Source organism: Flavobacterium sp. 2 (genome assembly GCF_049949195.1).
Taxonomy (GTDB): Bacteria; Bacteroidota; Bacteroidia; order Flavobacteriales; family Flavobacteriaceae; genus Flavobacterium.
In genome coordinates, this window is record NZ_CP188206.1 from 230,686 (window position 1) to 461,371 (window position 230,686).

The 230,686-nt window shown below is 33.1% G+C and carries 203 protein-coding genes, 2 tRNA genes and 2 pseudogenes (1 of these 207 cut by a window edge); 79 read left to right on the top strand and 128 right to left on the bottom strand.

The genetic code is table 11. The features are described 5' to 3' along the window. Nucleotides 1–256: 256 nt before the first annotated feature. The 4 genes from ACNFIH_RS00865 (at nucleotide 257) to ACNFIH_RS00880 (ending at nucleotide 5,172) form a co-directional block, all read left to right on the top strand. On the top strand, nucleotides 257–1,411 hold the full coding sequence (locus tag ACNFIH_RS00865) for a M14 family metallopeptidase (RefSeq protein ID WP_426485079.1): 1,155 nt from the start codon (nucleotides 257–259) through the stop codon (nucleotides 1,409–1,411). 77 nt (nucleotides 1,412–1,488) lie between these two features. Next, nucleotides 1,489–1,968 carry an Lrp/AsnC family transcriptional regulator gene (locus ACNFIH_RS00870; RefSeq protein ID WP_007805990.1) on the top strand — a complete coding sequence of 160 codons (480 nt, stop codon included), beginning with the start codon at nucleotides 1,489–1,491 and terminating at the stop codon, nucleotides 1,966–1,968. Between the two features lie 94 nt (nucleotides 1,969–2,062). Further along, nucleotides 2,063–4,645 (top strand): phosphoenolpyruvate carboxylase, encoded by a 2,583-nt coding sequence (locus tag ACNFIH_RS00875; RefSeq protein ID WP_426485080.1) that lies wholly within the window; start codon nucleotides 2,063–2,065, stop codon nucleotides 4,643–4,645. A gap of 11 nt (nucleotides 4,646–4,656) precedes the next feature. Further along, complete coding sequence (locus tag ACNFIH_RS00880; RefSeq protein ID WP_426485081.1) at nucleotides 4,657–5,172, top strand: DinB family protein; 516 nt, start codon at nucleotides 4,657–4,659, stop codon at nucleotides 5,170–5,172. A 50-nt stretch (nucleotides 5,173–5,222) separates the two neighbouring features. On the opposite strand, the gene recQ is transcribed toward ACNFIH_RS00880, so the two are convergent. From recQ to aroB, 6 genes are all read right to left on the bottom strand, one after another. Beyond that, the gene (recQ, locus tag ACNFIH_RS00885; RefSeq protein ID WP_426485082.1) at nucleotides 5,223–7,343 is read right to left on the bottom strand and encodes a DNA helicase RecQ; all 2,121 of its coding nucleotides are present in this window, start codon (nucleotides 7,341–7,343) and stop codon (nucleotides 5,223–5,225) included. A gap of 152 nt (nucleotides 7,344–7,495) precedes the next feature. Then, nucleotides 7,496–7,906, bottom strand: coding sequence for a DNA primase (locus tag ACNFIH_RS00890; protein WP_426485083.1), 411 nt, complete (start codon nucleotides 7,904–7,906; stop codon nucleotides 7,496–7,498). Nucleotides 7,907–7,914: 8 nt separating this feature from the next. Continuing rightward, entirely contained in the window at nucleotides 7,915–8,883 is a 969-nt protein-coding gene (locus tag ACNFIH_RS00895; RefSeq protein WP_035643712.1) for a deoxyhypusine synthase family protein, read from the bottom strand. A 106-nt stretch (nucleotides 8,884–8,989) separates the two neighbouring features. Further along, nucleotides 8,990–10,393 (bottom strand): decarboxylase, encoded by a 1,404-nt coding sequence (locus ACNFIH_RS00900; protein WP_035643715.1) that lies wholly within the window; start codon nucleotides 10,391–10,393, stop codon nucleotides 8,990–8,992. A 60-nt stretch (nucleotides 10,394–10,453) separates the two neighbouring features. Continuing rightward, the gene (locus tag ACNFIH_RS00905) at nucleotides 10,454–10,633 is read right to left on the bottom strand and encodes a hypothetical protein (protein ID WP_026728688.1); all 180 of its coding nucleotides are present in this window, start codon (nucleotides 10,631–10,633) and stop codon (nucleotides 10,454–10,456) included. A 57-nt stretch (nucleotides 10,634–10,690) separates the two neighbouring features. Further along, complete coding sequence (gene aroB / locus ACNFIH_RS00910) at nucleotides 10,691–11,758, bottom strand: 3-dehydroquinate synthase (protein WP_035643719.1); 1,068 nt, start codon at nucleotides 11,756–11,758, stop codon at nucleotides 10,691–10,693. 259 nt (nucleotides 11,759–12,017) lie between these two features. Here aroB and ACNFIH_RS00915 point away from each other — a divergent pair, with 259 nt between their 5' ends. Then, entirely contained in the window at nucleotides 12,018–13,187 is a 1,170-nt protein-coding gene (locus ACNFIH_RS00915) for a proline dehydrogenase family protein (protein WP_426485084.1), read from the top strand. 109 nt (nucleotides 13,188–13,296) lie between these two features. Here the strand turns inward: ACNFIH_RS00915 and ACNFIH_RS00920 are convergent, their stop codons facing one another. Further along, the gene (locus tag ACNFIH_RS00920; RefSeq protein WP_426485085.1) at nucleotides 13,297–15,087 is read right to left on the bottom strand and encodes an ABC transporter ATP-binding protein; all 1,791 of its coding nucleotides are present in this window, start codon (nucleotides 15,085–15,087) and stop codon (nucleotides 13,297–13,299) included. Nucleotides 15,088–15,350: 263 nt separating this feature from the next. On the opposite strand from ACNFIH_RS00920, the gene ACNFIH_RS00925 reads away from it, so the two are divergent. From ACNFIH_RS00925 to ACNFIH_RS00940, 4 genes are all read left to right on the top strand, one after another. Next, nucleotides 15,351–15,425, top strand: a tRNA-Val gene (locus ACNFIH_RS00925). Between the two features lie 25 nt (nucleotides 15,426–15,450). Continuing rightward, nucleotides 15,451–15,735 (top strand): GIY-YIG nuclease family protein, encoded by a 285-nt coding sequence (locus tag ACNFIH_RS00930; protein WP_426485086.1) that lies wholly within the window; start codon nucleotides 15,451–15,453, stop codon nucleotides 15,733–15,735. 347 nt (nucleotides 15,736–16,082) lie between these two features. Beyond that, entirely contained in the window at nucleotides 16,083–17,387 is a 1,305-nt protein-coding gene (locus tag ACNFIH_RS00935) for a M20/M25/M40 family metallo-hydrolase (RefSeq protein WP_426485087.1), read from the top strand. A gap of 253 nt (nucleotides 17,388–17,640) precedes the next feature. Then, complete coding sequence (locus tag ACNFIH_RS00940) at nucleotides 17,641–18,756, top strand: nuclear transport factor 2 family protein (RefSeq protein ID WP_426485088.1); 1,116 nt, start codon at nucleotides 17,641–17,643, stop codon at nucleotides 18,754–18,756. Nucleotides 18,757–18,857: 101 nt separating this feature from the next. On the opposite strand, the gene ACNFIH_RS00945 is transcribed toward ACNFIH_RS00940, so the two are convergent. Further along, nucleotides 18,858–19,784, bottom strand: a complete 927-nt coding sequence (locus tag ACNFIH_RS00945; protein ID WP_426485089.1) for a DUF2268 domain-containing putative Zn-dependent protease — start codon at nucleotides 19,782–19,784, stop codon at nucleotides 18,858–18,860. A gap of 566 nt (nucleotides 19,785–20,350) precedes the next feature. On the opposite strand from ACNFIH_RS00945, the gene ACNFIH_RS00950 reads away from it, so the two are divergent. The 5 genes from ACNFIH_RS00950 (at nucleotide 20,351) to ACNFIH_RS00970 (ending at nucleotide 25,250) form a co-directional block, all read left to right on the top strand. Beyond that, on the top strand, nucleotides 20,351–21,019 hold the full coding sequence (locus tag ACNFIH_RS00950; RefSeq protein ID WP_426485090.1) for a GNAT family N-acetyltransferase: 669 nt from the start codon (nucleotides 20,351–20,353) through the stop codon (nucleotides 21,017–21,019). 211 nt (nucleotides 21,020–21,230) lie between these two features. Continuing rightward, nucleotides 21,231–22,424 carry a PQQ-binding-like beta-propeller repeat protein gene (locus ACNFIH_RS00955; protein WP_426485091.1) on the top strand — a complete coding sequence of 398 codons (1,194 nt, stop codon included), beginning with the start codon at nucleotides 21,231–21,233 and terminating at the stop codon, nucleotides 22,422–22,424. A 235-nt stretch (nucleotides 22,425–22,659) separates the two neighbouring features. Continuing rightward, nucleotides 22,660–23,505, top strand: coding sequence for a chromate resistance protein ChrB domain-containing protein (locus ACNFIH_RS00960; protein ID WP_426485092.1), 846 nt, complete (start codon nucleotides 22,660–22,662; stop codon nucleotides 23,503–23,505). An 81-nt stretch (nucleotides 23,506–23,586) separates the two neighbouring features. Beyond that, complete coding sequence (locus ACNFIH_RS00965; protein WP_142448776.1) at nucleotides 23,587–24,084, top strand: hypothetical protein; 498 nt, start codon at nucleotides 23,587–23,589, stop codon at nucleotides 24,082–24,084. A gap of 2 nt (nucleotides 24,085–24,086) precedes the next feature. Continuing rightward, nucleotides 24,087–25,250, top strand: a complete 1,164-nt coding sequence (locus ACNFIH_RS00970; RefSeq protein WP_426485093.1) for a chromate transporter — start codon at nucleotides 24,087–24,089, stop codon at nucleotides 25,248–25,250. A 15-nt stretch (nucleotides 25,251–25,265) separates the two neighbouring features. Here ACNFIH_RS00970 and ACNFIH_RS00975 read toward each other — a convergent pair whose 3' ends face one another. From ACNFIH_RS00975 to ACNFIH_RS00995, 5 genes are all read right to left on the bottom strand, one after another. Beyond that, the gene (locus tag ACNFIH_RS00975) at nucleotides 25,266–25,871 is read right to left on the bottom strand and encodes a class I SAM-dependent DNA methyltransferase (RefSeq protein ID WP_426485094.1); all 606 of its coding nucleotides are present in this window, start codon (nucleotides 25,869–25,871) and stop codon (nucleotides 25,266–25,268) included. 14 nt (nucleotides 25,872–25,885) lie between these two features. Further along, nucleotides 25,886–26,242, bottom strand: coding sequence for a nuclear transport factor 2 family protein (locus tag ACNFIH_RS00980; RefSeq protein WP_426485095.1), 357 nt, complete (start codon nucleotides 26,240–26,242; stop codon nucleotides 25,886–25,888). 91 nt (nucleotides 26,243–26,333) lie between these two features. Continuing rightward, on the bottom strand, nucleotides 26,334–27,635 hold the full coding sequence (locus ACNFIH_RS00985) for an alginate export family protein (protein WP_426485096.1): 1,302 nt from the start codon (nucleotides 27,633–27,635) through the stop codon (nucleotides 26,334–26,336). Nucleotides 27,636–27,804: 169 nt separating this feature from the next. After that, on the bottom strand, nucleotides 27,805–28,218 hold the full coding sequence (locus ACNFIH_RS00990; RefSeq protein WP_426485097.1) for a VOC family protein: 414 nt from the start codon (nucleotides 28,216–28,218) through the stop codon (nucleotides 27,805–27,807). Between the two features lie 23 nt (nucleotides 28,219–28,241). Further along, nucleotides 28,242–29,387 carry a hypothetical protein gene (locus ACNFIH_RS00995; protein ID WP_426485098.1) on the bottom strand — a complete coding sequence of 382 codons (1,146 nt, stop codon included), beginning with the start codon at nucleotides 29,385–29,387 and terminating at the stop codon, nucleotides 28,242–28,244. A 190-nt stretch (nucleotides 29,388–29,577) separates the two neighbouring features. On the opposite strand from ACNFIH_RS00995, the gene ACNFIH_RS01000 reads away from it, so the two are divergent. Both ACNFIH_RS01000 and ACNFIH_RS01005 read left to right on the top strand, forming a co-directional pair. Beyond that, a complete protein-coding gene (locus ACNFIH_RS01000) occupies nucleotides 29,578–30,021 on the top strand; it encodes a PepSY-like domain-containing protein (protein ID WP_426485099.1) in 444 nt (147 codons plus the stop codon). 274 nt (nucleotides 30,022–30,295) lie between these two features. After that, nucleotides 30,296–31,747 (top strand): glycosyltransferase, encoded by a 1,452-nt coding sequence (locus tag ACNFIH_RS01005; protein ID WP_426485100.1) that lies wholly within the window; start codon nucleotides 30,296–30,298, stop codon nucleotides 31,745–31,747. Nucleotides 31,748–31,807: 60 nt separating this feature from the next. On the opposite strand, the gene ACNFIH_RS01010 is transcribed toward ACNFIH_RS01005, so the two are convergent. Both ACNFIH_RS01010 and ACNFIH_RS01015 read right to left on the bottom strand, forming a co-directional pair. Beyond that, complete coding sequence (locus ACNFIH_RS01010; protein ID WP_426485101.1) at nucleotides 31,808–32,863, bottom strand: linear amide C-N hydrolase; 1,056 nt, start codon at nucleotides 32,861–32,863, stop codon at nucleotides 31,808–31,810. 132 nt (nucleotides 32,864–32,995) lie between these two features. Then, a complete protein-coding gene (locus tag ACNFIH_RS01015) occupies nucleotides 32,996–33,370 on the bottom strand; it encodes a hypothetical protein (protein WP_035643749.1) in 375 nt (124 codons plus the stop codon). 297 nt (nucleotides 33,371–33,667) lie between these two features. On the opposite strand from ACNFIH_RS01015, the gene ACNFIH_RS01020 reads away from it, so the two are divergent. Next, on the top strand, nucleotides 33,668–34,717 hold the full coding sequence (locus ACNFIH_RS01020; protein WP_426485102.1) for a serine hydrolase: 1,050 nt from the start codon (nucleotides 33,668–33,670) through the stop codon (nucleotides 34,715–34,717). A gap of 36 nt (nucleotides 34,718–34,753) precedes the next feature. On the opposite strand, the gene ACNFIH_RS01025 is transcribed toward ACNFIH_RS01020, so the two are convergent. The 8 genes from ACNFIH_RS01025 to ACNFIH_RS01060 all read right to left on the bottom strand — a co-directional run bounded on the left by ACNFIH_RS01025 (nucleotide 34,754) and on the right by ACNFIH_RS01060 (nucleotide 40,135). Beyond that, complete coding sequence (locus ACNFIH_RS01025; protein WP_426485103.1) at nucleotides 34,754–35,686, bottom strand: transglutaminase; 933 nt, start codon at nucleotides 35,684–35,686, stop codon at nucleotides 34,754–34,756. A 19-nt stretch (nucleotides 35,687–35,705) separates the two neighbouring features. Beyond that, complete coding sequence (locus tag ACNFIH_RS01030; RefSeq protein ID WP_426485104.1) at nucleotides 35,706–36,557, bottom strand: substrate-binding domain-containing protein; 852 nt, start codon at nucleotides 36,555–36,557, stop codon at nucleotides 35,706–35,708. 54 nt (nucleotides 36,558–36,611) lie between these two features. Then, entirely contained in the window at nucleotides 36,612–37,085 is a 474-nt protein-coding gene (locus ACNFIH_RS01035; RefSeq protein WP_426485105.1) for a DUF4265 domain-containing protein, read from the bottom strand. Continuing rightward, on the bottom strand, nucleotides 37,085–37,477 hold the full coding sequence (locus ACNFIH_RS01040) for a VOC family protein (protein ID WP_035643758.1): 393 nt from the start codon (nucleotides 37,475–37,477) through the stop codon (nucleotides 37,085–37,087). The genes ACNFIH_RS01035 and ACNFIH_RS01040 overlap by 1 nt, the downstream gene beginning before the upstream one ends. A gap of 38 nt (nucleotides 37,478–37,515) precedes the next feature. Next, nucleotides 37,516–37,779, bottom strand: a complete 264-nt coding sequence (locus ACNFIH_RS01045; protein WP_426485106.1) for a hypothetical protein — start codon at nucleotides 37,777–37,779, stop codon at nucleotides 37,516–37,518. Beyond that, nucleotides 37,772–38,647 carry a nucleoside phosphorylase gene (locus tag ACNFIH_RS01050; RefSeq protein ID WP_426485107.1) on the bottom strand — a complete coding sequence of 292 codons (876 nt, stop codon included), beginning with the start codon at nucleotides 38,645–38,647 and terminating at the stop codon, nucleotides 37,772–37,774. Before ACNFIH_RS01050 ends, ACNFIH_RS01045 begins: the two co-directional genes overlap by 8 nt. 99 nt (nucleotides 38,648–38,746) lie before the next feature. Then, complete coding sequence (locus ACNFIH_RS01055) at nucleotides 38,747–39,079, bottom strand: translation initiation factor (RefSeq protein ID WP_035643764.1); 333 nt, start codon at nucleotides 39,077–39,079, stop codon at nucleotides 38,747–38,749. A gap of 105 nt (nucleotides 39,080–39,184) precedes the next feature. Then, nucleotides 39,185–40,135 (bottom strand): isopenicillin N synthase family dioxygenase, encoded by a 951-nt coding sequence (locus tag ACNFIH_RS01060; protein WP_426485108.1) that lies wholly within the window; start codon nucleotides 40,133–40,135, stop codon nucleotides 39,185–39,187. Between the two features lie 174 nt (nucleotides 40,136–40,309). On the opposite strand from ACNFIH_RS01060, the gene ACNFIH_RS01065 reads away from it, so the two are divergent. Beyond that, nucleotides 40,310–42,286: an alpha-ketoacid dehydrogenase subunit alpha/beta gene (locus ACNFIH_RS01065; protein ID WP_426485109.1), complete on the top strand. Its 1,977-nt coding sequence runs from the start codon at nucleotides 40,310–40,312 to the stop codon at nucleotides 42,284–42,286. A gap of 113 nt (nucleotides 42,287–42,399) precedes the next feature. Here ACNFIH_RS01065 and ACNFIH_RS01070 read toward each other — a convergent pair whose 3' ends face one another. From ACNFIH_RS01070 to ACNFIH_RS01085, 4 genes are all read right to left on the bottom strand, one after another. Beyond that, entirely contained in the window at nucleotides 42,400–43,371 is a 972-nt protein-coding gene (locus tag ACNFIH_RS01070) for a quinone oxidoreductase family protein (RefSeq protein ID WP_426485110.1), read from the bottom strand. A gap of 74 nt (nucleotides 43,372–43,445) precedes the next feature. After that, nucleotides 43,446–44,024 carry a Crp/Fnr family transcriptional regulator gene (locus ACNFIH_RS01075; protein WP_426485111.1) on the bottom strand — a complete coding sequence of 193 codons (579 nt, stop codon included), beginning with the start codon at nucleotides 44,022–44,024 and terminating at the stop codon, nucleotides 43,446–43,448. 11 nt (nucleotides 44,025–44,035) lie between these two features. Continuing rightward, a complete protein-coding gene (locus ACNFIH_RS01080; protein WP_426485112.1) occupies nucleotides 44,036–44,536 on the bottom strand; it encodes a hypothetical protein in 501 nt (166 codons plus the stop codon). Between the two features lie 9 nt (nucleotides 44,537–44,545). Beyond that, a complete protein-coding gene (locus ACNFIH_RS01085; RefSeq protein ID WP_426485113.1) occupies nucleotides 44,546–44,950 on the bottom strand; it encodes a glyoxalase in 405 nt (134 codons plus the stop codon). 126 nt (nucleotides 44,951–45,076) lie between these two features. Here ACNFIH_RS01085 and ACNFIH_RS01090 point away from each other — a divergent pair, with 126 nt between their 5' ends. Beyond that, a complete protein-coding gene (locus tag ACNFIH_RS01090) occupies nucleotides 45,077–45,505 on the top strand; it encodes a hypothetical protein (RefSeq protein WP_426485114.1) in 429 nt (142 codons plus the stop codon). Nucleotides 45,506–45,639: 134 nt separating this feature from the next. Here ACNFIH_RS01090 and ACNFIH_RS01095 read toward each other — a convergent pair whose 3' ends face one another. After that, on the bottom strand, nucleotides 45,640–46,896 hold the full coding sequence (locus tag ACNFIH_RS01095) for a mechanosensitive ion channel family protein (RefSeq protein ID WP_426485115.1): 1,257 nt from the start codon (nucleotides 46,894–46,896) through the stop codon (nucleotides 45,640–45,642). Further along, nucleotides 46,889–47,176 (bottom strand): DUF3817 domain-containing protein, encoded by a 288-nt coding sequence (locus ACNFIH_RS01100; RefSeq protein WP_035643781.1) that lies wholly within the window; start codon nucleotides 47,174–47,176, stop codon nucleotides 46,889–46,891. Before ACNFIH_RS01100 ends, ACNFIH_RS01095 begins: the two co-directional genes overlap by 8 nt. A gap of 105 nt (nucleotides 47,177–47,281) precedes the next feature. Between ACNFIH_RS01100 and ACNFIH_RS01105 the strand changes: the two genes are divergently transcribed. From ACNFIH_RS01105 to ACNFIH_RS01125, 5 genes are all read left to right on the top strand, one after another. Continuing rightward, nucleotides 47,282–47,815 (top strand): DUF6155 family protein, encoded by a 534-nt coding sequence (locus ACNFIH_RS01105; RefSeq protein WP_426485116.1) that lies wholly within the window; start codon nucleotides 47,282–47,284, stop codon nucleotides 47,813–47,815. Between the two features lie 109 nt (nucleotides 47,816–47,924). Next, nucleotides 47,925–49,463 carry a DEAD/DEAH box helicase gene (locus tag ACNFIH_RS01110; RefSeq protein ID WP_035643785.1) on the top strand — a complete coding sequence of 513 codons (1,539 nt, stop codon included), beginning with the start codon at nucleotides 47,925–47,927 and terminating at the stop codon, nucleotides 49,461–49,463. A 186-nt stretch (nucleotides 49,464–49,649) separates the two neighbouring features. After that, on the top strand, nucleotides 49,650–50,984 hold the full coding sequence (locus ACNFIH_RS01115) for a DEAD/DEAH box helicase (protein WP_426485117.1): 1,335 nt from the start codon (nucleotides 49,650–49,652) through the stop codon (nucleotides 50,982–50,984). Between the two features lie 20 nt (nucleotides 50,985–51,004). Then, nucleotides 51,005–51,958, top strand: coding sequence for a hypothetical protein (locus ACNFIH_RS01120; protein ID WP_426485118.1), 954 nt, complete (start codon nucleotides 51,005–51,007; stop codon nucleotides 51,956–51,958). A 179-nt stretch (nucleotides 51,959–52,137) separates the two neighbouring features. Further along, the gene (locus tag ACNFIH_RS01125; RefSeq protein ID WP_426485119.1) at nucleotides 52,138–53,406 is read left to right on the top strand and encodes an NAD(P)/FAD-dependent oxidoreductase; all 1,269 of its coding nucleotides are present in this window, start codon (nucleotides 52,138–52,140) and stop codon (nucleotides 53,404–53,406) included. A 110-nt stretch (nucleotides 53,407–53,516) separates the two neighbouring features. Here ACNFIH_RS01125 and ACNFIH_RS01130 read toward each other — a convergent pair whose 3' ends face one another. After that, nucleotides 53,517–54,746 (bottom strand): multidrug effflux MFS transporter, encoded by a 1,230-nt coding sequence (locus tag ACNFIH_RS01130; protein ID WP_426485120.1) that lies wholly within the window; start codon nucleotides 54,744–54,746, stop codon nucleotides 53,517–53,519. A gap of 142 nt (nucleotides 54,747–54,888) precedes the next feature. On the opposite strand from ACNFIH_RS01130, the gene ACNFIH_RS01135 reads away from it, so the two are divergent. The 3 genes from ACNFIH_RS01135 to ACNFIH_RS01145 all read left to right on the top strand — a co-directional run bounded on the left by ACNFIH_RS01135 (nucleotide 54,889) and on the right by ACNFIH_RS01145 (nucleotide 58,453). Further along, nucleotides 54,889–55,308, top strand: a complete 420-nt coding sequence (locus ACNFIH_RS01135) for a hypothetical protein (protein WP_035643792.1) — start codon at nucleotides 54,889–54,891, stop codon at nucleotides 55,306–55,308. Nucleotides 55,309–55,933: 625 nt separating this feature from the next. Beyond that, nucleotides 55,934–57,853, top strand: coding sequence for a DUF294 nucleotidyltransferase-like domain-containing protein (locus ACNFIH_RS01140; RefSeq protein WP_035643798.1), 1,920 nt, complete (start codon nucleotides 55,934–55,936; stop codon nucleotides 57,851–57,853). Nucleotides 57,854–57,856: 3 nt separating this feature from the next. After that, nucleotides 57,857–58,453: a 3'-5' exonuclease gene (locus tag ACNFIH_RS01145; RefSeq protein WP_035643800.1), complete on the top strand. Its 597-nt coding sequence runs from the start codon at nucleotides 57,857–57,859 to the stop codon at nucleotides 58,451–58,453. 228 nt (nucleotides 58,454–58,681) lie between these two features. Here the strand turns inward: ACNFIH_RS01145 and acs are convergent, their stop codons facing one another. The 7 genes from acs to ACNFIH_RS01180 form a co-directional block, all read right to left on the bottom strand. Then, complete coding sequence (gene acs / locus ACNFIH_RS01150; RefSeq protein WP_426485121.1) at nucleotides 58,682–60,589, bottom strand: acetate--CoA ligase; 1,908 nt, start codon at nucleotides 60,587–60,589, stop codon at nucleotides 58,682–58,684. A 499-nt stretch (nucleotides 60,590–61,088) separates the two neighbouring features. Further along, on the bottom strand, nucleotides 61,089–62,558 hold the full coding sequence (gene ilvC / locus ACNFIH_RS01155; protein WP_035643802.1) for a ketol-acid reductoisomerase: 1,470 nt from the start codon (nucleotides 62,556–62,558) through the stop codon (nucleotides 61,089–61,091). A gap of 61 nt (nucleotides 62,559–62,619) precedes the next feature. Next, nucleotides 62,620–63,141, bottom strand: coding sequence for an acetolactate synthase small subunit (ilvN, locus tag ACNFIH_RS01160; protein WP_035643804.1), 522 nt, complete (start codon nucleotides 63,139–63,141; stop codon nucleotides 62,620–62,622). A 91-nt stretch (nucleotides 63,142–63,232) separates the two neighbouring features. After that, on the bottom strand, nucleotides 63,233–64,921 hold the full coding sequence (gene ilvB / locus ACNFIH_RS01165) for a biosynthetic-type acetolactate synthase large subunit (protein WP_426485122.1): 1,689 nt from the start codon (nucleotides 64,919–64,921) through the stop codon (nucleotides 63,233–63,235). 64 nt (nucleotides 64,922–64,985) lie between these two features. After that, nucleotides 64,986–66,659, bottom strand: coding sequence for a dihydroxy-acid dehydratase (gene ilvD, locus ACNFIH_RS01170; RefSeq protein ID WP_035643807.1), 1,674 nt, complete (start codon nucleotides 66,657–66,659; stop codon nucleotides 64,986–64,988). Nucleotides 66,660–66,932: 273 nt separating this feature from the next. After that, nucleotides 66,933–68,051 (bottom strand): 3-isopropylmalate dehydrogenase, encoded by a 1,119-nt coding sequence (gene leuB / locus ACNFIH_RS01175; RefSeq protein WP_426485123.1) that lies wholly within the window; start codon nucleotides 68,049–68,051, stop codon nucleotides 66,933–66,935. A gap of 79 nt (nucleotides 68,052–68,130) precedes the next feature. Then, nucleotides 68,131–69,306, bottom strand: coding sequence for a 2-isopropylmalate synthase (locus ACNFIH_RS01180; protein WP_133523945.1), 1,176 nt, complete (start codon nucleotides 69,304–69,306; stop codon nucleotides 68,131–68,133). A 155-nt stretch (nucleotides 69,307–69,461) separates the two neighbouring features. Here ACNFIH_RS01180 and ACNFIH_RS01185 point away from each other — a divergent pair, with 155 nt between their 5' ends. Beyond that, the gene (locus ACNFIH_RS01185; RefSeq protein ID WP_426485124.1) at nucleotides 69,462–71,006 is read left to right on the top strand and encodes a hypothetical protein; all 1,545 of its coding nucleotides are present in this window, start codon (nucleotides 69,462–69,464) and stop codon (nucleotides 71,004–71,006) included. Nucleotides 71,007–71,082: 76 nt separating this feature from the next. On the opposite strand, the gene ACNFIH_RS01190 is transcribed toward ACNFIH_RS01185, so the two are convergent. Both ACNFIH_RS01190 and ACNFIH_RS01195 read right to left on the bottom strand, forming a co-directional pair. Further along, a complete protein-coding gene (locus ACNFIH_RS01190; RefSeq protein ID WP_426485125.1) occupies nucleotides 71,083–72,738 on the bottom strand; it encodes a M1 family metallopeptidase in 1,656 nt (551 codons plus the stop codon). Nucleotides 72,739–72,905: 167 nt separating this feature from the next. After that, the gene (locus ACNFIH_RS01195) at nucleotides 72,906–74,558 is read right to left on the bottom strand and encodes a M1 family metallopeptidase (protein ID WP_426485126.1); all 1,653 of its coding nucleotides are present in this window, start codon (nucleotides 74,556–74,558) and stop codon (nucleotides 72,906–72,908) included. Between the two features lie 114 nt (nucleotides 74,559–74,672). Here ACNFIH_RS01195 and ACNFIH_RS01200 point away from each other — a divergent pair, with 114 nt between their 5' ends. Continuing rightward, the gene (locus ACNFIH_RS01200; RefSeq protein ID WP_426485127.1) at nucleotides 74,673–75,371 is read left to right on the top strand and encodes a carbohydrate-binding family 9-like protein; all 699 of its coding nucleotides are present in this window, start codon (nucleotides 74,673–74,675) and stop codon (nucleotides 75,369–75,371) included. 14 nt (nucleotides 75,372–75,385) lie between these two features. Here the strand turns inward: ACNFIH_RS01200 and ACNFIH_RS01205 are convergent, their stop codons facing one another. The 12 genes from ACNFIH_RS01205 to ACNFIH_RS01260 all read right to left on the bottom strand — a co-directional run bounded on the left by ACNFIH_RS01205 (nucleotide 75,386) and on the right by ACNFIH_RS01260 (nucleotide 86,540). Then, nucleotides 75,386–76,096 (bottom strand): hypothetical protein, encoded by a 711-nt coding sequence (locus ACNFIH_RS01205; RefSeq protein WP_426485128.1) that lies wholly within the window; start codon nucleotides 76,094–76,096, stop codon nucleotides 75,386–75,388. A 79-nt stretch (nucleotides 76,097–76,175) separates the two neighbouring features. After that, nucleotides 76,176–76,772 (bottom strand): bifunctional phosphoribosyl-AMP cyclohydrolase/phosphoribosyl-ATP diphosphatase HisIE, encoded by a 597-nt coding sequence (gene hisIE / locus ACNFIH_RS01210; RefSeq protein ID WP_426485129.1) that lies wholly within the window; start codon nucleotides 76,770–76,772, stop codon nucleotides 76,176–76,178. A 44-nt stretch (nucleotides 76,773–76,816) separates the two neighbouring features. Continuing rightward, entirely contained in the window at nucleotides 76,817–77,572 is a 756-nt protein-coding gene (gene hisF / locus ACNFIH_RS01215) for an imidazole glycerol phosphate synthase subunit HisF (RefSeq protein ID WP_426485130.1), read from the bottom strand. A 73-nt stretch (nucleotides 77,573–77,645) separates the two neighbouring features. After that, complete coding sequence (gene hisA / locus ACNFIH_RS01220) at nucleotides 77,646–78,371, bottom strand: 1-(5-phosphoribosyl)-5-[(5-phosphoribosylamino)methylideneamino]imidazole-4-carboxamide isomerase (protein ID WP_426485131.1); 726 nt, start codon at nucleotides 78,369–78,371, stop codon at nucleotides 77,646–77,648. A 101-nt stretch (nucleotides 78,372–78,472) separates the two neighbouring features. Further along, entirely contained in the window at nucleotides 78,473–79,054 is a 582-nt protein-coding gene (gene hisH / locus ACNFIH_RS01225; RefSeq protein WP_426485132.1) for an imidazole glycerol phosphate synthase subunit HisH, read from the bottom strand. A gap of 67 nt (nucleotides 79,055–79,121) precedes the next feature. Continuing rightward, nucleotides 79,122–80,258 (bottom strand): bifunctional histidinol-phosphatase/imidazoleglycerol-phosphate dehydratase HisB, encoded by a 1,137-nt coding sequence (hisB, locus tag ACNFIH_RS01230; RefSeq protein ID WP_426485133.1) that lies wholly within the window; start codon nucleotides 80,256–80,258, stop codon nucleotides 79,122–79,124. A 38-nt stretch (nucleotides 80,259–80,296) separates the two neighbouring features. Continuing rightward, nucleotides 80,297–80,731 (bottom strand): hypothetical protein, encoded by a 435-nt coding sequence (locus ACNFIH_RS01235; RefSeq protein ID WP_426485134.1) that lies wholly within the window; start codon nucleotides 80,729–80,731, stop codon nucleotides 80,297–80,299. 10 nt (nucleotides 80,732–80,741) lie between these two features. Beyond that, entirely contained in the window at nucleotides 80,742–81,791 is a 1,050-nt protein-coding gene (gene hisC, locus ACNFIH_RS01240; protein WP_426485135.1) for a histidinol-phosphate transaminase, read from the bottom strand. A gap of 105 nt (nucleotides 81,792–81,896) precedes the next feature. Continuing rightward, a complete protein-coding gene (gene hisD, locus ACNFIH_RS01245; RefSeq protein WP_426485136.1) occupies nucleotides 81,897–83,180 on the bottom strand; it encodes a histidinol dehydrogenase in 1,284 nt (427 codons plus the stop codon). 125 nt (nucleotides 83,181–83,305) lie between these two features. After that, nucleotides 83,306–84,163, bottom strand: a complete 858-nt coding sequence (hisG, locus tag ACNFIH_RS01250; RefSeq protein ID WP_035643834.1) for an ATP phosphoribosyltransferase — start codon at nucleotides 84,161–84,163, stop codon at nucleotides 83,306–83,308. Between the two features lie 325 nt (nucleotides 84,164–84,488). After that, the gene (locus ACNFIH_RS01255) at nucleotides 84,489–85,874 is read right to left on the bottom strand and encodes a sensor histidine kinase (protein ID WP_035643836.1); all 1,386 of its coding nucleotides are present in this window, start codon (nucleotides 85,872–85,874) and stop codon (nucleotides 84,489–84,491) included. Continuing rightward, nucleotides 85,875–86,540, bottom strand: a complete 666-nt coding sequence (locus ACNFIH_RS01260) for a response regulator transcription factor (protein WP_426485137.1) — start codon at nucleotides 86,538–86,540, stop codon at nucleotides 85,875–85,877. Nucleotides 86,541–86,744: 204 nt separating this feature from the next. On the opposite strand from ACNFIH_RS01260, the gene ACNFIH_RS01265 reads away from it, so the two are divergent. Continuing rightward, a complete protein-coding gene (locus tag ACNFIH_RS01265) occupies nucleotides 86,745–88,877 on the top strand; it encodes an LTA synthase family protein (RefSeq protein ID WP_426485138.1) in 2,133 nt (710 codons plus the stop codon). A 138-nt stretch (nucleotides 88,878–89,015) separates the two neighbouring features. Here ACNFIH_RS01265 and ACNFIH_RS01270 read toward each other — a convergent pair whose 3' ends face one another. Next, on the bottom strand, nucleotides 89,016–90,014 hold the full coding sequence (locus tag ACNFIH_RS01270; RefSeq protein ID WP_035643842.1) for a zinc dependent phospholipase C family protein: 999 nt from the start codon (nucleotides 90,012–90,014) through the stop codon (nucleotides 89,016–89,018). Nucleotides 90,015–90,189: 175 nt separating this feature from the next. On the opposite strand from ACNFIH_RS01270, the gene ACNFIH_RS01275 reads away from it, so the two are divergent. Next, entirely contained in the window at nucleotides 90,190–91,143 is a 954-nt protein-coding gene (locus tag ACNFIH_RS01275; protein ID WP_426485139.1) for a hypothetical protein, read from the top strand. Nucleotides 91,144–91,147: 4 nt separating this feature from the next. Here the strand turns inward: ACNFIH_RS01275 and ACNFIH_RS01280 are convergent, their stop codons facing one another. The 23 genes from ACNFIH_RS01280 to ACNFIH_RS01390 all read right to left on the bottom strand — a co-directional run bounded on the left by ACNFIH_RS01280 (nucleotide 91,148) and on the right by ACNFIH_RS01390 (nucleotide 119,283). Continuing rightward, nucleotides 91,148–92,113 (bottom strand): YeiH family protein, encoded by a 966-nt coding sequence (locus tag ACNFIH_RS01280; RefSeq protein WP_426485140.1) that lies wholly within the window; start codon nucleotides 92,111–92,113, stop codon nucleotides 91,148–91,150. A 75-nt stretch (nucleotides 92,114–92,188) separates the two neighbouring features. Then, nucleotides 92,189–93,085, bottom strand: coding sequence for a LysR family transcriptional regulator (locus ACNFIH_RS01285; protein ID WP_426485141.1), 897 nt, complete (start codon nucleotides 93,083–93,085; stop codon nucleotides 92,189–92,191). Nucleotides 93,086–93,153: 68 nt separating this feature from the next. Beyond that, on the bottom strand, nucleotides 93,154–93,900 hold the full coding sequence (locus ACNFIH_RS01290) for a M15 family metallopeptidase (RefSeq protein WP_426485142.1): 747 nt from the start codon (nucleotides 93,898–93,900) through the stop codon (nucleotides 93,154–93,156). Continuing rightward, entirely contained in the window at nucleotides 93,901–94,734 is an 834-nt protein-coding gene (locus tag ACNFIH_RS01295; protein ID WP_426485143.1) for a DUF4846 domain-containing protein, read from the bottom strand. 65 nt (nucleotides 94,735–94,799) lie between these two features. Then, nucleotides 94,800–96,827 carry a hypothetical protein gene (locus tag ACNFIH_RS01300; protein ID WP_426485144.1) on the bottom strand — a complete coding sequence of 676 codons (2,028 nt, stop codon included), beginning with the start codon at nucleotides 96,825–96,827 and terminating at the stop codon, nucleotides 94,800–94,802. Between the two features lie 109 nt (nucleotides 96,828–96,936). Beyond that, on the bottom strand, nucleotides 96,937–97,683 hold the full coding sequence (gene fabG, locus ACNFIH_RS01305) for a 3-oxoacyl-[acyl-carrier-protein] reductase (RefSeq protein ID WP_035643856.1): 747 nt from the start codon (nucleotides 97,681–97,683) through the stop codon (nucleotides 96,937–96,939). Between the two features lie 183 nt (nucleotides 97,684–97,866). Beyond that, nucleotides 97,867–98,097: a hypothetical protein gene (locus tag ACNFIH_RS01310; protein WP_426485145.1), complete on the bottom strand. Its 231-nt coding sequence runs from the start codon at nucleotides 98,095–98,097 to the stop codon at nucleotides 97,867–97,869. A 594-nt stretch (nucleotides 98,098–98,691) separates the two neighbouring features. Beyond that, entirely contained in the window at nucleotides 98,692–100,029 is a 1,338-nt protein-coding gene (locus ACNFIH_RS01315) for a DUF4302 domain-containing protein (protein ID WP_426485146.1), read from the bottom strand. Nucleotides 100,030–100,045: 16 nt separating this feature from the next. Then, nucleotides 100,046–100,906, bottom strand: a complete 861-nt coding sequence (locus ACNFIH_RS01320) for a substrate import-associated zinc metallohydrolase lipoprotein (protein ID WP_426485147.1) — start codon at nucleotides 100,904–100,906, stop codon at nucleotides 100,046–100,048. A 17-nt stretch (nucleotides 100,907–100,923) separates the two neighbouring features. Next, nucleotides 100,924–102,399, bottom strand: a complete 1,476-nt coding sequence (locus ACNFIH_RS01325; protein WP_426485148.1) for a RagB/SusD family nutrient uptake outer membrane protein — start codon at nucleotides 102,397–102,399, stop codon at nucleotides 100,924–100,926. Nucleotides 102,400–102,410: 11 nt separating this feature from the next. Further along, complete coding sequence (locus tag ACNFIH_RS01330) at nucleotides 102,411–106,139, bottom strand: SusC/RagA family TonB-linked outer membrane protein (RefSeq protein ID WP_426485149.1); 3,729 nt, start codon at nucleotides 106,137–106,139, stop codon at nucleotides 102,411–102,413. A 241-nt stretch (nucleotides 106,140–106,380) separates the two neighbouring features. Continuing rightward, complete coding sequence (locus ACNFIH_RS01335; RefSeq protein ID WP_426485150.1) at nucleotides 106,381–107,493, bottom strand: FecR family protein; 1,113 nt, start codon at nucleotides 107,491–107,493, stop codon at nucleotides 106,381–106,383. Between the two features lie 89 nt (nucleotides 107,494–107,582). Further along, nucleotides 107,583–108,197 carry an RNA polymerase sigma factor gene (locus tag ACNFIH_RS01340; protein ID WP_426485151.1) on the bottom strand — a complete coding sequence of 205 codons (615 nt, stop codon included), beginning with the start codon at nucleotides 108,195–108,197 and terminating at the stop codon, nucleotides 107,583–107,585. Between the two features lie 263 nt (nucleotides 108,198–108,460). Further along, nucleotides 108,461–110,992, bottom strand: coding sequence for a DUF7619 domain-containing protein (locus ACNFIH_RS01345; RefSeq protein ID WP_426485152.1), 2,532 nt, complete (start codon nucleotides 110,990–110,992; stop codon nucleotides 108,461–108,463). A 122-nt stretch (nucleotides 110,993–111,114) separates the two neighbouring features. Beyond that, the gene (locus tag ACNFIH_RS01350) at nucleotides 111,115–111,543 is read right to left on the bottom strand and encodes a hypothetical protein (RefSeq protein ID WP_426485153.1); all 429 of its coding nucleotides are present in this window, start codon (nucleotides 111,541–111,543) and stop codon (nucleotides 111,115–111,117) included. Nucleotides 111,544–111,685: 142 nt separating this feature from the next. After that, nucleotides 111,686–112,558 (bottom strand): succinate--CoA ligase subunit alpha, encoded by an 873-nt coding sequence (gene sucD / locus ACNFIH_RS01355; RefSeq protein ID WP_035643878.1) that lies wholly within the window; start codon nucleotides 112,556–112,558, stop codon nucleotides 111,686–111,688. 84 nt (nucleotides 112,559–112,642) lie between these two features. Next, nucleotides 112,643–113,005, bottom strand: a complete 363-nt coding sequence (locus ACNFIH_RS01360; protein WP_426485154.1) for a nuclear transport factor 2 family protein — start codon at nucleotides 113,003–113,005, stop codon at nucleotides 112,643–112,645. 1 nt (nucleotide 113,006) lies between these two features. After that, nucleotides 113,007–113,936 carry a UDP-3-O-(3-hydroxymyristoyl)glucosamine N-acyltransferase gene (locus tag ACNFIH_RS01365; protein WP_426485155.1) on the bottom strand — a complete coding sequence of 310 codons (930 nt, stop codon included), beginning with the start codon at nucleotides 113,934–113,936 and terminating at the stop codon, nucleotides 113,007–113,009. Nucleotides 113,937–114,070: 134 nt separating this feature from the next. Beyond that, the gene (gene efp, locus ACNFIH_RS01370) at nucleotides 114,071–114,637 is read right to left on the bottom strand and encodes an elongation factor P (protein WP_142448846.1); all 567 of its coding nucleotides are present in this window, start codon (nucleotides 114,635–114,637) and stop codon (nucleotides 114,071–114,073) included. Nucleotides 114,638–114,731: 94 nt separating this feature from the next. After that, a complete protein-coding gene (lpxA, locus tag ACNFIH_RS01375; RefSeq protein WP_029270176.1) occupies nucleotides 114,732–115,517 on the bottom strand; it encodes an acyl-ACP--UDP-N-acetylglucosamine O-acyltransferase in 786 nt (261 codons plus the stop codon). A gap of 72 nt (nucleotides 115,518–115,589) precedes the next feature. Further along, entirely contained in the window at nucleotides 115,590–116,978 is a 1,389-nt protein-coding gene (locus ACNFIH_RS01380) for a bifunctional UDP-3-O-[3-hydroxymyristoyl] N-acetylglucosamine deacetylase/3-hydroxyacyl-ACP dehydratase (protein WP_035645037.1), read from the bottom strand. Further along, the gene (lpxD, locus tag ACNFIH_RS01385; RefSeq protein ID WP_035643888.1) at nucleotides 116,971–118,014 is read right to left on the bottom strand and encodes a UDP-3-O-(3-hydroxymyristoyl)glucosamine N-acyltransferase; all 1,044 of its coding nucleotides are present in this window, start codon (nucleotides 118,012–118,014) and stop codon (nucleotides 116,971–116,973) included. Before lpxD ends, ACNFIH_RS01380 begins: the two co-directional genes overlap by 8 nt. 39 nt (nucleotides 118,015–118,053) lie before the next feature. Then, a complete protein-coding gene (locus ACNFIH_RS01390; protein WP_426486706.1) occupies nucleotides 118,054–119,283 on the bottom strand; it encodes an HD domain-containing protein in 1,230 nt (409 codons plus the stop codon). A gap of 211 nt (nucleotides 119,284–119,494) precedes the next feature. Between ACNFIH_RS01390 and ACNFIH_RS01395 the strand changes: the two genes are divergently transcribed. The 5 genes from ACNFIH_RS01395 to ACNFIH_RS01415 all read left to right on the top strand — a co-directional run bounded on the left by ACNFIH_RS01395 (nucleotide 119,495) and on the right by ACNFIH_RS01415 (nucleotide 123,740). Further along, the gene (locus tag ACNFIH_RS01395) at nucleotides 119,495–121,048 is read left to right on the top strand and encodes a bifunctional response regulator/alkaline phosphatase family protein (protein ID WP_035643890.1); all 1,554 of its coding nucleotides are present in this window, start codon (nucleotides 119,495–119,497) and stop codon (nucleotides 121,046–121,048) included. A 62-nt stretch (nucleotides 121,049–121,110) separates the two neighbouring features. Further along, nucleotides 121,111–121,518: a tRNA (adenosine(37)-N6)-threonylcarbamoyltransferase complex ATPase subunit type 1 TsaE gene (gene tsaE / locus ACNFIH_RS01400; RefSeq protein WP_426485156.1), complete on the top strand. Its 408-nt coding sequence runs from the start codon at nucleotides 121,111–121,113 to the stop codon at nucleotides 121,516–121,518. A 41-nt stretch (nucleotides 121,519–121,559) separates the two neighbouring features. Next, nucleotides 121,560–122,033 (top strand): GNAT family N-acetyltransferase, encoded by a 474-nt coding sequence (locus ACNFIH_RS01405; protein ID WP_426485157.1) that lies wholly within the window; start codon nucleotides 121,560–121,562, stop codon nucleotides 122,031–122,033. Nucleotides 122,034–122,117: 84 nt separating this feature from the next. Beyond that, nucleotides 122,118–123,317 carry an alanine dehydrogenase gene (locus ACNFIH_RS01410; protein ID WP_035643897.1) on the top strand — a complete coding sequence of 400 codons (1,200 nt, stop codon included), beginning with the start codon at nucleotides 122,118–122,120 and terminating at the stop codon, nucleotides 123,315–123,317. A 36-nt stretch (nucleotides 123,318–123,353) separates the two neighbouring features. Next, nucleotides 123,354–123,740, top strand: a complete 387-nt coding sequence (locus tag ACNFIH_RS01415) for a DUF4258 domain-containing protein (RefSeq protein WP_035643899.1) — start codon at nucleotides 123,354–123,356, stop codon at nucleotides 123,738–123,740. Nucleotides 123,741–123,752: 12 nt separating this feature from the next. Here ACNFIH_RS01415 and ACNFIH_RS01420 read toward each other — a convergent pair whose 3' ends face one another. Beyond that, nucleotides 123,753–124,424 (bottom strand): uracil-DNA glycosylase, encoded by a 672-nt coding sequence (locus ACNFIH_RS01420; RefSeq protein WP_426485158.1) that lies wholly within the window; start codon nucleotides 124,422–124,424, stop codon nucleotides 123,753–123,755. 111 nt (nucleotides 124,425–124,535) lie between these two features. On the opposite strand from ACNFIH_RS01420, the gene ACNFIH_RS01425 reads away from it, so the two are divergent. Both ACNFIH_RS01425 and ACNFIH_RS01430 read left to right on the top strand, forming a co-directional pair. Further along, nucleotides 124,536–126,701 carry an endonuclease MutS2 gene (locus ACNFIH_RS01425; protein ID WP_426485159.1) on the top strand — a complete coding sequence of 722 codons (2,166 nt, stop codon included), beginning with the start codon at nucleotides 124,536–124,538 and terminating at the stop codon, nucleotides 126,699–126,701. A gap of 274 nt (nucleotides 126,702–126,975) precedes the next feature. Next, on the top strand, nucleotides 126,976–127,389 hold the full coding sequence (locus ACNFIH_RS01430; RefSeq protein ID WP_426485160.1) for a thiol-disulfide oxidoreductase DCC family protein: 414 nt from the start codon (nucleotides 126,976–126,978) through the stop codon (nucleotides 127,387–127,389). Between the two features lie 171 nt (nucleotides 127,390–127,560). Here the strand turns inward: ACNFIH_RS01430 and ettA are convergent, their stop codons facing one another. The 3 genes from ettA to holA all read right to left on the bottom strand — a co-directional run bounded on the left by ettA (nucleotide 127,561) and on the right by holA (nucleotide 130,560). Next, complete coding sequence (gene ettA / locus ACNFIH_RS01435) at nucleotides 127,561–129,252, bottom strand: energy-dependent translational throttle protein EttA (protein ID WP_111291005.1); 1,692 nt, start codon at nucleotides 129,250–129,252, stop codon at nucleotides 127,561–127,563. Nucleotides 129,253–129,309: 57 nt separating this feature from the next. Beyond that, nucleotides 129,310–129,492 (bottom strand): CAL67264 family membrane protein, encoded by a 183-nt coding sequence (locus ACNFIH_RS01440; RefSeq protein WP_035643908.1) that lies wholly within the window; start codon nucleotides 129,490–129,492, stop codon nucleotides 129,310–129,312. A 63-nt stretch (nucleotides 129,493–129,555) separates the two neighbouring features. Then, on the bottom strand, nucleotides 129,556–130,560 hold the full coding sequence (gene holA / locus ACNFIH_RS01445; protein WP_142448855.1) for a DNA polymerase III subunit delta: 1,005 nt from the start codon (nucleotides 130,558–130,560) through the stop codon (nucleotides 129,556–129,558). Nucleotides 130,561–130,654: 94 nt separating this feature from the next. Here holA and ACNFIH_RS01450 point away from each other — a divergent pair, with 94 nt between their 5' ends. The 3 genes from ACNFIH_RS01450 to ACNFIH_RS01460 are packed head-to-tail and all read left to right on the top strand — an operon-like array spanning nucleotide 130,655 to nucleotide 133,015. Continuing rightward, nucleotides 130,655–131,107 (top strand): type I restriction enzyme HsdR N-terminal domain-containing protein, encoded by a 453-nt coding sequence (locus ACNFIH_RS01450; RefSeq protein WP_142448856.1) that lies wholly within the window; start codon nucleotides 130,655–130,657, stop codon nucleotides 131,105–131,107. Between the two features lie 20 nt (nucleotides 131,108–131,127). After that, a complete protein-coding gene (locus tag ACNFIH_RS01455; protein ID WP_426485161.1) occupies nucleotides 131,128–132,147 on the top strand; it encodes a glycosyltransferase in 1,020 nt (339 codons plus the stop codon). A 34-nt stretch (nucleotides 132,148–132,181) separates the two neighbouring features. Further along, nucleotides 132,182–133,015 (top strand): OmpA/MotB family protein, encoded by an 834-nt coding sequence (locus tag ACNFIH_RS01460; RefSeq protein WP_035643915.1) that lies wholly within the window; start codon nucleotides 132,182–132,184, stop codon nucleotides 133,013–133,015. A gap of 224 nt (nucleotides 133,016–133,239) precedes the next feature. Here the strand turns inward: ACNFIH_RS01460 and ACNFIH_RS01465 are convergent, their stop codons facing one another. The 4 genes from ACNFIH_RS01465 to ACNFIH_RS01480 form a co-directional block, all read right to left on the bottom strand. Beyond that, the gene (locus tag ACNFIH_RS01465; protein WP_426486707.1) at nucleotides 133,240–134,277 is read right to left on the bottom strand and encodes a carboxypeptidase-like regulatory domain-containing protein; all 1,038 of its coding nucleotides are present in this window, start codon (nucleotides 134,275–134,277) and stop codon (nucleotides 133,240–133,242) included. 77 nt (nucleotides 134,278–134,354) lie between these two features. Then, nucleotides 134,355–134,975: an L-threonylcarbamoyladenylate synthase gene (locus ACNFIH_RS01470; protein WP_035643919.1), complete on the bottom strand. Its 621-nt coding sequence runs from the start codon at nucleotides 134,973–134,975 to the stop codon at nucleotides 134,355–134,357. A gap of 90 nt (nucleotides 134,976–135,065) precedes the next feature. Next, a complete protein-coding gene (locus tag ACNFIH_RS01475) occupies nucleotides 135,066–137,402 on the bottom strand; it encodes an ATP-dependent helicase (RefSeq protein WP_426485162.1) in 2,337 nt (778 codons plus the stop codon). Between the two features lie 365 nt (nucleotides 137,403–137,767). After that, a complete protein-coding gene (locus ACNFIH_RS01480; protein ID WP_426485163.1) occupies nucleotides 137,768–138,535 on the bottom strand; it encodes a sulfite exporter TauE/SafE family protein in 768 nt (255 codons plus the stop codon). Between the two features lie 126 nt (nucleotides 138,536–138,661). On the opposite strand from ACNFIH_RS01480, the gene ACNFIH_RS01485 reads away from it, so the two are divergent. Beyond that, complete coding sequence (locus ACNFIH_RS01485; protein ID WP_035643924.1) at nucleotides 138,662–139,183, top strand: hypothetical protein; 522 nt, start codon at nucleotides 138,662–138,664, stop codon at nucleotides 139,181–139,183. A 58-nt stretch (nucleotides 139,184–139,241) separates the two neighbouring features. On the opposite strand, the gene ACNFIH_RS01490 is transcribed toward ACNFIH_RS01485, so the two are convergent. From ACNFIH_RS01490 to ACNFIH_RS01510, 5 genes are all read right to left on the bottom strand, one after another. Next, a complete protein-coding gene (locus tag ACNFIH_RS01490) occupies nucleotides 139,242–139,871 on the bottom strand; it encodes a hypothetical protein (RefSeq protein ID WP_426485164.1) in 630 nt (209 codons plus the stop codon). Between the two features lie 26 nt (nucleotides 139,872–139,897). Next, complete coding sequence (locus ACNFIH_RS01495) at nucleotides 139,898–140,797, bottom strand: patatin-like phospholipase family protein (protein WP_426485165.1); 900 nt, start codon at nucleotides 140,795–140,797, stop codon at nucleotides 139,898–139,900. Between the two features lie 123 nt (nucleotides 140,798–140,920). Continuing rightward, entirely contained in the window at nucleotides 140,921–142,981 is a 2,061-nt protein-coding gene (locus ACNFIH_RS01500; RefSeq protein ID WP_426485166.1) for a M1 family metallopeptidase, read from the bottom strand. 8 nt (nucleotides 142,982–142,989) lie between these two features. Then, nucleotides 142,990–143,448, bottom strand: a complete 459-nt coding sequence (locus ACNFIH_RS01505; RefSeq protein WP_426485167.1) for a hypothetical protein — start codon at nucleotides 143,446–143,448, stop codon at nucleotides 142,990–142,992. After that, nucleotides 143,424–143,678 carry a hypothetical protein gene (locus tag ACNFIH_RS01510; protein ID WP_426485168.1) on the bottom strand — a complete coding sequence of 85 codons (255 nt, stop codon included), beginning with the start codon at nucleotides 143,676–143,678 and terminating at the stop codon, nucleotides 143,424–143,426. The genes ACNFIH_RS01505 and ACNFIH_RS01510 overlap by 25 nt, the downstream gene beginning before the upstream one ends. Nucleotides 143,679–143,765: 87 nt before the next feature. On the opposite strand from ACNFIH_RS01510, the gene ACNFIH_RS01515 reads away from it, so the two are divergent. Then, nucleotides 143,766–144,509 (top strand): diphthine--ammonia ligase, encoded by a 744-nt coding sequence (locus ACNFIH_RS01515; protein WP_426485169.1) that lies wholly within the window; start codon nucleotides 143,766–143,768, stop codon nucleotides 144,507–144,509. A gap of 83 nt (nucleotides 144,510–144,592) precedes the next feature. Here ACNFIH_RS01515 and ACNFIH_RS01520 read toward each other — a convergent pair whose 3' ends face one another. Together ACNFIH_RS01520 and ACNFIH_RS01525 are read right to left on the bottom strand one after the other, a co-directional pair. Continuing rightward, on the bottom strand, nucleotides 144,593–145,132 hold the full coding sequence (locus ACNFIH_RS01520; RefSeq protein WP_426485170.1) for a DUF1697 domain-containing protein: 540 nt from the start codon (nucleotides 145,130–145,132) through the stop codon (nucleotides 144,593–144,595). Between the two features lie 81 nt (nucleotides 145,133–145,213). Beyond that, nucleotides 145,214–145,624 (bottom strand): hypothetical protein, encoded by a 411-nt coding sequence (locus ACNFIH_RS01525; protein ID WP_426485171.1) that lies wholly within the window; start codon nucleotides 145,622–145,624, stop codon nucleotides 145,214–145,216. A gap of 278 nt (nucleotides 145,625–145,902) precedes the next feature. Between ACNFIH_RS01525 and recG the strand changes: the two genes are divergently transcribed. After that, nucleotides 145,903–148,011, top strand: coding sequence for an ATP-dependent DNA helicase RecG (gene recG / locus ACNFIH_RS01530; protein WP_426485172.1), 2,109 nt, complete (start codon nucleotides 145,903–145,905; stop codon nucleotides 148,009–148,011). Between the two features lie 286 nt (nucleotides 148,012–148,297). On the opposite strand, the gene ACNFIH_RS01535 is transcribed toward recG, so the two are convergent. From ACNFIH_RS01535 to ACNFIH_RS01545, 3 genes are all read right to left on the bottom strand, one after another. Next, nucleotides 148,298–148,900: a PAS domain-containing protein gene (locus ACNFIH_RS01535; RefSeq protein WP_142448868.1), complete on the bottom strand. Its 603-nt coding sequence runs from the start codon at nucleotides 148,898–148,900 to the stop codon at nucleotides 148,298–148,300. A gap of 62 nt (nucleotides 148,901–148,962) precedes the next feature. Continuing rightward, entirely contained in the window at nucleotides 148,963–149,829 is an 867-nt protein-coding gene (locus tag ACNFIH_RS01540) for a hypothetical protein (protein WP_035643943.1), read from the bottom strand. 25 nt (nucleotides 149,830–149,854) lie between these two features. Continuing rightward, nucleotides 149,855–150,451: a peroxiredoxin family protein gene (locus ACNFIH_RS01545; protein ID WP_426485173.1), complete on the bottom strand. Its 597-nt coding sequence runs from the start codon at nucleotides 150,449–150,451 to the stop codon at nucleotides 149,855–149,857. A gap of 539 nt (nucleotides 150,452–150,990) precedes the next feature. On the opposite strand from ACNFIH_RS01545, the gene ACNFIH_RS01550 reads away from it, so the two are divergent. The 11 genes from ACNFIH_RS01550 (at nucleotide 150,991) to ACNFIH_RS01600 (ending at nucleotide 166,754) form a co-directional block, all read left to right on the top strand. Further along, nucleotides 150,991–152,049, top strand: coding sequence for an efflux RND transporter periplasmic adaptor subunit (locus ACNFIH_RS01550; RefSeq protein ID WP_426485174.1), 1,059 nt, complete (start codon nucleotides 150,991–150,993; stop codon nucleotides 152,047–152,049). A 108-nt stretch (nucleotides 152,050–152,157) separates the two neighbouring features. After that, complete coding sequence (locus ACNFIH_RS01555; protein ID WP_426485175.1) at nucleotides 152,158–155,256, top strand: efflux RND transporter permease subunit; 3,099 nt, start codon at nucleotides 152,158–152,160, stop codon at nucleotides 155,254–155,256. A 65-nt stretch (nucleotides 155,257–155,321) separates the two neighbouring features. After that, complete coding sequence (locus ACNFIH_RS01560) at nucleotides 155,322–156,632, top strand: TolC family protein (protein WP_426485176.1); 1,311 nt, start codon at nucleotides 155,322–155,324, stop codon at nucleotides 156,630–156,632. A 29-nt stretch (nucleotides 156,633–156,661) separates the two neighbouring features. Next, entirely contained in the window at nucleotides 156,662–157,525 is an 864-nt protein-coding gene (locus tag ACNFIH_RS01565) for a bestrophin family protein (protein WP_426485177.1), read from the top strand. A gap of 180 nt (nucleotides 157,526–157,705) precedes the next feature. Then, the gene (locus tag ACNFIH_RS01570) at nucleotides 157,706–158,695 is read left to right on the top strand and encodes a hypothetical protein (RefSeq protein ID WP_426485178.1); all 990 of its coding nucleotides are present in this window, start codon (nucleotides 157,706–157,708) and stop codon (nucleotides 158,693–158,695) included. Between the two features lie 174 nt (nucleotides 158,696–158,869). After that, nucleotides 158,870–161,290: a phenylalanine--tRNA ligase subunit beta gene (gene pheT / locus ACNFIH_RS01575; RefSeq protein WP_426485179.1), complete on the top strand. Its 2,421-nt coding sequence runs from the start codon at nucleotides 158,870–158,872 to the stop codon at nucleotides 161,288–161,290. A 206-nt stretch (nucleotides 161,291–161,496) separates the two neighbouring features. Next, nucleotides 161,497–162,906, top strand: a complete 1,410-nt coding sequence (locus tag ACNFIH_RS01580; RefSeq protein ID WP_426485180.1) for a type VI secretion system Vgr family protein — start codon at nucleotides 161,497–161,499, stop codon at nucleotides 162,904–162,906. 30 nt (nucleotides 162,907–162,936) lie between these two features. Further along, nucleotides 162,937–163,305 (top strand): hypothetical protein, encoded by a 369-nt coding sequence (locus ACNFIH_RS01585; RefSeq protein WP_426485181.1) that lies wholly within the window; start codon nucleotides 162,937–162,939, stop codon nucleotides 163,303–163,305. Between the two features lie 2 nt (nucleotides 163,306–163,307). Then, nucleotides 163,308–163,652, top strand: coding sequence for a hypothetical protein (locus ACNFIH_RS01590; protein ID WP_426485182.1), 345 nt, complete (start codon nucleotides 163,308–163,310; stop codon nucleotides 163,650–163,652). A 5-nt stretch (nucleotides 163,653–163,657) separates the two neighbouring features. Further along, nucleotides 163,658–165,601: a phospholipase effector Tle1 domain-containing protein gene (locus tag ACNFIH_RS01595; protein ID WP_426485183.1), complete on the top strand. Its 1,944-nt coding sequence runs from the start codon at nucleotides 163,658–163,660 to the stop codon at nucleotides 165,599–165,601. Then, complete coding sequence (locus ACNFIH_RS01600) at nucleotides 165,585–166,754, top strand: DUF2931 family protein (protein WP_426485184.1); 1,170 nt, start codon at nucleotides 165,585–165,587, stop codon at nucleotides 166,752–166,754. Before ACNFIH_RS01595 ends, ACNFIH_RS01600 begins: the two co-directional genes overlap by 17 nt. Nucleotides 166,755–166,815: 61 nt before the next feature. Here ACNFIH_RS01600 and ACNFIH_RS01605 read toward each other — a convergent pair whose 3' ends face one another. The 7 genes from ACNFIH_RS01605 to ACNFIH_RS01635 all read right to left on the bottom strand — a co-directional run bounded on the left by ACNFIH_RS01605 (nucleotide 166,816) and on the right by ACNFIH_RS01635 (nucleotide 172,878). Beyond that, a complete protein-coding gene (locus ACNFIH_RS01605) occupies nucleotides 166,816–168,045 on the bottom strand; it encodes a peptidoglycan-binding domain-containing protein (protein ID WP_426485185.1) in 1,230 nt (409 codons plus the stop codon). Nucleotides 168,046–168,057: 12 nt separating this feature from the next. Next, the gene (locus ACNFIH_RS01610) at nucleotides 168,058–169,731 is read right to left on the bottom strand and encodes a S8 family serine peptidase (protein ID WP_426485186.1); all 1,674 of its coding nucleotides are present in this window, start codon (nucleotides 169,729–169,731) and stop codon (nucleotides 168,058–168,060) included. A gap of 10 nt (nucleotides 169,732–169,741) precedes the next feature. Then, complete coding sequence (locus ACNFIH_RS01615; protein WP_426485187.1) at nucleotides 169,742–170,203, bottom strand: hypothetical protein; 462 nt, start codon at nucleotides 170,201–170,203, stop codon at nucleotides 169,742–169,744. Continuing rightward, a complete protein-coding gene (locus ACNFIH_RS01620; RefSeq protein ID WP_426485188.1) occupies nucleotides 170,200–170,778 on the bottom strand; it encodes a hypothetical protein in 579 nt (192 codons plus the stop codon). The genes ACNFIH_RS01615 and ACNFIH_RS01620 overlap by 4 nt, the downstream gene beginning before the upstream one ends. A gap of 63 nt (nucleotides 170,779–170,841) precedes the next feature. Beyond that, nucleotides 170,842–171,576 carry a hypothetical protein gene (locus tag ACNFIH_RS01625; RefSeq protein ID WP_426485189.1) on the bottom strand — a complete coding sequence of 245 codons (735 nt, stop codon included), beginning with the start codon at nucleotides 171,574–171,576 and terminating at the stop codon, nucleotides 170,842–170,844. Between the two features lie 18 nt (nucleotides 171,577–171,594). Continuing rightward, entirely contained in the window at nucleotides 171,595–171,999 is a 405-nt protein-coding gene (locus ACNFIH_RS01630; RefSeq protein ID WP_035643967.1) for a hypothetical protein, read from the bottom strand. A gap of 18 nt (nucleotides 172,000–172,017) precedes the next feature. Further along, nucleotides 172,018–172,878 carry a hypothetical protein gene (locus tag ACNFIH_RS01635; RefSeq protein WP_035643969.1) on the bottom strand — a complete coding sequence of 287 codons (861 nt, stop codon included), beginning with the start codon at nucleotides 172,876–172,878 and terminating at the stop codon, nucleotides 172,018–172,020. Between the two features lie 269 nt (nucleotides 172,879–173,147). Here ACNFIH_RS01635 and ACNFIH_RS01640 point away from each other — a divergent pair, with 269 nt between their 5' ends. The 4 genes from ACNFIH_RS01640 (at nucleotide 173,148) to ACNFIH_RS01655 (ending at nucleotide 175,635) form a co-directional block, all read left to right on the top strand. Then, the gene (locus ACNFIH_RS01640; protein ID WP_035643971.1) at nucleotides 173,148–173,579 is read left to right on the top strand and encodes a hypothetical protein; all 432 of its coding nucleotides are present in this window, start codon (nucleotides 173,148–173,150) and stop codon (nucleotides 173,577–173,579) included. A 10-nt stretch (nucleotides 173,580–173,589) separates the two neighbouring features. Beyond that, nucleotides 173,590–174,237 (top strand): hypothetical protein, encoded by a 648-nt coding sequence (locus tag ACNFIH_RS01645; protein WP_426485190.1) that lies wholly within the window; start codon nucleotides 173,590–173,592, stop codon nucleotides 174,235–174,237. Between the two features lie 98 nt (nucleotides 174,238–174,335). Further along, nucleotides 174,336–175,001: a sensor histidine kinase gene (locus tag ACNFIH_RS01650; protein ID WP_426485191.1), complete on the top strand. Its 666-nt coding sequence runs from the start codon at nucleotides 174,336–174,338 to the stop codon at nucleotides 174,999–175,001. Then, nucleotides 174,985–175,635, top strand: coding sequence for a response regulator (locus ACNFIH_RS01655; protein ID WP_426485192.1), 651 nt, complete (start codon nucleotides 174,985–174,987; stop codon nucleotides 175,633–175,635). The genes ACNFIH_RS01650 and ACNFIH_RS01655 overlap by 17 nt, the downstream gene beginning before the upstream one ends. Nucleotide 175,636: 1 nt before the next feature. On the opposite strand, the gene ACNFIH_RS01660 is transcribed toward ACNFIH_RS01655, so the two are convergent. Beyond that, nucleotides 175,637–176,149, bottom strand: a complete 513-nt coding sequence (locus ACNFIH_RS01660) for an adenine phosphoribosyltransferase (protein WP_426485193.1) — start codon at nucleotides 176,147–176,149, stop codon at nucleotides 175,637–175,639. Between the two features lie 114 nt (nucleotides 176,150–176,263). Here ACNFIH_RS01660 and ACNFIH_RS01665 point away from each other — a divergent pair. From ACNFIH_RS01665 to ACNFIH_RS01675, 3 genes are all read left to right on the top strand, one after another. Further along, nucleotides 176,264–176,337: transfer RNA gene (locus ACNFIH_RS01665), tRNA-Arg, on the top strand. Nucleotides 176,338–176,729: 392 nt separating this feature from the next. Then, the gene (locus ACNFIH_RS01670; protein ID WP_426485194.1) at nucleotides 176,730–177,305 is read left to right on the top strand and encodes a Crp/Fnr family transcriptional regulator; all 576 of its coding nucleotides are present in this window, start codon (nucleotides 176,730–176,732) and stop codon (nucleotides 177,303–177,305) included. Nucleotides 177,306–177,373: 68 nt separating this feature from the next. Continuing rightward, nucleotides 177,374–177,826, top strand: a complete 453-nt coding sequence (locus tag ACNFIH_RS01675) for a carboxymuconolactone decarboxylase family protein (RefSeq protein ID WP_066034741.1) — start codon at nucleotides 177,374–177,376, stop codon at nucleotides 177,824–177,826. 854 nt (nucleotides 177,827–178,680) lie between these two features. Here ACNFIH_RS01675 and ACNFIH_RS01680 read toward each other — a convergent pair. Next, nucleotides 178,681–178,870: pseudogene (locus ACNFIH_RS01680) on the bottom strand (cold-shock protein). A gap of 412 nt (nucleotides 178,871–179,282) precedes the next feature. On the opposite strand from ACNFIH_RS01680, the gene ACNFIH_RS01685 reads away from it, so the two are divergent. The 4 genes from ACNFIH_RS01685 to ACNFIH_RS01700 all read left to right on the top strand — a co-directional run bounded on the left by ACNFIH_RS01685 (nucleotide 179,283) and on the right by ACNFIH_RS01700 (nucleotide 183,058). Beyond that, nucleotides 179,283–179,765 (top strand): hypothetical protein, encoded by a 483-nt coding sequence (locus ACNFIH_RS01685; protein WP_426485195.1) that lies wholly within the window; start codon nucleotides 179,283–179,285, stop codon nucleotides 179,763–179,765. Between the two features lie 247 nt (nucleotides 179,766–180,012). Then, complete coding sequence (locus tag ACNFIH_RS01690; protein WP_426485196.1) at nucleotides 180,013–180,855, top strand: S41 family peptidase; 843 nt, start codon at nucleotides 180,013–180,015, stop codon at nucleotides 180,853–180,855. Nucleotides 180,856–181,415: 560 nt separating this feature from the next. Continuing rightward, nucleotides 181,416–182,129 carry a GDSL-type esterase/lipase family protein gene (locus ACNFIH_RS01695; RefSeq protein WP_426485197.1) on the top strand — a complete coding sequence of 238 codons (714 nt, stop codon included), beginning with the start codon at nucleotides 181,416–181,418 and terminating at the stop codon, nucleotides 182,127–182,129. Then, complete coding sequence (locus tag ACNFIH_RS01700; protein ID WP_426485198.1) at nucleotides 182,075–183,058, top strand: polysaccharide deacetylase family protein; 984 nt, start codon at nucleotides 182,075–182,077, stop codon at nucleotides 183,056–183,058. Before ACNFIH_RS01695 ends, ACNFIH_RS01700 begins: the two co-directional genes overlap by 55 nt. 191 nt (nucleotides 183,059–183,249) lie before the next feature. Here ACNFIH_RS01700 and ACNFIH_RS01705 read toward each other — a convergent pair. The 15 genes and pseudogenes from ACNFIH_RS01705 to ACNFIH_RS01775 all read right to left on the bottom strand — a co-directional run. After that, nucleotides 183,250–183,492: pseudogene (locus ACNFIH_RS01705) on the bottom strand (hypothetical protein); the annotation flags it as partial. Between the two features lie 131 nt (nucleotides 183,493–183,623). Next, nucleotides 183,624–184,367, bottom strand: a complete 744-nt coding sequence (locus ACNFIH_RS01710) for an SDR family oxidoreductase (RefSeq protein ID WP_426485199.1) — start codon at nucleotides 184,365–184,367, stop codon at nucleotides 183,624–183,626. 36 nt (nucleotides 184,368–184,403) lie between these two features. Beyond that, nucleotides 184,404–184,682: a putative quinol monooxygenase gene (locus ACNFIH_RS01715; protein WP_426485200.1), complete on the bottom strand. Its 279-nt coding sequence runs from the start codon at nucleotides 184,680–184,682 to the stop codon at nucleotides 184,404–184,406. Nucleotides 184,683–184,700: 18 nt separating this feature from the next. Further along, the gene (namA, locus tag ACNFIH_RS01720; RefSeq protein ID WP_426485201.1) at nucleotides 184,701–185,771 is read right to left on the bottom strand and encodes an NADPH dehydrogenase NamA; all 1,071 of its coding nucleotides are present in this window, start codon (nucleotides 185,769–185,771) and stop codon (nucleotides 184,701–184,703) included. Nucleotides 185,772–185,850: 79 nt separating this feature from the next. After that, on the bottom strand, nucleotides 185,851–186,237 hold the full coding sequence (locus ACNFIH_RS01725) for a nuclear transport factor 2 family protein (protein ID WP_426485202.1): 387 nt from the start codon (nucleotides 186,235–186,237) through the stop codon (nucleotides 185,851–185,853). Nucleotides 186,238–186,242: 5 nt separating this feature from the next. Beyond that, entirely contained in the window at nucleotides 186,243–186,791 is a 549-nt protein-coding gene (locus tag ACNFIH_RS01730) for a nuclear transport factor 2 family protein (protein ID WP_426485203.1), read from the bottom strand. Between the two features lie 280 nt (nucleotides 186,792–187,071). After that, a complete protein-coding gene (locus ACNFIH_RS01735; protein ID WP_426485204.1) occupies nucleotides 187,072–187,707 on the bottom strand; it encodes an SDR family oxidoreductase in 636 nt (211 codons plus the stop codon). A 19-nt stretch (nucleotides 187,708–187,726) separates the two neighbouring features. Beyond that, complete coding sequence (locus ACNFIH_RS01740; protein ID WP_426485205.1) at nucleotides 187,727–188,587, bottom strand: AraC family transcriptional regulator; 861 nt, start codon at nucleotides 188,585–188,587, stop codon at nucleotides 187,727–187,729. Between the two features lie 380 nt (nucleotides 188,588–188,967). Next, entirely contained in the window at nucleotides 188,968–190,296 is a 1,329-nt protein-coding gene (locus tag ACNFIH_RS01745; protein WP_426485206.1) for a serine hydrolase domain-containing protein, read from the bottom strand. A gap of 237 nt (nucleotides 190,297–190,533) precedes the next feature. Continuing rightward, a complete protein-coding gene (locus ACNFIH_RS01750) occupies nucleotides 190,534–192,603 on the bottom strand; it encodes a beta-galactosidase (RefSeq protein WP_426485207.1) in 2,070 nt (689 codons plus the stop codon). Nucleotides 192,604–192,822: 219 nt separating this feature from the next. Next, complete coding sequence (locus tag ACNFIH_RS01755) at nucleotides 192,823–193,731, bottom strand: alpha/beta hydrolase family esterase (protein ID WP_426485208.1); 909 nt, start codon at nucleotides 193,729–193,731, stop codon at nucleotides 192,823–192,825. A 20-nt stretch (nucleotides 193,732–193,751) separates the two neighbouring features. After that, nucleotides 193,752–196,739, bottom strand: coding sequence for a glycosyl hydrolase (locus tag ACNFIH_RS01760; RefSeq protein ID WP_426485209.1), 2,988 nt, complete (start codon nucleotides 196,737–196,739; stop codon nucleotides 193,752–193,754). A 99-nt stretch (nucleotides 196,740–196,838) separates the two neighbouring features. Continuing rightward, complete coding sequence (locus ACNFIH_RS01765; protein WP_426485210.1) at nucleotides 196,839–199,307, bottom strand: DUF4982 domain-containing protein; 2,469 nt, start codon at nucleotides 199,305–199,307, stop codon at nucleotides 196,839–196,841. A 155-nt stretch (nucleotides 199,308–199,462) separates the two neighbouring features. Then, entirely contained in the window at nucleotides 199,463–200,983 is a 1,521-nt protein-coding gene (locus tag ACNFIH_RS01770; protein WP_426485211.1) for a RagB/SusD family nutrient uptake outer membrane protein, read from the bottom strand. A gap of 9 nt (nucleotides 200,984–200,992) precedes the next feature. Next, nucleotides 200,993–204,115, bottom strand: a complete 3,123-nt coding sequence (locus tag ACNFIH_RS01775; protein ID WP_426485212.1) for a SusC/RagA family TonB-linked outer membrane protein — start codon at nucleotides 204,113–204,115, stop codon at nucleotides 200,993–200,995. Between the two features lie 799 nt (nucleotides 204,116–204,914). Here ACNFIH_RS01775 and ACNFIH_RS01780 point away from each other — a divergent pair. Continuing rightward, nucleotides 204,915–208,982, top strand: a complete 4,068-nt coding sequence (locus ACNFIH_RS01780) for a hybrid sensor histidine kinase/response regulator transcription factor (RefSeq protein WP_426485213.1) — start codon at nucleotides 204,915–204,917, stop codon at nucleotides 208,980–208,982. A gap of 760 nt (nucleotides 208,983–209,742) precedes the next feature. On the opposite strand, the gene ACNFIH_RS01785 is transcribed toward ACNFIH_RS01780, so the two are convergent. The 3 genes from ACNFIH_RS01785 to ACNFIH_RS01795 form a co-directional block, all read right to left on the bottom strand. Beyond that, complete coding sequence (locus ACNFIH_RS01785) at nucleotides 209,743–210,561, bottom strand: carcinine hydrolase/isopenicillin-N N-acyltransferase family protein (RefSeq protein ID WP_426485214.1); 819 nt, start codon at nucleotides 210,559–210,561, stop codon at nucleotides 209,743–209,745. 129 nt (nucleotides 210,562–210,690) lie between these two features. Beyond that, complete coding sequence (locus ACNFIH_RS01790; protein ID WP_426485215.1) at nucleotides 210,691–211,083, bottom strand: NUDIX hydrolase; 393 nt, start codon at nucleotides 211,081–211,083, stop codon at nucleotides 210,691–210,693. Between the two features lie 107 nt (nucleotides 211,084–211,190). Next, complete coding sequence (locus tag ACNFIH_RS01795) at nucleotides 211,191–211,937, bottom strand: CPBP family intramembrane glutamic endopeptidase (RefSeq protein WP_426485216.1); 747 nt, start codon at nucleotides 211,935–211,937, stop codon at nucleotides 211,191–211,193. A gap of 95 nt (nucleotides 211,938–212,032) precedes the next feature. On the opposite strand from ACNFIH_RS01795, the gene ACNFIH_RS01800 reads away from it, so the two are divergent. The 3 genes from ACNFIH_RS01800 to ACNFIH_RS01810 all read left to right on the top strand — a co-directional run bounded on the left by ACNFIH_RS01800 (nucleotide 212,033) and on the right by ACNFIH_RS01810 (nucleotide 214,402). Further along, nucleotides 212,033–212,464 (top strand): helix-turn-helix domain-containing protein, encoded by a 432-nt coding sequence (locus tag ACNFIH_RS01800; protein WP_426485217.1) that lies wholly within the window; start codon nucleotides 212,033–212,035, stop codon nucleotides 212,462–212,464. 443 nt (nucleotides 212,465–212,907) lie between these two features. Beyond that, nucleotides 212,908–213,087, top strand: a complete 180-nt coding sequence (locus tag ACNFIH_RS01805) for a hypothetical protein (RefSeq protein ID WP_426485218.1) — start codon at nucleotides 212,908–212,910, stop codon at nucleotides 213,085–213,087. A 700-nt stretch (nucleotides 213,088–213,787) separates the two neighbouring features. Next, a complete protein-coding gene (locus ACNFIH_RS01810) occupies nucleotides 213,788–214,402 on the top strand; it encodes an NAD(P)-binding domain-containing protein (RefSeq protein ID WP_426485219.1) in 615 nt (204 codons plus the stop codon). 74 nt (nucleotides 214,403–214,476) lie between these two features. Here the strand turns inward: ACNFIH_RS01810 and ACNFIH_RS01815 are convergent, their stop codons facing one another. The 3 genes from ACNFIH_RS01815 to ACNFIH_RS01825 all read right to left on the bottom strand — a co-directional run bounded on the left by ACNFIH_RS01815 (nucleotide 214,477) and on the right by ACNFIH_RS01825 (nucleotide 216,713). Beyond that, nucleotides 214,477–214,926, bottom strand: coding sequence for a response regulator (locus ACNFIH_RS01815; protein WP_426485220.1), 450 nt, complete (start codon nucleotides 214,924–214,926; stop codon nucleotides 214,477–214,479). 313 nt (nucleotides 214,927–215,239) lie between these two features. Beyond that, complete coding sequence (locus ACNFIH_RS01820; RefSeq protein WP_426485221.1) at nucleotides 215,240–215,626, bottom strand: response regulator; 387 nt, start codon at nucleotides 215,624–215,626, stop codon at nucleotides 215,240–215,242. Nucleotides 215,627–216,287: 661 nt separating this feature from the next. Further along, nucleotides 216,288–216,713: a response regulator gene (locus tag ACNFIH_RS01825; protein WP_426485222.1), complete on the bottom strand. Its 426-nt coding sequence runs from the start codon at nucleotides 216,711–216,713 to the stop codon at nucleotides 216,288–216,290. Nucleotides 216,714–217,039: 326 nt separating this feature from the next. Here ACNFIH_RS01825 and ACNFIH_RS01830 point away from each other — a divergent pair, with 326 nt between their 5' ends. Both ACNFIH_RS01830 and ligD read left to right on the top strand, forming a co-directional pair. Further along, nucleotides 217,040–217,426: a VOC family protein gene (locus tag ACNFIH_RS01830; RefSeq protein WP_426485223.1), complete on the top strand. Its 387-nt coding sequence runs from the start codon at nucleotides 217,040–217,042 to the stop codon at nucleotides 217,424–217,426. Nucleotides 217,427–218,115: 689 nt separating this feature from the next. After that, complete coding sequence (ligD, locus tag ACNFIH_RS01835) at nucleotides 218,116–220,668, top strand: DNA ligase D (protein WP_426485224.1); 2,553 nt, start codon at nucleotides 218,116–218,118, stop codon at nucleotides 220,666–220,668. Nucleotides 220,669–220,676: 8 nt separating this feature from the next. Here ligD and ACNFIH_RS01840 read toward each other — a convergent pair whose 3' ends face one another. Beyond that, the gene (locus ACNFIH_RS01840; RefSeq protein WP_426485225.1) at nucleotides 220,677–221,456 is read right to left on the bottom strand and encodes a Ku protein; all 780 of its coding nucleotides are present in this window, start codon (nucleotides 221,454–221,456) and stop codon (nucleotides 220,677–220,679) included. A gap of 138 nt (nucleotides 221,457–221,594) precedes the next feature. Next, on the bottom strand, nucleotides 221,595–222,104 hold the full coding sequence (locus tag ACNFIH_RS01845) for a response regulator (RefSeq protein ID WP_426485226.1): 510 nt from the start codon (nucleotides 222,102–222,104) through the stop codon (nucleotides 221,595–221,597). A 444-nt stretch (nucleotides 222,105–222,548) separates the two neighbouring features. Between ACNFIH_RS01845 and ACNFIH_RS01850 the strand changes: the two genes are divergently transcribed. From ACNFIH_RS01850 to ACNFIH_RS01860, 3 genes are read left to right on the top strand one after another with little or no spacing between them, the layout of a single operon-like run. Further along, entirely contained in the window at nucleotides 222,549–223,553 is a 1,005-nt protein-coding gene (locus tag ACNFIH_RS01850) for an SDR family oxidoreductase (RefSeq protein ID WP_426485227.1), read from the top strand. Nucleotides 223,554–223,586: 33 nt separating this feature from the next. After that, nucleotides 223,587–223,856: a hypothetical protein gene (locus tag ACNFIH_RS01855; RefSeq protein ID WP_426485228.1), complete on the top strand. Its 270-nt coding sequence runs from the start codon at nucleotides 223,587–223,589 to the stop codon at nucleotides 223,854–223,856. A 36-nt stretch (nucleotides 223,857–223,892) separates the two neighbouring features. Next, nucleotides 223,893–224,240, top strand: a complete 348-nt coding sequence (locus tag ACNFIH_RS01860; RefSeq protein ID WP_426485229.1) for a hypothetical protein — start codon at nucleotides 223,893–223,895, stop codon at nucleotides 224,238–224,240. A gap of 96 nt (nucleotides 224,241–224,336) precedes the next feature. Here ACNFIH_RS01860 and ACNFIH_RS01865 read toward each other — a convergent pair whose 3' ends face one another. Next, complete coding sequence (locus tag ACNFIH_RS01865; RefSeq protein ID WP_426485230.1) at nucleotides 224,337–224,774, bottom strand: hypothetical protein; 438 nt, start codon at nucleotides 224,772–224,774, stop codon at nucleotides 224,337–224,339. Nucleotides 224,775–224,846: 72 nt separating this feature from the next. Next, nucleotides 224,847–225,146, bottom strand: a complete 300-nt coding sequence (locus ACNFIH_RS01870; protein WP_426485231.1) for a hypothetical protein — start codon at nucleotides 225,144–225,146, stop codon at nucleotides 224,847–224,849. Between the two features lie 324 nt (nucleotides 225,147–225,470). Between ACNFIH_RS01870 and ACNFIH_RS01875 the strand changes: the two genes are divergently transcribed. From ACNFIH_RS01875 to ACNFIH_RS01885, 3 genes are all read left to right on the top strand, one after another. Next, nucleotides 225,471–225,650, top strand: a complete 180-nt coding sequence (locus ACNFIH_RS01875; RefSeq protein ID WP_426485232.1) for a hypothetical protein — start codon at nucleotides 225,471–225,473, stop codon at nucleotides 225,648–225,650. A gap of 91 nt (nucleotides 225,651–225,741) precedes the next feature. Beyond that, nucleotides 225,742–226,398 (top strand): DUF6766 family protein, encoded by a 657-nt coding sequence (locus tag ACNFIH_RS01880; protein WP_426485233.1) that lies wholly within the window; start codon nucleotides 225,742–225,744, stop codon nucleotides 226,396–226,398. A gap of 112 nt (nucleotides 226,399–226,510) precedes the next feature. Then, nucleotides 226,511–228,694 (top strand): hypothetical protein, encoded by a 2,184-nt coding sequence (locus ACNFIH_RS01885; protein ID WP_426485234.1) that lies wholly within the window; start codon nucleotides 226,511–226,513, stop codon nucleotides 228,692–228,694. Nucleotides 228,695–228,742: 48 nt separating this feature from the next. On the opposite strand, the gene ACNFIH_RS01890 is transcribed toward ACNFIH_RS01885, so the two are convergent. Further along, nucleotides 228,743–229,912, bottom strand: a complete 1,170-nt coding sequence (locus ACNFIH_RS01890) for a zinc-dependent alcohol dehydrogenase (protein ID WP_426485235.1) — start codon at nucleotides 229,910–229,912, stop codon at nucleotides 228,743–228,745. A gap of 210 nt (nucleotides 229,913–230,122) precedes the next feature. On the opposite strand from ACNFIH_RS01890, the gene ACNFIH_RS01895 reads away from it, so the two are divergent. Next, nucleotides 230,123–230,686: the 5' portion of an FAD-dependent oxidoreductase gene (locus ACNFIH_RS01895; RefSeq protein ID WP_426485236.1), read on the top strand. 1,017 nt of this gene lie beyond the right edge of the window; the window shows 564 of its 1,581 coding nt (coding positions 1–564); it begins with the start codon at nucleotides 230,123–230,125; the stop codon falls past the right edge of the window.

Below are 230,686 nucleotides of genomic sequence, written 5' to 3' on the forward strand. Positions count from 1 at the left end.
AAACAATTATACAGTTGTAAAATATAAAATTAGGGTTATTTGTATTAGATAATAACTTTACATAGGTTTATGTAACTTGTTGAAAATAAGTGGTTATTAATTTAAGTGCTTAAATTATAACATTTGTTAATTCAAGACTTTAGAATTTATTTGAAATAATGCTAATCCCTGTTTACAATTCTGAATTATTAACAAAATTCGAAGTTTACAATTGTAAAAATAAAGATGTTTACTTTTGTAAACAAATCAAAAGGCAATGAATTTAGAAGAATTATTTAACCAGAACAAAGAAGAATCCATCTCAGGTCGTTATCTGACTTTAGATCACATAGAACCTTTATTGAACAAATTAAATACAGATAATCAAGTTTCAGTAATAGGCAAATCAGTTTTAGGCGCACCTATATATAGTTATCAAATAGGCACAGGAAAAACACGCATTTATCTTTGGTCCCAAATGCACGGAAATGAAAGTACAACAACAAAAGCGCTTTTCGATTTCATTAATGTACTTAATAACGGATCAGTGTTTGCTCAAAAAATGCTTAGTACTTTTACTTTTTACAGCATTCCTATACTAAATCCAGACGGAGCGAAGTTATATACCCGTGAAAATGCCAATAAAGTTGACTTGAATCGTGATTCACAGAATTTGACTCAGCCGGAAAGCAATATTTTAAGGGAAGTTTTTGAAACATTTAAGCCGGATTTCTGTTTTAATCTACACGATCAGCGAACTATATTTGGAGCAGGAGAAACAGGAAAGCCAGCAACAGTATCGTTTTTAGCACCATCATTTAATGAAGAAAGAGATGTAAATGAGAATAGATTAACGGCTATAAATTTGATTGCAGGAATTAATGATGAATTGCAAAAATATATTCCTGGACAAATAGGACGTTTTGATGATTCTTTTAATATTAATTGTATTGGAGACACTTTTCAATTTTTAGGTGCACCGACAATATTATTTGAAGCAGGACACTATGCAGGCGATTACAATAGGGAAATCACGCGAAAGTTCATATTTTTCTCACTAATTACGGCGTTTAAACTCATCTCCGAAAACGATTTAGTTGATAATAGAATTAATGATTATTTGAATATTTCACAAAATAAAGTGGTTTTTTATGATTTTATGTATAAAAATATCAAAATAAATTATGATGGTATCGAAATTATTACGAATTTTGTCGCACAATACAAAGAAGAATTGATTGAAAATAAGATTCATTTTAATGCTTACATCGTTGAAGCAGGAGAATTAGAAAATTATTTTGGACATTATGAATATGACGCAAAAGGCGCAATTTATTCAGATGAATATGATAATTTTCCGAAATTGAATCAAAAAGCAGATTTTTATTTAAATAAAAATATTAAATTTGTTAACGGGTTGATAAAAAGTTAATTTTTATGTGAATTTGTTGTTTTTTATATATATTTTTATACTTTGTAATAGCAATTAGTAATATTAATTAAAGAATTATGAGTAAATTTCGTTTAGATGAAGTAGATCACCAGATTTTAGATATGTTAATAGACAATACGAGAGTTCCGTTTACTGACATTGCAAAAAAACTATTGATATCTGCTGGAACAGTACATGTTAGAGTAAAAAAGATGGAGGATGCCGGTATCATTATGGGATCTTCACTAGCCTTAGATTATGATAAATTAGGGTATTCATTTATTGCTTATGTGGGTGTATTCCTTAATAATACGTCTCAAACTAAATTTGTATTAGAGCGAATCAATCAAATTCCATTCGTAACAGTAGCTTCTGTAACGACAGGTAAATTCAATATTTTTTGCAAGATTAGAGCAAAAGATACTAAACACGCAAAAGAAGTTATCTTCATGATCGATGATATCGAAGGTGTTTACAGAACAGAAACAATGATTTCATTAGAGGAAAGTATAAACGATAAGAAGCGTTTGATGCATACTATTTTCAAAAATATGTAATATTTTCTTGAATGCTATATTATAAAATATAACCTCAAGTTTATTCTTGGGGTTTTTTTATGACCTATTAACCAACCAACTACACAACACAATTATGTACACGTTACCAAAAATTGAACGTTTTAATCAGGACGTTCTCTCTAAATACTACATTTATAATAGTGTTTTTATAACATTGCCGTTTGATTCTATTGATAATACAGGAGTTTTGCTACCGTTATTTACAGAAACTTGCGAAACTGGATTTAAAAAACAAGAAACACCTAAAGAGATTTTTGATTTTTTCTCAAATAAATTCCTTAATAATGCTTCTGAAACTGAAAAAATCGATTTAATGTTTCGATTTATTCAATATATAGAACGTCAAATTGTATTATTTGATGCGATTGAAGACGCAGCCTTTCCTGAAGTTAATAATATGGAAGGACGTGGTTCTCTTCGCGACATTAAAGAAAAAACGGATGCAAAAGAAAAAGATGAGGAATTAATTGAATTTTTAGAAAACTTCAATGTGCGTACTGTTTTGACAGCGCATCCAACTCAGTTTTACCCTGGTCCTGTATTAGGAATTATAAATGATTTGACAGAAGCTATTCGTCAAAATGATTTATTGCAAATCAAACAATTATTGGCGCAATTGGGTAAAACACCATTTATTCAAAATGTAAAACCAAATCCGTATGATGAAGCTGTAAGTTTGATTTGGTATCTGGAGAATGTTTTTTATGCAACTTCTGGAGAAATCGTTCATTATTTACAGAAAAATATCCTTGGCGGAAACGCGATTCAAAATCAATTAATCAAACTTGGATTCTGGCCTGGAGGAGATCGTGACGGAAATCCTTTTGTTACAACAGATATTACTTTGAAAGTTGCGGATCGTTTGCGTACTTCTATTTTAAAGTGTTATTATGTTGAAATGAGAAACTTAAAAAGAAAGCTAACTTTCTCAGGAGTAGATACTTTAGTAGCTGAACTTGAACATAAACTTTATCGTTCTGTATTTTATTCTAAAGGTGAAATTTTCATCACTTTAGATGAATTATTGACGCAGTTAAACAAAATTAGAACTATTATTATTGAGAAACATCAGTCTTTATATTTAGATGAATTAGAAGCGCTGTTAGTAAAAATAAATTTATTCGGTTTTCATTTTGCTACTTTAGATATCCGCCAGAATAGTAAAATTCATAACGCTGTTTTCAAAGATGTTGTTAATTATTATTTGAATTCAGGTTCTGATATTTTTCCAAAAAATTACTATGAACTTAATGAAGATCAAAAAATTGATGTTTTATCAAAAGTAAAAGGTAATTTGAATCCGAGTGATTTCGAAGATGAAATTACAAGATCAACTTTAGAATCTGTTCAGGCAATTAAAACGATTCAACAAAATAACGGAGAAGAAGGCGCTAACAGATACATTATCAGCAACAACGAAAGTGCTTTAAACGTAATGGAAACTTTTGCAATGATTCGTTTAAATAATTGGGAAAATCCATCAGTTGACATTATACCGCTTTTCGAGTCAGTTGATGATTTGCAGAATGCACATGCAATAATGGAACAATTGTATACAAATCCGGAATATTCTAAACATTTGCAGGCAAGAGGAAATAAGCAGACTATTATGCTTGGTTTCTCAGACGGAACGAAAGATGGTGGTTACTTGATGGCCAACTGGAGTATCTATCAGGCAAAAATTTCATTAACTGAAATTTCAAGAAAATACGGAATCAAAGCTATTTTCTTTGATGGACGTGGTGGACCTCCTGCACGTGGTGGTGGAAAAACACACAAATTCTACGCATCTCTAGGACCAAAAATTGAAAATAACGAAATCCAGATTACAGTTCAAGGTCAGACGATTAGTTCTAATTTCGGGACTTTAGATTCGTGCCGTTATAATATTGAGAATTTATTGACTGCCGGAGTTACAAATCAGGTATTCAAAAAAGAAGAAAACGAACTAAGTCCAGAAGAGACGCAAATTCTAACACAATTAGCGACTTTAGGATATGATAAATATTTGAGTTTTAAAAATCACCCGAAATTTATTCCGTATTTGGAAAAAATGAGTACGTTGAAATATTACTCAAAAACTAATATTGGAAGCCGTCCATCAAAAAGAAGCAAATCCGAATCATTAGATTTTGCTGATTTAAGAGCGATTCCGTTTGTTGGTTCTTGGAGTCAATTAAAACAAAATGTTCCTGGATTTTTTGGAGTTGGATCTGCTTTAAGACATTTTGAAGAATCTGGACAATGGGAAAAAGTAAGCGATCTATATCATAATTCGTTATTCTTTAAAACTTTGCTTGAAAATAGTATGATGTCATTGGCAAAATCATTTTTACCATTGACAGCATATATGAGAAAAGACCCTGAGTTTGGTGAATTTTGGCAAATTATCTACGATGAGTTTTCAGAAACAAAACGTCTTTTATTGAAAATTGCCGGTCATAAAACATTAATGGAAAATTATCCTGATGGTATAGCTTCAATTCAGATAAGAGAGCGTATTGTATTGCCATTGTTGACAATACAACAATATGCATTGTTAAGAATTAATGAATTGAACAAAGAAGAAGGCAACGAGGATTTGATTAAAGTTTATGAAAAAATCGTTACTCGATCACTTTTCGGAAATACAAATGCAAGTAGAAACTCAGCTTAAAAATTAAAAACATGAATGCAGATCAATTATTAGATAATGAATATTCGGGTGGATTTGCTACTTATATTCGTGAAGCTGGAAATGTAAATCTAATTGAAGAATTGGAAATTTCTTTACATGATTTTATCCGATTTGTACAAAACATTCCAATGGATAAATTTGACTATCGATATGCTGAAGGAAAGTGGACAATCAAAGATATTATTCAGCATATTATAGATTGTGAGCGTATTTTTGCTTATCGAGCATTACGTTTTTCAAGAAATGACAAAACACCTTTGCCAAGTTTTGAAGAAAATGATTATGCTGTTAATACAGATTCAAACAAAAGAAGTATTCAGGATTTATTGACTGAGCTATCAGCCTTAAGACATTCAAATTTATTGTTTTACAAAAGTTTATCTGAAAAACAACTTAAGAGAATTGGAACCGCTTCAAACAATCCAATTTCAGTTCGTGCTTTAGGTTTTGCAATAATCGGGCATCAAAAACACCATCAAAAAGTTTTTGAAGAAAGATATTTATAAACGTTATAAAACTAAAATCCTGTGAAGAAAATTTTCACAGGATTTTTTATTTAAACTTGTTGTGTTTGATTTTTTCGTTCTATGATAGCCAAACCAAAACGAATTTTATCATAAGACATTTTTTCTTCAAAATAATCGAAATAAGGTTTTAGAGCATTTGGCTTCTCTAATTCTATTTGAGCTTTTTGAATTTTATTGATTTCTTTTTCAGAAACGAATTGGCTTAAATCTAAATTGTGCCCATCAACATATAATTTTGCTAAATGTGAAATTACAGTGGTTTGGCTGATATTTCTTCTTTCTGCGATTTCTTCAACAGAAATTCCGTTTTCAAATAATTCTAAAGTTTTTTTATAAGTACTGTCTTTTTTTTCTTTTTTAACAACTGACTTATTTCTTTGAAATTGCACTATTGCATTAATAAATTCCGAGCCATATTTTTCTAACTTTACTTTTCCAACTCCTTCAACAGCAAGGAATTCATCTTCACTCATTGGCCGCAAAAGTTCCATTTGTCTTAAAGCAGCATCACTGAAAATTACATAAGCAGGAACTTCTTCTTCTTTTGCAATTTCATAACGTAGTTTTCTAAGTGTTTCAAAAAGAGAATTTTTAACTGCTTTTGCTTTCTCTTGTTTTATTTCATTTTTGTCAATTACTTTTTTGACAACCGTTGTCAGTTTTACTTTTTCACCATCAAATAAAACTTTTTTAGCAAAAGGGGTAAGGAGAATTTTATTATGTTGATGAAATGCAATTTCGCAATAACCTAGATTTATCAATTGAATTAAATATTGATTCCAATCGTACCAAGATATATCAGCGCCAATTCCGTACGTTTTTAGCGTTTGATAATTTTTTTCATAGATATACGCGTTTTTCGAACCTCTTAAGAAATCAACAATTACCGCTAATGGTTCAGATTCCTGTAAACGTTTAATTGCTGACAATGCTTTTTGCGCGAGAATCGTCCCATCGAAAAAAGTTGGCGGATTTTTGCAAATATCGCAGTTTCCGCAATTCTCAGTTACTAATTCACCAAAATAAGAAAGCAAAATTTTTCTACGGCAACTTACAGCGTCTGCATATTGCTTCATACGATCTAGTTTTGCAAGCTGGATATCAGAATTCAATCCTTCAGATGCAAATTTTTGTAGCTGAATCACATCGGCATAACTTTCAAACATCACAGTTTCAGCAGGTAAACCGTCACGACCTGCACGACCAATTTCCTGATAATAACCTTCAATGTTTTTTGGAAGATTATAATGAATCACCCAACGAACATTTGATTTATCAATTCCCATTCCGAATGCGATAGTAGCGCAAACCACCTGACAATCATCATTTATAAATTCATCTTGAGTTTTTGCTCGTATTACATTATCTAAACCAGCATGATATGCTTTTGCAGTAATTCCGTTTTTGACTAATTTTTCAGCAAGCTCTTCTGTTGTTTTTCTACTCAAACAATAAATAATTCCAGATTCATTTGGTTTGTTTTCTACAAAATCAATAATCTGTTTTACACGATCTAAAGCTGGTCGAACTTCTAAACTTAAATTTTTTCTATCGAATGAAGCAACAAACGTTTTAGGATTTTTTAAATTCAGCTGTTTTGTAATATCAGTACGAGTTGCTTTATCAGCGGTTGCTGTCAAAGCAAGAATTGGAGTAGAAGGGAAGCGATTTTTCAAATACCCTAAATTTGTGTATGCAGGTCTAAAGTCATGACCCCATGAAGAGATGCAATGCGCTTCATCAATGGCAATTAAGCTGATTGTCAATTCATTGAAAATAACATCTAGATATGACAAGCTTTCTGGAGCAATATAAACTAGTTTAAAAGTATTTGATTTTAAATTATCTATATAGAATTGTTGTTCCTGTGAAGATTGACTACTATTAATATAGCAAGCAGAAATTCCGTTTGTTTTTAAACTATCAACCTGGTCTTTCATCAAAGCAATTAAAGGAGAAATTACAATTGTAATCCCTGGTAAAATAAGAGCTGGTAATTGAAAACATATTGATTTTCCACCACCGGTTGGCATAATTGCAAGTGTATCTTGACCAGAAAGGACTGTATTGATTATTGTTTCCTGGTTTGGTCGAAACTTTTCAAATCCAAAGTTTTCTTTTAGTTTGGCGTGTAGTAATTCGTTAGTCATATTGCAATTAGGTTTTAAATAATAAAATTAAAGAATTTTCTTTCAAATTATGATTGTTTTTTAAATTATTATTTAAAGAAAAAAGTTTATTTAGAGTAATAAAAAAAGGAACTCAAATCTGAGTTCCTTAAATTTATTTTAAAAGATATAGATTAATCTTCATCATCTTCATCGTCGTCGTCATCTGCGATATCATCTTTATCTTCGTCATCGTCCTCGTCATCACCACCGTCAGTATCTGGTTTGTCTTGGTTATCATCATCATCGTCATCATCAGCTGCATCATCATCAAGATCAAGTCCTTTTACTGGTTCGATTGTATCAACATCCAGATCAATATCATCATCTTCGTCGTAATTTTCAATTCTGTCAGCAAGTTTTGTACTGATTTTTACTAAATAAATAGTGTCTTCGGTACGAACTTCAACAGCTTCTACCAATTCGTTTTTAGCGTTTCTAAAACGGATAACATCCGAATCATCATAACCATCAGGAAATTTTTCAACCAAAAGGTTTAAAATTTCATTTGTCAGTTTGGCGTAGTCTACTATAACTCTTTTCATAAAATATCCTATAAATCTAATAAATATGCAAAAATTAACGGAGCAACAATTGTAGCATCCGATTCGATAATAAATTTAGGGGTTTTGATGTCTAATTTACCCCAAGTGATTTTCTCATTTGGAACTGCTCCAGAATATGAACCATAACTAGTTGTTGAATCAGAAATTTGGCAGAAATAACTCCAGAACGGAACATCATGCATCTCCATATCTTGGTATAACATTGGTACAACACAAATAGGGAAGTCTCCAGCGATACCACCACCAATTTGGAAAAATCCGATACCATTACTGCTGTTTTTTGAGTACCAATCAGCTAAGAAAGTCATGTATTCAATACCTGATTTCATTGTTGAAGCTTTTAACTCACCTTTAATTACATATGAAGCAAAAATGTTACCCATTGTACTGTCTTCCCATCCTGGAACGATGATTGGAAGATTTTTTTCAGCTGCTGCATACATCCAGCTGTCTTTCAGATCAATTTCGTAATATTCTTCAAGAACACCTGATAATAACATTTTGTACATGAATTCATGTGGAAAATAACGTTCTCCTTTATCATCCGCATCTTTCCAAATTTTGTAGATGTGTTTTTGTAAACGTCTGAAAGCTTCATGTTCTGGGATACAAGTATCTGTTACACGGTTTAATCCTCTTTCAAGCAATGCCCATTCGTCTTCTGGTGTCAAGTCACGGTAGTTAGGAACTCTCTCATAGTGAGAATGAGCTACTAAATTCATGATGTCTTCTTCTAGATTGGCTCCAGTACATGAAATAATTTGTACTTTATCTTGTCTAATTATTTCAGCGAAAATTTTACCAATTTCTGCTGTACTCATAGCTCCAGCCATACTTACAAGCATTTTAGCACCATTAGCTAATTGTTGCTCGTATTCTTTAGCTGCATCTACAAGAGAAGCAGAATTAAAGTGTAAATAATGTTTTTCAATAAACTGACTGATTGGTCCTTTCATTTCCTCGTTTTTTTTGTTTTTTTTTGAATTAAAGATTTTAACCTCTTTCTGCTGTATGCAAATTAATCATTTTTCAAATATTAACATTTAATTTGCAATTATTTTTTTACATTTTTTTCTTGTATCCTAAAATCTTTAATACATCATCAGAAGTTTGTTGTTCTGAGAAAACTTCTGTTGCCAGAATTCCGTTTTCATCACGATCAATTAAAATATGTTTTGGCTGAGGAATCAAACAGTGATGTAAACCTCCGTAGCCTCCAATTGTTTCCTGATACGCACCAGTATTAAAGAAACCAATATACAATGGCTTTTCTTTGTTGTATTTAGGCAAATAAATGGCGTTCATATTTTGCTCTGAGTTGTAATAATCGTCACTATCGCAAGTCAAACCACCTAATAAAACCCGTTCGTAAGTATCATTCCAGCGATTGATTGCCAGCATAATAAAACGTTTATTTATAGCCCAAGTATCAGGCAAAGTTGTAATGAACGACGAATCGATCATATTCCATTTTTCTCTATCATTTTGTTGTTTTTGATACAAAATCTGATAGATTGCACCGCCGCTTTCACCAACTGTAAATGAACCAAATTCTGTAAAAATATTTGGGACATCCACTTCAGCTTCTTCACAAGCAATTTTAATTTGATTGATAATTTCATCAATCATATATTGATAATCATATTCAAAAGCAAGCGAATTTTTAATTGGGAAACCACCTCCAATGTTCAAACCATCCAGAGTAGGGCATTCCTTTTTAAGTGCAATGTATACTTTGATACATTTTACAAGCTCATTCCAGTAATATGAAGTATCGTTTATTCCGGTATTAATGAAAAAGTGAAGCATTTTAAGCTCTAATTTATCATTTTCCTGAATTTGTTTTTTATAGAACGAAACAATATTTTTATAACCAATACCTAATCTTGAAGTATAAAACTCAAATTTAGGCTCTTCCTCAGCAGCGATACGGATTCCAATTTTGAATTTTCCTTTAATTTCGCCCTGAAGCAAATCAAGTTCTTCGTAATTGTCAATAATCGGAATAGTATTTTTATGTCCGTTATTAATTAATCGTGCAATATTGCTGATGTACTCGTCTCTTTTAAAACCATTGCAGATAACGTATGTACTTTTGTTGATTTTTCCGTTTTCCAACAAATTCTCAACAATATTAACATCAAATGCAGATGAAGTTTCAATATGAATGTTATTCTTAAAAGCTTCATTCATAATGTATTCAAAATGAGAGCTTTTTGTACAATAGCAATAGTAATATTTTGCTTCGTATTTATTTTTTTCCATTGCTTTTCTGAACCAAGATTTTGCCTTGTTGATGTTTTCAGAAATTTGAGGTAAATAAGTAAACTTTAAAGGTGTACCATATTGTTCAACCAATTTCATCAAATCGATATTATGAAACTGAAGGTTGTCCTTGTTTAGTTTAAATTCCTCTTGTGGGAAATAGTATGTTTGGTTTATTAGATCAGAATATTTTGTATTCATTTAATTTTCAATATTTTAATTTGTATTTAAATTTAGTAAAAACGGCGCTAAATCTAAAATTCAAACTCTAATATTGGCAAAAATAATCGGCAGTTTTTCGTGCTCGGCTTTTGAACATAAGAAAACATCAAAACAAAACGGACTTTTACTATTATAAAAACGGTTCAGCATTCTTAATAAAGAACTGTTGAGTCTGTTTCTGTAAGAGCTGAAATGTCTTTGTTTTCTGTTTGTTTTCATCGAGGCAAATGTAAAAAATAATATATACCTAAAGCAATGCTTTTGATTAAAAAATATTTAAGATTTATAATCTTGAAACGCTTCTAGAATTAATTTATTTTCAACCGATTGGTTAATTTTTATCTTTCCGATTCCTTCAATTAGTGCAAATTGAATTAAACCGTATTCATTTTTTTTGTCATGAATCAGCAATTCTAATATTGGATCGATGTCATTTTCATTAAAAATAATGTCATCATAAATCCCTTTAATTACGGTTTTGATTTCTCGATATTCTTCTTCAGAAATTAAATTCTTCTTTAGTGAAATATAACCTTCTAGAATCATTCCTGCAGCAATCGCTTCTCCGTGTAATAAAGTTGTTTTTTCTTCGCTTTCTAAAAAATAACCTTCAATCGCATGCCCTAAAGTATGACCAAAGTTCAAAGCTTTACGAATGTTTTTCTCTGTTGGATCCTGAATAACAATTTCATTCTTAATCTCAACTGAACGATAAATTAATTGATCTAGTTCATCAAAAACGATTGATTTTAAATCTGAGAATTGTCTCCAATAAGGCGCATCATAAATTAAACCGTGTTTTAACATTTCAGCTAAACCGGAACGCATTTCGCTTTGTGGCAAAGTTTCTAAATATTCGGTATCGATAAGTACCATCTGCGGAACATTAATTACACCAATCTGATTTTTAAGATTACCTAAATCAACACCTGTTTTTCCACCAACAGAAGCATCAACCATCGATAACAAAGTAGTTGGGACATTTATAAAATTAACTCCTCTTTTAAACGTAGAAGCAACAAATCCACCCAAATCAGTAACGACACCACCACCAACATTAATCACAAGCGATTTTCTATCAGCTCCTAGTTCTGTTAAAATATTCCATATTTCAATACAGGTTTCAATATTTTTATTGGCTTCTCCTGCTTCAAATTCAATAATTTCAATTGCTAAATCTGTTTCCAACATTGGAATAAATTTAGGAAGACAATGTTCATTTGTCTGATCATCAACGATTATGAAAATGTTTGAATATTTATTTTCTTTTAAGTGTTTATTTAAGGCTTCATATGCATTTTGGTTGAAATGCACCAGATAGTTATTCGCTTGTATAGACTTCATAATTTCTTTGGTTATTTGAAAGCGCAAAAATAAGGCATTTTAAGCTAAATAATATTCAAACTTTACCTCTAATTTGTTTTAAAATGAATCATTCTAAATTGTGTATTTCTGGATTTTAATCAGAATCTAAAAGAAGCAGTAAAATTTTACTTCATAATTTAATATTCGTTTTTTCTATATTGATGATTTAGAAAAATTTCACACGATTTCGTAAAGAATATTCAAAACACTCTATATCTTTGCATAAAAACTAAACTTAATGGAAAAAATATTCGATAACACTCAAGTTGCATTTTCGCTAAAGAGTGATACAGAACTTGATAGAGCTTACTTTCTTTTTAAAATGATTGACAGTGAACCGCTTGTAAGAATTGGAACAGCTGTAACAAATTTTGCAATTAAAGCGCACCTTCCTGTTGAAGGATTAATTAGAGCAACTGTTTTTGATCACTTTTGCGGTGGTGTAAATGAGAATGACTGCCTTACTGTAGTAGACAAAATGTTTACTAAAGGTGTTTCATCAGTTTTGGATTATTCTGTTGAAGGAAAAGAGGAAGAAGAGCAGTTTGATGCCGCTTTAGAAATGACCTTAAGAACAGTAGAATTTGCTAAAGAACGTCTTGCTATTCCATTTGCTGTTTTTAAACCAACAGGTTTAGGTCGTTTTGAATTGTATGAGAAATTAGGAGAAAAACAAACTTTGTCTCCTGCAGAACAAGCAGAGTGGGATAGAGTAGTAGCTCGTTTTGACAAAATTTGCAGTGAAGCACACAAAAAAGATGTTGCGTTACTAATTGATGGTGAAGAAAGCTGGATGCAAGATGCTGCTGATGATTTAGTGACAGATATGATGCGCAAATACAATAAAGAAAAAGCAATTGTATTTAATACATTACAAATGTACCGTTGGGATCGTTTGGATTATTTGAAAAAATTGCATGATGTAGCAAAAACAGAAGGTTTTTATATTGGAATGAAACTGGTTCGTGGTGCTTATATGGAAAAAGAACATAAAAGAGCTGAGGAAAAAGGATATGTTTCTCCGATTTGTGTTTCTAAAGAAGCTACTGATGTAAATTATGACGCAGCTGTTCAATATATGCTGGAACATTTAGATAGTATGGCGATTTTTGCGGGAACGCACAACGAATTGAGTTCATACAAATTAATGGAAATGATGGCTCAAAAAGGAATTGCTAAAAACGACAACAGAATTTGGTTTGGTCAATTATACGGAATGAGCGATAACATTAGCTACAACTTAGCTGAAAATGGATATAATGTTGCAAAATACTTGCCATTTGGACCCGTAAAAGATGTTATGCCTTACTTGATTCGTCGTGCAGAAGAAAATACTTCTGTAGCCGGACAAACAAGCCGTGAATTATCAATGATTAAAGCAGAAAGAAACAGAAGAAAAGGAAAATAATTTTAGTTTTCCGTTTTCTGTATCAGTTTTACAGATATAAAAAAAGCTCCAATTTATTATTGGAGCTTTTTTATTGGGATTTATATTTTATTTTAAATTGAAATTCCTCTTATGAATTACTGAATTGAAGATTACTCAGATTTTTATAAATTCCGTTTTCAAGATTTATCAGTTCCTGGTGTGTTCCTTCTTCCGAAATTTTTCCGTTATCCAAAACAAGAATTTTATCTGCATTTCTAATAGTCGAAAGTCTATGGGCAATGATGATGCTAGTTCTTCCTTCCATTAAGACTTCTAAAGCTTCCTGAACTAGTTTTTCGCTTTCACTGTCTAATGATGATGTTGCTTCATCTAATATCAGTATACTTGGATTTTTAAGCAAAGCTCTGGCAATTGCAATACGCTGACGTTGCCCGCCTGATAATTTTACACCTCGTTCTCCAACTAAAGTTTCAAATTTCTCTGGGAAACCTTCTATAAAATTAAATGCGTTTGCTTGTTTTGCAGCTGCTATAATTTCGTCTTCGGAAGCATCTGGTTTTCCATATGCAATATTTTCTCTAATTGTTCCTCCAAATAGAATAACATCCTGAGGTACAATACTCATATTACCTCGAAGGTTTTCTAAGTCATAATCGTGGATATTTTTCCCATCAACTAAAATTTCTCCGTCTGTAATATCATAAAAACGCAATAATAAAGAAGAAATAGTAGATTTTCCTGCGCCACTTGGTCCAACAATTGCGATTTTTTGACCAAATTCGGCTGAGAAATTAACGTCTTTCAAAACCTGAACTTCTTTTCGGGATGGATAATGGAAGGCAACATTTTTAAACACTACATTTCCTTTGATTTTTTCTAGAGAAGACGCATGTGGATTTGCATTGATTGCTTCAGGAGTTTCTTCTAATAATTCAAAAACACGTTCTGTTGCTCCAACCGCTTTTTGAATTTGTGCATACATTTCGGCAATTCCACCAAAAGAAGCTCCGATAAAAGTGGTATAAAGAACAAAAGAAATCAAATCTCCGACGCCTTCAACTTCACCTTTTATAGTTAGTGTAATTCCGTACCAAACAACAGCAACAACACATCCGAAAAGACATAAAATAATAAACGAAGCAAAATAACCTCTATATTGACCGCCTTTGATGGCAATTTTTACGATTTCTTTGATCTTGTTTTTATAACGTTGAATTTCGTACCATTCATTTGCAAAGGCTTTAACATTGCTTATTCCTTGTAATGTTTCTTCAACAATTACTTGGCTTTCGGCAACTTTATCTTGTGTTTTTTTTCCGTATTTACGAATAAATCTTCCAAATATTACAGCGGCAACGGCAACAACAGGAACAATAGCCAACATCATTAAAGTCAATTTTGGACTGATACTTCCTAGAATTACGAACCCACCGATAATTAAAATAAACTGACGTAAAAATTCAGCTATAGTTGTTGTAAATGTGTCTTGTAATTGCGAAATATCAGCGCTGATTCTACTGTTTAATTCTCCAACACGTTTTTGAGAATAGAATGACATTGGCAATTTTACCAAGTTTTCATACAAAGCAAAACGAATGTTCGATAATGAATTTTCGGTAAAATTTACAAAAAGAGAAATTCTGAAGAAAGAAAATATTGCCTGCAATGTCAAAATTCCCATTAATGCAATGGCAATCTCATTTGCTTTATCAAGATCTTTGTTTGTAACACAGTCTACAAGCATTCCCATTAATTTAGGAAAGGCAAGGGCAGTGGCGCTGGTTAATAAAAGGAAAATCAAGCCAAGGAAAAATTTCCATTTGTGATTCTTGGCATATTTAAAAATTCGGAGTGCTTTTTGAAGGGAGTTAGAGTCTAATTTAGCTTTCGGTAAATCGTTTTCTTGAAATCTAGCCATTTGAATATACTATTAAGATATGCAAATGTATGATTATAGCAAGTGAATACAAAAGAATATTATGATTTAGAGTTTGTGTTTTCTCTTTTTAACTAATTTAAGAAAATGAAGATTTTTTTTAGCTTTTTAAATCACTGAAAAATAGCTTTCTAAATATTTTATTGAAATTATTTTTCATTTTTTTCTAGAAAACGCTTGCAAATACAAAATCTAGCTGTATATTTGCACTCGCAATCACGAAATGATAGCAGCCCAATAAAATAGGGCGATTAGCTCAGCTGGTTCAGAGCACCTCGTTTACACCGAGGGGGTCGGGGGTTCGAACCCCTCATCGCCCACAGAATTCCAAAAACTCCAAAGTCATTGATTTTGGAGTTTTTTGCTTTATATACTTCTATGAATTTTATTGTTTATATCCTATTTAGCGAATGCAAGAATAAGTTCTATATTGGCTATACTTCTAATTTAGAAGAAAGGCTTATTCGACATAATCAAAAGAGCAAAGGTTTTACAGGAAACGTCAATGATTGGAAAGTAGTTTATACTGAAAATTATGAAACCAAGGAACTTGCACATAAAAGAGAATTGCAGATTAAATCTTGGAAAAGCAGGATTAAAATTCAAGAATTAATTAAAAACAAAGATTAGCTCAGCTGATTCAGAGCATTCCGATTTCTCATCGGAAGTGGTCGGGGGTTCGAACCCCTCATCGCCCACCAAGAAACTCCTTAAGAAATTAAGGAGTTTTTTTATGCTTTTTTTCTAATACCATGCGATCCAAATATTTAATAAATTACAAAATTTGTTTAGATCAGGTACAAGACTGATTCGCCGTAATCAAAAGGATTGACTAGAGACGTAAATGACTGGAAAGTTATAATTAGTAAAAGTTACAAGACATCATTTTTTCGATTAAAAACTTTTACTAGCGTTAAGTTTTGCAGATAATTAACGTACTTTTGGTTTAACTAAAATGTTATTTATAAAACCAAAATATGAAAAAAATCATTGTAAGTATGTTTGTTTTAAGTCAATGTTTTAATGTACATGGACAATCGATTGATAAAATTATTACAAAAAAGGAAGTATCTCGTATAGAGAAAATACTTTCGGCTGATGATATGCAGGGTAGGAGAACTTTTACTCCAGGTATTGACAAAGCATCAGCCTTTATAGAATCAGAGTTTAAAAAAATTGGTTTGCAACCTTTCAATTCAGCACCGAATTACAGACAAGAATTTTCAATGACTGCCTCTAAAGCAGTTTCTTCAAAAATTACTATTGATGGCAAAGAAATAAATAATAATCAAGTTGTAACATTCTCATACCTTCCTCAAGTTTCTTTAACTGAAAAAAGTGATATTTCTATTGTAAAAATCAATAAAGGGGATAATATTGGCCAGAAATTTAATGAATATTACAAAAGCCCGAAAAACCTTTTGGTCTTAGTTGACCCTTCATTCGAAAAAGTTTTACCGAATATTCAACATATTGATCGAGTAACTGCTAATCCTGGAAACAATACAATTATGTTTGTTTTTGGTACTGTAGAAGCGACCACTTTTTCTGTTGAATTAACGAATACAATTTCCAAAAAAACATTGAATAATGTTGTTGGAGTATTACCCGGAAAAACGAAACCAAATGAGTATGTAATTTTTTCAGGGCATTATGATCATTTAGGAGTTGGCTCTCCCGAAGAAGGTGCGCCACATCCCGCAACAGATTCTATTTATAATGGTGCTAATGATGATGCCGCTGGAACAACAGCCGTAATTATGCTTGCGAAATATTTTAAAAAACAAAATAACAACGAGCGTACTATTATTTTTACCACATTTGTAGCTGAAGAAATAGGTGGTTATGGAGCCAAATATTTTTCTAAACAGCTTGAGCCAGAAAAAGTGATTGCGATGTTCAATATTGAAATGATAGGAACAGAATCTAAATGGGGTAAAAACTCTGCTTATATTACAGGTTTCGAAAAGTCGAATATGGGGCAGATTTTACAAACTAATTTAACAGGAACAAGTTTTACATTTTATGCAGATCCTTATCCAGATCAACAATTATTTTACCGCTCAGACAACGCTACGTTAGCCAGGCTTGGAGTTCCTGCTCATACCATTTCTACTTCAAAAATGGATAATGAGCTAACGTATCACACAGCCGATGACGAATTTGAAACGTTAGACATTGATAACATGACTCAAATAATAAAATCAATTGCAGTAAGTTCTTCTTCGATTATTAGTGGAAAAGATACGCCAACAAGAGTAAATACTACTCAATTGAAATAAAATAAGTAATTATGAAAAATCGAAAAGCACTGAAAATGATTGATTTTTAGTGCTTTTTTATTTTTTGGTAATGCAACCGATGAAAGAAGTTACTTAATAACGACTACGATTAGAGGTATTGCGTTTTCTGAATTATAAGAAAAAATTACTCCGAAATTATAAATCCGTACTCCTGATATCATAAACTTGGAATGATTTAAAAGTTAATCAATATAGTTTTGAGAAATATTTTTAAATCTATAATCCAAAGTTTATGAAAAAAATCTTTTTCGCAATCTTATTTGCTCTACTATCAAATTTATCTTTTTCACAATCAGAACAGTCTCTAATTGAGAAATGCATTCAAAATTATATTGAAGGCACATCTTATAACAAACCAGACAGTATTAGTAAGGCTTTTTATTCTGAAGCCAATCTTTTTTTAAGCCATAAAGAAAAACCTTTATGGATAGTTCCGAGTTCAGAATATGTAACTTGGTTTCAAAAAGGTAACAAAGGAGAATTTAACGGTCGTATAGGCAGAATCATCTCTATAGAATATTTTAATGATATCGCTGTAGCAAAAGCCGAAATTCTTATTCCTGAAAGAAAACAAGAATTTATGGATATGTTCTTACTGAAAAAAATTGAAGGTGAATGGAAAATAATTAGTAAATCTGCAAGCAGTAAAACAAGCAATAAATCAGGTAAAAAAATATTATTCATTGTTTCTAATGCACATTATTACGGAAATTCTAAAATTTCAACTGGTAATAGTTTTGCCGAAATTGTAAGCGCTTATGACACTTTTATAAATTCAGGTTATACTGTTGATTTTGTGAGTCCAAAGGGTGGAGCGATTCCTTTAGCTTATATCGATACCTCTGATAGCTTGCAAAAGCAATATTTATATAATGAAGACTTTATGTATGCGATAAAACATACTGTAACCCCTAAAGAAATTGATTATAAAACTTATAAAGCCGTTCATTATATTGGAGGCGGAAGCGCAATGTATGATGTTCCTGAAAACTTAGAAATTCAACGTATTAGTATGCAAGTATATGAAGATAATAACGGCATTATTTCTTCGGTATGTCATGGAACTGCGGGGATTGTTAACTTAAAAACTAAAAATGGTAAATTCTTAGTTGAAGGAAAAAAAATAAGCGGTTATCCTGACTCTTTTGAAAAACAAGATGGTGAATATTTTAAACACTTTCCGTTTTTAATTCAGAAGACAATTGAAGAAAGAGGAGGGGATTTTAAATTCTCAAAGAGAAATGAATCTTATGTTGAACAAGACGGCCGAATTGTTACTGGGCAAAATTTTCAATCTTCAAATGGTGTTGCTTTAAAAATTATTGAATTGATTGAGAAAAATAAATAAGTCATTTTATTAATGGTTAAAAAAGATGTTTAACCAAAATGGTTTGATAGGCTTACAAAAAAAAACTCCTTAATTTCTTAAGGAGTTTTTTTACCATTTTATTAAAAAAACACATCAAAACTTTCTTTTTTTGATTTTTGATATCTTTCAATATACACATCTAAAAAACCACTTTGTTTCAAAAACTGTATTGGATCTTTTATATTCAGTATTTCTTCAATTGCTTTTTGTTTATCTTTCTGTTTATTAAAATAAGATTCAATTATTTTATAGCCAATCCAATATCCTAAATCATTTGGCCTGTCATCTTTCTTAGTCGTTTCATATAACCAATCTTTATATTCAGGATTTTTTAATCTCGTTACAAATTCATCGCATAATTTATCTAGGTTTTGGTCTCCATATTTATATTCAAACTTATTTATGGATTCTCCCGAAATAAGTTCACCAATAAAATCGGCGCCTCCTTCAAGTAAACACCATTTCAACAACATATCTTTACCTTCAATTTTTTGCTGATAATGAATAAGTTCGTGTGCAATTAAACCTGAAACACCATCCAGATTTTTAAGTTTTTCAGTTCCAATAATAATTCCATCAGGAGAAGAAGTTCCGCCTGAGTTAAATCTTCCATAAACAAAATAAATTGGAGGAAATTTTGCCTTTGGATACCAATATTTTAAAGCACTATAAATGGCTCTAACTCTCTTTTCTTTGGATGAAATACCGTCCAAAACATTTCTTGAAAGTTCATAATCTGCTTTTCTTTTTTTTACAACTGTAAAAAGAGAGTCGGCATTGATTATTCTGTTTTCTGTAAATCCTTTAACACCTGGAGAACCTTTCTGCATGTATTCAATAAACGGATTTTCTTTTGATTTGTCCATTTTGTCAAATGCTTCCCAAAAATTCTTTGAATCTTTTGTTTCAAAAACAGCATCTAAAGGATTGTCAGAGAAATTAGTTTGCGCACAAAGAAAATTAGAAAAAATAATAAAAAGTGTTGTTAGAATAAGGTTTGACTTCATATCTGCTTTATGTTTATTTTCATAACGTTAAATTTCTAAAATTAATACTTCGGCACTGAATTTCCTTATCCATAATTTTATAAAAAAGATTTTGTCTTTTTACGCTAAGTCCTATCCGCGAGAAAGCATTTTGAACTACTCCAGCCAAGCCGAGTGTTACAACATAAAAATATTCCTTTCATTTTGAGAGGCCAATCTTATCATTTTGATAGCTTTTTAAAACAAAAAGATCTTTTGCACTTCACAATACATTGATATTTAGATACTTATTTTCTTTTTTTTCATTCTGGCATGCCCTTTGTTTTTACTCGGTAAATCAATTTAAATTAACACCGACACAAAAACATCAATTAAAAAAAAATATGAAAACAAATAAAACAAGAAGCAAGGAGATTACAAAACTATATGTATCAAATAAATCTTTGAAAAATAAAGATAGGTTTATCAATTTAATGGTCTTTGCCATAGTTTTTTTTACAGCTGTTTTGCTGATTTCTCAAATTGTCTAAATCATATAATTTGAAACTTTCAATTTGTATTTCCACATGTTAATATCTTAAACTATCATGAAAATTGTAAACCCCATAATAGATCCTAAAATAAATCTAACAAATAAAAATCTCTTTTTTTCCAGCTCATTTCGCAACAGAACAAAATTTTCAGTTATTGAAGAGACAGAAGAATTAGTTGAATTTACTATTGAAAAAGCCAGATCTACTCATACTTTTTGGATCAAAGAAATCTGCGATGTGACATTTTCTTCTGCGGTAGCCCGAGGCACTGGAATTTCTGGCCGTTCCCCTGAATTTCTTGAAACAAAAATAAATAAAGGTGAAGCCGTAATCGCTTTTGCCTCAGACGGGAAATGGGCTGGGTTTTCTTTTATTTCTTCTTGGGAGAATGGAAAATTTGTTTCTAATTCCGGACTAATTGTAGCGCCTGAATTCAGACATACCGGACTTGCAAAAAAAATTAAAAGAAAGATTTTTGAGCTAAGCCGTGAAATGTATCCCGAGGCTCGTATATTCAGCTTAACTTCAGGTCTAGCTGTTATGAAAATGAATCATGAACTAGGTTTTGAACCGGTTACTTTCGCAGAATTAACTTCAGATGAAATGTTTTGGGAGAGCTGCAAATCATGTGTAAACTGCCCAATATTAATGAGTAAGGAAAGAAAAAATTGTTTATGTACTGCAATGCTTTTTGATCCAAAACAAAGTACTCCAGTTATCTAACAATAAAAAAAACACATAGTAATTCGAAAAAAATCATAACATTTTATTGCTTTGAACAAGGAATAAAAGTCAGCATTTGTAGATATTCTAATTCACAAAATAAAGAACTAATAATGGCTAAAACATTTTAATTATATTTGACATGGAAATTTATTTTTTTGGCAAATTTATTGCCGAACAAATAAATCAAATCATCAAACCAAATCTTAAAATGAAAAAAAATCTAATAACTCTTTTGTTTGTATTTAGTGTTATAAATATTTTTGCACAAACGACAACCAATTCTAAACCAGCCGAGACTAATACGTCAACACTTACTGACGCCGTCTCTAACAAAGCGATAAGCCCACTAAAAAAAGTCCCATTAGACGAAGCTTCAATCTTGCTTTATGATTATGATGGTACTCTTTTTTCATTTGATTTAGAATCTGAAACCATTGTTTGGACTGTAAAAGCATCCGATTCTCATACTGAAATGTGTGCAAATGCAGTAACGCTGCAGGATGGTGTTGTATATGTTCCGTTTGTTAATGGCGAAATTTTCGCAATTGATAATCAAACAGGTACTCTTTTTTGGAAATCAAGAATCGGCAATATAACAGATCAAATTGTATTAAAAGATCAGGCTCCAACTATAAACAATGGAAAACTGTATATTACAACTCAAACCCAAAACAGCAGTATTTATGCTCTTGATATCAAAAATGGAAGTTTAGCCTGGAGCTATAAATTAGATGCTTTACAAAATCATGCTCCAGTTCTTAGTTTTGATAATAAAGTATTTACTCAAAGCGGATCAACTTTTTATTGTTTTGATGCCAATACAGGAAAAATCATTTATCAAAAAACTTTTGATGAAGCTATAACTGGAAAACCTGTTACAGATGGAGAAAATGTGTTTGTTGCAACTGAAAAAAACACACTTTTTGCTTTAAGCCCGAATAAAGCAGATATTTTATGGGAATTTAAATTTGATGAAAATCAAAACAATGTAAAGAATCGTATTTTTTGCAAAGACAAAAAAGTTTATTTTGCAGCGCAAGGTTCAAATGCTACGTCTGTATATGCTGTTGATTCAAAAGCAGGAACGCAGCTATGGAAAGCTGATTTTAAAGACGACAATATCGAATACATTACTCAGGAAAATGATAATTTATGGGCATATACTCAAAAGAAAAAACTTTATCAAATACTTTTAGAGAATGGAGAAGTCGTATTAGACAAAAAGTTAACAACCTTGCCGATTTCAAATATCGAGTTTCCGGCTGATGACAATTTACTGCTTTATTATTGTGATGCAGGCCTTATTTCATACGATTTAAAGGAACAAGACGAAAACATGATGTATATGCGAACTTCAATTAAAGATGATGTTTATAGCGCATTTATAAAAATTATTAGATAATAAAATAGCATCAAAAAAACTCCCTGATTTCTCAAGGAGTTTTTTTTATTTCTCGCCATAAATTATCTAGGTACTTGAATCAATTACAACATTTCCATCTAGGTATTTTTCATTTGCTTTTGCATAGGTTTCTGTTTTTATTTTTCAAATTGATTCGTAAAAAGAAGAATCTGCATAATTTGTAACCAAATGATTTTATTAGATTTGAACATCCGAAATTATAAAGATTTATCAAATGAAATGGATTACCAGAGAACGCCCAAAAATAGACCGTATTGCATGCCCGTGGTTAATTAGAAAATTTGTTGACGCTGAAGCCGAATTCATTTATGTACCATTTAATATTGTTTTGCAAAAAGCAAAAGAGCTAAATGCAATTCCGTTTGATATTCCGGATGTTGAATTTACGCATTATGAAGATCAAAGCACTTTTGATTATATCATTAAAAAATATGAGATTGATGATCCCGCAATTTCAATTATCGCTGGTATTGTAAGAGGAGCCGATACAGATCGCCATGATATTGCAAAAGAATCAGCTGGACTTTGGGCGATTTCAGCCGGACTTTCTTATAATATTACTGATGATTATAAATTGCTTGAAACAGGAATGATTCTCTACGATGCTTTGTACAGCTGGGCATCACATCTATACAAACAAAATCATTTACAGAATAGCCCTTTTGAAAATTTGCTTCATGAAGTTTACAATAAATTTCTGAAAGACAAAAAATCATCCGCTAAAACGCCAACTTGGGTCAAAGATCTAAAAGAAATAATTCAGGATCAGATTGATGCTCAATTCGCATTTGATTTAAAGAAAATTTCTAATGAATTAGACCTAAATCCGTCCTATTTATCACGAGAATTTTCTAAACATTTTGAAGATCTGAATTTTGGAGAATATGTTAGAAAGCTCCGAATCGAAAAAGCAATCAGCCTTATTTCAAATTCCTCTCATTCCTTAACCGAAATTGCCTACATGACTGGATTTTCAGACCAAAGTCATTTTACCAGAATTTTCAAAGCACACACAGGCAAAAATCCATCGGCTTATCGAAAAAAAAGTACAAAAAAGTAATCCTGATACAAAAGGTAAATAGGATTCTATTTTAAGCTGTACATGGTTTTTAATTTTGTTTTTATAACTAAAACAAAACCAATGTACTCAAAATCAATCTTTCTTTTTGCAATATTACTATTCAGTATCAATGTTTCATCTCAAACAACATATCCAAAAATAACGGGATATTTTGGGATAATGCATCCAATAGTTACATTTAGTAAAGATGAAACGACTGTAAATTTTAGAGATTATTACGCAGTAGGATTTCCGACGGGAATTAATATTTGGAAAAGTGAAAAAATTGGTTTTTCGCTTGAATTTGTGCCAAACATAAAAGACGATAACGGAACTGATAAAGTAACTAATTTATTGTTTCATCCTGGAGTTTTGGTCGCATTAGGAAAAGGCTACACTTTTGCCGGAAGAGCTGCTTTTGAAACAAGTGGGAGATATGGTTTCACACCCGTTTTCAATAAAACTATAATTAAAAACAAGAGCTGTAGCTATTATGCTGCCGTGCCATTGCCGGTTCGATTCGGGAATGACCATCCTGCAACTTTCACGGTAGGCTTTCAATTTGGAATTGCGTTTTAATTATGGAAAAAACATCAAAATACAGTTTGTTGCAATTAACACTTTACTTTCTAAAACTGGGAACTACAGGTTTTGGCGGTCCTGTCGCTTTAGTTGGATATATGCACAAAGATTTGGTAGAAGACCGAAAATGGATTACTGAAGAAGAATACAAACAAGGATTAGCTTTGGCGCAGCTTGCTCCGGGGCCGCTCGCAGCGCAATTAGGAATTTACATAGGATTTGTTCATTATAGTTTTTTAGGAGCAACATTAGCTGGTTTTGCGTTTATTTTGCCTTCATTTATAATGGTTGTGCTATTGGGAATTGTTTATAAATTATACGGTGGCCTAACATGGATTCAAGCTGTATTTTACGGCGTTGGAGCTTCAGTTGTTGGCATTATTGCGCTTAGTTCTTATAAGTTGACTTTGAAATCTATCGGAAAATTAAATCTCGAATCTTTTAAATCGAAATGGCTGCTTTGGTTGTTTTTTATTTCAGCCGCAATCGTAACGTTTGTGACCGAAAAGGAGCAAATTTTACTATTTATTTTAGCTGGATTTTTTTATATGATTTTCACAGCTCCTCCAAAATGGTGGAATTTCAGAACAACAAATTCTTTGATTTTATTTCAATTTACTCTGTGGAATTCAGAAGAATCGACACTCGTTAAATTAGCTGTATTTTTTGCTAAAGCAGGCGCATTTGTTTTTGGAAGCGGATTAGCAATTGTTCCTTTTTTGCATTCTGGCGTTGTAACAGAAAATCATTGGCTAACTGAACAGCAGTTTCTGGATTCAGTTGCCGTGGCAATGATTACGCCGGGACCAGTTGTAATAACCGTGGGTTTTATTGGTTATTTAGTTAATGGATTTTCGGGCGCATTAACAGCAGCTTTAGCCACTTTTTTACCTTGTTATTTGTTTACAATTATATTGGCGCCGTATTTCAAGAAAATTGCCGATAATAAATCGGTAAAAGCTTTTGTAGAAGGAATTACGGCTGTTGTAATTGGCACTTTGGTTGGATCTGTGGTTGTTATTTCCTCACGAAGTATTATCGATATACCCACAGCAATTATTGCAATTTTGACTATTTTGGCTTTGATTTATTTAAAAAAAATACAAGAACCCTATATCATTTTGATTGCCGGAATTATTGGGATTTTTATAAAACTGATTTGATGTTGGAAAAACAAATTATTTTTTCTGAACCAAAACAACCCAGTCTCTTTGCGTATTTTCTTCGACGAAATTCTCAATTTCATATTCTAATCGAAAACCTAAATCGGCCATTAAAATCAAAACATCTTTTCTAGACAAACAGCTGTAATAAAATGGTTCACCAAACATTTTGTCTGTGTGTTCATCTTCTTTTTTTCCGTGACTAAAAAGAAAATAACCGCCTGGCAACATCAAATCATAAATTTTAGAATAAATGGCTTTTTGTTGTTCTTTTGGAAAATGAAAAAGCGAATCCCAAGCTATGATTCCGTTGAAGTTTTCATTTGATTTAAAGTCGAAAAAATCACAGACAAAGAATTGTGAATTTTGAATTTCCTGAGATTTTGCAATTTCAATCATATTCTCAGAAAAATCAATTCCAATTACGGACTGATTGTTCTCTGATAAATATTTTGCTATCGGAAGTCCGGTTCCACATCCAATATCAAGGATAGTTCCGTTGGGCTGAGTCTTTTCTAAAAAATCTTTAATCGGTTTATTTATAGCCGAATTATTCCTGATTTTTGCCCATTCATCAACAATTTTGTTGTACGATTTTTTGTTTACAGCTGCATTTTTCATTCATCAATAATTGCTTATAAATCAAGCGGAATATTATAAAGTTTATGAAATGAAAGTTTATCCCAATAACCGCGTTGAAATACAATTTTATCATTTTGAATTTGAAAAAAACCGCATCCCCGCATTTCTTTTGGATCTTTCCATTCTAAAATTGCCCAATCTTTGTCTTCAAAAATATTTTCTGGAATACAAACCATTTCTGCATTAGCAAATTCTCTGGTAAACATTTCACGAATGGCCATTTTTCCAACTACAGGTTCGTTTGCAACTTGATGATTCGTTGCATTTTCAGCATATAAACTGGATATGTTTTCTGCGTCAGCACTATTAAAATATACAATCCATTGTTCTAAAACTTCTTTTGGACTCATTGTTTAAAATTTAAGATAAAATCAGATGATTCTTTATCACAAATATAAAAAAGGCTGCTGTATAATTTTTGAGGCAATGTATAAATCTAATCTAATTGCTCGAAAATATCTTATGATTTAGGGCATTAAACGAATAAGAAACCATTACATAACTCCATAATGTGAGCTTATTTACATCTTGAATTTTTGGAAGATTTTGCATTGAATTTGTTGATTGATAAAATGAAAAGGCACAATTAATTTCTAATTGTTTTATTGGAATATATTTTAATGAAATATCATTTTCAAAACCTAAAAATTTTGACATTTCTTGATTTAAATTATTCAGCAACGAATATTGTGTATAGAAAAGATGAAAATCAGAACGAAGCGATAATTTTGGGTTTATTAGAAACGTGGCAAATAAATAGGGATTAACTAAACCTTTTCCGCCAACATCTGCAGGAAAACGCGTAAAAACATTCATATTTCCATTAAATTTCCAAGTTACACCATATAAAACATCAAAATTTCCAGAATTATTTGCAGACAAGTTCGGACTACTTCCACTTATAATTTCAGCCCCCAAACGCCAATTTGATTTTGGAAGAGATAATTTTATTTCGGGCTGAAAATAATAAGCAAATAAATGTTGCCCTTTTGAATTTTGCCCAAACTGCAAGTAACTATTTATAGTATAATACCATTGTTTCTTTTTAAATTCAATTCTTCCGCCGGTTGTAGCGCGGGCATAAATAGCATCAGAATTTGAATCTTCAAGAAAATCAACCGTATTAATCGAATTAAAAGAAAACGCTTTTTTAGAAATATAACTGAAATTATAAATCAGCATATACTTGTATTTATTGGATGCTACTGGAGAATATGCTGCATCAAAACTATTATTATAATTACGAGTAAATAAAAAGAAAAAATCATGCGAAAAATGTTCTGAATATTTCATTAAACGAATACCTTCATGTGCTCGTCCCTGTTGAGCCCACGGAGCATCAGAAAATAATCTGCCATTGTCTAACAAAATATTCTGTCTTCCCAACCTAAAATTTATCGTTTTAAGTTTGGTTTCAAAAAACAATTGATAAAAATTGATACTTCCAACTTTAGATGCTTTATTATTTTCATCCCAAAGATGAATTTCTTGTAAGTCAGATTTGATAAACCATTTTTTCCTTTCATACTGCATAGAAATTCTATTTCTCTGTGTGATATAAAAGTATGGATCTATTGAATCGTTAGGAGGAAGAATGTAATTTGAAGTATATTCAGCTCTAGGTCTAATTTCAATATTCATCAAGAATTGCTGAGATAAACTATCTTTTTCTTGAGCTATTATTTGATTGACTGAAACAATAAAAATTAAAAGTGAGAAAACCTGTTTTATTTGGTTGGTCATTATTTACTTCTTTAATCCTATAGATTTGATATACAAATATAGTAATCAAAAATTAATTTCAGTTTTAATATCTAATTTGTTAAATAAACTTCTTAATTCATATATTTAATAATAACATAAAGCTCCAAAATCAAGTAATTCTGGAGCTTTATATTCCGTATTTATCTTATTAAACTGGTTCCCAAAGTTCAATTTTATTGCCGTCTGCATCCATAATATGAACAAATCTGCCGTAATCATAAGTCGCAATATCATCCAAAACTGTCACTCCGTTTTCTTTCAGTTGATCTATCAATCTTTCAATGTTTTGCACACGATAATTAATCATAAACTCTTTTTTTGAAGGAGAAAAATAATCGTCATTTTTCTTGAACGGGCTCCATTGAAGCGCTTCTTTCAACTCTGGATTGTCAATATTTCTGGATTCAAATGTTGATCCCCAATCATTGACTTCAAGTCCTAAATTTTTAGCATACCATTCTCTTGTTTCTTTCGGGTTTTCAGTAAAAAAGAAAATGCCGCCAACTCCAGTAACTTTTGGTATTTTATCAGAATTAGCTTCTTGATTTTTTTGATCTTCCATAGCTATATTTTATTAAATTATTTTTAATTCAAACGATTATCAAAAAGACCTTCCTTAATGAGACTAAAAGAATGAATTTCATCATTATTCTTAACTACGTTTACTAATTGATCTAACCAGATAGGGTCAACAAAAAAAGGATCTCTATCAAAATTTTGTTCTACAACTTGCTGCTTTAAATCTTTGCACAAAAGAGCAAACGTTTTTATAAAATTATTTCTGTAATTTTCAAAAACCGGAATAGCACGAAAATGAAAATTTATTCCTGATTTCTTTGAAAGTGTCATTATTATATCAACATTTTCAGGTCCGGTAATAATCAATTCGTCATAGTCTGGAAGGGCAATTCGCGTATCATCATTACTTAATTTTAAAGCATAACTGAATTTTCCTAATATATAAGAATAACAATCAGCGCAATTGGTATGATATTCTTTTAAAACAGGCAATAACTCAGATTGATCAAAACTAATATTTTGCTCGCCGTTCCACCATAACTTATATTCTTTGTATTTACTGTCTTCTAGTGTTTGCTTTTCTTTATCTAAATTAAAACTGTTTATGCTAAAAGTTTCAAATTCAACTTCTTTTTCATTTTCTTCAACAGTATTTGGATCTGTAACTGCATAATAAATTAAATCTTCAAAGCCTTCTTTTAAAAAATATTCTTTTACTTTATTGATATAATGTATTGATTCTGGCCTGTCAAATAATAAAACAGCATATTTTTTATAATCATCTATAACAATTCCGTTTGTTTTGAAAATGCCTTTTTCGAAAACTTTATCAATACAAAGACTTGTAGCATATTTATCAGTGTTTTCTAATAAAGAACCACCGTAATCATTTTCAACCTTTTTACTTGTTTTTTTTGAAAGCCATTCATTCAGTTTGCCAATTAAAACCAATGAATTTACCATAAACATCCTTTTTCTCAGAATAATATCGCCTGTTTTCTCGTCAAAATTATTACTGAATTCTTTATTGCTGCTTAAAAATTCATCCGTAATCAAAGGCCAGTGTTCTGGAGCATTTGTAAAAAAAGGATTTCCCGGTAACGGAATTTTTTGTTCTACTTTTTCCTCTGTAACAATTCTTCTACCACTATTGTCTGTTAATGGAGTGGGTGTAGGCATATCTAACCCAAATAATCTTGAAAAGAAACCCATATGTTAAATTTAATTTTTAGATGTTTTTAAAGTATTTATTATAATTATTTTGTTTATAAAATTCAGGATATTTAAAGCTTAAATGTAGCAAAAAAGTACTTCAAAAAATCCAAAAGCTTTCTTAATTTGATTTGAATTCGATGTTAGTTATTGTAAATTAGCTAGATACGAAATTTTAAAAGTATAAATTATGAAAACACACCATATAATTGTCGCATTATTATTCGGTTTTGTAATATCGGCCAATGCACAAAAAAGAATCGAAACTACTGAATTACCAAAGCCAGCACAGGAATTTCTTCAAAAATATTTTAGTTATACAACTGTAGACATTGCTAAAAAAGATGCAGAACACGGCGAAAAAGGTTATGAAGTTATATTAAAAGACGGAACCGAAGTTGAGTTCTGGAAAGATGGCTCGTATCGTGAAGTTGATGGCGAAAAAAATCCGATTCCGACAGATTTTATTCCGGCAAACATTAAAGATTACGTTTCGAAGAATTATCCAAATGAGAAAATTGTCCATATCGATTATGGACATAAAGATCTAGACGTTGATTTAACAAATGGTATTGATTTAGAATTCACAAAAGATGGAAAAATTCTAAAAGACAAAAACAATAATATCAAATAAATTCCGTTTTTAAAATCTCCGGACAGCCCTATTTCTGGGCATTTTTTTCAAAATATAAAGTATAAACTTTTTACAACTGTATAAATTTTATACATCTTGATTTTAGCTAAAATTTGCTAAACCGCTAATTATCAGTTTTTATTATTTATGGCACAACGCTTGTAAAATGGGATATAGTCCATTTTTGTGTAATTCATTTTTCATTGTTTAACGAAAAAGAAAAAGCAGAGACGGTCAATTTAAAAGCCATTTTACGATAAAAGCAAATAGCCCAATGAAAAGTGAAACAATTATTTCTGAATCATTATATATTTCAGATAAAAATCTCAGCACAAAAGAACAAATATTAAAAAAATCAATTTTTAGTTCAAGTACAAAATCCCAACAAAAATCAGCCGAAAAAACATCAAGCACTTTAGGTTTCATAGTACTTTCCGGTACTTTTTTATTGATGCTTGGAGGCGCTTTTGTAGTTTATTATCTGCAATCTGATTTTGATCAATTTCAATTGGATAGAATAAATTCAAGCTGGGGATTTCCATTTTTAATTCTAGCCGCAGCTTTATTCTTTTTCCAGACAGGTTCATTTTTGTATAATTTGTATTTATATTTTAACTACAAACCAATTGAATCCGTTTCAGATGATTTATTGCCAACTTGTACCGTCATTGTTCCTGCTTACAACGAAGGAAAATTAGTTTGGGAAACCTTATTAAGCCTTGCAGACAGCGATTTTCCAGAGCAAAAACTTCAAATACTTGCCATTGACGATGGAAGTAAAGATGATACCTGGTATTGGATGCAGCAGGCAAAAATTAAGCTTGGAGATCGCTTATCTATTTATCAACAGCCTGAAAATAAAGGAAAACGTCACGCGCTACACCGCGGATTCGAACTTGGTACGGGAGAAATTTTTGTAACTGTCGATAGTGATTCAATTGTAAAAAAGGATACTTTACGAAATTTGGTAAGTCCATTTGTAGTTGATGAAAAATGTGGTGCAGTAGCGGGAAATGTACATGTTTTGAACAATAAAAAAGCATTATTGCCAAAAATGCTGAACGTTAGTTTTGTGATGAGTTTTGAATTCATGCGTTCAGCTGAAAGTATGTTAGGATCGGTTTTATGCACACCTGGCGCAGCTGCAGCATACAGAAGAGATGCCGTATTTGAATGTCTTCCAGAATGGATTAATCAAACCTTTATGGGACAACCGTCAGATATTGGCGAAGATCGTGCAATGACAAATATGATTTTAAAGCAAGGATTGCATGTTTTGTTCCAGAGGAATGCTTACGTATTGACAAACGTTCCCGAAGAATATAAAGGTTTGTACAAAATGTTCATCAGATGGGGTAGAAGCAATGTTCGCGAGAATATCATGATGGCGCAATATGTTTTTAAAGATTTTAGAAATGAATCTAAATTTGGCGCAAGACTTTTGTTTGTAAATCAGTCTTTAAAAATAATTATGGCATATCCATTCTTGTTATTCATGTTATTTTTTATAGCTGTGCATCCGGTATTGTTTTTTAGTTCAACACTTTTAAGCATTTTAATTGTGTCAACGTTTTCAGTGTTATTTTATGCTAAAAGATACAGTTTTGCCGACGCTTTTTGGGCTTATTCTTATAGTATATTTTATACTTTTAGTTTATTCTGGATTACACCTTATGCAATTGCTACTGCCAATAAAAAAGGCTGGCTGACACGCGGTTTATCTTAATATTAAAAAACAAAACCCTTAGTAATTCTGAGGGTTTTGTTTTTTAATTAAAGTTTTCATTTAATCTAATCCTGCAAATTTGAATGGCGCCATCGCCTGAAAATTCATTGAAGATTCTCCAGAATAATTTTCATTATTAGCCAAGCTAAGTTTTCGCACTTTAGCTTTTTCGCTAAAATCAAGTTTACTAAATGCAACCCAAACCACATTTGGATTTAAAACATTGTCGAAATAATAAACCAGATTTTTTTGATCAGCAACAGTTCTCCATCGCGTTGACGATATATTGGGTTCTGTAACAGAAGAAATTCCAAGCGGTACAGAACAATTTCTGATTACGCCAAAAACACTCGCTAGCGCTGTTCGGATATTGTCAGTTTTAGGAATGGCATCTATATAATAATGAGCTCTCACAAATCGATCTGCGGCTCTGTTTGTTCCTGGCAGCATAATCGTTCCCGGAATGCTTTTCCAATACGCATTTATAGCCAGTTGTTCATCAAAAATAGGGGAGTTTGTCATTGCCACATATGCTCTGTCATGATGAATTACGAGTTTTCCGTTTATGTATTCAAAAATCGCATTATCTCCAGATGCATCAGAAATGGACAAATGGACTGTTGCAAAAATATCAGTTCCCGGAATATGCGAAGATGTCACTGTAAATTCATTTTTTTCTAAAGCACTTACAGCATCAGAAACAGTAGAAAAATTATCCAAAACATATTGCAGCCATAATGAAACCGCCAAACCTTTTGTTTTGCTGTTTTTTTCAAATTGCGGATAAGCCGATTCAGCCAGCCAAAGCAAATTTCCAACCAAACCTTTTTCGTTCATTCCATCAGAAGAAGCAATGTCCCAAGAACTCGTAACCACGCTTCCGTATTTTGATTTCCATTTAACGGAGTTATTTCCAGCTTCTCCAAACCTTTCGATTCCTCTCGGGAAAACCCACAAATTAGCTGGAATTTCGCCTTTCCAGTCCATTGAGCGAGCGGTTAAAATAGTGCCATTCGGACCTTGATAAACTATTCTTGTGCAGGCAAAGTTTTTTTCGGAATAAATTATTGTGCTTAAAAAAGCAAAAACTATTAAAATTCTAATTTTTGTCTTCATATAACTAACTTTTATTTTATTAAAAGAAACTCATTTTGAATTCTGTAAAATAAAAAACTCCTAAAAATTTGAGATTATTTAGGAGTTTTCAATGATTTTTATGTGGTTATTGTTTATTTATGAGTGAAGAGATCAAATCTTTTTAAGAGTCAATTTTACTTCATCAGTCTCTAAAATTAGATTGTCATCAGTGATAGTGCTAACACAAGGCCATGGAGTACCTGTTTCGTCTTTAATTACAAGGCTTTTCCCTTTTTTCGTTAAAGCATAAGTACCATCTGTCATTTCTCTTAGTAAAAATCCTGTTACATGACCATCTTCAGTAAAAGTTAATTGGCCGTTAGTAAGAATCACATTTTTCAATGAATCAGAAAGTGGTTTTTTGTTTGCTTCAACACCTGTAACTTTCCACGAACTTACTAATTCATTTCTTTTTGCTTTGTTGCATGAAAGAATTAATACTGCAGATAATAAAATTCCGAAGATAAATAATTTAGATTTTTTCATAATTCTGTGATTAAAAAATTAGACAGGAAAAGTTACAAAAAAAAACAATAGTTAAAATATTTATAATCAAATATTTACAATCTAATAGAATTAAAAGCAAAAAAAACAGCTCAAAAGGCTGCGTTTTCTAATGATTTGAAGATAAACGCGCTACATTTTTTTTCTAAACACATAAAACTAATTTCCATTTTTTATATTTGAGTTTCCATTTTAATCTAAATTATGTCGTTAATAAAAAAAACAATTTTATATTTTGCCATTCTGTTGCTCTTTAGCTGCAGTTCTAAAAAGAATGTTTTGGAAAAAGTATTAGCCACTGATAATGACAAAATAAAAGAGGCAATAAAAAATTCAAAGCAATACGAGCTGCAAATCATTTACACTCAAATTGTAAGAGACAAAGGAAAAATCAAATTCAAAGACTACACGTATAATTTAGATGCATCAAACTATTATTATCCAGCAAGTACTATAAAATTTCCAATAGCAATTTTAGCACTTGAAAAGTTAAATACTATCGAAAATACGTCTGTAAATAGCATTTATACTATAGAAGGAAGTTCAGAGAAACTAAAATTTGCTGATGAAATCACTAAAGTTTTTGCTGTAAGCGATAATGTGGCTAGCAGCAATTTATTTGAGTTTACAGGTTTTGATTATATCAATCAAAAAATGAAAGAAAAAGGATTAGAGCCTTTCAGAATCAGTCACAGACTTTCTGGTTCAGAACCTTCAAATCCACTTGTAAAGTCGGTTACGTTGTATAAAGATGACGGCACAATCGAAGTTTTTCCCTCAAAGCTAAACGAAAAAAGCAAGCCATTAGAACTTAATAATCTCATTAAAGGAACAGGATTCATTAAAGACGACCAACTTGTAAATGAACCTTTTGACTTTTCTAAGAAAAATTATTATCCGTTAGAAACGCTTCATAATACATTAAAAAGAATTGTATTTCCTGAAACTTTTAATGAAAGTGAACGTTTTAAAATAACAGATAAAGAGCGTGAGTTTATTTTGTTTTCAATGCAGAATTTACCTCGAAATGCTGGTTATAACCCAAAAGAATATTATGACAGCTATTGTAAATTTTTCATGTTTGGTGATACAAAAAATCAAATCCCTGATAACATAAAAATATACAATAAAATTGGCCAAGCATACGGAACCATGACAGAAACAGCTTATATAATTGATACTGAAAATAAAGTTGAATTTATGTTATCCGCAACAATATTGGTCAATAAAGATGGTATTTTTAATGATGGTGTTTACGAATACGATTCGGTTTCAATTCCTTTTTTTGCTGCGCTTGGAAGAGAATTATATGCAAAATCGAAAATGTAATTTGTGAAATGTGAAATGCAGAATGAAATTCATTATTTAGTTAAGCGTTAATTCTCCCAAAATTTCCTCATATAAAAATGGCCCGCCAGGATATGTAGCGGTATAATCTAAATTCATCCAGACTTGTCCGCGTTCATCAATGTGGTAATGTATTTTTTTGCCATAACTTTCTTTGACAAAAAGCACATTTTTTATCAGGAAATTGACCTTTTCTAAATCAATTAAAGAACCAATTAAAATTTCAGGATAAATGTGTCCTTTGGTATGAATAAGCCTTGGAGTTCCGCCAATCGCACGAATTGCAGCCGCCATTAAAATAGAATGATCATCACAATCTCCAGAAAAATATTCCAAAGATTCGCTTGCAGTTGCAATATAATCGCCTTCTTTTGGATCGTTTACATAATTCCATCGGCTGTTGATTTCTTTAAAAACGGCGAAACATTGAATTGTAGTGCGATAATCTGAATACCCCTTAATTCCTTTAAAATGCTTTGTAGTAGCCATAATAGCAAAATTCCGAACTTTCGGATTTTGATATTCAATCGCATTTATAATTTTTGATTTATTTGGAAACGGAAGCAATTTTGCCACAATAATATCTTGCGGAAAAGGATTGTCAGACATGGTATAAATCATCGAATTATAGTCTTCAGAAATTTCACTAAAACCATAATTCCCAATAACTGAACCATAAAATAAAACCAGCAAATAAACAGCAACGCACAAAATTATTATCGTTCGCAGTAACATCAACAATAAAAAGATAGCCGCAAAAACAAAAAGAAAAATAAAGACGCGATCTAAATTGAAAGCCCAATTTAAATCGCGGAGATTTTGATGCAGAATGATGAAAATCGGAATGGTGATCAAAAGACTCAACAGCATAATAATAATCCTGTCATAAGGTGATTTCACCTGTAATTTGGATTTTAATTGCGGAAAGTCAATTTTAGGGAATTTCATCATAAAAATTCAAAGCAGTTTTTTAAAGCGCTTTTACGGTTTCAACAAAAGTACTTTTTTTATCGATAATTCCCAGATCGAATAATTGATTTTGAATTTTCGTAAATGCTTTTTCGTTTAAATGTTTTTGAGACCATTGTGTGAGTTTCAGCCACTCGCGAATGTCTTCTTTTTTTTGATTAAAAAGTTCGGATAATGTTTTATCAATATGTGGAATTTGAGCAAAATCCTGCGTTGTTTTATTGATAATTTCAAGAATTTTCTCCATTGCTTTCGAATTCTTTTTCAAAAATTCATCACGAACTGCAATTACAAAAGAGGGCCATGGCGTAGGGCAGTCACCCACACGTCTGAATACACCTTTGTCAACAAGAGGTTTCGTCATAAAACGTTCCCACATAAAATAATCAGCAGTGCCGTTTGTCAAAGCTTCAACAGCGCCATCAATTGTATTGATGATTTCAAATTTCAATTCATCTTGTTCCCAACCTTGCTCAGCAGCATTTACATACGCCATTAGTTGTGAACCTGATCCAATTCTTGAAATTGCCACTTTTTTGTTTTCTAAATCTTTTACAGTTTGAAAATCTGATTTAGCTGCCACATGAATTCCCCAAATTAAAGGAGACTGTACATAGATCTGAACAATTTTGCTTGGATTTCCTGCCAAAATATCTTTGACAATTCCTTCAGTCAGGATAACGGCAATATCAGCTTCTCCATCACGAAGCATCTGGCACATTTTACCCGTTCCTTCAGGAACATCTTTCCATTGCAAATCAATGCTTTCTGCTTCAAATTCGCCATTTTCAATGCATAAATGCCATGGCAAATTGAAGTGTTCGGGAACACCCACAATGTTTACGGTTTTCATTACAGTTTTAAGTTTAAGTTAAGTTTGGTATGCGTATTCTTAAGTTTTGTTTGTTTAGTTTTTTAATAAATCTGCCCGATGTTTGTCAGAAAGACATGGCTCAGCATATTCAATTATTTCTTCCGATTCATATTCGTTCAAAATGCTTTTTACTAATGAATAATCAACATCCCGAACAATTTCAACTGCAAATAAAGTTTCGTTTAAACCTTCTGACTGGCAATTAATTGCTTTTAATTTTTCTCGGATAATTTCTTTATCAAATCCTTTTTCTAAAATTAAAACCTGAACAATTGAATTTCCTGAATTTTCAATAGTTTCTTTATAAACAAAACGATTTTCCTTCTCGTCAAATTCAGCAAAAAACAAATCATCTGTCGCAATAAGTGGTCCAAAAAATGGAATATTATCCAATTTAAAAAGACCTTTTTCTAAATCTATAATTTCAGCCCACATGGTTTCTGAAACATTGTCTTCTAAATAATCGCTGTAATATTTAAAAAGTATTTTTTTGTGTGTTTCCTGCATTATTCAATTTCGCTTATTTCAGCTTTTAATGGTGATATAACTATACGATAACCATCTGGATCCTGAATCATTTTTCCGTTTTCATTCCAAAATGGATTTGTTGCAGCTATAGTTGAGATATTATGATGTTCAAGTTTGTTTATCAGATTATTATAATCTAAAATTGATTTCGGATACAGTACAATAACGTCATCTTCATCAAATGTATGTTTTGCTTTATTATTGGACTGAGTGAATTCAAAATGCCAGTCTAAACCTGATTTTCCAATGAAAATTCCATTGTAATTATTATGATTCTGAAACTCTCCCAATTGTTCAAAACCAAGAACATTTACATAAAAATCTTCGATTCTTTTTAAATCATCCGTGTGTCGTGCAACTCTTAAAAACATAAATTGTACGTTTTAAAAATTATTCTACTAATTAAATATCAACCTTCTATTTTATCAATCAAAATTATAAAACAAATAAAAAGTAAAAAACCCGCAAATAAATTTTTCTGGGCGGTATTCAATCCATTTTTATCAGGGCTTTCATTATCATGATCCCAATAATACTCTAAACTTTTAGGGTATTTTTCTTCAATTGATATATTTAGCAGCTGAAAAAAACTCCACCTAAACAAACCTCCCATGCCTAAAGTAAATTTTCTTAACGGCTTATAAATTAAATGTTCAATAAAAAAATTAAACATTAGTTTGTGCTAATTTATTTAATGTATATGTAATAAGTTCATCAACAGCTTTATAAGGATCCTCGCTAAAAGTTCCAGATGCACGATTGGCAATAATGGCATTTAAAGATAATGCATTATGTCCTAACAGTGCTGATAACCCATAAATTGCCGCTGTTTCCATCTCTAAATTAGTGATTTTAGTGCCATCAAAATCAAAATTATCCATTTTATTATTTAATTCTTCGTCTTGAATATTCAAACGCAAAACGCGTCCTTGCGGACCATAAAAACCGCCTGCAGTAGCCGTAATTCCTTTAAAGATTTTTTCTGATTCAATGATTTTTTCTAATTTTTCAGAACATGCAATTGCATAAGGTCTTCCTTTTCGGATATCCCAATTTGTATGCATGATAAAAGCATCTTCAATAGCAGCATTTGAAACATCATCAATAAAATAGGAGCGAAGCATATTATCAAGTCCAAGTCCGAATTTTGACATCACAAAACTATCAACAGGAATATCTTCCTGCAAAGAACCCGAAGTTCCAATTCTGACAATATTCAGAGAAGTTAAATTCTCTTTTGGTGTACGCGTTTCCAAATCAATATTTACCAATGCATCTAATTCATTTAGTACAATATCAATATTATCCGGACCAATTCCAGTAGAAATCACAGTAATACGTTTTCCTTTATAAATTCCAGTTTGGGTTTTAAATTCTCTTTTTTGTGTCGAAAATTCGATTTTTTCAAAAAACTGAGTAATTTTTTCAACTCTGTTTTGATCTCCAACAAAAATAATGTTGTGTGCAATATGTTCAGGACGAAGATTTAAGTGATAAACGCTTCCGTCTGGGTTAAGTATTAATTCTGACGCTTGTATCATTTTTTTATAAGGTGCTAAGGTTCTGAGATGCTAAGGCGCTAAGGTTTTGTGTTTCAGATTTCCATAACGTGGAACTTGAAACATCAAACTTGAAACTTTTTAGCCTCCTACACGTTTTGTTTTAAATCCTTTTTCTTTTAAAATAGCCATGATTTTGTCACGATAATCACCTTGAATAATGATTGAATCGTCTTTAAAAGTTCCGCCAACGCTAAGTTTTGTTTTGATTTCTTTGGCTAAGATTTTAAAATCTTCATCTGAACCTTCATAACCTTCAATTATAGTAGTGGCTTTTCCTTTTCGTTTTTCAAATTTACAAATCATAGGTTCTTTCTGAACATATAATACATGTTCTTCTGCCTGAATTTCTTCAGGTTCATTTGATTCCATGTGATCCGGAAATAAGTTTTTCAACTGATCTTTTAAATCCATAATATATTAAATTCGAATATTTAAAGTTATGTAAAAATGAAATTCCAAATTCCAAAATAAGGTATTTTTTGGAATTTGGAATTTTAAAATTAAGAATTTTAGGTTTTATTTTTTAATTAAACCCAATTCTACTAAACGTTCGTGTAAAAACTCTCCCGCAGAAATATCTTCATATTTTTTAGGATTTTCGTCATCAATACAGTTTTCCAAACAATCCAAACGCATATCGCTTACTGGATGCATGAAAAACGGAACTGAATAACGAGAAGTTCCCCATAATTCCCTTGGTGGATTCACCACTTGGTGAATTGTTGATTTTAATTTATTGTTTGTATGTCTTGACAACATATCTCCAACGTTAATTACTAATTCATCATCAGCTGCGATGGCGTCAATCCATTCTCCATCATGATTTTGAACTTGCAATCCTTTTCCTTGAGCACCCATTAAAAGTGTAATAAGGTTGATATCACCGTGAGCAGCCGCGCGAATAGCGTTTTCTGGCTCAGAAGTAATTGGAGGATAGTGAATTGGTCTTAAAATTGAGTTTCCTTCTTTAGCATAATTGTCAAAATAAAACTCATCTAAACCTAAATGCAAAGCTAAAGCTCTTAGCACATAAACACCTGTTTTTTCAAGCATTTGGTACGCTTCTTTACCAACTTCATTAAAACGTGGTAATTCTTTTACTTCAACATTGTCTGGGTATTCTGAAGCCCATCTTGAATCTTTGTCAACATACTGACCAAAATGCCAAAATTCTTTTAAATCTCCTTCTTTGCGTCCTTTAGCATGTTCTTTTCCAAAAGATACATAACCTCTTTGTCCGCCAATACCAGGAATTTCATAATTATGCTTAGTTTCTATTGGCAAAGCGAAAAATTTTCTAATTTCGCTATAAAGCTCGTCTACCAATTGATCATCTAAGAAATGACCTTTTAGGGCTACGAAGCCAATGTTTTCAAATGCACTGCCGATTTCATTTACAAATTTTTGTTTACGTTTCGGGTCGTCCGAAAGGAAATCACGTAAGTCTACACTAGGAATGTTTTGCATACTTTACATTTTTTGTTTAAAGATGAAAGGTATCGAAAAACCTTTCAGAAACAAAGGTAGAGAATATTTTAGAATTGAATTTTAAAAGTTAGATTAAAATTGAAATTTTATAACAAAAACAAATAGAATTGTTATAATTTTTTATATTTGAAACACTAAAAAAACATAAACCCAATGATCTTTAACAGACAAAACCTAACTGACGCTCAATTATTAGATTTATATAAAAAAATTCTTAAACCTCGATTAATCGAAGAAAAAATGCTGATTCTGATTCGTCAGGGTAAAGTGTCAAAATGGTTCTCTGGAATCGGACAGGAAGCTATTGCCGTAGGTGTTACAGCTGTTTTAGATGAATCTGAATATGTATTGCCAATGCATAGAAATCTTGGTGTTTTCACTACAAGAAATATTCCGCTTCACCGATTATTCTCGCAATGGCAAGGAAAAGCTAACGGTTTTACAAAAGGAAGAGATCGCAGTTTTCATTTCGGAACTCAGGAATATAAGATAATTGGGATGATATCGCATCTTGGACCACAATTGGGTATCGCAGATGGAATTGCATTAGCCAATAAACTTCAGAATAATAAAAAAATCACAGCCGTTTTCACGGGAGAAGGCGCAACCAGCGAAGGCGATTTTCATGAAGCTTTAAATATTGCGGCAGTTTGGAAATTACCTGTAATGTTCGTCATTGAAAATAATGGTTACGGGCTTTCGACACCAACAAATGAACAATATGTATGTGAAAATTTAGCAGACAAAGGCATTGGCTACGGAATGGAAAGCCATATTATTGACGGAAACAATATTTTGGAAGTTTACAACAAACTTTCACTGTTAAAAGAAGAAATGCAGATCAATCCACGTCCGGTTTTATTGGAATTTAAAACTTTTAGAATGCGTGGCCATGAAGAGGCGAGTGGCACTAAATATGTTCCGCAAGAATTAATGGACGAATGGGCAACCAAAGATCCTGTAACGAACTATAGAAAATATTTGACCGAAATTGATGTTCTTACACCTGATTTTGACGAACAACTCCACCACGAAATCAAACAAGAAATTGATGAAAATTTAGCCATTGCAAATGCTGAACCTGAAATTGTCCCTACATACAGCGGAGAATTAGATGATGTTTATAAACCTTTTGAATACGAAGAATATACTCATGGTGAAGAAGTAAAAAATATCCGTTTTATTGATGCTATTCGAAATAGTTTGGAACAATCGATGTGGCGCAATAAAAACTTAGTCATTATGGGGCAAGACATTGCTGAATATGGTGGCGCTTTTAAAATTACAGAAGGGTTTGTAGATGCTTTTGGAAGAGAAAGAATCCGAAATACGCCAATTTGTGAAAGTGCAGTTGTTTCAACTGGAATGGGATTATCAATCAACGGTTATAAAGCGATTGTAGAAATGCAGTTTGCCGATTTTGTTTCAACTGGTTTTAATCCGATTGTTAATTTACTGGCAAAATCACATTATCGCTGGGGTGAAAATGCTGATGTTGTGGTTCGTATGCCTTGTGGCGGCGGAACTCAGGCGGGACCTTTTCATTCGCAAACAAATGAAGCCTGGTTTACAAAAACTCCTGGTTTAAAAGTAGTTTATCCAGCTTTTCCTTATGATGCAAAAGGACTGCTTAATACTTCTATAAATGATCCAAATCCGGTATTGTTTTTTGAGCATAAACAATTGTACAGAAGTATTTATCAAGATGTTCCAACGGATTATTACACGATTCCTTTTGGAAAAGCAGCTTTAATAAAAGAAGGAAACGCCGTAACCATAATAGCTTTCGGAGCAACTGTTCATTGGGCTTTAGACACTTTAGAGAAGAATCCACAAATTGATGCTGATTTAATTGATTTAAGAACATTACAGCCTTTAGATACTGAAGCGATTTTTGCTTCTGTAAAAAAAACAGGAAAAGCCATTATTTATCAGGAAGATACTATGTTTGGCGGAATTGCAAGCGATATTTCTTCTTTGATTATGGAAAACTGTTTTGAATTTTTAGATGGTCCTGTAAAAAGAGTTGCAAGTTTGGATTCTCCAATTCCGTTTACAAAAGCTTTGGAAGATCAGTTTCTGGCAAAAGATCGTTTTGAAGAAATGCTTTTGGATTTATTGAAATATTAGTTCCAAAAAGTATACAGATCTGAATAAAAACATCTTACGACTTAAGAAGAGAATTTAAAAAAAAGGTTTGACAATCATTTTTGTCAAACCTTTTTTCTTTTAAAATTATTAAGTTAGATAAGAACAACCAATCGTTTTCCGTCTGAAACTTCTCTTGCCCACATTTCTTCAATATCAACGAGATTTCCAGTTTCGATATTAACTTTCAATTTATTCTGAGCTGCCAAAAGAAACATTTCCGGAAGTATTTCTGAAAATAATAATTTTACTTCTTCTTTTGACCAGCTTCCTAAACCAGAACCAGATAATTGAAGATCTACGCTTCTTAAAATCCCAGATGATAATTGAATACTATCACCAGCCATTCCGCCAATTGTTACATATTTTATTTTATTAGTAAAAGATCCATTTCCTTTTAAAACTGAAAGAATCAACTCAGCAGGATGTCCCCACAGATAATCCAAAATAATATCAATTGGTGTGTTTTGATGAATTTCTTTTAATTGAGAAATAAATGCATCATTGTTTTGTTTTAATGAAATTGTTTCATCTGCGCCTAATTCTTTTAGGCTTTCAAGTGTTTTTTCATTTCTTCCAGTAACAATTATTTTTTTTGCTCCATAATGTTTAGCAATCTGAATTGCGATTTGACCTGTGAATCCGGTTGCTCCGTTGATTAAAACAGTATCTCCGGTTTTGATATTGGCACGAAATCGCAAAGCCATTGCTGAACCTGCAACTGCATTTGGCAACGAAGCTGCAACGGCATCACTTATTCCATCAGGCAGCTTTACCAATATATTTTTATCAATTATTGCTTTTTCTGCTATTGTTCCTGAAATTCCTCGGGCATAAACCCTAGTTCCGTTTTCGAGCAAACCAATGCAATCGCTTCCAATTACAAAGCCATTTTCTTTATTGTTTTCTGAAGAATAATGTTTTCCTGAGGCTTTTCCTTTATCCAGATTTGTAATACCAACGGCTTTTACTGAAATTAAAGTTTGGTTTTCGTTTTGAACAATTGGTTCTGCAAATTCTGCATATTTAGGCATTTCGCCTTTCGTATAAACTACTGCTGCTTTCATAATATTAAATTTTATGATGCAAAGTTCGAAACTCCATTTTCGGTAGACGATAACATTTGTTATCAAATACTATTTTAGTCTTTTTTATGAACCAATTTACTTTTGATTCGGCTTAGATGGACCGTGCTTACGCCAAGATAAGAAGCAATATAATGTTGCGGAACTCGCTGGATAATTTGAGGCTTTTCTTTAATTAAATCCAGATAACGCTGAGTAGGGGAGTCTTTTATAAAAGAAAAAAAGTGTTTCATATAATCAAATGTTCTTTGAAAAAGTATATTGATTAATCGATCTCTTAATTCGGGAATTTCTTTGATTTCTTCTAAAATTTTATCGACATCTTTTTTACTGATCCACCATAAAATTGAAGGTTCAATAGTTTCCACCACAACCGGACTCGGAAATTGCTTCATGAAACTTTCAATAGAAGCCACACTTTGATTTTCGAAAAAAAACTGCGAAGTCAAATCTTTTCCGTTATTGTTAAACCAAACTCTGATACAGCCTTTTTCAATTATAAAAAGCTTTTTCGAAATTTCACCTTCTTCTATAAGAACTGTTTTAGCTGGAACTTCTATACGATTGAAATAGCTAGTGTATTCGTTCCATTTTTGGTCGGTTAAAGGGAATTTATTTCGGAATTGGCTAAACATTTCTGCTTCAATTACTTTTTTATAAATTTTGCAACTCTAAAACTATTGGTCATCAATAAATATCCTAAAACTGCTTTACAAAGATAAAAAATGATCCATCCTGATTTTGGATAATCTTTAAATTGCGCTTTATCATGAAAGAAAACAGCTATTTCTTTCAATAAAATTGGAAGATTTTCGATAAAAATAAATCCTCCAATTACAATGAGGGCAATTGTAATTATTCTATTTTCATTTGATTGTATTTCAATAGTTTCGGTTTCAAAGCCTTTGTCAAGTTTCAGTTTTTCAATTATCCATTGAGTTTTAAAAAGAAAGACTCTTATTATCAAACTAAAAAATAAAATTGCAATCAGAATACTCAAAAGTAAAGTAACCAAATCTTTAGAATCACCGTTTTCATAAATAAAATAAAGATTAGAAATCAATTCTGGTAAAATTGTTAAAATCCGATATAACATCCATAATCCTAGTATTTTTATTAGGATGGTCCAAAAAGTTTTAATTGACATTTAAAAGAATTAATTATTAGTTTCCATTTCAAACAACTGCACTTGACTTTTTAATCGGTCAATCAATAAATTCATCATACGTTTGTTTAAACTGGAAGAATTCTGAATATAAGTTTCATATTCTTCAAGTGTAAAAAGGGCCATGACAATTCCCTTTAAGGAATTACGGAACTTAATATCTTTTTGAATGGAATTTTCTATAGTCTGAAGTTTCTTTTCGACTGAATAAGAATAAAAATCGGCTTTGTTTTTATTTATGTAGTTTATAAAAACTGCAATAAACAAATCGTTTTGAAGTTTCAAAATAGGTCTAATCGTCTGGTTTTGAAAGATCTCATCTGAAGAAGATTGAGCACTTACAGTTCCTAAAGTTTCGCCTCTGAATTCTCTTAAAAAAGTGTCTCTATCTGCCATGTTTTTTCTTTAAATTTAGAAAAAATTACGATACAAAAATTAAATTGACAGATAAGTTATTTAACAAAATTTAAGTTTTAGCTTTTAAATGTACTTTTGTCACTTCTCTGGTTTTAAAAATTTATTATGAACAAAAACACGTTACTTTTTCTGTTTTTAATTATGATTTTTATTATTTCTTGTAACTCAAAAGATAATAAAACTGATTATAAAGAAGTCGTTTATCGCGCCGTAAATCAAAAAGATACTGCAATTTTAGTCCTTAACATCAACGAAAAACGTTTTTTTGGTCGATATGAAATTCTGTATCATCAAATCGGAAAAGATTCTGGTGATGTTAGGGGAGATATTAAAGGAGATACTTTAAGAGGCGATTTTCATTATATTTCAAATGGCGGAAGCTGGAAGAGAATTCCTTTGGCATTTCTCAAAAAAGATGACAAACTAATCTCAGGAAATGGAGTAATCGGAACTTATATGAGTCTTCCGTGTTTTATTCAGGGAACACTAAATTATAACGACCCAAAGTTTGTTTTTGAAGAAATTAAGAAATAGTTCTTTTTCAAGCTTTATGTTGGCTTAACCGCAAAGGGCGCAAGGTTTTATATAATGCACTAAATAAAAACGCAAGGTTCGCAAAGCTTTGTGTAAAAACTTTGCAAACCTTGCGTTCTTTGAGGTTAAATATTCTATTCTAAACTTCCAATCTTAGAAGGAAGTTCAAATATTTCAAGGTCAAAATATTCAACAGAAGCCATAACGTGGTCAAAAATATCAGACATGATATATTCGTAATTCGCCCAGCGTTTATCGCTTGAAAAAGCATAAATTTCTAACGGAACTCCGTGTGCAGTTGATTGCAGCTGGCGGCACATGATATGCATATCCTTATTTAATCCAGGATGCGTCACAAGATACTGCATAATATATTTTCTGAACAAACCTAAATTGGTCATATTTCGACCGTTAAGTGCAAGTGTTTTATCAACTCCTCTAAGATCATTGTATTTTTCAATTTCGGCTTGTCTTGTATCTATATAAGATGAAATCAGTTGTACTTTTCGCATTTGCGCCAAATCTTCATCATTCAAAAACCGAATTGTACTGCTTTTGATCAAAACATGCCTTTTGATTCGGCGTCCGGCAGATTTTTGCATACCGCGCCAGTTTTGAAAGGAATCTGAACTTAAAGCGTAAGTTGGAATCGTGGTAATCGTATTATCAAAATTTCGAACTTTAACTGTCGTCAAATTGATTTCGATTACATCACCGTCGGCACCAAATTTATCCATTGTAATCCAGTCGCCAATACGAACCATATCGTTAATCGCAACCTGAACACTTGAAACAAAACCAAGAATTGTATCTCTGAAAATCAATATAATAATTGCCGAAAGTGTCCCTAAAATTGTCAGCAATTCGCCTTTTTTGATTCCGAATAAAGTCGAAATAATAAGCGCAACACCAAAAATCCAGAGCACAATCATGATAACCTGAACGAAACTATCGATAGGTTTATCGCTATATTCAGGTTTCTGTTTTAAATAATCTCGAAGCGAATTAAAAATTGTTCGAACAATCCATAAACCCAGCAATACAATATAAACACCAACTATTTTCCCGAAAATAGATTCCCAATATTCATATTTGTCTAAAATTACGGGAACCGCTTTATAAATAAAGAAAAACGGAATTAAATAAGCGGTATATCTTGTTGTTTTGTTCTGAATCAGATAATCGTCAAATTTAGTTTTAGTACGTTGCGCAAAAATGGCGGTTAGAGTAACTAAAACAAATTTGGCAACATAATAAATAATATAAGCCAATGCCACCAAAATGGCTATATTAAAAATAAGACTGGTGTATGACGCCACATTGCGGCTCATTCCCCAATCTCTGAAAATCGGATATAAAAAATTAAATATTTTATCCAAAAGCTTATGCATTATTTTCTAAGTATTTTTTTTCAATATAAAAAGTTCCAAACGGAACAAGAGAAGCAATTAAAATGATTCCGAAAGTCTTTAAATCCCAGTTCATTGATTTTTTCAATAAAAAAGCAAGAACAATATATCCGATAAACAAAACACCGTGTGTCATTCCTAACGGACGCAATAATGTATGATAAAGTTCAGGATTATTGGTTTTTATAATAAGCATATTAGCAAACAATACTAAGTATGATATTCCTTCTAAAATGGCAGTAACTTTAAAAATCTTGAGCATATAGATGTATTTTTTGAATTTATGGAAGCAAAATTAAGTATTAGGATTGGTTTTTAAGTTATGTGTCAGAAAAGTAATTTATTTTTACAGTCTTAAACTTTGATAATGAGCAAACGCGATTTAAAAAAATATTTAGCCGAATTAAGTAAAGAACAACTCGAAGAACAACTAATTGAGCTGTATGAAAAATTCAGTCCCGTAAAAGTGTATTATGATTTCGTCTTTAATCCGAAAGAAGACAAACTTTTGCAGGAATCAAAGGTTAAAATCTCGCATGAATATTTTCCAATCAAAAAACCAGGAGCAAGATGGCGCCCGAAAGCAAAAATGCGTCGCTCTGTTGCTCAAAAAATAATTAAGCATTTTATTTCTCTTGGTGTCGATTCTTTTGTAATTGCCGATTTGATGCTTTATAACATCGAAATAGCCCAAACGTATTCTTCTCAAAACCTCATAAAGCAAGATTTGTTTTACAAAAGTATATTTAATTCATTTGAACAAGCAGTTAATTTTTTAATTTCAAACGGAATTTTAACTGAATATAAAGCAAGAATTATTGCAATTCATGATGAAACTGTTCAACAAAAATGGAAAAACAAGTACGATTTTGAAGCGATTTTAGACAAAATTGACCTTTAAATGCACTTCTCATAAAAAATCTTTATTTAAAAAAAACATTTATTTTAGGTTAAATTACGATGAATAACTGTTTTTTCGGTGTATTTTTGCAAAAATCCAAAAATAAACAATGTCTCAAAACACTTTAGAAATAGAAAGAGAAGAGAAAAAAGAACTTTATGCGTACCAAAAAGGCGATATTGACGCCATTTTTGACCGTTTAGACAATGCTCCTCAAAAACACCATTTATTGTATCAATTACCAACTGGTGGGGGAAAAACAGTGATATTCTCAGAAATTGTGCGTCGTTATTTATCGAATAATGACAAAAAAGTGGTTGTTTTAACGCACCGAATCGAGCTTTGCAAACAAACGTCAAAAATGCTGAAAGGTTTTGGCGTAAGCAATAAAATAATCAACAGCAAGGTAAAAGAACTTCCTGATCAAAATGATTATTCTTGCTTTGTGGCAATGGTTGAGACTTTGAAAAACCGTATTAATGATGAAAAATTACATCTGGACAATATTGGTTTGGTTATTATTGATGAGGCACACTACAATTCATTCAGAAAATTATTAAACTCATTCAAAAATGCTTTTATTCTTGGAGTAACAGCAACTCCATTGAGTTCGAATATAAAATTGCCAATGCACCAGAGTTATGACGAATTGATCGTTGGCGATACAATTGGTTCATTGATTGACAAAGGATTTTTGGCAAGAGCAACAACTTATAGTTATGATGTTGGTTTGACTTCGTTAAAAGTAGGTATCAACGGTGATTATACTGTAAAATCTTCTGACGATTTGTATACCAATACAATGATGCAGGAAAAATTGCTTCATGCTTATACAGAGCGTTCTTTGGGTAAAAAAACGCTTATTTTCAATAATGGTATTCATACTTCATTATATGTATATGATACTTTTAGAGAAGCAGGTTACGACATCAGACACCTTGATAACACAAGCAGTTCTGAAGAACGTAAAGATATTTTGGCTTGGTTCAAGAAAACTCCGGATGCGATTTTGACTTCTGTCGGAATCCTTACAACTGGTTTTGATGAGCCAACTGTAGAAACTATTATTTTGAACAGAGCAACAAAATCGCTTACATTATACTTTCAGATGATTGGCCGAGGATCTCGTAAATTGCCTGGAAAAGACGAATTTACTGTAATTGATTTAGGAAATAACGCCGCTCGTTTTGGATTATGGAGCGAGCCTGTAAACTGGCAACACATTTTTAAATCTCCAGAATTTTATCTTGAAAATCTTCGAGATGATACAGAGATCGAAATGTTTTTCAAGTACAGCATGCCGCCTGAATTAAGAGCGAAATTCAGCAAAACTGCCGATGTGACTTTTGATGTAGATGAAGAACATAAACTGGCAATTAAACAAAATTTACGTTCAAAAATTGTATTGGACAAATCTCTAGAACAGCACGCTTCAATGTGTGTAGATAATACTGAAACGTTGCAGGAAGCAAAATCATTAGGAAAAGAACTTGACGATGATATTGAATGCCGTATTAAGCGTTACGCTAAATGTTTAAGCCAATGCAGTAAAAACTACCGTGAATGGCTGGTTGACGATTATAAAAAGAACATGACTTTATTGATCGGTAAAAAATACCGTGAAAAAATCATGAACGAACCAGATTGATTTTAAAAAAGTTCAAAGTTTTAGGTTTCATGTTTCAAGTTATTGGAATCTAAAACATTATTTATAATTTTAAAGGAGAAATCGCATTTCAGAATAATTCATTTCGAATGTGATTTCTCCTTTTTCGAATCTATTAAGTTTCTGTGCAACTTGAAACATGAAACTTAAAACAAAAAAAACAAAAACATGTCTAAACAATTCTCAGCATTAGGAGTTTCAGCGCCAATTTTAAAAGCTTTAGGCGAATTAAGCATTGTTGAACCAACAGAAATTCAGCAAAAAACAATTCCGCTTCTTTTGGCCGAAAAGCATGATGTTGTTGGTTTAGCCAAAACCGGAACAGGAAAAACTGCTGCTTTTGGATTACCATTATTGCAATTGATTGACACTCAATCTCCAGCAGTTCAAGCCATAATTTTAGTTCCAACAAGAGAACTTGGACATCAGATTTTTAGAAATTTAGAAGATTTTTCGAAACATATTCCAAATATTTCAATAGCTGCAACTTGTGGCGGAATTCCAATCAAACCTCAAATCGAGCGTCTTATACAGCCTGCACATATCGTCGTAGCGACTCCGGGCCGCTTAATCGATTTGATTCAGCGAAAAGCCGTTGATTTAAGTAAAGCAGAATATTTAGTTTTAGATGAAGCCGATGAAATGGTTTCAATTCTAAAAGAAAGTTTAGACGAAATTATTGCTGAACTTCCAAAAAAACACCGCACCCTTTTGTTTTCAGCCACTTTACCAGGTACAATCAAACAACTGGTTCAGAATTATTTAAACAAAAATGCTGTACAAATTAGTGCGAGCATGGAGACAACAGGAAATCAAGAAATTGATCACCAATTTATTGTCGTCGATCCAATTGAAAAACTAGATGTTTTAATGCACTTCCTGAATTCAAGAGAAGGCGAACGCGGTATTATTTTCTGCAAAACAAAAGCTGCTGTAAATAAATTAGCTAAAAATTTAGCCATAAATCGTTTTTCATCAGGAGCTATTCACGGAAGTTTAACCCAAGGAATCCGTGACCGAATTATGGAGCAATTTCGTGAAGGTCATATCAATATTTTAGTAGCAACAGATCTTGCTGCAAGAGGAATTGATGTAAAAGAAATCGCTTATGTTGTAAATTATCATTTGCCAGACACTTACGAAAATTATGTTCACCGAAGCGGAAGAACAGCAAGAGCTGGAGCAAAAGGACTTTCATTGACTGTTTTACAGGAAGAAGAAACTGTTGAAATTCCTGATTTTGAAAGAGAATTGGGAATAAAATTCACCAAATTCGAAAAGCCGTCTGCTTTGAGTTTAGAAGAAAACAATACTCTTTTATGGGCAAAACAAATCTTCAAAACAAAGCCAAATCATGATATTTCTTCAGATTTAAAAACAAAAGTAAAAACTGTTTTTCATCACCTTACAAAAGACGAATTGATTGAAAAATTGCTGGCAAACTATGTCTTGCAAAACAAAATCGATGTAGTTGAAAAACCTGTTAAAAAATTCAAAAAGTAGTTTTATTTTAGATTTCCTCTATGAATCATTATCAAACAAACATGCACTATTTTAATGCTGGAACCTACATTAAAAATAATGATAATATTGGTAATGCTTTACAACATACTTTTTTTATTAAAACTATCGAATCTAATCCTGAAGATTACTATACTTGGTTAAGGGTAGGAGAATGGCTTTTTCAATTAAATGAAGATCATCTCAATTCTTATTTATTAGGTATATCATGTCTTAAAAAAGCATATGATTTAAAACCCGAAGCAAAACAAGAATCATATAGCTATAGTTTAGACAATGAAAAAAAATGGGAAAAACATCCTACTGCAAATATTGATATGCTGAAAGCATACAAAATAGACTTTAGGATTGAATATCTAATTATTCAATATCAGAACATTTTTAGTGATGGAAACAAAAATTTAAGGGAGAGAATTAAACTTATTAAAGAAATTGCAGAAACCAAAGATTCTATTTTTTTTAATTTTTTGCAATATATTATTATTACGGAAATTGAGTTTGATATTAGAATAACAGCTTTAAAAAGAATGCATTATTTCAAAAATAAGATTGATTTAAAAAGCTTTTTTGAAGACTTGATAAACCATAAAAAAAGAACAATAAACGAACCCTTTTTCAGTATATCGCTTTATTATATTAATGAATCATGGGCAACTGATTTAATTGATGAAAAAATTATTACTGAAATATCTACTGAAAATGAAATTTGGGATTCAAATTCTACAGAATCTTTAGATAGCGAAACAGAAGATTTATTTTTTAAAATATCATGTTTTTTCGAATACAATCATTTTAGATCATTTATAATTACGAAAAATTTTGATAAGCTTTATAAAGCTATTAGAAATTCTGATTTAATGATTTATAAATTACAGTGCAAAAAATTACTTGATTTAAATGAAGAATTAACTCCAAAAGGTATTACATTTTTAGAAAGATACATCGGGCTCTACTAAATTTTTCATTATGAAGATTTGAAAAATTACTAGCAAATTATGTCCTTCAAAACAAAATCGATGTAGTTGAAAAACCTGTTAAAAAATTCAAAAAGTAATAAATTCAGCAATTGTCATTGCATATTAAAGTTGTATATTTATAAGGTATTATTTTATAATCCTATCAAATAACAGCATATATGAACATAGTCATAATAGGAGGAGGTTTTGCGGGAATCAATCTCGCAAAGGAACTTGTAAACCATCCTCAGATACAAGTAACGCTTGTAGATAAAAATAATTATAACTTTTTTCCACCGTTAATATATCAAGTTGCAACGGCTTTTTTAGAACCATCAAGCATCAGTTATCCTTTCAGAAAATTTTTCGCAGGTAAAAAAAATCTTCAGTTTCGTTTAGGCGAATTACTTTCTGTAGTTCCAGCCGAAAATAAAATCATTTTAAGCAATGGTGAATTAACATACGATCATTTGGTTTTTGCAACAGGTGCAGAAACGAGTTATTTTGGAATGGAAAACGTAATGAAAAACGCTATTCCGATGAAAACGCTAAACGATGCCATCGAAATGCGTAATACACTGCTTAAAAATCTTGAAAAAGCTGCAATTTGTAAAGATATGCGCAAACGTCGTAAATTATTAACGATTGTAGTAGCAGGAGGAGGACCAACAGGAGTGGAAGTTTCTGGAATGTTTGCCGAAATGAGAAAAAGTATCCTACTTAAAGAATATCCTGAATTGGATACTTCAGCTAGCAATGTTTATTTAGTTGATGGAGGAGATGCTTTGCTATCACCAATGAGTGAAGCTTCGCAAAAAGATACTTTGAAAGCATTGACTAATCTTGGCGTTGTAGTCAAATTAAATAGCCGTGTGACTGATTATGTTGATGATACAGTATTTTTTGAAAATGGAGAAACCATCAAAACCAAAAATCTAATTTGGGCTGCTGGTGTTTCTGCTAAAATTTTCGAAGGAATTCCAAAGGAAAGTTATGGCCGTGGCCGACGCATGGCGACAGACCAATACAATAAAGTCAACGGATTAGATAATGTATATGCAATTGGAGATACTGCAATTCTTGCAGGAGATAAAAACTTCCCTGATGGACATCCGCAAGTGGCGCAAGTAGCGATTCAACAAGGAATAAATCTAGCCAAAAACTTCATGAATATGGCTGCGAAAAAACCGCTTAAACCTTTTGCTTACAACGATAAAGGGTCTATGGCTATTATTGGAAGAGCTAAAGCCGTAGTAGATTTACCAAGTCCGAAATGGCATTTTAATGGATTTTTTGCTTGGGTTATTTGGTTATTCATTCACTTGATTTCTTTGATAACCTACAGAAACAGATTAAATACTTTCTGGAACTGGATGGTTGCTTATTTCGCAAAAGATCAATCACTTAGAATGATTATAAGACCTGACAAGAGACAATCTGCAGAGTAATTAAAATATTCAATTTTTAAAATTCTAAATTCCAAGATTGGAATCAACAAAAAAAACAGAATCTAAAATAGATTCTGTTTTTTTTATGTGTAATTGGAAAACTTGAGTTATTAATGAACAACAACAATGTCATCTTCAGCGCTTAATTCTACTTTCTTTTTAATAAATCGCTTTCCGATATTTAAAACAATAAAAGCAATAATCGTAGTAACTGTCATAATAAGAACCATAGGCGTTACAGAATCCTTAACAAAGATCCCAACAGCAAAAGATGCAATAGACCCTAAACCTAATTGAATAGCTCCCATTAAAGCCGAAGCGCTGCCCGCATTTTTAGCAAATGGTGCCATTGTAAGCCCCGCCGTATTTGGGTTTGAAATTCCTAAACAGCCTAAAAATAGAAATAGCATCGTTATAGTTTCATATAAACCTAATAAATTATTTAAGGAAAGTAAAAGGAAAACAATACTAACAACTGATTGTAAAATCAACGCTCCAAAAATCATTTGCTCACTTGTGAATTTCTTTAATAAAACAGAATTTAACTGACTCGAACCAATAAAACTAACCGACATAAAAGCAAAAATCCATCCGTAAGTTTTAGCATCAACATGATAAATATTCATAAAAATGATAGGTGAGGCCGCTACGTATGTAAATAATCCAGAAAAAGCTATTGCTCCCGTAAATGCATAAGTGAAAAATTGAGGTTCTTTTAGGACTTTTAAAAAGTTCGAAATAATAGGCTTTGGTTTTAATGATATAAAAACATCTGGTTTATAACTATTTGGCAAACCAATTTGAGAAGCAAGTAAAATAGAAATTCCCATAAACATTAAGATAAAAAACACAACATGCCAGCCGTAATCTTCTGTTACATAACCGCCAATTGTAGGCGCGAGCATTGGAGAAAGACCTAGGACAAGCATTAAAAGTGAGAATACTTTAGGAATATCTTTTACAGGAAATAAATCACGAACCATAGCTACAGAAGCAACCGTTGCGGCACAACTCCCGATTGCCTGAACAAATCGCAACAAAATAAAGGTATCAACATCAGTCACATAAGCACAGCCTAACGATGCTAATATGTAAACCATCAAACCTATAAATAAAGGTTTTTTTCGCCCAAAACGATCTAAAAGCGGTCCGTAAAGCAATTGCCCGGCAGAAATTCCAATAAAATAACTGGACAAACTCATCGAAACTTTTGCAACAGTAGTGTTCAAATCTTTTGCAATATCTGAGAAACCAGGCAAATACATATCGATTGAAAAAGGTCCAAGTGCGGTTAAAGAACCTAAAATAAGAATAAGTTTGATGTATTTTTTTGTTGTCATTTTTATAAAAAATTACTTATAATTCCAAATTATCAGTTAATATTCACTATCTTGTTAGATACAATAACATTTTCACATAAAAAATGGAAATTATGTAAGTTTTCAGAAATGTTTTTGAATCCTTAACTATAAAATTTAAATTATGAAAAAAATCACTTTATTATTAGCGTTTATTTTTACAACAATTTCATTTGCTCAAACCATCGTATCAAAACAAGAAGATGCAAATGTAGAACAATACGAACTTCTAAAAAAAGTAAATGAGTATTATCCGGACATTACATTAAACAAAACGATTACAAATTTTTATGCTGACGGAAAAATTATCGATTCACAACAGCAATTTGATTTAAAAGGCACAAAATTCTCAAGTTATAAATTAGGAATTGAACCAGGGAATAAAAAACTATTATTTGAATACATTTCGGACGAAACCGGAAAAGTTTTTGGCGATGTTCAGCTTTTTAAAGGAAATGTTTTAAGAACAACGTTTAGCGATAAAACAAATCAAATTGAAATCTCACTTAACGGAAAATCCGTTTATTTGAAAAAATTAGATTAAATTTTCAAATATGAGAAATTTGAAGCATCACAGATATTGTGATGCTTTTTATTTAAAATTCACAAATGCTCATAAATCGCTTATTTGATAAAAAATAATTTATTTTTTCAAATATGAGAATTTCATTTTAAAACTAAATCGTGAACTAATATACTGTAAGCTGACTGAAAATTCGATTATTTGAAAAAAACAGAAATAGTTTTGAAATATGAAAGCTATCAAGCACTGCATAAAGAAGAAATATTTCATTGAATAATGTATTAAAGTTATTTTTAGAAATAATATATTTTGACCTATAATTTATATTATGTAAAATAGAATATTTCAAAATTATATCTTCGAATCGTTCTAGCTCAATGTAAATTAATATCGTGAAGACACTTCCACTCATTGAAACTAATTGTAAATGAGAATTTTGCATAACTATTATAAAAAATGTGATGTGCATCAGATTAACTTTAGAATGATAATTTAAATTTTAAACGTAAAAAAAACATTTTAAAGCCTTGAAATCAGTAATTCTTAACATTTCTTTAAAATATTAAGATTCTGCCAAAGTTGCTATCATTGTAAGACTTTATTTTCTTATTTTTACATTCGATACTTTAAAAAAATTATCAAATATATGAATACTATTGCTGAGCATATTGCAGATTTTTTAAAAGAATACCCGCCGTTTAATAATTTGACTTTTCAGGAATTATCTGATATTGCAACAAACATCCGTGTATTAAATTTAGAAAAACATACTGTATTATTTCAAAATAACGATACGCTGCATGATAGTTTTTATGTTGTAGCTTCTGGTGTCATCAATTTAACTACAATTGCTGATGCTGAGGAAACTATTATCAATAAATGTCACGAAGGCGATATTTTTGGTTTAAGACCTTTCTTTGCCAAAAACAATTATATGATGACGGCAAAAGCGCGTGAAGAAAGTATCATATATGCTATTCCGATTGCGGTTTTCAGACCTTTTGTTGCTAATAATTCTGATGTTTTGAACTTTTTACTAGAGAGTTTTGCAACAAATTCAAGACATACAAAAGACAGTGTAAATTCAAATGGAAAAATGATTTCTGATACTTCGTTCTACGTTGATCAGCAATCAGAAATGCAATATATTCAGTCACTTAACTATAACAATTCACCTTTAACAACCGAGGCAACTCATATTGTTAAAGACGTTGCGATTTTAATGACTGAGGCAATGGTGGATAATATTATTGTTTGTGGCGAAAAAAGCCGCCCAATTGGTATTGTTACTGCTACCGATTTAGCTTCAAAAATTGCAACTGGCCGCTATCCTATTACAGAAACCATTGATAAAATCATGTCTTCGCCTGTAGTAACCGTAATTGAAAATGTTTCACTTGCCGAAGCACAATTGCTAATGCTCAAACATAATGTAACGCATCTTTGCGTAACAAAAGATGGAACAAGTAAATCTGCTGTAAAAGGAATTATTTCTGAGCACGATTTAATTGTAGCTCAAGCTAGTAACCCTGGTGTTTTAATTAAAGAAATTAAGCGTTCGCAGTTACCAAAAGATCTAAAACAAATTCGTGATCGTTTGTCTGATTTGATTCAGAATTCAATTCAGAAAAATATTCCAATTTCGCATGTGAGCAATATTGCAAGTGAAATCAATTTGGCAATTATCAAACGTTCTGTTGAATTATCTATTTTAGATCTAGGCTCACCTCCTGCTCGTTTTGCTTGGTTAAGCATTGGAAGTCAAGGGCGTAAAGAACAATTATTACTTACAGATCAAGACAGTATTTTAATTTTTGAAGATGTAGCTCCGGAAAAATACAGAGAAGTAAAAGATTACTTTTTAAGATTGGCAAAAAGAGCCACTACTATCTTAGAAAAAGTAGGATATGAATTTTGTCCAAATGGTCATATGGGAAGCAACATGTTATGGTGTAAGTCATTGACAGACTGGACAAAACAATACAACAGCTGGATGAATACTCCAGGTGAAAACAGCAATGATTTAAGCAGTATTTTCTTTGACTATGAAATTGTTTTTGGTGAACCAAAAATTGAAGAAGTTATAGAAAATGTGATTTTCAAAAATGCAGTAAACAATACTTTATTTTTTGATTTCTTAGGAAACGATGCTTTGAAAAAGAATTCTCCTCTGAGTTTTTTCAAAAAATTCATTGTTGAAGAAGAAGGTCCGCATAAAACTAAATTTGATATTAAAACGCGCGCTTTAATGCCTTTAATTGATGCTGCCCGTTTATTGATTTTAAATGCAAACATAAAAGGAATCAAAAATACATATTTGAGATTCAAACAATTAGCAATAACAGATTCTAAAAATGCTGAAATCTATTTGAGTTGTGCTGAAGCTTTTTTAACACTCTCAAAATTTAGAACTGTTGAAGGTTTAAAAAATGACGATTCTGGACAATATATTAATCTTAGAGAAATGTCTAAAACAGACAAAGAAAAGTTAAAAAATGCCTTGACCCCAATGAAAGATCTTGAGGAATTAATTAAGAGTAAATTTCAACTTACACAATTCTCGTAAAATATGCTAGACTGGCTTAAAAATATTAATAAAGAATATCCAGATTTTTGGAAAGATTACCTAAATAAATTCGAGACAAAACCTAACAGATTCGTTGTTCTATCAACGGAAACATCTGGTTTAAACCCGAATAAAGACGTGATTTTGTCTTTAGGTGCTTTCTCTGTAATTGATGACAGCATTGTAATTAAGGATAATTTTGAATCTGTGTTGCTGCAATACAAATTTTTGCAAGATAATGGGCTTTCAAACGAATTTATTATTGAAAGCAAAATGAGCAAAATGCAGGAACCGGAAGCGCTTGAAGCATTCGTTAATTTTCTGGGAAATGCCGTTTTAGTTGGTCATCATATAAATTTTGACATTGAAATGCTTAATTCTTCATTAGAACGTCTTGACTGTGGAAGATTAAAAAATGAAGCCCTCGATGTTGATGTAATGTATCGAAAATTAATGGACATTAATGACAAGCAATTTTCACTGGATGATTTATGTGAAATTTATAAAATCCCAAAAAGCGACAGAAATTCATCAGCTGAAGATGCTTACAGAATTGCGCTTTTGTTTTTGAAATTAAAATCTAGATTGGGAATTAAATAAAATTCCAATCTGCACGCAATATTGTCATTTCGAGGAACGAGAAATCCTCGCGAGTGGCTCGACAAAGATTGGCGATTTTGCAAACGGAGTTACTTGCGAGGATTTCTCGTTCCTCGAAATGACAAACAGTTCGGGAAAACTTGAAACCTGAAACGATCAGAACAATACAAAAAAAAGCCTCTTAAATTTTAAGAGGCTTTTTTTTATTTATTCTATCGATTAAATCTATTAGATTTTACCTTTTGTAATTTCTTCTACAATTTCAGGATTCAATAATGTTGATGTATCTCCAAAATTAGAAAAATCACCTTCTGCTATTTTACGTAAAATTCTACGCATAATTTTTCCAGAACGAGTTTTTGGCAAACCAGACACAAATTGAATTTTATCCAATTTTGCAATTGGTCCAATGTGATCAGAAATGTATTGATTGATTTCTTTAGACAAGTTTTCTTTATTTCTAACTTCTCCAGTTTCTTTCAAGATTACATAACCATATAATGCATTTCCTTTAATATCATGTGGGAATCCAACAATTGCAGATTCCGCTACCGCTGGGTGTTCGTTAATAGCATCTTCAATTGGAGCAGTTCCTAAATTATGACCAGAAACAATCACAACATCATCTACTCTACCTGTGATTCTGTAATACCCAACTTCATCTCTTAATGCACCGTCTCCTGTAAAATATTTCCCAGGGAAAGCTGAGAAGTAAGTTTCTTTATAACGATCATGATTATTCCAGATTGTTCTTGCAATTCCAGGCCAAGGAAATTTAATACACAAACTTCCAACTACTTGATTTCCTTCAATTTCATTACGTTTTTCATCCATTAAAACTGGCTGAATTCCTGGTAATGGCAAAGTTGCGTAAGTTGGTTTTGTTGGCGTAACAAAAGCAATTGGAGAAATCATGATTCCACCAGTTTCTGTTTGCCACCAGGTATCTACAACCGGACATCTCTTATCTCCAACGTGGTCGTTGAACCAGTGCCAAGCCTCTTCGTTGATTGGTTCTCCAACAGATCCAATAACTTTTAAAGATTTCAAAGGATATTTTTGAATATAATCTAAACTTTCTTTTGCTAAAGAACGGATTGCCGTTGGTGCTGTATAGAATTGAGTGATTTTATGTTTTTCGATAATATCCCAAAAACGGCTAAAATCAGGATACGACGGAACTCCTTCGAAAATTACAGTTGTTCCTCCGTTCAATAATGGTCCGTATAAAATGTATGAATGCCCAGTAATCCAGCCTATATCAGCTGTACACCAGAAAATATCATTTTCTTCATGACTGAAAACATTCTTAAATGTATATGCAGTGTAAACCATGTAACCAGCAGTAGTATGAACCATACCTTTTGGCTTACCCGTTGATCCTGAAGTATATAAAATAAACAAAGGATCTTCAGCATCCATAATTTCAGCAACACTATTATCTAGAGCCGCATCTAACAATGGCTGTAACCAGATATCACGGCCTTCTTTCATTTTTACATCAGTTTTAGTTCTTTTAGCAACCAAAACTTTTGTTACTGAAGGGCAAGTTTCTAAAGCTTCATCCACAATTCCTTTAAGATCAATTGTTTTGTTTCCTCTGTAACCTCCATCAGAAGTAATAACCATTTTACATTCACAGTCATTAATTCTTGCAGAAACAGCTGATGCTGAGAATCCAGCAAAAACAACTGAATGTATTGCTCCAATTCTAGCACAAGCCAAAACAGAAACTGCCAATTCTGGAATCATTGGTAAATAAATACAAACTCTATCTCCTTTACGTACACCTTGCTCGCGCAAAACATTCGCCATTTTTGAAACACGTTCGTATAATTCGTTGTATGTTATATGTAAAGCTTCTTCAGATGGATCATTCGGCTCAAAAATAATTGCCGTCTTCTCGCCTCTTTTACTTAAATGTCTATCGATACAGTTTTTAGTAATATTAACTTTTGCATCAGTAAACCATTTTACTTCAGCGTCAGCCATATTAAAATCAACTACTTTTTCCCATTGTTGGTACCATGTAAAATTTTCCTCAGCGATTTTACCCCAAAATTTTCTTGGTTCCCTTATTGACTTATTGTAATGTTTAAAATATTGTTCTAAATTTTCAATTTTATAATAACTCATATGTTTCTTGGAATTTTTTTTATAAATGTATTAAATCTCAGCGTATTCTTAAAATTATTTAATTCATAAATTTTGACAAATAAAAACACATATTAAAAAAAATATCTCTTTTTATTGTGTTTAATATAAAAAAACACTTTTTTACATCAAAAAGCATATTACAAAAAAGGTGCAGCAAATAAATACCACACCTTTTTATTTTTAACAATTTCAATAACAATTAATTTTGTAATTATAGAACTACAATACCTTCTTCTATCTTGAAAATAGAAGCATCTTTATTAATTACAACAGAAATTTCAACAAGTATATTTATTAAAAAATATACCCCATTATGAGGGATTAGCTTCACTTAACTTACTCTCGCTGAAGTTAAGTGAATGCAATATGCATCTATATCTAGTTTCTTAATAAGTGCTTACTAATTCAAAATATTATAAAATTTGATACAGTGCAAATCCCGCAAAATCCAATTTTGCGAGATTTCCCCAATTTTTAATTATCCAATTTTTTTCATTGCCGTCATAGACTCTCTCAACCAAGCTCCAACTTCTTCAATAGGATGTTGACGAATTTCTTTATTTACAGCAATCAATACAGCATTATCTACTCCGTTTGAAGTTGAGAATGGTTTTCCAATAATGTTTGTTTCAACAGTTTTCATGAACTCAGTCAACAATGGCTTACATGCATGATCAAATAAGTAACATCCGTACTCAGCAGTATCAGAAATTACACGGTTCATCTCGAACAATTTCTTTCTAGCGATAGTGTTTGCAATTAATGGCAATTCGTGTAATGACTCATAATAAGCTGATTCTTCGATAATTCCAGCTTCTGTCATTGTTTCGAAAGCCAATTCAACACCAGCTTTAACCATTGCAATCATCAATACTCCATTATCAAAATATTCTTGTTCAGAGATTGGAGCTTCTTGCGGAGCTGTTTTTTCGAAGTTAGTTTCTCCAGTTGCAGCTCTCCATTTCAATAAATTAACATCATCATTAGCCCAGTCAATCATCATTGTTCTTGAGAATTCTCCAGAAATGATATCGTCTTGGTGTTTTTGGAATAACGGACGCATAATGTCTTTCAATTCTTCTGCTAATTCGTAAGCTTCAATTTTTGCAGGATTTGACAAACGATCCATCATATTTGTAATACCACCGTGTTTCAAAGCTTCAGTGATAGTTTCCCATCCGTATTGAATTAATTTTGAAGCATATGCAGCATCGATTCCTTTTTCAACCATTTTATCAAAACATAAAATAGATCCAGTTTGTAATAATCCGCAAAGGATTGTTTGCTCACCCATTAAATCTGATTTTACTTCAGCTACGAAAGATGATTTTAAAACTCCTGCTTTATGACCTCCAGTTGCTACAGCGTAAGCTTTTGCCTGATCTAAACCAAATCCGTTTGGATCATTTTCTGGGTGAACAGCGATAAGAGTTGGTACACCAAATCCTCTTTTGTATTCTTCACGAACCTCAGATCCAGGACATTTTGGAGCACACATTATTACTGTAATATCTTTACGAATCTGCATTCCTTCTTCAACGATATTGAAACCGTGAGAATATGCTAAAGTCGAACCTTGTTTCATTAATGGCATAATTGCAGTAACTACAGCAGTATGTTGTTTGTCTGGAGTTAAATTACACACTAAATCAGCAGTTGGAATCAATTCTTCATACGTTCCTACTTTAAATCCATTTTCAGTTGCATTTTTATATGAAGCTCTTTTTTCAGCAATTGCATCTGCACGCAATGCATAAGAAATATCTAAACCTGAATCTCTCATGTTTAAACCTTGATTCAAACCTTGTGCACCACAACCTACGATAACAACTTTTTTTCCTGCTAATGCTGCGATTCCGTCTGCAAATTCTGATTGCTCCATAAATTCGCAAACTCCTAGTTGCTCTAATTGTAATCTAAGTGGTAATGTGTTGAAATAATTTGCCATTTTTTTTTATTTAATGAATTGTGTAATTTAATAATTGATTTAATAGTAATTATGAATGATATTATTTGAAAGTCTCTAATAGCGTTGAAATTTCCATTTTTTCTTTTGAAACTGAAATTCTTCCCGAACGTACAAATTGCATGATACCGTAAGGTTTGAATTTTGCATACAATTCTTCAATTTCAGAACGTCTTCCTGATTTTGAAATCACAAAAAAATCACGAGAAACCGTTACAATCGTAGATTGGCTCTCTTTGATTATATTTTGAATTTGTTTTTCGTCAAACAATAAATTTGAAGCAATTTTAAACAAGGCATTTTCAAGATAAATTGTCTCTTCATCTGTGTGATAAAATGCTTTTATAACCTCAATTTGTTTTTCAATCTGTCCAACAATATTCTGGACCCATTTTTCTGTAGTATTCACTACAATAATAAATCTTGAAACATTCTCTATTTCTGATTCTGAAACGTTTAGACTTAATATATTAATGTGACGCTTTAAGAATATTCCAGATATTCTGTTCAACAATCCAACATTATTTTCTGAGTATACCGATATGGTAAATGTTTTATCTTCCATTTTGTTTTTTAGTTTATTTTGTTTCAGGTTTCAAGTTTCAAGTTCTGCTGAGAACGTGAAACCTGAAACTTAAAACTTGAAACTTTTTTCTCTAGCTTAATCTAATTTCTGAAACACAAGCTCCTGTTGGAATCATAGGGAAAACATTGTTTTCTTTTTCCACCATAACTTCCAAGAAGTAAGAATCTTTTGAAGCCAGCATTTCTGCTACAGCTTCATCTAAATCTTCACGTTGCGTTACTTTTTTAGATTTAATATGATACCCTTCTGCAATTGCAACAAAATTTGGATTAATCATTTTTGTTGATGCATATCGGTTGTCAAAGAACAATTCTTGCCATTGACGTACCATTCCTAAAAATTCATTATTCAGAATAACAATCTTTACCGGAACCTGAGTTTGGAAAATTGTTCCCAATTCCTGAATTGTCATTTGGAATCCACCATCACCAATAATCGCTACAACTTCACGCTCTGGTTTACCCATTTTTGCTCCAATTGCTGCTGGAAGCGCAAATCCCATTGTTCCTAATCCGCCAGAAGTAATATTACTTTTAGTTGAATTGAATTTTGCATAACGACAAGCAAACATTTGGTGCTGACCAACATCTGAAACGATAATTGCATCACCTTTTGAATGTTTATTGATCATTTCAATAGTTTCTCCCATCGAAATTCCTTTGCCATTCGTAGGATTCAACTCTTCTTTAATAACCGTATTATATTCAACTTCTTGTAATGCTTTAAATTCATTATGCCATAAATCGTGAGATTTAGCATCAATTAAAGGCAATAAAGCAGCTAAAGATTCTTTTACATCACCTAAAACTGCAATTTCAGTTTTAACGTTTTTATCAATTTCAGCTGGATCAATTTCGAAGTGAATTACTTTCGCCTGTTTCGCATAAGTAGCTAATTTTCCAGTAACACGGTCGTCAAAACGCATTCCGAAGGCAATTAAAACATCACATTCATTGGTCAATAAATTTGGACCATAATTTCCGTGCATTCCAAGCATTCCAACATTTAAAGGATGATCTGTTGGCAAAGCCGATAATCCTAAAATTGTCCAAGCTGCAGGGATTCCTGATTTTTCTACAAAAGCTTTAAATTCAGCTTCGGCTTGTCCTAAAATAATTCCTTGTCCAAAAACAATGAACGGTTTTTTAGCGCTATTGATTAAAGCTGCAGCTTCGGCAACTTTATCTAATTTTAATTTTGGAACCGGAACATAACTTCTGATTCCTGTACATTTTTCATAGCTATATTCAAACTCGTCAAATTGTGCATTTTTAGTAATATCAATCAAAACCGGACCTGGACGGCCAGAACGAGCGATATAAAAAGCTTTTGCAATTATTTCCGGAATTTGAGAAGCTTCAGTAATCTGAAAATTCCATTTTGTAACCGGAGTTGAAATTCCGATAATATCAGTTTCCTGAAACGCATCAGAACCTAATAAATGTCTTCCAACCTGACCTGTAATACAAACCATTGGAGTTGAATCGATTTGTGCATCTGCAATTCCTGTAACTAAATTTGTAGCACCAGGCCCAGACGTAGCAATTGCAACACCCACTTTTCCAGTAGCTCTGGCATAACCTTGAGCTGCATGCGTTGCACCTTGTTCGTGACGAACTAAAACGTGGTGCAACTGATCCTGAAATTTATATAATTCATCGTAAACTGGCATGATTGCTCCTCCTGGATAACCATAAACCAAGTCTACACCTTCTTCTAACAAACATCTTATAACGGCTTCTGCCCCTGATATTCTCATAGTATATTGTTTTTCAAGAACCAATTTCAATTTTCAATTGATTCTTGATATTATTGTTTCTTAATTAATTATCGGTAACGCATCCTGTAGAGGCGCTTGACACCGATCTAGCGTACTTAAACAAAACTCCTCTGTCAACTTTTAAAGGAGGTTGAACCCAAGCCGCTTTACGAGCAGCGAATTCTTCGTCAGATATCTTCAGGTCAATTGTATTTTTCTTAGCGTCGATAGCAATTATATCTCCATCTTTTACTAGTGCAATACCACCACCGTCATATGCTTCTGGTGTAACGTGCCCTACCACGAAACCGTGTGAACCTCCGGAGAATCGACCGTCTGTGATTAGTGCACAGGTGCTTCCTAATCCGGCTCCAATAATCGCAGATGTAGGTTTTAGCATTTCAGGCATTCCCGGACCACCTTTTGGTCCACAACCTCTAATGACGACTACATTGCCTGGTTTAATTTTTCCGGCTTCAAGACCTGGAATTACTTCAAATTCACCTTCAAAAACAACAGCTGGTCCTTCAAAATATTCTCCTTCTTTTCCACTGATTTTTGCTACAGCACCTTCAGAAGCAAGATTCCCATATAAAACCTGAATATTTCCTGTTGGTTTTAACGCTTTTTGAATTTCATGAATTACTTCTTGTCCGTCCTGTAAATCTGGAGTCGATGCTAAATTTTCAGCAACTGTTTTTCCTGTTACAGTCAAACAATCTCCGTGAATAAGTCCAACTTTCAATAGATATTTCATTACTGAAGGAATTCCTCCAACTTCATGAATATCTTCCATCATATATTTACCACTTGGTTTCATATCAGCAAGAACAGGAGTTCTGTCATTAATTGCCTGAAAATCATCCAAAGTAATTGTTATTCCAACAGAGTGAGCCATTGCAATTAAGTGCATCACTGCATTTGTAGAACCTCCTAAAACTGCTACAATTGTAATAGCATTTTCGAAAGCTTTACGAGTCATGATATCTCTTGGTTTGATATCTTTTTCTAATAAAATTTTAATTGCAGCTCCGGCAGCAAGACATTCGTCTCTTTTTTCCTGACTCAAAGCAGGATTTGAAGAGCTGTATGGCAAACTCATTCCTAATGCCTCAATTGCAGAAGACATAGTGTTAGCAGTGTACATACCACCACAAGCACCAGCACCCGGACAAGCATTTTTAATTACTCCTTTAAAATCTTCCGGAGTGATTTCTCCTTTTACTTTTTTTCCTAAAGCTTCAAAAGCAGAAACGATATTTAAAGATTCACCTTTCCATTTTCCAGAATGAATTGAACCTCCATAAACCATCATTGACGGACGATTTAATCTACCCATTGCAATTAACGCTCCAGGCATATTTTTATCGCAGCCAGGAATTGCAATAATACTGTCGTACCATTGTGCTCCTGCAACTGTTTCAATAGAATCTGCAATTACATCTCTTGAAACCAAAGAATAACGCATTCCTTCAGTTCCGTTTGAAATTCCGTCACTAACACCAATGGTATTAAAAATAAGTCCGACAAGATCTGCATCCCAAACGCCTTTTTTAACATCTTTTGCTAAATCATTCAAGTGCATGTTGCAAGTGTTACCATCGTAACCCATGCTCACAATTCCAACTTGTGCTTTTTTCAGATCTTCTTCAGTTAAACCAATTCCGTACAACATAGCTTGCGCCGCAGGCTGTGTCTGATCTTGAGTGATGGTTTTGCTGTACTTATTTAATTCCATTATGTATTATTTTATTTTAATTTTTGTTCAAAAAAAAACCTTCCAGTATTTGGAAGGTTTATAATATAGTCTTTCAATTATATTTATACCATTCCCGACGCAGATGTGCTAATCACATTGACAACAACGACAGAAGAAATAATAATAATTGAGATTTGCATCTTTTCTTTTTTTTTAGTGTGACAAAAGTATAAAAACTTTAATGACTAAAAAAATAAAATCTCAACATTTTAAAGACTTCTTGTTATTTCTTCTACGTTTTAACAAAAAATATTAAACAATTGTCGATTGTCCAATAGTTACATTGTCATTATTAAAATAAAGCAGATCATCTTTGCTGAAAATAAAATTAGAAACAAACTCCCCTACTTCATTTGTACCGAATTTTGAATCTGGTTTTAAATCAACCGTTACTACTTTAAATTCTATTGCTTTTTCTATCGCTTTATAAATGACATTAGCTTCTTTAGTTAAACCAAAATGCTCTAACAAAAGTGCCGCCGCCAAAATCGAAGCAATTGGATTTGCAATATTTTTTCCTTTTGCCTGCGGATATGATCCATGAATTGGCTCAAACAAAGCATTCTTTTCTCCTAAAGATATTGATGGCAATAAACCTATTGATCCTGTAATTACACTTGCTTCATCAGATAAAATATCTCCAAATAAATTTTCTGTCAAAATCACATCAAACTGTTTTGGATTTAAGATGATTTGCATTGCTGCATTATCCACAAATAAAAAATCTAAAGCTACATCTGGATAATCTTCGCCCACTTTCTGAACTACTTTTCTCCATAATCTTGAGGTTTCCAAAACGTTTGCTTTATCAACCATCGTTAACTTTTTGCGTCGTTTTTGTGCCGATTTAAAAGCTAAATGTGAAATTCTAGTAATTTCTTCTTCTGAATATTCACATAAATCCGAAGCATGTGTTCCTTCTTCGTTAAGCGTTTTTGTTCCAAAATACGCACCACCCGTTAATTCTCTAAAAATGGTAAAATCGGCTCCTTCAATAATTTCTCTTTTTAAAGGAGAAGATTCAATTAAAGCTTTGTAAGGTTTGATTGGACGAATATTAGCAAACAAACCAAGTTCTTTGCGAAGTCTCAACAAACCTTGCTCTGGACGAACTTTTGCATTTGGGTTGTTATCATATTTTGGATCACCAATAGCACCAAGCAAAACTGCATCTGTATTCAAACAAAGATTAAGCGTTTGTTCCGGGAGTGGGTTTCCTGTTTTATCAATTGCAACCGCACCCATAAGCGCTTCTTCAAAAACAAATTCATGATTGTACACCTCACCAATAGCGTATAATGCTTTTTTGGCTTGTAAAATTACTTCTGGTCCAATTCCGTCTCCTGGTAAAACTGCTATTTTCAAATTCATAACGTCTCGTTCTTTATGATTTAAATCTTTATTTTTTTCTTCTTTATTCTTTACTCTTTCTTCTATTCTCTCTATAAAACTAGCTTCTGATTAATTCTCCCTGAATTTTTGAAGCTTCGATAATTTGATGAATATCAGCATCAACAACTTCTTTTTTAATATCAGCGAATTTCAAAAACTCAATGTATACAATATCTAATTGTACTTTTGTAAGCTCGTAACCTACTTTTTTAGCTCGGTAAGCCAAAGCTGCTCTTCCGCTTCTTGCAGTCAAAATAATTGACGACTCATTAACACCAACATCAAGCGGATCCATGATTTCGTAAGTTGCTCTGTTTTTGATTACACCATCCTGGTGAATTCCTGAACTGTGCGCAAAAGCATTTGCTCCTACAATAGCTTTATTTGGCTGCACGATCATTCCCATACTTTCAGAAACTAAACGGCTCATTTCATTCAATTCTCTAGTATTGATATTAGTATCTAAATTCAAGTACGGATGTTGTTTGAAAATCATTACAACTTCTTCAAGTGCCGTATTTCCAGCTCTTTCTCCAATACCATTAATTGTACACTCGATTTGTCTTGCTCCATTTATAGCTCCTGCAATTGAGTTTGCAGTTGCCATTCCTAAATCATTATGACAGTGACATGAAAGGATTACGTTTTCAATTCCTTTTACGTTTTCTTTTAAGTATTTAATTTTTGCTCCGTATTCTTCTGGAAGGCAATATCCTGTTGTATCAGGAATATTCAATACCGTTGCTCCAGATTTGATCACTTCTTCGCAAACTTTTGCTAAGAATGCATTATCCGTTCTTCCTGCATCTTCAGCGTAGAATTCAACATCTTCTACATATGATTTTGCGTGAGCTACTGCAAATTTTGCTCTTGCGATGATATCTTCAGGAGTAGTTTGTAGTTTATGGAGTATATGAGATTCAGATGTTCCGATTCCCGTGTGGATTCTAGGTCTTTTAGCATGCTTTAAAGCTGCTGCAGCAACATCAATGTCGTTTTTTACGGCTCTTGTTAATCCGCAGACGGTTGCATTTTCTACAATTTTACAAATCTCAGAGACCGATAAAAAATCGCCCGGACTTGACACAGGGAAACCTGCCTCGATAATATCAACTCCCATTTTGTCTAGTCGTTCTGCGATAACTAATTTTTGGTTAGTATCTAACTTACATCCTGGAACTTGTTCACCATCGCGCAAAGTGGTGTCAAAAATTTGAACTTTCTCTCTATTCATATTCATTTATTTAATGTAATTTCACATTGTAATAACAAATATATATTGTACTTATGCAGTACAAAATTCGTTTTAATGAAATTATACTGTTCATAAAACAATTTATACCCAGTTAAACATCTTACAATCAATAAGTTATATTATTATTTTTTACAATGGCTAACCATCAAAAAGATTTCTTATTTGTTCTGATTAAATCCCTTTCCAAATCTGAAAAAAGACAATTTAAAATTTTTGCGAGTCGCTTAGAAACTAGTTCGAATACAAAATTTATCGAACTATTTAATATTTTAGACAAATCTGAAACGTATGATGAAAAGCTTATTCTTAAAAGCGGAAGTATTAAAAAAGTACAGTTATCTAACTTAAAATCATACTTATACAAACAGATTTTAGTTAGCATCCGATTAAATATTCCGAGTCAAAATATTCGCTATCAATTGCGCGAACAGATTGATTTTGCTGTTATTCTTTATAATAAAGGTTTGTACAAACAGAGTTTGAAAATTCTTGACAAAACAAAACAGCAAGCTTTAGAAAATGATGAAAAATATATGGCATATGAGATTGTAGAATTCGAAAAACTGATCGAATCGCAATACATCACTCGAAGTATTCAAGGCCGCGCTGACGAATTAGTAATTCAGGCAAAAGAATTGAATTACAGAAACACGATTTCAAGCAAATTATCCAATTTATCGCTTCAGTTATACGGAATCATGCTGAAAACGGGTTACGTAAAAAGTGACGAAGAATATAAATATATTGACGATTATTTCAACAGACATATTGCAAAACTGGACGAAAGCAAGTTTGGTTTTAGAGAAAAATATTGGTTTTATAATGCCAATTTATGGCGCAGTTTCTTAGTTCAGGATTTCTTAGCAAGTTATAAATACGCTTATAAATGGGTTACGCTGTTTTATGATAATCCAAATATGATTTATCTGAATCCAGTTTTCTTCTTAAAAGGAAATCATTATTTTCTGGAATCGCTTTATATGTTGAAATACACTTCGAATTTCAAAAGATATCTTTCACTTTTAGAAGAAACGATCGAAGATCCGAAGTTTCCGGTAAACGATAACATTGCATCACTATCATTTCTATATGTTTACAACAATAAGTTGAATTTACATATTCTGGAAGGTACTTTTGCCGAAAGCGAATATTTGATTCCTGAGATTTTAGAAAAAATTAAATTGCACAGCGAACATCTTGATGAGCATCACGAAATGTTGTTTTTCTACAAAATTGCGTCAATTTATTTTGGAAATGAAAAGTACAACGAATGTATTCTTTATTTAGATAAAATCATCAACAACAAGAACTTAACGATGCGTGAAGATTTAATGTGCTTCGCGAGACTTTTGTCGTTGATTGCACATTATGAATTAGGAAAAGATTATTATTTAGAAAATCATCTTAAAAGTACGTATAAATTCTTGCTGAAAATGAATGATTTACATGAAGTTCAAAAAGAAATCATCAAATTCTTAAGAAACTTAAATAATTTTTATCCAGCCGATATTAAGAAGGAATTCAAAAAAATGCATGCTCGTTTTGTTGAACTTGAAAAGAACACTTACGAAAAAAGAGCATTCTTATATTTAGATATTATTTCCTGGCTTGAAAGCAAAATTGAGAATCGTAAGATTGCTGATATTATTAAGGAAAAAGCTAAGCTGAATAGTCGTTAAGGCTTTAAAATTTTAATAACAAAAAAGCGTAAAAGATCAAATCTTTTACGCTTTTTTTATTGATTTTATCGAAGTTCTATTCTACAATATTCGAAGTCGTAACATAAAAATCTTTATCAACTTCTACTTTTCTATCTTCATTAGTCGTTTTTTCAGACTGCCATTCTGTTGTTGGTTTTAACCAAGTTTCAACACCGTTTATTTTCACTCTAACCGGCATATCAAATTTAGCAACACAATTTGTCCAGTGATATCCGAAAGTTCCGTTTTTAAATATGTATTCAAAAACCGGAATCTGAGTTGTAGTCAAATATTGTGCATAAACTCTGTTGAAGTTAATTCCAGATTGTTCATTGATATAATCCTGAATTTGTTTGCCAGTAACCGTTTGATGATAGAAAGTCTTGTTCATTCCTCTCAAAATCGATTTCCATTTTGCATCATCATTAATTACCTGACGAATCATGTGCAGCATTGAAGCTCCTTTTGGATACATATCTCCAGATCCTTCGTTATTTACATCATAATGTCCGATGATTGGAGTATCATTTTTAATGTTTTTTCTGCATCCAATAATATATTCAGAAGCAGCATCTTTTCCGTAATAATACTCTAAAAACAAACTTTCTGAATAGTTGGTAAAACTTTCGTGAACCCACATATCAGCAATATCTTTGTAAGTAATATTATTTGCAAACCATTCGTGGCCAGATTCGTGAATAATGATGAAATCAAACTTTAATCCCCAACCAGTTCCGCTTAAATCACGTCCTAAATAACCGTTTTTATATTGGTTTCCATAAGTTACAGAACTTTGGTGCTCCATACCCAAATACGGAACTTCTACTAATTTATAGCTGTCTTCGTAAAACGGATAAGGTCCAAACCAGTTTTCAAACGCTTTAAGCATTCTTCCTGCGTCTTTAAATTGTTCTTTAGCCAAAGCTAAATTATCTCTCAAAACATAATAATTACAATCTAAATCACCTTTTTCTCCTTTATATACTTCAGAAAAATTAACATAATCACCAATATTAATGTTTACACCATAATTGTTAATTGGGTTCGAAACGTACCAGTTGAAAGTTTTTGTTCCGTCTTTTTCTTTTTTAACACTTTTTAATCTTCCGTTTGAAACATCTGTCAAATCTCCCGGAACATTCACGCTGATTAGCATATTTTCGACTTCATCATACATATGATCTTTACAAGGCCACCAAACACTCGCGCCTAAACCCTGACAAGATGTAGCAATAAAATCTTTTCCGTTTTTATCTTTTTTCCAAGAAAATCCACCGTCCCAAGGCGCTCTTACAGCTTCTTTTGGTTTCCCTTCAAACTTGATTATAATTTCTTTCGAATCTCCAACTTTTTGTTTCTCTACTAAAGTGATAAAGAAAGCATTTCCATCTCTTTCAAACTTTAAAGGCAAACCATTCTGAGTCACTTTTGTGATATTCATTGGTTGCTGCAAATCAATTTGCATTCTGTTATTTTCTGCTAAAACAGTGTAACGTACTGTATTTGAACCTGAAATTGATTTCTCTGAAGGATTCACTTTTACATCTAAATGATAATATTTCAAATCCCACCAGGCTCTTTCTTTTGTAATGCTGCCACGCAAACTATCCTGATGCGTAAAAACAGTTTCTGACTTATTTAAAAGTCCTTGCGCATTTGCACCGAAACCAACTAAAAAGGCGATAAAAGCGCCACCAAAGTATTTTCTCATTATTTATAAATTTGTAATAAATAAGGTCATTAAACCTGTTTAATCTGTAACAAATGTAAACATTCAGATTAATTATTCTAAAATTTTATGATTTCGGAAATAAAAAATAAACCCGACTGAAGTTTAAAATATTCAGTCGGGTTTGATTTTTAATCTTTTACAAAAAATTAATTCGTAATATCAGAAGTAGTAATATAAAAGTTTTTGTCTGTTACAAGTGTTGGTTTATCGCCTTTTACATCTAATGCCTGCCACTCACTTTTAGGTTTTAACCAAGTTTCAACACCATTTAAATTTACTTTTAGAGGCATATTAAATTCTGGCGTACAATTGATCCAATGATATCCTAATTTTTGCTTAAAGAAAAAATATTCGAAAGTAGGCAATTGAGTTGTTCTTAAATACTGATTAAAAATAGGACTTAAATCGATACCTGATTCTTTGCTCATGTAATCCTCAATTTCTTTTGTGGTAACGGTTTTATGATAAAAAGTGCTGTTTAAGCCTCTTAAAATGTTTTTCCATTTTGTATCGTCATTCACAAGCTGACGAATGGTATGCAGCATATTTGCTCCTTTTGGATACATATCGCCAGAACCTTCTTTGTTCACATCATAAATACCAATAATTGGTTTGTCATTACTAATCAATTTTCTTTCACCAATAATATAAGCTGAAGCAGCATCTTTACCATAATAATATTCAATAAAAAGACTTTCTGAATAAGTAGTAAAGCTTTCATGAATCCACATATCAGCAATATCTTTATAGGTGATATTATTAGCAAACCATTCGTGACCAGATTCGTGAATAATAATGTAATCAAATTTTAAGCCCCAGCCAGTTCTACTCATATCACCCCCCAGATAGCCATTTTTAAACTCGTTCCCGTAAGTCACAGAACTTTGATGCTCCATACCTAAATAAGGCGCTTCTACCAATTTATAACTGTCTTCATACCAAGGATAAGGTCCGAACCAGTTTTCAAAAGCTTTCAGCATTCGTGGCGCATCTTTAAAATGTTCTTTAGCAATTGCCAAATTATCTTTTAGAACATAATAACTACAATCTAAATCACCTTTTTCTCCTTTATATTTCTCCGAAAAATTGACATAATCACCAATATTAATATTTACGCCATAATTGTTAATCGGATTTGAAACATACCAATTAAAAGTTTTTGTTCCGTCTTTTTCTTTTTTAACGCTTTGTAGTCTTCCGTTCGAAACATCAGTTAAATCTCCGGGAACATTCACACTAATCAGCATATTTTCAACTTCATCATACATATGATCCTTACATGGCCACCAAACGCTGGCACCCAAACCTTGACATGATGATGCAATAAAATCTTTTCCGTTTTTATCTTTTTTCCAGGTAATTCCTCCGTCCCATGGTGGATTAACAGCTTCTTTAGGTTTTCCTCCAAAAGAAACAACAATCTCTTTTGTTTCTCCAACTTTTTGTTTTTCAGCTAGCTCTATAAAAAAAGCATTTCCGTTTCGTTCAAATTTCAGTTCTTTTCCATTTTGAGTCGCTTTCGTGATATTCATCGGTTCCTGCAAATCGATTTGCATTTTGTTGTTTTCAGTCAAAACTGTATAACGTATTGTATTTGAACCTGTAATCGTTTTTTCAGCCGGGTTTACTTTTACATTTAAATGATAATGTTTCAAATCCCACCAAGCTCTTTCTTTTGTGACGCTTCCTCGCAAAGTGTCTTGATGTGTCAAAGTTTCTGACTTGCTAAAAATAGACTGTGAATGTGCTGAAAAACCAGAAATTAAAGCTATCAAAATAGCGCTTAAGTTTTTTTTCATAAAATAATTTTGAAAATTTAAGATTATTGGAAAAATGTTTGCATTCAAAACAAAAAAATAACACTAAAATTAATAATTCTTCTCTATTTTTAGCTTTTTAAATCATTCATTTTTATGAAATCTTATTTTATACTGTATTTGTTACTTTTTTTATTTCTTAACAATTCCTATTCACAAGAAATCCCCATTCATAAAACTACTGAAAAAGTCATTATTGACGGCGATTTATCAGATTGGAAAACTTCATTTTTAGGGCCGTTTGTCGTTCATAATTCGGGAGAAAAAGCAACTCAAAATACTTTTGTTTCCTTTTCATGGAATGACGAAGCTCTTTATATTGCTTATCGCTGCTCAGATTCTAAAATAATAGGTGCAAAACAAAAAAATGATACACAGATTTTCAATACAGATGATTTAGTAGAAATTTTTATTGATCCCGACGGTGACGGACAAAACTATGTTGAAATTGGAGTAAATGCTTTTTCAACACATTATGATTTGCTTTTAAAATGCATTTCGCCAGATTGTGGCGGATGGAAAATGTCAATGGCCTATAACATTTCTGGACTGGAAACGGCAAGCAAAATTAATCCTGAAGGTTTTTCTGCAGAAATTAAAATTCCATTTTCAAGTTTAAAAAAAATTGAAAATGGAAATTTTACAAAACTAAAAACTGGCACAAAATGGCGAGGAAATGCTTTTAGAATTGATTACGGTAATGCAACCGAATATCTTGCAATTCAGCCTTATAAAAGCTTAAAATTCGGATTTCACCAACCTTCTGAATTTGCTGTTTTTGAGTTTAAAGAATAAAATTTAAAAAGCGATTAACCGTAAGATTCAAGCCCAATCTGTGCTCCTCTTTTTAAATTTCTCTTGCCAGCAATTCCGTTTATTACCAAACCTAAACCAGACAAAACAGCACCATAAAAAACAAGTCCGCCTCCGGTTCCAATTGTAAACACCAAGCCAAGAGCTAAAAGAACAATTCCAATTATAATATTTCTAGTAAATTTTCTGGAAAAATCTTTACGGGTAATATCATTTATACGATCTATTTTCTTTAGAACTGAAACTGGAATTTTAACACTTCTTTGTTCAATTATATTACTTACAATGAAATAATTCTCTTTGGAGTGGCTTTCTGTAAGTTCTCCAAAGTTTCCGTTTTCTATAATTTTATCCAAAATACTTTCAAAATTTGCAAGTAATTCTGCATCAGTAAGGTCTTTGTGATTATCTTCGATTATATCCTCGATATTTTCTTCAAATTCAAGTCTTCTTTCCGATAAATATTCAATTTGTTCCAAAGGAGAAAGATCCTCAATATGTCTCTTTTCTGTTTCTTTCTCTTCTGCTATTTTCTTTTCATTGGTTTCTTTCAGAATGGTATCAATATCAATATTTCGGGCAACTAAAATTTCCTTTGCAACAACTAATGCATCAGGATTATATTTACTAGCATTTTTAGTCAGCATCAAAATTAAATCTTCATCTGAATGATCCACAAAACGCTTTCTGAATGTTTCTATGTCCATGGCTTAAATATTTACGTAAATATCAAAAAATAATTTTTATTTTAACATAATTTAGTAAATATTTTTTCACAATTTAGAATTATTTCTGACGTTTCTTCAGAACTTCAACAACGTCATTTAATTGAAAACCTTTCGCCTGCAATAAGATCAAATAATGAAAAAGTAAATCAGCGCTTTCACTCAAAAACAAATCATCGTTGTTATCTTTTGCTTCAATAACCACTTCTACAGCTTCTTCTCCAACTTTCTGAGCAATTTTATTGATTCCTTTTTCAAATAAAGAAGCTACATAACTTTTCTCAGAATCAGCATTTTCTCTTCTGGTTTTAATTGTATTTTCCAATTGAGAAATAAAACCATAATTCGCTTCATTTGGATCTTGCCAACAAGTATCTGCTCCAGTATGACACGTTGGCCCAACAGGTTTTGCCTGAATCAAAAGTGTATCACCGTCGCAGTCGTTTTTAATACTTACCAAATTCAGAAAATTGCCACTCTCCTCACCTTTTGTCCAAAGTCTTTGTTTTGAACGGCTAAAGAAAGTTACTTTTTGAGTTTCTATAGTTTTTTGAAGCGATTCTTCGTTCATGTAACCCAGCATCAAAACATTTTTAGTTTCCGAATCCTGAATGATTGCCGGAATCAATCCGTGTGCGCTTTTTATATCGATTTCCATAATTTTAGTCTAAAGTTGTAAAGTCCAAAGTCTTAAAGTTAAAACTATAATCGAACTTCTATATTATTATTTTTTAATTCTTGTTTCAAAGCTTTTATCTCAATTTCTTTAAAGTGAAAAACACTTGCTGCTAAAGCTGCATCTGCTTTTCCTTTTTTAAATGAATCAACAAAATGCTGAATATTTCCAGCGCCTCCCGAAGCAATTATTGGAATATTTACTAATTCTGAAAGTTTAGCCAAAGCCTCGTTTGCAAAACCATTTTTAGTTCCATCATTATCCATCGAAGTGAACAAAATTTCTCCAGCACCGCGTTCTGCCACTTCAACAGCCCAATCGAATAAATTTAATTCGGTAGGTACTTTTCCTCCAACCAAATGCACAATCCACTGTCCGTCAATTTGTTTGGCGTCGATTGCAACAACAACGCACTGACTTCCAAATTTCTGTGCCAAATCATTAATTAACTGCGGATTTTTTACTGCCGATGAATTAATCGAAACTTTATCAGCACCATTATTCAGCAGAATATCAACATCTTCGATAGATGAAATCCCACCACCGACAGTAAACGGAATATTGATTTTCTCGGCAACACTTCGCACCATATTTACTAAGGTTTTACGTCTTTCTTCCGTAGCCGAAATATCAAGAAAAACCAATTCGTCTGCGCCTTCAGCCGAGTAAATTTCTGCCAATTCAACCGGATCACCAGCATCGCGCAAGTCAACGAAATTAACACCTTTTACAGTTCTTCCGTTTTTTATATCCAAACAAGGTATGATTCTTTTTGCTAACATTTTTAATTTGGTTGTTGGTTATTGGTTGATTGTTGTTGGTTAAAGTGATATACTATCAACCGACAACTAACAACTATAAACCAATTATATAATTTTCTAACTGTTTCAAACTAATTCTTCCTTCGTAAATTGCTTTTCCGATGATTGTTCCTTCGCAGCCTAATTCAGCTAATTTTGGTAATTCGTCAAAAGTTGAAATTCCTCCTGAAGCAATTAGTTTTACTCCTTTAGCTTCTGCCAAAATTTTGCTGTACAGATCAAAACTTGGACCTTGAAGCATTCCGTCTTTAGCAATATCAGTACAGATAACATACTGAATTCCTTTTGTTTGATAATCCTGAATAAACGGAACCAAATCTTCATTTGATTCTTCTAACCAGCCTGAAACGGCAATTTTTTCATCTTTTGCATCAGCGCCTAAAATAATTTTCTCTGAACCATATTCTGAAATCCATTTTTCGAAAATTGCTCTGTTTTTTACAGCAATACTTCCGCCTGTAATTTGATTTGCACCGCTTTCAAAAGCGATTCTCAAATCGTCATCCGATTTTAATCCGCCTCCAAAATCAATTTTTAAACTAGTTTGCGTTGCGATTTGCTCCAATATCTTATAATTGACAATTTTGCTCGATTTTGCACCATCTAGATCTACTAAATGTAGATATTCAATTCCGTGTGCTTCAAATGATTTCGCCACTTCAAGCGGATTCTCATTGTAAATTATTTTGGTATCATAATCACCTTTGGATAAGCGAACGCATTTTCCTTCAATGATATCTATGGCTGGTATTATTCTCATTTTTTTTAGTCTTAAAGTTTGAAAGTCTAAAGTCTTAAAGTCTTTTCTGATTCTCAAAAATTGATATTTTGATTTATATTGTTTTTTTGAATTTGAAAATTTTACATCTTCAGGAAATTTCCAAGGATTTTCTCTCCAACATCACCACTTTTTTCTGGGTGAAATTGAGTTCCATAAAAATTATCTTTTTGCAAAGCCGATGCATATTCAACGTCGTAATTCGTTGTTGCAATGGATTCTACGCAATTTGGAGCGTAAAAACTGTGAACCAGATACATAAATTCATTTTCAGAAATCCCTTTAAACAAATCGGTTTTTAAATCATAAATCTGATTCCAGCCCATTTGAGGCACTTTTACATTGTTTGAAAATTTCAAAACGTCAACATCAAAAATCCCTAAACCTTTGGTATTTCCTTCTTCGGTTTGATTACACATTAATTGCATTCCAAGACAAATTCCCAAAACAGGTTGTTTCAATTCAGGAATCAAACTATCCAAACCACTTTCTCGAAGTTTAGTCATAGCTGAACTCGCCTCGCCAACGCCAGGGAAAATCACTTTATCTGCCAATTTAATTTCCTCCGGATCATTACTCAAAACAGCTTTAAAACCCAATCTTTCAATAGCAAACATAATGCTCTGAATATTTCCTGCTCCGTAATTTATAATTACTATTTTCATTCTTTTTAGTTGTTGGTTGATGGTTATTGGTTGATGGCTAACAACTATCAACCAACAACCATAAACTTTAAAGCATTCCTTTCGTCGAAGGCAAAATCATTTTTTCTGTATCTCTTTTTACGGCTACTTTTATTGCTTTCGCGAAAGCTTTAAAGATTGCCTCAATTTTGTGATGTTCGTTGATTCCTTCTGCTTTTATGTTTAAATTGGCTTTTGCGCCGTCTGTGAATGATTTGAAGAAATGATAAAACATTTCAGTTGGCATTTTTCCAACCATTTCACGTTTGAATTCGGTTTCCCAAATCAACCAGTTTCTTCCTCCAAAATCTATTGCAGCTTGCGCTAAACAATCATCCATTGGCAAACAGAAACCGTAGCGCTCAATTCCAAGTTTGTTTCCTAACGCTTTCGCAAAAACTTCTCCTAAAGCGATTGCTGTATCTTCGATTGTATGGTGCTCATCTACCTCTAAATCACCTTTTACTGTGATTTCTAAGTCCATTTGACCGTGACGTGAAATTTGATCCAACATGTGGTCGAAAAACGCAATTCCCGTGTCGATTTTGCTTTTTCCTGTTCCGTCAAGATTTAGATTGATATAAATATCCGTTTCGTTGGTTTTTCTAGTAATAGACGCAGAACGCGCTTCTAATTTCAAAAATTCATAAATTGTCTTCCAATCCATTGATTGCAAAACAATTGTTTCGTCTAATTCCTCTCGTTTTGATGAAATTTCATTACTTCCAATTCCATCCGTATTATTCATGAAAATCGCTTTTGCACCAAGGTTTTTAGCCAGTTCAACATCTGTTAAACGATCTCCTAAAACAAAAGAATTAGCCAAATCATATTCTGGATTATTCAAATATTTAGTCAACATTCCGGTTCTAGGTTTGCGCGTAGGCGCATTTTCTTCAGGAAAAGTTCTGTCGACAAAGATTTCGTCAAACAAAACGCCTTCATTTTCAAAAGCTCTTAAAATGAAATTTTGCGTTGGCCAAAACGTATCTTCCGGAAAACTATCCGTTCCTAATCCGTCCTGATTGGTTACCATTGCTAATTCATAATCTAATTCATTGGCAATTTTAGCCAAATATTGAAAAGCTTTCGGATAAAACTCTAATTTATCTAAACTGTCTAATTGGTAGTTTTCTGGTTCTAAAACAATCGTTCCGTCACGATCGATAAAAAGTACTTTTTTCATTTTATATTTCTTATATTAATGATGATTTCAGAATGAAATTATAGGCATTTTACATCTTCCTTCATTTTTTCTATTTTCTTTTTTGCATCTTCTTCTGTAATTTCTTTACAATAAATTTTAAAGCCTAAAATTCCATTATCTAAAAAAAACTGAACATAAGTTATTTTGTTTTCTTGAACCTCAATTTCACATTTTTCAACCTTTTCATTAATCTTCATTCCTCCAAACAAAACATAACATTCATGCTTTCCTCCGGAAACTTCATGAATTGAATATTTTTTATTACCTAATTTACAAACCAGTTCACCGTCAATATATGTTTTAAAAGAAGACCCTGACCCTACAAAACCAGTTGATCTTAAAAAATATACTTTTGATTTTTTTTGAATACTTGCGCTCTCTTGTGCTTTTATTAATGTACTAATACTAAAAAAAGCTATAATTAAAAATTTACTTAGTTTTATTATTTTCATTTCAAAATTTCTAATTATTTAATCCCACTAAAATGTCTTTTAATTTATCATTTTCTTCTTCAGTTCCAATCGTAAAACGAAGACAATTTTCACATAAAGGTTGCGTCGTTCTATTACGAATTACGATTCCTTTTTCAATTAATTGATTGTATCTTTTATTGGCGTCATCTACTTTTGCCAGAATAAAATTAGCTTCTGTAGGATAGACTTTTTCTACAAAACCAACTTCAAGCAAAACTTTAAGTAATTCCTCTCTTTGCTCAATAATAGAAGCGATTTCTTTTTTTATTTTTTCTGAATCTTTTAAACGTTCGATTGCTCTTTGTTGTGTTAATTCGTTTACGTTATAAGGCGGTTTGATTTTATTCAAAACCAAAATAACAGCTTCTGAAGCATAACAAATCCCTAAACGAATTCCAGCCAAACCATACGCTTTTGAAAGTGTTTGTGTAATCACTAAATTTGGATATGCGTCAATTTCTGCCAGCCAACTTTCCTTCTCCGAAAAATCAATATAGGCTTCATCAATTACTACTAAACCTTTAAAGTTTTGCAATAATTTCACCACACTTTCATCTGAAAATGAATTTCCTGTTGGATTGTTAGGCGAACATAAAAAAATGATTTTTGTATTCGCGTCAACTGCTTCCAGAATTTTTTCAACTTGAGGCTGAAAATCTGTTGTCAGTAAAATTTCTCGGTTTTCAACTGCATTAATATTCGCTAAAACACCATACATTCCGTAGGTTGGCGGCAATGAAATAATATTATCTTTATTAGGCTCACAAAAAGCTCTGAAAAGCAAGTCCAAAACTTCGTCACTTCCGTTTCCTAATAAAATCTGACTTTGTTTCGTTAAATTATTTTTAGCCAAAATCGCTTTAACCGAATTCTGTTGTGGATCCGGATAACGATTTACCCCATTTTGAAACGGATTTTCATTGGCATCCAAAAAAATCATTTCGGCTGTATCAAAATCCTCAAACTCATCTCTTGCCGACGAATATGGTTTTAATATTTTGACGTTTTCACGTGTTATTGTATTTATATCGAATTTCATTATCTTAATTTTTAGAATATAGAAAACAGAATAAAGAGAATAGACTTCTCATCTGATTTAAAAAATTTTCTATATTCTTTGTTCTATACTCTTTGTTCTTTTTATTTACTCCAAACTCTTCAATCTCAACGTTACAGCATTCTTGTGCGCTTGTAAACCTTCAGCTTCAGCCATAGCTTCAATCGCTTTTCCAATGTTTTGGATTCCGGTTTTAGATATTTTTTGAAACGTCATCGATTTCATAAAACTATCCAAGTTTACACCGCTGTAATTCTTCGCGTAACCATTTGTTGGAAGTGTATGATTTGTTCCCGAAGCATAATCTCCAGCGCTTTCCGGAGTATAATTCCCAATGAAAACTGAACCTGCATTTACGATTCCGTTACAATAGAAATCATCATATTCAGAACAAATAATAAAGTGTTCAGGTCCGTATTCATTAATTAAATCCAAAGCAATCTGATCATTTTCGACATAAATTAATTTCGAATTTTCGATAGCTTTTTCTGCAATAGCTTTTCTTGGAAGAACGTCTAATTGTGATTGAATTTCATTTTCGACTTCAGAAATCAGTTTTCTGGAAGTTGAAACCAAAATCACCTGACTATCTGTTCCGTGTTCAGCTTGAGATAATAAATCCGAAGCTACAAAAGCCGGAACTGCCGTGTCATCAGCTACAATTAGTAATTCTGAAGGTCCGGCCGGCATATCAATTGCAACTCCAAATTGTGTCGCTAACTGTTTTGCCACCGTTACAAACTGATTTCCTGGTCCGAATATTTTATATACTTTCGGAATCGATTGTGTGCCGAAAGTCATTCCTGCAATCGCCTGAATTCCTCCAACTTTTAAAATTTTTGTTACACCACATAAATTTGCCGCATATAAAATCGCTGGATTAATTTTCCCTTTTTTATCTGGCGGAGAACATAATACGATTTCTTTACAACCTGCAATTTCTGCTGGAACAGCCAACATTAAAACCGTAGAAAACAAAGGCGCAGTTCCACCTGGAATATATAAACCAATTTTCTGAATTGGTCTTTTTTCCTGCCAACAATTTACTCCTTCAATGGTTTCAACTTCAATTCTGTCGGTTTTTTGTGCCCTGTGAAATTTATAAATATTGTCTTTTGCTAATTGAATTGCTTCTTTCAATTCATTCGGAATCAATTCGATTGCTTCATTTATTTCTTCTAAAGAAACTTCATAATTATCTTGTGAAATACCATCGAAAATTGAAGTGTATTTTGCTACAGCTTCATCTCCTTTTTTCTGTACTTCTCTGAAAATTTCTTTTACCGTAACCTCAATATCATCAATAGTTTGGGTTGGTCTTTTTAATATATCTGACCAGATTTCTGGTTTTGGATTGTCTATTTTATTCATGCCTTTAATTTTTAACCGCAAAGGGCGCAAGGTTTTATTTATTCTCTTTGTCTCTAAAAACGCTAAGTTCGCAAAGCTGTAATCTTAAAATTGGAATTTGAAATTTAAAAATTGAATTTTCTTCTTTATAGTACCATTTTCTCAATTGGACAAACCAGAATTCCTTCTGCGCCAACTTCTTTTAATTGATCGATTACATCCCAGAAAGTATCTTTATCAATTACAGAGTGAACACTACTCCAACCTTCTTGTGCCAATGGAAGAACCGTTAAACTTCTTAAAACCGGAAGGATTTTTCCAACAGCATCAATTTTATCATTTGGAACGTTCATCAGAATATATTTTGAGTTTCTAGCACGCAAAACCGCCTGAATTCTGAACTTTAAAGTATCGATGTGTTTTTGGATTTCTGGAGAAACTTTTGGGGAAACTGCTAAAACTGCCTCGCTTTTTAGGATTACTTCAACTTCTTTTAAGTTGTTTTTGAATAATGTACTTCCGCTTGAAACAATATCAACAATAGCATCGGCAAGACCAATGTTTGGTGCAATTTCTACAGAACCAGAAATTTGGTGAATATCGACTTTTAACCCAAATTTACTAAAATATTCATTAACCGTATTTGGATAAGAAGTAGCAATACGTAAACCTGCTAAATCTTGTACAGAATTGTAATCAAATGTTTTAGGAACCGCTACAGAAACTTTGCATTTTGAGAAACCTAATTTCTGAACGACTTCAATTCCCTTTCCTTTTTCTACCAAAAGATTGTCGCCAACAATAGCTAAATCTACAACACCATCAATTAGATATTGAGGAATATCTGAATTTCTTAGGTATAAAACTTCAAGAGGAAAGTTTGAAGCTTCGGCTTTTAATTGGTCGATTCCGTTGTTGATTGAAATACCGCAATCTTTTAAGATTTGAATGCTGTCTTCGTTTAAACGACCTGATTTTTGAATTGCAATTTTTAAAGTACTCATTTTTTAGTTGTTTGTTTGATTAATAGTTTGAGTACAAAGAATTGGTATAAAAAAACCCGTTTGATGTACTCAAACGGGTTTTAAAATATGATGATTTACACACATACCATTAACACATCGCTTGAGAGCAATAATGAAAATGATGATGATGTAATTGATTTGAAATCATTGTTTGGTTTGTTTTATAATTCTTTGATTCGGTTGCAAATATACTAGTTAATTTCATAAAAAAACAATTTTTAATATAACTTAACGATAGTTTATTGTTAAATAAAAATTGAAGTGCCATTTTTACTACCGATTTTTCATTTACTACAACGTTTTCTTATTTATCATTAAAAGTCAAAAATACAGTTGTTCCGACATTTAATTCGCTTTCAATTTTAAACTTAATATTCAATAACTCTGTGGTTCTTTTTACAATTGACAATCCTAGTCCAGTCCCTTTAATTTCAGGATGATCCGTAGAATTTGATCTAAAAAACGGACTCGAAATTAATTCTAAATCACCTTTTGCAATCCCTATTCCATTGTCTGTGATTTTGCATATTGTTTTACCATTTTGCTTTAAAAGTAAAATCGAAATATGTCCGCCTTTATCAGTATACTTTAATGCATTCGAAATAATATTTCTTATAATAGTAATTACCAAAAAAGTATCAGACTGAATGTAACAATCTGCAACAGCATCAAATTTTACATCTATTTTTTTTGCGTTTATCTTCTCCGAATTCAACGTCAGAGCATCTAAAATTAACGAATTCAAATAAACCGACTCTGTATTAATATTCTGTTTTTGATTCTCAAAACGCGCCATTAAAAGCAGCTGATCTACAAGAGCATTCAAATGGTCAACTTCATTTATACAATAGTTAATTTTTTCTTCGTATTCCTTATTGTCACGAGGTTTGCGAATCAATACTTCAAGTGTTCCTTTAATTACTGTTAAAGGTGTTCGTAGCTCGTGAGATGCATCGGAAGTAAATTGTTTTTCGCGTTCTATCGCATCTTCAATTCGGTTTAATAAATTGTTTATTGTTTTTGAAAGTGTAAATAATTCATCGCGTGTTTTTGGCAATGGAATTCGTGTTTTCAGATTGTCTTTTGTAATTATTCGAGACGTATTTATAATCGCATTTATTGGTTTTATACTTCGTCCGGCAAAAAAGCGGGCAATTAAAAATAATAACACTAAAATAATTGGAAATGCAATTAATAAAGTATCAAGAAGATTTTTTAATACTTTGGCCGAATCAGACAATGACATTGCAATGATCAGATAACCTATTTTTTTTGATTTCACATGAAGTGGAATCTGAATCTGTCTGATTTTGCTGCCTAATAAATGAGTATCAAATAATTCATAGTGCTCTTTACTTTCATGATAAACCAGTTTTTCATTTTTTAAGTTGGGAGATTTTTCAATTATTTTTTTATTCAGATCCAAAAACTGAACAAAAACCGGATTTACATCAACAGAATTGTGCTCCCGTTCTTCCCATTCTTCAGCATCCATGAAAATCACTTTCTTGTTTTCCATTCTGATTTCTTTCAAGTGATCCTGAATTTCAATCATCAGATTTTCATCAATGTGCTTATAAACAGTGAATTTTACTGTAGAATATGTTGCTGAGAAAACCACTAAAATCAACAAACCTGTTGTAATAATATAGTTTAAGGCAATTCTGTTTTTAAAAGATAATTGTGCCATTTATAAGTCGTTAGCGATATAACCAATTCCGCGAATTGTTTTTATATAATCTTCCTCAATTTTTAAATTGAGTTTTTTTCTAATTGCATTCATAAAAACGTCAATTACTCCAGTATCATATTCAAAATTAATATCCCAAACATCTTTTAAAATCTGATTTCGAGTACAAACTTTGCCTTTATGCTGAATCAAATAGGTTAATAATTCAAACTCTCTCTGTGTCAGTGAAACTTCTTCGTCATTTTTTAGCACAATATGTTTCGATAAATCAATTTTTATAGTGCCCAGCGTTAACTCTTTATCCCCTTTTACATGTCTAAAATGAACTTTAATACGTTCGACAAGCTCTTCAAAACTAAAAGGTTTTTTTATATAATCATTTGCACCTGCTTTTAAGCCAGCAACCGTTTCCTGAACAGTATCTTTTGCGGTAAGGAAAATTATTGGCGTATGTTGATCCTTGATCCGGATGGCTTTGCATAAATCCAGTCCGTTAATTTTAGGAAGCATCCAATCTAACAAAATCAAGTCAAATTGATGATTCTGAATTAATTCGAAGCCTTTTGAACCGTCATTAGCAGTAGTTACCAAATAACCTTCTTCTTCAAGTCCCTGTTGCAAAAATTGTACAATTCCTAATTCATCTTCAACTATTAAAATATGCATGTATATATAATTTAGATTTTAAATTAATCTCTGTTCTTAGTTTGTCAAAGATAAAAATTTTCGCACTCAGAAATAGTGCTAACGCATTAGAATAAACCAATTTAATCATCTTAAGACAACTTTAAGTTAACACTAAGCAAGGTAAAAGCATCTCTTCATCTCTTATTCATTAATGCAAATTAATTTTGCATAAAATATAATACCATGATTTACAAAAAGCTTTCACCTTTTTACAATCTCGCAATTTTCTATTTTCTCATTAGTTTTCTATTGCGAATTATTCTCTTTTTCCACCCCATAACGCAAAGTTCTTTTACGGTTTTAGAAAGTTTAAAAATTTTCAGCTTAGGATTAGTTTCTGATCTTTTCGTTTTTGTATTGGCGAGCGGATTTTTATGGCTTTATTTAATTTTTATTTCTAATTTAAAATACAACAAGCCATATGGATATATTATTTTGGGCGGTTTTGTTGCCTTACTTTTATATATCGCTTCAGGAAAAAGTATTTTAGATGAATATGGCGGCGCTTTGCCGAGAATTGTTTTAATATTCGTCGGAATCAAAACATTGCTTTTTTCTTTGTTGCTTTTTCTTCCAAAATGGAGAGATCAAATTAGATACTGGCTTTTTGCCTTTGTAATTTTTCTTTACGTTTTATTGATTCTTCAAAACGGTTTAAGTGAATATTTCTTTTGGAATGAATTTGGTGTAAAATATAATTTTATTGCTGTTAATTATCTGATTTACACTAATGAAGTAATCGGAAATATTATGCAGTCTTACCCTGTAATTCCAATATTTTCAGCACTTTTTATTATTACCGCTGCCATAACTTATTTCATTTTAAAAAGATCTAAAAACTATATTGAAGATATTCCAAACTTGACTGAAAAACTGAAAATTTCAGGAATTTACCTAGTTTTGTTTTTGATTTCTTTATTTGCTGTTCCAACTTTATCAAAAACTGAAAACTCTAAAAATGTTTTTGTCAACGAATTACAATCAAACGGATTGTATAAATTTTATTTAGCATTTCAGAATAACAAATTAGATTATTTCAAATTTTACAAGACACTGCCTAACAATAAAGCATTTGCCAATCTAAAAGAAAATTTTCCTAATATTTCAGGTCAAAATACAATCCGTGAAATTAATAGCGATTCTCTTGAAAGTCATAAAAATGTTGTTCTAATTACAATCGAAAGCTACAGCGCCGATTTCATGAAAGCTTATGGAAACGACCAAAACATAACTCCTTTTTTAGACAGTTTAGCGCAAAAAAGCCTTCAGTTTACTAATTTATATGCTGCTGGAAACCGAACTGTTCGTGGACTTGAAGCTGTAACTTTATGTCTTCCTCCAACTGCCGGAGAAAGCGTTGTAAAGCGTGAAGACAATAAAAACAAGTTTTCAACCGGATCTGTTTTCAAACAAAAAGGTTATAATGTAAAATTCATGTATGGAGGCGATGCCTTTTTTGATAATATGAAAGATTTCTTTTCAGGAAATGGATATCAAATTGTCGACAAATCAAGTTTTTCACCAGAAGAAATTACATTTTCAAATGTTTGGGGCGTTTGTGATGAAGACATGTACAATAAGGCAATAAAAGTGATGAATGCCGAAGCTAAAGAAAACAAGCCTTTCTTCAATCATATTATGACCGTAAGTAATCACAGGCCTTTTACTTATCCAAATAATAAAATCGACATTCCAGGCGATATCAAATCTCGTGAAGGCGGTGTAAAATATACGGATTATTCTCTTCGAAAATTCTTCGAAATGGCAAGTAAACAACCTTGGTTTAAAAACACTGTTTTTGTTATTGTTGCAGATCACTGCGCTTCAAGTGCCGGAAAAACACAACTTCCGTTGGATAAATACAGGATACCTGCTTTTATTTATACTCCAAATGAAAAACCAGCTCAATACAATCAATTAATGTCTCAGATTGATTTGATGCCAACACTTTTCGGTCTGCTTCATTTTGACTATCAAAGTAAGTTTTTCGGTCAGGACGTTTTTAAAACCGATTATAAGCCAAGAGCTTTTATTGCAACGTATCAGGATTTAGGATTGATAAAAGACAATGTTTTGACTATTTTATCGCCTAAACAAACTGTAAAACAATATAGTTTAAAACTAAAACCAACTGCTGGAGTTGCTCCTGAATTTCAAATCATGTATGAAGAAACGCCATTGAAAACAGAAAGAACTGATTTAGTAAATGATGCAATTTCTTTTTATCAATCGGCATCGTATGTTTTAAAAGAAAAACAATATCAGTTTGAAGATTTGAAAGCAAAGAATGCTAAGCTATACGCAAAACTTCGTTAGAATAGAAGCAAGAAAATAGAAGCAAGACGATAGAAAATAGATTAAAAGAGAAAGCCTCAAATTCATTTGAATTTGAGGCTTTCTCTTTTATTTAAATTTCAAATTAACCTGAAACTTTAAACTTGAAACAAAAAATAATTAATCGTTTTGATTCTTCATCCCGAATAAATCTCCTTTTTGATACAGTTTTAAATCATCTTGTAAAGATTGGTAATTTCTTTGTGTAACTGCTGGCGAATCTAAACCACTTAAATCTGGCTTTCCTGCATTTACCCAAGCCGTATACCAAAAACTTGCTGTTGCAGCGATAGCTTTTTTCATTTGGCTTTCTACCATTCCGTTCAAATCTTTATGCAATTTTTCAGCATATTCATCAGCGAAAACAGCAGTATTATATTTCGTTTTTAATATTTTTCCGTCTGCATCTTTTTTAAATACAGCATCTTCCGGAGTTGATGTTCTTAGTTTTTTGTCGATGTCTAATAACGGCTTCACTAAACTGTGAGTATCATTAATCATTGCCCAAATTGCTTTATGAACATCTCCATAATATTGTGCTTCAGGAACATTCAATTTATAGTTTTTAGCAAATAATTCAGGTAATCTGCTTTCCCATAATGAATGAATTCCTTTTTGATCGCTTAATTGTCCGTCGTGATTTGCAGATGTATGCAAAGGCATGTGAGCATCTCCAATGTAATGACCTAAATCTGCAGCAAGAAATAAAATCTCAGCTCTGTTTTTATCTTTAAAAGCTTTAGTCAGCTTTGCCATCATATCTTCAATATACCAAGGCAAAATTCCGTTATCATTCAAAAATTTAGCATCGTATTTTTTCTTAGCTTCTTCCATAGTTTGCGGAATACTATCCACAACTCCGAAATTTTCCATGTCAAAATAATGTCTTGGATTTTCGTCTTTATAATTTAAGGCATACTTACGAATGTCTGGAACCGAAGCTTCCTGAGTAATAAAATCAATGTGATTGTAAAAGAATACTTGTAATTGTTTTGGCAAAGCCATTACAGCAGCTTTATTAATTCTTTCATGGCCTACAATTCCCCATGACAGAGTAAAAAAACCAATAATTAAGGCAAAAAAAGCAATTAACTTTGGTCTCATCTTGAAGTTTTTCATTTGTTTTTGTTATTTGAGGGTTCAAATTTAGCTTATTTTAAAGATAATTCAAAAGAGAACCATTTAAGATTCTCTTATTTTAACTTTTTTTAGTTTTTAAATACTATAACTACAATAAGTTCACATCTTCAACCATTTTTTCTTTGTATGTTTGTTATAGTTCAAAATCCATTTTATGCGTCTTATTCATACAAGTTTTCTTTTTATAGCTTTTAATTTTTTCAGTTTTTCCCAAACACCAGAAGTTCAACTAAAAAATGTCAGCGACACTATACTAAATACTTCCAGGTCACTTAAAATAGCTGATCCTTTTGATGGTATAAAAACCATGCAAAAATTGTTTCCTGGAAAATTATATCATTTAGCAGATAAAAACACTTTTATAAGCTGGACTTGTAAAAATTGTAAACCAGCTTCCTTTATCGATGTTAATGGTGTTGAAGGCGATCAATTATTTCCTTACTCTGAAGGGGTTGCAACAAGACTTCTATCCAATATTGATTACTCTGATTCGAAAGGAAATCAGTTCAAAATTCTCACTTTTAATCATTCTTTTTATGACGAAGACGGCTTACAAACTGGTCGATTTTTAGGAGGATTATTAGGAATTGCCAAATTTGCAAAAAACGGAACATCGTGGGAAATGAAATCCTTTCAACCTGGTGTTGCCGCTTTTGGCGCGTTTGCTCAATGTCCAACGCCAAAACTTTTGCAAATTGGTGAAGATCAATATGCTTTTACACTTTTGCATGTAAATGGAGGTGCGGGCGGGCCATTTGAAGGATATTTGTATTTAGTAGCTGGTTTTGGAGGTAAATATCAGCCTATTTTGGAGGTTCCTGAATATCAGCTCACCAATGTTGCAAGCACAACATGGACAAGTTCTTATGCAATTGCTCCTGATTCAAACAAAAAATATTTTAGAGATATTATTATTAAAACAAACGGTTCATTTGACAAAGCCGCTCAAGCCGAAGATGAGTTTGAAGTTAATCTTCCTGCTGAAATTAGTACAATGACTAAAACCAAAAAGCAATTTAATTTTGAAATTGAAAGACGGTTTTCGTTTAATGGAAAACGTTATAATTTGATTGGAAAACCAATTGTGAAATTTTCAAACATTAAATAGCATATTATTTGAGAAAAATAATTGCAATTAATGCCAGAACTGCAATAAAAATCCAAAGAAAAACACCTTGAAGCAAAGGCTTCACTCCTACTCTTTTTAAAGTGCTAAAATTTAAAGTCGCACCTATAAGAAACAAAGTTATTGTCAATCCTATTTTGGCAATATTTACAATATATGGCGTAAAATGAGAAATATTTGAAACGTAAGAATTCAATAACATTGCCAAAACAAACAATCCGATGAAATAAGGAATTTTAATTTTTGAATTTTTGTTCTTAAAAATCAAAGCGGTTATAAGAGAAATTGGAATAATCCATAATGCTCTCGCCAATTTAACTGTTGTTGCAATTTGCAAAGCTTCAGCACCATATTTATTAGCTGCGCCAACAACAGAACTTGTGTCGTGAATAGCAATTGCACACCATAAGCCGAAATCTTTTTGAGACAAATCCAATTGATGTCCAATAAATGGAAAAACAAACAACGCAATTGAATTCAATATAAAAATAACCCCCAAAGCAATTGAAGTCTGATTTTCATATGATTTTATTACAGGAGAAATGGCCGCAATAGCACTTCCGCCACAAATTGCTGTTCCGCATGAAATTAAATGTGATGTTTTTTTCTCTGTTTTCAACCATTTTCCTAAAAGAAATCCGAAGATCAAAGTGCTGAAAATTGAAAATACAGTAAGCACAAAACCTTCTTTTCCTGCTGAAATTGCACTAGAAGCATTCATTCCAAAACCTAGGCCAACTACAGAAAATTGCAATAAAAAAGTGATTGCTTTTCCATTAAATTCTACAAATGGATTTCCAAAAACATTTACCAGAACAACTCCTAATAACAATGCAATTGGCGGGGAAATAATCGAAAATAAACACAACAAAACTATTACGGCAAAAAGTACTTGCTGTAAAGATTCGTTGATTTCAAATAATTGCGATGCTGATTGTTGTTTCGTTTTCAAAATGTGATAATTGATATTTTACTCTGCAAAGGTCAGTTCTTTTTATTACAATCGCCAATCGCAAATAACAATCCCCTATAACTTCAAGTTATAATGAGATGAAATATTCTGAATAAACAATTCAGATAAAGGATCTGATTTACCTAATAAAGTAATAATGTAGAAATATCTATCTATGGTCAAATTTTCAACATCCAAAACAATCAATTCTTTGTTTTTCAATTCATTACCTACAGCGTGAATGGACATAAAAGCAAAACAATCAGAATTTAAAAGATAGGATTTGATGCTTTCTGTACTTCCTAACTGCATTTCAATCTGCAAATCAGAAAGTTTTAAATTTAAATTTTTCAAAGCAAATTCAATAACTTCAAGTGTTCCAGAACCACGTTCTCTGGTTATGAATTTCATTGATTTTAAATCATTTACTGAAATTTCATTTTGTTTCGCAAACGGATTTTTACTGCTGCAAACCAAAACTAATTCATCTTTCAAAAATGGAATGTATTTAATTGATTGATTTTTAGACTGTCCTTCAACAATTCCAATTTCGATTTCTTTGTTGATTAAAGCGTTTTCAATTTGTTCTGTATTTCCATTCAGCAAGTTGACTTTTATGTCTTTTTGTTTCTGATGAAAACGCGCCAAAACTGGAGAAATAACATATTGTGAAATTGTTGTACTTGCTCCCAATCGCAGTAAGCCTTGTCGTTCGCTAATAAACGAACTCATTTCAAAATCTATTTCGCGATAAATTTCAAAGATTTCTTTTGTATGTTTCAGCAGAATATGTCCGGCAGGAGTTAATGCAATTTTAGAACCGTTTCGTTCAAACAACTTTGTTTTATACGTTTCTTCGAGTTCCTGAATATGTTTTGAAACGGCTGGCTGTGTAATATACAACTCAGTAGCCGCTTTAGTAAAATTAAGGCGGAGTGCAACGGTATAAAATACTTTTAGCCTAAAATCCATAATTATAAATTTTTAATTCGTAATCCCCTTTCCTCCATATTTTTTTTGCAATAAAATAATTTTTAAATTTATAACAAAAGTTCAGGTCGATACTCAAAATGCATTGTGTCGTAATGTTTCCAATTTCCTCCCCAAATAAAGCCATATTTTTCAAAAATTGAAACTAGCTTAAGGGGAATTTGATTTCTATACGAAAGAGTCGCATCTTCATTTTTACATTTACAATCCCATTGCCAATAACTAGAATTTTTGACATTAATATCTATTGTCATTCCAAAACTATGCATACTCAATCGGTTTGTTCCTGAAATCTTTCTCCAATTAAATGTCCCTCCAATATCAGTAATGTATTTTTTAAATTCTGGATTATTATCTAATTCTGCTGAGAGTTTTTTCACTATTTTATCAATCCCATTTACGGTTGTTACTTTTACTTTTTGATTGACTAATTTCGGGCACCAAATAATTTCAGTCATTTTTGATTCAACTTCTGATTTTGAATTTCCATAAATTTTCTTAAAAAAAGCTTCATTTCGAATTCTTCCTGCATCTTCCTTTGGAATTAAATTCTTATCTGCTTTAGTATAAACAAACTTAAATTGATCCTCAATATCAGGATTATCTAATAATTCTTGATTCGTTTTATTTTTAAAATCATCATAAACCAAACCTGATTTATCACTAAAAATAATTTTATTATCCTTATAACCAACTATTTGATCTGGATATGCTTTAATTAATTTTTGAGCATTCAATGGGATTTCTTGCGAAAAAGCATTTTGAAAGATAAGGGCTAAAAAAAAGAATCGTTTCATTTAAAAACGTTTTAATTGTGAGGAACTAAAAGTCCATTCGGGTGTTTTCAGAGAAGTTCCAAAATCGACAGCATACCAAGGACTCAACGAACTACTATTTGGATTTTTCAATATTTGAATTTCCTGCGCAGGCATATAACTTTGTGCTAAAAGCATAATTTTTTGATTGTTTTTTGGATTCACAGCCATATCAACTACAATAACAGCGTGGCCCGGAAAGCCTCCTTTTATAAAAACATCCCCTATTTTTATGTCTGAAGCATTAATTGGTTTTAGTTCTTTTTCTAACGAAGCTGTTCCTGCATACATAAAAACCGTCTCTAAGTATTTCCAATAAGTTTCATAACTGTCAGATGGTTTTGCAGTTTTAACCCAACTAGTTTTGTTGCCTTTAACTGCAATTCTAAAACCTGCGGCCCATTTACTAAAATCAGCCCGAAAACCATTTGTAAAATTAAACTGTATTTTATCGTACTGTTTTTGGCTATAAAAATAATCAGCTCGTAAACGCATCACGGCATCAGCACATTGATGCAAATCCTGTTTTCCAATGGGTAAATCCACAACCGCTTCATAAACGTTTCGATTTGGTTTTATAGTTCCATCAAAATACAAAACATTTGAACCCAAGGGTTTTAATGGCAGATTTCGTAAAAAAAAGTCAAACGAAGTTTTAGATTCTTCTTCTCTCACAAATCCCTGAGGCAGTTGAAAACGTTGTTGAATCGTGTTTTCCAAAAGATTGCTTTTGTTGGTATTATTTGTCTCTGAAAATGAAAAAAAGCAAAAAATTACCATCAAAATTGCTACAGTAAAAAAGAATTTAACTTTCATAATTTTGACTATTAAATTATAACCACAAGATTACAAAATGGCAGAAGGAATTCGATTATATTCCATCACAGCAATCCGTTATATTTTCTAACAAACCATTCCGTTGTTAATAAAGCAGCAATTAAGATTAACAACCAAACCCAATCTATTATTGGAGTTTTAGTAGTTACATTCTTTTCTATTGATTTGTATTCCTTATTTTCTAAAAGTGCATTAATCAAATCATCTGCCTGATTTTCGAAGAAAGCTTTTCCGTTTGTCTGTAATGCCAATTGCTTTAATTTTATAACGTCAGGATTTACAAATTGTTTTTCGATATCAAAATCTAAAATCTCAAAATGACTTGAATAAGAAGTGTTTGAATTTAATTCTTTTACTGCAAAATTATATTTTCCAGCCGTTAATCCATCTAGATTTACGGAATAGGAATTATTTCCTTTTAATAAATCATAGTTTTTGCTTTGCTTCGTTTCTGTATTTGTAACCGAAATTGTTAATCTCGCTTTTTCGTCAAATTCGTAGTTTTTATTAAAATACTGTGCGTTGATTACAAGTTCATCTCCTGAATTATAAAAGCTTTCATGCGTAACAACCAATGATTTTTTTGAAGCCGAAGTTGCTAAAAACTGAATAATCTTATCAATAAAAACATCGTATTTTTCAAACGACTGATTATCGATATGACTTTGCAAACGCCATTTCCAGCTGTTTTCTCCTAAAAGAAAAGCAGTTCTTTTACCTTGATTTTCGGCGAAAGCCAATAAAGGAGCGTTTGTAGAAACGTTTCTAATTCTTGAAGAAAGCAAAACTGAAACATTTCCGTTTGTTGTAATGGTTCCAAATGCATTTTGCAATGGAGGGAAATTTTCAAAACCAATATTATCGATTGCAAACAAATTAAACTGAGACTGGAATTCAGATAAATAATCTTCGGTTTGTCCGCTCATTTTAAAAATCAGATTATTTTGCTGCTGATTTAAAAAATTGAAATCGGTATTGTTTCCTGTGATAATAAAAGTATTTCTTCCTGCATTTTTATTGTTGTCGAAAACCGCTTTGAAAGATGCATTTGGCTGATATAAAACCAAAACAGAAGCTTCTTGTAATTGATTGACATCATTTGGTTTAACCAAAATCACTTTACGCTGCGCATTAACTTCAATTGAACGTTTCAATGCCGCAATATCAGGATGATTTATAGCCGAAACAATTGCAATTGTAGATTTTTGATCGATTATTTCAACCGCAAAATTCTTGATATTATTGTAGCTGTTTTTCTCTTTTGCATTTGAAGAAATTGAGGCTCTAAAAATTTGCAATCCTACTTTATCTGCTGGTAAAAGCAAATTCAAAGAAGCTGTTTTTTTAGATGGAGAAAACGAAACTTTCTCTTTGGCAACAACCGAATTTCCCTGCGAAATTGTAAAATCGGCAGTTGTAGCTTTATCTCCAGAATACTGTAGAAAAACTTCGAGAGGAAATTTATTTTTATGAAAAGCGTATTTATTTACGTTAAGTTGGTTGATTTTTAAATCAAAAAAAGTAGTTGTATCTCCCACAACCAAAGGATAAACTTTATTGACAGGATCAAATCGATAAACATAATCGTTTCCTGTAGTCTGATTTCCATCGGTAATAATAACAGTTGGAAAAATCAGGTTTTTGTTGATGCTTTTTAGATTTTTGGCAACTTCATCAAGATTGGTTTGTTTTCCTTTAAAATCAAATTTATCAGAAGATTTAAAATCGGCATCAAATTGATAAGACTGAATGTCAAATTTCTCTTTAAGAGCAGGATTTGAAATCAGTTTTTGGTATGATTCAACTGCTTTTTTATCTGATTTCAAAGCTTCTATCGAACTCGAATTATCAACAGCAATTGCCAATGGAGTTTTGGTTATTTCAAGCGAACTTTTAGAAATTATCGGGTTTATCAATAAAACCAATAACGCAAAAATCGCCAGAAAACGTAAAAAAGCCAAAAACCAAATCAGATTCGATTTGTTTTTGGCTTTAAAAAAATATTGAAAATACGACAAACCACCAGCAATTATTAAAGAAAGCAATAATAAAAAAATTGTGTTTGTAGTCATATATATTTAGTATTCAGTATCAGTTTGCAGTGATCAGATTAAAAATTGTGTTCTGTTCCAGAGTCAGATTAAAAAACTTACCACCTCAGAACCTTAGCAACTTAGAATCTTAGGTAAGCATTCCTCCGCAAACATTAAGAACTTGTCCTGTAACATATGCACTCATATCTGAAGCTAAGAAAAGACAAGCATTTGCAACATCCTCTGTAGTTCCTCCACGTTTCAACGGAATTCCTTCTCTCCATCCTTTTACTACATCTTCAGGTAATTTTGCAGTCATTTCAGTTTCGATGAAACCTGGAGCAATTGCGTTGCAACGAATATTACGAGAACCTAATTCAAGTGCTACAGACTTTGTAAAACCAATTGCACCCGCTTTTGAAGCAGCATAATTAGTTTGTCCAGCATTTCCAGAAACACCAACAACAGAACTAATATTAATTATTGAACCAGCACGCTGTTTCAAAAATGTTTTTTGAATTGCTTTTGTCATATTGAAAACTGACTTCAAGTTAACATCAATAACTTGATCAAAATCAGCTTCAGACATACGCATTAATAAATTATCTTTTGTAATTCCGGCGTTGTTGATCAAAATATCTACAGTTCCAAAATCAGCCAAAACAGCGTCAACAAAAGCTTGTGCTTCATTAAAATCAGCTGCATTTGATTGATAACCTTTTGCTTTAACTCCTAAACCATTCAATTCAGCTTCAAGAGCTTCTGCAGATGCAGCAGATGAACTATATGTAAATGCTACGTTTGCGCCGTGTTTAGCAAAAACTTCAGCAATTCCTTTTCCAATTCCGCGGCTAGCGCCTGTAATGATTGCTACTTTTCCTTCTAGTAATTTCATATTAAGGTATTCGTTTTTATTTTTTGAAATACAAATATAGATTATTTGGGCGTTTAATAAAATAACAATACTATTATTTATAAGTGAATGAAGTCTAAAAAAAACCGTTTCATAAATTATGAAACGGTTTAATATTGAGAATTCTTATCGTAGTTTATAACTATCAATTAAAAAAAACTTGCCTTAAGGCTCGAATGGTTCTAATGGCTCTACAGGTTCATATATCTCAGCACATGGATAATTAGGATAGATTGCAGAATTTGCACCTGCAGGAGCCCAATTTTTACATTGAGCCACAGTTTGTCCTCCAAAAATAATTTGTTGTTGATTCCTAGTTAAAACTTCTACTCCATTAAAGTTTAAAATTGTTTTTAACATAATAAAATAATTACAAAAGTTAAATATCTCAATCATTTTAAGTCTGTCGAGTTTCAGACAAAGAACAAAGCCTAAAAGGCTAATTACCCATATATAAATGTAAGAATAATTTTCTATTATCAGCGAAATATGTTATTTTTCTTATCTAACAAAAATAAGCAACTCAAAAAAGTATGAGTTGCTTTACATTCAAAATAAAAATAAAAACTAAAGATTTAGATGTGATTTTGTTTTGTTATAAAATACATAATTACTAGTAATACTGCCATAAAAATTATCCTATAAACTGCTGATTGAAAATTTGTTGTGTAATTTTGTTTGTCTTCTTTTCTCTGTTTTATCAGATTGACAATCACTACTGGAAGAATAACCAGAATTGATGCATATAAAAAATATCTTGTGTATTGTGGATATGATTCGGAGAATGTCAACAATATTAATCCCCAAAAAAGAAAAATAACATTAATTGGTGTTACAATTTTTTTTATCATATTTTCAAAATATTTTAATTATTTAAAACTGATAATCATTGTTTTATTTAAAAAAAAGCAACTCAAAAATTGAGCTGCTTTTTCTCCAAAATTAAAAACAAAACTAAAAAGTTTCTAAAAATTTATCTTTCTAAAATCGTTATTGAAATGCGTAAGTTGTCAATCTAAAACCGTTATTGTTTGCATTAGCAAACGTGTATAACTTATTAGATGCATTAAATGTAAATGCTTCTTTTTTTGCATATAATCCTTTTGAGTTTGTTAACTCAGCGTCGATCTTTTTCAATAAATCTGGCTCAGGAATAGTTTGTCCTAAATTATTTTCCCAAGTTCCAGAAATCAATTGCAAAATTTTGTTCGCTGCATCTTCTTTTAAAGTTATATTATGATAGATAGTTGTTTTCCCTCCAGTAAAAGTATAAGCAATATAGCTATCTCCATTTGCATCATTAAAAGTAAACTGCACTCTATTTACTTTTTGTGTTGAAGGCAAATTATTATTTATCTCATTCAATAATGTATTACATAAAACAGAATTTGTAGGTGCAGTTGCCAGATTTGCTGCAATATATCCATAAGCAGTAGATGGGCTTTTTAACATCACTTTGTAATCATCAGTAATTACAAAAGGTGTATTAGAATATTTGATTGATGCACTAATACCGTTTGTACCAATTGCAGTAAAACTTCCATCTGTATTATTATAAACAAAATTGCTTAATTTTTGTCCTCCAACTACAATAGCAGGACTTACAACTAATCCATTTGGCGCATATCCAATGCCTAATACATTATTTGCTGAAGCATCACTATAACTTGTTGATCTAGTAATTGTTGAAAAAGGATTAAAATCGTACGTTTTTTTGTTTGTGCCATCTACAATTTCCAAACCTCTATTAGCACCAAATGTATTTTTACCAATAATATTTGGAATCATCAAGAAATTCTTCGGCAAATCTGCCCAGTCTTGAGCTGTTGCTTTTACAAAGCGAATTTCTTGTTTATTTCTATTCGCCTTAAAAACAATGTCACCATTTTCCTGACCATAGTACAAAAATTGAAAATCTCCTAAATAACCTTTGGCTCTCAATGCTGCAATTGGATAATTATCAGATTCTGATAATAAATGTATTCTGTTGGCAGTCGTAAAAACTAAACTCACTGTGCTTCCAAGCTGAATAGCGTATTCACTTTTGTAAACGTTTGTATCGGTATCAAAATCAGAAGCCATTTCAACGGTTCCATCTTGAGCAAACTTAAACAAATGTGTATAGCCACCTAAAACTGTGTTATCTGTAAAATAAACTGCTTTCCATCCAAATTGTGAGGCTAATAATGCATCATTAAGTTCCGATTTTTGATTGTTCAAACGTGTTGTCGGATTTTCATCAAATAATTGTTCTGCATCTGTATTGCTGCAGGCGCTTAATTGCAGTACCAAAATACCAGCAATTAAGTACTTATATATGTTTTTCATTTTCATAATACTTCGTTTAATTGTTAATTACTGCTGTTGTATTCTTTTCTGCTTCATCTCTTAAAGCATAAAAATCCATTTCATAAGCTTCTTTAAAATACTTCACGACTAAAGCTTCTTTAGCTTTTAACGCGGCAAGTGCTGTTGGACTTTTAATTTTAGATAAGAATGTTGCGTATTCTGCCTTGGTACTTATTAAAATCATCGCTGCAGTTTCTGCAAAATCTTCATTGATATTCAATCTTGCATAACTGGTAATAAAACCAATTTCATTAGAAACTGGAATAGAATAATTATACCAGTCTGCAGCATATCCAGCCGGAGTTATAGCGCCCCATGCCTTTTCATCAAAAGGTTTATGCTGATTTAAAATATGAATGTATTCATGCTGAATAGTATGGATAAATTCAGTTACGTTAGCGCGGTTTGTTCTTTCTATGTAATCTGTTTCAAACAAGGTTACACGCTGTCCTCCTTCGGCCAAACCTAATGTTCTTGTTCCAACACTATTTAAGTTAACACCACCAATTAAAACAATTTCTCGTGGAGAGATCTTTTTTACAAAATCTGGTCCGCCAATAGTTGCATAACTGTTCAACCATATTTTTTGCACAATTTCAAGTGCTGGTTGTACTCTATCAATTGTAGGTGGAAATAAATAACGACTATTATCTACTGTATTTTGATTCCATTTATATTGAACATTGATATTATATGGATTCAAATAATTCGCCGTAATCCATTTATCCAAATTTGTCTGAACAGGCGACGTGTAATCTAATTGACTTTCCTTTGGCTGTTCTTCGTGCTCACATGAATAAAGCAATACTGAAGTCAATGCTAAAACTAAAATTTTATTATATTTTAAAAGTTTCATACGAATTTAATTTAAGATTATCTAGGATTCAGTTCAACACCCGTGCTAGAAGCATGCAAAGGAATTTGCAACGCTCTGCGTTTATCATCTTTTACTAGAGTATTTGTTGGTTTATTAAATGTTTCGTGATTGACAACGATATTGAAACGCTTAACATCAAACCATCTAATTCCTTCATGAATAAAATCTCTTCTTCTTGTTTCTGCAATTGCTTTTACATATGAGGTTTGAACTGGAGTCATTGCATAAAAAGGAGTATATTCATTAGCAATTACAGGATATTTCGCCTCTACTTTGGCTTGTGTCACTTTGTCTGTTGCTACATATCCAGTTGTTCTTGTCGATAAAAAGTATTCTAACTCATCATTTGCCAACGCAATTTGTCCTTTCATTACATGTGCTTCAATACGATTTAGAAAGAATTCATCATTGCTTAATAAAACTTCAGCAACGTATGGTTCTCCAATTCCAGCAGTTACATTTGTGTACTTAAAATATTCGTAGAATTTTGGGCAAAAAAGTGTTATACTTGAATTGTAAGTGTAAAAATTGTACAGCCATGTTTTATTAAATAGGCTTGTCGCTGCTCCAAACAATTCTGGTTGTCTTGGACCAGATAAGTAAAATCGATTATAACGTGCTGATCTTTGAACAATAGTGTTTGCAGATACAACTAACAAATTCGTTTCTGCACCACTGCTTGCATAAGCAATCATTTGATTTTCTGGAGTAAGAAGCTTATAACTTGCAAAATCTCTTAATTTGCCTACAGGTCTAGAGCCTAAATCGTCAGATAAAGCAATTACTTTATCCCAATCTCCTTTAATTAAATAGAAACGGCTTGCAAACGCTTTAGCAGCATTTTTATTGAAATGAAATTTAGGCTCTTTGTAATCGTTTGTTACTAAAGGAAGTCCATCTGTGATATCTTTTTCAATCATATCAAAGACTTCTTTTACCGTGTTTCTTGTGTACTTTACAACTAATTCTGTTTCTGGTTTTGTAACATAAGGAATTCCTAAATCAGTAGTTGCAGTTGCTGGATTATAACGCTGAGACCAAAAAGAAACCAACATAAAATGTGAATACGCTCTTGCTAATAAAGCTTCTCCTTTTTGCGGATTTAAACTCGCAGGATTACCCAATTCTTCAATAGCTTGTAACGCTTTATTAGCATGAGCAATTGCTCTATAACAAGCATCCCAATAGAAAGCTTGAGTATCTATTTTGGCAGTTTCAGTATTTATTAACCAATTATAATTTTGTTCATCTTTAATCAGTGTTTCTGGCATTCCGCTGTCAAATGAATTATCAGACATTGTTTCAGCAATATCAAAATAACTCATTGTAGGATACGCTTCTACTAATAATTCAGATATTTTTTCAGGAGTATCAATTTCGGTTCTATTATCTGGTTTTTCAGAAAGAAAATCATCACAGCTATAAATACTTATGAGTATCAATAGTGATAAAACTATTTTTATTTTTTTCATAATTTCAAATATTATAATGAAAGATTTAAAGTAAAAGTATATTGAGATGTAACAGGTAACGCTACACCACCAGAATTACGAAACTCTGGATCCTGGCCATTTAATCTTTTATCTGAATAAATCAACCAAGGGTTTACTGCAGATCCTTTTAAAGTAAAAGTACTAACACCTATTTTTTTCTTAAAATCACTTGGAAATTCCCAGCTTAAAGAAATGTTTTTCAATCTTACAAAATCACCATCAGCAATACGAACATCTGAGTAATTATATGTATTGTAAGCTCTAGCCAAAGTACGTGCACCTCCATAATTAGAATTCAAACGTTTATCAGCTATTACAGGAACATTAGTAAATTCTTCATCACCTGGATTTATCCATCTGTTTGTAAAATCTTTTGTGAATACAGTTAAATCATCATAAGTACTGTCGTAAACAGGATTTAAACGAACTTTGTTTCCTCCTGATCCAACAAAAAACACATATAATGACCAGTTTTTATAAGTAAAAGTATTAGCTAAACCTATAGATTTATTAGGTTCAATTGATCCTTCATATTTTAAGTATTTGGTAACATCTATGTTATCCTGAAAATCAGCACCTGTAATATTACTATCAGCTCCATCTTGCATAACAAAAGTTGGAAGACCTTCGTTATTTAAACCTGTAAATTGATATGAATATAACGAGTTACGAGGATGACCTACTGTATTTCCGCCATTTGCGTCAATTAAATCAAATGCAGTTGGCGTATTTTGCAATCTTGTGATTTCTTGATGATAAACAGAAAAATTAAGTGTTGTTGACCACTTGAAATCTTTATTGTCAAAATTTTTAGTTGTGAATCCAATCTCAAGACCTTTAGTCTCCATATCGGCATTATTTCCTTGTCTGATTCTTTGTCCTCCAATTCCTGAAGTGATTACATAATCAACCAAATCAAAGGCTTTACGACGATATATATCTGATGTAAATTGAATTCTGTTATTGAACATTCCAAGATCAACACCAATGTTTGTCTCAAATTGTTTTTCCCATGTCAAATTTCCATTTTGAAGTTCATCAATTCGAATTGAAGTTTCTCTGTCATCAAGACTAAAACGATCAGTTATATAACTTTTATAAATTGCTAAAGAGTTCGTCGCAGGTCCCGCAGTTGCAGTCAAACCATAAGAAGCTCTTAACGCTAATGTATTGATAGACTCAACATTTTTCATGAATTTTTCCTCGGCAACATTCCATTTTCCACTAAAAGTATAAGTTGGAAGCCATCTTGACGAACCACTGTCGCCTTGTCTGTTTGAACCATCATAACGACCTGTAACAGAAGCTGTATAACGACGATCGTAAGTATAACCTACTTTCCCAAAGAAACCAACAGTTCTTTCTTTTTCTTCATTAAAACCATAATAAGAATCACCTCCATTTATAATTTTTTCAATAATTCTTGGATCTGTAAATGCTGTCAAACCTCTGTCATATTGCAAACCTGCAGCAGTAAAATTATCGCTGGTTCTGTCTACAACTCTCATCTCTGTTCCAAACAATCCTTCTAATTCGTGTTTCTCATTAAAAATATTTCGGTAATTAACACTGTTTCTTAAATTATAAGATGTCATGTCATTGGTGAACTTTCTTAAAAAACCACCATTTGGCAAAACAGAAACTTTTGGAGCTGTTAAATCATTAGGATCTTGAAATAAAAAAATATTGTCATTACGAACTAAGGTGTTTACACCGTCTTCTCCTTGAGGAGTTCCTGCACGATATGCTCCTGCAACATTTGAACCTTCTAAAATCTTATGTTCACGGCTAGTATTTGCATAACGAGCTGAACCTGTTAAGTTATAAGTTAAATGTGGCGATATCTTGTAATCTAGATCCAATTGAAAGCGAATGTCTTTCACTTCGATTTCCATATAATTATTAGCCAACTCATTGATAATATTCATTTTGGCCCAGTTATTCCTGTAATATTCTAGATTTCCATTATCATCGTAAGGTCTTAAAGTTCTGCTTGTATTCAAAACATAATTAAATGGGTTGATATCAAAATCACGAGTTACTTTACCAAAAACAACATCTTTTTCACTCTCATAACTTCCTGGCGCGCCCTGATCACGAACAGATGCCAAAGTAGACAACGTAATATTCAACTTGTCATTTACGTAGAATGTCCCTTTAATGTTGCTTGAAATTTGTTTTACATCATCAGCAATTGTCCAACCTGGATCTGTATAATATCCCAAAGAGGCATAAAAAGTGTTGTTCTTTCCTCCACCTGAAAAACTTAATGAATGATTTTGTGTTATAGAAGGTCTAAATAAAACTTTAAACCAATCAGTATTTGCCAATTCATATTTTTTCAAGAAGTTATTTCGACTTACTGGATCATTATTTACTAAATAAGTTCCCGTTTCAGGATTGAAAGTATTTATAGCTCTACCTAAAATATTGTATGCTCCACCATATCTTCCATTTACTGTAGTAGGCAGATCTAGATAACCTTTAGATTCCATTTCTTTTAAAATACTCATTGTTTCTTGAGAATTTAAAATATCATATTGCGTATAACTTGGAACCGTTCTAACAGTTTGTTCTAAACCATATGTAATTTTTAAAGGAGAATCTCTTCTTCCTTGTTTTGTAGTTACAACAACAACTCCGTTTAAAGATCTTGAACCATAAATTGACGTAGCCGATGCATCTTTAAGAATTTCAATGCTTTGAATATCATTGGCATTTAATCCGGCAACAGATGAGCTTAATAAGGTTTCAGAATTCCCGGAAGCCAAATCAGCAAATGACAAGTTGATTATGTCCTCTTGAACAACACCATCAATTACCCAAAGCGGTTTTGTATCTCCAAAAATAGAAGATGAACCACGAACTGTAATTTTTGGAGCTGTACCAAAAGTACCTGTAACATTCTGCACAGTAACCCCCGCAGCTTTTCCTTCGATCATTCGGCTTACGTCAACTACACCATCAACTTTTAATTCGGCACCAGAAATTTTGCTTATGGCACCAGTAAATGTTCTTTTAGAAGTTTTTTCATAACCAGTTGTAACCACAACTTCTTTTAAATTTTGACCTAATTCAGTCAAGACAATAGTTGGTGAAGTATTTGAAATACCGATTTCTTTAGTTTCCATCCCAACATAAGAAATCACTAATGCTGTACTGTTTGCAGGCATTTCGATAGAAAAATTTCCATCAAAATCTGTTAGAACGGCAATTTTAGATCCTTTTGCCATTACTGTTGCTCCAGGAAGCGGACTACCCGATGCATCTGTTACTTTTCCTTTAATAACAGGACCTGCAGTAAAAATATTTGTTAAACCATCATGATTTGCTGTACTTGAAAATGAGTCTGTCGACACACTTTTTTGCAAAACAATCTGATTGCTTACTTCTGAAAAAGTTATATTAAATGGAACCAGAATTCTGCTCAGAATACTAGCTAATGTTTCTTGATTTGCTTCAATGCTTACTTTTTGGTTTAATTGAGGTAATCTTGAATTATAAGAAAATTTTACTTGTGCAGACTTTTCAATTTTAGATAATGCATTATCTAAAGTTAAATTTTCAACTGTAATTGTAACTTTAGTATCTAATTTTTTTTGCCCATTTACACTGTTTGCCATTGTAACACTTGAAAATATAAGTGCTAAGACAAACTGAAATAGTGTTATTTTCATGATTCGATGGAGTAATCGTTGTTTACCAACTGGTTTTTTCATAATTTTGGTTTGTTTTGATTAATACTGATTCGCGTGTATTTTAAGAAACGAACTGAATGTCTCTTTACAGAGAGAAATTCAATCCAAATAAGTGTCGGTAATGTTACAGCATTTCGGCACTTTTTTTATGCAATTGTTTTTACATAGGCTTATAATATTAGTTTTGGTTTTGGTTAATTTTAGTTTAGTTGAAAAAAGACAGAAATTAAAAATGCATTATAATTACAGTTATAAAACACCATTAATTGCAGCCTTCAGAAGTTATAATAATCTGATTACCATTCATTTCAAAACTGGTTTCAGCACTAATACTTTTACAAACAATTTTTAATTTTTCTGGTAAAGGCTGATCACTGAGCGACGTTGTCAAATGACAGTCTTTCAATTTATTTACAGGGTAATCAATCTTAACTAGATATGCTTGTTCGATTGTCTCGAAGATTTGTGAAACCGGAATATCGCTAAATTCGAAACTTAGCTGCTCAATATTGCCTACATTCTGTACCAGCTCTTTATCTTGAGTGATGTTTGTGATTTTATTGAATTTCAAATCGCTTCTAAAGAACCGAAGTGCCTGATTGGGCAAAAGAATCACTTCTTCCTGATTTGAATTGGCAACCAAGTCATTTGATTTTACCTTCACTTTACCGGTGCGAACAAGAACTTCTACATCAGGCTGATCAGAATAAGCTTTAACTCTAAAACTAGTTCCAACTACCTTTGTAACAATCTCATTAGCGTAAACGAAAAAAGGCTTTTTAGGATTTTTACTAATTTCAAAGAAACCTTCGCCGGATAAATACACCTTTCTTTCGTTCCCGGTAAAGATTTTAGGGTAACTCAATTTACTATTTGGCTGTAATAAAACAGAACTTCCGTCTGATAATGTGATGATTTGTGGATTGTCTGAATTATTGGTTTGTTCAACTAATCCTTCACTATTTTCAGCTATCAGTTCTTTATAGGTAACAATATTGTCTGCAGGAATATAATTTTTATAATACCAAATCGAAATCAAGCAAAAGAATAAACTAGCCGCAATACCGGTTAAAAAATAGTTTTTAAAAAACTTTGTCCCGGCATTCTTGCTGAAAAGTATTTCATTTTCCTTTTCTTCAATTTTAATCCAGGTGTTTTGTAGTGCTTTTTGAACATCAGAAGTTGATAAATCAGATTCTGGGACTTTCATTGCCAACAGCAAAAGTCTGGCATCTTCAACAAGTTTAGCGCGCTGCAGACTTTCCAGAGTCCACTCTTCCCAGCCGTCCTGATCAATTTTAAGCAAAATCCAGGATTGGAATGATTCGTCTGACAAGAAGTCTTCAATTTGAGTATATGTGTTACGTTTTTGCATCTAAAAATAAGGTTACAAAAACATAGAGGACAGCTCTCTTATTATATACTCACCAAATTGTGATTTTTTTTATTTTTTTTGAAATAAAATTAAAAACTACTTGCAGATAGCAGAAGAAATAAGGAAAAAGTCCCTTTCCAATCCTTGCGAAGACTCATTAAACCGCGATGCAATAAATTACTTGCAGATTGATAATTCACATCCAGCATTTCGGCAATTTGTTCTACACTAAGACCTTGATGATAACGAAGATACAAGGCTTCTTTTTGTCTTGTCGGCAAATCATTCAGCAATTTATTTAAGTGAACTATTTTTTCTTTTGCATCATCATCTGCGTCATCTAAAAGTTCATGATCAACCGAAAATTCAAGAAGAAAAGCAATTGAATCTGTACTGGCAGTTTTGCGAAAGATATGATCTCGCTCATGCAAACGTGCAATTCTTTTTCGGACACTCGCTAATAAATAAGCTTTAACTACAACTGAATTTTGAAGTGAATTTCGATAAATCCAAATATCCGTAAAAACATCCTGAATACAATCCTGCACTTTTTCTTCAAATGGAGAAAGAGAGTTACCATACCGAACTAAATCGGCATAATATCTTTCAAATAACATTGAAAATGATTTTTCATCACCATCTTTCAATTTATTCCAAAGTGCATTATCGTCAAAAAGACTGGAAGCTAAAGTTGATATTTTCATTCTAGTTGGGGCAGTATTCAAAAAAGAGTTTCGTTTTTATTTAATGAAAAGATTTTAGTTTTTTAACATTATCCTTCACTTTTGTTCGATAAATATATAAAAGCAAATATTTAAAAACAATTATTTTACATAAAAGAGACAGTTTCCTAATATAGAAAACTGTCTCTCTTTGTTGATTTAGCTAAGCTTATGGCTAAATGTTAAAATTAATTCTATTAACTCGATATAGTTATATTGTAAGATTTTACCGCCTATAGATTTTATTAGTATTTAATGAATTTTGCAGCTGTAATTCCTGAATTTGTTTTAATTTTTAAAATGTAATTCCCTGCCTGAAGTCTTGAAACATCAATATTAGAAACATTTTCAGCATGTGGCACAGCAATAACTAATTGTCCTAACATATCATAAACATATATCGCTTGTTTTTCCGTTTCCTTTTTAGTGTTGATAGTTAAAACATCTTTCACAGGATTCGGATAAATGTTGAAATATTGTGAAAACTCAAAATCTTGCGTACCCAACGCCTTAAATGTTGAAGTAGCTTTATTGGTTAAAATCGGAAAATTATAGTCAAAATAAATATTGGCTTCATTTTCAAAAGTATCCCCTACTTTTAGAGTTGGCAATGTTTTTATTTTAAAAGCGATGTATCCATTTCGATTGACATTATTAAAAGGAAGATTTATATTTTCAAAGATAAATTCGACTTTATTTCCATCAGAAATTTTTGTAGTGTAGGAATGGCTTGCACTAGTTGGCACTAAAGTCGAAATATCAAATTTTGAAAGATCAATCAAATCCTTAACTACTATATTTTGAGCCATATATGTTCCTGTATTTTCAAAACGAATCATATAGTGAACGTATTCCCCTATCAAACTTGGAGTAACAACATTTCCTTCCAAGCAGGTTTTATCATTTGGATCATAAGAGCCAACTACAGTTTCATTATATGAAAAAGTATTATCAATAGGCAATTCATCTGTTGCAGAAGAAGTTATGGTTGCAACATAAGAAAGAATATCACCATTATTTACTGCTGGAATATCAGTTGGAGCGTTTATATTAAAATTTAGTAAAATTTGTCTCGATTCAAAAGGCTTTAAATTAGTGAAATTCCATGAAATTTTATTTGATGCGGTTGTCGAAACCAAAGGATTTGCACCAGTTAAATCAAGAACGGAATCATCAAATGCTAAACTAATTGTCCCTGATTGGGCAACATTTCCTTTATTTTTATACACAATTATGTATCTAGCGGCAAAACCAGGCCTCGATGGCCAAATTGGCAAAAATGTAATTTCTAAGTCATTATGAACTCCTACTGCTTTGACACAAAAATCCTGTTGAAATGGGCTTGAAACTGTTGGAAACTCAACTTGGGTCGAAGCTGGAGAAATTGAAAAGTAGCTTGGATTTTCAAAAACTGGAGTAACTTTATAATTTCCTGCCGAAACTTTGACATCATACTTTCCTGCTTCATTACTTATAAAATTTCCTACTTTGACGCCATCATCAATTTTGAATTTTAAGAACGAAGCCGGAATATCCAAAGCATCACAGCCATTATTATTCAAATCATTACGATTTGTCAACTGAATTGAATAATTCTCTCCTCCTGGTCCAAAAGAACAATAAGAATTAACCAAACAATTATCATAATTATAGTAAGACACAATGCTTTGAACTTCAGATAACTGATCATCATCTGCACAAATATATTTTAAATTAGGGGTTTCATTCATAGATATCTCTATTTCATTACTTCCATTTTTCATAAAAACAGTTTCTAACAATGGATTCCAATCAAAATAAAAAGATTTTAGATTTGATAAATTGCTCACATCCAGTTTTTTAAATTTATTATCGCTACACCACAAATACTCTATAAATTTATGATTTGTAAGATCTAATTCCTCTAAGTTTAACCCATCGCAAGATAACATTGTTAGGTTTTTGAACTTTGAAATGTCAAATTTCGTTGTAGCAGTACCACCGCACACCAAAATCTTCAAATTTGGCATATTTAGCTTGCCAAGTTCAATATCTAATAATGGGTTGTTTTCAAAATTCAGTGCTTGGAGTTCGGTTTTATTATCTAAATTTAGTGCTGATAGCTTATTTCCACTTACAAATAAATTAACAAGTTTTAAATCTAATAAATCTAAGTTCGAAATTTCATTATTTGCACAACTTAAAAATACTAATTTGGGGTTTCCACTCAAATCTAGATTTTTTAACCTATTACCATCACACTCTAAAAAAAGTAATTCAGGTAAATTCGAAAGATCTAAATTTTCAACAGAATTACTATAAAATTCAAGTCTAAAGAGCTTAGTTAATCCTGTTAAATTTAAATCTGTCAAAAAATTATTTGAACAATTTAATTCAAGTATTTTATTTGAGCCACTCAAATTTATCGAAGTCAGCATATTATCATAGCACGAAACATCTGTTAAATCTGGCAAATTACTTACATCTAAACTTGTCAATTGATTTTTACTACATTGCAAATTCCATAAATTAGTAAACTTTTTAATTCCTTCTAGACTAACTGCTTTAGTGAACGTTATCTTTAAAAAACGCACTTCTAATGCTTCGCTTTCCTGAATCTCGCCATCTCCGTTTGAATCAATTTTGATGTTTTTTTGGTTATTATCCTTGGCAATATCATTAGTAACATCCGCTTCTAGAAGTTTAGCCTTAAAATCAACGTCAGGAATAATAATTATTTGAGAATTTACAGAGGCAAATATACATAAAGCTAGCAATAGCAAGTAGTTCTTGATCATAGGTTTAGTTTGGTTTTGGTTTTTAAATATATAAAATCAAAAAATCAAAACCTAAAATTTCATAAAAAAAGCCTTACTAATTAAAGTAAGACTTTTTGATGCTTTTATATTGAAAAATAACTTTAGAAAGCTACATTCCATCTAGGTAATTTAGCATTTTGATCTAAGAAATTTTGCAAAACCTGTCCTTCAACAGCAGTTGGAATTGCTTTAGCATCAGCATTGAAAGTTTCATACCAAACTACTTCAAGCTCAGAAATGTTTTCCAATTTCATTTGCGCTGGCCAAGAATATTTTCTTCCTGTTTTTGCAAATTGCTGTCCGTTTACAATTTTATCATATAAACCACCATTTTTGCTTTTCAATGTTCCATCATTCTGAACAGTTCCTGTAGAACCAACCATAATCAATTCTTTCTCTGCTCCTTCAACAGCATATACTACAAAAATTCCAGCACTTCCCTCTGGAGCGTTGCAAACTTCTTCTAAACTGTCTTCAATTGTAAAAGCAAAACTATTGGTTGCTTTAAACTTTTCTAATTCTTTGTACATATTTCTTTTTTAAGCCTCTAAGATACTGAGGTTCTAAGATGCTAAGTTTTTTCTATTTATACCTCAGTATTTTAAAATGTAAAAAAGTCTCAACAGGATATTGAGACTTTTTTTTGGAATTTTTTATTTTGAAACTTGAAGATTATCCAAGTACTTCTTTAACTTTTTTACCAATTTCAGCTGGTGAATCAACAACGTGAATTCCGTTGTCTCTCATGATTTGTTTTTTAGCAGCAGCTGTATCGTCAGAACCTCCAACAATAGCACCAGCGTGACCCATTGTTCTACCAGCAGGAGCAGTTTCTCCAGCGATAAAACCAATAACTGGTTTACGGTTACCATCAGCTTTTACCCATTTAGCAGCATCAGCTTCTAATTGACCTCCAATTTCACCAATCATAATGATTACTTCAGTCTCTGGATCGTTCATTAATAATTCAACAGCTTCTTTAGTTGTAGTTCCAATGATTGGATCTCCACCAATTCCAATAGCTGTAGTGATTCCTAAACCTTGTTTTACAACTTGGTCAGCAGCCTCATAAGTTAAAGTTCCTGATTTAGAAACGATACCAACTGTTCCTTTTTTGAAAACGAAACCTGGCATAATACCAACTTTAGCTTCACCTGGAGTAATAACTCCCGGGCAGTTTGGTCCAATTAATCTAGAGCTTCTTTCTTTAACATAATTATTTGCTTTAATCATGTCTGCAACAGGAATTCCTTCTGTAATAGCAATAATTACTTTAATTCCGGCATCAGCAGCTTCCATAATTGCATCAGCAGCAAAAGCTGGCGGTACAAAAATAATAGATGTATCAGCTCCAGCTTGATCTACAGCATCTTTTACTGTATTAAAAACTGGACGATCTAAATGGCTAGTTCCTCCTTTTCCTGGAGTAACACCACCAACAACATTAGTACCGTACTCAATCATTTGAGAAGCGTGGAAAGTTCCTTCGCTCCCTGTAAATCCTTGAACAATTATTTTGGAATCTTTATTAACTAAAACACTCATGATATATATTTTATGTAGTTTTTAAAATTGTGATGCAAAAGTAAGGTTTTGTAATGTATTTTACCTTTTTATTATCAAAAAAAATTAAGAAAATTGACTCATTTGATAACCGCGATAAAGCTTATCATCTTTTATTTGCCAAATTGCTGTAAAATGAGCCAGCAACATTTCTTCTCTTGGGTTTTCAATCGTTTTTACAAAATGAGAATAACGCACTGATACTAAATCATCTTCTTCAATAATATGGCTCATTCTCACTTTAGAGCGCACATAAGCACGACCCAATTCATTAGCCATATCCAACATTGCATCATAATCCATTTCGATTAATCCTTTAGTGCTGTGCCATTCTAACTTTACTTCAGGATGCAAGTACGTTTTCATAATTTCACTATCAATTAAGGCATCCGACTTATAAAATCTTTGAACAAATTCTTTTATAGACATATTACTTCAATTTATTTAGAATTTCAGGAATCTTTTTGATATTGGCCAATTGTTTTAACTTTTCTCTTGATTCTTCGATTGGGGTTCCAAAATAAGATTTGCCACCTTCAACCGATTTAGTAACACCTGTTTGTCCCATAATAACAGCTTTCGCTCCTATTGTGATACCGCTAGTTGTTCCTACCTGACCCCAGATAGTAACTTCATCCTCAATTACTACGCATCCGGCAATACCGGTTTGTGAAGCAATTAAACATTTTTTACCAATTACAGAGTCATGTCCAACATGAACTTGATTATCAATTTTTGTTCCTTCTCCGATTGTGGTATCACCCGTTACTCCTTTATCAATAGTACAAAGTGCTCCGATACCAACATTGTCTTCAATAACAACTCTTCCACCAGAAATTAATTGATCAAAACCTTCTGGACGCTTTTTGTAATAAAATGCATCAGCTCCCAAAATAGTTCCAGCATGAATAATGACATTGTCGCCAATTACAGTATGATCATAAATTGAAACATTGGAATGAATTAGACAGTTTTTGCCAATTTTTACGTGATTTCCAATAAAACTATTTGGCTGAATTAAAGTCCCTTCTCCAATTTCTGCTGATGAGGCAATAGCTACATTTGCAAATTGAAAAGGTTTGAAATGTTTAGTCAAAGTATTGAAATCTCTGAAAGGATCGTCAGAAATTAAAAGTGCTTTTCCTTCTGGACAATCTACTTTTTTGTTAATCAAAACAATAGTTGCTGCAGATTGCAAAGCTTTATCATAATATTTTGGATGGTCAACAAAAACAATATCTCCGGGCTCTACAACATGAATTTCGTTCATGCCCAAAACCTGAAAGTTTTTATCGCCTATGAATTCGCAATTAAGCAAATTTGCAATTTCTTCTAAAGAATAAACCTTTGGAAATTTCATATGTTATAATTAGAAAATTTGTCAATTAGAAAATATGTCAATTAGAAATGAGTCAGTTAGATTATGAATGTTCAAAATTATATCGATTCACTAATAATCTAATTGACTCATTGACAAATTATCTTAATTAAAAACTACTCTTTTACACGCTCCATGTAAGAACCTGAAGCTGTATCAATTTTAATTTTATCACCTTCGTTGATGAATAAAGGTACGTTTACAGATGCTCCAGTTTCTACCGTAGCAGATTTTGTAGCATTAGTTGCTGTATTTCCTTTTACTCCTGGCTCAGCATAAGTAACTTCAAGAATTACAGATGCAGGCATATCAACTGATAAAGGCAAATCAGTTTCTGTATTGATCTGAACCATTACATTTGTTCCTTCTTTCAACAAATCTGGAGCATCTAAGATGTTTTTGTTTAAAGAAATCTGCTCAAATGTTTCAGCATTCATAAAGTGAAATTCATCACCTTCCGGATATAAGAATTGGAATGTATGTGTTTCAACACGAATAACGTCAATTTTATGACCTGCAGAAAATGTATTATCCAATACTTTACCTGAAGTTAAACTTTTTAATTTAGTTCTTACGAAAGCTGGACCTTTTCCAGGTTTTACGTGAAGGAATTCAATAATTTTATAGATGTCGTGATTAAATTTAATACATAATCCGTTTCTAATATCTGATGTAGATGCCATTGTAATTTGTTTTATTTTATTTTTTGTTGAACGTTGAATCGTTTAATTGTTTTTCGATTGAACGATTCAACAAATAAACAATTAAACTTTATTTTTAATAGTTTCCTGAATAACCTTTCATAATTCCTCGTGATGAATTTCTGATAAAATCTAAAATTTCATCTCTCTCAGGAGTCGCTTCCATTTCAGCTTCAATAATACTTAAAGCTTGAGTTGTATTATAATTTTTTTGGTATAAAATTCTATAGATTTCCTGAATTTCTCTAATTTTTTCAGTACTAAAACCTCTTCTTCTTAAACCAACTGAATTGATTCCAACATATGACAAAGGCTCTTTTGCCGCTTTTGTATATGGCGGAACGTCTTTTCTAACTAATGATCCACCAGAAATCATCGCGTGATCTCCAATGTGAATAAATTGATGAATAGCTGCTAAACCTCCAATAACAGCGTGGTTTCCAACAACAACGTGTCCTGCCAAAGCAACACCATTTACTATAATTGCATTGTTTCCAATTTCACAGTCGTGTGCAATGTGAGCATAAGCCATTACTAAACAATTGTTTCCAAGAATAGTTTGCCCTGAAGCTACTGTACCTCTATTGATTGTAACACATTCTCTAATTGTACAGTTATCTCCAATTATAGCAAGAGAATCTTCTCCCCCGAATTTTAAATCTTGTGGCACCGCAGAAATTACCGCTCCTGGAAAAATATTACAATTTTTACCGATACGCGCACCTTCCATGATGGTCACGTTTGAACCAATCCAAGTACCATCACCAATAACAACATTATTGTGAATTGTTGTAAAAGGCTCAATTACAACGTTTTTAGCGATTTTAGCGCCAGGATGAACATATGCTAATGGTTGATTCATATGTATGTTTTATATTTTAAATTAAAATAGTCTAATTTGAGGGCAACAAACCTAAACAATAAATTTGATTAATTATTGTTTTCTTGCAATTTGTGCCATTAATTCTGCCTCAGTTACTAATTTACCATTTGCGTATGCATTTGCCTGCATATGACAAATTCCTCTTCTGATTGGAGAAATCAATTCGCATTTGAAAATTAAGGTATCACCTGGCAATACTTTGTGTTTGAATTTAACATTATCAATTTTCATGAAATATGTCAAATAATTTTCAGGATCCGGAACAGTGCTTAAAACCAAAATCCCTCCTGTTTGTGCCATAGCTTCAACAATTAAAACTCCTGGCATAACTGGCGCTTCAGGGAAATGCCCTACGAAGAAATTCTCGTTCATAGTAACATTTTTCAAACCAACCACATGACGATCAGACATTTCAATAATTCTGTCAATCAACAAAAATGGAGGTCTGTGTGGAAGCATTGCCATAATTTTATGGATATCCATCAATGGCTCTTGGTTTAAATCATAAACCGGAACATGATTTCTCTGTTCTATTTTAATGATTTTAGCCAATTTTTTAGCAAATTGAGTATTTACAAAATGCCCTGGTTTGTTTGCAATAATTTTCCCTTGAATACGAACTCCGATAAGAGATAAATCTCCAATAACGTCAAGCAATTTGTGTCTTGCAGCTTCGTTTGGATAATGTAAAGTAAGGTTGTCTAAAACTCCATTTGGCTTTACAGAAATTTCATCTTTACCAAACGCTTTCTTTAAGTTTTCCATAGTAGATTCAGAAATTTCTTTATCTACATAAACAATTGCATTATTTAAATCACCTCCTTTAATCAAACCATGTTCTAATAAAGACTCTAATTCATGCAAAAAACTAAAAGTTCTAGAACTTGCAATTTCTGTTTTAAAATCGGCAATACTTTTAAGTGTTGCGTTTTGCGTACCTAAAACTTTTGTACCAAAATCAACCATTGTTGTTACTTGATAATCGTCGCTTGGCATTACAAGAATTTCGCTTCCCGTTGCTTCGTCAGTAAATGAAATTACTTCTTTTACTACATAAACATTACGTTGCGCATCTTGCTCTTCGATACCTGCTTTTTCTATAGCTTCGACAAAATATTTTGATGAACCATCCATAATAGGAAGTTCAGATGCATCTAATTCAATAATAATATTATCCAAATCGCATCCAACTACTGCTGCTAAAACATGCTCTGGAGTTTGTATTTTTACACCTAATTTTTCTAAATTAGTACCTCTTTGCGTATTAACAACATAATTAGCATCAGCCTCAATGATTGGCTGACCTTGCAAATCTACTCTAACAAAAGTGAAACCATTATTAATAGGAGCTGGTTTGAAAGTCATTGTAACTTCTTTTCCAGTGTGTAATCCTACGCCTGTTAGTGAAATTTCATTTTTGATGGTCTTCTGTTTAACCATTATTTCCATTTTTTGGGTTTATTATTTGTTTTTTTATTTCTTCAACTTCAGCCACAATTTTAGGAAGATTTTTAAAATGAACATACGATTTATTAAAATCAGTATATCCAAGTGATGGAGTTCCTTGTAAAACTTCATCATCTTTAATGTTTCTGGCAACTCCTGACTGTGCCTGAAGCCTAACATTATTACCTATAATTAAATGGCCTGCGATACCTACCTGCCCCCCAATCATACAGTTCTCTCCAATTTTAGTAGAACCTGCAACACCACTTTGAGCAGCTATAACAGTATTTTTCCCAATTTCTACATTGTGAGCAATCTGAATCTGATTGTCTAATTTCACTCCTTTTCTAATAATTGTAGAACCAAGTGTTGCTCTGTCAATTGTAGTATTTGCACCAACATCAACATTATCTTCAAGAATAACATTTCCAATTTGTGGTACTTTACTATATTCACCGTTTTCATTTGGAGCAAAACCAAAACCATCGGCACCAATTATGACACCAGAGTGAATCGTGCAATTATTTCCAATTACGCTTTCAGAATAAATTTTTGCTCCTGCAAAAACATAAACATTATCACCAATTACAACATTGTCACCGATAAAGCTGTTTGGATAAATTTTCACATTATTTCCTAAAACTACATTTTGTCCAATATAACTAAAGCTTCCTAAATATAGATTTTCTCCATATTTTGTTCCTTCAGACATAAAAGACTGTGCTTCAATTCCGGTTTTATTCAATTTTACCTGATTGTAAAAATGCAAAAGCTTAGAAAATGCTGCATAAGCATCTTCTACTTTTATTAAAGTGGTAGTGATATCTTGTTCTGGTACAAAGCTGTCGTTAACAATTGTTACTGTCGCTTTTGTACTATATATGTAGTTAACATACTTTGGATTAGCCAAAAAAGTAAGCGATCCTTCTTCGCCTTCTTCGATTTTAGATAGCCGAGAAACTTCTGCATTGGGATTCCCAACAACTTCTCCTTCTAAAATTCCTGCTATTTGTTCTGCTGTAAATTTCATCGCGACAAAAATATAAAAAATAGATTTTAAATGTTAATTTTAGATAAGTTGTTTTGGGAAACAGATATAATATTTTGTTACCAATTTAGATAACGATTTCAAATTCAGCTGGTCAGATGCTTCCACAACATCTTCAATTGTTTTATCTTTTTTCAAAATTCGTATCGGTTCAGCAGCTTTACTATAGGCTTGGTTTTTAATTTTTCCTCTAAAAATAAAATAACCGGCTTCTAATAATGAAATATGATGATCTTGTGCAAACTCTTCTTTCATTGCCTGAGATTCTTCAATCGAAATCTTCTCTGCACTAATTTTTATTTTTAGCAAATCTCTGTTAATGATCATTTTACTTAAAGTTGAAAGTATAAAATCATCTTGTCTTTGCCACGCTTTTAGAGCACTGATTATATCAAAATCATCTAATTGCGAAAACAAATCCAGTTTTTCGGCATCAAAATCTTCAAGTGTGATTTTGTTTTGCATGAAAAACAAAAGTGGCTCGCTACAAGGAAGATTAATTCCTTTTAATGTCAGTTCTTTTGCTCTTTTCAATACTTTCATCAAGATCAATTCGGCAACCAAGCTTGTTTTGTGTAAATACGCCTGCCAATACATCAATCGTCTTGAAAGCAGAAATTTCTCTACAGAATAAATTCCTTTTTCTTCTATAACTAAAACGTCATTTTCAACATTCATCATCTGAATCAAACGCTCAGAATTGACATTTCCTTCTGCAACTCCAGTATAAAAACTGTCGCGTTTTAAATAATCCATTCGATCCATATCCAATTGGCTTGAAATCAATTGCAACATGAATTTTCTGTGATATTCTCCTTTAAAAACCTGAATAGCCAAACTTAATTTTCCATCAAATTCTTCATTCAACTGATTCATAAACAATAAAGAAATCGCTTCGTGATGCACATCTTCAACAATACTTTTTTCCATTGCATGAGAAAACGGCCCGTGTCCTATATCATGAAGCAAAATCGCTATTAATAATGCATTTTCTTCTTCTTCAGAAATTGCAACATCTTTAAAACGAAGTGTGTCTATCGCTTTTTTCATTAAATGCATACATCCTAATGCATGATGAAAACGTGTATGATTGGCTCCCGGATAAACCAAATACGAAAGTCCCATTTGTGAAATACGGCGTAAACGCTGAAAATATGGATGCTGGATTAGGTCGTAAATAAGTTCATTCGGGATTGTAATAAACCCGTAAATGGGATCATTGAATATTTTTAACTTATTGATATGAGTCACTATTTGGTTATTTTTTAGGTCAACAAATATAAGTAAATAACTATAGTTTTTCATTTAAAAGTTAACATTAAATTTAGCTGATTTTGAGGCAAATACTTAAAAATCAAAAAGATTTTATATCAAAATTAGATTTCATTTATCTGAAATTTATACTATTTTTAATACTTTTTAAGTTCTATACTTCTAAATTGCATTAAAATTAAAATTGTTTATGGATAAGATAAAAATACTTTGGGTCGATGATGAAATTGATCTTTTAAAGCCTCATATATTATTTCTGGAGAAAAAAAACTATTCGGTAACAACTTGCAACAATGGTCTTGATGCAGTGGCTTTATTCGAAGAGGATAATTTTGACATTGTTTTTTTAGATGAAAATATGCCCGGAATGAGCGGTTTGGAAACGCTTTCTGAGATGAAAGAGAAAAAATCGGCCATCCCTATGATTATGATCACTAAAAGTGAGGAAGAATATATAATGGAAGAAGCGATTGGTTCTAAAATTGCTGATTACCTAATAAAACCAGTAAATCCGAATCAGATTTTGTTGAGTTTAAAGAAAAATCTGGATGACTCGAGATTGATTACTGAAAAAACAACTTTAGATTATCAGAAGGAATTCAGAAAAATTTCGATGGAATTAGCAATGGTCAATTCCTATGAAGACTGGGTTGAATTGTATAAAAAATTGCTTTTTTGGGAATTAAAACTTGAGGATATCAATGATACTGCGATGATTGAAATTTTGGAATCTCAAAAAGTGGAAGCCAATTCTCAATTCGGAAAATATATTGAAAGAAACTATGAAGATTGGTTTGCTCCAAAAGCAGACAAACCGATTCAGTCTCATAATTTATTCAAAGAATTGGTTGTACCAGAGCTTAAAAAGAAAGACAAACCTATTTTGTTTGTCGTGATTGATAATCTTCGCTACGATCAATGGAAATCATTTGAAACTGTTATTTCTAACTATTACAAATTAGAAAAAGAAGTTCCTTACTTCTCTATTTTACCAACTGCAACACAATATGCTCGAAATGCTATTTTTTCTGGTTTATTGCCAATTGAAATGGAAAAACAGTTTCCGCAATATTGGAAAAATGATGTTGAAGATGGCGGAAAAAACCTTTATGAAGCTGAATTTTTATCGGCTCAATTAAAACGTTTGGGCTTAAATATTAAGGAAGATTATTTTAAAATCACCAACTATGCCGGCGGTAAAAAACTAGCAGAAAATTTTAAAGCTTTAAAAGGAAACGACTTAGTAACGGTAGTTTACAATTTTGTCGATATGCTTTCGCATGCTAAAACAGAGATGGAAGTTGTAAAAGAGTTAGCTTCTGATGATAAAGCATACCGTTCCTTAACATTAAGCTGGTTCAAAAACTCTCCTTTATTGGAAATTATCCAGCAAGCACAACTTTTAGGTTTCAAATTAATTCTGACAACAGATCACGGAACAATAAATGTAAAAAATCCGTCAAAAGTTGTGGGAGATAAAAATACAAGCCTAAATTTGCGTTACAAAACTGGACGTAGTTTGACTTACGAACAAAAAGATGTTTATGTTGTTAAAGAGCCCAAAACAATTGGCTTGCCGGCAATAAACATGAGCAGTTCGTTTATTTTTGCCAAAAATGATTTCTTTTTGGCCTATGTAAACAACTACAATCATTATGTGAGTTATTACAAAAACACGTATCAGCATGGCGGAATTTCGTTAGAAGAAATGATTATTCCGTTTTTGGTGTTTAACCCTAAATAAAGTTTTCAGTCTTTCCCGATAAATATCGGGAAAGACTGAAATTAAAATAAACAGAAATAGAAATGAATATCGTTTTTTCATTAGATCAAATTCAAGAAGTTGCAGAGCAGATTATTACTTCAAATCCTAAAAAAATCATCCTTTTTAATGGAGAAATGGGAGTTGGAAAAACAACTTTAATCAAACAATTATGCAAAACTTTAGGCGTTGAAGATGCAACCAGCAGCCCAACTTTTTCTTTGGTGAATGAATACCAAACCAACAATAATCAAACGGTTTATCACTTTGATTTTTACCGATTAAACAAAGAAACCGAAGCACTCGATATGGGTGTTGACGATTATTTGTATTCCGGAAATTGGTGTTTTATTGAATGGTCCGAAAAAATTGCCAATTTGCTTCCTGAAGAATATTCTACAATAAATATTGAATTATTGGCAGATGGAAAAAGAAATTTAGAATTAGCATAAAACTTTGCGAGAGAATTACTCACAAAGAAAAAACAACAAAAATGAATACCTCAAAAGATATAGAAATAATTCCCTTCTCTCAAGATTTAAAAGAACATATCAAAACCTTAAATATTGCCTGGCTTGAAAAGTATTTTAAAGTCGAAGAAAAAGATAAATTAACTCTTTCAAATCCGCAAGAAGAAATTATTGACAAAGGCGGAATGATTTTTTATGCTCGTCATAATAGCAAAATTATTGGCACTGCATCTTTAATGAAAATCGATGATTCAACCTATGAATTAAGCAAAATGGCCGTTTCAGATGAAGCTCAAGGCTTAGGAATTGGAAACAAACTTCTGGAACATTGTATAAATGTCGCTAAAGAAAACAAGATTACAACATTGTTTTTATACTCCAACACGATTTTACTTCCTGCAATTCACTTATACAGAAAATTTGGTTTTATTGAAATCCCTTTAGAATCGGGCATTTACGAACGAGCCGACATAAAAATGGAGAAAAAAATATCTTAACATTGTCATTACAGTATTAGCAGAATTTTTGCACTAATTTTAAATCTTTTTACGTAATTTGTACCTTTAATTTTTTGCACACCCATGTCAATCACGTTAACTCCATTTACAAAACAACAATTGCTGCCACAGGAAGAAAAGCTTGAGGTTGGTCGTTTTAAAAGAGAACTTTTTATAGGAATTCCTAAAGAAACAAGTTATCAGGAACGTCGTATCTGCCTTACCCCTGACGCTGTGAACTCATTAACTTATGAAGGTCACAGAGTTATGATTGAATCTGGAGCGGGTGAAAGTTCAAGTTATACAGACAAAGAATATGCAGATGCAGGTGCAGAAATCACAAAAGACACAAAAAGAGTTTTTGGTTGTCCGTTTTTATTAAAAGTAGAACCGCCAACTTTAGCTGAAATCGAAATGATTAACCCTGAAACAGTTATTATTTCGGCGATTCAGCTCAAAACAAAAAAGAAAACTTATTTTGAAGCTTTAGCACAAAAGAAAATCACAGCACTTGCTTTTGAATACATTAAAGATGAAGACGGATCTTACCCGGCTGTAAAATCTTTGAGCGAAATTGCAGGAACTGCATCAATCCTTATTGCTGCCGAATTAATGATTACAGATGAATTCGGAAAAGGACTTTTGTTCGGAAATATAACAGGAGTACCTCCTACTGAAGTTGTAATTCTAGGAGCCGGAACTGTTGGTGAATTTGCTGCAAAAACCGCAATTGGGCTAGGCGCAAACGTAAAAGTTTTTGATAATTCGATTACTAAACTGCGTCGTTTACAAAATAATTTAAGTCAAAGAATCTTTACTTCAACTATTCAGCAAAAAGCTTTATTGAAAGCCTTAAGACGTTGTGATGTAGCTATTGGCGCCATGCGCGGCAAAGAACGCTGCCCGATTGTAGTTACTGAAACCATGGTAGAACACATGAAAAAAGGTGCTGTAATTGTTGACGTAAGTATTGATACAGGCGGCTGTTTTGAAAGTTCTGAAGTGACAACTCATGAAAAACCAACTTTCATTAAAAACAATGTTTTGCATTATTGTGTACCAAACATTCCTTCTAGATATTCAAAAACTGCCTCATTATCAATCAGTAACATCCTGACACCTTATCTGCATCAGATAGCCGAAGATGGTGGTATTGAAAGTGCAATTCGATGCAATAAAGGGCTTAAAAACGGAATTTATTTGTATCATGGAATCTTGACAAATAAAGCAATTGGCGACTGGTTTGATTTGCCGGACAACGATATTAATTTACTTGTATTTTAAAGGAACTTTAATGTACCTTTGCAAAAATTTTATTTCATGAAGTTCGTACACCGTTTTGCATATTATTTGATTGGTTTAGTGATGGGATGCTTTTTTGTAGCTCTTGTTTTTAGTGGTAAAGACACTCGTTGCAACTATTTTCCAAATGCCCGAGTTTTAAATAATTTAAGAACAAAGCCTTTTCAATATTCAGCTAAAGCAATTCAGACGTTAAACGAAAAATGGGTTGATACTGCTGATATTAAAAGTACTTTAACTTACGGAGATGTTGATTTTGATCAAAGCAATGTTCCGTTTAAAAAAGGAAAATTATATATCATTGAAGGTAAAACAGCTAAAAATCAAGAGATTATTTTAAAAGTAGTGAATTTTGAAAACAAAGCTGTTTTAGAAGAAATCATTAAAAAAGAAACTGAAAAATAGTTTCCAAAAATTTTAAAACCATTCTATTTCTTCAATTCCTTTTGACTTTAAAAAAGCATTTGTTTGGCTGAAATGTTTGTTTCCAAACCACTTCCCTTGATTAGCACTCATTGGTGATGGATGTCCGGATTCTAAAATATGATGTTTTGAACGATCTATTTTCAAACCTTTTTTCTGAGCGAAGCTGCCCCATAAAAGGAAAACAACATTTTCTTTTTGATCAGAAATAGCTTGAATGACAGCATCTGTAAATAGATTCCATTTTAAATGTTTATGACTATTTGGACTATCTTTTCGAACGGTTAAAGAAGCATTTAAAAGCAAAACTCCTTGCTGCGCCCATTTTTCAAGATTTCCAGATGTTGGCATAAAAATCGAATCAAAATCAGTATTTATTTCTCTGAAAATATTGCGAAGTGAAGGCGGAATTTTGACAGTATCATTTACAGAAAAGCTTAAGCCATTGGCTTCTCCTTCACCATGGTAAGGATCCTGGCCAATAATTACAACTTTTAAATCCTTAAAATTGCAATTATTGAAAGCTGCAAAAATCAATTCGGCTGGCGGATAACAGGTATGTGTTTTATATTCAATATCCAGCGCATCCATCAATTCTTTAAAATAGGGTTTCTGGATTTCGTCTTTTAAAACATTCTGCCAATCTTGAGCTAAATTAATTTTCATTTTAAAATTTTATTACAAATTACGCAAAGTTTTATCCAAACTGCCAAATTATTAGTGCTATTTAGTTTTAAAACTTTGTAACTTTGAAATCTTTACAACTTACGATATATAATGGTATCTATTACAGAAAAAACATTACAAGATTTACAATTTCCAACCGTGCTTGAAACCATTTCAGATGGCTGTAACACTGATATTGGAAAAGAAAAGGCTTTACAAATAAAACCATTCAGAGATAAAGAAGAATTGATGCAGTCATTGATGCAAACATCAGAGTATGTTTCTTCTTTTCAAAATAATAACGCAATTCCGAATCACGGTTTTGACGCTATCACGCATGAAATTAAATTTTTAGCAATTGAAGACAGTTTTCTTGAAGTAGGAAGTTTTAGAAAAATTGCTAATCTTTCTGCAACAACAAATGTCTTGTTGAATTTCTTAAAAAAATTCGATGATTATTATATGAATTTAAATGCAAGAGCTTCGCGTGTTGAATTGACTAAAGATATTATCACGGCAATTGACTCAATTGTAGACAAATACGGAGAAATTAAAGACAATGCTTCTCCTGCTCTTTCTGGAATTCGACAAAACATGAACTTGGTTCGCGGAAAAGTAAACCAAAGTTTTGGTGTGGCTTTAACGCAATACAATGGTTTAGGATATTTGAACGATATTAAAGAAAGTTTTGTTCAAAACCGTAGAGTTTTAGCGGTTTTAGCTATGTATCGACGTAAAGTAAAAGGTTCAATTTTAGGAAGTTCTAAAACCGGAAGTATTGCTTACATCGAACCAGAAGCTACATTAAAATATTCGAGAGAATTAGCCAATTTAGAATACGAAGAAAAAGAGGAAATTACTAGAATTCTAAAGAATTTATCCAATGTAATCCGCCCTTATCTTCCATTATTAATTGAATATCAAGACTTTTTAAGTGATATTGATGTCGTTGCCGGGAAAGCAAAATATGCCAATCGAATTAATGGAATTCTTCCAACGATTACTGAAGAAAGAAGATTGTTTTTCAGAGAAGCTTATCATCCTATTTTGTATTTGAATAACAAACAAAAAAAGGAAGTTACATATCCGCAAACTATTGAATTAAAACAAGAAAACAGAATTATTGTTATTTCTGGACCAAATGCCGGAGGAAAAACTATTTCCTTAAAAACGGTTGGTTTATTGCAATTGATGCTCCAATCTGGAATTTTGATTCCGGTTCATGAGCGTAGCGAAACCTTCTTATTTGACAGAATCTTAACGGATATTGGCGACAATCAATCTATTGAAAATCATTTGAGTACATATAGTTATCGATTAAAAAACATGAATTATTTCTTAAAGAAATGTAATCACAAAACCATGTTTTTAATTGACGAATTTGGTACTGGTTCTGATCCGGAACTTGGTGGAGCTTTGGCTGAAATTTTCTTAGAAGAATTTTATCATCGTGAAGCATTCGGAATTATTACAACGCATTATTCTAATTTGAAAATTCTAGCAAACGAATTACCATACGCAACAAATGCGAATATGATGTTTGATGAAAAGTCGCTTGAACCTATGTACAAATTAGCTTTGGGTCAGGCAGGAAGTTCGTTTACGTTTGAAGTTGCTCAAAAAAATGGGATTCCATTTGGCTTAATTAATCGTGCAAAAAAGAAAATCGAAGTTGGAAAAGTTCGTTTTGACAAGACTATTGCAACGCTACAAAAAGAAAGATCAAAACTGGAAAAAACTTCTTTGAATTTAAAAGAAGAAGAAACCCGAGCGCGTGAGGAAAGCAAAAAGATGGAAAACATCAATACAAAAATCCAGCAAAAATTAGAAAGCTATCAGGAATTATACGACAGCAATCAAAAGATAATTTACATTGGACAAAAAATTGATGATATAGCCGAAAAATATTTTAACAATAAAAACAAGAAAGAACTTATTGGTGAATTTCTGAAAATTGTCGAAATCGAAAATTCAAAACGTAAAAAAGCAACTCCAAAAGAAACTAAAGCAAAAGTTGAAAAACAAAAAGAAATTATTGCTGAAGTTCAAGTAAAAGTTGAAGAAATTCGAAAAGAGAAAAAAGAGAAAAAACTTAAACCTGTTATCGAAAAACCAAAACCTATTTTAAAAGTTGGTGATCGAGTAAGAATGCTGGACGGAAAATCTGTTGGAAGTATTGATTCTATCGAAAAAAATAAGGCAACTGTCAATTATGGTATTTTTACTTCGAAAGTAAGCCTTGATGAATTGGAATTAGTGGAAGCGGTTAAGAAGTAATCTTTTCTATAAATTTTATTTAAAAAAAACATGAAAATTTGATCAGAATTAAAATAAGACGATTTAAGCAATTGTTTTAAAAATTACGATTCCAAATATAGATAAATTTTAAAAACGGATTTTAAACATTTTATTTAAGTCGTTTTTTATTTGTAAAATTTATCGAAATTAAAAAAATAATAGATTTTACAAATAATCTTTAATTGCTAAAACAAAATACAATTTTATAAATCTTCTACGTTAATATAAATGCAAAACTTGATTTACAATAAGAATGGAAAGTCTTCCAAAAAATAAAAAAATAATTCTCTTTGATGGAGTTTGCAATCTTTGTGATTCTGCTGTTCAATTTATTATTAAACACGATAAAAAAGACATTTTTAGGTTTGTGGCATTGCAGTCAGAATTAGGAATTTCAATTTGCAAACATTTAGGAATTAGTTTTTCTAAAATGGACAGTATCATATTCTATGAACCTAGAACAGCCTATTTTTACAAATCTTCAGCGATTATTGAAATAGCTAAAAATTTTGGCGGACTTTGGAAATTGATTCCGATTTTTAGAATTGTACCAATTTTCATCAGTGACAGAATTTATGATTATGTTGCTAAAAACAGATACAATTGGTACGGCAAAAAAGAAAGCTGTATGATTCCAACTCCCGAATTGAAATCGAAGTTTCTTTAAAAATTTCAATGCAAAAATTCTAAATTCCAAAAGCAAAACTTCAGTCAACGTAATACTGCCATTTCTCCTTCGTCGAAATGACAAACTTAACGTAAAAACATACAAAATAGAAAAATCCCAAATTCACTTAAATTGGAATTTGGGATTTTTGTATTGAAAATTAGACTTTCACTATCTAATTAATTTTCTGTATTTCAAACGTTTTGGAGTTAAATCACCACCAAGACGTTTCTTTTTGTTTTCTTCATAATCAGAGAAACTTCCTTCGAAGAAATAAACTTCAGAATCTCCTTCAAAAGCTAGAATGTGCGTACAAATTCTATCTAAGAACCATCTGTCGTGAGAAATAATTACCGCACAACCAGCAAAATTCTCTAAACCTTCTTCAAGTGCTCGAAGTGTATTAACGTCAAGGTCATTCGTAGGCTCATCCAGTAAAAGTACGTTTCCTTCTTCTTTCAAAGTCATTGCTAAGTGCAAACGGTTACGTTCTCCACCAGAAAGCATAGACACTTTTTTGTTTTGTTCACCACCACCAAAGTTGAAACGTGATAAATAAGCTCTAGAATTCACTTGCTTTCCGCCCATCATAATTAATTCCTGACCATCAGCAAAGTTTTCCCAAATCGATTTATTCGGATCGATATTAGAGTGTGACTGATCTACATAAGCGATTTTTACAGTTTCACCAACTGAAAATTCTCCACTATCAGTAGCTTGCTCTCCCATAATCATTTTGAAAATGGTAGATTTACCAGCACCGTTTGGTCCAATAATTCCAACAATTCCAGCTTGTGGCAAAGTAAAGTTCAAATTATCATAAAGTAATTTTTCACCAAAGGCTTTTGCAACGTTTTTGGCTTCAATAACATTCGTACCTAAACGTGGACCATTTGGAATGTAGATTTCCAAGTTTTCGTCCAATTGTTTTTGGTCTTCATTTAATAATTTGTCGTAATTCTGTAAACGTGCTTTTTGCTTAGTCTGACGACCTTTAGCACCTTGACGAACCCACTCTAACTCACGCTCTAACGTTTTTCTACGTTTCGAAGCTACTTTTTCTTCCTGAGCCATACGGTTTGATTTTTGATCTAACCAAGAAGAATAGTTTCCTTTCCATGGAATACCTTCTCCTCTATCCAACTCAAGAATCCAACCAGCAACATTATCTAAGAAATATCTATCGTGCGTTACAGCAATTACAGTTCCTGAATATTGTGCTAAATGCTGTTCCAACCAAAGAACTGACTCAGCATCAAGGTGGTTGGTAGGCTCATCCAGAAGTAATACATCAGGCTGTTGTAATAACAAACGACATAAAGCTACACGACGGCGCTCACCTCCAGAAAGGTTTTTAATTGGCGTATCACCTTCTGGCGTACGCAATGCATCCATTGCGATTTCTAATTTTGTATCGATTTCCCAAGCACCAAGCGCATCAATTTTATCTTGCAATGCCGCTTGACGGTCCATCAATTTATCCATTTTATCTGGATCTGAGTAGTTCTCTTCAAGACCAAATAAATCATTAATTTGGTTGTATTCTTCTAAAACTGCCATAGTTTCAGCAGCTCCTTCACGAACAATTTCGATTACTGTCTTAGAATCATCAAGAATTGGCTCTTGCTCTAAATATCCTACTGTATAGCCAGGCTGAAAAACCACATCTCCCTGATAGTTTTTATCAACTCCTGCAATAATTTTTAAAAGTGAAGATTTTCCAGAACCGTTAAGTCCTAAAATACCAATTTTAGCTCCGTAAAAGAAACTTAGATAAATGTTTTTAAGAACAGGTTTATCTGCTCCCTGATAGGTTTTACTCAATTTTTGCATTGAGAAAATTACTTTCTTATCGTCTGACATTTGTTTTATTTTTATTTATATTGTTTTTATTATGATCTCTATTTCAATTAAAACAGATTAAACTCTGCCTTTCAAAGCATTGAATACCCAAGCATTAGCAAAAAAACCAACTCCAACGGCAGCAAATCCCCAGCCCGAAACATCACTGTATCTAAAAATTCCTAAACCTATAAGCAACAATCCCATAAGCACCATTATTAAAGTAGCCCATCCTAAAATGGTATTTTTATTCATTCCCATAATTGTGTAATTATTTTAATCTGATTATTTTTTAGAAAGGCAAATATCGTGAATTATTACGGCTTAATTAAATATTTTATACAGCATTTCTTTTAGCAAATCAGATTGTGGAAGCGCATTTGCTCCAACACCTTTGCTCTTTACGTCAATATCACGCAATGCTCCAACTATCTGACTCACTTTTCGCATCGGGTAATTCTTCACAGCCAAATCATATTCTTTTAGAAAATAAGGATTTACACCAATTGCAGCAGCAACATTTTTCGGGTTTTTATCTTTAAGTCCATGGTATTTTAAGAGTTGAACAAAAAATCCAAATACCAATCCTGTTGTCATAACTAAAGGATATTCTTTGGGGTTGTGAGCAAAATTCTCTGCAATTTTATACGCTTTCAACTGATTACGTTCTCCAATTGCTTTTCGCAATTCAAAAACATTGTAATCTTTACTGAAACCAATATTTTCCTCAATATGCTCAGCCGTAATCATTGTACCTTGTGGCAAAATAATCTGCAGCTTTTCAAGCTCATTATTGATTTTGCTTAAATCTGTTCCAAGGAACTCAACCAACATTGCATTTGCTTTTGGATCAATTGTATATTTTTTTCCCGCCAAAACTCGTTTTATCCAATCACCAACCTGATTTTCGTAAAGTTTTTTACTTTCGTAAACCAAACCATTTTGTGCCAATACTTTAGTAACTTTTTTACGTTTGTCCAGCGTTTTGTATTTGTAGCAAAAAACCAAAACCGTAGTTTCCATTGGGTTATTGGCATAGGCTTCTAATTTATCAATATTTCTGGACAAATCCTGAGCTTCTTTTACAATAACAACCTGACGGTCAGCCATCATAGGATAGCGCTTGGCCGTTGAAACAATATCTTCTACAGAAACATCTCTTCCGTATAAAACAGTTTGGTTGAAACCTTTTTCTTCTTCTGCAAGCACATTTTCCTCAATATATTCAGATAATTTATCGATATAATAAGGTTCTTCCCCCATTAAAAAATAAATTGGCTTTATATTTCCGGCCTTGATATCATTGACAATTTTTACAACTTCGTCCATTTAAAATTTGTTTCAAGTTTCAGGTTTCATGTTCATCGTTCAATAACTTGAAACTTTAAACCTGAAACCTAAAACTATTTTATATTTTTGCTTTATGCAGCAATTAAATTTTCCAACTTATAGTTTTCGATTCAAAAATAGCGAAAATAAAGTGTCTATTTTTGATGAAATCAGAAAAAAATTTATCATTCTTACCCCAGAAGAATGGGTTCGCCAGCACGTTGTTCATTATCTATTACATGAAAAAAAATATCCTAAATCATTAATAAATGTTGAGAAAGTTTTAAAAGTCAACGGATTAAGAAAAAGATATGATGTTGTTGTTTTTAATTCTGACGGTTCTATACATATACTAGTAGAATGTAAAGCACCCGAAGTGAAAATCTCTCAGGCAACTTTTGATCAAATTGCTCGTTATAATATGACAATGCAGGCACGGTTTTTGAATGTCACAAACGGACTAAACCATTTTTATTGTCAAATGGATTTTGAAAACGAAAAATATCAGTTTTTGAGAAATCTGCCAGACTATAAAGAAAACCATTAAAATAAATAATTTAAGAACTTTTGGATAAAATAGCAGTTGTCATTTTAAATTGGAACGGAGTAAAATTGCTGGAGCAGTTTTTACCATCTGTTATTCAGTTTTCAGAAGGAGCGACAATATATGTTGCCGACAATGATTCTACAGATAATTCAGTTGAATTTGTTCGACAGAACTTCCCTACCATTAAAATTGTAAAAAACACAGGCAATTATGGCTTTGCAAAAGGTTATAATGATGCTTTAAAACATATTGATGCCGAGATTTATGCACTAGTCAATTCAGATATTGAAGTAACTGAAAATTGGTTAAAGCCAATACTTGAAACTTTTGAATCTGAAAAACAGACTGCCATTATTCAGCCAAAAATTCTTGATTTTAAAAACAAAGAATATTTTGAATATGCAGGTGGTGCCGGTGGATTTATCGATAAATATGGTTTCCCATTTTGTCGCGGACGTATTTTTGATACTGTTGAAAAAGACAATGGGCAATACAACGACAATTGTGAATTATTCTGGGCATCAGGCGCATGTTTCTTTATCCGAAAAAAGGTTTATGATGAGTTGGGAGGTTTTGACGAAAGCTTCTTTGCACATCAGGAGGAAATTGACTTATGCTGGCGGGCCGCAAATGAAGGGCATATTATAAAATACAATTCGCAATCTGTTGTTTACCATGTTGGAGGCGCAACTTTACAACAAGGAAATCCACGAAAAATATTTTTGAATTTTAGGAATTCATTACTAATGCTTGTGAAAAATTTACCTAAGAAAGGTTTATTCTTTGTGATTTTCTTCAGAATGGTTTTGGACGGAATAGCGGGTATCCGTTTTCTTACACAAGGGAAATTCAGCCATACTTTTGCTATTTTGAAAGCACATTTCTCTTTTTATTACCTATCTTTAAAGTATCTAAAAAAGCGAAAAGATTTTCAAATACAGCAATACTATACCGTAAAAAGTATCGTTTACCTCTATTACATAAAGAAATTACTGGTTTTTAAAGAAATCTTTAACAGTAATCAAAATATTAAAAACTAAATTTGTAATCAACGTTTAATTAAATATAATACCTATGAGAAAAATAGTTATCGCACTATCAGTATTAATGGCCTTAACTTCGTGTGTATCGAAAAAGCAATATGCTGCACTTGAAGCTAAGAACAAAGAGACCCAAGATTTATTAAACTCTTGCACTGTTAAATTAAATTCTTGTTTAGAAGAAAAAGCTGGTTTAGCTGCTACAGTTGAAGGCTTAAAATCACATAATCAAGACTTAATCAACAGTTCAAAAGATTTAACGGTTTTAACTACTAAAGGAGCTGAAAACCTAGAAAAATCTCTAGAAAGCTTAAAAGAGAAAGATTTGAAAATCTCAAGACTTCAAGATGCTCTTACGAAAAAAGACAGTGTAACTTTAGCATTAGTTACAAGCTTAAAAGGAGCAGTTGGAATCAACGATCCAGATATCGAAATCAATGTTGAAAAAGGAGTTGTATTTATTTCTATCGCTGATAAATTATTATTCAAAAGCGGAAGTTATGACGTAAGCGACAAAGCAAAATCTGTTTTAGCGAAAGTTGCTAAAGTCGTAAACGACAAACCTGATTTTGAATGTATGGTTGAAGGACACACAGATGACGTTCCTTACAAAAGCAACGGAGTTTTGTTAGACAACTGGGATTTAAGTGTTAAACGTTCTACTTCTATCGTTCGTGTATTAACAAATGACCTTGGAGTTAACCCTGCTAAATTAATTGCAGCTGGTAGAAGTTCATATGTACCATTAGTTGCAAATGATACTCCAGACAACAAAGCACGTAACAGAAGAACTCGTATTGTGGTTATGCCAAAAATCGATCAGTTCTATGATATGATTGAAAAAGAAATGAAAAAACAAGCGAAATAATCCTTGTTTTACATATCATAAAAACAGAAAAAGCAGGTCTTACGACCTGCTTTTATGTATCCTTAATTTTTTTAATAACCAATTAAATATAAATCAAGAATAGCATTATTTTTAATCAACTAACTAAATTTTAACTATACTAAAGTTAGTGATTATTTTTTAACATTTACACAATTTCAGTTTTTTTTTACAAATATACCATGTTGCCGTTTTCAGTATTGCAATTATTCTACTCCATAATTTAAAGGCAACATATCTCCAACTCTTTTTTCTGAAATTTTCCCTGAAAAAAGTATGTCTTGAATATTTGAATTATTTCCATACTTATAAATATAAAAACTATCTGTTTCAAAAGTAATCCTCGATGCTTCCTTTTTATCAAAGATAAGATTGTAAACAGCTACATTTTTTTTTGAGTTTAAATTCATGTTTTCACTTTTATCCTGATCAATTAATTCTACTTTTGCATAATCCTCTTCCTTAGTTATTTTGAAGCATTTAGTTGGATCTTGATTATATTTACCTTTAAACAATAAAAACTTCTTCGCTTCCCAATCCGTATTTGCTAAATTTCTGAAAAACTGAATTTGAGATCCCTGAAATGTTTTTTCTCGTTTTTTTAAGACTTTAGCGCTATTATCAATTTCTTCAAATCGGCTAACGCCACCATAAAAATTCTTAAAAGCATCTATTGAATTAATACTAAATCTATTAAAAGAAACTTCAAAAATTACCAATTCAAAATCAATTTTATATCCTAAGGCCGGATTTATAATCACCAAAGGTTTATCCGAAGAGGCTGTAAAAAGTAAATTCTTTTTATCATAATTAAATTTAATATCATCTTCATTTTTGATAATAGCTGATTTTGCATTACTAGTTGTTCCTAAAAAATATTCTCTAAACAACTTTAATTTCTGAGCTCTTGTAAATTGATTGTTATTATTAACAACAACTTCTTTAAGCTCATTTTCAGAAATCTTCATCACAATATTTAATGGCTTAGAGACATCTAATCCCGATAAATACTCGGTCTGATAGCCCATTAAACTAATCACTAAAATATTATTAGCATTAGGTTCATACTTGATAGAAAATTTTCCATCAGCGTCTGAAACTGTTGAAATTGTTGTACCATCATAGTAAATATTTACTCCTTCTAACGGAGTATTGTCTTTCCCTGTAATTTTACCATTAAGATTATCTTGTGAAAATATAGTGACCGCAGAAAACAAAAATAAAAGAGTTAGTAGTTTTTTCATTAAAGTCAAAAGGTTTGGTTAATTCACTACTAATTAACCAAACCTTTTTGTATTATCCTAAACAATCTATTTTTTTCTTACAAAATATCAATATCGCCTTTCCCTTCTCTCACGATAACTGGTTCATAATCTGATAAATCTATAATTGTCGAACCCACATTGTCGCCATAACCTCCATCAATTACCAAATCTACAAGATTCTGCCATTTTTCAAAAATCAATTCTGGGTCTGTTGTATACTCAATTACATCATCTTCATCACGAATAGAAGTCGAAACAACAGGATTTCCCAATTGACGAACAATTTCTAAAATAATATTGTTATCAGGAACACGAATACCAACTGTAGTTTTCTTTTTAAACTCTTTTGGTAAATTATTGTTTCCTGGCAAAATAAAGGTGTACGGACCTGGTAAAGCTCTTTTCAAAATTTTGAAAGTCGATGTATCAATCTGACGTACATAATCTGATAAATTACTCAAATCATGACAAATAAACGAAAAATTAGCTTTCTCTAATTTAACGCCTTTTATTTTTGCAATTTTTTCTAAAGCCCTAGAATTGGTAATATCACAACCTAAACCGTAAACAGTATCTGTAGGATAAATTACCAATCCACCATTCTGAAGCACTTTCACAACTTTTGCAATTGCAGCTTCACTGGGTTTATCTGGGTATATTTTTATGAATTCAGCCATTATGTTTTTGTTTCAAGTTTTTTCATGTTTCAAGTTTCAAGTTTGCGTTCCAACAACTTGAAACTTCAAACATGAAACTTGAAACTTTTTTTATCCTACGACATCTAATTTAGCAAATCTTAACAACAATTTCTTAATTCCGCCTACCTCAAATTTAATTTCAGCTTTTTTATCAGCGCCAACACCTTCCAGATTAATCACTTCGCCTTTTCCAAAACGTTCGTGCATCACCACATTTCCAACCGTTAATTTGCTATCAAATAAATTTGGAGCACCGGCATTTGGATTCGTTCCTCCAACTGGTTTTAGTTTTCTGATATTCAAATCCGGTTTCGGATTATTATCGGTAATATGTTTTGGCGGCGTTCCTCCTACTGGTTTTGCTAATCTTAATTTAGATTTATCTACGTCTCCAAAAATATCGCCGTCAATTGGTGATTTATAACGATAATTGCTTTCAGACGGAGTTAAATATTCTAAATATTGACCATCAATTTCTTCAATAAAACGAGATGGCTCACTATCTGTCAATTTTCCCCAACGGTAACGAGATTGTGCATAAGTCAAATACGCCTGATGTTCGGCACGAGTTAAAGCTACGTAAAATAATCGACGTTCTTCTTCTAATTCACTTCTGGTACTCATACTCATAGCACTCGGAAACAAATCTTCTTCCATTCCCACAACAAAAACATGAGGAAACTCAAGTCCTTTTGCTAAGTGAATCGTCATCAAAGCTACACGATCTTCATCATTTGTATCTTTATCCAAATCAGTTGCCAAAGCTACATCTTCCATAAATTCAGAAAGCGCACCTCTTGCTCCATCGATTTCTCTTTGACCTTCCGTAAAATCTTTAATACCGTTTAAAAGTTCTTCGATATTCTGAATCTTCGCCATTCCTTCCGGTGTAGCATCTTTTTTCAATTCTTGAACCAATCCGGTTTTCTTTGCAACATGATCTGTTATATAAAAAGCATCTTGATTCTGATCAATAACCTGAAAACTCTGAATCATCGTAACGAAATCTTTCAATTTGTTTTTAGTTCCGGCATTCAGTTTCAAATCGATTTTATCGATATTCACCATTACTTCCCAAATCGAACGTTTGTAATGATTTGCTGCAATAGTCAGTTTTTCAACAGTTGTATCTCCAATACCTCGTGCAGGATAATTGATTACACGAATCAATGCTTCTTCGTCTTTTGGATTCAAAACCAAGCGCAAGTAACACAAAACATCTTTAATTTCTTTACGCTGATAAAATGACAAGCCACCATAAATTCGGTACGGAATATCACGTTTTCTTAAAGCGTCTTCCATCGCACGCGATTGTGCATTTGTACGATACAAAATGGCAAAAGCGCCATTATGCAATTGATTCTGCATTTTCTGCTCAAAAATTGTACTTGCAACAAAACGCCCTTCTTCTGCATCGGTCAAACTTCTATGGACTTTAATTCTCGGCCCAAATTCATTTGCCGTCCAAACCACTTTATCCAGTTTGGTTTTATTATGCTCCATTACCGTATTTGCCGCTTCTACAATATTTCTTGTAGAACGATAATTCTGCTCCAAACGAAACATTACTACGCCTTCATAATCCTTTTGAAAATTCAAAATATTATTGATATTCGCTCCACGGAACGCATAAATACTCTGCGCATCATCACCAACCACACAAATATTCTGAAATCTGTCTGATAAAGCTCTAACAATCAAATATTGAGAGTGATTTGTATCTTGGTACTCATCAACCAAAATGTAACGGAAACGATCTTGGTATTTAGCCAAAACCTCTGGAAAACGAGTCAATAACTCATTAGTTTTCAATAATAAATCATCAAAATCCATTGCACCGGCTTTAAAACAGCGCTCTACATATTGCTGATAAATTTCTCCCAATCTTGGTCTTTTTGCCATTGCGTCGGCTTCAACCAATTCAGGATTATTAAAATAAGCTTTTACGGTAATCAAACTGTTTTTATAACTTGATATACGTCCTAAAATTTGTTTTGGTTTATAAATATCGCGATCCAGCTGCATTTCTTTGATAATCGAAGAAATCAATCTCGCCGAATCCTGAGAATCGTAAATAGTAAAATTGGAAGGATATCCTAAATGATCTGATTCTGCACGAAGAATACGAGCAAAAATCGAGTGAAAAGTTCCCATCCAAAGATTTTTAGCTTCAGATGCTCCCACAATATCCGAAATTCTATGCTTCATTTCGCGCGCCGCTTTATTGGTAAAAGTCAGCGACAAAATATTGAAGGCATCAACTCCTTGAGCCATCAAATAAGCAATTCTAATTGTTAAAACACGGGTTTTTCCCGAACCTGCACCAGCAATAATAATCATTGGCCCGTCTTTCTTTAAAACAGGCGCTCTCTGCGCTTCGTTGAGCTGGTCAATATATTTCTGCATGTAATTTATCTCCTTTATATGCAAAAATAAGAATTAAAAGAGAAAGTTCCTAAGGTACTAAGATTCTGAGATGCTAAGTTTTTTTTGAAGCCGAACAATAGGCATTTTATTGAACATGGTTTCCCGCTTTCGGCTTTATCTCTCCTCCCGATAGCCATCGGGATGCGAGGATACCGCCTCTATCGGGGCTAGATTCAAACAATTGGCTTTCTTTAAATATTTTGAACCATATAAGTAATAATAAGTTCATTTAATTCTATTACTGAGTAAAATATTGTTAATACTCATATGACCAGAAATTTTGAAAACCTTATTGAAGATACAGCTTATAATTTCTCATATAACTTATATCGTTTAAGAAAAAACTACTTGAAGAAAACATCATACGCAAATCGAATTAAAGTTCCAACCACAACAACCAAAAAGAAAATCCTAATAAATCCATTTCCTTTGTTGATTGCTAATTTTGCGCCAAGCCAACCTCCAAGTCCATTGCTTATTGCCATTGGAATTGCGATTGCCCATATTATTTTTCCTTTGATCATAAACAAACAAATCGAACCAAAATTCGTTGCCAGATTTACCATTTTAGCATTCGCGGAAGCGTGAAGAAAATCAAAACCCAAAAGTGCAATAAAGGCAACTACAAAAAAACTTCCAGTTCCTGGCCCAATAAATCCGTCATAAAAACCAACAATAACACTAATTACAACCGCATAAATAATTTGCGTTGTAGCCGAATGTTCTTTGGCTTCATGCTGACCAAAATTCTTCTTTGCATAGGTATAAACAAATAATAACGACAAAACTACAAGCAAAAGCGGTTTCATAAAATCGTTGCTTACCATTGTCAAAATTGTAGAACCCAAAAATGCCGATGGAACTGCCAAACACATCATTATGATTAATAATTTCCATTGAATAACTACTTTTTTTAAATACTGAAAAGCAGCAAATGCAGTTCCGCTGAAAGCTGGGATTTTCAAAGAACCAATTACTGTAGAAACAGGCAAATTAGGCAATAAAATTAATCCCATTGGAGTTTGGATTAAACCGCCTCCACCAACAATTGCATCAATAAATCCAGCAGCAAATGCGGCTAAGCAAAGAAAAAGTATTATGTATGAATCCATTAAAAGTAAAATTGTGTAGAATTTAAAAAACAGCTACAAAAGTAAGTTTTCCGTTTTGTTTATTACCGAAAATTTAAAACGGATTTCTCCTCAAAAAGTATATTTTTGCTAAAAAATTTAACCCAAATGGATTTTACAAGAATTATAGAATTAGCCAGTTATACACTTCCTGCAATTGTTACGGGATTTGTTGCCTACAGTTTTTTTGAACTGCATATTAAAAACAATGATAAAAAACGTGCTTTTTTATTGAATAGAGATTATCAAAAACAATCACTACCAATACGTTTACAAGCGTATGAGCGTATGACCTTATTCTTGGAACGTATCAATTTAACTAAATTATTGATCAGAATTGCACCAATTTCGCAAAACAAACACGATTACGAGAACTATATAATCGATCAGATTGAGCAAGAATTTGAACACAATCTGACACAGCAAATTTACATGTCTGATGAATGCTGGACGATTATCACAACTGCAAAAAATGCTACAATTCAAATGATTCGAAAAGCTGCAATGAGCGATAAAGTAGAAAATGCTGATAAACTTCGTGAAGTAATTTTAAATGATTTATTAGAAAAACAATCACCTAGTAACGCTGCTTTAGGATATATTAAAAATGAAGTTGCAGATCTTTGGTAGAATATAACTTACTCGAAAGATTGAGTAATTAAAACATACTCAATCTTTCATTTTTATTTTAGCTAACCCATTCTTCACGATATTTTACCACTATCCATTTCCCTTTCTTTTTTTCTAAGAAAACTCGGTAACCTGCACCACACAAGCCAGAACAATTCAAAGTATATTTTACATAAGCCTTTTTTCCATCAAGTGAAATTATTGGAATCGTAGCGTAGTAATAACTAAAATATTTTACGCTTTTAATATCATTCCTAACCTCTTTGACTGATTTGATATCAACTTCATTAAAATCATTTTGCGATATTTTGAAAGTATTAAAGTTTTTGTTTTGAAATTCAATATACAACGAATCTGATTTTGAAAAGAAAAATTTTTCCTTCGGAATATCAGGAAATCCAATTAGAAATTCTATCAATTCAGACTCGCCTTCAGCTTTCTTAGGCAACTTGTTTTTTTCAATATGCTCAATTTTCAACTTTTGCAAATCTTCACAAAAAGAAACCTTATTTTCCTTTCCTAAATATTGAGCTATTTCTAAACTATCACTATTAATGACAGCTTTAATTATTGCATTAATATCTTCATTTTTGGGTAATTTAAAATTGTTGTTGCTCTTTTCTTTCTGACAACTTGCAAAAAAGAAAGTCAAAAACATAAATGAAACTAAACAACATAAAATTCTCATATTTTCAGATAAATTAATCTTCACATCTACCTATTATCACTCATAACTTCCGATTTATTCTGAGCATATTCATATCCTTGTTCCCACCATTCTTTCATTACTTCTTTATTAAAAATAAGTGCATTATCAGTAAGTTTTGTCGGGGTGTAATATAAGTTAAGTTTAACATTCTTATTGTTTGCCATAAGTTTTCCTATAGCAATGTCATGTTTTTCAACCTGATCCAAAGCAATTCGGAACAAATCAATCATTAACGAAAATGGATTTTTACCAATAACCGTTTTATCCATATTTACTTCAGTTTCTAAAATAATAACATCAATTTCAGTGGCTCCGCGATTAATTGCTTCACGAATTGGAACTAAACTCGAGAATCCTCCATCGCCATATTCGTAATTATTTTTCTCCACCAAACTCATAAAAGGAACATAATTACTTGAAATCCAAGACCATTCTATAAACTCTTCATAACTGCAATCTTTAACAGATTTATATTCCGATTCGTTTTTGGTGAAATTGGTTACCGTGATAATAACATCTGTTTTCAGTTTTTTTAGCTTATTGAAATCAGATAATGAAAAGTTATTGCGAATATATTTTTTCAAGCCTTTACTCTCTCCAAAAGTCCTTTTTCCTTTAAAAAACTGGCGTAATACATTGAAATGATTAATCGTTACTATATCAACACCTTCTTTATTTTTAACCACAAACGGACAAATATTAAAAATACTTGCCATTGTAACATTAGTATAAACCGAATGAATTTTTTTAATATGCCCTAAAGCTAAATGCGGAATCAGCAAACTTCCGGTAGAAGTGCCTAAAAACAAATCATATTCATGATTTTTTTCTTCGATTAAATACTGCGCAACTCCTCCGGCAAAGGCGCCTTTACTTCCGCCGCCAGAAATAACTAATGCTCTCATATGTGGTATTGTAGGTTTTATTTTTTTAGAAAACAGATAAAAGAATAAAGAGTAAAGACTTTTATATTCGGTTAAATCTTTACTCTTGCTTCTTTGTTCTATTCTCTATATTCTATTCTCTTTTCACTCTTTCAGCAAACGATTCAATTGAAACTGTTCATCGGGGGTCAAATTAGGCAAAATTCTTTCAAACGAAGCACGCATTTCAGAATTTTTTAATAACATTCTTATTGTGTCTCTTCCAAATTTTGAAAACTGCCACATATGATGCGTAGTTGAAGCAACTAAGTTACTCAGAACCTGATCGTTGATGATTTTAAAAGCGATTAGTTTTTCGAGTGCATTCTGTCGAGTTGTTGCCTCATATTTAGTTGAAGAAAAACCAATTAATTCAGCGACAAGTTCATCTGGATTTGATGCGTAATTTGTTGTAGATAAAGCCAAAGAAAGCCACATTGTACGAAGATTATAGTCGTTAAAACCAATCCAGTTTTTTGATTTATCTAAATATTCATTTCGATATTCTGGAAAATTTCTCCATAACCAATACAATGCTATTTCTTGCGTTTGATACGATTTATCGTCTAACAAAGTTTCGTACTCTGCCCTAAAATCCTCTGGAATTTTAGTTAAACTTTCAGCTATTGTTTGGCGAATCTGAATATTATTTGTTTTCATGGCCAGAACCAGTAATTCTTTTTTTGATTCGTATTTCTCATTTTCTAATTGATCAATAATCGCTTCTTTTACCGTATGATAAACATCTGAATTTAAAGTTTTAATGAAAAAATCTTTCTTTTCTGCCAATGGCATTTTCTTCAATTTATCAACTTCAAGTCGGACCTGAATAGATTTATTTTTGCTCAACAAAGCATTCGCAACGGGTGTATCAAAAACAGTCGATTCTAACCATGTTTTTTGAAATTTTTCCAAATCAAAATCAGATACTTTTTTAATTTCGTTAAAGAAATCTTCCGTATTTACCGTTTGATACGCATATTTTTTGAGATAACTTTTTATCGCTTTTTTAAATGCTTTATCTCCAATTGATTCATGAAGCACAAATAATGCCCACGCTCCTTTTTCGTAAAAAGTAAGCGAACTCGCTTTTGGATTCAAAACCGGAATTGAATCAGTTCTTGATGCAAATTTTATTTGTTGAGCCGTGTCATAGAGTTTAGAATAAAAATAATCGTCGCCAAAAATATCTCGTTCGGCCAACGCTGCATAATATGTAGCAAAACCTTCCTGAAGCCAGTGATGTTTACTACTTTCGGCCGTAATTAAATCGCCAAACCAATGATGCGCTAACTCATGAGCATCGACATTTGTGTAATTACGATCGACAAATCCAATTGAGTCAACAACATATCGCGTGGCTAAAAGTGTAGAAGTTGTGTTTTCCATTCCTGCGTACAAAAAATCCCGAACCGGAATTTCTCTATAAATCTCCCACGGATATTGAACACCAATTTCTTTTTCTAAAAAATCAAAAATGCGTTTTGAATATCGAAATGTGGGTTCAAAACGTGAAACATCTTTATTTTCTAAATAATATTCAAGCGGAACATTCGATTTCGATTTAAAACTTTTTTTATCATATTTTCCAATGGCAAGCATCAGCACATAAGAACTCATTGGTTTTTTCATTTCATATTGCCAATGAAATGAATTTCCGTTTTGTGATTTTTCTTTTAAAATTCCGTTCGAAACAACCTGATATGCTGTGTCATAAGTTATTCCTAAATTAAAAATCATTTTTTCATTGACGTCGTCAAAACTTGGAAACCAATTGCTGGTGTATCTACCCTGGCCTTGTGTCCAGATTTGAACTTCTTTGCCTTCAATATCAATAAAATACAAAGCTTGTTTTGGTTTTGCTGTATATTCAAAAGTCAAATGATTATCTCCTTTTTGAAAATTCCCAATGATCTGTAATTGCTTGCCTGAATTAACGAAAACAACATCTTTATTATTAATCTGCACTTTGGAGAATTCCATGTTTTTAGCGTCAATTTTTATTGTATCAATCGGTTTTAAAATCGTAAAACCATAATCGACGCTACCTGAAATTGATTTTTCTTTGGCATTTAAAGTTAATTGTCCAGAAGCGGTTTTAAAATCAACAAATTGAGTTTGTTGTGCAAAAATAAATCCAGTAAAAAACAAAAAGATATATTTCATTGAAAATTTTATTTTAAGGAATCTGTTTCCCAAGATTGCGGATTGTTTTTAATATAATCGTAAATTATTTCGAATCGTTTATAATTCCTAACAATATGATCGTGATAATTAGTTTGCCAAATTGATTCAGTTCCATTTATTTGCTTTGTTGTTATGGATTTGAAAATTGCTACGAAAGATGAAATGGATTTCGGTTTACGTCCAAAATTCGATTCAGATTGCTTTTCGTCCCCATCGTCCCGTAGAGGCGCACAGCAGTGCGTCTCCGCAACGTTTGTCGTCATGATATGTCCGTTATTTAATTCTGCACCGCTTTTCGTTGTGGATATGCTGGACGGAGACGCACTGCTGTGCGCCTCTACGATATGCGTTGTGGTTTTACATCCATTTGTGTTTTCAAATTCATTCATTTTTTGAATTTCATATTTGTTTTGAATTTCTATCAATAAATGAATATGATTTGGCATAATAACCAATTATGAAAAAACCAGTTTTTACGAATAGTAATTGATTTTAAAAGTTCTTTCTCAACAATCTTTCCATTTTCATTTAAAATCATTTTACTGTCTACAATCGTTCCAAAAATACATTCTCTATTTTTAGCAACCATTGTAATAAAATATACTGCTTCACTCGAGTAATCCCAATTCTTCAATCTGGTTGAATTGGTTTTAAATTTATCTTTATATAATGACATATTTTGGCGTGTAAAATTTCAAAGTTACAAACCTTTCGTCAACAAATAGAATGAAATTTGTAAGTTTACCATTTAAAATTCCAAATCGTGTCTACACCTAAAAAAGCCTTATTCAACTGGAGCAGCGGAAAAGATTCTGCTTTAGCTTTATATAAAATTCTACAAAATCCCACTTATCAAATCGAATGCTTAGTTACGAGCGTGAATCAGCAATTTCAACGAATTTCGATGCACGGCGTTCGTGTTGAATTATTAGAAGCGCAAGCAAAAAGTATCGGAATTCCATTAAAAATTTTGCAAATTCCTGAAATGCCAACAATGGAAGTTTATGAAAATGTAATGACAAAAGCCTTAACCGAATTAAAAGAACAAGGTATTTCTCATTCTGTTTTTGGTGATATATTTTTAGAAGATTTACGCAAATATCGAGAAGATCAATTGGCAAAATTGGGTTTTGAAGGCCTTTTTCCAATTTGGAAAATTCCATCGCACGATTTAATTCAGGAATTTATTTCATTGGGATTTAAAACTATTGTAGTTTGTGTTAATGAAAAATATTTAGACAAAAGTTTTGTTGGCCGAATTATCGATCAGGATTTTATAAATGATTTGCCAGAAAATGTGGATGTCTGCGGAGAAAACGGCGAATTTCACACTTTTGCTTTCGACGGGCCAATTTTTTCTAAACCCATAGATTTTGAAATTGGCGAAATTGTTTATCGTAAATATGAAAAACCAAAAACTGAAGATTCTTCAAATACTGCATGCGATACAAACGACGAAACTGCTTTTGATTTTGGTTTTTGGTATTGTGATTTGATTCCGAAATAAAATAGTATAAAAACTGCCACGAATTCACGAATTTTTCTTTTGTTTGATAAATAAAAATTCGTGAATTCGTGGCGGTTTTTCTTTTATTCATTATACATTGCCAGCAAATTAGTTACCGTATTCCAGTTTCGAATTGTTACAATAACATTTAGTTTTTTCTCAATATATTTACCTTCAAGCCTGGTTTTTCCGGCACCAACGGCATATTTAATAAAAATTCTATTGCCGTCAATACTCGCTTCATCTGGTTTAAACTGACTGATTTTTAAATCGTTTATATTTTCACTTTTCAAAACAGTCGAAACAAAAGCAACGTAAAGTTTTTTGGTGTCTAAATCTTTTTCTTTTAAATACGGACTGTTTTTAAAACATAGCTCTAAATCTTCTTTTGTAATTACAATTACAGAAACTTCATGACCGAAAACCTTAAAAATTTCCTGTTTGATCATGAAACCAATTTTCGAAGCTTCTTCTTCGCTATCAACAAAAACATTTCCAGATTGCAGATACGTTCTGATATTTTGAAATCCGATGTTTTCCAGCATGGTTTTCAATGCTTCCATTTTCATCATATTATGACCAGAAACGTTGATGCCGCGTAAAAGTGCTAAGTGCGTTTTCATATTCAAAGTTTATTAAAAAAGAAAAAAGTATTCAATTTAAAAAAACAGAATACTTTTAATTGTTTAGCAAACTTACGGTTTTTATTTTGCTTTTTTGTATGTATAGACGCGATCACACATACTCGCATTATCATTTAAATGACCTGATTTATCTAAAGTTAAACTCTCAAGTAAACCACCTGTACAACTTGATATTAAAAAATTTTGCTCTGTGTATGTTAAAACAAAAGTAGTTGCGTTTTCGGTAGTTTTTATTTCAAAAGTTCCTGATAAAGTTGTGATCTTATTATCATAATTTCGTGTTTTTGTAAAAGTATTATCTTTATTAAATTGATACGAAAATTGTGTCGAAGATGGATCGTTTGCGTACGGCTGATCTGCAAACTGATTCCATTTTCCATAATAATCAGAAACTACTACATCATCAGAATCATTGTTTGAACAAGAAATAAGCGTCAGGAGCAAACCAAATAAAAGTACAATTTTTTTCATTTTTTCTAAAGTTTTAAGGTTATTTATTAATAAGACTTTACTTTCTTAAAATAGTTGCGTCTTGACTTTACAACTTAACGATAAGTTAATGTTCAAACACTTGAAAACGATATTTCATTTTCAAAATTCCTAATTAAAATCTATCTTCGCTTTCCAAAGAAAATAGAGCAAAGAAGAAAGAGTATAGACTAAAAAATTGTCTTTGTTCTTTCTTCTTGGCTCTATTTTCTAAAATCTAAGCCAGTCTAAAATCTAATAATCTAAGAAGTCTAAAAAAAATGTCTAACAATCTTCTTGAAACCCCAATTGAATACTTAAAAGGTGTTGGCCCGAGTCGCGGTCAATTGCTTCGTAAGGAATTGGGAATTCATAAATATGGAGATTTAGTCAATTTTTTTCCGAATCGATATATTGACAGAACCCGTTATTATAAAATTAATGAACTTCAGAATACAGGAACAGAAGTTCAGATTATCGGAAAAATAATCAATATCAAAACAGTTGAATTTGCTAAAAACAAAAAACGTCTGGTTGCCAGTTTCGTGGATGATACAGGGCAAATTGAACTAAATTGGTTTCAAGGACATAAATGGATTCGTGAAAGTTTGAAACTGAATGAAACTTTAGTGATTTTTGGAAAATGCTCTTTATATGGAAGCCAATTTAGTATGGCACATCCGGAAATCGAACTCTTGACAGAACACGAAAGAAGTCTTCGTTCTGCCATGCAGCCCGTTTATCCTTCTACAGAAACACTCGCCAACCGTGGAATTTCGAACAGAACCATCAATAAACTGATGGAACAATTGTTTATCGAAACTCAGGCTTTGTTTACCGAAACTTTTCCTCCTTATTTAATCGAGGAACTGAAATTAATTCCGAAAAGAGCGGCCTTATTTAATATACATTTTCCAAAAAGCACTGATATTTTGGCGAAAGCCCAATTCCGATTGAAATTTGAGGAATTGTTTTTTATTCAGCTTCAATTGATTACCAAAAACTTAATTAGAAAGCATAAAATAAAAGGGCATCCGTTTTCTAAAGTTGGTGAATTATTTAATGACTTTTATCAAAATCATTTGCCTTTTGACTTGACCGGCGCTCAAAAAAGAGTAATCAAGGAAATCCGAACTGACATGGGAAGCAACGCTCAAATGAATCGTTTACTTCAGGGAGATGTTGGGTCTGGAAAAACAATTGTTGCCTTTATGAGCATGCTTTTAGCAATTGACAATGGTTTTCAGGCTTGTTTAATGGCGCCAACGGAAATCTTGGCCAACCAGCATTTCATAGGATTATCGGCATTTGCAAATACCTTAAATATTAATATTAGAATATTGACGGGTTCAACTAAAACTTCTGAAAGAAAAATTATTCATGAAGAACTTGAAAACGGAACCCTGCAAATTTTAATTGGAACGCATGCTTTATTAGAAGATAAAGTTCAGTTTAAAAATCTAGGTTTGGCTGTTATTGATGAGCAGCATCGTTTTGGTGTGGAGCAACGCTCAAAATTGTGGAAGAAAAATGATATTCCGCCACATGTTCTGGTCATGACAGCGACGCCAATTCCGAGAACTTTGGCGATGAGTTTATACGGAGATTTAGATATCTCTGTAATTGATGAATTACCGCCGGGCAGAAAACCTATTCAGACCGTTCATAGATACGATACAAACCGATTGAAGGTTTGGAAATTTCTTCGTGATGAAATTGCGCTCGGAAGACAAATTTACATTGTTTATCCGTTGATTCAGGAATCTGAAAAAATGGATTACAAAGATTTAATGGACGGTTACGAAAGTATTTCGAGAGATTTTCCACTGCCACAATATTCGATTTCGATACTTCATGGAAAAATGAAACCAGCAGATAAAGATGCTGAAATGAAACGATTTTCTGAAGGAAAAACCAATATCATGGTTGCAACAACTGTTATTGAAGTTGGAGTTAACGTACCGAATGCCAGTGTTATGATTATTGAAAGCGCAGAACGTTTTGGATTATCGCAATTGCATCAATTACGAGGACGAGTTGGTCGTGGTGCCGAACAAAGTTACTGTATTTTAATGACGAGCCATAAACTTAGCACCGATAGCAAAACTCGCATGGAAACTATGGTCGGCACCAATGACGGTTTTGAAATTGCAGAAGTAGATCTTAAACTTCGTGGTCCTGGTGACCTAATGGGAACTCAACAAAGCGGTGTTTTGAATCTACAAATTGCTGATATCGTAAAAGATCGAGATATTTTATCTTTGGCCCGAAACTATGCAATGAAAATTCTGAAAGAAGACAGCGCACTGCAAAAACCAGAACATGCAGTTCTAAAAGCTGTTTTTATTGAGTTGACAAAAAAGAAGAATATTTGGAATTATATTTCTTAATCTAAGATGCTAAGATTCTGAGGTACTAAGGTTCTAAGTTTTTCCATTAGCTTTCAACTTTACTCAGAATGACATTCAAATTTGATTTTCATTTTAACTTTTGTACTTTGAACCTAAAAAAAACTTAGAACCTTAGCATCTTAGAATCTTAGCAACTTTTAAAAAAACTTCACTGCATCAAACTTTAAAATATTCTATTAGTTTTTCTTGGTGATTAGATTTGTTGGGGGACAAATTTAAGGTTGAATATTTCGATTGATACAGCAAAGTTTTTTGAATTTCATACTTATTTTTTAGGAGTTTCTTTCTTTTCAAAAAGGCCGCTAAACAAACCTTTGCTTACTTTATTTTTATCATCTTTTCCTGTTGCAATAAGATGATCAATATATTCCATGTATGTTTTTTTGCGCTCTTCTAGAAAACCAATCAAATATTCTTCAGATGCCAACATGCCGCTGGCTTCTTCTATGTGCAAAAGTTTTTTATACAAAGGCTCAATAAATTTGACTACAATATCTTCTGGAACAGATTTTCGAGTTCCAAAATAACCTACGATTTGCCCATCAGAGTCGGCTATAATTTTAAAATCGGTAATTACCCAATAGTATCTGCCCGTTTTTGACATATTCTTGATGATGGCATGAATATTCTTATTCGATTTGATACTATCCCACAAAAATTTAAAAATTACTTTGGGCATATCGGGATGGCGAATAATATTATGAGCTTGTCCAATCAGTTCAAATTCATCATAACCTGATACGTCAATAAAATCTTCATTGGCATATAAAATAGTTCCCTTTGTGTCCGTTTTGCTAAGTAATATTTTATTTTTATTCCAATCAACTTCTCTCTCTGATGGCGTTGGGCGGGTAATTCTGGTATCCATAAATTTTCTGCATTTAAAATTAGTATCTGTTTACATTGTTGCGGGTAGTATTAAATTTTGAGTTAATGATTTGGATTTGTTTTTCCACTAACTGACTTAAAATGAATATCATTTACAAGATCGTCAATCTTTTTAGCGCTTTCTTTCATCATTTCCAGATAATTTAAAAGCTGATCGTTATCAGTATGTCCTTTTGAAACATCAATTAGCTTTAAAACCGAACTTACAGGCATTTTTAAATCTAAAGTTGTTTTGTGTATAAAATCATTGTATTCTTTAGTAGCCGACATAGAACTGAATTTTGCAGAAGCCAATTTGATGTTTTCCAATTCATATTCATCAGAGATTTTTGAAATATGATTTTGGCTATGCGCTTTAAAATAATAAGCCCAATATCCGTTCATGAAAAAGACAGCGCCCGCTAATACAACATGCACTAAAAAAGTTTCCATATCAAAATTCACTTGCGAAAAATAAATTTGCAAACCGTTTGCATCGTTATATACGTAATTTTGAAGATAAGCTAAAGCACCGTGATGTAATATAACCAAAAGAGTCAGAGGTATTTGTAATTTCCAGTTTTGATAAATAATTAAAATTGTACTCGCCACAAAAACGGTAAAGTGCATTTCAAACAAACCATGCATTTGGTAAATGTATTGTGCCATAAAAATGGCCAATACAACTGAAAGTACATATTGATAGAACTTAGAATTTTTAAGAAAAAATTTAGCTGAATAATAAGCCAGTAAGTTCAGTGTTCCTACTCCTGCTCCAATCTCCCAAGTGTCATATTTAAAGGATAAGGCGATACCAAGAAGAAAGTAGACCGCAAGAACATAATTAATAATTGTATCCGATTTTTCTGTCATGGTAGACATGAAACTGTGCAGGTAGTCCTGCTCATTCAAACTAGCTTTTCTTTTCATAAATTAGGTAATTAAGGGGTTAGATTTATTTAGTGCATTTTGGTAATGAACATCCGTACGCTCTTAGTGCCAAAGCATCAAATGATGGGGCATTTGTATGTCTTAATAAAGATTCTATTGCCTGTTGGGCATAATTAGTTTCGGAATCGGTACAATATCTTGTTTTATTATAATTACCCCGAAAATATAATTTTTGTGAACTATCTATTAATGCAGCCTGCGGTGTAGAGAAAACGCCGACGCTTTTTGCAATTTCCCGATCAAAATAAACAGGAATCTTAGCATCAAATTTCTTCTGGATTTCTTCAATGCTAACACTCTTTTCATTGTTAATGACTACTATCTTAAAATTAACGCGGTCACCGTATTTTTTTATCAGTTCGCTTACATGAGGAGCATTAAACCGGGAACAAGGACATTCCGGATTAAAAAAATGGATAAAAACAGGTTTTTGATCCACTGTGCAACATTTCAAATCAATTTTAGTTCCTGTTGCGACAGCAAGATAATCTTTAGGGATGGGTGTGGGAAGACTGTACTGAAATTCATTTTTCCAAAACAAAACCGAAATAGCGGCAAAAAGCAAAGAAAGCCATAAACCAAGAAGTAGTTTTCTCTTCATAAATAAATAGATTTTGAATTAAAAATATAAACAGTTGTTAATTTTAAAACTTTGCAATGCGAAAGAATCAACTCTAAACAAATAAAAAACCTACATTTATCAATGCAAAAACAGAAAAATGATGTTTTTTACATTAAAACACCATTATTTTGTTTAACCTTTATCAATGTTACAAATAAAATCGATAAAGCACAAAATAATTCAGATAAAATGCATTCAAAAAAAAATATTGTACGTATTTTCCGTAATTACTTCCGCGTATTTTTACTTTTTTTATAAATAAAAACCTACTTTTAAAATTATTCTTTTTAGATAAAAACCACAATTTCAGATTAAAAGCTAATTTTGAGAATGAAATTTGATATTTTTTCTCAACAGCGTTAAACCATTGTAAAGAAAAATAGTCTAAACCTCGCAGCTAAGTAAAAACTTGTACATACAAATGTTAAATTAAGAGCAAGCTCTTTCGTTTTCGCATCAAAAAGTTAAATTTGTTAGCTACAAAAACAAAAACCCAAAAAATATATCACTTTAATTTTATGAAAGTAAAAAACCTAATTTATGCCTTGATTATTATTGTTTTAGGAGGATTCATTGCTTACAGAGTAATGTCCAATAAAAGCAAAAATGACGAATCAAAAAAGTCTGGTGACAAAGACAAGCCAACAACTGTTACTGGTATTGTTGTTAAAACAGCCACTTTTGATAACAATTTATCTTTGTCAGGATCAATTGAGGCAAATGAACAAATTGAAATCAGAAGTGAAGTTTCGGGAATTGTTGAAGGTATTTACTTCAACGAAGGAAGTTATGTAAATAAGGGTCAGGTACTTTTCAAAGTTAATGATATTGAACTAAGAGCTCAGCTTCGTCAGGCACAAACCAGAGAAGGTTTAGCTGGTGAAAACGAAAGAAGAGCAAAATTACTTCTTCAAAAAGAAGCCATCAGTCAGGAAGAATTTGATGTAGCAAACGCAGATTATGCTTCAGCAAAAGCACAAACACAATTAATAAAAGCGCAAATTTCGAAAACTTCAGTAAAAGCTCCTTTCTCAGGAAAAATTGGTTTGCGTAATATTTCTCCGGGAACTTACATTACACCAACAATTTTAGTTGCGAAATTAGTAAACACTGGAAAATTAAAAATCACTTTTTCAATTCCTGAAAAATATGCTACACAAGTAAATAATGGATCGAACATTGACTTCACCGTTTCTGGTTCTGACAAAGTTTACAATGCTAGAATATATGCAATAGAACCAGAAATCGCTGTAGCAACAAGAACTTTGCAAATTCGCGCGATTGCAGATAATATTGACGGAAAACTTTTCCCAGGAACATTTGCCGATGTAAAACTTCCTTTAAACATTATTAAAGATGCTATTGTAGTTCCGTCTGAAGCTATTGTTCCTGTGCAAAGCGGAAAAAAAGTTTATATCTCGGATATGGGAAAAGCCAAAGAAGTTATGGTTGAAGCAACTACTCGTACAGATTCGTCAATCTTAATTTTATCTGGACTAAAAGCTGGTGATACTCTGGTAACAAGCGGTGTAATGTCTCTAAAAAATGAAGCACCAATTAAAGTTATCGTGAAATAGTCATAAAGTCAAAAGTCATAAAGTCGCAAGACTAAAATATAGATTTAAAGATATCAGTAAAATTTAGTAATAAATCTGAAATCTAAAATCTAAAATCATAAAGCATATATGAGTTTATCAACCACAAGTATAAGAAGACCCGTTTTAACGATTGTACTGAATCTTTTGATTATTCTGTTCGGTTTCATTGGTTATACCTTTTTGGGTGTTCGTGAATTTCCTTCTATTGACCCGGCGCAAGTTTCAATCAGAACAAATTATACCGGAGCCAATTCAGACATTATTGAATCGCAAATTACAGAACCTCTTGAAAAGGCTGTAAATGCTATTGATGGAATTAGAAATATTACTTCGTCAAGTAATCAGGGAAGCAGTAATATTACAATTGAATTTAATTTAGACAAAGACTTAGAAGAAGCGGCAAACGACGTTCGTGACAAAGTTTCACAAGCCATCAGAAGTTTACCGCAGGATATTGACGCACCTCCAGTTGTATCAAAAGCTGATGCGGATAGTGATGCTATTATTTCGATGACGGTTCAAAGTGATTCAAGAAATTCACTTGAATTAAGTGATTATGCCGAAAACGTAATTTCACAACGTTTAGAAACTATTCCGGGCGTGAGTGGCGTGCAAATTTGGGGACAAAAACGTTATGCAATGCGTTTATGGATTGATCCGGCAAAACTGGCGGCATATGGCTGTACAGTTGCAGAAGTCCGCAGTGCATTAAACGCTCAAAACGTTGAACTTCCGTCAGGAAAACTGACAGGAAACAATACGGAACTTACCGTAAAAACAATTGGAAATTTATCTAAACCGGAAGAGTTCAACAATATTATTATTCGTACCGATGGAGATAAAATTGTTCGTTTTAGCGATGTTGGTGGAGCTGAATTAGGGCCAGAAAATATCGAAACAAAATTAAGTCAGTCTGGGCTTCCAATGATTGGTTTGGCTATTGTTCCAATGCCTGGTGCAAACTATCTTGATATTTCAAAAGAATTTTATAAAAAATATGAAGCCTTAAAAAAAGATCTTCCAAAAGATATCAAACTTAATATTGCGCTTGACAATACTATTTTCGTAAAAAAATCAGTTCTTGAAGTTGCTGAAACACTGGGGATTTCAATTATTCTGGTAATCATCATTATTTACCTTTTCTTTAGAGACTGGGCGATTGCATTTAGACCTTTAATTGATATTCCGGTTTCATTGATTGCTACATTCTTCATTATGTGGCTTTTTGGATTCTCGATCAATGTACTGACTTTATTAGCGATTGTACTGGCAACAGGTTTGGTGGTAGATGACGGTATTGTTGTAACCGAAAATATCTTCAAAAAAGTAGAAGAAGGAATGTCTCCAATTGAAGCTGCCATCAAAGGTTCAAACGAAATTTTCTATGCTGTAATTTCGATTTCTGTTACACTTGCTGCGGTATTCCTTCCTGTAATTTTCTTAGAAGGTTTCGTAGGTCGACTCTTTAGGGAATTCGGAGTTGTAATTGGTGCTGCAGTATTAATTTCTGCATTTGTATCTTTAACGCTTACGCCAATGTTAAATGCTTATTTAATGAAAGGCGGCGAACAGAAAAAATCGAAATTCTATATTAAGACCGAACCATTTTTTGAAAAGATGAACAGCAGTTATGCGGAATCTCTTTCAAAATTCATGGATAAAAAATGGATCAGTTTCCCAATTCTAATCGTTTGTTTTGGATTGATTTATTTGTTTTTTACAATTCTTCCAAAAGAAACTGCTCCACTTGACGACAGAAGTTCTGTAACAATGCGTATGACAACTCCTGAAGGTTCTTCATACGAATATACAGATCGCTTTATGCAGGAAATCTCAAAGTTAGTTGATGACTCTATTCCGGAGAAAAAAGTGAGTTTGGTTATTACAGCGCCTGGTTTTGGAGCTTCGGCTACCAATACAGGTTTTATCAGACTTTCATTGAAAGAACCAGATGAACGTAAAGCTGCACAAAAAGACATTGCTGATAAATTAACAAAATGGACTAAAAGATATCCCGAAGCTAAAACTGCCGTTCTTCAACAGCCTACAATTGCTGTAAACAGACGTGGAGGTTTACCAATTCAGTATGTTATTCAGGCTCCGAATTTTGAAAAATTAAGAGAGAAAATTCCATTATTCATGGAAGAAGTTGGTAAAAGTGATGTTTTCTCAACAACAGATGTAAACTTAAAATTCAATAAGCCTGAAATTAATGTTAGCATCAATCGCGAAAAAGCTGAAAGTTTAGGAATTTCTATTTTAGATATTGCTCAAACATTGCAACTTTCTTTGAGCGGACAACGTTTTGGTTATTTTATCAAAAATGGAAAACAATATCAGGTTATTGGTCAATTTGATCAAAAAGACCGTTCAAAACCTTTGGATTTAACGTCAATGTTCGTTAAAAACAACAAAGGCGAATTAATTCAGATGGACAACGTAGTGGATGTTGAAGAACAAAGTAATCCACCACAATTGTATCACAATAATCGTTATATGTCGGCTACAGTTTCTGCAGGTTTAGCTCCAGGAAAAAGTATCAGCGACGGTATTCAGGAAATGGATCGTATCAAAGCAAAAGTTTTGGACGAAAGTTTCACAACTGATTTAAGTGGGGAATCTAGAGATTTCGTAGAAAGTAGTTCAAATACATCTTTCGCTTTTGGATTGGCATTGCTTTTAATCTTTTTAATTCTGGCTGCACAATTTGAAAGTTTTATTGATCCGTTCATTATTATTTTAACGGTACCAATGGCCGTTGCAGGAGCTTTATTTTCGCTATGGCTTTTCAATCAGACTTGGAATATATTCAGCCAGATTGGAACCGTAATGCTTATTGGATTGGTAACTAAAAATGGTATTTTGATCGTTGAATTCGCGAATCAGCTTCGAGAACAAGGCAAGCCAAAATTAGAAGCAATTTTAGAAGCTTCAGAAGCACGTTTACGTCCAATTTTAATGACCAGTTTAGCAATTGCTTTAGGAGCTTTACCAATTGCGATGTCACTTGGAGCTGCTTCTACAAGTAGAATTGGTATGGGAGTTGTAATTGTTGGAGGAACCATTTTCTCTCTTGCGTTGACACTTTTTGTAATTCCTGCCATTTATTTAATGTGGTCAAAACAAAGAAAACATTATCCAGAGTTTGATCATATCGACGAATACGAAAAAGAAAGTATAAAATAGCAGCTAAAAAATCATGAATTTTACAACGTGTAAAATTCATGATTTTCTGGTAAAAGAATATAAATATGAATATTAAAAATATATACAGCACTTTACTAATTCTCTTCTTTTGCATTGTAAAAACAAATGCGCAAGGAGTTTTGACTATTGAAGATGCTACAAAAATCGCTTTAGAAAACAACTTTGAAATTAGAATTGCAAAGAATAATTCGAAAATAAGCGAAACAAATGTTACAATTGGAAATGCAGGATTACTTCCAACTCTAGCAGCTACAGTAAACGATAATAATAGCGTTACAAATTCATCCCAGACACGTCAAGACGGAACTTCGACTTCGTTAAACAATGCAAAAAACAACACTTTAACTTATGGAGTTGGCTTAAACTGGACTGTTTTCGACGGAATGAAAATGTTTGCACGTCTGGATCAATTAAAAGAACTTCAAAATTTAGGTGATTCTGAATTAAGAAGAACCGTTTTAATCAAAATTGTACAGGTAAATTCAGCTTATTATGATCTTGTGCAACAACAGCATCAATTGGCTGCTTTAGATACGACAATCGTAATTTCTAAGCAAAGATTAACATTGGCACAAAACCGTTTCAGTATCGGAAAAGCTTCAAAATTAGAGGTTTTAAACGCTCAAGTCGATCTAAATTCGGACCAAGTTGCTTTACTACGCCAAAAAGAAACATACGCAAATGCTAAAATTTTACTGAACCAATATTTAGCACGTGACCCTAAAATTGATTTCACTGTAACCGATTTAGTTACTGTTGATAATGCAATGAATCTAGCTGAATTGTCTGATTTGGCACATAAACAAAATCCTGCTGTAGAAGCTCAAATTATTAATAAACGAATTGCTGAATTACAGTTAAAACAAATAAAAGCCGACCGTTATCCTGTTGTTAACTTAACATCTGGATATAATTTTTCTGAAAATCAGTCAAGTTTGGGTTTTACGAGCCAATCGTCTTCAAAAGGTTTTAATTACGGCTTTAATGCAAGATTAAATATATTTGATGGTCTGAATCAGCACAGAAATGAAAAAGTCGCTAAAATGGAAATCGAAAATTCACAGATTGCTATTGATCAGCAAAATATGATTTTAGACACACAATTGAGCACTGCATTTCAAACTTACCAAACAAACTTGGAATTAATTGATTTGGAAGAAGATAACGTAACAATTGCCAAACAAAACTTAGATATTACGTTAGATAAATTCAGAATCGGAACTATCACAACGCTTGATTTCAGAACGGCACAATTAAATTATGTCAACGCAAAAGTGCGTTACAGCAATGCTCAATATCAAGCAAAATTATCTGAAATTGCTTTGAGAGAATTAGCCGGAAATATTAATTTTTAATTTAAATTTGTTTCAAAAAACAAATATAAATGATCGCATACAATACAAAAGAGTGGTTTAGTTTTATCTTTCATTTTCATAAATCAGACACTATCAGGCAATTATTTCCTGTAATGATTGGCATTGGTATTTATGCGGGCATTGTAGGTTATATTGAAGTAATTTATTTTGGAATTGATGAAAACCATTATCTTAAAAATATTCCCGTAATGCACGGAATATTAGGTTTTGTGATTTCACTTTTATTGGTTTTTAGAACAAATACTGCATACGACCGCTGGTGGGAAGCCCGAAAATTATGGGGTGGCTTAGTCAATAACAGCCGTAACTTTGCGATAAAACTTTCGGCTATTTTAAAAGATGAAAATGACCGAAAGTTTTTCAGAAAGTTTATTCCTGGATACGCTTCTATTTTATACAAACATTTAAACAACTCCGAAACTGCGAAACAGCTTTTTGAAGACGTTGATTTAGAATTGGATCATCATAAACACAAGCCTAATCAGGTAAAGCAAATGATGTACAATAAAATCAATGCTTTGTATGAATCAAAAAAAATAACCGGAGACCAGCTCATCATTTTAAACGCCGAATTAGTTGCTTTCACAGATATCTGTGGCGCTTGTGAACGCATAAAAAATACACCTATTCCCTACTCTTATAGCGCTTTTATAAAGAAATTTATTTTCTTTTATATTATGACATTGCCTTTTGGTTATTCCTTGAGTTTGGGTTATTATGTCGTTCCTGTAGTCGTTTTTATTTTTTATGTTTTGGCGAGTTTAGAATTAATTGCCGAAGAAATCGAAGATCCTTTTGGCGATGATGAAAATGATTTGCCAATCAAAAAAATATCGGAGAATATCAAAAAACATGTTGAAGAATTGATCTAATCAAGATTGTATTCGCAATCAAATCCTTACATTAAAACCGTTTAACCAATAAAACATTTCAATGAACGACTATTCTTTGAAATGTTAAAATTTTGCCATAAACTTTGTATTAGCAATTTAAACCGCCTCTTTTTGGGTTGCATCTAATTTTTTCTTATTACTAACTTAAATTTTGTTACTATGAAAAAAATTATTTTACTCATGGTTTTTGCTTTTCTAATTGTCAATTGCACTACTGAACCTTTAAGCACTGACATGCAAACCGAAGCTGAACAAACGAATAGTTCTTCTCTAACTGCAAAAGGAACTTATTCAGAATGTGATCCTATTTCAATTAATATTATGGCCGGGCAATTTACGAACTCGGGAAAAATCTTAGTTGAAAATGATGCCACAAACCTTTATGTGACATACACTGCACTGCCAAACTGGTATTTTAGCGAAATGCATTTATATGTTGGTCCATATGCCAATGTTCCTGTAACAAATGGAAATCCAATTCCTGGAAAATTTCCATACAAAAAAAGCTTTAATCCCTTAGTTCAAACGTACACTTTTACAATTCCACTTTCGTCAATAGTTTTAGATTCAAATAGATGCCTGTTTATTGCCGCTCATTCCAGCATGAAAAATATTGTAAACGGAACAACAGTAGGTACTGAAACCGGATGGGCTGGAGATATTAAATTTCCCGGCAAAAACTGGGCAACCTACTTTAATTACTGCTTAAGAAACTGCAATACACCACCACCTGTTACAACTTGTGACACTGCCTATATGTTTGGAAATAATACATTCATAGATTTAGGGATTTCTGATAAATGGGGCTGGGCTCAAGAATTTTTCCCTGTTCAAAACGGAAGCTATACAGCAAATTTATATGCAGGTGCCGGGCAAAATGATATTACAAATGGATATTTGGCAGGAACAGTTACAATAGTCATACTAGACGGTAACATCACCGTTACAATCAATACAACACATCCTGGAACTGTTTTAACAGAAACACATGTGTATATCTCAAATTTCCCACCAATTACTGCTGCTCCGGGACAATATGGTAATGGACACGTATTAAACAACGTTACTACCGATAGTTACACCTTATCTCATAACGGAGATGGAAGTCTTTGGATAATTGTACATGCGGGAGTATGCACTACAGAATAAATTTAAAATTAAAAAAAAGAGAGACGTTATTCTCTCTTTTTTTTGCTTATTATTTAAAATTAAAGCCTGTTTTATTTTTGAAAACAAACCCTAATCAAAAAACAAAAAAATTGTTTTCAACTCCGCCGATCAATCCTTATATTTACATCCTCATACAAGAATAATAAAACTAACATGAAAATATCTTACAACTGGCTAAAACAATTTATTAAAACAGACTGGACTTCAGAACAAACTTCGGAATTACTTACAGATTTAGGCCTGGAAGTAGAAGTAGTTGAAAAATACCAATCTATAAAAGGTGGATTGGAAGGAGTTGTTGTTGGTCATGTTCTTACTTGCGAAAAACACCCAGATGCTGACAGACTAAAAGTAACAACTGTAAATATTGGTTTAGAAGCTCCTGTACAGATAGTGTGCGGTGCGGCAAACGTTGCAGCTGGTCAAAAAGTTCCTGTTGCTACTATTGGTACTGTTTTATATGATAAAGAAGGAGCAGAATTTACTATTAAAAAAGGAAAAATTCGCGGTCAGGAAAGCCACGGAATGATTTGCGCTGAAGATGAATTAGGACTTGGAACAAGCCATGACGGAATTATGGTTCTTGATGAAGCTTTAGTTCCAGGAACTCCAGCTGCAGAAGTTTTTAAAATTGCTAATGATGAAGTTTTCGAAATTGGCTTAACGCCAAATCGTGCTGATGCGATGAGTCATTACGGAACTGCACGTGATTTAAGAGCCGGAATGTTGCAACGTGGTGTAAACGTTGAATTAATTACGCCATCTGTAAGTAATTTTAGAGTCGATATGCGTACGTTAAAAATTGATGTTAACGTTGAAGATTCGCATTTAGCTCCAAGATATTGTGGTGTAACCATTTCTGGAATTACCGTTCAGGAATCTCCAAAATGGCTTCAAGACAGACTAAAAGCGATTGGATTGACTCCAAAAAACAATATTGTCGATGTTACTAATTATGTTTTACACGAATTAGGGCAACCTTTGCATGCTTTTGATGCTGCAAAGATCAACGGAAAAGTAATTGTAAAAACACTTCCGGAAGGAACAAAATTCATCACTTTAGACGATGTTGAAAGAACATTGCATAAAGAAGATTTGATGATTTGTGATGAAAAAGGGCCATTGTGTATTGCAGGTGTTTTTGGAGGAAAAAAATCTGGTGTTACTGACGGAACAACTACAATCTTCTTAGAAAGTGCTTATTTTGATCCCGTAAGCATTCGTAAAACGGCAAAAAGACATCAATTAAACACAGATGCTTCTTTTAGATTTGAAAGAGGAATTGATCCAACTATTACTGAATATGCTTTGAAACGTGCTGCTCTTTTGATTCAGGAAGTAGCAGGTGGAAAAATTACTTCTGATGTAGTTGAAGTATATCCTAAAAAAGTTGAAGATTTTTCAGTTTTATTGAATTTCAGTCATGTTTCAAAAATCATTGGACAGGAAATTCCAAAAGATACAATCAAAAAAATACTAGTTTCTTTAGATATTAAAGTTAACAGCGTTTCAGATTCTGGTTTAGGATTGACTATTCCTGCATATCGTGTAGATGTACAGCGTGAAATTGATGTGATTGAAGAAATCTTGCGTGTTTATGGCTATAACAACATTAATTTTTCTAAAAAATTCAATGCAACTGTAGCAAATTCACCTAGAACTGAAGACTATAAAGTTCAAAACGTAATTGCTTCGCAGTTGAATTCTCAAGGTTTCCATGAAATGATGGCCAACTCTTTGACAACGGCAGCTTACGCAAAACTTTCGGCTTCGTTAAAAGAAGAACATAATGTAACGATGCTGAATCCTTTGAGTGGTGATTTGTCAACGATGCGTCAATCATTGTTGTTTTCTGGATTAGAGGCCATTTCATATAATATTAACAGAAAGAATTCTGATTTAAAATTATTTGAATTCGGAAAAACATATCATAAATACCTTACTGGATATGAGGAACACAAACACCTGACTTTATTGGTTTCTGGAAACAGAAACAAAGAAAGCTGGACAAATCCTCAGAAAACAACCGATTTCTTTTTATTAAAAGGATATGTAAAAGCAGTTTTAGCTCGTTTGGGAATTGAGAAAATTTCAAATGCTCCAGTTCAGTCTGATATTTTCTCTGAAGGAACTGCGATTTGCTACAACAATGATACTTTAGTAGAAATGGGTGTAGTAAAAAAATCAATTTTAAAGAATTTCGGAATCAAACAAGATGTTTATTACGCTGATTTTAATTGGGATTTAGTTCTGAAAATTATCACTGGTAAAATTAAATATACTGAAATTCCGAAGTATCCTGAAGTACGAAGAGATTTAGCATTGTTGATTGACCAAGCTACAACTTACGAAAGCATCTTCAATTTGGCAAAACAGACTGAAAAATTCCTTTTAAAAGACATCAATTTATTTGATGTTTATGAAGGTGATAAACTTCCAGAAGGAAAAAAATCGTACGCTTTGAGTTTTACGATTCAGGATAATACTAAAACACTAACAGACGCTCAAATTGATAAAATCATGTCGAAATTACAGCAAACTTTTGAAACTGAACTTGGTGCAAGCTTAAGATAGAGTAAAAAAGAATTAGAAAAAAATGCCTCATAGTTTTATGAGGCATTTTTTTATGCCTAAGCTTAATTTTACCTTATCGTATTATTAATAAAACTTTTTAGGCCTGTAATTTTTTGTTTTCGTTTTTAATTTCATTAAAACGATTTCGTTTAGCGTTTTCATTTCTTCAGAAAATTCTACTCATTAACTAATCAACAAAAAATAATATGGCACATTTCTCAGACCAAGTACACATTACCATTGGAGGTTTTACTCAAAACATTATTTATTATGATTTGAAGCTTTCGCAGAAAATGGCAGATCATCATTACTTTTCGTTTGTCTGGCAATATACGGGCAAGGCACTCATAAAGCCTCATGATCAAGCAAAAGCAATCAGAGACTACATTGGCAATGAAGTAATTTTTACTTTCACAAGCCTGACGGGAATCAAACTGATGAGCAAAGGCATTATAACGGGACTGACTTCTGTTGACAAGAACGGAAGTCCTGTCGGTCTGCACGTAAGTGGAGAAAGCCACAGCATCGTTTTGGATGACAACCCGAAATCGAGGACTTATCTGGAAAGAGGAATGGATGATATTGTTCTGGATATTCTATATGAAGGGTCAACAGAATTTTATCAAAGAGATGCCATAAGATCAACTTACTTGAAAGAGTTCAATTATATGGCCCAGTATAATGAAACGAGCTTCAATTTTTTGAAAAGGTTGGCTCAACGTTACGGGCAGTGGTTTTATTTTGATGGAATGCGCATGCAGTTTGGGCAAATCAAAAACACAAAGATAAAACTCATCAATGGAGCCTCACTGCACAGCTTCAAGATTCAGGCCAATATGAGGGCGCACAAGATTTCGCTGGCAGGCTATGATTACAACAAAGCTTCCAGCATCAAGAATTCATCACTGCGAACTTCTACCGGAAGCAAGGACAGTTTCGCATCAAATATAGGATTCAATCAAGGAACCGTTGCCCAGCCGGATCTTAGCATCGGTGCTTATACCAACAATGCGCAGAAAAAGGAGGAAATACAAGAAATGGTCACGCTGCAGACTGCAGGAAGCGACGCGAACAGCATTTACTACAGCGGAATATCTTATTTTCCAATAGGGCTAGGACAGACATTTGAGATTGTAAACGACACAACTGAACATCATCTTGTCTGCATAGAAGCTGTTCATCATTCTGAAGTGCATGGAAATTACACCTGCGAATTCAAAGCCATTCCAGACGATGTCTCGGCGCCTCATTACACTGATACAACTGTTTTTGCAAAGGCAGAAACCCAGCCTGCAAGAATAAAAGACAACAACGATCCTGAAGGATTGGGACGAGTGAGGGTTGAATTCTACTGGGGAAATGGAAGTACAAAAAGCCAGTGGATCAGGATGATTCAGCCACATACAGGAAAAGGAAAAGGGTTTTATTTTATTCCTGAAATTGGCGAGGAAGTATTGGTTGGTTTTGAAGGCGGAAATGCACAGTGTCCTTATGTTATGGGAGCGCATTACAATGGGCAGGAAAAATCAGATTTTTATGACCCTAAAAACAGCATTAAAGGTTGGAAACTTCTTTTTGGGCAATTATTTAAGTTCGTAGAAAAAGTTGGTATTTGACTTTCTGACCCGAGCGGTAATGAACTGTATATGAATGAGCAGACTAAAAGCACAACTTTGACTGTGCCCGAAACACTAACACTTAACTGCAAAAATTTAATCATCAATGCTTCTGAGAGTATTACAACTACAGCAGGAATGAATATTACTGAAAATGTAACTTTAAATAAAACCTCCATCGTAGGTGGGGTGTTGAATACAAGTGTAACTGGAGACAATTTTTTGCGTGTCGTTGGCGACAGTCATACTGATATTGATGGCGATTCTCACTCTGATGTCAAAAAAAGTAGAAATGTAGCAGCAGAAAATAAAATAATTACACGAAGCGAATCAGGACATGAGTTTCATAGCGAGAAAGACATTAAAAATAACAGTAGCGAAAATACAACTCAAAATTAAATATGGCAATTAGAACAATTAGCGGTATAACCATAATGGGGAATGATAATTCACATTGTTTCTATCACAACTCAAAGAATAGTGCAAATTTCAGGACAAATAATAATGGCTATAGCTATACAGACCCATTTGGAAATGTTATGACAAGTTATCCCTGTCATATAAGAATAAATTTTGAGCCTTTTAAACTAGAAAAAATGGGTGATGAAATAAGAAAATCTGACGGTACAAGAATCATAATGATGCCCAAAGAACAAATTCAGGAAATTGCCAATAAGACTTTCTATGCTGATGGACAATTTCACGCCATCGATTTTTTGACTTTTACCATAACCGAAGAAAAATAAATACTATGTCAGAATATATAAGAGTAAAAGGAAATATTTATGAAAACACAGGTGGGGTCTCAAAAGTCTTCGCCAAAGGCGGAATTGAACACAACTCTAACGGTAAAATCGAATATTTTGCCGAAAGTTATACCTATGGTGAACCAGAAAAATATGTACCAAAACAGCCTGAAAACTCTATAAATGTATACTTGGGAATGTTTTTTGACGGCACAGGAAACAATCGTTTTAATTCTGACAGTATTTATTATTCTAAAATTAAAAATAATACTGACAGAATAGATCCAAAAGATATTCCTTCAAACAAAGAAACAGAAATTACAATAGAAGATAAGGATAAAAAAAGTAAAAAAATAAAAGTAAAAATTACAGACCGTGACAGCTACTGGAATCCTTATTCGAATATTGCCAAACTTTTTGATTTATATAAAGAGATTAAAACAAAAGACTACGAAGATAAAAAAAACTATCCTGAATATGGCAAACATGTAGTTCTTAAGCAATATGTAGAAGGCATTGGTACAAAACAGGGAAAGCCAGATGATATTTTGGGCTCAGGCTTAGCCAGAGATACTTGGGGCGTAATAAGCCGGGTAACTGAAGGTATCGAAAAAGTAGTGCAAGACCAGTTTAGTGCAGTACCCAAAGACAAAAGAATCAACAAAATCGTAATTGATGTATTTGGCTTTAGCAGAGGAGCTGCTGCGGCACGGCATTTTTGTAATGAAGTAATGAAAGAAGCCACATACAGAAATGAAATGATCAATGATCCTTATGATAAATACCCCATGCCTTCCGGAAAAATAATAATTGATAAACATGCCGGAGGGAAATTAGGGTTTGAGCTTAGTACAAAAGGATATCTGCCTGTAGGAGAAACCTACAAAATAGAAATTCGTTTTTTAGGTCTTTTTGATACCGTAATATCAGATATGGTTGTAAAAGAAAATATGGGATATAAATTGGGGCTTGGCGCGCCCATTATACCTTTTTTGAGTCTTGCTCCTTTGGCTCAGGAAGCATTGCCAGAAATAAAAACCAATATAGGAAGTCTCAAAATAGGCAAAGTTTTTCATATAAAAGCATCTACAGAATGGAGGAAAAACTTTGCTTTTACCCCTTCAGAGCAAGGTTATACGCTAGGTATGATAGGCTCCCACTCCGATATTGGCGGCGGGTATGCCGAGTTAACAAATTATGAGCCTGTACTAAGTTATTTTGACGTGCCTCTTGGCAATAAAGAAGTCCTCAGCCAAATGCAGAAATTTAAGCAATTTTATACAGACAAATTTATCTGTACCAATGAGGAGCTGCAATTTGTAAATACCTACGATCACGTTACTGAAACCAGCATTTCGCCAAATTCTACGGGAACAGGCGTATCCAGTAGAGAGTTAAAAGCACCCAATGATTTTCCTGATGAAGGAAAAACCATCTCAAACAACCTAATGTATCAGGTGTATCAAACCAAAAATTCAGATCATTATGTACTAAAAGATTCTAGATATATTTCAAACAAGTATTCGCTGGTACCCATGCAGCTAATGCTGGAAAAGGCAATAGAAAATGATGTGCCATTCTTTAAAAGTTATAATGAAGCGAGGAATGAAGGTAAACCTGTAAAAAATGAATTTGAACATGAAATTCCTGAAAGTGGAGATTTTGATAAATTGAGACAATATTTAGAAATTATGCGTACAGCTTCAAAAGAAGAAAATAAAGATAAAAATTCTACCTACGAGATAGACTACGAGATTTACAAACACATACACCACAATTATGTTCATTTATCAGCACATTATGGCGGTTTAGAAAATGATTTTTTAACAGTCAAAACAGGAGATCATCATTTTTTATCAGACTATGTTTTTATCAATGAGCCTGTTAATCCTGTCATAATAGATGATAAAGTAATTTATAAAAGAGAAATTTATGCCCCAAAAAGCTAGTTTTATTATATACTGTTTTTTAATTATTAGTTTATTTGTCAGCTGTCAGCCGAGAGATACATTTGACTGGAATGCAGCTTGGTCTGCACCAAAATACTTTGCTTGCTCTCCTACTGTCGAATATTTTTATCAGGGAAAAAGCATTGCAGGTGTATCTGCAAATATTGGCAATGATCCAGGTTGGAGTATTACCAGTGGAGGTTATGTTGGTGGTGACAAATATAAACCTGTTCCTGATAGCATTGCTGTAAATTGGCTATGTGAGGCTGATAGATATTATTATAAAGCTAGTTTTAAATTGCCACGAAAAAAAATGCTCGAGTTGTTTCAAAAAAAAGTGATAGATTCTTATGGTGTTCAACAAGAATACAGTCTGATTGTAGCAGGGATGGCTCCTGGTGGAAATGTCACCATTTGGATGCAGGGAGGAACTGGAAGTACCGAAATATGCAAATTTAAAACCATGAATAAAGAGATATGGAGAAAAAATGACGTTGATTATAATAAGTTTGAATATAAAGCACGACATTCAGAAAAATATATAAACAGCGAGATGAATATTTTTCGCTATTTACAAGGCATTCCCTATTCTGTCTGGGAGAAAGGAGAAAAAGAATATCCTTATGATATTGGTTTCACGACAGAAGAAGAAGATAAAAGAGATTATAGCATTGCCATTGCGGGCTACACTAAAGATGGCAGTATAATATATTCAAATGAAGATCCGATTCCATATTTAAAATGGAATGAAAATGTAAAGCTAAAAGTTACAAAAAGTAAAAAACTTCCTGTACAATTTTGGATGCGATGGCATTCAAGAGATGGTAAGGAATGGTATGAATCACAAATTGTTTTGCCTACTAATTTAGATAAACAACTATTAAAATTTCAAGAACAATATGGGAAAGATGTATTTCTTGTTGTAGGAATGAATAAAGTTTCGAAAAATAAACCATACACATTTGGAAAGATATGGCTTGAAAATTCAAAAGAAAAAATTGAAATAATGAAATTTAGAGCATCTAAATTCAATTTAGAAAAAAATGATTTTGAAATATCACAATACTCGCTTCCAAAAGATTTTGTATTCCCTAAATGGAAAGGCAGAGAACCTATTGAGTTTCCAGAATTAGATTATTGGCAGGAAAAATAGAAAATTTCAAGAATCATATTAAATAGAAAAACCCGACTTTATATGGTCGGGTTTTTCTATTTTAGAAGGTAACACGCGTTGATAATCTCCTCGCTCCTGCTGAGTTTGGATGAATTTCATCTCTCCAAAATTCTGATGAATTCAATAAACCGCGGTAATCTATGATTCTGCTTTGAAAGCGATAACCATAATACGCAAAATGATTTTTGATTTGACATAAAAGCGCATAAAATCTATCCAATAATCGAATAATAATATAGCATCTTAAAATTTCGTCCGCAATTCCTAAACGATCAAAAACAGGTTTTATCCAAGGCCCCAAAGGCAAATCAACACCAACAATCGAAGGTCTTACACCAAGCTTGAATAACGGATAATCGTAAGTATGCATATAAAATATGGTATTTGGTGTAGCATGTGCATTTACAATACTTCCAAAACCAAGATAATTTCGCATAATAGTGCTAAAAATAGAGCTGAGATTAGCTGAATTAAAAAGTGCACGATCAAAAGTAGTTGTGTTTAAATATCTTTTGTATAAAATACATTTTTGATACAAAGCGTCTCCAGACAAACTTCTAAGCTCATTTAATTTCGCCTGATCAGTAAAGAAACTGGGATCGAAAGAAGTAATTCCGGAATTTAAAATTCTGCCCAGTTGCGGAAAAACATCATTTCCGCCTCCGCTAAAATAAATTCGGTCTATGCGATAACCGCTTACATATTGCACAAAATGAGCTCTGTCAGCATACATCTGAGAAGTTGTCTCTCCAAATTTCGCTAAATGCAAACAGTTTAAATTAAGCCTTTGATTTCGGTCAGTAATGGTATCATACAGATCCAAAATTGTCGGAACAGGATAATCCAGCCAGGAATCTCCTTCAAAAATAACATTCAATGTATTTGCGTTTCCTGCATTTCTTCTAAACAAAAAAGAGTTAGTCAAAAAAGGCTGGTGCAGGGATTCGTCTTCCGATTCAACCAGCGAAGTATTTACACTATTCAGTTGTTTCAAGGCATTATAAGTCACATCACCCGGATTAATGTTCCCAGTGACCTGAATTCGATTATTAGCCTGAAAATTAAGAATAGAAATAATGGTGCTATCCGTTTGATTATTTACTATACTTCCGCTGGTCTGCACGGGATAACCTAATGTTTTTAAAAAATTCTGTATTTGCAATACATCTGATGCATTGTTTATCGCATTTAATCCAACACTGTTAGTCAAAACATTTGCTAAGGAGGGATTTTGATTTATAACTGGTGAATTCGAAACTAAATTTTCCATAATATTCCAGATTTATGTTATTTTATTTGGATTGATATAGCCATGTCCGGCTCTAAAAACCTCAAAATTATTTTCTTTAAAAAATGCAGTATCACAAGCCTTAAAAAGTTTTTTTCGTATTGAAAAAATATCAAGATCAGGCTCTTTTTCTAGAATTTTCATCACTAAAGAAGCTACATACGGCGCCGCCATACTGCTGCCACTTTTAGAAGTTAGCTTATTTGATGCTCTATTTTCTCTGCTTGAAGACGAACACGATGATTTTATTTTAAAACCAGGCGCAACAAGCTCAGGTTTCATGCGGCCGTCTGCTGTTGGCCCAGAACTGCTAAAAGATAAAATTGATTTTGCATCATCATTTTGATTATAAGCCCCCACAACAATACTGTATTTTGAATTGCAGATTGAATTTGTTGTATGCGTTTTGTTTGCAATTGCGGGCAAAAATATGGATTGTCCGCCATCATCACGCTCGATGTAACAATGATAACGCCCATTTTTTACAGTTCTCCCTACTAATTCAATAGTCCAAAATTTTGAGTTTAATTTGCCATTAACCAAAATATTGATTTGATTTTTTCCTGTATTTGGTTCGTTGGATCTATGCAGACAGATTCCGACTTCATCATTATCTTTTAAAATTAATTCATCTTTAAAAGGAGTTGACGAAAGCAGCAATTTCATATTATCATCATAAATATCAACGCTTAAAATATCGTCTCCATGATACCAAATTTCCATTTCGTTGGGAGTACGATCATTCTTTTTAAACATCCACGGAATTTTAATTTTCTGGTTTTCTTTGATATCACCATAAGTATGAGCATTTGACTGGTGATAATTTCCTGTGCTTTGAATAATCGCCGTTCCTTTACGTGTCGTTACAATATGATCAATGATTTGTTCAAACAAAGTTTTTCCCATATGCGCATCGCCATGACCGCCTAAACTCATATTGACCACCAAAGGTCGTTCGCCAGCTTCATTGGTAATCAAACATAGACCTTCAGCACCTTTTACTGAATCGCCTAATGACAAATTTGATCCATTTACTAGATTAGTTCCCATATCAACAGCAATTATTGGCACATTTGGAGCAAAACTTTTTGGCGCAACGGAGCCATTGCCACAGGCAATTCCGAGTACATGCGTTCCGTGGGTTCCATTGCCAAATAAATCTGATTTTCCTGGATGATAGCCAAGTTTTTTAAACGGAAATTCATCTAATAAAGCTTCATTTATCTGTGCTTTTGTAATGATTCTGCCATAACCAAATCTATTTCCGTCATAGCGATCAGATTGAACCCAAATTTTCTCGAAACGCGTTTTTCCATTGCTTATAAAATCCGGATGGGTAAAATCAAATCCAAAATCAATAATTCCGAATACAACATTTGAAACAGCATCGTCTAAAACATCATTTTTCCTGTCTAGAATTTGGGTTTCAGGAGCAAGTTCAGCATTATCATTTGCAGGAACAACACTTGGCGCTTTAAGGCTTTTTACCTTTTTACTATTGTAAATCGAACATAAAAATCGTCGTTGTGTTCTAATACTCACGACCTTGCCAAAATCTGAAATAATTTTACAATGATCAGGATAATCTTTTTCTTTTTCTAAACGCATTAAAAGTGATAATTCTTCGTCTGGATTACCATATAATATAACTTTGAGTCTTGGATCCATATTCTCGAATTTAGTGGTGTAAACGAATTGTAATTAACTTACCATCAATTTCAAAAAGCTCAGAATTTAAATAATTAAAATAAAGCATCTCTTCAGCCAAAGAATTGAAGACTACGTCCAACTCATTTCCTTGCGAGACAAAACTGTTTATTTCATTTACATAATGACTATTTTTAAGATCAATATTTTTTAATTCTAAAATAAAATTTTGATCTTTTTGATCCAGTTTTGAAAAATCAGAATCTGCTAAGATTTTATTCAATAATTCTAGCGTTTTATCAATCGAAAAAATCTTTTTCGGAATTAATTCCTGAAATAGCTTTGTCTTTTCCTCTTCAGCTTTTTTTGAAAATTTTAGGTTTTTCGAATAAAAACTTGGACGAATAGCATTTATTTTTTTCAGAATTTGAGTTGTATTTTCTTCAATTCTGTTTAAACGCACGCTTTCTTGGTCAGTTGCTGCAGTTTTCATCTCTTTTCGTTTTTAGCTGGTGCTTTTTGATTAGAAACATTATCTGGAGCTGGAACACCTTTAGAAAATGCTTCCAATCGACTTTTAATTTCCTGAATAGCGTCATTTAGAGTACCAGTACTTTTTTCTATTAAAGCGATTTTAGCATCAAATTTTTCTGCAATTGCTTTAGTCAATTCTGCGTTATTGCTTGCTGCAATTTTAGCGATCTCTTCTTTTAAGAGATTATTGCTAATTGAAATCTCGTTTCTTACATTCTCTAAGGTTACAACATTTGCCGCTCCGTTAGTTGGTGTTTCAGTATTTGTTGGAGGATTTACTACAGGAGCTGTACTAGGAGCTGGTAAACCCGGAGCACTTCCTGCAGCAGATCTTACGTCAGCTGAAGCATTAAATTTATCTCCTTCAGCTTTAGCTTTGTTCTCTATAAGTAGATAACTCAATAATGGATTTTCGGAAACTACGCCAGCTAATAGTGCTGTATTCGTAATTTCCTGATTTCCTGAAACATTGTAGAAACTGGCTCTGCTATTTGCAATCACATAATTGATTAATAAATTAAATGGATTCATCATTTCATAATTTTAAGGTTAATAGAAATTAAAGGGCAATTGAGGATCAACTGCCCTTTCTATAATTTACTTATTCATCATCATCATCAATGCAATAGGCAAAATAGTATTGTTAGTATTTCCAGTATTGTTTTGATTTTGCTGTGACATTATAAGTACTAATGGCAACATCATGTTTGAATTATCTGATTTTCCAGAGCCAGAATCACCCATTGTAGTCATCATTGGCAATAATAAAGACATAGTTGGATCTATATAAATGGCACTCGTATTTGGTTTTTCAATAATTTTAGCTTCAACAGCCGGATTATTACCTTCCGCAGCTTTAGCCGGAATATATTGTAAATTCTCAGCCTTTAATTTTGGCTGATTTAACAATGATCCCACCATACTCATCATTTGCATATTTTTTAAAACCTTTGTCTGGTTATCGCCTTTTCTTGCGTCTATCTTTGCAAATTCAGTATGTTTTTGATCTAATGCAACCAATGCTTTATTTGTTGCTAATGATGTCTTTTTAAGCTCATTAACTTGATTAGAAATAGCATCTAATGATTTTTTAAGTTCGCTTTTAGTAGCATAATCATTAGCTCTTCCGCTCAATGCTTTTCCAAAATTTGATCTTTGTTTTACGGCTGAACTTACATTAGGTCTAATGCCGCGTGTTGAAGGTCTTCTTCGTTTTGCAGCTTCATCATAACTTTCGTCATAACTTTCTAATAAATCTTCGCTTAAAAGATCTTCGTTGAAATAATCTTCATTCAATAAATCTTCGTCTAAATAACTTTCAAAATAGCTCATAATTTTAATTTTTAATGGTTAATTTTTGTTGAAATAATGTTTGTTATATTTCTGGATGGCTGGCTGAATATATTTGTTGAAAAGAATAAAATCTGGAACATTGTTGCCTGGTTTTCCAGTGCCGAAGCATTCTGGACAGTCTGGATTTTCTCCAAAACATTCTGTGCAGGCGCCAATAGCTTTTGCTAAATCATCATTTTGATTTAATTCAAATTCCAATTGAAATTTCAGCCCTTCAATTATGGTAAAAAGTTTATGATTGATTTTTTTTAGTTTCTTGACTCTTTCCTCAAGTTCTAAATCAACTTTTGGGATTTCTTTTTCCTCTTCAGGCTCTTTTTTTTCCATCATGGGCTGCATAAGCTCAAAATATTTAGCCATTTCAGGATTATGTTCTTTCAAATATTCTAAATAAGCATCCATTGGTATAACATTTAGGTTTTATAAACTTGCAATAGAATTTTCAAGTCTATTGATTCGGTTAGGAGTATTTGTGCCAACAAACTGGCCATATTGATCCACGTAATAATCTTCAGTCGGAATTAAACCTCCGTTGTAATATTCGTATAAAATATTCTCTGTTAAGTAATTAACACTTTCGATTAATTCGGCAAAAGAGTGGCTTTCAATTGGTGCATTTGGGCTTGCAGTACCTAAACTTTGCTGTGCCTGACCTGCCTGAAATTGAGGGTTATTTATCACGCCTCCTAATTGATTATATAAACCTTGAACTCTGCCAATATCCTGCGCCGCCTGTGGACGAAGCACTACCGGGTTATCCTGCACATATTGCTGAATGGCAGGCAGGGCTGCTCTACCGGCATCAGCTATATAACGGGTTGTATTTCCCCATGCTTGTCTAATTGGTGAAGGCTGTGATGGTCTACGTGGTTGTTGTGGTGCTGGTCTGTATTGTTGTGGCTGAGATGGTCTGCGTTGTGGCTGACGACTATTGTCTAAAGCCGTACTACCCGCTCCGGCTAAATTGCTAACCAAACCTCCAACAGCACCGCCAATTTGAGGTGCGCCAAAATAAGTACCAATAGCAGTTCCTGCAATTGGAGCCAAAGCCGAAACACCGCGCAAAACTCCAGAACCAATACTGCTGGCTACATTTCCTAAACTTGACCAAAATCCTTCTGCTTCACTTTCAGACATTTGATCTACTCGTGATAATAGGACATCTTCTAATTCACTTTCACTTAAATTGGAATATTCTGGTCCCAAAACATATCGTACAGCTTCAAAATAATTGTCTTCGCTGAATGATTCTCCCTGAAAAACTTCATGATATAAACTCATAATTTTTAGTATTACAATTAACTCTTACTCTTTTAACAGGCTTTTCAGATTTCGCCTATCCATTTTGTGCACAAAAAGGAACGATGTAAAATTGATTTTTTATAAATTACTACAAAACAGTACTTTAACCCAAATTTTTAAATAAATTTACCCTAAGAAAAAGGGTACATTTCCCCTTGTCAATTTTTGGGGTTTAAAATATTTTTGCTCTCAATGTTTTTATCAAAACACTATTTACCAAACAATTAACCCATAAACTATTAATAATCATGGAAAGACAACCTGGAAGACCAACACAGTTGATTACTAAAAAATTCGCGAAAGAATTACACACGAATTTTATGAAGTATAGAGCCAGCATTATTGCTAAATACATCAAAAAAGAAGACGCCAATGCCGTTTGGTTTTCTGTAGAAGAACTCGAAAATTACATTCATTATATCAAGTCTAAAGGAGAAAAAACAGGTTATAATGTAAATGGAATTCGGATTTATTTTGGAGTATATCCGGAAGATAAAAAATATGAAGAAAAAGCAGGTTTGATGACCGTATTTTTAACCGCAACGGGCAAAAAAATCAAAACACCTAAAGCTGGAGAAATACAGACTTTTGCCTTAATGAGTGACGGAACCTCTGACATAGCAAGCATTGAACCAATGAATTACGGAAGCATCGGAAGACCGCCTAGCTTAGACTATTAATTAAAAAATTATGTTCGAATTTTTAAGATTTTATATTTTCTATTTAGCTTTATTTTCTGGAATTATAGGCCTGATTTCATGGCACAAACTTCCTGGATATAAAGCTAAATCGCTCGTAATTTTGATTTGGTTTTCTGTAATTATAGAAAAAGTAGGTTATTATTTTACAGAGTGGACAGGTTTACTGAATTATTATGTTTTTAATTTTTATATGCTGGTCAGTTTTTCTGCCTATATATTGCTCTTGAGAAGTCTATTATCTAAAACAAATTACAGAATAACAGGATCTTTAAGCTTAATACTTTTTATAATATCTTTTTTCCTAAATATTTTATATTTCAAAGAAGATGTAAATCATTCTTACACATACAGTTTTGCCATAGGCGTAATATTAATTATGATTTTATCCTGTTTGTATTTGGTAGAAATTTTTAATTCGGATAAAATATTGAATTTTAAAAAATCGGTCTTTTTTTGGTACATACTCGGAATATTAGTTTTTCATGTACCTTTTTTGCCCTTTATGCTGGCTTTGAATTGGTTTTTAATCAAACACGATGAATCGGTTTTCAGTTTAGTAGTTTTTATTTTAAACCTTTTAGCGCAGAGTTGCTATATTATTGGATTTTTATGGAGCGAAAAGAAATACAACTATTAGTCATTTCGTTAGGTATTGTTTTTTTAACTTTACTGATCATTTTGCTTGTGATATTCTTTTATTTTCTTAAAAAGAAAAATACCTATTTGGTTGAAAAAATGGAGTCAGAGCTTTATTTTCAATCGGAATTGATTAAAACCCGAATTGAGATAAAAGATCAGACACTCAGCGAAATAAGTAAAGAACTTCATGATAATATAGGCCAAATCATTTCCGTAGGCATTATGCAGCTCAATATCTATCTGGATAGCGGAAAATCTATTAAAGCCAATGAACTACAGGATCTTAAAGAAATACTCGCCAAATCATTAGATGAAATAAGAATTTTATCCCGAATCATTAATAAAGACAATTTACTACAGAGCAATTTCATCGAAGCCATTAAACAAGATTTGGAGCGCATAAAAAAACTGAAAAACATACAGTATAAATACAATCTTACGGGCGAAATTCCAAAGATTAGTCGAGAACATGATTTGTTCATTTACCGAATTTTTCAGGAAGCATTGCACAACAGCTTAAAACATTCTCACAGTGATTTATTTGAAGTAAACATCAGCACTGTCAATACCGTTTTCCGATTAGAAATAAAAGATTTCGGAATTGGTTATGATGCAAGTCAGATAAATTCTGGAATAGGTTTAAACAACATGAAATTAAGAGCCAAATTGATTGGCGCTAATTTAATTATGGAATCAGATTCATCAGGAACAACTGTAACTTTAGAATACCCCTTAACCCTAACCAATGAAACCCAACACTAAAAACCGAATTATTATTGTAGATGATCATCAGCTTTTTTCGCAATCTCTGGAACTTTTAATCAACAGTTTTAAAGATTTTGAAGTAATTAACCGTTTTGAAAATGGCAAATTATTTGTTTCCTATTTGCAAGAACATGCCGATGCCAATGTCGATTTAATTTTATTAGATGTGAATATGCCTGTTTTAGATGGCGTAAGCACCATGAAATGGATTAAAGAAAACAGACCCGACTTAAAAGTGATTGCGCTCTCTGTAAATGATGATGAAGAAATCATCATCAAAATGATTACAAACGGCGCCAAAGGCTATCTCCTAAAAGATACTTCGCCCGAAATATTTAAGGAAGCTATAATTTCTGTTATTGAAAAAGGTTTTTATTTCACCGAATTAGTTTCAGGCATGCTGGTCAAAAAAGCAAACAGCGATTCTAAAAAAATCAATTTAAAAGAAAAGGAAATTGTTTTTATAAAACATGCCTGTACCGAAAAAACGTATAAAGAAATTGCTTCAGAAATGTGCTTAAGCCCAAAAACAATCGACGGATACCGAGAATGTCTATTTGACAAACTCGAAATCAAAACCCGAATTGGATTGGTACTTTACGCAATCAAAAATAAAATCGTTCTAGTTTAAATTAATAGATAATTGCAGAAAATATCGGATATTCCTTTATTTTTTCTCTACCATTAAGAAAAGATAATTCCATCAGAAAATTGCATTGTACGATTTCGCCTCCTAAACGTTCTACCAATTCGCAAACGGCTTTTGCAGTTCCGCCGGTTGCCAAAACATCGTCGTGAATTAAAACGCGATCTCCTTTCTTAATGGCGTCAGTATGTATTTCTAAGCTGTCTGTACCATATTCAAGTTCATAAGACGCTGCAATTGTTTCATAAGGCAGTTTTTTAGGCTTTCGAACCGGAATAAAACCAGCATTTAATTCCTGCGCTAATAAAATTCCAAAGAAAAAACCTCTGCTCTCCGCTCCTACCACTTTGTCAATTTTCTGATCTTTTAAAGAATTTACCAAAACTGAAAGGCATTCTTGTCTTGCAATTGGATCATTTAAGAGTGGTGTAATATCTTTAAACAAAATTCCTTCTTTTGGAAAACATTGAATATCACGTATATAATTTTCTATCTTCATTTTTTTTTATTTTTATCGTATTTTATGTTTGTATATCTCACATTTATGTCTATCTTTGCACCCGCAATAAGCAATCAACAAAGCTACAAAAAATAGCCTAATTGATAACAAAAAGGCCTCGTGGCGCAACTGAATAGCGCATCTGATTACGGCTCAGAAGGTTACTGGTTTGAATCCAGTCGAGGTCACTCAGCCAGATGGCGCCAATTGAAGACAATTGGCGCCATTTTTTCATTTACACTAATAAATACGGTGGCTTTGAGTCATTTTTGCTTTTATTTTCTTTCTCTAAAATAATAGAAAAATTGCTTCAGCGTGTATATTTAGATGAAAAATAATACAAATAGTTAATTTATCATTCGATAACTTAACAGGATTCGAACCCCCAGAATATTATAGAAATTGACTCTATATAATCTCCAAATTGCTTTCAATTACTATTTAATGACAAATAATGAAATCTGATTTCAAAACGTATTTAAGTATATTATTGCTATATTTGCTTAAGAGCCTGCCAGCGATGCCATTCCGATAAAAAAAGCTGGCCGAACAGTCAAAACCAATATGTCATTTACTCCAGATGTCCAATATACTCAAAAACCATATAGCCAAATTTGCACAGGTATCAGACAATGACTTTGAGCAAATCAAAAAATTCTTCGACATAAAACAAACGTGTAAAAAAGAGAACCTGCTAAAGGAGGGACAGATCTGCCGTCATCATTATTTTGTTTTGGACGGCCTGCTTAGAAAGTTTTATATTAACGAGAAAGGTACCGAACAAACCACGGAATTTGCCATAGAAACATGGTGGCTTACCGATAACTTTGCCTACGAGAACCAGCTCGCGACAGAATTTTATATTCAGGCAGTAGAGAAATCAACATTGCTTTACATCACTTTGGAGAAGCAGCAGAAGCTGCTGGAAGATTTTCCGGTAATGGAGCGCTATTTCCGTTTTGTCTACCAGAGGGCTTATGCAGCCGCACAGAAACGCATCAAATTTCTTTTCTCGTTCTCTAAGGAAGAGTTTTATTTCCAGGCAGTCAGAAACCACCCCGAATTCATCCAGCGTGTTCCCCAATACCTCATCGCTTCCTATCTAGGATTCACGCCCGAATACTTGAGCGAAATACGCAAAAGGCTTCTTTCTTAAACCAGTTTAAGTTTTTTCCTTTCCCTATTATTGAATTTTGCATTGAACAATTTTAAAAGAATAATACAATGCAAAAACGACTTAACATTAAGCAGGCCGCTCCGGATGCACTAAAAGCGATGATAGGACTTGAAAGCTACCTTTCAAAAATTTCCATATCCAAGACAGCCAAAGAACTCATAAAGATACGTGCCTCGCAGATCAACGGCTGTGCCTACTGCATCAACATCCACACTCAGGACGCCGTTAAAAACGGCGAGTCAAACCAGCGCATTTTTCTCTTGAGTGCTTGGAGAGAAGCTGGGGACATTTTTACAGAAGAGGAAAAAGTGGTGCTCGCGGTAACTGAAGAGATAACATTAATTCATGAGAACGGATTAACGGATGAAACCTATACAAAGGCCTTACAGTATTTCAGTGAAAGCCAGATAGCAGATATAATAACGGCCGTCATAACAATCAATCTTTGGAACAGGGTTGTTCTCAGTACCCATCTCCGAATAGGAGAAAGTCTTGCATAACTTGCAAAAAACTAGTTTAATTACGATGCATACAAAAGTTTAGAATTATAATTAAATTTGAAGACAATAAGCCCGATTTGTTTCGGGCTTATTGCTTTTACGAAAAACTCATTTAAAAGCACCAATTAGGATAGAAATGCTCCAGTGGGACAACAATCAAATAATTCATACAGCCAAAGAAAGACAATCCTGCCTTAACTTAAACAATCTTTTAAAATCCTGCATAAATTTTGTAAATTTATATATCAGTTTAATGCGATGGATCAATTGAGTTTTTACAATTTTTGCATCAATCCTACCCAGGACATCCGAACCAATTTTTTAACGCCAATGAAAGACAGACATTACATATAGAAAGCCAATCTCTTCAAATCATCCAAAAATGATGTTGAAATTTGTCCTGTCCCCGTCACAACAAAGCCAAATGGCGCCAATTGAAGACAATTGGCGCCATTTTTTATTATAACCTACTATTTTTATTACTCTAAAGAACCGGGCTGTTTCAGCAACACTAGCCCCCGATAGCATTGGAAATCCTTTATGCCAGGGTTGGGCACAGAAGATTCCAGCGTAGAGCGGGAAGAGTTCCTAAAAATAATATTGTACTTTTACGTAAATAAATGCTTTTGAAGTACATATAATATAATTCATAGATCACTACTTAACACAAAAGACATGTTTTGAGTTTTGTGGCAGAATGTGGTACATGAGTATCTTGTAAACTAGAAATCCAACAAAATCAAGGTCTAGCGAGCTTAGGTTTGAAACTTTTAGAGTTTAGGTTCGAATATGTTATATAAACAAAAAAGGCACCTGATTAAAGATGACTTTATAAGTTAACAGTGAAGAGTATATTATACTACAACTACGTTTACTGCGTTTGGACCTTTACGGCCTTCTTCTACGTCGTATCTTACTGCATCGTTTGAGCGATGTTTTCTGACAGACCTGAAGCATGAACAAAAACTTCGGCCCACCGTTATTTGGAATTATAAATCCGAACCCTTTTTCTTCATTGAAAAATTTTACTGTACCTTCTTGCATTTTAATGTACTTAATTGCCCAAAGGGTAGTTTTATTAAATGAGAAGCGGCTGAATTTAAGTTTTTTTTTATTGTTATTTACATTAAGGTATTCCAAAAAGATTGCTTTGCCATTTCGCTAACGCCTAGGTGAAACGGATAGCGGGAAAAGCTCAAAAAAAATAATATCAAACCTAAAAAAAAATACTATATACAATTAACCATGATGATTACGCCAAATCAGATTTCCACGGCTGATACTGGACTCATCCAGCTTAAAACTAAATCAGCTGATTGCCAGCAATAGTAAAAACAGCATGAGAAGTAAAATAACTCATTCACAACTATTGCTGAACCATTAAGAGATTTAGTATATTATTCTTATATTCGCTAAAAAGCTTATTTACTACACAAAGCCGGCTAAAAAAAGCCCTATGGGCGCCAATTTTGGCTGGTATAAATTAGTCGTCTTCAATACTATGAAAAGAACTTTAAAAATACTGCTGATACTAATTTCAACATTGAGTTATTCACAATACACGGAATCCAACGTTTGTAAAAAAATCTTTGACCACCAAATTGGAAAGCGTACACGAGGAATATATACTCAATGTGAAAAATCTAAAACTAGTTTTGAGCAGATAATTTTCAAAGAGGAAACAGGGCTTGAAGTCCCTCAAAACATACTAAAAGAAATTGAAGCAAACGCTGCAAAAAGCAGTAATGACATTTGGAATTCAGAATTAATAAACGAATTGAATTACGGCCCTAATTTTTTTGAAAACAATAAATGTCTGACTAAAAAAGACAGCGAACAGCTATTTGAAAAAACAAAGAAAAGACAAAACATAATTGCTGTAAGCCAGCCTGTTTTTGACCATAATTACGAAAATTGTCTTGTTTCTGTTAGTTGTTGAAAATTTACAGACAGCGCGACTGAAATTAAATATTTTCTGAAAAAAGTTTACGTGATCTGGACAACAATCGGTACATATGAAAATGGTTTTGTATCTGGAAAATTTACTTTGCCTGCTCGCCAAGTCCTTGGATGCTTCGTGTGCATTGCAGATCCGAAAATAGAAATTAATTTAATATCAAACCCGCGGTAGTGCCGGAAAGTCTTAGGCAATTTTGGACACCACATAAATTTAAAATCATAATCGTATGAAGTATCTATTTACACTAATCTTTGTAATTATCTTTATGACTAATTGTTATAGTCAAAACGAAGATAAAGAGGAGTTAAAAAAAGTATCCAATGAGATATTAACATACATTAAAGAATACTCAATAGTTACTGACTCCATAAACTGGAAAGAATTCCGTAGAGATGTTTTGACAAAAATTACAAAATCGGATGGCGTTGATTCAAGTAAAATTATCTTTTCTTCAATTCTGGATAAACTACGACAGTACGGAGATTTTCATTCTTCTTATTATGATAAGTCTAATTTGCAAAAAATAGTATCAAACGATACAACTTTAAATTATCCATCATCAAAAATTATCGATGATTCAATTGGCTATATTTCTCTACCTGCACATTTGTCGATGAATGAAAAAGATAATTTTATCTATGCCGATACATTAACAAAACAAATTCAATTATTGGATCAAAAATATTCCATAAAAGGCTGGATTGTAGATTTGAGAGGAAATGGGGGCGGAAATATGTGGCCAATGTTAGCGGGGCTAAATCCGATTATTGAAGATGGAACTGTCGGATATTTCGTATCAAAAGGAAAAAGAATAAAATGGCAAAGTACTTCTAAAAACAACTATAAATGCAAAAACCTACATAACAAGATAGCAATATTAATTGATTCATTAACAGGTAGCAGTGGAGAAATGGCAGCAATATCATTGTTAGGCAGGGAAAATTCAAAATCTTTTGGAACAAAAACGAGTGGCTATACTACAGCAAATCAGAATTTTAAATTATCAAACGGAGCAATGCTTTTTTTAGCGACTGCCTATTGCGAAGATAGAACAAAGAAAAATACATAGGAAAGATAACTCCTGATGTTGAAGTTTCAGATAATACAAAAACCATAACAAAATCTAAAGAATGGTTACTCGAATAACAATAAACTGCCTACAACCAAAGTATTGCCAAAAGCGGGGCTGTGATAGTTTTATATTATTACGATAGTTACTTAATTTTTTCTAATATAATTACTATACTGCAACTCCCACACATGCAAAAAGCTAGAGTTTCTGATTTCAGTTAACATATTGCTTTAATTTTTATTTTTCAATATTTTCTACAAATATGTTATATAACTGTACTTATTATTTGTGTTCTGTGGAAATAAAAAATTGGTTTATTTCTATCATCAGTTACCTGGTTCTTTACTCTGATAATAGAAGACAGCGACAACCTTCATCTCTGTTGTGCATTTTAATTCAACCCGCTACGAATATTTATTTAATTACAATAATGCAGGTTATCACAGGACAGCCGTAAAGTAAAAACCGCTTAGATTTGTAATAATACTTATTTGATCGCATTTTAAATAATATTCAGTACTAGATGCTTATTCACAAAGCAATTAAATCGTACATACATGAAAAAAGCCGTTGGAATATTTTTACTATTAAGCAATACCATTTTCTGTTATGGACAAAATACAGCAATTTTGGACAGCCTTTACCCTCCTTCTAATCTGACTATTCCTTATCATACGGAATGGGCAAAAAATCATTACCCTAAAAAGATCGAAGAATTCAGAAAAGAACCGTTAGGGTATGGAGATATCGTTTTTCTGGGGAACAGCATAACTGAAAAAGGAAAAAACTGGGCAGAACGTTTTAAGATACCCAATATTAAAAACAGGGGAATTGCCGGTGATGTCACAGAAGGTGTTTTACAAAGATTAAATGAAATTTGCTATTTCAAGCCTAAAGCAGTATTCATACTAATTGGTATCAACGACCTATTTCAAGGAAAATCTCCAGAGTTTGTATCCGATAACATTCTTAAAATTATTGAAACAATCCATAAAAACTCAAAATCGACTAAAATTTACATTCAAACTATATTGCCTACCAAGCATAGTTTTTTAATTGAAAAAATCAGCGCAGTCAATAAGTCTCTGGAAAAGATGAAATCATCATCGCATTTTAAACTAATTGACCTTCATGATTTTTTTATGGACGATAATGATTTAATGAAAAAGGAATATACCGTAGATGGAGTACATCTAAATGAAGAAGGCTATAAATTATGGACAGACAAAATAAAAAAACAAGTCCTTTCTGTAAGCAAAAAGAAAAAATGATATTTAAGATGATAGGAAAGGTAATAAAAAAACTGCTGTTTTGTTTTATAGTTCTTATACTGCTGCAAGGCTTCGATGAGTCACCGCCTGATAAACCAGCAGATACATCTATAGATTTCACATACCCCGGAGGCAAGCACAAAGCTCTGATTATGAGCTTTGATGATGGCTGTATTGCTGATATTACATTAGCTGCATTATTTGACAAATACAAGATAATAGGAACATTCAATATAAGTTCAGGTCCAATAGGCACCACTCAGATTTGGTCTGTAAAAAATGGTGATACTATACGCCAATCTTATCTATCAGAAAAAACAATTCTTAAGATTTATAAAAATCATGAAATTGCCGCTCACGGCGCTACCCATAAAAATTTTTTAAAGATAGGTAAAGAAGAAATCCTTGAGCAGATCAATGTTGATATTCAAAAACTAAGCTTTCTTACCAAAAGAAAGATAAACAGTATTGCTTATCCATTTGGTGCCGCAAATGATTCTGTTTCAAAAATAGTTGCAACTACAGGTATTACAAATGCCCGAACTGTAAAATCAACAAATAATTTTGAATTACCTGAGAATTTGTTACTGTGGAACCCTACCTGCAGAGATGACAAGGCACTGGATTTTTTAGACGACTACCTAAAATTAAACCCAAAAAAGTTAAGTGTTTTTTATGTTTGGGGGCATTCATGGGAACTTGGAAATGGGAAGAGATGGGATAATATGGTACAGTTTTGTAAATCCATTAGTAATAGAAAAGATATTTGGTACGTAGGCAGCGGTACATTAGCTAACTATATCAATGCAACAAAAAAAGTTAAGATAAAGGATAATATAATTACAAATCCTAAAGGAAATTTAATCGTATGGTTAAATTTGTCTTCCGGCGTAACCAGATTAAAACCAGGAAATCATATTAAAATTTAAAATACTGTCGAAAATTCACAACACTGTTAAGATAATTATAATTTCAAAAAAGGGATAACTTCTCAATCATCCCTTCTATAATTTTAAGAACGTAAGGAAAACATATCTCAAATTTGTTAGTTCCAAACTGATATCCAATTCTGGAATTGCGTCATTTTTTCTGCATTAACAAAGTCAATTTAGAAATCAGTTTACATTGGGTCGATAGGGATTGCTTTATTGCCTGCGTGAAACATCTGTAAAATTGCAGGCGCCCCACCACTTTTTGCAGCACGGGCCAATTTCTTCAGACTTGGAAGAAAAGTATCGTCATATCCCGCAAACTCGTGGGTAAAACCAATGCCATTTGCAGTAACGTGTGTACAGCCTGTGATGACTAAACCAACACCATTTACTCTTTTCTTGTAATACTCAACTTCTTGATCAGATATGGTGAAATCTTCGTTAGATGCTCAGGTAGTCATAGGCGACATCACAATTCTATTTTTTAAAGTAATTCCGTTCGCAAATAACAAAAGTGAAAACAGCTCTTTATATTTTCAATACTTATTTTTTCAATTAAACATTACCAATCTTGTGAGGTTGGACTAATTACTATATCGTTTACATTAACATTATCCGGCTGGTCGAAAGCGAACAATACTGCGTCTGCAACATCTTCTGGCTTAATAGCCTGCTTATTCAACTCAGCTGCAATTGCTGCACCTTCTTTGTTAGTTACTTTGTCTGCCCATCCTGTATTGATTACTCCCGGACTTATCAGGCTTATTTTAATTCCTCTATGCACAGATACCTCTTTTCTTAAACTTTCAGTAATCGCCCGAACGAAAAATTTGGTTCCGTGGTAGATACCTGCTCCCACACCAATATTGATTCCTGCCACAGACCCCATATTGAGAATATGACCGGATTTTTGCTCTATTAATTTAGGAAGAACCGCCGCAATAGCATTCAGATAACCTTTTATATTGGTATCAATCATCGCATTCCATTCCTCAACAGCAACGTCTTTCCATTGCGAAAACAGCATTAGTCCGGCGTTGTTAACCAAATTATCTATTCTCCCAAACCTCTCAATTGCAAAATCTGCCATAGCTTTCATTTGGTCAATGTCTGTTACGTCTGCAACAAATACTTCGGCTTTACCACCTTCAGCGTCAATCTGTTTTTTTACTTTTTCTATTTTATCATCAGCTCTGGAAACCAATACAATGCTGGATCCGGCTTTGGCTAATTTTAATGCTGTTGCTGCACCAATTCCGGAAGATGCTCCGGTGATGATTGTTACAGACTCATTTATTTTTTTCATATTTCTAAATTTTTAAACAACTATAAATGTTGCTAATTACCTGGATCGATAAATAATCGGTTGTTCCTGCAATTTGTCAAATGATTCGAAAAATGCCTTTGAATACGTTTGTTGGTTATGAAGAATTAATCCTTCCAGACTTTCCCATTTTTCATTCAGAATAAAAATGTTTTCATCATCAATGCTTTGGTGAACATCATATTCGATGCAGGCCTCTTCTTTCATAGATAATTCAGGGAGACTGTATAAAAGGTTTTTGATTTCTTGCTGTTGCTCCGGCTTTGCTTTTACAACAACAGTTAAATAAATACTCATAAAATTCGTTTTTTACTATTAAAATGCAAGTTCATACGGTTTTGGAACAGGTATTTCCGAGCGAAGCTGTCTTGCAGCATCTAAAGGAAAATAAGGGTTTCGCAAAAGCTCACGACCTATAAAAATAAGATCGGCATCTCCATTGGTCAAGATCGTTTCTGCCTGATGTGCATTGGTGATCATACCTACCGTACCTACCAATAATTGATTTTTCAACTCCCGTTTAATGGTGCTTGCAAATGGCAATTGATAACCGGAACCTACTGTAATTTTAGCATTTGGAACTGTACCGCCTGAAGAAACATCAACAATATCAATTCCTTTTTCAGATAATTTTTCACTTAGCCAAACCGAATCTTCAATCTTCCATCCTTCTTCCATCCAGTCTGTAGCCGAAATACGCACGACAATCGGAAGTCCTGAAGGCCATACCTGTTTTACTTTGTCGATGATTTCGAATAGAAATCTTGCTCTGTTTTCTATACTGCCTCCATAATGATCTGTTCTTTTGTTTGGAATAGGCGACAGGAATTCATTAATGAGATAACCGTGGGCACTGTGAATTTCAATCATTTCAAAACCCGCCTTTAAAGCCCTGACTGCAGCATCTGTAAAAGCTTGTTGAAGGTCTTCTATATCTTGTAAGGTCATCTCGCGTGGCGTTTGCATTGTTGATGAAAACGGTACAGCAGAAGGCGCAATAATTTGCCAGCCATCATCTTCATCCGGCATCAACGGGCGGCTTTCACGTCCTGAAGCCCAAGTGCTTCCTTTTCTGCCGGCATGAGCCAATTGAATGGCAGGAACACTTCCTGCGCTTTTTATAAAGGATGCAATCCTGGTAAGCATTTCGATATGGTCGTTTTTCCAGATTCCCAAGTCTCCTACTCCAATACGTCCGTCAGCTCGTACCGCTGTTGCTTCCAGCATTACTGCACCTGCACCTCCCATGGCTCTTGAACCATAATGAACCAGGTGCCAGTCGCTTGCAAACCCGTCCTGAGCCATATACATACACATTGGCGAAGTGATAATTCTATTTCTAAACGTAACTGATTTGACAGTCAATGGACTGAATAATTTTGACATTTTTTATCTTTTTTAAACGCAAAGCTCCACCGGAAGCAGTATTTTGCCCCCGGTAAAAACTTTACGAAATGATTTTTGATTATTTAGTGTACAGATGAAAAAGCTTTGCCACTACTTTCCATTCGCCATTAATTTTGATTAACGAATGGTAATCAGTGAAATTTTCATCTGCAGCATCGTGTTCCATTTCAATGCGAACAACTGCTGTCGTGGGTGTTTTGTGTAAAACCGTAAGATTGGTTTTAATGTTGGGTGCTGCGCCAAATTTCTCTACATAAGTGTACAGATTATCTATACTTCCTTCTGAAAGGTCATCGCCTAAATGACCGTACATTATCGCATCGTTATGAAAAGTCTTTTTTAATGCTGCAACGTTTCCCGTTTTTAATCCGTTTACATAACCTTCCATTGCCGACAGGACATCTTCATAATCCTGAACGGTATTGATATTTTGATTTGCTGACATAATTCTTATTTTATAATTTGATAAATTTTACTGATTATTTTCCAATCGTTTCCGTCTTTTACAACAGTAAACATATCGGCATATTTGTTTGGTCCAAACTGAGATTCGATTCTCACTATTGCAGCATCGCCTTCTGCATCAAGAGTAGTCAATTTGTAACTTGCTTCCATTGGCTCTGCTGCAGAAAACCCATCAAATAATGCTTGTATAGGAACACTTTTTAATGCTCCGTTTTCAGACCACGACATGGTTGCAGTTGTTGCAAATGCTGGTTTGGCAATATTGCCGTCCCCTTTCCTTCCTGCTTCTACATATAAATCTATTGCTTTTAGGATACCTTCTTTTTGTTCTTGATTGTTTTGCATAACTTCTGTTTTATTGTTTTGATTGTTTTTTTCTTGACAGGAAACTAACAAACCGCTAATTGTTAATACTGAGATAATAGTTAAAAAAGATATCTTTTTCGAAATTTTCCTATAACTCTGCCTAAAGTCATTAGTATTAAAACCTTCGGAATTTGGATCTGCGTTTATTCGTTCAGAAATGTTTTTCATAAATCATTGTTTTAGTTTAAGATTGATAATTTTTGAGCATAATTTTCTGTATTATTTGACAGAATTGTTAAGCTTTATTTCTAAAACAAAGGTACAAGTACTTAAACGTGACGTTTTTTCTAATTAGCCCAAAGATTTTGTCTAATTAGTCCTTTTAAGGATTGGAAATTATGCATTGTGGAAATTTCTCCATTAATAAGTTTATTATAAAAACTTCTTTAATTAGAAATGGAAAATATACATAGAAGACTATAATTAAATAAATTGTATGCTGTAATTTTTATTTGATTTGATGTAAAGCTTCAGCAATGGGAGTATTGCCATCGCGCATCAAAATAACCTTACCAATAGTTGAATTATTTTCTAATATTGATACAAGAGTAGCTACAACATTCGCAATAGAATTAGATCCGGGGTTGGTTACATTGGTCTCTATTTTTCCTGTGCCTGGTTCTTCTTTGAGCGCTCCGGGTTGCAAAATAGTGTAATCAAGTTGGGTCTGAGTTGTAAGGTAAACATCAGCATAATGCTTGGCAATATTATAATCTGTTAAGTTGCCCAGGAAAGATTCATTCCAGCGCTCCGGTTGTAAGGCGAAAACAGAACTTAGCATAATATAACGTTTAACTCCTGCTTTCTCTGCCGCTTGCATCGATTTTATCGCTCCGTGTAAGTCAATTTGTAATAAGTTTTTTCCTCGTGATCCGGAAACGAAATAAACAGCGTCTACACCATTCATGCTTTCAGCAATTGTATCTACATCGCCTAGCAAATCAATATAAACTTGCTCAACACTATCCAGATTATTATCTGGATTTGGGTTTCTGGAGCCCGATAAAACCTGATGCTGAGAAGCTAATTTAGTAACTAAAAGAGCCCCAACCCTTCCATTTCCTCCAATAACGAATACTTTCATAAGTTTAGTTTTAAAATTACTAACGAGAGATGCTTGGGGCCTGTCCGTGAAATTCTTTGTATATTCTTGAAAAGTGAGACACATTTTCAAAGCCTAGAGAATAACAGATATCTGAAACCGACAAAGCTGTAGTTTCCAGCATATCTTTTGCCTTTTCCAATCTTTTTTCTCTAATCCAGGTTGCAGGCGCAGCATTGTATATATTTTGAAAATCTCTTTTAAAACTAGACAGACTTCTACCGGAAAGATACGCCAGTTCAGAAACTGAAACCGGTGAAGCATAATGTTGCTCTACCACGTTACGTATATCAGTTTTTACAGGCTCATGAAGCTGGAGGATTTGTAAAAACATATTTCGGTTACATTCTGCAACGTCATAAAGCAGTTCCATGATTTTCAGACGCAGCTGTCCGGGATGAACCACAGAATGATCAAAAAAATAAGGCTTCATGGAATGTGCAAACGCAACTAAACATTCATTCATTGGGTAAACTCCTGTTTTAATTTCTCCCTCAGGTTTTGACACCTTAATTTCTGAGGTTGATAAAAACGACTTTAGAAGATCATCTTTGATGCTGAACATTAAACTATCATAAATATTATCATTTTCAGCATTTCCGAATTTATGATACTTTACAGCAGTTGCTTTTTTCAGCAAAATCATATCATTCTTGAAAAGCGTATATTCCTGTTTTCCATAAGTCAGAACAACGGATCCTTCCAGTACAATTAGAAGTAAATGCTGTTCGAGGTACATGATTCCTTTAACTTCTGTACTGTGTATGCACTGCTCAATTACAGAACAGCCATCTAACATGAGAGAGTTTTGGGGAGCATCACCGCCAATCAAAGAAGTTGGAACTTTAATCATTTTCTTCATAATAGAACTATTAAATCTATAAAGCAGTTTTAATTTGTTAATCAAATGTTTATGACTTAATTCCAAAAAACATTTTAAACTTAAATGTACAAAGATAAAGACATTAAGGCGAATGCTTTTTTCTTTTTAGTCCATAAATTTTGTTATTTTAGTTCAAATACTTGGCCTAAATTTTAAGCAACAATTTTGCAACATTTACAAATCATTAAAACTATAAGGTTTAAAAAACTACGCGAATAAAAGAATCAACTCCTAAAGTTTTTATTTTGATTATTAAAACAAAAAAGTCCCAATTTTCATTAGGACTTTTTTACGAATAACTTCAATATTTATTAAAAATCGAAGTAAAAAATACGTTACAAGATAAACCTTGATTTCCCCTATTTATCGCTTTTTTCAAATAATTGATAGCCTCCACGTAAAAATAAAGGATAGAGCGGCTCATGTTTTGGCATATTGAGATAAAATAATGCAATCATGTTATTTTCAGGATCTATAATATAGTCCGTACCATAAAATCCACCCCATGCGAATGCGGAATTAGAAACTTCGGGTACCGGTTTTTTCTCGGCATTATAGAGTTCAAATCCAAGTCCAAACTGAAATGTTTTTCCGCCAGAATTGACTGCAGGCAAACGGTTTTTCTTAGTCATCATATCAACGGTTGCTGCTTTTAATATTCGATGCCCATTGTACTCGCCTTTATTTAGCAGCATTTGGCAGAATTTTGCATAATCCCCAATAGGACCATTAAGACCAATGGCTCCTTCTGCATAGGTTCGGTTAGTACTTATGGTTCCCTCACTAAATTTGGTTGATTGCAACACTAATTTACCATCAATTGCGCTATAGGGCTTAACAAAGCGAGGTGATGCCTCAGGTCCATAGTACCAATCCGTTTCATTCATCCCCAATGGATCCAGTACAGATAATTTCACATACTCCCGTAAAGATTTTCCTGAAATGATTTCAACCATGTATCCGAGCATATTAGTACTTACGTGATAATTCCATTCGCTTCCGGGGTCAAAACCTAACGGATATTTAGCCAGGGCAAGCATGTCTTCTTTCAAGTATCGGGAAGTTCCCGTCCCTCCTGTCCTCTGTCCCATTGCAACACTATTATTTGACAGATTTTCACTTCCGGATGCCTTAGCTTTCCGCTCTGCTTCACCTTTGCGAAGCTTCCCAGCCAAACCAGCACCAAGACCAGAAGAATGCGACATCAGGTCTGCAAAAGTCATTGGCCTGGAAACTGGACGTGTCTTATATGTGCCATCATCATTAACTGCTGTCAAAACCTTATCTGAAATCTCGGGAAAATATTTCGAAACCGGATCATCTACAGCGACAAGCCCTTTATCTACTAAGGTCATAAATGCAACTGTAACAACAGCTTTTGTCTGGGAAAACAAAATATAATAATCATCTACAGAGGCTGGAATATGATTTTCAACATCCTTGAAGCCGTACGCCTTGTTGTACACTACATTTCCGTTTTTGGCTATAAATCCCACTGCACTACTAATTTTGCTTTGATCAACAAAACTTTGCATCAAAGAATCGATTCGCTTAATCTTAGCTTTAGTCGTACCTACAGTTTTTAGTTCTGCATTATAATTCAATTGTTGGGCAATGGCAGGCTTATCCTGAGCTTTTGCTCCTATACATACAGCAAAATATGCTATCCATAAATATTTTTTTTTCATGTTGTTCAAATTTATACGACGATCTCTATAAAGGTAATCGTTATTGTTATTAATATCCTTTGATATTTTAGTATTATAAATTTGCTTGTTAAAGCAAATTTAATTGTGAACATAGCTAATAAATAAATGTTTTTCGATTTAAGTATTTGTCCTGAAGCAACTTTACTCATCACAATTAAGCTGAAAAGTCAAAAAATAACTCCTATTGAAAAGTAATCTTTTTAATTGTCTTGTCTTTTAATCGGCAGCCGTTTGCCAGATTAATACACCGGCTGTCGCGATTTCCCTGCTGCCAATGATAATTCGAACATCGGACGGCAATTTTATTGTATAAGGATGATCAGAATAATTCATAGCAATTCCAAAACCATCCCTATATTCTACCAAAACTCCGGGAGGATAAGATTCAATAGTAATCCCAGCCTTATCGAAAGCTTTCTTCAGAACACTTTTTTCAAGTTCGCCATTTTGAGTATCCACACCTACGTAAGTAACCATCCCTTTTCCAGTAGCCCGGTGCACGACGGCAGGATTACCTTCATAAAAATCCCCTTTATAGGTGCCCCAGACCTCTGTCCCTTTATTTGGAGAAAGTATCTCACCCCAGCTTGTCCAGCTGAAAGACTTATTTTCGGCTGTGACTGTATCAGGTGCATGCGGAGGCAATAAATCGTAAAACTTTATCTTGCTTCCAATCAGATCGTAAATAGGCTGGGCAAATGGCGCTTCCCATAAATGACCTTGTTTATCCTGATGGCCTGTGCGACAAGAAATAATTAAATTACCCCCATTTTGAGCATAGTCTTGCAGTTTTTTAACCAGAGCTTCATCTATCTGCTGATAAGCCGGAACCACAAGTATCGGATACTGTGAAAAATCGACATCTTCTTTAATGAAATCGACAGGAGCTCCAAAGGATTTCAATGCCCCATAATATTTAAGCACATGAGCTTCTGTGTCCCATTCAGTAGTCTGCTTGTTCTGATTAATTGCAGCAGCATTATCTGGATCGTATAAAATCGCTGTTTTACGATTTTTGTATATTCTGGGAACAGCAGATCCCTTATACAACTTTCTTAATTTTTTAATATCACTGGCAAACTGTTGATATTCTAGGCCTCCTGGTGTCGGAGTTACCCCATCATAGCTGAGGATTCCGTAATGGTACTGCTCATAACCGTAAATGGGAGCCCTGAATCTATAGGCACATTCAAATTTACTTCCTCCTGCAAAGACATTCCAAAGCCATAATCTTACTGCACCCAGTAATGGCTGTGAGTTGATCTTACCCCAATTTACCTGTCCTGGTTGCAGTTCCATCACGCCATAATTTTTAGATATTGAACGAAAATAATCATTGGCCATCGCTATCCTTAAATAATTGCCAAGCCGATACCCCTTTGCCCCAATACCTTTGTCTTCCCCATACACCATATATCTCGTATAGGAAACAAAATCCAATTCCGCGCTTTTTCCTATGTACCGGACATCATACATGGGAATGTAATTGGAAGTAATCCATTGATTTTGGCTCGATTTACGTATTGCACGTGCCTGATCGTCGAGAAATGTGGCTGTTTCGTTATCACAGAATCTTGTGTGATCCAGCCTCTGATATAAATTCATTCCCCATTGCAAATGGTTGGGCAAATTAATTTGCTGAAAATCTGTATAAGTACCGCTCCAAAAATCGGTTCCCCACGCCTTATTAAGGTTTTTGATATTACTATACTTATCTTTTAACCACTGCCTGAACCGTTTTTCGGCATCCTGTCCATAATCAACATTCGAGCGCGGTTCATTATCGAGCTGCCAGCCTATGATTCGTTTGTCCTGTCCATAATGCTTGGCTAGTTCTCCAATCATCTTTAGAGAGTAGGCTCTGTAAAATTCATTAGAAAAAGAGGGGTGCTGGCGTGATCCATGATCTTCTTTAGTTCCTTCATAATTCGTTTTTAATACTTCAGGATATTTTCTAACCAGCCAGACCGGGGGAGTTGCTGTGGAAGTACACATGATAACTTTTAAATTGTATTTTGCAGCCAGGGCTACAGCCCTATCGAGCCATGCAAAGTCATAAACTCCTTCCTTTGGTTCTAACTGAGCCCATGCAAATTCTGCAAAATGCGTAAATTCGAAACCCATTTCTGCCATTTTCTTAAAATCTCTGTTCCATTGTGACTCATCCCAATGTTCAGGATAATAATAAGCCCCGACAGTAGTTAAAGCATCTTCACTAAAAAACTTATTTTGGGCAGTGCCGTTAAAAATAAAAAAGCACGATACTATTAGTGTATAAAATTTCATTGTCAAAAGAATTTAAATATTACAGAGTTATATGGTTAACCTCTAAAAATGTCCTCGGCTAAGAAATAAGCTGATATGGATTCTAGCGAAGTCCCATTCCGATCATGCAAAATATAAATGTTTTGCTAAAATAATTTGATTAAATAAAATCAAACTGAAAAGCAGAAAAAAGCAAAACATGATATAGATAGATGATTTATTTACGTACTGTTTAAATTATTAAAACTGCATGAAGAAATCCCAGGTTTCTTTTGCCACCCAATTGATATCAGATCCAGGATCTTTTACTTTTTCTGTATGTCCGCCAAGAAAAGAACCAAAAACTACTGGATATTCTTCAGGAAGCCCTCCAAATTTAGTAGTAATATGATAAGGTGTCGCAGCGACGGGGATTTCGGGCAATTCAACAAGTCCGTTGTCTTCAAGATGGGTTATTACACAATATTTTCCTCCTTGCTTTTTTTCATCGGAATTGATCCACTTGCAAAGACGATCATCAGTACCAGTAGTGCTGTAAAATGCAAGAGGTTGATGCTTGTTTTCTGGAAGATAAATATTCCAGTTGGCTGGAGAGTAACAGGCAACAGCTCGTAGGTCCTTCTGAAAATCCAACGATAGTGAATAGGTAATCATAGCGCCAAAGCTAAAACCGCAGCAAAAGATGCGAGAGGTGTCAATGCTTAACTTATTCTTAAATAATTCGAGCATGTCAGCAAAGAAAACATGATCTTTATCATCACCTCCCCGCCATGGTGAACGGTCAGTGTATCCCTCGGGTGCTACAAAAATTACAGGGACATTATTTTTTTCTGCATACGTTTTAAGTCCATAATAGTTTTGTTCGACCATGTTATTCATATGCCCTCCCATAAAGTGCATGGCAAAAATTAATCGGTAGGGTGTATTTTTATCATAATTCTCAGGAATATCAATCGTATATTGGCGGCTAAGCCCTGCACTCGTAATTGTGTAAGTTCCGCTTTTGAAATCCCCAAGTTCTTTCCCGGAACCAGCACTAAGAACCGGATTATTCTTCAATTTATGAGCAATTGCAACTGACTGAACAGATTGTGCATTCATAACAAAAACAAAAGCCGAAAAGATAAAATTTAAAACAAATTTTTTCATTACCAATTATTTAAAAATTACTATTTAACATTCCAAATTTCTTGAATATTTATTTTAACAGGTCCTATTAGACCTGAAGGCAGCAGCGGTGTGTCCTTTTGAAAGAAATCCACTGTACAAAAGGCAATGCGATTTTTACTGGGACGTGGCGTTTTATTTTTTACCCAGTCAGGAATTTCCAAAAGATTTCTTCCGATTGGTATATTAGAAAATGATCTCATTGGTCCCCACTCGCAGTCTTCAGGCTCTGATTTATCTCCTATAATACGGTTAGGCCACAAATTAGTTACCTTTACTTCAAGTTGATTATCTCCAGCTTTACAGAATTCAGTAATATCAGTTACAAATGGTGGTTTCCATAATAGTTCTGCTCTTTTCCCATCTACTGTTACAGTTGCAATATTTTTAACATCACCTAAATCAATCATTATTCGCTTATTGGATTTTAATTGTTTTGAATTCAGCTTAAATGATTTTTTATATTGTGCCGTACCTGAGAAAAACTTAATTCCTGAATCAGTATGCAAGGGCCAGGAAACAAGATTATCAAAATGAGCTGTTAGAGGAGCACCGCGATTTTCCTGAAATTGTACTTCCCAATTTTCATTTAATAGTATTGACTCCTGATCCTGCTTTTGTGTTACAGTAACCGTTTTGCCATTTTGCAATGACAAATTATAAGTTCCTTTTTTACTTAAAACCAACTGATTTTTATTAGATAAATAAGGTATTATATTTTCATCTGCCCCATTAATAGAAAGACTTTTTATGGCAGTAATCTGATTGTTAACTGGTTTTCTAAAAACAACAAAGCAAGAACCATAACTCTCTAAATTGAGGCTTACTTTAGTTCTTCCGTTTTTATTTTCCCAGACTAACGCATTCGTGATTTTTCCTGTAACGGCATCCCAAATTTCGGGTTGCATGCCATCAACTCTAAAACTGATAGTGGTCGCAATTTTACCTTTTGATTTATTGGACATAAAATAATAGTTCTCATTTCCATCTTTACGATGAATCCAGCCAATATCTCCCGCATTATTCAAGAATTCGACATCTTTAGATATACTTTCAGCTGCTAAAGCTTCTTCAGGAGAATAACCAGCATATACTTTTCCTTTTCCAATTTTTACAATTTTTTTGCTTTTGTTATTTTCTAAAGAACCAAAAAGACGTTTGCTGATATCAGATACTTCCTTATTAGTTAATTCATAATTATATAACCCGGAACTTCCGGCAAATCCGTTACCCACAACAATAGCTCCTTCATTTATAAGAGTTTCAATTTTTCTGGCAAGCTCTGGTTCTATTTTAGGCTGATTTGGAAGTATCAATATTCGATAAGACATTCCGTCAGCAAGGGTAAGGGTATTATCTTTAACTTTAAAACGTGTCAACAATTCTTTTTCACTACAAACATCAGCTCTAAATCCTTCCGGAATAGGAGTGTCTTTTTGTCGTTGCAATTGCAGATAACATAAATCTCCAACAAATAATCCTTTTTGCAACAGAAGCTGACATCTGGTTACATACTGAATCCACTCGGCAGCACCATGATCCCACCATGTTTGTCCTGGACCAAATTGAGTTCCCCACCATCCCATTACCATTCCCGGTTTCAAGTTAGGCCAAGGCTGATGCGCACTGGCATGAAGCACAAAAAGATTCACCCCCTCGCAAAAAGCCTGGTCTCCTGTAGCTTTCAAATCTGCTAAGTCATTTTGAAATGCATATTGGGGTTGACCTGTAAAGGCTTCTGCCGCAACTATTTTTTTACTGTTTACATGCGCATTACTCGCAACTGGCAATATACTGTCCCAGCCCCATGTAGCGGGTTTTGTCCAAAATTCGCACATAAGAACATCGCCAATGCCTCGAATTGCCATATCATCAAAATTTTTCTTTCCTGTACCATAAGGCTCCACCAGAAATTCCATTCCAGGCGTTTTGTGGACCAATTCTTCTAAATAACCATAATAATTATCTGTAAATAATTCATTGATAGTTCTTTGCCAATCATATTTAAAACGTTTGGAGCTATTTTCTGACTCAACAGTATAACCAGCGATAACCGCTAGCCATGGATACAGATCATATCCACGACGCTGTTTGAAATCTGCAGGCATTTCAAACGTCCAGTCCTGGCTTCCGGCTTCGTAACTATCAATTTCTATTCGTTTGAAACTTTTCCCGGCATGGTCACCCGCTAACTCCATTAATTTAGCAGGATATAATGACCAGAATTTATCTAATGCTTTTCTGCTCAATTTATCAACTTCCAAACCCTGACCTGATACAGGTCCAGTTAAATTCATATGTCCAGTCGTAGTATGACCGAAGCGCAGAACTGTCCATTCCCCTTGAGGAAGTGCTTTTATTAGCTTATCAGCGCTATCAATGGCATCCGTTAAGACAATAATATTTTCTTTCTTGACAATTGCATCTCCACTGGGAATAGCAATTAAACAAATATCACTGTAATAATTCCACTTAGAATCGATTTCCGCTTTAGGTATGGCAACGCCTTTTGATGAATTTCCTCTGACTGTGGTTTTAGACCAAATTAATTTTTGCATCGAATCCTCAACTTCTATCCCAGGAGCTCCACTTGAACTCCACCCGGGACAATTATGAGTTCCAAAGTCCATTCCAAGACGTTGACATTCATCTAAAGAAAATTTCATTAAATCAGTCCATTTATCTCCTAAAATAGTGACACTGGGATCGTTTATATCAGCCTCGGAACCACCTACTAAAAACTGCTGAACATTTTTTATCCCAATTTTTTTATAGGCCTCTAAATCCGATGTTATCCCTTCTTTGGTCACACAACCGTTCATCCATTGCCATAAAACATAAGGGGTAGGGCCATTTGCATTTTTAAAGTCAGTTTCTATTTTATCCTCCTCCTCAATGCTAGTTTCCTTAAATATAAAAGATGCACTTAAGAACAGAATAGATACCAATACAATTAATAGAGATGTTTTTAAAAAATATTTAAATTTCATATTTTCAATTTAATAAGTTATATGTTTCCCTTTATAAGAAGAGTGCAAAAATAATATACATTATTTTTTTACTAGTTACTTCAAATCGGATAATTGTAATTAATTACTTGAGCTTAAATTAATCCTACCCTCTTTTAATCCGTCTCCTGTCACTGATAACTCGATTTTTCCGGCTTCTTCCGTAGATTGAACCAATACAACCAATTTACCACTAAATAACTTCATAGTTGGCAGATGAAATTGCTCTAACGAAGTCGCATCCCCGTTACACGCGGCACGATATGTTCCTTTCCCTGTAACATTAAATTTTAATTGCTGTGTGGCTGTCGGACAAGGATTCCCATCTTTATCAACTACAGAAACAGTTACAAAGGACAAATCTTCACCATTGGCTTCCAGCGTATTTCTGTCAGCTTCCAATTTGATTTGATAAGGTTTTCCAGCTGTGCGTATTTCTTGCTCTGCAACCGGTTTTCCATCTTTGTCAAGTGCAATCACTTTCAGGGCTCCAGGTTCGTATTTGACATCCATCCACATCAAACGATATCTGGTTTGAGGAGTCGAGTTGTTTTTTTTCTGGATCCCCATACTTTTCCCATTTACAAAAAGTTCGGCGCTGTCATAATTTGTATAGACAAAAACAGGTGTTGTCTGTCCTTCTCTGCCTTCCCAATTCCAGTGAGGCAGAATATGTAAAGTTTTCGCCGTAGTATTCCAACGGCTTCTGTACAAATAATATCTGTCTTTTGGCAAACCTGCCAAATCACTTATCCCAAAATACGAACTCCTTGAAGGCCATTTTTCATCATAAGGTGTCGGTTCTCCCAGATAGTCAAAACCTGTCCATACAAATTCTCCAATTACCCAGGTTTTGTCATCCTGCAGTATAAAATCGTCTTCAGGCAAATTAGACCAGCTGCAATATTCTAAATCATATGAAGAAGTCTGAAAATCATCATATTGCTTAAATACTGCTTTTTCTGCCGGAAATTTATAAATACCTCGGGAACTCACTGTTGAAGCTGTCTCTGAACCCAAAATAAATCCCTGTGGAAATTTTTTAAAAGCTTCCTCATATAAGTGTACACGGTAATTTAATCCCGGAATATCCATCAATGCTGCAAATCCTGATTCCATTGTTGCCTTGACCTGATCCATTCCTACCGTAACTGGCCGTGTTGGATCTTCCCTGTGAAAAATTTCCTGAAGCCATTTGGCACGTTTAACACCTTCTTCTCCCTTTTGATCAGGAACCTCATTACCAGAACTCCACATTACAATTGAAGGATGGTTCCGTGTCGCCCTCACTAAGTTTATGATGTCTTTTTCAGCATCCTTCTCGAAAAAACGGTTATATCCGTTTTTAACCTTTGGCTTTGCCCATTCGTCAAAACTTTCGGCAAGGAACATAAACCCCATTTCATCACACAATTCAAGCTGTTCCATTGACGGCATATTATGTGAGCTTCGAATGGCATTGCATCCCAAATCCTTTAAAATAGTCAATTGTCTTCGAAGCGCGGCCTTATTGATTGCAGTGCCCAGCGGTCCCAAATCATGATGCAGGCAAACTCCTTTGAATTTTCTGATTTCACCATTCAAACTAAAACCTTTTTGGGGTTCGAATTTTATTGTTCTGATCCCAAAACGTGTTCTGGTTTCATCTTTGAGAACATTCCCATCGTACAATTCAGATACTGCTGAATAAAGGTAAGGCGTTTCAGGACTCCACAAATGTGGATTTTTTAACGCTATATTTTGCTCAAATTCATTTGCAAAAACCGAAGTAGTCTCGTTCGCAGCTACTTCATTTCCTCCTGCATCTATAATCCTGGTGACAAGCCGAAGATTTTCACCTGTAACTTTTGTTTTTATATTCACTTTAGCCAGATCTTTTGAAACTATGGGCGTTGTAACAAAAGTTCCCCATTGATCAATACTCTCTTTATTTTTGACAATCAATTTTACTTTTCTGTACAAACCTGCACCCGGATACCAGCGGGAGGACTGCCCCATATTAGACAAATGAACCGCCAGTAGGTTTTCTTTATCGGCTAAAACAAAATCGGTAATATCAAAATAAAAATAATTGTAACCGTAATTCCACTCACCTATCTTCTTATTATTCAAAAATACTTTGGGCTCACTCATTGCTCCCTCGAAAAGAAGTATCACTTTTTTGTCTTTATCAAGATTCTTAACTGAAAACCGGTTTCTATACCAAGCCTCTCCTATGTAAGGCAGGGAACCTGTTCTGCCTGTTTTTTCAGTAGGTGTTTTTTCTCCATTTTGGATAATTGCCGTAGTTTGTTTGTCTACCTCCTTGTCGAAAGGACCATAGATAGCCCAGTCATGCGGAACACTTACAGTCTCCCACTTAGAATCGTCAAAACCGACCAGTGTAGCATTCTCATTTTCCCCCTTGTTAAACTTCCAATTATTTGACAAGGTAAGGTTGTTGCGGAGATCTGCTTTTTTTATCGTTGTACAGCAGGAAAACAGCGTAATGAAGGCAATCAATACTGTTCTATTTATTTTGTTTTTTTGTCTTTTTATCAAGTTTCCCATTATACCCTTTACAGCTCAAGCAATTTTTAAATTAATAAAAAACCTGCCGGTTCAAAGACCAGCAGGATTTCACAAAAAAAACTTAACTACTTAAACTTAATTTTAAATATTTTTATATTGAATAAATCGTGATTTCTTAACTTTTAGGATTACAGCTAATTGCTGTAGCCCTCGTTTTGTTTGACAATCTTGTTTGACTCAATAATTACATACTGAGGTATTGGATACAGTACGTTGAAGTCCTGCGCATTTTTGCCGCGTAATACTGCTCCGCTTACAAACTTTCCATGACGTATTAAATCCTGCCTGCGCTGTCCCTCAAAATAAAGTTCACGGCCGCGCTCTGCCAATAAATAATCATCAAATGCCTGTTTGCTTGCTTTGGCGGCATTCGGAATGCTTGCATTGGCACGATCTGCAACAAGTCCAGCAGCATTTACTGCATTGATGGTGGGGCCATTAAGCTGATTTTCAGCCTCCGCATAAGAAAGCAGAACTTCCGCATATCTGATAATCGGCTGCTCTTTCTGAATACCGTATAAAGCAAATTGAGTGTTGGTAAATTTCAAAGGAATTGCACCTCGCATAACTGTTCTTGTCTTCTGTTCACCACTTTGTGTACTGTAGCTCTCCAAAATTGTTTTTTTTCGTTTATCCGTATTTTGAAAAGTATCATAAAAATCCCAGCGCATGCAATAAACCTGCCAACCTGAAAAAAATACCTTTTCATCTCCCCTTATGTAGGGCTTATTATCAAGATTATAGCCTTTTTTAAAATCCGCGGGAAGTACTTCCGTCACAAAATAATTATCTGATGCAGTATTTGAAGGAATTGCCCATATCTGCTCATTATTTCGTGCATTGTTAAATACATCTTCATAGTTAGGGAGCAGGCCAAATCCCATGGTCATTAATTTTTCAGTAGCCGTTTTTACTTTGCTCCAGTTTTTTTGATGCAGGTAGAGTTTCATCTGTATTCCATAAGCAATGGCTTTAGACATACGTCCCCAATTTGTATTATCACCATTATATTTATCAGGCAAATTAGAAGAAGCTACAGCGTCATTTAGATCACTCTCGATATACCCAACATAGGTCTGAAGATCCGGACGCGGTAAAATAGTGTTGTCACTTAGTGTTGAAGGGTCAAGTTTTACATTTACAGGCCCAAACCAGTCTAAAAGAGCAAACATATAATACGCACGAAGTGTTTTCACTTCGGCAGTATAACGCTCTTTTACAGCATCGCTTACGGGACTCTTAGCAATCTGATTGATAATATCTGTACATCTTGCCACAAAACGAATAACATTATAAGTATTGTTCAAAGCTCCTCCCGAAGCAGGTCCAACTGTAAAATTTTCATAGACATTACCCTCTCCATATGCAAGCCCCTCATCTGTAGAATAGAAACCTGCAGCTAGGTAAGCATTGGCATCTGCGTTGAACAGCGCATTGTACCACGATCCAGTGCCTCCGTCAGAATATCCCCAATTGGTTGTACAGGGAACATAAAGACCTGTAACTCCTGATTTGATATCTCCTTCAGTTTTGAAGAAATTTTCCGGCGTCATATCCGAATAAATTTTTGTATCCAGGGCATCTTCACAGGATGCAAAAAACATACATCCCATTACTAAATAAAGCCCATATTGCTTGAATATATTTTTTTTCATGATTCAGAATTAAAAATTAACATTTACTCCTAATGAAATTGAGAGTGCTTGCGGGTATGGATTTTGTACCGCAAATTCAGGATCGAAACCTTTGTATTTCGTAATTGTCGCCACATTTTGCGCATCTAGAAAGAAACGCAGGCCTTGCAAGGTTTTGTTTTCAAACAATTTTGCCGGCATTGTATACCCTAACGTAATACTGTTCAATCTTATATAGCTGGCCTTGGAAATAAAAAAGTCGTTTGTAGCAGTTGGATTTGAACTGTCATAAGGATTTACTGCAACTCCAGGCATCCATCCATTTCCATTTTGGCTGTTCCAGACTTCCGAAATATTGGTAAAAGTATTGCCCGGAGCCACACCATTGTTTCCAATGACCCACATATCTGGAATCTGTCCAAGCGATCTTTTAAATCCAAATGCGCCATAGAAAAAGAAATTAAGGTCAAAATTACGGTAGGCCAGTGTATTTGAAAAACCCATGGTTGCATTCGGAGTGCTTATACCCAGCTTTACCACATCTTTGGAATCTAGTACTCCATCATTGTTGATGTCTTCGTATCTGATATTTCCAAGTACTGCATTGGGCATATAGCTAGGCTTGTCAGCCTGTGTCTTGATTATTCCGTTTGTTTTCCAACCATAGATCGTACCTAGCTGATCATTTTCACCAACATAAGCAGGCAATGAAACTGCTGGATTTCTTTTGACCCACGTAGTTTTGAATTTAGAAAAATCCAAAGTGGTGTTCCAGGTAAATGTATCTGTCGAAACATTGAGACTTTTTAATGAAAATTCAACACCGCGGCTCTGTGTTTCGCCGATATTTGCGGCCACACGCCCTACCGCATTATTTGATGGAAGTGTGCGATAATCCAGCAAGTCTTTTGCTCCTCTTTGATATAATTCTACAGATCCGGTAATTCTTTGATTAAAAAAGCCGTAATCTATACCAATATTTATGGTGTAGTCCGTCTCCCATTTGAGATCTGGATTAGATATCTGGGTCAAAGCAAGGCCAGTATTGACGGTATCTCCAAAGAGATAATTGTAGCCTGACTGGTACAAGGAAAGCGAATTGGCTCCCAAAATATTCTCATTCCCCGAAGTACCGTAGCCTACTCTGAATTTCAGATCGCTTAAAGTCTTGGATTCCTTTAAAAAAGATTCTCCGCTGATCCTCCATGCAGCTGAGACACTTGGAAAAAATGCCCATTTATTATTCTCTGAAAAATAACTAGAACCGTCTCGTCGTCCTGTAAAAGTCAAAATGTATTTGTCGTCATACCCGTAGTTGAACCTGAAGAATTGTGAAAGTTTTGTTCTTTCGTTTCTCCATGAACGGATTTCACTTCGTGTTCGCTCTTGGGCAATGCCGACATTGCTTGCTCCGAAGGCATCTGTAAAAAAGCCGTATCCCCCCAACCCAAATCCATAGCCTGAATTTGTATAGTATCCAGCACCCAGGACCGCGGAAATGCGGTGTTTGCCGTTAAAGGTCTTATCATAATTCAAAAATCCTTCTGCACTTCCGCTCGACAGATTTGTAGAACCCCATTGTCCAAAACCTGTTGTGACAGTAGTATTTTGTGCGGCAACCGGAATATAAAATTCACGAGTGCTCTGCTGCCCGTCATAACCTCCCTGTGCTTTGATGCTTAATCCGCCGGCTATTTTATACTCAATAAACGGAGCTATAAAAATTCTGTTTGTCCTAGTGTCGTCTGTGAAGGAAAGGAACGAAGCTGGATTATTGATGTTCTGGCGGTATGATTTGGAATAAAATCCATTTTCATCCAGCACAGGAATATCCGGAGCATATCGAAGTGCATTCAAAATCATATTGTCCCCATTTCCCTGAGGGCCAAAAGAAGCACTGTTGGCGCCTGTCATGGCATAACTCAATTTGATTCCACCTTTTAGTTTTGGAGAAAATTCCTGATCCAGGTTGAGCCGGATGCTGTTTCTCTTGAAATCAGAATTTTTCAGTAATCCATCATTCTTGTAGTAATTGTAAGCCAGAAAATATTTTGTTTTTTCGGTGCCGCCGCTCACCGATAGGTTCTGATCTATTATAAATCCGTCACGGCTCACCTCATCCATCCAGTTTGTTTCGGTCTTGTAATTGTTGACATCAGCGAAGATAGGATTATAGCCGTTCAAATTAATTGGATTATTTCCGTAAGCACCCATTTTCTGAGCATATAGATAATATTCTTTAGACCAAAAATTAGCCTGTTCCCTAAAGTCTTTTGCTCCCAACACTTCAGGATATTTTTTCATCATCTGGCCCGTAATAGTGCTCCTGTACTCTACTTTTACCTTTCCGCTCTTTCCGCTTTTAGTTGTAATCAAAACTACCCCGTTAGCGGCAGAAGCACCATAAATAGCTGCAGCAGAAGCGTCTTTCAATACCTCAATGCTTTCAATATCGCTAGGATTAAGAGAATTGAGCGGATCCCTGTCAATACCGGTCTTTAAATCATAAGTTCCTGTATTGGTCTGATCAGCACTCGCTGCATTCAAAATCGGGACACCGTCGATAACATACAATGGCGCATTGTTCCCGTTAGGCGAAATCGCGCCACGTATATTGACTGATATTCCTGCGCCCGGTTGCGTGGTTCTCTGTACTACCGTCATACCTGCGACACGCCCTTGTAGCATCTTGTCGATACTGGAAGAAGCTACGGTATTTAGATCTTTTGTTTTTACTGAAGCAACAGCGCCTGTAAGATCCTTTTTGCGCATGGTCCCATATCCAACAATAACAATTTCATCAAGAGCCATAGTTTCTTCAGCTAGTGAGATATTCAGTGAATTTCTGCCGTTTAACGCAATTTCTTGGGTTTTGAAGCCTGTAAATGAAACAATAAGGATCGCATTTGTATCAGGCACATCAATAGTGAAATTTCCATCAAAATCAGTTGAAGCGCTGATTTTAGTTCCTTTTACAAGTATGGTGGCGCCCGGTAGTCCCAATCCGTCAGTAGCAGAGGTAATTTTTCCTTTGACAGGGATCTGAAAATCCAAGTCTACTAGAGGTTCTGTTGCGAGTACCTTGATACTCAAAAATAAAAACAGCAGCAGCATTTTGCTGCGCCTTGACATGCATTTTTTGATAATTCTCATAATTAATAGTTTGGTTAGTAGTTAGTAATCTATACTTCAATTTTACTGCATCCATAAAGAAGCAGTTGATTTCATATTACCGCATTTGTTCTTGTGATCATTTCAAATGTTTTAATGGCTTTCAAGCAATTTAGCAGCTGTTTTGAAAGCAGTTTTCGAAATTTGTCTTTTTGCGAATGTTTGTCATGTGTCTGTGGTTGGATTATTAATTACAGTTTTTGGACTTGTGTGGAATGAGCTGAAAACTTTTTTTTCAATAGCTCTTTTTGATGGGGTAATTCTGCAAATTTAAGGGCAGATCGAGGTTTAAAAACAGGGGAATAATCATTTTTAAACTGGGGCAATTTCGTATTTGCATGCATTTTTTCAGGAAATAAAAACACATTACGTAATTTTAGACTTAAAAAAAGAAATAAAAAATAATTATTTACAACTATTATCATGGATTTGACAAAACAAGGGATTTTATGTAATATTGCCGTTTAGTTTGCCATCAAGTAGGTTGCAAGCCGGTGGACGCGAAGAAATTCATTTAGATTCTTAATGACTGCAATACTGTGTATAAATTGTCGTATACGATCTTTAATATCCATTAATGATAAAAGATTAGTGGAAAATGTGATAGTATGAATCGAGGCAGAAATAATTGATTTTTCTTTTTAAGAGTTCCATAACAACAGTATAATTTTAATTTTCCCTTAAACTGCTCATCGATGCTGAAATCTACCTTGCTTTTCCATAAAATGTATTTTTAAAAATGTACATTCACATGCATCAAAAAGTTTTCCAATAAAAAAACATGAACAATTCAAAATTTTTATATCTGATTATCCTGTCCTATACCTTTATAAATGCACAGAATTTTCCAATTAGACATCTGGACATCTCCGCAGGACTTTCTAATAATTCAGTAACAAGTATATATCAGGATCAAACTGGATATATGTGGTTTGGTACATTTGACGGACTTAACAGATTTGATGGCAATGATTTTAAGATCTACCGAAATAACCGTTCTGAACCTAATTCAATATCGGGGGATGAAATCCTCTGTATTGAAGGAGATGAAAAAAGCAATTTATGGATAGGCACAACAAATGGAGTTGCAATTTTTAATGCGGAACGTTCGTCATTTGTGCCGTTGAAATATTTTAAAAGTAGTGGAGAAATTTCACCAATAAACACGATTACCTATCAAATTTTAAATATACCTGAAAAAAAGATCAAACTTGTAGCAACTAAAAAGATGCTGATAGTTTATAATAAGGATGAAATTACTGGCACTCCTGTTACATTGAATGGAAAATTTAATTATTTCAGTCGTTCGTTGGCTTATGACAGAAATAAAAATATTGCATATGTTTTTATTAGCGGAGTAGGATTATGCAAATACAGTCTTTCATCAAAAAAATTAAAAATACTCAATACAGAAATAACAATTGCTAATTGTTTAAAATTCACAGAGCAAGGTCTGTGGATAGGTACAGATGATGGTGCTTTTTTATACAACCAAAGTATTAATCGATACTCAAAAAATTATTTTTCAAGTAAAAAAGTTGTCAGGGATTTTTTAAGCGAAAAAAGCAAAATGTGGATTGCAACAGATGGATCAGGACTCTTTATCCTCGAAAATAATCAGAAAACTCCAGTTCCCTATATCCCTGATGGTCCTGTTTCGCTTCTTAAAAGTAAGTCCGTATGGGCCGTATTTGAAAGCAGGAATGGAGAAAAATGGTTCGGAACTCTTAGGGGCGGTGTAAGCATGATAGGAAAAGATCCATTCTATTTTAATCATTTTAAAAGCAGTGACTTCCAATCTGATAAAAATGATGAGGATCCTGCTAATAACTTTATGCTTTCCTTTTGCGAAGATGAAAAGAAAAACATTTGGATTGGAACAGATGGTGCGGGTATGCGCTATTGGGATAGAAAAAAAAATACATTCAGTACTTACGCTACAAATTCGGTTGCAACAAATAGAATACCAAGTAATTTTGTAACCAGTATTGTCAGGGACAGCACTAATGCTATTTGGGTTGCAATGTGGAAAGGTGGTGTTTCGCGAATTGATACAAAAACTAAATCGATTAAAAACTTTTCAATTTACAATCCCTATACAAAAAGAGCTGAACCAGAATCATGGCTGCTGTACATAGACTCCAAACAAAGACTGTGGCTTACGGTTACCAATGGAGGGGCGCTCTACCAATATGATAAAAAACTTCAGAAATTCATATGTTATAATCCGGCACTGAGGGATGTGACTTGTCTTTATGAAACGAACGACGGAAAAATTTGGGGAGGAAACCAAAATTTAATTATAGAAATTGATCCTCTCACAAGAAAAACTAAGACCTTCCATGTTGATTATACCGTGAGATGCGTGATCGAGGATCGAAATAACAATCTGTGGTTTGGCACTGCTGGAGGGGGGCTGTGGTCATACAACCGAAAGAATAATACGCTAAAAAAGTACACTACTAAAAATGGGCTATCCAGCAATACTGTACTTCGGATCTTCGAAGATCAAAATGGCAATCTTTGGATGAGTACATACCATGGAATTTCGAGATTTGATCCCCAAAAAAAGGTTTTTAGAAATTTCAGCACCTCTGACGGACTTCAAAGCAATCAGTTTAATTGGAATGCTGGTACAGAACTCTCTACCGGTGAATTCATTTTTGGAGGAATTAACGGATTTAATGTTTTTAACCCTAATGATATTAAAGACAAAAAGAATAAGGGCAAATTTTTATTAAATGAGTTATTGGTAAACAATCAGCCTCTAAAACTAAACAGCTCATACATAACTAAAAAGAAGCTTGAAACAATTATAAGCGTCGAAATACCTTATGATAAAGCTTCAATAGGTTTTGACTACGTATATCTGGATTTTGTTAATTCGGAAAAAATTACTACCGCCTATTTTCTTGAAGGCTGGGACAAACAATGGAATTACACTTCAAAAGATAATAAAGCCAATTATTCAAGACTGAGTGAAGGAACCTATTTTTTTAAAGTAAAAACAATTGACATAACCGGCAAATGGAGCGGTGAAGTTGTCCTTATAACTATAAAAATTTTACCTCCGTGGTACAGAACCTGGTGGGCCTATATGTTATATTTCACAGCTACGGCCGGATTAATCTTTTTATATGTAAGGTATAATAATAACAGAGAAAGACTGCGCTACGAGATTAAGCTAACACGCATGGAAAGCAAAAATGAAAGAGAAATTGCCGAAAAACAGTTTTCAATGTTTACCTACATTGCACATGAACTCCGAACGCCATTATCATTGATTATTAATCCGCTTAAAGCTGCTGTTGAGAAAAAGAACACCAACATTGAAGATGTGGATCTGAACCTTGCCTACAAGAATGCAAAAAGATTAATCAGCATGACTGATCAGCTGCTATTGTTCCGTAAAGCAGAAACTGACCTTGATCAACTGAAAATTTTTAAGATTGATTTAAATAATCTCTGCAGTGAAGTCTTCAGCTGTTTTACCGAGATGGCTCTCACAAAGGAGATAAATTATAATTTTATAGTGTCTGAGACAACCATTGAAATATTTGGCGACTATGAAAAAATAGAGATTACTCTTTTTAATTTGTTATCTAATGCTTTTAAATTCACTCCAAAACGGGGAAACATATCTTTGGAAATTAAAGAGGATTCTTCAAATGCATACATTATAATTTCAGATACAGGAATTGGTATAGACCAAAATGAAATTGAAAATATTTTTGAAAAATTTAAGCAAGTTCGATCTAAGTCCAGCAATGGTTTTGGAATTGGACTCTATGTAGCCAACTATTTTGTGAACAAACATCATGGTGAGATTTACTGTAAAAGTGAATTAGGCAAACGCACTGAATTTACTGTTAGTCTCCCAAAAGGAAATGAACATTTTGCAGAATTGCCGATTTATGAAAATATTCCGCAAAGATCGTTACTAATGGATGAACTTGTGGATGGCCTAAATTCAACTAATCAAATTCCTGCAGTCAAAGACATCCTATCTGAAATTGACCACATGCAGGAAGAATTGATAAGTACTAAAAAAGCACTTTTAATCGTTGAAGATAATCTGGAAATGAATCAGTATTTAGTACAGCTTTTCTCTAAAAACTATATAGTATACAGTGCAAAGAATGGAAATGACGGACTGAAGCTAATAGAGAAGCATATGCCTGATGCTGTACTGAGCGATATCTCCATGGAAGGGATGAGTGGTTTGGATTTATGCAGGCAAATCAAGGGTAATGATAATTTCAGTCATATTCCTGTAATATTATTAACTGCGACAACTAACAGCGATGTTCATCTTCAAAGTATTACTGAAGGGGCAGATGATTATATTACTAAACCCTTTGACAGTAACATCCTGCAAGCTCGTCTAGATTCTGTTATTCGCAGCAGAGGACAGCTTCGAAAATATTTTCTTGACAGTATAACACTGCACGAGAACGTAAATAAAGTTCCATCGGAATATAAAGAATTTATGGATAAATGCATCAAAATAGTCGAAGCCAATATTGAGAATAATGAGTTCACCCTAAAAACTTTTTGTACAGCAATGGGCATGAGCCATTCAAGCCTTTATAAAAAAATCAGGGCGATTTCAGGTGAAACCGCAAATGGATTTATACGATCTATACGACTTCGCAAAGCTGCCTTAATAATGCTTACTGAAAATATCAATATTTCACAGGTTGGGCCAATGGTTGGAATTGAAGACCAAAAACATTTTCGCCAGCAGTTTGTAAAGTTATTTGGCATGAAACCTTCAGAGTATATTAAAAAATACAGAAATTCCTTCAATAAAGAACTTAATATAATTCAGAAAAAAGACATGTCATAAGATCTTAAAATCTTTTAAAATTACTAGTTCTTTTCCATCGAAAAAAAATAAAATCGGGTAACATTATATATTTTATTAAACTCAAATTCATATTCAATATGATATTCTCTTATATAAATCGCATCATAACTAGCTCCTTTCTGAGCTATGAAGGCAGAAAAGATATAAGGGTTGCAGATTCTTTAATCTGAATATCGATCAGGATTGAAGACAGTGAAGATTTACCAGAAGCCTTTGTCTAGGCATTATAGTAAAGACAGATAACTGCTTTAAAAAAAAACTGAGTAAAGCGCTTTAAGTATATCTTAATAAGTTATCAAAACATCTCAAGGAATCAATAGGAAAGTTGAATGAAGTGATTCGGTTTTTCATATTGATAAGTCATCAAATATCGGGGATCTCGCAAAGGAAAAAGCAACTGAGATAAGTTGAATATATATATAACTGTTTGGCTTTCTTAAAGTGTCCGACGCTAAATGATTGTACAAAGTATTTTAATAAGCTACCATGTTTCCTGTAATTTGAGCCTTGAAAGATGGTGCTTTTTGAAGTATAGCTTTTAGTGCAGTTAAGTCTGCCAAATAGGTTTTTGCCTGTGCATTTGAAACTATTGTCCAGAATAAGAAAACATAATCAAGGCTATTTTCATACTTTTTAATGATTATTTAGATATTGTGCGTTGCAGTTATTAATGAAGGTTTGGAAAAATTAGCCATATTCTTCGGGTTTATCAAATCACCCAAATATTAAGAAGTTCTTTTCATTCCAATTTGATTTTTCTGCTGGTTCCAGTGTGTAATTCTTTTACTATATCGATTCTTTGCATTTTAGAATTATCGAATTTGTAAACTAAAATAAATTTCATGTCTGTTAAATCAATGAAAGTTGAATAAATCGTGCCCCCAAGCCTGCCGTAAGAGTCTTTTTGTGGCGGTTGTACAGTTTTTCCAATTACATTTCCCACATCTTTAATTGTTATAGTGTCTTTTGCATTTCGAGCATCAAGTTCATCCAGAACTTTTTCAATTATTGGATATCTCCAGCAGGTTTTAGCTCCAGTATTGTCCGAAATATTAAAGTTAGTCGCTGCCAAGCGGTTGTTTTGGATTGGTATTATATGTTTCACTTCATCTACCCACTCTACAATTACCGCTTTGCCTTTTTGGTCACCTAGTATAATATGCGCATTTTTAAGAGCAATCCTTTTATCTTCTAAATAATGCAATGCCTCATCTACTGTACTACATTTAGCTAAAATATAATCGGTCATATTTCCTTTGATTGCAGAATATCCTGCCGGAACGTTCTGTTGTGGTGTTGTTGCGCCATCGATGACCAATCCTTTTTCATTAACACCTCCTTGCCCGAAATTGTTCCAGCCGTACCATATTCTGCCTAATTCACCTTTTAAACCTGGTATAATTTGTATGTATGGCTTCACATCATACCAGTAATCCTCATTGTTTACAAAATATATTTTACCGGTCTTACTATCTATAAAATAAACTATAGAACAAGCCGATGTATCTGTGGTCAATGCAATTAAGATTAATAGCAGTAAATTTCTAAATCTCCTCATTTTATTTACTTAAATATTTTATAAGCTACCCTCCCAGTTCGTATATATCTTCAATAATTTCTGACCCTTTCAATTTTTCATCTTCCCAAACAATCAAAAAAGTACCTCCCCATACCTTTTTCCTGTTTTTTAAAATAGGAGTTGTCTGTTTTTCATAAAATCAAAATGAAACATAGCTGATACCTCTTTTATGGAAATCCAGCGATATTGGATATTTTTGTCCTCCGGCTGTAAAATACTTCCCTCATCATAGTCCGCTGTAAAATAGCTCCTGTAAGATACTTCAGTGTGATCTTTTACTCCTTGAAATTTATGAGTATATAAACCGGACAATTTAATGTGTTTAATTTTCAGTCCGATAGTGGCCGCTAAGCTATCTATTGATTCTCGAATAGCTTGAGGCTTGTCAGAACGCATTGCCGGGGTATGCCAGCCGAACTGATTTCTCATCATCAGTATTTCTTTCTTATCGTTGAAAATAATCAGCAACTGTACGGTGTAATTGTCTGTTTTTACAGACATTACTGAAGTGTTCTGTGCATGAGAAAAAGCATAGGACAGAAACATAAAATAGACAAAAGTTTTTTGAATCATACCATTAAAGTTCGTAAAAAAAAAACAATCGATAATTACCTCGGCAGACCAGCATCCGTAGATTCTACGGATGTTTTTTCAAATTTTCCAATTTGTGATTTATTCTTAGAATCAAAATACAGCTTCAATACCAGATACATAAATGCCACTGGAACTAAACCTTTTAATAAAGATAATATTAAATTTTGAACCTCGGTCAGAGCAAGCTCATTGATCCGTACAAAAAGCCCTTGTCCATAAGTGCCCTTTTTTGCAAACACCCAATTTATGCAATTCCATCCTAAGTGCATTCCTAAAGGAAGTAGTAATGTCCTGGATTTTAAATAAGCGAATGCCCAGCAATATCCTGCCAGCGAGGTCATCAAAAATACATACAACATTGGTACTAACCCTGCGCCAAACATTTCATAAGAAAACCAATGATAAAAACCAAATAAGGCTGAAGAGATAAGCATGGCTGTATGCTTTCTTAATTTCCTCATTAAAATATAAATTATAATCCCACGAAAAATTAATTCTTCTGTAAACACGGAAAGAAAGAACTGCCAGACAACCAGTGCTGGTTCGAGATAATGAAAGTCTCTCATTTTCCAATTTAAGGAGAACAAAATTGTTTCTGCAGTTATATTCAATACAACCAAAATACCTGACAGGGCAACTCCAGAAAAAAAATAAAGTATTCTTTTTTTTGTTGGTATCAGACCAGGAACATCCGATAATTTTTTCTCAAACAGCAATACTAAACACGAAAATAAAACAAGCAACAAAATGATTCCCAGCATATAAAAATTTTAAGATTAAACGAATCCAAATTTATATCTTTACTTTCATTAAAATTTACGTCATATGCATATGGCGTTTAAATGGCACATTAATTATGAGGTATGACAGTATCAAAGTCGGGCAATGTATAAAATCGGCAAGAACTGCTAAAGGACTCACACAAATCCAATTGGCAGAAGCCAGTGGTATAAGTCTGAGATCTATTCAAAGAATTGAAAACGGAGAGGTCGAAGCACGCAGTTACACTTTAGGTGTATTGCAGGAGAAATTAAATTTTGAACTCAATGCCACGCATTTGAAAATTGAAAGTCAATCGCAATACGATAAGAAAAACGACATCAAGAACAACCGATCAAAGAAAATAATATATTCATATATCGGAGCTGGGGTAATTTTCATTGTTTCAGGCTTCTTTCTGACAATGTCTGCTTCCTTTCCTGAAACCAACTTTGAGCTTTACACTTTCATGATCGCTACAATTGCAGCATACAGTCTTGTACTGCTTTTAGTATGGAAAAATAGTTAAATTTTGCTGTTAATATAAGATAACACCTGACTTTAGTTTTGTAACAAAAGGCTAAGTAAATTTGTTCTAATTGAAATAAATTAATCCATCAATTTTCTTGTCATCAAATATTTTTTTAAATAAATCCCCAACAGAACATCTAAACCAAATTTACAAAACCAATGGAAGACAGAATCTACATGTAGTAAGCTAATTTCTTCAAATCATCCAAAAATGATGTTGTAATTTGTCCTGTCCCTGTCACTCTTAAAAAAAAGTTAAAACTTTCGTTTTAACTTTTTTTTTGGCCTTTTCGATTTGATTTAACCCGCTTTAACCTATAAATATTAGCGGTTTGTAAATCCAGTTAAGTTAACTCTACAGTATACAAACCATCTTTAAAACTCTGTAAACATTGATATTTTAAAAAATCATTACCTTCATCTTAACATTAATTTAAGTTTATGGAAATTGAAGAAGAAAAATATAGAGGAAAAATTACACCTAAAAAAGCTCAAAAAATGCTTAGCGATGAAGGAAAGAATGTTACTCTGGAAGAAGCAAAAGAGATTTTACAATTTCTACAAAAAATCGCATATGTTCAAGTAAGAAAATTTCTAAACGAAAAAGATGAAGATACCTAATCCTAAAATTGGACTAAATATTTTTTTTGCTATAAAAAAGCTAACGAAAGATACAATATAAGCAGAGTATTAATTTGAATTGGGTGCAGTTAGTTCAAAACACTGAATAAAAGCATTTTACAAGCTTTAGTTTGAATCATTACTAAAAAAGATCCTTATATACCTTCGTTTCATTTTCCATATGTGCTTAGTTGCGTCTGCCCAATGAATAGGAGCTTCTTCTAAGCCTGAGAGTCTGAACGCTGCTAATCGCCTGTAATCTAATATCCAAATTTTACCATCTACATCTTTCCATACATTCAACACCTCAGGATTTAATGTGCCCGATTTCAATCCACGTGCATTACATAACACTATATATTTTCCAGTAATGTTACTAGCATTACCCTGCATAAAATTAATATTCCTTGGATTAAGTACAGTCTTAGCGGTTTTGAGGATTGTAAACAATCCTTTTAGTTCGTATAGAGTTGTCCCATTTGAACAGCACCCACAGCGCAAAGCCTAAAGGACAAGACCTCCCAACAGTAATTTTAAATTTTTTAGTCTGGTTTCTGCCGAAACGCAACGTAAATTAAAAAAAAAACAGTAAAAATACCTGCTTATAGATTGTTTATTTCTAATAAATTTACTTGAAGAATTTCAAAAGAAGGAAGTCTTTATAAATTTTATCACCAGCAATAACTAAGACAGATGAATTATGAGAATTGGAATCATAGGAATAGGCTGCCTTACCCTTGAACTGGCCTTCAGGTCAGTAGTGTCAGGATTTGAAGTTGTAATATACCATCCAAGAGGTAGCAGACTTATGGGTGATATCATTGAAAAAATGGGATCAAAAGCTCAGTGCGGCTCACTTGCAGAGGTCTGCTCTGCCGAATTGGTTTTACTATTTGCCCCGAAACAGGATCTGCAGGAACTGATCCAAAATATGCCCGATATGTCTGGAAAAACAATAGTCCATACCAGCGGCCTTATCTTTGATCCCCAATCGCTGCTATCTGGTATTATAAATGCCATGACCTATAAGACTACAGCATCAATGCTGCCAAAAGCCCATGTTGTAAAATTATTCAATCCGGTACAGCTGAATCCAAACGCATCGCCGTTCAGAGAAAGAGGGAGAGAAGAAATATTCTTTATTGCAGAGAACAAAGAGGCGGGAAATTGCGCTGCTGTATTTTTAAGGAAACTCAATTTTGCACCGATAGATCTCGCCGGAAGGCTTCACCTGCATGGCGCAGCAGCTAGCCAAAAGATGTCCATCGGCCCGCTTTGGACGGATCCGTTCAAAAACAGAAGAAATAAGTATTGAGCCTTATCAGGTAAAATCCGTGCCCCATCATAGATGAAGCAAATGCAGCTGCATGCACGGAAATCAGCAGGAGTCTAGATTAATCTGAATTTTTTGATATTAGCGGTCATCTTCCAGTCAATCTGCAGCACTTCCTTTACAAAGGATTTCAAGACATCAAAGCGGTTTGGTTTGACTGCATAAAAGGTTGCGCCCAGTTCCAATGCTCTCTCAATATCTGCCGGATCATTGCTGGTGGAAAGGATAATGATATTGATTTCTCTCAGGCTTCCCTCGCACTTTCTGATTTCTTCCAGACATTCAAAGCCGTTTTTTCCAGGCATGTTTATATCCAGAAAGAGGATTTCAGGCACAGGATCGGAAATTGTCGAAAGAATCTCCATGAGTTGGAGTCCATCCTCGGCCTGGGTCAGCACAACTGAAGGGTCAACCTCGCCAAGGGCATCAACAAAAAGCTCGCGGTCATCGGCATCATCATCGGCCAAGTAAATATATCGTTGGGAATTTTGTCTCTCCAGGCTCATAAGCTTAATTTTTTATATCGCAAAAACATAAGACAAGAATTTAGAAATCTGCAAATGTTTATATAAATATAAGCTTCTGTAAATCGATAAACGATCGAATTATATCCGTGAAACGGTTAATAATACCTAAAGGTACTGTTTTTTATATGAAAAAACATATAAATAAGCGATTTATTGCATTGAGCAATATCACATATGAGCGTTTTAAGAACAGATGATCTGAACAAAAAAGACCTCAGGACAAATTCCGAATCGATAGCACCCAGCACCACACCCAGAGTTTATTTTCACAGAGCTTCCTTGATGCCTGCTGTCAGTTACCTTCGAGGATGTTTTTTAAAAGTGATTTCAGTTCGGAAAAACTGTTGGGTTTCGTAATATACTTTTGCCCATCCTGTACGATCAGCAACTGCTCGGCTGCAGCCTCAGAATAAGTGGAATATATGACCACGGGAATTGACCTCAGGCGCTCCACCGTTTTTATTTTCTCGATGAACTCATTGCCATTGAGAACTGGCATATTATAGTCGAGAAAGATCAAGTCAGGCAGGATTTCTGTGCTTATTAGAAATTCCAAGGCCGCAACTGAATTGTTCTGAGCAAGACAGTTTACATTTATGTTAAGTGAATTGATCGCTTCGATAAAAATATCGGAATCATCAATGTCGTCGTCGATTATCAGTATATTTTGGTACAACATGGCGCATATTTATTAACGGTTTATATATTTATTCACGGCTTTTAGTTTTAGTTTTAGTTTTAGTTTTACTTCAAATTTTCACAGTCTTGATTATTAAAAAGACCTATACTTTAAAAGTATACTCGGTATCTTCTTCGAATGGAAATATGAATTATTTTAAGTGCCTTGGTCAGTGCTTTTTCTTTGCAGCAGTTTCCATAATTTTTAGTTTTAAGATCTTTCCCAAATGTACAAAGCGTTTTTTGCTCTGGCTTATACAATAAGATATACTTTCTTACAGTATTTAAACTTTACTCAATTAAAAACCAGCATCTTATAACAGCAGTTAAAATGTATTGCAGGGTGGTTTTTTACCAGCGGGCCTATTTTGAAAATTCCATGGACTTACTGCTACTGCAAAATTGCGCGCAAGGATGGCTCACTTCCTTTTACTTCGCCGGATATGCAAGAGTAACGATGTCTGTTACTTTTGACACCAGATTCAGCACTGATTGAATCGAAGAGGTTTGTCTCAGCAATAAGGTCATTAATGAATTTTATTGCCTTTTTATGTGACTCAGCAAGAGTTTATTATTTAAGAAATTGAAACAAAGTCAAAAATTTGACTGCTACAATCAAACTTGAAAAATAATAAACGATGCTTAGATTCCATTATTTAACATTACTTGACGTAATTTGGTGACACACAGCTGTACCAGTACTCCACTATATTTTGTATCATTTTTTTCATCAGTTTAAAATCAGATGGCTTTACAAAAAAACCTTGGACTGATTTTGAATATGCGTCAATTACATGCTGCTGCTCAGCAACTGTTGAAAAAAACAAATATGGAATTGATTTCATTCTTAAATCTTCATTTTCATGAACTTTCGCCCGTAACTCAATACCATTCAAGCGTGGCATGTTTATATCTGAAAATATTATAAATGGCTCAATGGTCGTTGCGGTAAGATATTCCAATGCCTGTTCTCCATCGCTAAAAAAAATGAGTTCATTTGGATACTGCAAATCTTTAAATGCTTCTGACAAAAATTCTTGATCATCTGCATCGTCCTCTATAATTATAATTGGGCCACTTTTATTCATAATTCCTGTCTTAAAATGTTTTTAAAGATAATGAAATATATCTGCAATAATGTATCACTTAAAATATGGGAGTCAAGTTGCTTTTCAAAATCGTAGCACATGGTGTTTTTACAAACAAGAAGCTCAGCAAAATTAATGCATACAAGTTTTAGATCGAATTTATTATACCTAAAAAATATCGCAATTATTAAATCCTTTGAATTTTTTGGCAAAATCGATACGATGGAAAAAATTAAGGGCATACCACCATCTATTGCAAATCACAATATAAAGAGTTATTTTTATAATTTATTGATAATGTGGAATCGTTTTAATTTTCATTGAAGATGACAATAATCAAAACTAATATCAAACCTTTTCTTACTGTAAACAATGCAATAGATGCAGTTGATTTTTACATCAATGCATTTGGAGCTGTTGAATCAAAAAGATATTTACTTGAAAACAATAAAATATCATCAGCAATCACAATTGAAGGTGCTGAATTTTATTTAAGTGACGAAGAACCATGTGATGGTAATCAAACTGCTATTCAAGCAAATAATACGCCGATAAGAATAATTTTAGAAACTAAAAATGCAGATAAAATATTTGAAAATGCATTAAAGTATGGCGCATTAGAAATTTGTCCCATAACCACCGAAGAAGACTGGAGAATTGGAAAGTTAAAAGATCCTTTTGGGCATATCTGGGAAATTGGCTTTCCATTTTAAAAATTAATAAAATAAGGTTTGATATATTTTGCCATAAGCACTCCCACAGCCTAAATATTTTGGGATATCCGAGATTAGATTTTTTTGCAACACAAGAGATACAAAAATAGTAAAGTAGAGCCAAGAGCAATTTTATATCTACTAACATTTATCTAATTCTAATTCTATAACTATTTCGATCCGCGTACCACTCATAATAAAAGCAATATTTTCAGATTTCTCTGGAACTTTTACTTCTATTTTTTTTCTTTTTGATTGATTTTCCTTTTGTGAAAATACATTACATACCTGCTTTGATTGCTTCATTTAAGTAAAAAATTGATTTATCTCCATCTCATCATGCTGATAATTATATAATTTGAAGTTTTAAATCGTATAATTCAAAAAAACTGATTATCGATAACTTTGATACAAATTTATTAAGACATGGTTATGACTGTTGCATTGTGTAATCGTTTTTTCGTCTGTTGGATGTCCTATTATTTGGTACAAAGATATTTTGCCAATTTCAGCCGCCAGCGTTATTATTAGCATATTTAGCTGTATGATTAATTTTAAAAACTGGACACCAAGGTCCAATTAATTTTCGCAGTTACTATATTCAGCACTTCTTTGCCGCAGTCATTTTGCCTTTACGGCAACATTACTATATTACATTTCATTAATCATTTTAAAACTCACTAAAGCTTATGTCACTGTCTAAATACAATCAAAAAAGAGATTTCGAACAAACAAGTGAGCCAAAAGGAAAAATTGGTAAATCGGCTAATGAATTAATTTTTGTGGTTCAAAAACACGCCGCTTCACATTTGCATTATGATTTCAGGCTTGAAATAAATGGTGTTCTTAAAAGCTGGGCAGTTCCGAAAGGCCCTTCAATGGATCCTGAAATTAAGCGTCTTGCAATGATGGTTGAAGATCATCCATATAGCTACAAAGATTTTGAAGGAACAATTCCAGAAGGAAATTATGGCGCTGGCAACGTAATTGTTTGGGACAACGGAACTTTTACTTCTGACGAGAATACTACTGATGAAAAACAATTGCTTGCGGATCTCAAAAAAGGACATATTAGTTTTATTTTAAAGGGAAAAAAACTCAAAGGCGAATTTTCATTAGTAAAACTTCATGGAAAACAAGAAAATGCTTGGCTGTTGATCAAAAAACAAGACAAATATGCCACTGATTCTGACATTTTAGAAAAAAACAAATCGGTTATTTCTAAAAGGACTTTGGAGGAATTAGAGGCCAAATCTGAAAAAATAATTGATGCTTCACCAAAAAAAGAAGACGAGAAAAAATCCGTAAAAAAAAAGCCTGAACCCAAAATAACAAAAGCCGAGTTTATCAAACCAATGCTCGCCAATTCTGTAAAAAAGCCTTTTGATGACGAAGAATGGGTTTTTGAAAACAAATATGACGGTTACCGAACGATAGCTGTCATCAATCCTAATAAAATTGAACTATTTAGCCGTAACCAGATTTCTTTTAATACAAATTTCAAACCTATTGCTGAAGAATTAAAAAAAGTAGATCATACCGTTGTTTTGGATGGTGAAATTGTAGTAGAAAATGATTCAGGACTTGCCGACTTTCAAATGCTTCAAAATTACTTAAAAACCGGCATTGGAAATCTTAAATATTATGTTTTTGATTTGTTGAATTTAGATGGAAATAAATTAACTGAATTGTCTTTATTGGAAAGAAAAGAACTTCTGAAAATCTTATTTAATAAATATTCGTTTTCCAATATTTTTTATTCGGAACACACTATCGGCGACGGAATCAAACAATTTGAAATTGCGCAAAAAAACAAAAGCGAAGGTATCATCGCCAAAAAAGCAACAAGTTCTTACGCTGTGGGAAACAGAAGCAGCAACTGGCTTAAAATTAAACTTTCAAATGAAGAAGAAGCCATTATAATTGGTATTACAGAACCCAAGAACTCCAGAAAATACTTTGGAGCCATTCTTCTCGGCCAATACAAAGGAAAAGTCTTAAAATACATTGGCAAATGCGGTACAGGCTTTACAGAATCGGTTTTAAAGGAACTTTATGACAAAATGCAACTGCTTTTTACTGAAAAATCGCCTCTTGATGAAAAAATTTCTCTAAGGGATAAAATTCAGTGGGTAAAACCAAAATTAGTTTGTCAGGTAAAATATTCTGAATGGACTGAAGACAAACATTTAAGACATCCAGTTTACATGGGTTTAAGAATTGATAAAAATGTAAAGGAAGTAATTTCAGAAACAAAAGACTCTACCATAACTCCGATTAAAAGCAAAATGAAAGATTCAAGAGAAAATAAAAACGAAAATGATTTTGATTTGATAGTGGGCAAAAGAATGCTTCATTTAACCAATCAAAACAAAATATATTTTCCAAAGGACGGAATTACAAAAGGCGAAATCATTGAATATTACAATGAAGTGGCACCGCTGATCTTGCCTTATTTAAAAAATCGCCCTGAATCACTCAACCGTTTCCCAAATGGAATCGACGCGCCAAGTTTCTATCAAAAAGATATTGATCTGGATAAAACACCATCTTGGCTCAAAACCCAAAAAATATTCTCAGAATCCAATAATGAAAACATTGATTACCTTATTTGCAATGATACCGAAACTTTGCTTTATATGGCAAATTTGGGTTGTATTGAAATGAATCCATGGAATTCAACCATAAAAAAAATCAACAATCCTGATTGGCTGGTAATGGATTTGGATCCTGCAACTGCAGATGACTTTGACATCGTAATTAAAACAGCTTTGACCGCAAAAAAAGTTATGGATGAACTGGAAACCGAATGCCTCTGCAAAACTTCGGGCGCTACAGGACTACACATTTACATTCCCCTTGGCGCTCAATACGACTATGATTCAATAAAGATTTTAGGTGAACTTATTGCCAAAGAAATACAGAGCAGAATTCCAGATATTACAACAACCGAACGAAGCATCAAGAAAAGAAGCAACAAACTTTATATCGACTACTTGCAAAATAGACGCGGGCAAACCTTGGCAGCGCCTTATTCGGTTCGCCCGAAACCCGGAGCTACCGTTTCAACACCCTTAGAATGGAATGAAGTCAATGAAAAACTGCATCCATCACAGTTTACAATCAAAAATGTTTTGAGTCGTTTTGAGAAAAAAGGGGATTTATGGCAACCTGTGCTTTCAAAAGGTGCTAACATCAAAAAGATTATTAAAAAACTAGAAGAAAATCAGCAACAGGAATAAAAATGGGACTAGGAAGATTTTTTCTTCTTGGTCTCTAAACTTGCTTTTAGCATTGACATTAAATCGTCGCTTTGTTTATGCACCACTTTTAGTTTTGGAGAAGCTTTTTGAATCTTTCCTTTGGCTTTCTTTTTAATAATATCCAAAAGTTTTTCGGTATATTCATCTTTAAAGCCTGTAATATCAAATTTTTCTGTAAGCTGATCAATTAGTTTTTCGGCCATATCCATTTCCTTAGTTGCGCTTTTAGAAATCGGGGGCAATTTTAGATCGTCTGTAGCTCTTATTTCCTGTTCAAATCGTATTTTATTTAAAACAATGACATTTTTATAGGGTTTTAAAATGGCCAAACTTTCTTTATTCCGCAACACGAAACGCGTAACACCAACTTTTCCAGAGGCCTGAAGCGCATCTCGCAATAAACCATAAGCATTCATTGCACCTTTGTCAGGCTCTAAATAATAAGGCTGTTCATAATAAATACTTTGGATTTCTTTTTCCAAAACAAAACTTTCAATATCGATTGTTTTTGTTTTGATTGCATCGGCGGCTTCAAAATCAGAATCCTCTAAAATCACATATTTATCATCAACCATATAGCCTTTTACAATATTAGAAAAATCGACTTCTTTTCCTGTGTCTTCATTTACGCGCTTGAATTTTATATTGGCATGATCTTTTTTGTCGAGCATATCCATATCAAGACTGCTTTCCTGAACAGCCGAAAACATTTTTATCGGAATATTTATCAATCCGAAACTCACTGAACCTGTCCATATTGATCTCATAATTTGCTTCTTTAAATTTATATTTGAAAGTACAGCAAATTTCAATTTTACTCTTTATAAGATCATTTGGGAATTTTATAAAATAACAACCAATGCAATTGTAATATATTTTGTAAAATTCAATAAACAATGAATTATTTAATCCTCTCGAGATATATTCTTTTCAGAAACAAAAAAAATATTTTTTATAGGATTCATCAAAGCTTTAGTCCAGTGGAGAAGAAATACTTTTTTCAGAATCAAAATAAAGCTGGCAAAAGAACTTGGTTTTTGTATGTAAAGGTTAGCTCCGCTGTTAAAAGTATCTTCAATGTCTTTAGGATTATTGGAAGTGGAGAGCATAACTGCAGGGATTTCCTTAAGTTTTTCATCACTTTTTATTTCCGCTAGTGCCTCCTTGCCTCCTTTAATTGGCATGTTTATATCTATAAAAACAATATCAGGTTTTGGTTCGGATTCATCTTTTAATGTGTCGACTAATTCCTTCCCATTTTCAACTGTAATTACCTCAGACGGAACTTTTGTTCCACTAAGAGCTTCAATAAATAATTCCTGATCATCTTTATCATCCTCGGCCAATATAATTTTTAGTGGCTGCTTTTCTTTTAAGTCTTTATTATTTGTGGGTTGATTTTCAGAACTTATCATATTGGAGTGGTTTTGCTATTTCCAAAAGTACTCAATAAATACTTAATAAGATTCGATAAATTAATAATCTTAAGTGCAAACAAATTAACACATTTTAATTTCGTCACTGTTTGGTAAAATTAGAGATAAAATATTTGCCATAAATAAGTTTAATCAATTTTGTTTAGCAAAAAATACTGAACAAAAAACAAAATCCTACAACACTAAAAAACTACAAATCAAACACTTAAAAACAAACAAACAATTATATCATAATCTGGGAATAAGATTGCCAGGGTAAAATGGAGTCTTTAAATGTTCTGATTTCCAAAAAATTAACTGATCTTACTTCCTTGCATTTCTGCAATATAAAACTATAATTCTGTAAAAATCAAATTTGAGCCTTATCTATATTTGAGTGATTTTCAACCAACAAATAAATATTAAGCTTAAAATCAAATTATTATGGAAATAAAAAAAGTAATATCACGCAGGAATGCTTTAGCGGGAATGGGAGCAGTAATAGCAACCGCAGCAATTAATCCTACGATGGCAAACGGATTAAATTTGGGAGAAGTACATTTATCAAACGGTTCAGAAGATCCTACTACTAAATATCCGAGACCTCCATTTAAAGAACAAAAACAGCCATGGCCGGGCCTTGTCACTAAAATGGACCCGCGTCCTGATCACGGTGAAAAAAGCTATAAAGGGACTGGGCGATTGAAAGGCCGTAAAGCACTCATTACAGGAGGAGATTCCGGAATGGGAAGAGCTGCGGCAATAGCCTATGCCAGAGAAGGCGCAGATGTAGCTATAAATTATTATCCAACGGAAGAAGAAGATGCAAAAGAGGTTATCCAGCTCATAAAAGCTGAAGGCCGAAAAGCTGTTGCTATTCCTGGAGATTTACGCGATGAATCGTTTTGCAAATCACTGGTTGAACAGGCTGTAAAAGCATTGGGCGGGCTCGACATTGTGGTCAATAATGCTGCTAGACAGCAAACTCACGCTTCTATTTTAGATATTTCTACAGAGGACTTTGATGCCACAATGAAAACCAACATCTACGCTCCTTTTTGGATTATTAAAGCGGCGCTTCCGCATCTTGATGCCGGAGCTTCCATAATTGGGACAAGTTCTGTACAGGCTTATGCGCCTACCGAAGATTTATATGATTATGCCCAGACAAAAGCGGCTACTACAAATTATATCAAGTCTCTGGCTAAACAGCTTGCTCCAAAAGGAATAAGAGTTAATGGAGTCGCTCCCGGTCCAATATGGACACCATTACAGGTAAGCGGAGGCGCTACGATGGAAAAACTAAAACAATTCGGGTCGCAGACACCAATGGGCAGACCTGGTCAACCAGTAGAACTTGCTTCTATTTACGTACAGCTTGCTGCCAATGATGCCAGTTACGCTACGGGACAAATTTATGGTTCAAGCGGAGGCGAAGGAAATCCTTAACAAATAAAATTAGAAATTTAAAAAGTAAATAGTATGCCTTGGTACAACGGGGACTATCCCCCATCTTATAAAAATCAATCGGCTGAGCTAAGAGAAAAAGCGGTTGAAATAGCGAATGCATTGCTGCTTGACGGCGCCGAAGAAGGAATGGCAATAGCTACAGGTCTAAAACAGGCACGCGAGCTTTTAAAAAATTATAAAAGCAACGATGAAGATAATCTGTTAAATGAAAAATTAAAACAGAATATGAAAGGAAAGAGTATTGAAGAAGCGACCGATCCTTCAAAACTTGATAAAATTTAAATCGGTCAAATTGTATTAACATTAAAATTAAATATTATGTCAAGAGAAAATTATGATAACTACGATCAGGAAGATCTTATTTATCAAGCATCAGATCATTCGGCAAGCGATTCTATCAATTCTGAAACCATGGAGAAGAATGATCCAGCCATAAATCAGCATGAGAACGATTCGCAAAGGCACAAACACACGCCTGAGTATAATGAACGAGAAGAAAATGAAAATGATACCTCTGATCCCTTCTTTCAAAAAAAAGCGCCTATAGCACAAGATTTAGACGAAGATCTTAAAAAAGAAGAAGAGGAAGACAATGACTTTGATAATGATGCAAACAGAAGAACTTTAGATGAAACAAAAGCTGATGAAGATAAGGATGATTATTAAATCACTTATAATAGCTGAAGTTTTCAAAAAATAGCCCTGAGAAGAATTCGATAAATTCTTTGCAGGGCTATTTTTGTTTAAATGTCTGTTTTTTATTTAATCAGCCGCATACTTATTATTCCAATACAACATTAATAAAAGTGTGACAATAACACACGAAGCAGTTCCTTCAAAGAATAATGAAAGACAGTAATTTGCAACCGAAGGTCCACCACCAAACATAAAAGCTTCTGATAATGATTTGACATATTGGTCTCCTCCTTTTGCATAACTGTAAATAAGCAGCGCGATAATACTGATTACAACAGCTGTAAATGAAGTAACCATGGCTGAAATTGCATTTGGAACAAACTCATTTTTACCTTCGGCAAGATTCATTTTCAGGGTTCTATTTACACCATAAAAAATAAAAAGAACATTCAGCAGTCTCAAGTAAAAGAGATGGGAAAGATTTAACACCTCCATCAGCAGGAAAAATAATGCTATCGCCACAAATATCAAAAAGCCGTTAATAATTTCTTTAGATAATTTCATAACTCTGATTTTAGTTTCACAAATAAATTATACCTATCAAATAATTGATTAAGTCTTTTTCAGAATAAACGGCTATTTTTTAATAGAATCTGTTCTAACATTCTGGTTTCCTTTTTGCGTTGATCCTTGAGTTCCTGATCCGGTAGAACCTTCACCTGTTGCTCCAGTTGTACCATTTTTTCCATTTTGCCCCTGATTCATTGTTGCAGCCGAATCTACAGCTGGCCCGATAGTATCTACTGACATATCCACACTGTCTGTTTCATAATTATTTTGCGAATCAACAGTATTGTTTTCATTCTTTTTACATCCAAATGCTAGTCCTGTCAACAGAAGCAACATTAAAAATCTTGTACTCAATAAATTTTTCATAATAATACTATTTGATTAATAAAACCAAATGTAAACCCCTTATTTACAACCTTTTTACATAATTACAGAAATGGTTTACAAGAATCGGATACATTTCAAGTGTATAAAGGATCAATTCACATTAATTGTGTAAGGAATAGATAAAATCCTGTAAGCAAAACTTTTATCAAGAACATAATTTTATTTCCTGAAAATCAAGATCGGAATTGCAGGTGAAAGTGTTGCCAAACTCTTAAATCCGTATTTTGAAAAACTGGTCAAAGACGATATTTCAAATTTAAAAGTGTATTTAGAATCTAATAATTAATATTAATTCGATCAATTATGGATATTATGTTAAAAAAAGGACAGGAAGTCCGTCAGGAATTTGGCGGTCCTGTTATGAAAGTAATTGGTTTTGAACCAGATCTTATTGAAAATGTAATTACTCAATGGGAAGATGAACAGGGAAATATTATAACAGCAAAATTTATGGACTCCTTGCTTATTCCCGCTAATCATTAAGTTAACAGTTTTAATTGTTTTGCACTCTTAAGTTCTCAATACAAAATTTATGCTTCACTAAATTTATAAATCATTTATAAACAAATCAAAAATGAAAACATTTTTTAAAAATAATGGATTGTCTGTCTGTTTTATATTGCTTTTCATTGGCGCTTGGATTGGACAGGTAGTATTGGGTTTTAAAGAACACAATAAAGAATTGCTCGAAGAAGGAGCAAAAATAATAAATCTCAGTACCTATCTCACATCCGGCCATTTCTTTCAATCTACTTTTGAAAACTGGGAAAGCGAATTTCTTCAAATGGCACTCTTCGTAGTGTGCACCATTTTCTTAAAACAGAAAGGATCATCAGAATCTAAAAAGATCGACGAACCTGAAGAAGTAGACAGAGAACCTGATCCAAACCGCAAAGATGCCCCATGGCCGGTAAAAAAAGGCGGTTTTGTTTTGCAGCTCTACAAACATTCTCTTACCATCATTTTGCTTTTATTATTTCTTGTTTCTTTTATTATCCATTTTTATGGAAGTTTAAAAGACGAAAACGAAAAACTGCTTCTTGAAGGAAAACCTTTAGAAACGGTTTCTTCTTATTTAAGCAATTCAAGATTTTGGTTTGAATCTTTCCAAAACTGGCAGAGCGAATTTTTATCTGTATTTGCCATTATTATGCTTTCCATTTACTTCCGACAAATCGGCTCTTCACAATCCAAACCAGTAGACGCACCACATATGGAAACTGGTGAGTGATTTGTTAAAGTTACTTTTTGTTTCAAGTTTCAGGTTTCAAGTTTCAGGTTAACACAACTTGAAACCTGAAACCTGAAACTTAAAACCTGAAACTAAATAAACAAAAAAAACTATGCACAAAATTTCTCCTTGGAGCGCAACAGTCCAAACTGATATTGAAAATAGTACAGCTTTGATTAGAAAAGAAGTTTATAATTACACTTATGAAGTCTATAATTGTAAGGATTCAGTGTGGATTATAACCATCGGGCAAAAAAAAGAAAGATTGGCATTTCGCGCGGCATTTGCTATCAACAGCACTTTTGAAATGGAGAAATTGATTGAAAATGAAAAAGGGTTTAAACTCCAGCTTAAAACCGAATTGGGGAAATATGAAGTTGCAGTTGATTTTCCAGAAGCCGAATCGCATTTGATGCACTTTAAAACCACACTTCGATTAAATAAACCGCTGCTGATTCCGTTTTGGCCAAGGGACATTCTTCCTTTAACCGATAATGGAAGTATTGAAAATACAGACGGAAAAATACATGCCCATCAGGTGGGAACCAGATCTGGATTATTATATGCTAGTATTACAAATCCGAAAAAATGCAATTTATTTTATTTCCAAAACCTATCTTCGATTTCTAATTATTGTGAAGCTACCAAAACAACATTAGCAGAAACTGTCGGTGGAACATGGCCGGAAATTGGTTTTCAGCTTCCTCTAACTCCTGAAGAGCCGCTTCCCGCAGAAAAAATTTTTACGATTTCGGATGCTTATGTTTTAATGGGCGAAGAGGTGAAAAATGATCCTTCGAAACTTTGCACCGATTTTCTCGAGAATCTGGCTTTGATATACAAACACATTCCCCATCCTGAAACCGAATATCACAATTGGACAGAAATCGCCCAAAACGCGATAACGGATTTGAATCATAATAAAGGATGCTGGACACAAACCAACGGAATTCCGTATTTAAACGCTTATTTGTCCGATTATGAAACTCCCGCAGAAAGTATGGTCCAGCTGGCCGTTTTGATTCCGTTAGTGGAATATGAAAAATGGAACGGCAAAAAAGAAGCCTTATCCAAAGACATAGAAAGCGGCTTAAGCAGTTTTTATGATGAAAAAATAAAAAGTATTACCAGATGGCTTCCGGCGCTTCATGATAAACTCGATCAATCTGAAGAGCAGAAAAAAGATACTACAATGGATTCCTGGTATTTGCATCATCCGCTAATAAATCTAAGCCGATATGCACTTTCAGGAAATGAAACCGCGAAAAAATTGGTTTTAGATTCGATAGATTTTGTAATAAAAGCGGCAAAACATTTTAAGTACGAATGGCCTGTATTTTATAATGTTGAAACATTTGAAATTATAAAAGCTGAAACACAACCGGGAGAAGGTGGCGAAAAAGACGTTCCTGGTGCTTATGCCCATTTAATGCTTTTGGTTTTTGAATTAACAAATGATAAGAAATATTTAAAAGAAGCCCAAAGAGCAGCAAAACAATTAACCCAATGTGGTTTTGATATTTTTTATCAGGCCAATAATACAGCCTTTGCAGCCAATGCTCTTTTAGAATTGTTTAAAATTACCAAAGAAGAAATTTACCTAAAAACAAGCTATATGTGTCTGGCAGGAATTTTCAAAAATATGCAGATTTGGGACTGCCAATACGGCTATGGAAAAAACTACAAGAATTACTTTGCAATGTTCCCGCTAAATGACGCACCCTATACTGCTGCGTACGAAGAATTAGAAGTGTATGCCTCTTTATCTCAATATATGGTTCAGGCAAAGGATGTTGATATTCTGCCAGGGCTTAGAATTTTAATTCCCGAATTTGTAAAATATGCCATAACCAGAATTTCATATTATTATCCTTTATTGCTTCCCGAAGATATGATTTCTGACGAAGTAAAAACGGGCGAAATCCAACGCGAACTTTGGGTTCCGTTAGAAGATTTGTATACAGGCTGGGAAAAAAGCGGACAAGTGGGCCAGGAAGTTTATGGAATTGGATCGGCTTTTGCGTTGATTCCGAGACAATACTTAAAATGGAATGACGATTTTATGGTTTTTGTTGATTATCCGATAATTTCTTCTTCTAAAAGAAAAAATACGATGACAATTAGATTAGATGGAAATGAAAAAATGAACTGCAGTTTGAAAATTATTTCTTTGAATAATAAAAACATAACTGCAACAGTACATCGGGATAACGAAATCTTAAATGCATTCAAAAAAAATAAACAAATGCACGAATATAAAATTTCAGGAAAAGGGAAAATTAGAATACTATTTTAAGTTTAAAAAGGATGAAACTCCAGCGTTAGAATTTCATCCTTTTTTATTTTATTTCCAAGGATCTAAGACTACTTTTACGCATCCATCTTCTTTCTTTTTGAAAATATCATAAGCATGTGAAATTTCAGAAAGCGGCAATCTGTGCGTAATAATATCATCCAGTTTCACTCTGCCCTGGACCACATATTCCAGTAATTTATCAATGTGTTTATGAGCGGGAGCCTGACCTCCTTTTAAAATAATTCCTTTATCGAAAAACTGTCCCAGCGGAAAATTATCATAGTTTACAGGATAAACTCCCAAAACCGAAACAATACCGCTTCTGCGCACGGCACTCATACAGGCTTCTAATACTTTGATAGAGCCTTTTTCAAAATTAATTGTCGCTTTGATTCTGTCGCCTAAATTTCGATCTGGCTCAAAACCTACCGCATCAATGCACACATCAGCACCGCGGCCTTGTGTAAGAGCACGAATCTGCTCAACTACATCTTTCGGGCCGTCTTTCCAAAGAATGGTGGTAGCACCCGTTGTAACTCGTGCTTTATCCAAACGATATTGGAGCGTATCGACAATAATAACTTGTTCCGCACCACGAAGCCAGGCACTTTTTGCTGCCATGATTCCAACTGGACCAGAACCAAAAATGGCAACTGTTTCGCCGCCTTTCACTTCTCCCCAATCAACTCCTGTATAACCTGTCGGAAAAATATCGGTTAAGAATAATACCTGCTCATCCGATAAATCTTCCGGAACAATTCTAGGTCCATAATTAGCATATGGTACGCGAACATATTGCGACTGTCCGCCGTCATAACCTCCGTAAAGATCAGTGTAGCCAAAAAGTGCTCCTCCCTTTTCTGTTGCAATCCCCCCTTCCGGTCCATAATGTTCCGGATTACTGTGTTCGCAATTTCCAGGAACATCGTGATTACAGAAAAAACAATTTCCGCAAGCAATAGGAAAAGGAACCACTACCCGATCACCACGTTTTAAATGTGTAACTGTCGATCCTGTTTCTTCTACAATTCCCATAAATTCATGCCCTAAAACCATTGGTCTTGGCTGAGGAAATCCACCGGAATAAATATGCAGATCTGATCCACAGATTGCTGTTGAGGTTACTTTGAGAATGATATCATCATTTTCTTTTAAAATGGGGTCATCTACCGTATCGTATTTTATTGAGCCCGGTCCGTGTATAACTGCTGCTTTCATAGTAAATATTTTTAAAATTAATTTCAGCTAATTAACTGTTTATAAAAGTCTGATAGTTACACTATTACTCAGCATTATTACATAAAGTACAACTGGCAATCCTATAAAATTGAAAATTTAAATTGTAAAAAACAGCTATTTCTTGTTAGTAGCTTTGGTAAAGAATCATTTACATAATCATTATTTGTATAAATCATAAAACAATACAAAATGGATAAATCGACAGATCAATTAAATGAAGGGAGTATTGCATCGGGAGACAATGTTTCTTTTTGGATTGATACTACTTCCTTTTTGGCTTTTGAAAGTCCATCTGAAAATATTTCGACAGAGGTACTTATCATTGGAGGTGGTATTGCGGGACTTACCACAGCTTATAAACTTTTAAAAGCTGGCAAAAAAGTTGTTCTTGTAGAAGACGGTTTTTTAGGTAGCGGTGAAACGGGACGGACAACAGCACATTTAACCTGTGCGCTTGACGATCGTTATTATTACCTCGAAAGTACTTTTGGTAAAGAAAATGCCCGACTTGCAGCCGAAAGCCATAACGCAGCTATTGAGGAAATCGAAAAAATAGTTACTGATTTAAATATTGACTGCGATTTTAAAAGAGTCAATGGTTATTTGTTTCTTCATTCAAGTGATAAAGAAAAAAATCTGGACGAAGAATTTCAAGCTACTGTCAATGCAGGCCTTAACACATCTTTACTGCTTAATACACCATTTTTAAATGAAGCAGAAAACCAAAGATCAATTAAATTTAGAAATCAGGCT

Bases quoted from the DNA above. Each gene is read 5' to 3' on its own strand.
- ACNFIH_RS00865 (WP_426485079.1), top strand. From the start codon at position 257: ATGAATTTAGAAGAATTATTTAACCAGAACAAAGAAGAATCCATCTCA.
- ACNFIH_RS00870 (WP_007805990.1), top strand. From the start codon at position 1,489: ATGAGTAAATTTCGTTTAGATGAAGTAGATCACCAGATTTTAGATATG.
- ACNFIH_RS00875 (WP_426485080.1), top strand. From the start codon at position 2,063: ATGTACACGTTACCAAAAATTGAACGTTTTAATCAGGACGTTCTCTCT.
- ACNFIH_RS00880 (WP_426485081.1), top strand. From the start codon at position 4,657: ATGAATGCAGATCAATTATTAGATAATGAATATTCGGGTGGATTTGCT.
- recQ (WP_426485082.1), bottom strand. From the start codon at position 7,343: ATGACTAACGAATTACTACACGCCAAACTAAAAGAAAACTTTGGATTT.
- ACNFIH_RS00890 (WP_426485083.1), bottom strand. From the start codon at position 7,906: ATGAAAAGAGTTATAGTAGACTACGCCAAACTGACAAATGAAATTTTA.
- ACNFIH_RS00895 (WP_035643712.1), bottom strand. From the start codon at position 8,883: ATGAAAGGACCAATCAGTCAGTTTATTGAAAAACATTATTTACACTTT.
- ACNFIH_RS00900 (WP_035643715.1), bottom strand. From the start codon at position 10,393: ATGAATACAAAATATTCTGATCTAATAAACCAAACATACTATTTCCCA.
- ACNFIH_RS00905 (WP_026728688.1), bottom strand. From the start codon at position 10,633: ATGAAAACAAACAGAAAACAAAGACATTTCAGCTCTTACAGAAACAGA.
- aroB (WP_035643719.1), bottom strand. From the start codon at position 11,758: ATGAAGTCTATACAAGCGAATAACTATCTGGTGCATTTCAACCAAAAT.
- ACNFIH_RS00915 (WP_426485084.1), top strand. From the start codon at position 12,018: ATGGAAAAAATATTCGATAACACTCAAGTTGCATTTTCGCTAAAGAGT.
- ACNFIH_RS00920 (WP_426485085.1), bottom strand. From the start codon at position 15,087: ATGGCTAGATTTCAAGAAAACGATTTACCGAAAGCTAAATTAGACTCT.
- ACNFIH_RS00935 (WP_426485087.1), top strand. From the start codon at position 16,083: ATGAAAAAAATCATTGTAAGTATGTTTGTTTTAAGTCAATGTTTTAAT.
- ACNFIH_RS00940 (WP_426485088.1), top strand. From the start codon at position 17,641: ATGAAAAAAATCTTTTTCGCAATCTTATTTGCTCTACTATCAAATTTA.
- ACNFIH_RS00945 (WP_426485089.1), bottom strand. From the start codon at position 19,784: ATGAAGTCAAACCTTATTCTAACAACACTTTTTATTATTTTTTCTAAT.
- ACNFIH_RS00950 (WP_426485090.1), top strand. From the start codon at position 20,351: ATGAAAATTGTAAACCCCATAATAGATCCTAAAATAAATCTAACAAAT.
- ACNFIH_RS00955 (WP_426485091.1), top strand. From the start codon at position 21,231: ATGAAAAAAAATCTAATAACTCTTTTGTTTGTATTTAGTGTTATAAAT.
- ACNFIH_RS00960 (WP_426485092.1), top strand. From the start codon at position 22,660: ATGAAATGGATTACCAGAGAACGCCCAAAAATAGACCGTATTGCATGC.
- ACNFIH_RS00965 (WP_142448776.1), top strand. From the start codon at position 23,587: ATGTACTCAAAATCAATCTTTCTTTTTGCAATATTACTATTCAGTATC.
- ACNFIH_RS00970 (WP_426485093.1), top strand. From the start codon at position 24,087: ATGGAAAAAACATCAAAATACAGTTTGTTGCAATTAACACTTTACTTT.
- ACNFIH_RS00975 (WP_426485094.1), bottom strand. From the start codon at position 25,871: ATGAAAAATGCAGCTGTAAACAAAAAATCGTACAACAAAATTGTTGAT.
- ACNFIH_RS00980 (WP_426485095.1), bottom strand. From the start codon at position 26,242: ATGAGTCCAAAAGAAGTTTTAGAACAATGGATTGTATATTTTAATAGT.
- ACNFIH_RS00985 (WP_426485096.1), bottom strand. From the start codon at position 27,635: ATGACCAACCAAATAAAACAGGTTTTCTCACTTTTAATTTTTATTGTT.
- ACNFIH_RS00990 (WP_426485097.1), bottom strand. From the start codon at position 28,218: ATGGAAGATCAAAAAAATCAAGAAGCTAATTCTGATAAAATACCAAAA.
- ACNFIH_RS00995 (WP_426485098.1), bottom strand. From the start codon at position 29,387: ATGGGTTTCTTTTCAAGATTATTTGGGTTAGATATGCCTACACCCACT.
- ACNFIH_RS01000 (WP_426485099.1), top strand. From the start codon at position 29,578: ATGAAAACACACCATATAATTGTCGCATTATTATTCGGTTTTGTAATA.
- ACNFIH_RS01005 (WP_426485100.1), top strand. From the start codon at position 30,296: ATGAAAAGTGAAACAATTATTTCTGAATCATTATATATTTCAGATAAA.
- ACNFIH_RS01010 (WP_426485101.1), bottom strand. From the start codon at position 32,863: ATGAAGACAAAAATTAGAATTTTAATAGTTTTTGCTTTTTTAAGCACA.
- ACNFIH_RS01015 (WP_035643749.1), bottom strand. From the start codon at position 33,370: ATGAAAAAATCTAAATTATTTATCTTCGGAATTTTATTATCTGCAGTA.
- ACNFIH_RS01025 (WP_426485103.1), bottom strand. From the start codon at position 35,686: ATGATGAAATTCCCTAAAATTGACTTTCCGCAATTAAAATCCAAATTA.
- ACNFIH_RS01030 (WP_426485104.1), bottom strand. From the start codon at position 36,557: ATGAAAACCGTAAACATTGTGGGTGTTCCCGAACACTTCAATTTGCCA.
- ACNFIH_RS01035 (WP_426485105.1), bottom strand. From the start codon at position 37,085: ATGCAGGAAACACACAAAAAAATACTTTTTAAATATTACAGCGATTAT.
- ACNFIH_RS01040 (WP_035643758.1), bottom strand. From the start codon at position 37,477: ATGTTTTTAAGAGTTGCACGACACACGGATGATTTAAAAAGAATCGAA.
- ACNFIH_RS01045 (WP_426485106.1), bottom strand. From the start codon at position 37,779: ATGTTTAATTTTTTTATTGAACATTTAATTTATAAGCCGTTAAGAAAA.
- ACNFIH_RS01050 (WP_426485107.1), bottom strand. From the start codon at position 38,647: ATGATACAAGCGTCAGAATTAATACTTAACCCAGACGGAAGCGTTTAT.
- ACNFIH_RS01055 (WP_035643764.1), bottom strand. From the start codon at position 39,079: ATGGATTTAAAAGATCAGTTGAAAAACTTATTTCCGGATCACATGGAA.
- ACNFIH_RS01060 (WP_426485108.1), bottom strand. From the start codon at position 40,135: ATGCAAAACATTCCTAGTGTAGACTTACGTGATTTCCTTTCGGACGAC.
- ACNFIH_RS01065 (WP_426485109.1), top strand. From the start codon at position 40,310: ATGATCTTTAACAGACAAAACCTAACTGACGCTCAATTATTAGATTTA.
- ACNFIH_RS01070 (WP_426485110.1), bottom strand. From the start codon at position 43,371: ATGAAAGCAGCAGTAGTTTATACGAAAGGCGAAATGCCTAAATATGCA.
- ACNFIH_RS01075 (WP_426485111.1), bottom strand. From the start codon at position 44,024: ATGTTTAGCCAATTCCGAAATAAATTCCCTTTAACCGACCAAAAATGG.
- ACNFIH_RS01080 (WP_426485112.1), bottom strand. From the start codon at position 44,536: ATGTCAATTAAAACTTTTTGGACCATCCTAATAAAAATACTAGGATTA.
- ACNFIH_RS01085 (WP_426485113.1), bottom strand. From the start codon at position 44,950: ATGGCAGATAGAGACACTTTTTTAAGAGAATTCAGAGGCGAAACTTTA.
- ACNFIH_RS01090 (WP_426485114.1), top strand. From the start codon at position 45,077: ATGAACAAAAACACGTTACTTTTTCTGTTTTTAATTATGATTTTTATT.
- ACNFIH_RS01095 (WP_426485115.1), bottom strand. From the start codon at position 46,896: ATGCATAAGCTTTTGGATAAAATATTTAATTTTTTATATCCGATTTTC.
- ACNFIH_RS01100 (WP_035643781.1), bottom strand. From the start codon at position 47,176: ATGCTCAAGATTTTTAAAGTTACTGCCATTTTAGAAGGAATATCATAC.
- ACNFIH_RS01105 (WP_426485116.1), top strand. From the start codon at position 47,282: ATGAGCAAACGCGATTTAAAAAAATATTTAGCCGAATTAAGTAAAGAA.
- ACNFIH_RS01110 (WP_035643785.1), top strand. From the start codon at position 47,925: ATGTCTCAAAACACTTTAGAAATAGAAAGAGAAGAGAAAAAAGAACTT.
- ACNFIH_RS01115 (WP_426485117.1), top strand. From the start codon at position 49,650: ATGTCTAAACAATTCTCAGCATTAGGAGTTTCAGCGCCAATTTTAAAA.
- ACNFIH_RS01120 (WP_426485118.1), top strand. From the start codon at position 51,005: ATGAATCATTATCAAACAAACATGCACTATTTTAATGCTGGAACCTAC.
- ACNFIH_RS01125 (WP_426485119.1), top strand. From the start codon at position 52,138: ATGAACATAGTCATAATAGGAGGAGGTTTTGCGGGAATCAATCTCGCA.
- ACNFIH_RS01130 (WP_426485120.1), bottom strand. From the start codon at position 54,746: ATGACAACAAAAAAATACATCAAACTTATTCTTATTTTAGGTTCTTTA.
- ACNFIH_RS01135 (WP_035643792.1), top strand. From the start codon at position 54,889: ATGAAAAAAATCACTTTATTATTAGCGTTTATTTTTACAACAATTTCA.
- ACNFIH_RS01140 (WP_035643798.1), top strand. From the start codon at position 55,934: ATGAATACTATTGCTGAGCATATTGCAGATTTTTTAAAAGAATACCCG.
- ACNFIH_RS01145 (WP_035643800.1), top strand. From the start codon at position 57,857: ATGCTAGACTGGCTTAAAAATATTAATAAAGAATATCCAGATTTTTGG.
- acs (WP_426485121.1), bottom strand. From the start codon at position 60,589: ATGAGTTATTATAAAATTGAAAATTTAGAACAATATTTTAAACATTAC.
- ilvC (WP_035643802.1), bottom strand. From the start codon at position 62,558: ATGGCAAATTATTTCAACACATTACCACTTAGATTACAATTAGAGCAA.
- ilvN (WP_035643804.1), bottom strand. From the start codon at position 63,141: ATGGAAGATAAAACATTTACCATATCGGTATACTCAGAAAATAATGTT.
- ilvB (WP_426485122.1), bottom strand. From the start codon at position 64,921: ATGAGAATATCAGGGGCAGAAGCCGTTATAAGATGTTTGTTAGAAGAA.
- ilvD (WP_035643807.1), bottom strand. From the start codon at position 66,659: ATGGAATTAAATAAGTACAGCAAAACCATCACTCAAGATCAGACACAG.
- leuB (WP_426485123.1), bottom strand. From the start codon at position 68,051: ATGAATTTGAAAATAGCAGTTTTACCAGGAGACGGAATTGGACCAGAA.
- ACNFIH_RS01180 (WP_133523945.1), bottom strand. From the start codon at position 69,306: ATGAATAGAGAGAAAGTTCAAATTTTTGACACCACTTTGCGCGATGGT.
- ACNFIH_RS01185 (WP_426485124.1), top strand. From the start codon at position 69,462: ATGGCTAACCATCAAAAAGATTTCTTATTTGTTCTGATTAAATCCCTT.
- ACNFIH_RS01190 (WP_426485125.1), bottom strand. From the start codon at position 72,738: ATGAGAAAATACTTTGGTGGCGCTTTTATCGCCTTTTTAGTTGGTTTC.
- ACNFIH_RS01195 (WP_426485126.1), bottom strand. From the start codon at position 74,558: ATGAAAAAAAACTTAAGCGCTATTTTGATAGCTTTAATTTCTGGTTTT.
- ACNFIH_RS01200 (WP_426485127.1), top strand. From the start codon at position 74,673: ATGAAATCTTATTTTATACTGTATTTGTTACTTTTTTTATTTCTTAAC.
- ACNFIH_RS01205 (WP_426485128.1), bottom strand. From the start codon at position 76,096: ATGGACATAGAAACATTCAGAAAGCGTTTTGTGGATCATTCAGATGAA.
- hisIE (WP_426485129.1), bottom strand. From the start codon at position 76,772: ATGGAAATCGATATAAAAAGCGCACACGGATTGATTCCGGCAATCATT.
- hisF (WP_426485130.1), bottom strand. From the start codon at position 77,572: ATGTTAGCAAAAAGAATCATACCTTGTTTGGATATAAAAAACGGAAGA.
- hisA (WP_426485131.1), bottom strand. From the start codon at position 78,371: ATGAGAATAATACCAGCCATAGATATCATTGAAGGAAAATGCGTTCGC.
- hisH (WP_426485132.1), bottom strand. From the start codon at position 79,054: ATGAAAATAGTAATTATAAATTACGGAGCAGGAAATATTCAGAGCATT.
- hisB (WP_426485133.1), bottom strand. From the start codon at position 80,258: ATGAAAAAAGTACTTTTTATCGATCGTGACGGAACGATTGTTTTAGAA.
- ACNFIH_RS01235 (WP_426485134.1), bottom strand. From the start codon at position 80,731: ATGAAAATAATAAAACTAAGTAAATTTTTAATTATAGCTTTTTTTAGT.
- hisC (WP_426485135.1), bottom strand. From the start codon at position 81,791: ATGAAATTCGATATAAATACAATAACACGTGAAAACGTCAAAATATTA.
- hisD (WP_426485136.1), bottom strand. From the start codon at position 83,180: ATGAATAAAATAGACAATCCAAAACCAGAAATCTGGTCAGATATATTA.
- hisG (WP_035643834.1), bottom strand. From the start codon at position 84,163: ATGAGTACTTTAAAAATTGCAATTCAAAAATCAGGTCGTTTAAACGAA.
- ACNFIH_RS01255 (WP_035643836.1), bottom strand. From the start codon at position 85,874: ATGGCACAATTATCTTTTAAAAACAGAATTGCCTTAAACTATATTATT.
- ACNFIH_RS01260 (WP_426485137.1), bottom strand. From the start codon at position 86,540: ATGCATATTTTAATAGTTGAAGATGAATTAGGAATTGTACAATTTTTG.
- ACNFIH_RS01265 (WP_426485138.1), top strand. From the start codon at position 86,745: ATGATTTACAAAAAGCTTTCACCTTTTTACAATCTCGCAATTTTCTAT.
- ACNFIH_RS01270 (WP_035643842.1), bottom strand. From the start codon at position 90,014: ATGAAAAACTTCAAGATGAGACCAAAGTTAATTGCTTTTTTTGCCTTA.
- ACNFIH_RS01275 (WP_426485139.1), top strand. From the start codon at position 90,190: ATGCGTCTTATTCATACAAGTTTTCTTTTTATAGCTTTTAATTTTTTC.
- ACNFIH_RS01285 (WP_426485141.1), bottom strand. From the start codon at position 93,085: ATGGATTTTAGGCTAAAAGTATTTTATACCGTTGCACTCCGCCTTAAT.
- ACNFIH_RS01290 (WP_426485142.1), bottom strand. From the start codon at position 93,900: ATGAAACGATTCTTTTTTTTAGCCCTTATCTTTCAAAATGCTTTTTCG.
- ACNFIH_RS01295 (WP_426485143.1), bottom strand. From the start codon at position 94,734: ATGAAAGTTAAATTCTTTTTTACTGTAGCAATTTTGATGGTAATTTTT.
- ACNFIH_RS01300 (WP_426485144.1), bottom strand. From the start codon at position 96,827: ATGACTACAAACACAATTTTTTTATTATTGCTTTCTTTAATAATTGCT.
- fabG (WP_035643856.1), bottom strand. From the start codon at position 97,683: ATGAAATTACTAGAAGGAAAAGTAGCAATCATTACAGGCGCTAGCCGC.
- ACNFIH_RS01310 (WP_426485145.1), bottom strand. From the start codon at position 98,097: ATGATTGAGATATTTAACTTTTGTAATTATTTTATTATGTTAAAAACA.
- ACNFIH_RS01315 (WP_426485146.1), bottom strand. From the start codon at position 100,029: ATGAAAAACATATATAAGTACTTAATTGCTGGTATTTTGGTACTGCAA.
- ACNFIH_RS01320 (WP_426485147.1), bottom strand. From the start codon at position 100,906: ATGAAACTTTTAAAATATAATAAAATTTTAGTTTTAGCATTGACTTCA.
- ACNFIH_RS01325 (WP_426485148.1), bottom strand. From the start codon at position 102,399: ATGAAAAAAATAAAAATAGTTTTATCACTATTGATACTCATAAGTATT.
- ACNFIH_RS01330 (WP_426485149.1), bottom strand. From the start codon at position 106,139: ATGAAAAAACCAGTTGGTAAACAACGATTACTCCATCGAATCATGAAA.
- ACNFIH_RS01335 (WP_426485150.1), bottom strand. From the start codon at position 107,493: ATGCAAAAACGTAACACATATACTCAAATTGAAGACTTCTTGTCAGAC.
- ACNFIH_RS01340 (WP_426485151.1), bottom strand. From the start codon at position 108,197: ATGAAAATATCAACTTTAGCTTCCAGTCTTTTTGACGATAATGCACTT.
- ACNFIH_RS01345 (WP_426485152.1), bottom strand. From the start codon at position 110,992: ATGATCAAGAACTACTTGCTATTGCTAGCTTTATGTATATTTGCCTCT.
- ACNFIH_RS01350 (WP_426485153.1), bottom strand. From the start codon at position 111,543: ATGTACAAAGAATTAGAAAAGTTTAAAGCAACCAATAGTTTTGCTTTT.
- sucD (WP_035643878.1), bottom strand. From the start codon at position 112,558: ATGAGTGTTTTAGTTAATAAAGATTCCAAAATAATTGTTCAAGGATTT.
- ACNFIH_RS01360 (WP_426485154.1), bottom strand. From the start codon at position 113,005: ATGTCTATAAAAGAATTTGTTCAAAGATTTTATAAGTCGGATGCCTTA.
- ACNFIH_RS01365 (WP_426485155.1), bottom strand. From the start codon at position 113,936: ATGAAATTTCCAAAGGTTTATTCTTTAGAAGAAATTGCAAATTTGCTT.
- efp (WP_142448846.1), bottom strand. From the start codon at position 114,637: ATGGCATCTACATCAGATATTAGAAACGGATTATGTATTAAATTTAAT.
- lpxA (WP_029270176.1), bottom strand. From the start codon at position 115,517: ATGAATCAACCATTAGCATATGTTCATCCTGGCGCTAAAATCGCTAAA.
- ACNFIH_RS01380 (WP_035645037.1), bottom strand. From the start codon at position 116,978: ATGGTTAAACAGAAGACCATCAAAAATGAAATTTCACTAACAGGCGTA.
- lpxD (WP_035643888.1), bottom strand. From the start codon at position 118,014: ATGAAATTTACAGCAGAACAAATAGCAGGAATTTTAGAAGGAGAAGTT.
- ACNFIH_RS01395 (WP_035643890.1), top strand. From the start codon at position 119,495: ATGGATAAGATAAAAATACTTTGGGTCGATGATGAAATTGATCTTTTA.
- tsaE (WP_426485156.1), top strand. From the start codon at position 121,111: ATGAATATCGTTTTTTCATTAGATCAAATTCAAGAAGTTGCAGAGCAG.
- ACNFIH_RS01405 (WP_426485157.1), top strand. From the start codon at position 121,560: ATGAATACCTCAAAAGATATAGAAATAATTCCCTTCTCTCAAGATTTA.
- ACNFIH_RS01410 (WP_035643897.1), top strand. From the start codon at position 122,118: ATGTCAATCACGTTAACTCCATTTACAAAACAACAATTGCTGCCACAG.
- ACNFIH_RS01415 (WP_035643899.1), top strand. From the start codon at position 123,354: ATGAAGTTCGTACACCGTTTTGCATATTATTTGATTGGTTTAGTGATG.
- ACNFIH_RS01420 (WP_426485158.1), bottom strand. From the start codon at position 124,424: ATGAAAATTAATTTAGCTCAAGATTGGCAGAATGTTTTAAAAGACGAA.
- ACNFIH_RS01425 (WP_426485159.1), top strand. From the start codon at position 124,536: ATGGTATCTATTACAGAAAAAACATTACAAGATTTACAATTTCCAACC.
- ACNFIH_RS01430 (WP_426485160.1), top strand. From the start codon at position 126,976: ATGGAAAGTCTTCCAAAAAATAAAAAAATAATTCTCTTTGATGGAGTT.
- ettA (WP_111291005.1), bottom strand. From the start codon at position 129,252: ATGTCAGACGATAAGAAAGTAATTTTCTCAATGCAAAAATTGAGTAAA.
- ACNFIH_RS01440 (WP_035643908.1), bottom strand. From the start codon at position 129,492: ATGGGAATGAATAAAAATACCATTTTAGGATGGGCTACTTTAATAATG.
- holA (WP_142448855.1), bottom strand. From the start codon at position 130,560: ATGGACGAAGTTGTAAAAATTGTCAATGATATCAAGGCCGGAAATATA.
- ACNFIH_RS01450 (WP_142448856.1), top strand. From the start codon at position 130,655: ATGCAGCAATTAAATTTTCCAACTTATAGTTTTCGATTCAAAAATAGC.
- ACNFIH_RS01460 (WP_035643915.1), top strand. From the start codon at position 132,182: ATGAGAAAAATAGTTATCGCACTATCAGTATTAATGGCCTTAACTTCG.
- ACNFIH_RS01465 (WP_426486707.1), bottom strand. From the start codon at position 134,277: ATGAAAAAACTACTAACTCTTTTATTTTTGTTTTCTGCGGTCACTATA.
- ACNFIH_RS01470 (WP_035643919.1), bottom strand. From the start codon at position 134,975: ATGGCTGAATTCATAAAAATATACCCAGATAAACCCAGTGAAGCTGCA.
- ACNFIH_RS01475 (WP_426485162.1), bottom strand. From the start codon at position 137,402: ATGCAGAAATATATTGACCAGCTCAACGAAGCGCAGAGAGCGCCTGTT.
- ACNFIH_RS01480 (WP_426485163.1), bottom strand. From the start codon at position 138,535: ATGGATTCATACATAATACTTTTTCTTTGCTTAGCCGCATTTGCTGCT.
- ACNFIH_RS01485 (WP_035643924.1), top strand. From the start codon at position 138,662: ATGGATTTTACAAGAATTATAGAATTAGCCAGTTATACACTTCCTGCA.
- ACNFIH_RS01490 (WP_426485164.1), bottom strand. From the start codon at position 139,871: ATGAGAATTTTATGTTGTTTAGTTTCATTTATGTTTTTGACTTTCTTT.
- ACNFIH_RS01495 (WP_426485165.1), bottom strand. From the start codon at position 140,797: ATGAGAGCATTAGTTATTTCTGGCGGCGGAAGTAAAGGCGCCTTTGCC.
- ACNFIH_RS01500 (WP_426485166.1), bottom strand. From the start codon at position 142,981: ATGAAATATATCTTTTTGTTTTTTACTGGATTTATTTTTGCACAACAA.
- ACNFIH_RS01505 (WP_426485167.1), bottom strand. From the start codon at position 143,448: ATGCCAAATCATATTCATTTATTGATAGAAATTCAAAACAAATATGAA.
- ACNFIH_RS01510 (WP_426485168.1), bottom strand. From the start codon at position 143,678: ATGTCATTATATAAAGATAAATTTAAAACCAATTCAACCAGATTGAAG.
- ACNFIH_RS01520 (WP_426485170.1), bottom strand. From the start codon at position 145,132: ATGAAAACGCACTTAGCACTTTTACGCGGCATCAACGTTTCTGGTCAT.
- ACNFIH_RS01525 (WP_426485171.1), bottom strand. From the start codon at position 145,624: ATGAAAAAAATTGTACTTTTATTTGGTTTGCTCCTGACGCTTATTTCT.
- recG (WP_426485172.1), top strand. From the start codon at position 145,903: ATGTCTAACAATCTTCTTGAAACCCCAATTGAATACTTAAAAGGTGTT.
- ACNFIH_RS01535 (WP_142448868.1), bottom strand. From the start codon at position 148,900: ATGGATACCAGAATTACCCGCCCAACGCCATCAGAGAGAGAAGTTGAT.
- ACNFIH_RS01540 (WP_035643943.1), bottom strand. From the start codon at position 149,829: ATGAAAAGAAAAGCTAGTTTGAATGAGCAGGACTACCTGCACAGTTTC.
- ACNFIH_RS01545 (WP_426485173.1), bottom strand. From the start codon at position 150,451: ATGAAGAGAAAACTACTTCTTGGTTTATGGCTTTCTTTGCTTTTTGCC.
- ACNFIH_RS01550 (WP_426485174.1), top strand. From the start codon at position 150,991: ATGAAAGTAAAAAACCTAATTTATGCCTTGATTATTATTGTTTTAGGA.
- ACNFIH_RS01555 (WP_426485175.1), top strand. From the start codon at position 152,158: ATGAGTTTATCAACCACAAGTATAAGAAGACCCGTTTTAACGATTGTA.
- ACNFIH_RS01560 (WP_426485176.1), top strand. From the start codon at position 155,322: ATGAATATTAAAAATATATACAGCACTTTACTAATTCTCTTCTTTTGC.
- ACNFIH_RS01565 (WP_426485177.1), top strand. From the start codon at position 156,662: ATGATCGCATACAATACAAAAGAGTGGTTTAGTTTTATCTTTCATTTT.
- ACNFIH_RS01570 (WP_426485178.1), top strand. From the start codon at position 157,706: ATGAAAAAAATTATTTTACTCATGGTTTTTGCTTTTCTAATTGTCAAT.
- pheT (WP_426485179.1), top strand. From the start codon at position 158,870: ATGAAAATATCTTACAACTGGCTAAAACAATTTATTAAAACAGACTGG.
- ACNFIH_RS01580 (WP_426485180.1), top strand. From the start codon at position 161,497: ATGGCACATTTCTCAGACCAAGTACACATTACCATTGGAGGTTTTACT.
- ACNFIH_RS01585 (WP_426485181.1), top strand. From the start codon at position 162,937: ATGAATGAGCAGACTAAAAGCACAACTTTGACTGTGCCCGAAACACTA.
- ACNFIH_RS01590 (WP_426485182.1), top strand. From the start codon at position 163,308: ATGGCAATTAGAACAATTAGCGGTATAACCATAATGGGGAATGATAAT.
- ACNFIH_RS01595 (WP_426485183.1), top strand. From the start codon at position 163,658: ATGTCAGAATATATAAGAGTAAAAGGAAATATTTATGAAAACACAGGT.
- ACNFIH_RS01600 (WP_426485184.1), top strand. From the start codon at position 165,585: ATGCCCCAAAAAGCTAGTTTTATTATATACTGTTTTTTAATTATTAGT.
- ACNFIH_RS01605 (WP_426485185.1), bottom strand. From the start codon at position 168,045: ATGGAAAATTTAGTTTCGAATTCACCAGTTATAAATCAAAATCCCTCC.
- ACNFIH_RS01610 (WP_426485186.1), bottom strand. From the start codon at position 169,731: ATGGATCCAAGACTCAAAGTTATATTATATGGTAATCCAGACGAAGAA.
- ACNFIH_RS01615 (WP_426485187.1), bottom strand. From the start codon at position 170,203: ATGAAAACTGCAGCAACTGACCAAGAAAGCGTGCGTTTAAACAGAATT.
- ACNFIH_RS01620 (WP_426485188.1), bottom strand. From the start codon at position 170,778: ATGATGAATCCATTTAATTTATTAATCAATTATGTGATTGCAAATAGC.
- ACNFIH_RS01625 (WP_426485189.1), bottom strand. From the start codon at position 171,576: ATGAGCTATTTTGAAAGTTATTTAGACGAAGATTTATTGAATGAAGAT.
- ACNFIH_RS01630 (WP_035643967.1), bottom strand. From the start codon at position 171,999: ATGGATGCTTATTTAGAATATTTGAAAGAACATAATCCTGAAATGGCT.
- ACNFIH_RS01635 (WP_035643969.1), bottom strand. From the start codon at position 172,878: ATGAGTTTATATCATGAAGTTTTTCAGGGAGAATCATTCAGCGAAGAC.
- ACNFIH_RS01640 (WP_035643971.1), top strand. From the start codon at position 173,148: ATGGAAAGACAACCTGGAAGACCAACACAGTTGATTACTAAAAAATTC.
- ACNFIH_RS01645 (WP_426485190.1), top strand. From the start codon at position 173,590: ATGTTCGAATTTTTAAGATTTTATATTTTCTATTTAGCTTTATTTTCT.
- ACNFIH_RS01650 (WP_426485191.1), top strand. From the start codon at position 174,336: ATGGAGTCAGAGCTTTATTTTCAATCGGAATTGATTAAAACCCGAATT.
- ACNFIH_RS01655 (WP_426485192.1), top strand. From the start codon at position 174,985: ATGAAACCCAACACTAAAAACCGAATTATTATTGTAGATGATCATCAG.
- ACNFIH_RS01660 (WP_426485193.1), bottom strand. From the start codon at position 176,149: ATGAAGATAGAAAATTATATACGTGATATTCAATGTTTTCCAAAAGAA.
- ACNFIH_RS01670 (WP_426485194.1), top strand. From the start codon at position 176,730: ATGTCCAATATACTCAAAAACCATATAGCCAAATTTGCACAGGTATCA.
- ACNFIH_RS01675 (WP_066034741.1), top strand. From the start codon at position 177,374: ATGCAAAAACGACTTAACATTAAGCAGGCCGCTCCGGATGCACTAAAA.
- ACNFIH_RS01685 (WP_426485195.1), top strand. From the start codon at position 179,283: ATGGGCGCCAATTTTGGCTGGTATAAATTAGTCGTCTTCAATACTATG.
- ACNFIH_RS01690 (WP_426485196.1), top strand. From the start codon at position 180,013: ATGAAGTATCTATTTACACTAATCTTTGTAATTATCTTTATGACTAAT.
- ACNFIH_RS01695 (WP_426485197.1), top strand. From the start codon at position 181,416: ATGAAAAAAGCCGTTGGAATATTTTTACTATTAAGCAATACCATTTTC.
- ACNFIH_RS01700 (WP_426485198.1), top strand. From the start codon at position 182,075: ATGGACAGACAAAATAAAAAAACAAGTCCTTTCTGTAAGCAAAAAGAA.
- ACNFIH_RS01710 (WP_426485199.1), bottom strand. From the start codon at position 184,367: ATGAAAAAAATAAATGAGTCTGTAACAATCATCACCGGAGCATCTTCC.
- ACNFIH_RS01715 (WP_426485200.1), bottom strand. From the start codon at position 184,682: ATGAGTATTTATTTAACTGTTGTTGTAAAAGCAAAGCCGGAGCAACAG.
- namA (WP_426485201.1), bottom strand. From the start codon at position 185,771: ATGTCAAAATTATTCAGTCCATTGACTGTCAAATCAGTTACGTTTAGA.
- ACNFIH_RS01725 (WP_426485202.1), bottom strand. From the start codon at position 186,237: ATGTCAGCAAATCAAAATATCAATACCGTTCAGGATTATGAAGATGTC.
- ACNFIH_RS01730 (WP_426485203.1), bottom strand. From the start codon at position 186,791: ATGAAAAACATTTCTGAACGAATAAACGCAGATCCAAATTCCGAAGGT.
- ACNFIH_RS01735 (WP_426485204.1), bottom strand. From the start codon at position 187,707: ATGAAAGTATTCGTTATTGGAGGAAATGGAAGGGTTGGGGCTCTTTTA.
- ACNFIH_RS01740 (WP_426485205.1), bottom strand. From the start codon at position 188,587: ATGAAGAAAATGATTAAAGTTCCAACTTCTTTGATTGGCGGTGATGCT.
- ACNFIH_RS01745 (WP_426485206.1), bottom strand. From the start codon at position 190,296: ATGAAAAAAAAATATTTATGGATAGCATATTTTGCTGTATGTATAGGA.
- ACNFIH_RS01750 (WP_426485207.1), bottom strand. From the start codon at position 192,603: ATGAAATTTTATACACTAATAGTATCGTGCTTTTTTATTTTTAACGGC.
- ACNFIH_RS01755 (WP_426485208.1), bottom strand. From the start codon at position 193,731: ATGAAAAAATTTGTTTTAAATTTTATCTTTTCGGCTTTTGTTTTTGTT.
- ACNFIH_RS01760 (WP_426485209.1), bottom strand. From the start codon at position 196,739: ATGAAATTTAAATATTTTTTAAAAACATCTCTATTAATTGTATTGGTA.
- ACNFIH_RS01765 (WP_426485210.1), bottom strand. From the start codon at position 199,307: ATGGGAAACTTGATAAAAAGACAAAAAAACAAAATAAATAGAACAGTA.
- ACNFIH_RS01770 (WP_426485211.1), bottom strand. From the start codon at position 200,983: ATGAAAAAAAATATATTCAAGCAATATGGGCTTTATTTAGTAATGGGA.
- ACNFIH_RS01775 (WP_426485212.1), bottom strand. From the start codon at position 204,115: ATGAGAATTATCAAAAAATGCATGTCAAGGCGCAGCAAAATGCTGCTG.
- ACNFIH_RS01780 (WP_426485213.1), top strand. From the start codon at position 204,915: ATGAACAATTCAAAATTTTTATATCTGATTATCCTGTCCTATACCTTT.
- ACNFIH_RS01785 (WP_426485214.1), bottom strand. From the start codon at position 210,561: ATGAGGAGATTTAGAAATTTACTGCTATTAATCTTAATTGCATTGACC.
- ACNFIH_RS01790 (WP_426485215.1), bottom strand. From the start codon at position 211,083: ATGTCTGTAAAAACAGACAATTACACCGTACAGTTGCTGATTATTTTC.
- ACNFIH_RS01795 (WP_426485216.1), bottom strand. From the start codon at position 211,937: ATGCTGGGAATCATTTTGTTGCTTGTTTTATTTTCGTGTTTAGTATTG.
- ACNFIH_RS01800 (WP_426485217.1), top strand. From the start codon at position 212,033: ATGAGGTATGACAGTATCAAAGTCGGGCAATGTATAAAATCGGCAAGA.
- ACNFIH_RS01805 (WP_426485218.1), top strand. From the start codon at position 212,908: ATGGAAATTGAAGAAGAAAAATATAGAGGAAAAATTACACCTAAAAAA.
- ACNFIH_RS01810 (WP_426485219.1), top strand. From the start codon at position 213,788: ATGAGAATTGGAATCATAGGAATAGGCTGCCTTACCCTTGAACTGGCC.
- ACNFIH_RS01815 (WP_426485220.1), bottom strand. From the start codon at position 214,926: ATGAGCCTGGAGAGACAAAATTCCCAACGATATATTTACTTGGCCGAT.
- ACNFIH_RS01820 (WP_426485221.1), bottom strand. From the start codon at position 215,626: ATGTTGTACCAAAATATACTGATAATCGACGACGACATTGATGATTCC.
- ACNFIH_RS01825 (WP_426485222.1), bottom strand. From the start codon at position 216,713: ATGAATAAAAGTGGCCCAATTATAATTATAGAGGACGATGCAGATGAT.
- ACNFIH_RS01830 (WP_426485223.1), top strand. From the start codon at position 217,040: ATGACAATAATCAAAACTAATATCAAACCTTTTCTTACTGTAAACAAT.
- ligD (WP_426485224.1), top strand. From the start codon at position 218,116: ATGTCACTGTCTAAATACAATCAAAAAAGAGATTTCGAACAAACAAGT.
- ACNFIH_RS01840 (WP_426485225.1), bottom strand. From the start codon at position 221,456: ATGAGATCAATATGGACAGGTTCAGTGAGTTTCGGATTGATAAATATT.
- ACNFIH_RS01845 (WP_426485226.1), bottom strand. From the start codon at position 222,104: ATGATAAGTTCTGAAAATCAACCCACAAATAATAAAGACTTAAAAGAA.
- ACNFIH_RS01850 (WP_426485227.1), top strand. From the start codon at position 222,549: ATGGAAATAAAAAAAGTAATATCACGCAGGAATGCTTTAGCGGGAATG.
- ACNFIH_RS01855 (WP_426485228.1), top strand. From the start codon at position 223,587: ATGCCTTGGTACAACGGGGACTATCCCCCATCTTATAAAAATCAATCG.
- ACNFIH_RS01860 (WP_426485229.1), top strand. From the start codon at position 223,893: ATGTCAAGAGAAAATTATGATAACTACGATCAGGAAGATCTTATTTAT.
- ACNFIH_RS01865 (WP_426485230.1), bottom strand. From the start codon at position 224,774: ATGAAATTATCTAAAGAAATTATTAACGGCTTTTTGATATTTGTGGCG.
- ACNFIH_RS01870 (WP_426485231.1), bottom strand. From the start codon at position 225,146: ATGAAAAATTTATTGAGTACAAGATTTTTAATGTTGCTTCTGTTGACA.
- ACNFIH_RS01875 (WP_426485232.1), top strand. From the start codon at position 225,471: ATGGATATTATGTTAAAAAAAGGACAGGAAGTCCGTCAGGAATTTGGC.
- ACNFIH_RS01880 (WP_426485233.1), top strand. From the start codon at position 225,742: ATGAAAACATTTTTTAAAAATAATGGATTGTCTGTCTGTTTTATATTG.
- ACNFIH_RS01885 (WP_426485234.1), top strand. From the start codon at position 226,511: ATGCACAAAATTTCTCCTTGGAGCGCAACAGTCCAAACTGATATTGAA.
- ACNFIH_RS01890 (WP_426485235.1), bottom strand. From the start codon at position 229,912: ATGAAAGCAGCAGTTATACACGGACCGGGCTCAATAAAATACGATACG.